Source organism: Aquisalimonas sp. 2447, assembly GCF_012044895.1.
GTDB lineage: Bacteria > Pseudomonadota > Gammaproteobacteria > Nitrococcales > Aquisalimonadaceae > Aquisalimonas.
In genome coordinates, this window is record NZ_CP050695.1 from 2,041,759 (window position 1) to 2,271,387 (window position 229,629).

Below are 229,629 nucleotides of genomic sequence, written 5' to 3' on the forward strand. Positions count from 1 at the left end.
GCACTCCGGAGGCACTGCGCCCGTACCTGGGCGGCCGGGAGTGGATCGTCGAGTAACCGCTGCGATGGTGTGCCGCGGTGCTCAGTGTTCGGCCAGCACCGGCGCCAGCTCGGCGAACAGGGCCTCCCGCTCCTCGTGGGTACGCACCGCCATGGCGCGATCCACCACCTCCCGGGTGAGGTGGGGCGCAAACAGGCGGACGAACTCGTACATGTAGCTGCGCAGGTAGGTGCCCCGGCGGAAGCCGATGTTGGTGACGCTGGACTCGAACAGATTCGCCGCCGGGATGGCACGCAGGCCGGCGTCCCGCTCCGGCTCGTAGGCCATGCTGGCAACGATGCCAACACCGAGCCCCAGGCGGACGTAGGTCTTGATCACCTCCGAATCGGTGGCCGTGAAAACCACCTCCGGCTCCAGCCCCTCCTGGCGGTACGCCTGGTCCAGTTTGGAGCGGCCGGTGAAGCCGAAGACATACGTCACCAAGGGATAGCGGGCCAGGGAACGCAGAGTCAGGGGGTGTTCGTCCAGCAGCGGGTGGTCCTCGGGGACGATCACACTGCGGTTCCAACGGTAACAGGGCATCATCACCAGGTCCTCGAACAAGTCGATGGCCTCGGTGGCGATGGCGAAATCGACGCCGCCGTGGGCCGCGAGTTCTGCAATCTGCATCGGCGTGCCCTGGTGCATGTGCAGGCTCACGTTCGGGTATTGCTCGCGGAAGGCGGTGACGACGCCGGGCAGCGCGTGGCGGGCCTGGGTGTGCGTAGTGGCGATGGAGAGACTGCCGCGGGCATCGTCCTGGTGCTCATCGGCAATGGCGCGAATGTTCTCGGCATCGCCCAGGATACGGCGTGCGGCCTGCAGAATGTCCTTGCCGGCCGGAGTAACCTGAGTCAGATGCTTGCCGCTGCGCTCGAAGATCTGTACGCCGAGTTCTTCTTCCAGCATCCGGATCTGTTTGCTGACACCGGGCTGGGAGGTGTAGAGGGCTTCGGCAGCCGCCGAGACATTCAGATCCCGACGCTCGACTTCGCAGATGTAACGCAGTTGGTTGAGTTTCATGGGGCCGACATCACTTTTTATAACATTTCCGCATATAAATAAATGAAACAGATACTTTTGTAAATAACCCGCTCTGGTGACACTACGCACACCGGGGCACCAATCAGGATTGTCTGTCGCAAGGAGCCAGGCTAATGAATGACTGCATGACGCTGCGGCTGCGCGACAACGGCCGGCCGACCCTCGTGATCGGCTCTCACCCTGACGCGAAGCGGTTGCTGGCGATCCTGGGCCGGGACGCCACTGACTTCGCCGGCATGGGCGCGAAATGGCCGCCGGGGGTGAGGCCGTGGGCGCCAGCCGGGGCAGAACCGGACATCACCGAAGCGGTGGCACAGTCTGCACTGTTGGTGATCCTTGACCCTGCAGAGTCCTGCGCTGATGACGCTCTGGCCGCTGCACAGGCGGGGCGCGTCCCGTGCTGGATCCCGACGGCACCGGAACGTGGAACCGCGGAGCCGGCGTTGCCGCCGCTGACCGGGCCGGCCACCGACTGGCTGGCGGAGTCGGAGGGTGCTGTGCGCGCGGCCCAGGGAACCCAACCCGGTGTTGGTGACGTGAGTCTGGTAGGCGCCGGGCCCGGTGCACCGGATCTGTTGACCCTGCGCGGGCTGCGGGCCCTGCAGACCGCCGACGTGGTGATCTTTGACCGCCTGGTTGCCGACGCGCTCCTGGAGCAGGTGCCGCCGCGCTGCGAGCGGATCTACGTGGGCAAGCGCCGGCGGGATCATCCGGTGCCACAGGAGGAAATCAATACCCTGCTGTTGCGCCATGCCCGCGCGGGCAAGCGCGTCGTGCGCCTGAAGGGGGGCGACCCATTCATCTTCGGGCGTGGCGGCGAGGAGATCGAGCATCTCATGGAAGCCGGCATCCCGTTCCGGGTGATTCCCGGCATTACCGCGGCCAGTGGCTGTGCCGCCTACGCCGGTATACCGCTGACCCACCGCGACTACGCTCAGTCCTGTGCCTTCGTTACCGGTCACCGCAAGGACGGTGAGCTGGATCTGGATTTCCGCGGCCTGGTGCGGGAGGGCCAGACCCTGGTGTTCTACATGGGATTGCACAGCCTGCGCGATGTGTGTGCCGGGCTGATGGGTGAGGGCATGGCACCGGAGATGCCGGCCGCCCTGGTCCAGCAAGGGACCACCCGCGCTCAGACCATCATCGAGGGAACCGTCAGTGATCTTGCCGATGCGGTGGAGAGCCGCGAGGTGCGGGCACCGACACTGCTGATCATTGGTGAGGTGGTACGTCTGCGCCGGCGCCTGGACTGGTTTCATGGCTCAGGCGAAACCATGGCCTGGGCCAGTCCGGATCGTGAGCTGACATCCTGACAGCCGGCGGGCATCCCGGAAACGCGAAGCCCCGCTGAGGCGGGGCTTCGTCGTTGCGGTCAGGGTATCGCCGGTTGCTCAGTCGTCGCCGCCAAAGGCCATCAGCAGGTGCAGCAGACTGGTGAACAGGTTGTAGATGGCAATATAGAGGCCCACGGTGGCCATGATGTAGTTGGTCTCGCCGCCATGCACCAAGGCGCTGGTCTGGTACAGGATGAATGCCGACATCAGCAGAATGAACATGGCGCTCACGCCCAGCATCATCCCGGGCATCTGAAACACCATCGCACCAAGACCGGCCAGGAAGGCCACCAGGATGCCCGCAAACAGGAAGCCACCCATAAAGGAGAAATCCTTGCGGGTGCTCAGCGCATACACCGACAGGCCGATAAAGATGGCCGCGGTGCCGCCGAAGGCGGTCATGATGATCTGGCTGCCGTTGGGCACCGCCGTGAGATAGAAACTCAGGATGGGTCCCAGCGTGTAGCCCATGAAACCGGTGAGGGCAAACACCGACACCAGACCCCAGGCACTATTGCGCAGGGCGTTGGTGACGAACAGCAGGCCGAAGTAGCCGCCCAGCACAACGATGAAGTGCAGCGGGGGTGCATTGGTGACCATGGCCACGCCCGCCATCACCGCGCTGAATGCCAGCGTCAGGGACAACAGGCTGTAGGTGTTGCGAATGACCTTGTTGGTCTCGATCGCCCGTGCACCGGAAGTGCTGACGACGCGTTCTTGGCTTGTCATTGCCTCATGCCTCCTTGTGGTCCATGCCCTTTCGCGGTTCGGGAAGACACATCCCGCCGCGTTCCGGGAATATTCTAGCGCGCTCCGCTGCCGGGCACGATACACAAGTATGGGGCCCGGGCGCCATGGTCGCCGCACAGGTGCAGACCGCAGGATCCGGAGCAGGTTCCCTCAGCTACCGTCTTCCGTGGGCGCTGCCCGGTCCAGAATGGCGGCCAGGTCGGCTTGGTGGCTCAACCCCCCGTAGAGCAGCGTCCGGTTCGGCCCCAGCCGCGCCGCACAGAAGGCATCGGCGACGGCCGCGTTGCCGTTCCGGATGAGTAATGCGGCCTGCAGTGCAAGCGCAATGTCCTCCACCAGGACCCGGGCCTCCATGGGCAGTTCCGCGCCCCCGTGCAGCCGCTGCTCGATGCGTTGTACCGCGTCGTCCAGATACCGGTTTTCACCCCGGCACTGCCGCAGCTCCTCCAGCAGTACGTCCAACGTCTCCGGGCTTTTCTGCATGGCACGCAGCACATCCAGGCACTGGATGTTGCCGGACCCTTCCCAGATGGCGTTCACCGGCGCCTCCCGGTAAAGGCGGGGGAGGGCGTGCTCTTCCACATAGCCGGCACCGCCCAGACATTCCTGGGACTCGGTGATATGACCAGCGGCCCGCTTGCAGATCCAGTACTTGCCCAGGGCCGTGGCGATCCGGGCAAAGGCGTGTTCGCGGGGATCGGTCGCCTGCCGGTCCAGAGCCGCGGCCACGCGGAAGGTCAGGGCCGCTGCGCCTTCGACCTCCACCGCCAGGTCCGCGAGGACATTGCGCATCAGCGGCTGGTTCAGCAGCAGATCCCCGAACGCCCGGCGCTGGCTGCAGTGATGCATGGCCAGGGCGAGCCCATGACGCATCAGGCTGGCGGAACCGATCATGCAGTCCATGCGCGTCTGCGCCACCATCTCGATGATGGTGGCCACGCCCCGACCCTCCTCGCCGATCATTACCGCATGGGCGTGCTGGAATTCCACTTCGCTGGATGCGTTGGAGCGGTTGCCCAGCTTGTCCTTGAGTCGCTGAATCCGGATGGTGTTGACGGTGCCGTCCGGACACCACCGCGGCAGCAGAAAACAGCTCAGGCCACCGGCGGTGCGTGCCAGTACCAGGAAGGCATCGGACATGGGAGCGGAGAAAAACCACTTGTGACCGACCAGACGGTAGGCCCGGCCGGGGCCACCCCCGGCAACGGGTTCCGCAATGGTGGTGTTGGAGCGCACGTCGGAGCCGCCCTGTTTCTCCGTCATGCCCATGCCCAGGGTGAGACCGGTCTTCTGCTCCGGCGGCAGAAAACGGGGATCGTAGTGATTGCCGAGAATGCGTGGCTCCCACTCCCGCGCCACTTCCGGCTGATGCCGCAGCGCCGGAATGCAGGCATGGGTCATGGTGATGGGGCACATGGTCCCGGCTTCCGCCTGGTTGTGCAGGTACATCAGCGCCGAGCGCACCACATGGGTGCCCGGCCCGGGCTGGCGCCAGGAGAGGGCATGGATTTCATTGCCAATGCCCGCTTCCATGAGTCGGTGGTAGGCGGGATGGAACCGCACCTGGTCCACCCGGCGACCGTACCGGTCGTGGGTCTGCAGTTCCGGCGGATTCCGGTTGGCGTCGAATCCGGCTGCCCATAGCTCGCCACCGGCGCGGGCACCGTACTCCTGCAGACGGTCCTCGCCCCAGCCATCACCTTCACGGTGAACGGCCTCCTGCAGCACGTGGTCGGTGAGGTAAAGATTGCGTCCCTCGAAGGGAGTGGGCTGGTTCTCCACCTCGTGGGTGGCCCAGGTGATGGGGGTGCTGTTGCCCGTTCCGCGATCGGTCGCCATGGTCTCCTCCTCGGCAATGGCCGATTCGTCACCAATTATGGCATCACCGCGCCCGATTGTTCGCCCCCCGCCCGGGCTGGCGGACACGAGGTTCCAAGGCCTCCGGGCGCCCGAACCGATACCCCTGGGCGTAATCGACGAACGCCTTGTCCAGCTTGAGTTCCTCCAGCGGCAGGTAACTGAGGTAGTGCAGCGAGGAATAGCCCTTGCCGAAGTCGTCCAGCGACATGCGGACGCCCGAGCTCTTCAGTGTACCGATGACCTCATGGGTCAGCTCGATATTGGCCAGGAGAATATCTTCGGTGATCTCCAGCACCAGCATGGACGGATCGACATCGTGTGCCCGGGCACGCTGGATGACGAATTCGGCGAAACCCCGGGAAAAAAAAGAACAGCGCCAGCAGCAGCGCAGTGAAAATCCAGCCCACGGGGCAGCAGGATGCCGGCACCGAGGAAACCGTTGCGGGTCAGCGCAAAAATGCCAGACCGCCGACAACCAGGAACCGGTTAATGAAACGGTCCGGGTCCGCCGAGGGGCTCTTCGGGTCTTCACGTCGTCCCGTCGTCCCGTCGTCATCCAGAGTCTTCCATGGGATCATTGGGTGTTAGCTGTCACATGTGTCCACCTTGTGGGCACGGCGGGATCGCCTTAACGCGGCAGCAGTCACACTTTGGCACCGGGTCCGGAGGATGGAATCCACCCCGCCCGGGGAACAGGACACCAGATCATGCCCGTTTCCTTCGACGGTAAACTCGTCATTGCTATCTCCTCACGCGCCCTGTTCGACATGGCCGAGAGCCACCGCGTGTTCATGGAGCAGGGGGTGGACGCGTACTGCCGGTACCAGCGGGAGCACGAGGACGAGGTCCTCGCGCCCGGCGTGGCATTCACGCTGGTGCGCAAGCTGCTGCGCCTGGAAGGCATTGACGGCGGTGTGGAGGTGATCCTGTTGTCCCGCAACAGTGCGGATACCGGCCTGCGCGTGTTCAATTCGGTGGAACACTATGGCCTCAGTATTACCCGGGCTGCTTTCACCAACGGCGAGCGTCCGTGGCGCTACATTCCGGCATTCGGCGCCCACCTGTTCCTGTCCGCCGACCCCAACGATGTCGCTCAGGCCCTGCAGCACGGCTATGCGGCGGCCACCATCCTGCCGTCGGCCGGGCGCGACACGGAGGATCCGGGTGACCGCGAGGTCCGTATTGCATTCGACGGCGACGCGGTGCTGTTCGCCGATACCGCCGAGCGTGTCTTCCAGGAATCCGGACTCGAGGCCTTCTCTGCCAGTGAGCGCCAGCAGGCCCGCTCACCGCTGCCCGGGGGGCCATTCAAATCGTTCCTCGCGGCGCTGCACCAGCTCCAGCGCCGCGAACAGACCGGTGGTGAATCGAGCCCGATCCGCACGGCGCTGGTCACGGCGCGGAGCGCCCCCGCCCACGAACGGGTCATTCGCACACTGCGCCACTGGGATATCCGCATTGACGAAGCGCTATTCCTGGGCGGATTGCGCAAGGCGGATTTCCTGGCTGCGTTCGGCGCCGACATCTTCTTCGACGATCAGCAAGGTCATTGCGAGATCGCGAGCCAGCAGGTTGCAACCGGACATGTGCCCCACGGCGTGAGCAACGTGCCGCGGGAGGAGTCCGATGATTCCGGCCAAGCCGGTGTGACGGGGGGCTGACGCCGCAGTGACGCCACTTTCAGGCCTGTTGCAGGCAGGGGGAAAAAAGACTACCTTGTGCGCGGTTTTCGGGCCGGGTCGGCCAAGGAGCGAGCGAGCGTGAATATCGTCTGCCTGGATCTGGAAGGCGTGCTGGTACCGGAGATCTGGATTGGCCTGGCAGAGCGCACCGGCATCCAGGCGCTGCGTGCCACCACCCGGGATGTGCCCGATTACGATGAGCTGATGCAGCAGCGACTGCGCATCCTCCGTGAGCATGGCCTGGGCATGGATGACATCCAGGCCGTGATTGACGCCGTGCGGCCGTTTCCAGGTGCGCGTGAGTTCCTCCACTGGGTCCGTGAGCGCTACCAGCTGGTAATCCTGTCGGATACCTTCTACGAATTCGCGCGACCGCTGATGCGCCAGCTGGACTGGCCGACCCTGTTCTGTCACCGGCTGGAAGTGGACGGTGAGCGCCGGATCGTGGATTATCATCTGCGGCTCGCCGACCACAAGCGAGCTGCGGTGGCGGCGTTTCAGCAGCTGAATTTCCGGGTCACGGCAGCGGGCGATTCCTACAACGACACCGGCATGCTGTCCCAGGCCGAGCAGGGGATCCTGTTTGCGCCGCCGCAGAATGTCATCGACGACTTCCCCCAGTTTCCGGTCACCCGGGAATACGATGCACTCAAGGACGCCATCCAGCAGGCGTTCGCGCACTCCTGAGTCAAGCGATTCAATGAGCGATACTTCGACGACGCGTGTTGCGATCCTGGCCGACACCCATGGTTTTCTCGATCCCCGCATTGCGGAGCGGGTCGCGGAATGCGACTACGCCATTCACGCAGGGGACGTGGGCGGGGCCGACGTGCTGTGCTCGCTGAACCCGACGACCTCGGTGGTCGCCATTCGCGGCAACAACGACACTGCGGACAAATGGGCGGAATCCGAAAGTCACTTTCTGGAGAATCTGCCTGAGGTGGCCGAGTTGTCTCTCCCGGGCGGCACCATGGTGATTACCCACGGCGATGACAACCGCAGCCTGTCGGAACGTCACAAGTACCTGCGCCAGCGTTATCCCCAGGCGCAGGTGGTGGTGTACGGCCACAGCCATCGGCTGACCATGGACTGTGACGAAACCCCGTGGGTTCTCAACCCGGGGGCGGCCGGACGGACCCGGGTTCATGGCGGGCCTTCCTGTCTGCTGCTGACCTGCACCCAGCAGGAATGGAGCGTGGAAGCGGTGCAGTTGCCCGCCAAGCGCTACCCCAACCGCGACAGTCAGCGGCGGCGCGCCACCCAGGCGACGGACTGACCGGAGGCCATGGCCGGCGGCGCTGAACAGCAGGACACGCCGACCCTCCAGGGTGTGCGCGAACAGCTGGGCCAGGCCATGGGCGCCGACCGGCGGGCTTTCCGCAAGCGGTTGCGTGGCCTGGAGCGCCGCGCCCGCGACGGCAAGCCGTTTGATCGCGGGCTGACGCGTCTCGGTCGAGACGTCCAGCGTTCCGTTGTCCGCCGCGCACGACGGCTGGAACGCCTGCCGACGCCCGATTATCCCGCCGATCTGCCGGTCACCGACCACCGGGACACCATTGCCGAGGCCATTCGCGACCATCAGGTGGTGGTGGTCTGCGGCGAGACCGGCTCCGGCAAGAGCACCCAGTTGCCGAAGATCTGCCTGGACCTCGGCCGCGGCATCGACGGCATGATCGCCCACACTCAGCCGCGCCGCCTGGCCGCGCGCACCCTGGCCAATCGTGTCGCCGAGGAGTTGCGCACCGAGGTGGGCGATGCGGTGGGTTACAAGATCCGCTTCTCCGACCACGTCAGTGACGACACCTTCATCAAGCTGGTCACCGACGGCATGCTGCTTGCCGAGATCCAGGGTGATCGCGAGCTGGACGGCTACGACACCATCATCATCGACGAGGCGCACGAGCGCAGCCTCAACATCGATTTCCTGCTGGGGTATCTCAAGCAGCTCCTGCCGCGCCGGCCCGATCTGAAGGTGATCATCACGTCGGCGACCATCGACCCCGAACGGTTTGCGCGACACTTCGACGATGCGCCCGTTGTCCACGTCTCCGGGCGCAGCTACCCGGTGGACGTGCGTTACCGCCCACTGGCCGCAGACGACGAAGACAGCCGCGACCGCGACCAGCAGACCGCGATCATCGACGCCGTGGACGAACTCGCCCGCGAGGGGCCCGGGGACATCCTGGTGTTTCTGGCCACCGAGCGGGAGATCCGGGAGACGGCGGAGGCGCTGCGCAAGCAGCATCCACCCGGGACGGAGATTCTGCCGCTGTTCGCCCGGCTCAGCGCCGCGGAACAGCAGCGCGCGTTCCGGTCCCACCAGGGGCGACGCATCGTGCTGGCCACCAACGTGGCGGAGACATCCGTGACCGTGCCGGGCATCCGCTACGTGGTAGACACCGGCCGCGTGCGGCTGAGCCGCTACAGCTTCCGCAGCAAGGTCCAGCGCCTGCCCATTGAACCGATCTCCCGCGCCTCCGCCGATCAGCGTGCGGGCCGCTGCGGGCGGGTCGCGCCAGGCATCTGCGTGCGGCTGTACAGCGAAGAGGACTACCAGTCCCGTCCGGAATTCACCGACCCGGAAATCCAGCGCACCAACCTGGCAGCGGTGATCCTGCAGATGCAGGCCCTGGGCCTGGGCGCCGTGGAGGAGTTTCCGTTCGTGGAGCCCCCGGACCGGCGCTACATCAATGACGGCTACCGTGGCCTGTTCGAGCTGCAGGCGGTGGACGCCGAGCGCCGGCTCACGGAGTTGGGCCGGCGCCTGGCGCGTCTGCCGGTGGACCCCACCATCGGTCGCATGCTGCTGGCGGCCGGCGAGATCGGAGCGCTGGACGAACTGCTGATCATCGCCGCCGGCCTGAGCATTCCCGATCCTCGCGAGCGCCCCATGGAGGCGCAGCAGGCTGCCGATCAGGCGCACCGTGAATGGCGCGATGAAGCTTCGGATTTTCTCGCCTTCGTGAACCTGTGGCGGGACTACCAGCACAACCGCCGGCATCTGACCCGCCGCAAGCTGGACCGCTGGTGCCGCGAGCGCTACCTGAGCCCGATGCGCATGCGCGAGTGGGCGGACATTCATCGCCAGCTCAAGGAGCTGGCCACGGCGCAGGGATTCCGGCTCAACAGTGAGGCGGCGGACTACAAACCGTTGCATCGGGCGCTGCTCACGGGGCTGCTGGGCAACGTGGCCATGCGCAATGATGAACAGACCTACCTGGGTGCCCGGGAGCTGAAGCTCACCATCTTCCCCGGCTCTGCGCTCAGCAGGCGTCGACCCAAGTGGATCGTTTGTGCGGAACTGGTGGAGACCTCCAGGGTCTTTGCCCGCACCGTTGCCGCCGTGGATCCGCGGGAGGTGGAAGCCGTTGCCGGCCACCTCGTCCAGCGCAGCTACAACGAACCCCATTGGGATCCTCGACGGGGACGCGTCAGCGCCTTTGAAACCGTCACCCTTTATGGGCTGCCGCTGGTCACGGGGCGGCGGGTGGACTACGGCCGCATCGCCCCGGAAGAAGCCCGGGAGATCCTCATCCGCCAGGGGCTGGCCGAGGACCGGGTGGACAGCCCCGGACGGTTCCGTGAACACAACCGCAACCTGATCGCCGAGGTTCAGGCGCTGGAGGAGAAGTCCCGGCGCCGCGACGTTCTGGTGGAGAGCGACCGCATTCGCGATTTCTACGCCGAGCGCATCCCGGCAGAGGTGGTCGACCTCAAGGGCTTCGAGCGCTGGCGCAAGCAGGTCGAGCAACAGCACCCCCGGCGCTTGTACATGACCCGTGATGCGCTGATGCAGCACCAGGCGGAGGACGTCACCGGCGCCCGCTATCCGGAGACCCTGCGCGTGGGCGAGTTGCAGCTGCCGCTTGCCTACCATTTCGAGCCGGGACATGCCGACGACGGTGTCTCGCTGCAGGTGCCGCTGGCCGCTCTCAATCAACTGGAGCCGGAACCGTTGGAATGGCTGGTTCCCGGGCTACTGGAGGAGAAGGTCACCGCTCTGATCCGCGGCCTACCCAAAACCCTGCGCCGGAACTTCGTGCCGGCACCGGATTTCGCCCGGGCCGCGCTGGATGCCGTGCCCGCCGGGAAGGGGTCGCTGGTTGACGCCCTGCGCCGTCAGCTCCATCGAATGACCGGAGTGGACGTACCCCCGGAGCAGTGGGATGCCGTGGCACTGCCGGAGCACCTGCGCATGAACATTCAGGTGCTGGACGCCGGTGGTGTGCTGGTGGAGCGAGGGCGCGATCTGCGTGCACTGCAACGCCAGCTCGGCGAGCACGCCAGCGCCGAATTCCGCACCGCCACGCCGGATCCGGAGTGGGAGCGTGAAGGTCTTACCCGCTGGGATTTCGGCGACCTGCCCGAGGTGGTTGAGTTCCAGCGGCAAGGGGTGAGCGTACGCGGCTATCCCGCCGTGGTGGATGAGGGCAGCAGCGTGGCACTGCGTATCTGCGATGCACCGGAGACTGCGGTGATGCGCAGCCGCGCCGGTGTGCGTCGGCTGATCCGCCTGCATCTCCGCGAGCCGATCCAGCATCTTCGGGACAACCTGCCAGATTTTCAGCGTATGAGCCTGCAGTACCAGGGAATTGGCAGCAGCGACGAGTTGCGGGACGAACTCATCGGCGCGGTGGTGGACCGGCTGTTCCTGAGCGGGGCCGCTCTGCCCCGCAGCGAGACAGCCTTCCGCGAACTCCTGGAGACTGGTCGCGGTGAGCTGGTGGAGGAGGGGGAGCGTTTCGCCCGGCGGGTGGCCCGCATCCTGGGGCGGTATCACGCCCTGCGCAAGGCGCTGAAACAGCCCCGGGGCCTGGACGGCATGGACAGCTTCCGGGACATGAACGACCACCTGGATCACCTGGTCTTCCCGCACTTTCTGCTGGAGCTGCCACCGGCGTTGCTGGAGTCGCTGCCACGCTACCTGGACGGCCTGGAGCACCGGGTGGAGAAACAGGCAGAGGATCCTCGCCGCGACGCCCAGCGGACCCACCTGGTGCGCCCCTGGTGGGAGGCATGGCAACAGCGCGCCGAGCGCCATCGCCAGGAGGGCATTCACGACCCGGAACTGGCCACCATGCGTCAGCTTCTGGAGGAATACCGCGTCTCCCTGTTCGCCCAGCATCTGGGGACCGCCATGCCGGCCTCCGAGAAGCGCCTGCGTCAGCAGTGGCAGCAGGTGCGGTAGGCCGACCCTTTGTAGTACCATGCGCGCCTTTCCCGGCAACACCGAGCAGATGCAGTTATGGAACTGAACGCCCTTTATACCCAGGCGGCCGATCTCCGCGAGCGCGTGGAAGCGCTTAGGGGGTATCTTTGACTACCCGGGCAAGAAGGAGCGACTGGAAGAGGTTCTCCGGCTGCTGGAAGACCCGAACATCTGGAATAACCCCGACGAAGCCCAGTCCCTGAACCGCGAACGGTCGCGGCTGCAGAACACCGTCGATCAGCTGGCGTCCCTGCGCAGCGGCCTGGCCGACGTGGACGAGTTGCTGGACATGGCCCAGGAAGAGGGCGACGAGGACACGGCCCGGGCCGTGGAATCGGACTTGACGCAATACCAGAAGGCGGTGGCGACGCTGGAGTTCCAGCGCATGTTCTCCGGCGAAATGGACGCCAGCAACGCCTTCATGGACATCCAGGCCGGTTCCGGTGGCACCGAGGCCCAGGACTGGGCCAACATGCTGTTGCGCATGTATCTGCGCTGGGCGGAGCGCCACGATTTCGCCACCGAGATCATCGAACTCTCGGAAGGGGACGTGGCCGGCATCAAGAGTGCCACGGTGCGTGTTGACGGCGATCACGCCTTCGGCTGGCTGCGTACGGAAACCGGTGTCCACCGCCTGGTCCGCAAATCCCCCTTCGACTCCGGCAATCGTCGCCACACGTCCTTCGCGGCGGTGTTCGTGTCACCGGAAATCGACGATAACGTGGCGATCGAGATCGACCCCTCGGATCTGCGCATTGACGTCTACCGCGCCAGCGGCGCCGGTGGTCAGCACGTCAATACCACCGAGTCGGCGGTGCGCATCACCCACGAACCCACTGGTGTAGTGGTTCAGTGCCAGAACGACCGCTCGCAGCACCGCAACCGTGAGACGGCGATGAACCAGCTCCGCGCCAAGCTCTACGAGCGCGAAATGCAGGCGCGCCGCCAGAAGCAGGCCGCCGCCGAGGACGACAAGTCCGATATCGGCTGGGGCAGCCAGATCCGCTCCTATGTGCTGGATCAGTCCCGGATCAAGGATTTGCGCACAGGTGTTGAAGTGGGAAATACCCAGGCCGTGCTGGATGGTGATCTGGACCGGTTCATCGAGGCCAGTCTCAAGGCCGACGTCTGAACAAGCGAGAAGTGACCGTGAGCAAGGACACCCCCGAAACCGACGAGAACAAGCTCATCGCCCAGCGCCGGGAGAAGCTCCAGACCTGGCGCGAGACCGGCGCGGCGTTTCCCAACGATTTCCGGCGCGATGCCTTTGCCGCCGATCTGCACGCGGCTCACGCCGATCAGGACACGGAAACCCTTGAGAACGAGGGTGTCCGGGTGCGAGTGGCCGGCCGCATGATGGCCAAGCGGGTCATGGGCAAGGCGAGTTTCACCCAGATCCAGGACATGACCGGCCGCATCCAGCTCTACGTCCGCCGTGACGATCTGCCGGAGGGCCATTACCAGGATTTCAAGAAGTGGGACGTGGGCGACATTGTCGGGGCCGAGGGGACACTGTTCCGCACCCGCGCCGGTGAGCTGACGGTGAATGTCGACCGCATCGCGCTGCTCACCAAGTCGTTGCGCCCGCTGCCGGAGAAGTATCACGGTCTCACGGATCAGGAAGCGCGCTACCGGCAGCGCTACCTGGACATGATCATGAACCCGGAGGTGCAGCAGGTCTTCCAGTTGCGCAGCCGCACCATTCAATTCATCCGCGATTACCTCAATGCCCGGCGCTTCCTGGAAGTCGAAACGCCCATGATGCAGCAGATTCCTGGCGGGGCAGCCGCGCGGCCGTTCGTGACCCATCACAATGCACTGGACATGCCGCTGTACCTGCGCATCGCCCCGGAGCTTTATCTCAAGCGCCTGGTGGTGGGCGGCTTCGAACAGGTCTACGAGATCAACCGCAACTTCCGCAACGAAGGGGTGTCCACGCGGCACAATCCCGAGTTCACCATGCTGGAGTTCTACCAGGCCTACGCCAACCACCACGACCTGATGGACCTCACCGAGGAGCTGCTGCGCTCCCTGGCGGTGGAACTCAAGGGAGCGCCGGAGCTGGAATGGCAGGGGGAGGCCGTGGATCTCGGTCAGCCGTTCCTGCGCATCGCCCTGCGCGACGCCATCGTCGAACACAATGCCGGGGTGAACCCCGCAGAGCTGAACGACCCGGCCATGGCCCGGGCGGTGGCCGATCGGCTGGGGGTGTCGGTGGACGAGGATGCCGGCCTGGGCAAGATCCAGCTGGCGATTTTCGAGGAAACGGTCGAGGACAAGCTGCGGGCGCCGACGTTCGTCATCGACTACCCCAAGGAGGTATCACCGCTGGCACGACCCCGCGACGACGATCCCTTCGTCACCGAGCGGTTCGAGTTGTTCATCTGCGGCCGCGAGATGGCCAACGGTTTCTCGGAGCTCAACGATGCCGAAGACCAGGCCGAGCGTTTCCAGGCACAGGCGGCAGAGAAGGATGCCGGCGACCTGGAGGCCATGCACTACGATGCTGACTTCATCCGCGCCCTGGAATACGGCCTGCCCCCCACGGCGGGCGAGGGCATCGGCATCGACCGTCTCGTGATGCTGCTGGCCGACCAGGCCTCGATCCGCGACGTGCTGCTGTTCCCGGCCATGCGCCCGGAGGCGTGAGGCCCCGCCGGCCATACCTCAGTGCACCGTAGGGCGGACCTTCAGGTCCGCCGTTACAAGACATGCAAGCCAAGGCGCCTTGATCGAAACCCGCTCGGCGGACCTGAAGGTCCGCCCTACGATAGCTACGATTCCTCGGCGGCGTCCTCGTCGCTCTCGGGCATGGGGACCGGGTAAGGCAGCTGCGCGAAGCCGGCGGGCTGACCGCCCAGGCGCAGATCCTGGCGGTCGCGGTAGGCGACACGGAGCACGGCCAGAGCCTCGACGCCGGCAGGCCCGGCGACGGCACGGACCACCTCACCGGCGGAGGCGCCATCCACGGTGAGCACACTGTCACCGGGCAGAGGGACGTCGCCGCCCTCCGGCGCGGTGAGCCCGAACATGCGCCGACTGGGGGTGCCGCGATAATGCATGCGGGCGACCACCTCCTGACCCGGATAGCAGCCCTTGCTGAAACTGACGCCGCCGATGAGTTCCAGGTTCACCTGCTGTGGCACGAAGCGTTCGCTGGTGGCAGCGGCGACGGCCGGCTCACCGGCGCGGATTGCCAGCAGTTCCCAGGCACTGGGCGTCACCGGACGGGAGCCGCGGGTCAGGGCCTCCCACAGGCCGTGAATATCCCGGGCGTGGGCGATGACCAGGAAACGTTCCGGTTCGCCGCCGAGATTGACCACGCTGGTATCCCCGGCGTGAACCACGGTGCCCGTCCCCTGGGGCAGGGTGCCGGTGGCCTCGGTCACGGCCACGCCACCGGTGCCGGTGACACCGCACAGGGCGGCGTGGGGCGTGAAGTCCTGCAGCGCAACCCGGGAGCGCAGCACATACATGCGCAGGCGCTTCACAAGCCCCTCCAGCAGGCTCGCGTGGGTGATCAGGAGGAAGTCGTCATGGTCCAGACGCAGCACCCGGAAAATCGCCAGCAGACGGCCCTTGGGATTGCATAGTCCGGCCAGCCGGGATTCCGTTACTTCCTGGTCCGTGACACCCTGGCTGAGCTGCGCCTGAAGAAAGGCGGCGGCGTCGTCGCCGACAACGCGAATGACACCCAGCGCGGGCAGGGGCATGATGCCACCATCACCCAGGGTCGTGTGCAGTTCGGCACTGGCATCACCAAAGTCCAGCAGGTGGCCGTCGGCGTCGAAGCGTGCATGCTGTGCCGTGAGTAGTGTGGGCCAGTCGATGGTCGGGGCCACTTGTGAATGGTCGGGCATGATCTGGTGCACCAGTCTCTGATTGATGTGGTATAAATATCGTACAGTATTTGAAGAGGATTCGATCCCATGACTGACGAGCGCAGGTCCAATCAAGAGCCGAGCAGCGACACGCCGTCACCGGAAGCCCCCCACGATAACACGGTGAAACCCGGCGACCCGAGCACATGGCCAGCGGAACACGGCGGCCAGCGGGGACCCGAGCCAACCCGTTACGGAGACTGGGAAAAGGGTGGGCGCTGCACTGATTTTTGAAGGGGCTACCGGGTTCGTACCCGGGCGCTGCCGCCCCCGGACGGGCCGTGCTGCCTTGCATCATGGGGGCGGACGGTTTAGTTTATGAGCCCGCTTGCAAGGGCCTGTCCCGGGGTGAGTCTATCCCGCGGATGGCCCTTTCCCGGCTCCCGGATTCGCACGGCACGCACTGCCATCCCCGCGATGCAGCCCACCGCGCGAAGGAGTCGACTCACAGGGGTGCGTGCGCATCCTTTCGGAATCACAGGCCGTTGCGGAGCGAGTCACGATGCCAACCGATAATCGACCGCTATCCCCCCATCTCCAGATCTATCGCCCCCAGTGGACGTCGGTGCTCTCCATTTCTCACCGTGTCGCCGGCGTCGCCAACAGTATTGGCTCGCTGCTGGTCATCTACTGGCTGGTCTCGCTCGCCAGCGGTCCGGATGCCTTTGCCCGCGCTCAGGCGGTGCTCGGCTCCTGGCTGGGGATGCTGATTCTGTTCCTGTTCACGCTCGGCATGTTCTACCACTTGTGCAACGGCATCCGGCACCTGTTCTGGGATGCGGGCAAGGGGTTTGACCTGGAGACCGCGAAGCGCTCGGGCATGGCCGCCGCCGGAGGCGCGGTCGTACTGACGCTGCTGCTGTGGATCGTGGTCTTTGCCACGATGGGAGGTGCCTGATGAATTTCCGGACTGCAGTCAAGGATGCCCAGGGACTGGGGTCGGCGAAGGACGGCGTCCACCACTGGTGGATGCAGCGGGTGACCGCGGTGGCGCTGGTGGTGCTCGTGATCTGGTTCGCCTTCTCCATGGCCGCGCATGCCGGGTCCGGTTACGAGGCCATGCGCGCCTGGATTGGTTCGCCGTTTACCGCCGGGGTTGCGATTCTGCTGCTGGCGACGGGCTTTTACCACGCGCAGCTCGGCCTGCAGGTGGTGCTGGAGGACTACGTGGGCAACAAGGCCATTGAGGTCGCCAGCATCATCGCCGTCAAATTCCTCGCCGCGATCCTGGCCCTGACGGGCATTCTCGCGGTGCTCAGCATCGCCTTTGGAGGCTGAACAGCATGTCCAGCTACGAAATCATCGATCATACCTACGATGTCGTTGTCGTCGGCGCCGGTGGTGCCGGGCTGCGCGCTACCTTCGGCATGGCCAATCAGGGCCTGAAGACGGCCTGCGTCACCAAGGTCTTTCCCACCCGCAGCCATACCGTGGCGGCGCAGGGCGGTGTCTCCGCCGCCCTGGGCAACATGGGCGAAGACGACTGGCGCTGGCACATGTACGACACCGTCAAGGGCTCGGACTGGCTGGGTGACCAGGACGCCATCGAGTACATGTGCCGCGAGGCGATTCCATCCATCATCGAGCTGGAACACTACGGCGTGCCGTTCTCGCGCACCGACGAGGGCAAGATCTATCAGCGGCCGTTCGGCGGCATGACCACCCACTACGGCGAAGGGCGCGCCCAGCGCACCTGCGCCGCCGCCGACCGCACCGGTCACGCCATTCTGCATACGCTGTATCAGCAGGCGCTGAAATACGAGGCGGAGTTCTTCATCGAGTACTTCGCCCTGGACCTGATCATGGATGAGGACGGCGCCTGCCGCGGCGTGATCGCCCTGAACATGCATGACGGCACCATCCACCGGTTCCGTTCGCACCAGACGGTGCTGGCCACCGGCGGGTACGGGCGCTCGTACTTCTCCTGCACCTCGGCGCATACCTGCACCGGGGACGGCATGGGCATGGTGCTGCGCGCCGGTCTGCCGCTGCAGGACATGGAGTTCGTGCAGTTCCACCCCACCGGCGTCTACGGCGCCGGCTGCCTGATCACCGAAGGCGTGCGCGGCGAGGGCGGCTACCTGACCAACTCCGACGGCGAACGCTTCATGGAGCGCTACGCGCCCAACGCCAAGGATCTGGCGTCCCGGGACGTGGTCAGCCGCTCCATGACCATCGAGATCCAGGAAGGGCGGGGGGTCGGTCCCAACAAGGACCATATCAACCTGCACCTGGAACACCTGGGCCCGGAGGTGATCAACGAGCGCCTGCCCGGCATCGCCGAGACGGCGCGGATTTTCGCCGGCGTGGACGTCACCAAGGCGCCGATCCCGGTGCTGCCGACGGTGCACTACAACATGGGCGGGGTACCCACCAACTACAAGGGCGAGGTGGTAACGCTCAGGGACGGCGACCCGGATGCCGTCGTGCCCGGCCTGATGGCCATCGGCGAGGCAGCCTGCGTGTCCGTCCACGGCGCCAACCGTCTTGGCTCCAACTCGCTCCTGGACCTGGTGGTGTTCGGTCGTGCTGCCGGGCTGCGCGCCAAGGAGCTGGTGGCAGAGCAGGGCGACAACCACCGGCCGCTGCCGGCGGATTCCGCGGACTTCGCCCTCGAGCGCCTGGACCGCCTGCGCAACGCCAACGGCTCCAGGCCCACGGCGGAAGTGCGCGCGGAGATGCAGGACGTCATGCAGAACTACGCCGCCGTGTTCCGCACCGGCGAGACTCTGGGGACAGGCTGCAAGAAGCTGGAAGACGTGTTCGCGTCCTTCGAGGATGTGCGGGTCACCGACCGTTCCCTGATCTGGAACTCCGATCTCATCGAGACCCTGGAACTGGACAATCTGCTCGGCTGCTCGGTAACCACCATCCAGGGCGCCCGCAACCGCACGGAAAGCCGTGGTGCACACGCCCGGGAAGACTACACCGAGCGGGATGATGACAACTGGATGAAGCACACACTCGCCTGGATGGATCCCAAGGGGAACACCACCATCGACTACCGTCCGGTGCACCTGAACACGCTCACCGATGAAGTTGAGCCGTTCCCGCCCAAGGCGCGGGTGTACTGATCCGACACCGGTACTGAACGAGGTTGACAGGCAATGGCAGAGTTTAAACTCCCAGTAAACTCCCGGGTGGGCGAAGGCAAGACCTGGAAAGCCCCGGGCGAGGCCAGCAACGTGCGTCGCTTCCGCGTCTACCGGTGGCAGCCGGACGAAGGGCAGAACCCACGGCTGGATACCTTCGAGCTGGACATGGACGACTGCGGGCCGATGGTCCTGGACGCCCTGATCAAGATCAAGAACGAGGTGGATCCCAGCCTGACGTTCCGGCGCTCCTGCCGCGAGGGCATCTGCGGCTCCTGCGCCATGAACATCGACGGCACCAACACCCTGGCCTGCACCAAGGCGTGCGATGAAGTGGACGGCGATATCCGCGTCTACCCGCTGCCGCACATGCCGGTGGTCAAGGACCTGGTGCCGGATCTGACCCACTTCTACGCCCAGTACGCCTCCATCAAGCCGTGGATCCAGACCCAGACGCCGACACCGCCGGACCGGGAACGCCTGCAGAGCAAGGAAGACCGTGCCGAGCTGGATGGCCTGTATGAGTGCATCCTGTGCGCCTGTTGCACCACCTCCTGCCCCAGCTACTGGTGGAACGGTGATCGCTACCTGGGGCCGGCGGTTCTGCTGCAGGCCTATCGCTGGATCGCCGATAGCCGGGACGAAGCCACGGGGGAGCGCCTGGACGAGCTGGAAGACCCGTTCAAGCTCTATCGTTGCCACACCATCATGAACTGTGCGCAGACCTGCCCGAAGGGACTGAATCCGGCCAAGGCCATCGCCGAGATCAAGAAACTGATGGTGGCGCGGCGCTGAGTCGGGGACACCCATGAGCGATATGTCCCGACTGCGCTGGCGCTGCCGGCGAGGCATGCGCGAGCTGGACCTGCTGCTGGAGCATTTCCTTGCCGGCGGTTACGGGGCGCTGGATGACGCCGGGCGGAAGCGCTTCGAGGAGCTGCTCGGAGAACAGGACGATATCCTGTTTGGCTGGTTTTACCAGGGAGAGATGCCGGCGGATGCAGAGATGGCACGGCTCGTGGAGCAGATCCGCAACGATTTCGGGCTTTCGCGTTAAGCGATCGCGGCTGCTGCGCTGGTGGCGGGCGTGCCTGCTGGCGTTATGGGGTCTGGCCGTCGTCACCGCGCCCTTGTCCGCCCTGGTGGCCTCCCTGATGATGGTGGTTCCCGCGCGGCTACTCCGGGGCCGCACGGCCTGGTCTCCCCGCCGCCTGGACGCCCATCATCTCCGGGTGGACGTGGACAGCGGCACCGTCGTCGTTACGGAGCGGGGCGGCAACAATAGCCGCTGGACGCTGACCAACTGGCTGCGGCATCCGTGGCTGGTGGTTCTCTACCTTGAGGTTGGCGGCAGCCACGCCATGGTGGTTCTGGCGCCGGACAGCGTGGATCGCCGGGACCACCGCCGGCTGCGCTATCTGCTTGGCGTCAGGACCGTGGGGCCGGATTCAGAGGCGGTCTCCGGGTAGTCCAGCGTGTAGTGGAGGCCGCGGCTCTCCCGGCGGTTCTGGGCGCAGCCGATGATCAGTTCCGCCACCATGGCCAGATTGCGCAGCTCCAGCAGGTCTGCGCTGACCCGGAAGTTGCCGTAATACTCGCGAATCTCCCCCTGCAGCAGGTCGATGCGGCGGCGAGCCCGTTGCAGGCGCTTGTCCGTGCGCACGATCCCCACATAGTCCCACATGAAGCGGCGTAGCTCGTCCCAGTTGTGACTGACCACCACATGTTCATCCGAATCGCTGACGCGGCTTTCGTCCCAGGCGGGCAGCTGTGGCGCCGGGGGCGCGTCAGCCAGCGCAGCGGCGATGTCGTCGGCAGCGGCGGTGCCGTAGACCAGACACTCCAGTAGCGAGTTGCTGGCCAGCCGGTTGGCTCCATGCAGGCCGGTGTACGAGACCTCGCCGATGGCATAGAGGCCGGGCAGGTCGGTGCGGCCGCTGTGGTCGACCATGACGCCACCGCAGGTGTAGTGCGCCGCCGGTACGACGGGGACGGGATCGCGGGTCATGTCGAACCCGAACGCGAGGCAGCGCTCATGGATGGTGGGGAAGTGCTCCCGGATGAAGGCGGCATCGCGGTGGGAAATATCCAGGTACACGCAGTCCACCCCGAGCCGTTTCATCTCGTGGTCAATGGCGCGGGCGACCACATCCCGGGGTGCCAGCTCGGCGCGCTGATCGAAGCGGTGCATGAACCGGCTGCCATCGGGCAGCAACAGACGGGCGCCTTCACCCCGGAGGGCCTCGCTGAGCAGGAACGACTTGGCCTCCGGATGGAACAGGCAGGTGGGGTGGAACTGGTTGAACTCCAGATTGGCAACCCGGCAGCCGGCGCGCCAGGCCATGGCAATACCGTCACCGGTGGCTCCGTCCGGGTTGCTGGTGTAGAGATAGACCTTGCTGGCGCCGCCGGTGGCGAGGACCACGGTGCGGGCGGCCAGGGGCCTCACATCGCCAGTGGACGTATCCAGCATGTACAGCCCCGCGCAGCGCCGCGGGGATTGGCCGAGACGGCTGGTGGTGATCAGGTCCACGGCCATGGCGTGCTCGAAGACGTGGATGTTGCCGCGCCGCCGCACCATGCCTTCCAGGGTGGTCTCCACGGCACGTCCGGTGGCATCCGCTGCGTGCACGATCCGTCGATGCGAATGCCCCCCCTCGCGGTGGAGATGGAGGTCTCCGGCGCCCTCGCTGGAAGACTCGCGGGAGAAGGGGACATCGTTACCGATCAGCCAGTGGATGCAGTCGGCGGCGCGCGCGGCCACGAAACGCGCCGTGTCAGGATCCGACAGGCCGGCACCGGCATCCAGGGTGTCGGCAACGTGGGCGTGAACGGAGTCCTGTTCATCGAGGACGGCGCTGATGCCGCCCTGGGCATAGAGACTGGAGCCCTCGGCGAGAGGTCCCTTGGACAGCACCGCCACACGGCAGGATTCCGGCAGGCGCAGCGCCAGTGTCAGGCCGGCGGCACCGCTGCCGACAATGACCACATCGAAGTCGTCGGAGGTTGTCGCGTTCACGGAATCGCTCTGGATAAAGGGAGTCAGTGATCGGCCGGCCGGTCTGCTTGCAGCGCAACAGGCCGATCGGCTACCCTCAGTGACCGTTATGGCCTGCCTGAATCCGGCCGTCGTCGAGCGCCGGGGCCAAGCCCGCCTGAGACCGCGCAGGGCGGCCGAACCGGCACTCATCTAAACACAATCCGCAGAAGCGCGCGAACTATCCATGCCGATCAATGTCTACCGCAATAACGCGGTGAAAGGGACCACCGCGAAGGGACGGGCTGAATGACCAATGCCAAGGTCGATCAACAGCTCGTCGAGCGTGTGCAGGCCGGCGACAAGAAAGCGTTTGATCTGCTTGTACAGAAGTATCAGTACAAGCTGGTGAAGATGATTTCGCGGTATGTTGCGGACCCGAGCGAAGCCCAGGATGTGGCCCAGGAGACCTTTATCAAGGCCTACCGGGCGCTGCCGAACTTTCGCGGCGAGAGCAGTTTCTACACCTGGATCTACCGCATTGGTGCCAATACTGCCAAGAACTATCTGGTGGCGCAGGGCCGTCGGCCGCCCGGTAGCGACGTGGACGCGCAGGACGCCGAGCAGTATGCCGGTGACAGCCTCTTGCGGGAGACGGATACGCCGGAGGGGCTCGCCCAGCGGGAAGAAATCGAGCGCACCGTGTTCGATGCCATCGAGGCACTGCCCGAGGACCTGCGTACGGCGATCACACTGCGTGAGCTGGACGGATTGAGTTATGAAGAGATCGCACAAGCCATGGATTGCCCGGTGGGCACGGTGCGGTCGCGGATCTTCCGGGCGCGAGAAGCGATTGATAACCGGCTTAAACCGTTACTGGATAACAAATAACGGACAGGTGGGATGGCAATGACGAAACCCTACGCCGAACAACTGTCGGCGCTGACCGACGAGGAACTTCCGCCCTCCGAGATGGCGTTGCTGGTGAGACAGGCCCAGCGCTCGCCGGAGGTTGCGGCCCAACTCGGGCGCTATGCCGTCATACGTGAGGCGCTCCATCGCAATCTGCCTGACAGCGTCAACACGGGACTTGCCGAGCGCGTTTCCGCGGCCTTGGAGGAGGAGCCTGCCCACGCCGGGCCGGTGCCGAGCCGGCAGCGGCGCTGGCTACGGCCGGTGGCCGGTGTGGCGGTGGCGGCATCGGTGGCACTGGTGGCCATCGGTCTGTGGCCGGAACAGCAAACCTCGGCGCCGGGCCAGTCCCCCATGGAAACAGTCAGCGTCTCCGGTGCAGGTTCCCAGGCGGGCCAGCCGGTGCGCACCGAGAACATCCAGTGGGACAGGCTCGATCCGGATATCCAGGCGCGACTCCAGGAGTATGCCGTCACCCGGGGCGAACCGTCGGAGGCACAGCTGGACTTCCTTTCGCGGCCCGTCGGGGTGAGTGACCGGCGCAGCGATCGCTGATCGCGCCTGTTAGGTTGTGCTCACCCAGACCGGCGAAGTCGTGGCATGGCAGGAGGGCGTGGTCCGCGTGCGCATTCGGCGCTTTGCCGGATGTGGCCGGTGCCAGCTACGTCACGGCTGTGGTGCGGGCATCCTGGAGCGGGCGCTGCCGGGGCGTTCGCTGGAACTGACCCTGCCTGCCGAGCTCCCGCTCCATCCCGGAAAGCAGGTCACCATCGGACTGCGCGAGCCCTCCATGCTGAGTGCGGCGGCCCTGGTTTATCTCGTGCCCATGCTGATACTGATGATCGGCGCCCTGGCGCTGGCGCCCTTCGGCGAGGCGGCGAGCATCGCCGGTGGGGTGCTGGGCCTGGCCGGCGGCGTCCTGGCCGTGCGAGCCTGGGTTCGGCGAACTGGACGTGGAATCGATTGTGAGCCAGTGTTGCTGAACAACAACGGGAACGCCGACGGCCAATGATGGTCGATTCTGTCATGGGGTAACCGTGAACACGGGTCGAATAGCAGGGCCCGGCGCGCCCATAGCCGGACTTCCGGGAACATGCGAACGCGATGACGGGGAACGCAACGATGCGACAGTTGGCAAGGCAGTACTTTTTCATGGTTCTGTGCGGCCTGGTTCTGGTGGCCGTCGCAGGTATGGCAAAGGCGGATGCCAGCCGTAGCCTGCCTCACTTCACCGGCCTGGTGGAGGAGAACAGCCCGGCCGTGGTGAACATCAGCTCCACACAGAGTCGCGAGCGTGGGAGTGGTCCCGGCGAATTCGGTGACCTGCCCGAGGACCATCCGTTTCGCGAGTTCTTTGAGCGCTTCCAGGGTGACCCTGGAGAAGGCATGCCCGGGCCCTTCGATTCCGAATCCCTGGGCTCCGGCTTCATCGTCTCCAGCGACGGCGACATCATCACCAACTACCACGTTGTTCAGAACGCCGACGAGGTGGTGGTGAAGCTCAGTGACCGGCGGCAGTTCACTGCCGAAGTGATCGGCTACGACGAGCAGAGCGATCTGGCTCTGCTGAACATCGATGCCGAGGATCTGCCGACGGTGCGCATCGGCTCATCGGCGGATCTGTCCGTGGGGGAGTGGGTGCTTGCCATCGGCTCGCCCTTCGGTTTCGAGCATTCCGTGACGGCGGGAATTGTCAGCGCTAAACAGCGCAGCCTGCCGCAGGACAACTATGTTCCGTTCATCCAGACCGACGTTGCCATCAACCCGGGTAACTCCGGTGGTCCATTGTTCAATCTGGATGGCGAAGTCGTGGGCATCAATTCCCACATCTACAGCCGCAGTGGCGGGTTCATGGGGCTGTCCTTCGCGATCCCCATAGAACTGGCCATGGACGTGGTGGACCAGCTGCGCACCGAGGGCCGTGTGGCTCGTGGATGGCTGGGCGTATTGATCCAGGATGTGGATCGTGACCTGGCGGAGTCCTTCGGCATGGATCGCCCCCACGGGGCGCTGGTGGCCCAGGTGACGCCGGACAGCCCCGCTGAAGCCGGGGGGCTGGAGGCAGGCGATGTCATCGTGCGCTTCGAAGGTCGCGAGATCGGCACTTCGTCGGATCTGCCGCCCATGGTCGGGCGAATGCGGGCCGACAGTGAAGTGACGGTGGAGGTCATCCGTGACGGCGAGCGCCGCGAGATCAGCATCGTCCTGGGTGAGCTTCCCGATGACATGGCCCAGCGCCAGCAGCCGGAGGCTCCTGAACCGGAAGAACCGGAGCAGCACGAGCAGTTCTTCGGCATGGAGCTTCGGGATTTGACCGAGGATGAGCGCGAAGAGCGTGGCATTCGCCAGGGTGGCGTGCTGGTGGAAGGTGTTTCCGCCGGGCCGGCCCAGGCCGCCGGGATTCGGAGCGGAGACGTGATCACCATGCTGGATCAGCAGCGGGTCGACTCCATGGAGACATTCCAGGACATTGCCGGCGGGCTGGAAGGCGATCGCGTGGTCCCCGTGCTGTTGCTGCGCAACGGTTCACCGCGGTTCCTTCCACTGCGCCTGCCCGAAAGCGAGTAAATCGGTACAATACCGGCACACGGTGCCGACGTTGATGCAAACGTGCCCCGTCCGCGGGGCACGTTTGCGTACGGAATCCCGGAATTTTCCTACGGGCAATGCCCTCGCAGCCTGGCAGGCAAGCATATGAAGGCGACATGAAACACATACGTAATTTCTCCATCATCGCGCATATCGATCACGGTAAATCCACCCTGGCGGACCGGCTGATCGAACGCTGCGGTGCCTTGACCGGCAGGGAAATGTCGGAGCAGGTGCTGGACTCCATGGATCTGGAGCGCGAGCGCGGCATTACCATCAAGGCCCAGAGCGTGGCGCTGGAGTACAACGCGAAAGACGGCAATACCTATCAGCTGAGCATCATCGACACCCCCGGCCACGTGGACTTCTCCTATGAGGTCTCCCGGTCGCTGGCGGCCTGCGACGGCGCACTGCTGGTCGTCGATGCTTCCCAGGGGGTCGAGGCCCAGAGCGTCGCCAACTGCTATACGGCTGTCGACGAGGGACTCGAAATTCTGCCGGTGCTGAACAAGATCGATCTCCCCTCAGCGGATCCCGCAGAAGTGCTGCAGCAGATCGAAGAGATCATCGGCCTGGAGACAGACAATGCGCTGATGATCAGCGCCAAGACGGGGCAGGGGATCGACGAACTGCTGGAGGCCATTGTCGAGCATGTGCCGGCGCCCAAGGGCAACCCGGAGCAGCCCCTGAAGGCGCTGATCATGGACTCCTGGTTTGATAACTATCTGGGCGTGGTCTGCCTGGTGCGGGTGTTCAACGGCCGCATCCAGGTGGGCGAGAAGATTCAGGTGTGGTCCACCGGGCGTGAGTTCCAGGTGGATCAGCTGGGGATGTTCACGCCCAAGAAGACGCCGCTGAAGGGGCTTGAGACCGGCGAGGTGGGTTACGTCGTTGCCGGTATCAAGGACATTGACGGTGCCCCGGTGGGCGACACCCTGACGCACAAGCATGCCCCCTGTGCAGAGCGGGTGCCGGGGTTCAAGGTGGTGCAGCCGCGGGTGTTCGCAGGCATGTTTCCCATCAGTTCCGAGGACTACGAGGCGTTCCGTGACGCCCTGTCCAAGCTGCGGCTGAATGACGCTTCGCTGCAGTACGAACCGGAGAACTCCGCGGCCCTGGGGTTCGGTTTCCGCTGCGGCTTCCTGGGTATGTTGCACATGGAGATCGTCCAGGAACGACTGGAGCGGGAATACAACCTGGATCTCATTACCACGGCACCAACGGTGGTCTACGAAGTGCAGACCACCGACGGCGAAGTGCATAACATCAGCAACCCGGCAGCCCTGCCTCCGATTCACGAGATCGAGGAGATCCGCGAACCGATCATCCTCGCCAGCATCCTGGTGCCCCAGGACTACGTGGGCAACGTCATCGCCCTGTGCGAAGAGAAACGCGGCAAACAGCGGGATATGCAGTTCGTGGGCAACCAGATCTCCCTCACCTATGAACTGCCCCTGAGTGAGGTGGTGCTGGACTTTTTCGACCGGCTGAAGTCGGCCAGCCGCGGCTTTGCCTCCTTCGACTACGACCTGGCGCGTTTCCAGCCGGAGAACCTGGTGCGCCTGGACGTGCTCATCAACGGCGACCGGGTAGACGCACTGGCCTTGATCGTCCACCGGGACCACGCCCATCGCCGCGGCCGGGAACTCACCGACCGGCTGCGCGAACTGATTCCGCGGCAGATGTTCGAGGTGGCGATACAGGCCGCCGTGGGCAACCATATCGTGGCCCGATCCACGGTAAAGGCGATGCGCAAGAACGTGACCGCCAAGTGCTACGGCGGTGACATCACGCGTAAACGCAAACTGCTTGAGAAGCAGAAGGCGGGCAAAAAGCGCATGAAGCAGGTGGGCAAGGTGGAGATTCCCCAGGAGGCCTTCCTGTCCGTGCTGCAGGTCAACAACAACGACTAGCCGGGGGCGGCCGCCCGGGCAACGGAGAGTGCATGTTCCTGGATTTCGAGTTCCTGCTGGTCCTGCTGACCCTGGTCACTGCCATTACGGTGGCGTGGGCGGCGTTTCGCCGTCGCCGGCTGAGAAAGGCAGGCAAACCATTGCCAGAGAAGGACAACTGGTGGGTGGACCTGTGTCGTTCCCTCTTCCCTGTGATCCTGATCGTGCTGGTCATTCGCTCGTTCGTGGTGGAACCTTTCCGGATTCCATCGGGTTCCATGATCCCGACCCTGCTGGCGGGGGATTTCATCCTGGTGAACAAGTTCTCCTATGATGTGCGTCTGCCGGTGCTCAATCGCAGCGTCATCCCCACCGGCCAGCCGGAGCGGGGTGACCTCGCCGTATTCAAGTACCCGGTGAATCCGGCCCAGGATTTCATCAAGCGCGTGGTCGGGCTGCCAGGAGATCATGTGGTCTACAGTGACGGCGATCTCTACATCAACGGTGACCGGATCGAGCAGCGCGAGGAGGGAGCCTACAATGAACCACAGGCGCCCCGGGCGACGGTATTCAGCGAAACCATCGGTGATCGCGAATACCGTACGCTACGCCATCCCCGTGGCACCTGGTGTACCGATTATGCGTCGGCACCGGATGGTTACGAAGTCCCGGAAGGGCACTACTTCACCATCGGTGACAACCGCGACAGAAGCAGCGACAGCCGCTGCTGGGGGCCCGTCAGCGAGGACTTGCTGGTGGGACGGGCATTTCTCATCTGGATGAGCTGGGATACCTATGAAAACCGCATCAACTGGAGTCGGATCGGTGATCGGATCGACTAGCCGGACCAGCCTCGGCCCTCGCCGACAGGGCGGGTTGACCCTGGTGGGGTGGGTGCTGCTGCTGGTCGTGGCGGCGTTCGTTGCGCTGCTGGGTCTTCGCACGGTGCCGGTGTATCTGGAGTCCATGACAGTGAGCTCTGTGGTACGAGACGTAGCGCGCAACCCGGAGCTTCGTGGCGCGACTCCCCGAGAGGTGCGCTCAGCGTTGAACCGGCGCATGCAGGTCAACAATGTGGAGTCTGTGAGCGATGATGATCTGGAAATCGAGCGCTCGGGTGACTCCGTACGCATCGTGCTGGCCTACGAGAGGCGCTTTCCGCTGATCGCGAATCTGGATGGCATCGCCAGTTTCCGCGAGGAGGCGATGATCGAACCGTGACGGATTCCCTCGACAATCTGGCAGAGCGACTGGCGTACCGCTTCAACGACCGCGCACTGCTGGACGAGGCGGTCACACACAGGAGTGTCAGTGAGCGGAACAACGAACGCCTGGAATTCCTCGGTGACAGTATCCTGAACTTCGTGATTGCCGATGAGCTCTTCCATCGTCAACCGCGGGAGTCGGAAGGGGCGCTTAGCCGGTTGCGGGCCAGCCTGGTCAATCGCGAGACCCTGGCTGCCATCGCACGGCAGCTCGATCTCGGGGGCCACCTACGCCTGGGCAGCGGTGAGCGCAAGAGTGGTGGTCGCCGCCGCGATTCCATTCTGTCGGATGCCCTGGAAGGCGTGCTTGGCGCCGTCTATCTCGACGGCGGTTTCGACGCCTGCCGCACCCTGATCGTGCGGCTGTTTGCCGAACGGCTGGAGCACCTGCCGGATGCCGCGGACCTCAAGGATCCAAAAACCCGGCTGCAGGAGTACCTGCAGTCGGCCCGCCTGGATCTGCCCTCGTACCACGTCCTGGAAGTCGCAGGTAAGGCGCATGACCAGCTGTTTCGCGTGGAGTGCCGCATCCGGGGGATCGATCAGGTGACCGTGGGCGAGGCCGGCAGCCGCCGCCGCGCCGAGCAGCGCGGTGCCGAGGCCATGTTGAATCTGTTGCAACCCGCCAATCGGGGAGAACGCTGAATGGACGCGCCGACGGAGGGGCGGGGCAGCCAGCGCTGCGGCTATGTCGGGCTTGTGGGCAGGCCGAACGTGGGCAAGTCCACGCTGCTCAACCGTCTTCTCGGCATGAAGCTGAGCATCGTCTCGCGACGCCCGCAGACCACCCGGAATCGCCTGATCGGCGTACAGACCCGGGGCGATACGCAGTTCGTTTATGTGGATACCCCGGGCCTTCACGGTGAGCAGAAGAAAGCGCTCAACCGCTATCTGAACCGCTCCGCTGTCACCGCCCTGGGAGATGTGGACGTGGTCGTGATGGTGGTGGAACCGGAGCGCTGGACCGATGACGATGAGTTGGTTCTCAAGCATTTGCGCCGGGCGGGGCGCCCGGTGGTCGCGGTGGTCAACAAGGTGGACCTGATTCCGCAGAAAGACCGCCTACTGCCGTTTCTCGAAAAGTTATCGCAACGCTTTGAGTTTGAAGAAATCGTCCCACTGTCTGCCAGCAAGGGACACAACGTGGAGCCGTTGGAGGAGATCCTGCGACGCTTCTTGCCGGAGGCTCCGTTCCTGTTCCCGGAAGACCAGGTGACGGACCGCAGCGAGCGGTTCCTGGTGGCCGAACTGATTCGCGAGCAGCTGATGCGCACCCTGGGTCAGGAGGTTCCGTATTCCACCACCGTGGAAGTCGAGGCGTTCGAGGACGAAGACGGGCGCAGCCGGATCGCCGCGGTGATCTGGGTGGAGCGCGACGGCCAGAAGGCCATTGTCATCGGCAAGGGGGGCCAACAGCTGAAACGCATCGGTCAGCAGGCCCGCGCCCAGATTCAGGACCTTCTCGAGCGCCGCGTGCACCTGGACCTCTGGGTCAAGATCCGCGACGGCTGGGCGGATGACGAGCGTGCCATGAAGAGCCTGGGTTACGACGACTGATGAGCAATACCCATCCGGTGGCGGCCTGGGTGGTTCACCGGCGGCCGTTCCGGGACACCAGCCTACTGCTGGAACTGCTGACCCGGGAGCACGGGCGCATCGGCGCCGTTGCTCGCGGTGCCCGGGGGCAGCGATCGCGCTGGCGCGGCGTGCTGGAGCCCTTGCAGCCCGTGCTGGTGGACTGGCGGGGTCGGGGAGAGCTGGCCACGTTGGTGTTCGCCGAGGCCGGCGGGCGTCCCTTGCGGTTTCTCGGAACGCGCCTCGCGGCCGCCTTCTACCTCAGCGAGCTGGTGTTGCGGCTGCTGCATAGGGAGGATCCGGCGCCGGACGTTTTCGACGCCTATGGCGGCGCCCTGCATGACCTGGCGACCACCGGTGCGGCAGAGGACGTGCCGTTGCGGCTGTTCGAGAAGCGGCTCCTGGACGCCCTGGGTTACGGACTGCTGCTGGACGCCACCGCCGACAGTGGCGAGCCGGTCACGGCAACAGGAACCTACCGCTACGAGCTCGAGTACGGTCCCGTCCCGGCGGCGCCGGGAGGTAGCGGCCTGCTCGTCAGCGGTGCAACGCTGCTGGCCCTGGCCGGGGAGCAACTGGAGGGTGAAGCCCAGCGCGGCGAGGCGCAGCGGCTGCTGCGGGCGGCACTGCGGCTGTACATCGGCGAGCGACCGTTGCAGAGTCGGGCGCTCTATCTCAGTCTTCGACGCGGTACCAAGGACTCTGGATCATGACCCATCCCCGCTATCCCGGCGTATTGCTGGGCGTCAACATCGACCATGTCGCGACGCTGCGCCAGGCCCGCGGCACCCGCTACCCGGATCCGGTGCAGGCCGCGCTCCTGGCCGAGCAGGGTGGAGCGGACGGTATCACCCTGCATTTGCGCGAGGACCGGCGACACATCCAGGAGCACGACCTGGAGCGCCTGGCCCCGGCGCTGCAGACTCGGATCAACCTGGAAATGGCGGTGACGGAGGAAATGCTTGCCATCGCCGAACGGGTGCGCCCCGCCTTCTGTTGCCTGGTGCCGGAGAAGCGCGAGGAGCTCACCACGGAAGGCGGACTGGACGTGGCCGGGCAGCCCGCGAGGCTACAGGAGGCTTGCGAGCGTCTGGCGCGGGCCGGTATCCAGGTATCCCTGTTCATCGACCCTGAGGCGCACCAGATCATGGCGGCGCGCGCCGCGGGGGCGCCGTTTGTCGAGCTGCATACCGGTGCCTACGCCGATGCGGCCACGGAAGCCGCCCGAGCGGATGAGCTGGACCGCATCCACAAGGGGGTGGCCCTGGGTGTGGAGCAGGGGCTCACCGTCAACGCCGGCCACGGACTGCACTATCACAACACCGAGGCCATCGCTGCCATCCCGGGCGTTCATGAGCTCAATATCGGCCACGGTATCGTCGCCCGGGCAGTGTTCAGCGGCCTGGAGCAGGCCGTGCGCGACATGAAGGCGCTGATTCGCGGGGCCGCACCGTGAGCGTCGTTGGCGTGGGCACGGACCTGGTTCAGGTGGAACGCGTGCGCCGCGTGCTGGAGCGTCATGGCGAGCGTTTCGCCTGTCGTGTGCTCGATCAGCCGGAAATGCAGCGCTGGCGCACGCATGCGGACCCGGGGAGCTATCTGGCGCGGCGCTGGGCGGTCAAGGAGGCGGCGGCGAAGGCCCTGGGCACGGGCATTGGCGGATCTCTCGGCTTCCACGACCTGCACGTCGCGAGTACGGCCGCGGGTGCCCCGCAACTGGAAGTCACTGGTCGGGGTGCCGAAACTGCTCGTCTGCTCGGCGTGACACGCTGGCATGTCAGCCTCAGCGACGACGGCGGCTTCGCCCTGGCCTTCGTGCTCGCGGAAGGCGCCCCGGCCACCGGGTAACGGCTGGCATTCGGGGCGTACCGGGCAGCCGCCGGCTCACGGATCCTGGGGTTGACTGGCAAGCAGCGCGTTGATGGCGGCCACCACCCGCTCCACGCCGGCCGGGATGTCCACCCGCCGGTTGTCCACCACCACCTGCTCCAGCGCAGCACATGCCTGTTGTAACTCCTCCGCGCCACAGACGCTGGCGGCACCGTTGACCTTGTGCACGTGGTCCCGAAGCGTTTCCAGCTCGCCGCGGCGATACGCCTGGCGGATTCGCCTGCGGTGGTCCGGCAGTTCATCGGCGAGCATCGCCTGCAGTTGTCCACCCAGAGCACGATGCGCGGCTTCGTCCGATTCCGGCTCCCTGGCGGCATCCCCCGGGCGGTCCGCAACGTGCCGCACCTGGCGCATGATCTGCGTTTCGGTGACGGGCTTGATCAGGCACTCGTCCATACCCAACCGCAGCAGCCGTTCGCGCTCGCCACCGAGGGCGTTGGCCGTCAGAGCAACGATCCGTGGTAGCCGGGTATCGTGGGCACGCAGATGGTCGCGAATGGACTGATAAGCCGCCTCCCCACTGAGGTTCGGCATGTGGATATCAAGGAAAACCAGGGCAAACTCGTGACGCTCGCACAGGTCCACGGCCTGGCGACCGTCTTCGCCCTCGGTGACCGGCACGCCGTGGCGCCGCAGGATGGTCGCGACGAGTTTGCGGTTGATCGCGTTGTCGTCCACCACCAGCACGGGGCAGTCGTCGTAGCCTGCGTTCTCTGTATTCTCCGTTGCTGCCGGAACCAGTGGGGCCGGCGTCTCCTGGAGCCGGTCACGGGCCGGCGCGCCCCCATCGAGCACGCGATAGAGCTCCCGGTAGAGCGTCTGTCGGCGTACCGCCTTGGGCAGAGAGGAATGGGCCCCCTGCTGGTACAGACTGCGTAGTTCGTTGCGGTCCACTGTGCTGGCCAGCACCAGCACTGGGGCACCGATGGCTCGCGCCGCAGGAATGAGATCGCGGAAATAACGCCGGTTGAGTTCCTCCCTGGAGAGACCGATCAATACCGCGTCCCAGCGCTGGGAGAGAAGCTCGCGGCTCTCCATCGCCGACGGCTGCTCTACTTCATGGACGTGCGCGCCCCAGCCTTCAATGACATGCCGCACGGCAAGACGACTGAGCGTGGACGTGTCGTGCAGCAGGATCCGGCGACCGCCCAGGGGATTGCCCTGAGTGCCCACGCGGTCGTCGGGTTCGACCCGGCGCTGCTTGAGACAGTCCAGGGTGAACCAGAACGTGGAGCCCACCTGGGGTTCGCTGTCCAGGCCGATGTCCCCGCCCATCTGCTCCACCAGCTTTTTGGAGATGATGAGCCCGAGTCCGGCCCCGCCGAACCGGCGGGTGATGGACGTGTCCGCCTGGCTGAACGCCTGGAACAGGCGCTGTTGTTCGTCCGGCTTCATGCCGATTCCGCTGTCCGATACTGCAACACGAATCCGGGCGTGCTCCGAGTCATCGTCGTCCGCGTCGAGCATCACCCGCACGACGACTCGGCCCTCAGGCGTGAACTTGATGGCGTTGTGAACCAGGTTGGTGAGCACCTGGCGAATGCGAATAGGATCACCGAACAGACGCACCGGCACATCCTGGTAGATGATCTGGGCCAGTTCCAGGCTCTTGCCGTAGGCCGTGGGCGCCATCAGCGAGAGTACCTCCTCGATGCAGTCACGCATGTCGAAGGCGACGTTGTCGATGACCAGCTTGCCGGCCTCGATCTTGGAGAAATCAAGGATGTCATTGACCAGGGCCAGGAGGTTGGTGCACGACTCGCGGATGGTGCCCACGTAGTCCTGCTGTTCCTCATCCAGCCGGGAGTGGGAGAGTAGGTCGGCAAAGCCGAGAATGCCGTTGATGGGGGTGCGGATCTCGTGGCTCATGTTGGCCAGGAACTCGGATTTCACCTTGCTGCCTTCCAGGGCCCGCTTGCGGGCGATGTCCAGCTCGACGTTCTGGATTTCCACAGCCTCCAGGGTCTCGCGCAGTTCCCGGGTGGCCTGTTCGATCTGGTCGTTGAGATCCTTGTCGTTGCGCTCCTGGCGGATCGCCATGCGGTTGATCGCCCGCGCCAGGGTGCCCACCTCGCCACCGGCCAGCAGCTGGACGCGAGCACGCAGATCACCGGCGCCCAGGCGGCGCACCGTATCGGTGAGGGTCTCGATGGGGCGGGTGACGGTGCGACGCGCCCAGTAGCCCAACAGCAGGCTGATGACCATGACCAGGGCCAGCACCGCCAAAGCCTGCAGGACCATGCCGGCTTCCCGGTGCAGATAGGGCGAGGCGTCCACTTCCACCCGGACCCAGCCAAGGGGGGTGACACCCTGCTGAACCAGCAACGGATCCAGTACCGGAGCCCGCGCGGGGAGCACGGGAACCCGGAAATCCGGGGCCCGGTGAAGGCCAACCACCCAGCTTGCCAGGCGCACCAGGACGCCCTGATGCGCGGCCGCTGATGGCCCGCGCTCCAGCAGCACGCTGCCGTCGGGGCGCTGCAGCGTGACCCGGGCGATGACCGGATCCACACGCGCCGCGTCGATGACGTGGGCGAGAAGTTCGTGCTCACCCCGGGCCAGCGGCTCCGTCAGTGCCGGCGCCAGCTGACGTGCCACCGACTCGCCACGCTCCAGGGTCTGCACCCGGATATCCTGTCCGCGACTATGGAACAGATACCCGATCAGCACCGTCGTGGTCAGCACCGGTCCCAGTACGGCCAGCAGGAAAATGCGGGAGCCAAGTCCCCAGCGCATGGGCGTTCAGTCCTGTCCCTGGTTGGTGTCGCGGCGAGCGTGTGGATTTCCCATCGGTAATCAGTGTCCTATGGTACAGAGGTTCCTGCGCTGCTGCAGCAGTCGGCTGACGGGGACAGGACACTAGACGGATGTTGTCATCGCGCTTCCCCGTCGGGAACGTTCTGGGTGAGAATACGCACCATGAGATATCCCACTGTAGAAGAGTTTGTCGGCAACACGCCCCTGGTGCGCCTCCAGCGCCTGCAGGGAGAAACGTCCAACACCATCCTGCTGAAGCTGGAAGGCAACAACCCTGCGGGTTCGGTGAAGGATCGCCCGGCCATGAGCATGATCCGCCGCGCCGAGGAACGCGGTGACATCAGGCCCGGCGACACCCTGATCGAGGCGACCAGCGGCAACACCGGTATCGCCCTGGCCATGGCCGCGGCGATCCGCGGCTACCGCATGGTGCTGGTCATGCCCGAACACATGACCCAGGAGCGCCGTGCATCCATGCGCGCCTATGGCGCCGAACTGGTCCTGGTTTCCCAGGATGGTGGTATGGAAGAAGCGCGGGATCGCGCCATGGCCATGCAGGAGCGGGGCGAGGGCCGCGTGCTGGATCAGTTCGCCAACGCCGATAACTGGCGTGCCCACTACGAGGGAACCGCCCCGGAGATCTGGCGTGATACCCAGGGCCGGGTCACCCATTTCGTCTCCTCCATGGGGACTACGGGGACCATCATGGGCACCTCCCGTTACTTCCAGGAGACGGCTCCCCACGTGGAGATCGTCGGCGTGCAACCTCGGGACGGCTCCCAGATCCCGGGGATCCGGCGGTGGCCGGAGGCGTATCTGCCGAAGATCTACGAGCCCGAGCGGGTGCACCGTATCATCGACGTGGGTCAGGACCAGGCCGAGGAAATGACCCGGCGCCTGGCCGCGGAGGAGGGCGTGATGGCAGGCGTCTCCTCCGGCGGAACGTTGCATGCAGCGCTGGAACTCTCCGCGCAGGTGGAGAACGCCACCATCGTGAGCATCGTCTGCGACCGCGGCGACCGGTATCTCTCTTCCGGCGTTTTCCCGGCCTGACCATGACTGTTTTCGTGTTCGACATTGAAACCGTCCCGGATCTCGATGGCGTGCGGCGGTTGCACGATTTCGACGGCCTGGACGATGACAGCGTCACCGAGGCCGCGCTCGCCATGCGCCGGCAGGAAACCGGTGGTTCGGATTTCCTCAAGCTCCACCTGCACCGCGTGGCAGTGATTTCCATCGCCATGCGCAGCGGCGACCGCTTCCGGGTGTGGTCGCTGGGCGAGGGTGGTGACGATGAGGCGGATGTGATCCAGCGCTTCTACGACGGCATCGACCGCTTCACACCCACCCTGGTGTCCTGGAACGGCAGCGGTTTCGACCTGCCGGTGCTGCACTACCGGGCCATGCTCCACGGCATCAGCGCTCCGCGGTACTGGGAGACGGGGGCCACCGAGCAGAGCTTCCGCTGGAACAATTACCTGAACCGGTTCCACGAACGCCACACGGACCTCATGGACATGCTCGCGGGTTTCCAGCCGCGCGCCAACGCACCGCTGGACGAGATTGCGACGCTGTGCGGCTTTCCCGGCAAGATGGGCATGAGCGGCGGTCAGGTGTCCGAGGCCATCCGCCAGGGCAACTTCGCCGGCGTACGCGACTACTGCGAGACCGACGTGCTCAACACCTACCTGGTGTGGCTGCGGTTCCAGCTGTTCCGCGGGCACCTGGACGGTCCCGGCTACGCACGGGAATGCGCGCTGGTGCGGGACACCCTGGTCGCCGACGGTCGCGAGCATCTGCACGCCTTCCTGGAGGCCTGGGAGCCGCATCGGCTTGAGGAAAGCGGGGATGTCTAAACGTCGCCGTCGCTCCCGCGTTCCCATGGAGCCGCTGGACGTGGCCGTCGATGGCATGAGCCACGAGGGCCGCGGCATCGCTCATGTGGATGGCAAAGCCACCTTCGTTCACGGTGCCCTGCCCGGGGAACAGGTGCGCATGCGCTACACCCGCTGCCACCGGCGCTTCGACGAGGGGCGTGTGGAGGCCGTACTGGAGCCCGCCCCGGAACGCATCGAACCCCGCTGCCCGAGCTTCGGTGTCTGCGGCGGTTGCAGCCTCCAACACATGCCGCCGGAGGCGCAGATCCAGTTCAAGCAGAGTGTCCTGCTGGAACAGTTCCAACAGTTCGGTGGCGTGGCGCCGGCACAGGTGCTGGAGCCGCTGACCGGGCCCATCTGGGGCTACCGCCGCAAGGCGCGTCTGGCGGTGAAGGATGTCCCCGCCAAGGGGCGGGTCCTGGTGGGCTTCCGCGAAAAGCACAGCCCCTATGTGGCCGACATGACCGAATGCCACGTCCTCGATCCTCGGGTGGCCGAGCGTCTCTCGGACCTGAGCGCGCTGGTGGCAGGGCTCTCCTGCCGCGACCGCCTGCCGCAGATCGAAGTGGCCATCGGCGACGACACCGTGGCGCTGGTGTTCCGTAACCTGCGCCCGTTCACCGAGGGCGATTACGCGGTTCTGGCGGATTTCGCCCGGGCCCACGACTTTGCCGTCTACGAGCAGCCCGGCAATGAGAACACGGTTGCTCCGATCTGGCCCCGTGAACCCCGCCTGGCCTACCGGCCAGCGCCCGGGGAGCCGGAGATCGTGTTCCAGCCCACGGACTTCACCCAGGTCAACCACGACATCAACACCGCCATGGTGGGGCGGGCCCTGGAGTACCTGGACCCGCAACCCGACGACCGGATCCTGGATCTCTTCTGCGGCCTCGGCAATTTCTCCCTGCCCCTGGCCCGGCGCGCGGGCACCGTGGTTGGGGTCGAGGGCGCTGAAGGGCTGGTGCAGCGTGCCCGGGACAACGCCGCGGCCAACGGGCTGGACAACGCCGCTTTCCACGCCGCCGACCTCGCCCTGGACCAGGAACAGCCGGCCTGGTTGGCCGGGGGGTTCGACAAGATTCTGCTGGATCCACCCCGCTCCGGCGCGGCTGAGGTGATCCCGCAGATTGCCGACCTTGGGGCCGGGACCATCGTCTATATCTCCTGCAATCCCGCCACACTGGCCCGGGATGCCGGCACGCTGGTCCATCACTACGGCTACCGCCTGGAGGCGGCGGGGGTGATGGACATGTTCCCCCACACCGCCCACGTGGAGAGCATGGCGGTGTTCCGGAAAGCTTGAAACGCGTGTAATGCGACGAAAACGGGTTACAGGACACTGTAGGCAGGGACCATGAGCAAGCCGCTGGATATCATCGACAGATCAGTCGTCTACGACGGATTCTTCAGCCTGGAGAAGATCCGCCTGCGCCATGGGCTGTTCGCCGGTGGCATGAGTAGCGAGATCACCAGGGAGCTGTTCCGTCGCGGGCGGGTGGCGGCGGTGCTGCCCTACGATCCCGGGCTGGACGCCGTGGTTCTGGTGGAGCAGTTCCGCATCGGTGCCATGGAGGCATCGGCGGGGGCCTGGCTCCTGGAGACGGTGGCGGGTTACGCCGAGTCCGATGAGCCGGTTGATGCGGTGGCGCGTCGCGAAGCCGCCGAGGAGGCGGATCTCGAACTGCAGGAACTGCGACGCGTCTGTGACTACTACCCGACGCCGGGGGCGTCGTCGGAACTGGTTAGCCTGTTCTGCGCCCGGGTGGATGCGTCCGCGGCGGGAGGCGTCCACGGACTGTATCATGAGGGCGAGGATATCCAGGTGCACCTGGTGCCGTTCGAGGAAGCCATGGACCTGCTAGCCAACGGCGCCATCAACAGCGCCATGCCCATCATCGCACTGCAGTGGCTGGCGTTGCACCGGGAGGAACTGCGGGATCTCTGGCTGGACGACTGATTGCGTCGGATCAGCGGTCGATTCTCTCCACGCGCAGCCACCACTGGGTGCCTTCCTCGGAACGCCGGGTACTGTAACGACGCAGATCCCGTTCCTCGGACCGTTCCGCCTCCCCGGTGGAGCCCACCAGCAACCATTCTCCCAACTGTCCGCGTACCGTGGTGGTCACCCCGCTGCCGGAGCGGTCGCCGCTTTGCTGGAACGCCTCGCGAGTGGCGGCCAGTGCCACGGTGACATGGTCGCCGCGGACATCCGGCCGGGCATAGAAGCCGCGTTCGGCAGTGACGTACTCCCGGCTTTCGCCATGGCCCGGGCGGGCGCCGCCGAGGAGCAACTGCTCGCGGGTCCGGCCACGCTCCTCCCCGGCGGTGATGCGAACAGGCTCGCCGGACAGCCCGGTCACCACCTGTTCACCATCCGCCTGGCCGCGCTGACGTGTGCCGTGAATGCGGACCCCGTCCCGGTCGACACCGATCCCCTGGCGTTTCAGGTCCGTCGGCGAGCCGCTGCGCAGGGTGATCCGCACCGTCGTGGATGCGGAGTCCAGACGTTCCACGGCGGCACGGACCGCCGCCACGTCGTCCGCCGAGCCGCGCACCAGGATCTCGTAATCGTGGGGCACCATGGTGATGTCGTCGCCCACCAGGGATCGGACCTGATCGATGACACTGGCCGCGGTACGGTGCTGGAGCTGCACGGACTCCAGCGAACGGGCCTGGGTGCTCGCAGCGCCGACGGCCAGGGCGACCGTCATCAGGGCCGCCAGCAGGGAGGAGGGCAGGGTCATGGCATGCTCCGGGCCGCAATCAAAGGTTTAGACGCCGAAGTTCAATGTCCGGTTCCCCTCGATCCCAGCGTTCGGTAAAACTCCGCTGCAGCCGGCGCGCCGTGGCACGGCCCTCGGGCTCCACCAGGGCAGCGTATCCGCTTCCCGCGTCCCAGCGGATCACGGCGCGGCCGTCGACGATCAGAAAGGCCGTATCATCGTCGGCGTGTTCGTCGGCGAGTCGGCGGATCTCCATGGCCGAGGTCAGCTGCTGGGCGAGGGTGGCCAAGCGGTGGCCGCGACGGGAAATTTCGCCACCATCACGGACCAGGATGCGGACCTCGGCGCGGCGGCCCCCGGTGACTGCCAGCTGACGCACGGCATCCACCACCTCAAGGCGGTCATACAGCGCCGGGTCCAGCTCCGGGCTGAGTATATCCACCTTGCGAAGGCCGGCGGTCATGAGTTCGTCCACGGCCTGGACCGCTTCGGCGACGCTCTCCACACGATATCGGCTCGATTCCATCCGGTGCCCCCAATTGACAATACGGTTCAGTCGGAGAGGCGGCACTTCAGTCTCGGACACGCCGTGAATACGTCCATGTAGGCTCGACTGCGGCCGTCCTGGCCGCAGACGGTCCGAGACTGAAGTGCCGCCTCCCCGACTGAATCACCGATTCCAGTCTCAGATATTGCGCGCCTGCTCCCCGGCATTGCCGATGTAACGCGCCGGTGTCAGTTCCCTGAGAGTCTGCCGCGCTTCCTCGGGCAGGTCGAGACCGTCGACAAACGCACGCATGCCCTCGGCATCCACGCGGTGACCGCGGGTGAGTTCCTTGAGCTTCTCGTAGGGCTGCTCGATGCCGTAACGGCGCATGACCGTCTGGATGGCCTCGGCCAGCACCTCCCAGTTGCCTTCGAGATCCTCGGCAATGCGCTGGTGGTTCACCGCCAGCTTGCCGGTGCCCTTGAGCAGGGCCTCATAGGCGATCAGGGAGTGGGCGAGGCCGGTGCCCAGATTGCGCAGCACGGTGGAATCGGTGAGATCCCGCTGCCACCGGGAGACCGGCAGTTTGCTGCCCAGATGGGCGAACACGGCATTGGCCATCCCCAGGTTGCCCTCGGCGTTCTCGAAATCGATGGGATTGACCTTGTGCGGCATGGTGGACGAGCCCACTTCGCCGGCAACCAGGTTCTGCTTGAAATAGCCCCAGGCAATGTAACCCCAGATATCCCGGCTCAGGTCGATGAGCACGGTGTTTAGCCGGCTGCAGGCATCGAACAGCTCGGCAATATAGTCATGGGGCTCGATCTGCGTGGTGTAGGGATTCCACTCCAGGCCGAGACCCTCCACGTAGCGCCGGGCAAAAGCGGGCCAGTCCACCTCCGGGTAGGTGACCAGATGGGCGTTGTAGTTGCCCACGGCACCGTTGATCTTGCCCAGGATCGGCACCCTGGCGATCTGTATCCTCTGGCGCTGCAGGCGGTGGGCGACGTTGGCCATTTCCTTGCCCAGGGTGGTAGGCGAGGCGGGTTGGCCGTGGGTGCGCGCGAGCATGGCAACGTCGGCATGTTCGTGCGCCAGGCCTCGCACGGCATCCAGGACGCGGTCCACCGCTGGCAGCAGCGCATCCCGTCGGGCAGCGTCCAGCATGAGTGCGTAGGCGAGGTTGTTGATGTCCTCGGAGGTGCAGGCGAAGTGCACGAATTCGCCGATGGCCGCCAGTTCGGGATGCTCCGCAATGGATTCCTTGATGAAGTACTCCACCGCCTTCACGTCGTGGTTGGTGGTGGCCTCCAGCGCCTTGACCCGCTCGGCATCGGCGGGTTGGAAGTTGCTGATTATGCCGTCGAGGGTCCGGCGCGCGTCATCGGACAGCGGCGGCACCTCGGTGATGGCCGGTTCCGCGGCCAGCGCCTGCAGCCAGCGGACTTCGACAATGAGTCGGTGGCGGATCAGCCCGTACTCGCTGAAAACGGGCTGCAGGGCATCCGTCTTGCTGCCGTAGCGGCCGTCAACGGGGGAAATCGCGGTGAGTCGCGTGAGCTCCATGGTGACTTAACCTTGCTTGAGGGGGCGGCATTTGTTCCGGAGCGCGTATTCTATCAGCATGCGTCGAAACATCACCGTGGTGAAGGAGGGTTTGGCAATGAGTGAGTTCCGCACGGAAAAGGACAGCATGGGTGAGCTGCACGTCCCCGCCGATGCCCTGTACGGGGCGCAGACCCAGCGGGCCGTGGAAAACTTCCCGGTAAGCGGCATCGCCATGAGCAGGCCGTTCATTCGCGCCCTGGGGCTCATCAAGGCCACGGCGGCCGAAGTCAACCGCGACCTGGGGCTCATGGAGCCGGCGGTGGCGGATGCCATTGTCGCAGCGGCCACGGCGGTGGCCGAGGGTGAATACGACGCCCATTTCCCGGTGGACGTTTTCCAGACCGGCTCCGGCACCAGCAGCAACATGAACGCCAACGAGGTGATCGCGCACCTGGCGAGCCGGCAGGCGGGCATGACCGTTCATGCCAACGACCACGTCAACATGGGGCAGAGCAGCAATGACGTGATCCCCACGGCCATCCACGTGAGTGCCGCGCTGGAGTGCCGGCAGCGGCTGCTGCCCGCGCTGGAGCATCTGCAGCAGGTCATCGAGGCCAAGGCCGGCGAGCTTGCCGACGTGGCCAAGACCGGCCGTACCCACCTGATGGATGCCATGCCGGTCACCCTGGGCCAGGAACTCGGCGGCTGGGCGGCGCAGATCAGCAGCAGCCGGCAGCGGCTCGCGGACACGCTGCCGCGGGTGGAGGCCCTGGCCCAGGGCGGCACCGCCGTGGGCACCGGGATCAATGCGCATCCCGACTTCGCCTCCCGCTTTGCCACTCGGCTCGCCGATCGCACCGGGCTCGGCTTCCACGCCATGGACGACACCTTCTACGGGCTCAGCAGTCAGGACACCGCCGTGGAACTCTCCGGGCAACTGCGCACCGCGGCAGTGGCCATCATGAAGATCGCCAATGACCTGCGCTGGATGAACAGCGGCCCGCTGGCGGGGCTGGGCGAAATCAGCCTGCCGGCACTACAGCCGGGATCGAGCATCATGCCCGGCAAGGTCAATCCGGTGATCCCGGAATCCGCTGCCATGGTGGCCGCCCAGGTCATGGGCAATGACACCACGGTGACGGTGGCCGGCCAGTCCGGAAATTTCCAGCTGAACGTGATGTTACCGGTGATTGCTCACAATGTACTGCAGAGCATTGATCTCCTGAGCAATACCGCACTGCTGCTGGGTGACCAGGCCATCGCCGGCTTCGCGGTCAACCGGGCGAATCTGGATGACGCCCTGGCGCGCAACCCGATCCTGGTGACGGCACTGAACAGCGTCATCGGCTATGAGCTCGGCGCGAAGGTCGCCAAACGCGCCTACGCCGAGGGCCGTCCGGTACTGGACGTGGCCGAGGAAATGACCGACGTCGGCCGCGCCGAGCTGGAGCGGATCATGGACCCACGGGCACTCACCCGTGGCGGCATTCCGGAGTAAAGGCACCCGGCTGGCCCCCGCGCACCGTCCGGACTGTACGGCGGATCGTAGGGCGGACCTGTAGGGCGGACCTTCAGGTCCGCCGTCCAAGACATGCAAGCCAAAGAGGCCCGTCGACGCTCCATCGGCGGACCTGAAGGTCCGCCCTACGGTCGCAGGTCCTCATGCGACGGCGAAGCGGGCGAACTGTTGCTGGGCGCCGGCACCGGAGTCATCCAGGTACAGGGACTCCAGCACCAGATCCGTAGGCGGCGCGAGTGTCTCACCCTCGGCGATGGTGCTGTAGTGCTCGCCGGCGACGATCCGGTGACGCTGGGTCAGGAACAGGGTATCCAGCGCCCCCGCCTCCAGCAGACTGCGCAGAACGTAAGGCCCGGTCACCGAATAGGCCCGCGCATAGCCCAGCTCACCGAGGTGGCTTACCGCCGCGTCGCCGTGGACAGCCGGGCCGTCGTTCACGGCCACCACGTTGGCCCCGGAGGCCTCCAGGCGCCGCCGGGCTTCAGTGGGCGCGGCCTCCGTCGTCAGCACCGTTACCCGCCGTCCCTGCCGGAACAGGGCCTCGGGCAGATGAAAGTCCAGGCTGGCGGACAGAATGGCCACGTCCGGCTGCGGCGCAAGCCCCTGTTGCCGTCGCCAGACGTGGAGATCCCGGAACGGCGCCCGTGAACTCAGCGGTAGCACATCCTGGGCCGCGCCGAGGCGCAGATCGCGGAAATACCGGCCGCTGCTGATGAGGACGTCGGCGCGCGCCGCCAGTTCCTGAAACAACCGCCAGTCGCGGGGATCGCCAATGCTGGCGGGTACTCCCAGGCGGCCGGAGTCCGGGGCGGCGACCGCAATGCGCCCATCCAGGGTGGCGACGAAGTTGCTATAGACCCAGGGGCCGAAGTGACCACGGTCCGGTAACGCCATGTTCAGGTAAAGCCCCATCAGGGGCAGTGGCTCGCCTGGCCGCGGAAACACCGGTCGCACCGGGGCGCTGAAGTCGGGATCGTGGGTCATGGCTTCCATCCTGCAACACAGCTGAGTCGCAGGACAGTAACAGAGCGCCGGGAGCGAAACATCCACGGATGACGTATCATGGCGCCGACGTGCATGGCACGGCGATGGCGAGCGATACACTGACGTCCCGACCGCACGGAAAGCGAGGAAATAGATGCGCGTGGTATTGGTCGACGATCATCAGCTGGTCCGCACCGGCATCCGGCGCCTGCTGAGTGATACCGAAGAACTTGAAGTCGTAGGCGAGGCCGGCAGCGGTGAAGATGCGCTGCGCCTGGTCCGTGAGACGCGACCGGACGTTGTCCTCATGGACGTGAACATGCCCGGTATCGGGGGGCTGGAAGCCACACGGAAACTCCTGCGGGTGGACCCGGAACTGCGCATCATCGCCCTGACCATCCACGTGGAGGAGCCCTATCCCAGTCGCCTGATGGAAGCCGGGGCCATGGGTTACATCACCAAGGGCTGTAACGAGGGGGAGATCACCGATGCAATCCGCGCGGTCATGCGGGGTGAACGATACATCGGCGCCGACATTGCCCAGCAGATGGCGCTGGCCGGCTTCGATGGCACCCGTGACGGTGGTCTCGACAAGCTCTCCCAGCGGGAGATGCAGGTGATGATGATGGTGACGCAAGGCTATAAAATGCAGGAGATTTCCGACACCCTGTGCCTCAGCCCGAAGACCATCAGTACCTATCGCTACCGACTCTACGAAAAACTCGGCGTAGAGACGGACGTGGAACTGACCCATCTGGCCATTCGACACGGCATGATCGAGCAGATGTCCTGATGCCCGAGACGGGCCGCGGAGAGCCATGACCGAGCCAGCCCCCTTCGACCCGGACTGCCGCGCCTGTCCGCGTCTCGCCGGATTTCTGGATGAGATCCGCCAGTCGCATCCGGGCTATTTTGCCGCCCCGGTGCCCGCCTTCGGCGACCCACGGGGGCGCCTGCTTGTGGTGGGGCTGGCCCCGGGCATGCACGGGGCGAATCGCACCGGGCGGCCATTTACCGGTGACCATGCGGGCATCCTGTTGTACCGCACGCTCCACGAATTCGGCTTTGCCAACCAGCCCAACGGTGATGATCCGAAGGATGGCCTGACACTCCGGGATGCACGGATCATCAACGCGGTACGCTGCCTGCCGCCACAGAACAAGCCCACCGGCGGTGAGGTCCGCCAGTGCAACGGCTTCCTCCGACACGACCTGGACGCGGCGCCGGGCAACGCGGCGGTAATCACACTGGGGCAGGTCGCGCATCAGGCCGTGGTGCGCGCCTGGGGGCTGCGGCAGCGGGACTACCCGTTTGGCCACGGGCGCGAGTACGATCTCTCCGGTGGGCGCCGACTGATTGCCAGTTATCATTGCAGCCGGTACAACACCCAGACACGACGCCTGACGCCGGACATGTTCCGCGGGGTGTTCGCCCGCGCGCGCACGCATCTCGACCACGCAACCTGCGAAACCGCATGAGCGAAACGTCCTTCGACGCCCAGGCCCTGGTGCGCTCGCTGCCGGAGCAACCGGGCGTTTACCGGATGCTCGACAGCGACGGCCAGGTGATCTACGTGGGCAAAGCCCGCAAGCTGCGGCGGCGTGTGGCGAGTTACTTCAACGCCTCGGTGAAGAACCCGCGCACCCGGGCGCTGGTGGCACAGGTGGCGGACATCAACTTCACGGTGACCCACACCGAAGCCGAGGCGTTGATCCTCGAGAACAACCTCATCAAGGAGTACAGCCCCCGTTACAACGTGCTCCTGCGGGACGACAAGAGCTACCCCTACATCTATCTCTCGGCGCAGCAGCAGTTTCCGCGCCTGGGGTTCCACCGCGGCGCCCGTCGCACACCCGGGCGCTACTTCGGTCCGTTCCCCAGCGCCGGCGCAGTGCGCGAGACGCTCAGTCACCTGCAGAAGGTGTTTCCGGTACGCCAGTGCGAGGATACGTTCTTCGCCAACCGTTCACGGCCCTGTCTGCAATACCAGATCAAACGCTGCACCGCGCCGTGCGTGGGCTACATCTCCCCCGAGGAGTACGCCCGCGACGTGGAGCACGCCGTCATGTTCCTGGAGGGCAAGAGCGGGGAGGTCATCGACCGGCTGGTGGCGCAGATGGAACAGGCCTCGGAGGCCCTGGATTTCGAAGCTGCCGCGAGACTGCGGGACCGCATCGCCACCCTGCGGCGGATTCAGGAGAAGCAGGCCATCACGGGCGAGAAAGGGGATCTGGACGTGGTTGCCGGCCTCACCGAGGCGGGGGTGACCTGCATTCAGGTGTTCGTGATCCGTAACGGCCAGAACCTTGGCAACAAGAGCTTTTTCCCCAGGGCGCCGGACGCCACGGATACCGGTGACGTCCTGGCGGCGTTCATGGCGCGCTACTACCTGGGTCGGGACACGCCCAAGGAAATCCTGGTGAACATGGACGTACCCGAGCGGGACGTGCTCGAGGCAGCCCTCGGACAGGATGCCGGGCATGTGGTACACATCCGCCATCGTGTGCGGTCGGATCGGCGGCGCTGGGTGGAAATGGCGGTAAACAACGCCCGCACCGCGCTGCAGAGCCGTGCGGCCCAGAACGCGGGGCAGGGCAGGCGCATGGAAGCGCTGCAGCAAGCCCTGGACCTGGAGGCAATGCCGGATCGGCTGGAGTGCTTTGACATCTCCCATACCGGCGGTGAGGCCACTGTCGCCTCCTGCGTCGTGTTCGATGCCGAGGGGGCGGTGAAATCGGACTACCGGCGGTTCAACATTGCCGACATCGAGCCCGGCGACGATTATGCCGCCATGCGACAGGCACTGGAGCGGCGGTACCTGCGGCTGAAACGGGGCGAGGGTATTCTCCCGGACCTTTTGATTATCGACGGCGGGCAGGGACAGGTGCGCCAGGCCATGGAGGTTCTGGAAGAGCTGCAGGTGGACGGCGTGACGGTGCTCGGCATTTCCAAGGGCCCCGACCGGCGCCCGGGGGAGGAGAAACTCTATCTCCCCGAACGTGACGAAACAGTTATACTGCCGCCGGATTCCGCTGCGCTGCACTTGCTGCAGCAGATCCGGGACGAGGCGCACCGGTTCGCCATTACCGGGCACCGGACCCGCCGGGGCAAGGCAAGACAGCGTTCGCAGCTGGATGACGTGCCCGGCCTTGGGCCAAAGCGCCGCCAGAACATCCTCAAGCAGTTCGGCGGCCTCAGGGCAGTCTCCCGCGCCGGAGTTGACGATCTTGCGCGGGTCCCCGGCGTCAGCCGGGAATTGGCGCAACGGGTGTACGACACATTCCATGGAGATGCGAAGGACTGATCAACCGATGCAGCTGAATTTGCCCAACAGCCTGACCCTGGCACGCATCGTCATGATCCCGATCTTCGGGCTGGTGTTCTTTCTGCCCGTGGAGTGGGCCGGCCTGGTGGCCGCACTGGTCTTCGGCCTGGCCGCGGTCACGGACTGGCTGGATGGTTACCTGGCGCGACGCTGGGAACAGACTTCGGCCTTCGGCGCGTTCCTCGACCCGGTGGCGGACAAGCTGATGGTGGCGGTGGCCCTGGTGGCGCTGGTTGCCGTGAATCCGTCGCCCTGGTTCGCCTTTGCTGCAGCGGTGATTATCGGCCGCGAGATTGCTGTCTCGGCGCTGCGTGAATGGATGGCGGAACTCGGCAAGCGTGCCACCGTGGCGGTGAGCATGATCGGCAAGTTCAAGACGGCGGCGCAGATGATTGCCATTGTCATGCTGCTCTACGGGGAGCCTGTGTTGGGTCTGCCGACTTCCATCCTTGGCCTTCTCCTGCTCTATATCGCCGCCGGGCTGACGCTCTGGTCCATGATTATCTACCTGCGTGCGGCCTGGGTGGTACTGGAGGGTAGCCCCAGGGAACCTGGCGGCGAGTCGTAGACTTGACAGTCTGTGCTCCGGGGCTAGAATAGCGCCTCCTTACGCGGGAATAGCTCAGTTGGTAGAGCACAACCTTGCCAAGGTTGGGGTCGCGAGTTCGAGTCTCGTTTCCCGCTCCAGATCCGGAACCCCGGCCCATCCCGCCGGGGTTCGTTGTTTCTGCTCCCGCAGAAGCAGGCCGCCAACAGCCGCGCCTCGTGGCCTCGGCGGACGAGCATGTTAGACTACGCCCCAACAAGGGCTCGGTGGCAGAGTGGTGATGCAGCGGACTGCAAATCCGCGTACGTCGGTTCGATTCCGGCCCGAGCCTCCATCCTATGATCGGCCCGTTCGTCATCTCCCGCGCGCCGTTCAGGTCGCCGGAGTGGCTGGCCTGATCGGATTCAACTGCGCGGGTGTGATGGAACAGGTAGACATAGCAGACTTAAAATCTGCTGGGCGTTCGCCCGTGCCGGTTCGAGTCCGGCCACCCGCACCATTTCCCGCGCCGGCCAGGTTCACGAGTGGCCAGCCATGAGTGACGACGCCTCCGTCCTCTGGGACCGCCGCTACCAGGGCGTCACGCCGCGGGACCGTCGGGCCGCGGAGGTGCTGGTGGAGAATACCCACCTTTTGCCGCACCAGGGCGAGGCCCTGGACCTGGCCGCCGGTGTTGCCGCCAATGCCTTCGTGCTGGCCCGGCTTGGCATGGCAGCGGAGGCGTGGGACCAATCCGCAACGGCCACCCAGATCGTCGCTGCACATGCCCGGGAAACCGGCTTGGGGGTGGTCGCCCGCAACCGGGACGTTGTGGCTCAGCCGCCCGCAGCCCGCAGTTTCGATGTGATTGTCGTCAGCGCCTTCCTGAATCGTGATCTGTGCGGTGCCATAGCCGACGCGCTGCGTCCCGGCGGGTTGCTGTTCTATCAGACCTACTGCCAGACCCGGGTCACCCAGTCAGGCCCGTCCAACCCGGACTTCCTGCTGGCCGATGGCGAACTGCTGCAGCTGTTCGCGGGCCTTGCTCCCGTGGTATACCGCGAGGAGCAGTGCCTGGGTGACCCCTTTCGCGGTTTCCGTGATCGCGCCATGCTGGTAGCGCGTCAGCCAGAATCCGCCTGACAGGAGCCAGCGGCGATGCCGAGACGCACCAAGATTGTTGCCACCCTGGGACCCGCCACCGATGCGCCCGAGGTGCTCGAGGCCATTGTCCGGGCCGGGGTCTCCGTGGTTCGGCTCAATTTCTCCCACGGACGTTCCGATGACCACCTGCTGCGCGTCCAGGCGGTGCGTGACGCGTCGGCACGCGCCGGTCGGGACGTGGCCGTCCTGGCGGATCTGCAGGGACCGAAGATCCGCATCGACCGCTTTCGCGAAGGCCCGGTTGAGCTGGTGGAAGGGGAGAGCTTTTTCCTGGACGCGGAACTCGACCCCGAGGGTGGCACCCGGGAGGGCGTTGGCCTGACCTACAAGCAGTTGCCGGAGGATGTCGACCCCGGGGATGTGCTGCTGCTGGACGATGGCCAGATCGTGCTGCAGGTGGAGCGTATTGAAGGGTCACGGATCCACTGCCGGGTGGACCTGGGCGGTCAATTATCGGACAACAAGGGCATCAATCGGCAGGGCGGCGGGCTCTCGGCGCCGGCGCTGACCGACAAGGACCGCGCCGACATCGCCACTGCGGCTGCCATGGCCGCTGATTATGTGGCTGTCTCCTTCCCCCGTTCCGCGGCGGACCTTGAAGAGGCCAGAGATCTGCTCACCGCCGCAGGAAGCGATGCCGGTATTGTCGCCAAGATCGAGCGGGCCGAGGCGGTGGCGGTCATTGAAGAGATTATCGGCGCATCGGATGCCGTGATGGTTGCCCGCGGTGACCTGGGTGTGGAAATCGGCGATGAGGAACTGCCAGGGGTGCAGAAGCGGATCATCGCGACGGCGCGGGAGATGAACCGGGTGGCCATCACGGCAACGCAGATGATGGAGTCCATGATCAACCACGCCAATCCGACCCGCGCGGAAGTCATGGACGTGGCCAATGCGGTGATGGATGGCACCGATGCCGTCATGCTCTCGGCGGAGACCGCCGCAGGTCGCTACCCGGTACGCACGGTGGAGGCCATGGCGCGGATCTGTCTCGGCGCCGAGCGTCAGCGCACCACCCAGCGCTCCCATCATCGCCTGGACTCCCAATTCGGCCGTATCGACGAGGCCATCGCCATGGCGGCCATGTACACCGCCAATCATCTCGATGTCGGCGCCATCATTGCGCTGACGGAATCCGGTGCCACAGCGCTGTGGATGTCCCGGATCAGTTCAGGCATTCCCATCTACGCACTCACGCAGCATCCCACCACACGTCGACGCACCGCACTGTACCGGGGAGTGTTTCCGCTGGCGTTCGATATCATGCACCACGACGCGGCAGCAGTGGTGCGGGACGCGGTGGAGACCCTTAAGGGCGAAGGGCTGGTGGCCGAGGGTGAACTGGTGATCATTACCAAGGGCGAGTTCTCCGGTATTTCCGGGGGCACCAACGCCATGAAAATCGTCCGCGCCTGATCCCCATCATGGCCCCGACGGAATATTGCACTGGTACATTTCCCCAGTACAATTCCGGGTTTTGGCCATGAAGCCGGGGGGTTGGGCGTGATCAGGATCGAGCATGTCGCCAAGGCTTTCGGTGGGTTGCAGGCAGTTCGTGATGTATCACTTGAAGTTGAGCCTGGCAGCATCACCGGATTGATCGGCCCGAACGGGGCCGGCAAAAGCACCCTGTTCAACATCATCGCCGGCCTGATTCCCGCCGACACCGGACGCATCTACCTGGAAGGGCAGGATATAACCGGGCGGCGCCCCCACCAGCTGTTCCACCAGGGGCTGGTGCGCACGTTCCAGGTGCCCCACGAATTCGCCCGCATGACGGTACGCGAGAATCTCATGGTGGTGCCGCCGGCGCAGGTGGGAGAAAACCTGCTGCAGAGCTGGTTCCGCTGGGGCAAGGTGCGCCGGCAGGAAAGTGCCGTCCGGGATCGGGCCGAGGACGTGCTGGAGTTCCTGTCGCTTGATCATCTTGCCGACGAACGGGCCGGGAACCTCTCCGGTGGCCAGAAGAAACTGCTGGACCTGGGGCGCACCATGATGACCGACGCCCGCGCGGTGCTGCTGGACGAGCCGGGGGCCGGGGTCAATCGCACGCTGCTGGGTAAAATCTCCGACGCGATCCAGCGGTTGAACCGAGAACGCGGTTATACGTTCTTCCTCATCGAACACGACATGGATCTCATCGCCAAGCTGTGTGATCCGGTCCATGTCATGGCCAACGGCGGGCTCATCGCCTCCGGGCCGATGGCGGAGATCCGCGAGAACGCAGAAGTGCGCGAGGCCTATCTCGGCGGCGGCGTGAGCGCAACCATGGGTGCATCAGAATGAGTCTGCTCCAGGCAAACGACATCTACGGGGGCTACGGCGGCGCCGACATCCTCAACGGCGCCAGCGTCCGCGTCGAAGACGACGAAATCGTGGTCATCATCGGTGCCAACGGCGCCGGCAAATCCACGCTCATGAAGGCGGTGTTCGGTCTGCTCCATGTGCGTTCCGGGCAGGTACGCTACCGGGGTGACGACATCACCAACAGCAAGCCGGAACAGATGGTGGGGCGTGGCATCGCTTACGTTCCCCAGGAGCACAACGTCTTCCCCTCGCTGACGGTCCAGGAGAACCTGGAGATGGGCGCCTACGCCATCAAGGGGGATCTGCGGCCGCGGCTGGAGAAAGTGTTCTCCGTGTTTCCGCGCCTCCGTGAACGCCGCCGTCAGGATGCCGGGCTGATGTCCGGCGGTGAACGACAGATGGTGGCCATGGGGCGCGCGCTGATGATCGACCCGCAGCTGCTGATGCTCGACGAACCCACCGCGGGCCTGTCACCACGCCTGATCGATGACACCTTCGAGCGCATTCGTGAAATCCGGGCGCTGGGCATTGGCGTGCTGATGGTGGAACAAAACGCCAAACAGGCCCTGGGAGTGGCCGATCGCGGCTATGTGCTGGCCACCGGCGCCAACCGCTTTGAGGACACCGGGAAGAACCTGCTCGACAACCGCGAAGTCGCGGAAATGTTCCTGGGGGGCTGACCGACGTGTACATCCTGATCGAACTTCTGCAACTGAGCATTTACGGGATCGTTCTGGGCAGCATCCTGACCCTGGGTGCCATCGGCGTGTCCATGATCTTCGGCATCCTGCGCTTCGCGCACTTTGCCCATGGCGACCTCATCACCGTCGGCGCCTACGTGGGCATGGGCTTCCTGATGATGACTCACGCCCCGGTCTGGACCGCACTGCCCGCCGGCATGATCGGCGCAGCCATTGTCGCGGTGCTCATTGACCAGACCGTGTACAAGCGCATCCGGCGGACGCAGCCGGTGATCCTGCTGATCTCCTCCTTCGGCATCGGCCTGATTCTGCGCAGCCTGGTCCAGGTCATCTGGGGGCCCAGCGTTTACAGCTTCCCGGGCGGCATTCAGCGGCCCTGGATGGTCTGGGAACTTGCGATCATTCCCAATCACCTGTGGATTCTTCTTGCGGCAGTGGTCATTGTCACCGCCCTGCACCTCTTCCTCACCCGCACGCGCATCGGCAAGGCCATGCGGGCCATGTCCGACAACATGGACCTGGCGCTGGTCACCGGCATCCCCGCCGAACGTGTGATCATGATCACCTGGCTGTTGGGTGGCGCGCTGGCTGCAGGGGCCGGCGTGCTGTTGGGCATGGACTCCCGGCTGACGCCGACCATGGGCTGGAACATCCTGCTGCCGGTCTTCGCCGCGGCGATTGTCGGCGGCATCGGCCGACCCTACGGGGCGATTGCCGGCGGCATGCTGATTGGGCTGGCCATGGAAATCTCGACCCTGTTCCTCGAGCCGTCGTACAAGCCGGCGGTGGCATTCCTCATCATGGTGGCGGTGCTCATCATCCGCCCGCAGGGCATCTTCAAGGGGGCGTGGTAATGGAAATCTCCGGCATCGCGGCGTACCTGGTCTCGTTTTTCACCTTCGTGGGCATCTACGCCATCCTGGCGCTGGGCCTGAACATGCAGTGGGGCTTCACCGGCCAGTTCAACATCGGCATCGCCGGTTTCTTCGCCGTGGGGGCATATACCAGCGCCATTCTCACCACGCCGGAAAGCCCCTGGCATGTTGGCGGTTTCCAGTACCCGTTCCTGATCGGCGTGGCGGGTGCGGTGATCGCCTCGGCACTGGTCGGCCTGATCATCGGCGCCATCACCGCCCGGTTGCGCACCGACTACCTGGCCATTGCCACCATCGGCATTGCCGAAACCCTGCGCCTCGTCATTGCCAACGAAGGCTGGCTCACCAACGGTGTGCGGGGCATGTCCAATATTGATCGGCCATTCAGCGATTTTTTTCAGGCCATCGGTCTGAGTTCCGCCATGGGTTCGCTCATTGTGGTGGCGGTGTTTCTGGTCGGCGTCTACTTCCTGGTGGAGCGCGCACGGCGATCTCCCTGGGGGCGGGTGCTGCGGGCCATCCGTGAGGATGAACCCGCCACCGCCGCGGCGGGCAAGAACATCCGTCGGTTCCGGCTGGAGGCGTTCGTGGTGGGCTCAGCAATCATGGGCCTGGGCGGCGCACTGTACGCCCACTATTTCGGCTTCCTCAGCCCGGAGGCGTTCCTGCCGCTGTACGGCACGTTTCTGGTCTGGGTGATGCTGATCGCCGGTGGCAGCGGCAACAACAAGGGCGCGCTACTGGGCGCTGTGGTCATCTGGACGATCTGGTCCGGCAGCGAGTTCGTGATGAGTGCCGGTCTACCGGAAGGCTACACGGGCTATGCCGGACCGCTGCGTGTAATCCTCATCGGCGTGCTGCTGCAGGTGATCCTGATTACGCGGCCTGAAGGCATTCTGCCGGAGAAAGCACCACCCGCCATCGCCAAGGGGCGGCGGGATTAGTTGTGCGATAAGCCACGTTCGTTGTATGTCGGAGCCCTGTGCGGCGAAAGGGTAGGGCTGGCCGTCGCGGAGCGCTGCTGCCCGCGACGGCCAGTGGAGCGACTCAGTCTTCAGCAGGGGCGAACACGCGCACGGTGCGAATCTCGCCGTCTTCCACACGCCAGTGAGCGAACGTGCCGGGCACGTCCCCGTGCTCGTCGAGATCCACGCTGCCGGAGGCGCCCTCGTAATTGATCTCCTCGCCATCGGCAAGCAGTTGCAGGGCCTTTTCCCATTCGCCGGGATTCACCACCTCGCCGGGCGGATTGGCCACCGAACGCAGGTTGTCACGAATGGCCGTACGATCCAGGACGCCGGCCTGCTGCGCCGCCAGGGCGATCAGATAGACTGCATCGTAGGCCGTGTCCATGAACGGCTGGGGCGGCACCTCACCGTAGGCCTCGGAATAGGCAGCCTCGAAGTGCTGCGCCCCGGGAGTGTCCTCCAGGGCTCGCGGCACGGAGCCCACGGCACCTTCCATGAACTCGGCGCCAATGGCGTTGATCATGTCAGGCGACTGCAGGCCGTCGGTGAACACGAAGTTCTCGAACATGCCACCTTCCACGGCTTGCCGCAGTATGGTCTGACCGTTCTCCGGATACCCGATCAGCACCAGGCCCTCGGTATCACCACGGCTGACCCGCCGGAGTTCCCCGCGATAGGACGATTGACCAGGCTCGTAGGCGGCCATCTCGGAGACCGTGTGACCGCGGGCCTCGAAAGCGTCCCGGAAGTTTTCCGCGAGCCCGAGACCGTAGTCGTTGTTGATGTAGAGGATGGAGAGGTTGGAATAACCGGACTCCTCGGCGATCTCGGCAAGGGCGATGCCCTGGAACGCGTCCGACGGCACCGTGCGGAACAGGAAATCGTCGTCGTCGAGATCGGTGATGACCGGGGACGTCGAGGCACCACTGATCTGCGGAATGCCTTCCTGGCGACTCACGCTCTGGGCGACCGGGATGGTGACGCCGCTGGAGAGGGCGCCCACGAAAGCGTGGACACCTTCCACCGAGGCGAGGCGCTGGGCGGCATCAACGCCGGCCTGGGGGCTGGTCTGGGTGTCCCCGCCGACCAGTTGGATGTCCTCGCCGAGCACGCCTCCGGCGGCATTGATCTCGTCGACGGCCAGCCGGATGCCGTTTCGGGAGGTTTCGCCATAGTCCTGGAGGTCACCCGTGAGCGGCACCAGGGCGCCGATGCGGAGATTGTCAGCGGTTGCCCCGGCGCTGACCCCCAGCGACAGTGCGACGCCGAGTCCGATGGTCCAAGCGGTATGTTTCATTCGTCTTCTCCTTTTCCTTCGCGGTGCGAATTCAGTTCTTGAGAATACTGCCGCACCGGAGGGGCTGCAAACGGCGATCCGGGACCCGGGCCGGCGGGCCCTGATGGCAGGTTTCCATGCGCAGGGCCGGCAATGGCAAACTACTGTTCGACCCCCGGCTTGTCCGGACACCCGATAGCAGCGACAGGAGACCATTGAATGGCCGATGCACGCGGTTCCATCCACGGTGAATGGTCGAGTGGACTGGTGTTCATTCTCGCCGCCACCGGCTCGGCGGTGGGTCTGGGTAACCTCTGGCGGTTTCCCTACCTGGTGGGCGAGAACGGCGGTGCGGCCTTCGTCATCATCTACCTGTTGTGCATCCTGCTGGTGGGCCTACCCATCATGATCGCGGAGATCACCATCGGTCGGCAGGGCAGACGCAGCCCCATCAACAGCCTGCTTGCCGTCTCCCGGGACGAGGGACGCAGCCGGTACTGGTCGCTCCTCGGCTGGCTTGGTGTTGCAGCAGGTTTCCTGATCCTGTCCTTCTACAGCGTGGTCGGCGGCTGGGCGCTATTCTACGTGCTGCAGTCATTGCTGGGGAGTTTCCAGGGCATTACCGCCGATGCGGCGGGTGAACTGTTCGAGACCTTCGTCGGCAGTCCCGTGGACGTGCTGATTTGGCACACGCTGTTCATGGTGATTCTGTTCGGCATCATTGCCGCCGGAGTGCGCAAGGGACTCCAGCGTGCAGTGACGCTGCTGATGCCGCTGCTGTTCGTGATCCTGTTGCTGCTGGTTGGCTACGGCATGGCGGCCTCGGGCGCGTTTCAGGAGGCGGTTGCGTTCATGTTCCAGCCCGACTTCTCGGCGGTGGAACCGGGAACGGTTCTCACCGCCATGGGCCAGGCGTTCTTCACCCTCAGCCTCGGCATGGGGGCCATCATGGTCTACGGTGCCTACCTGCCCAGGAATGAATCGATTCCCCGCAGCGCCGGCTGGATCGTGGGCATGGACACCGGCACCGCACTGCTGGCGGGCCTGGCCATCTTCCCCATCGTCTTTGCCGCCGGCATGGAGCCGGGCGAGGGCGGCCCGGGGCTCGTGTTCGTGACCCTGCCCATCGTCTTCGGCGAGATCTCCTTCGGCTTTGCGCTGGGAATCCTCTTCTTCGTGCTGCTGTCCGTGGCCGCCGTCACCTCGGGGATGTCCCTGCTGGAGCCGGCCACCGCCTATCTCACGGAGCAGGGCGGCAGCCGCATCCGTGCCGCCGCCATCATTGCCGGCCTGATCTGGCTGCTGGGAATCGCCTGCGGCCTGTCACTGAACGTCTGGGGCGATTTCCACCTCCTGCCGGGCATGAACGTCTTTGATGCGCTGGAGTTCGTCTCCAACGACATCATGCTGCCCCTGGGCGGCCTGCTGATCGCGATCTTCGTCGGCTGGCAGATGCGCGTCCACAGCGTTGCTCGCGAACTGGGTTTGAGTGACGAAAGCACCGGTTTCCAGTTGTGGTTGTTCGTGACCCGTTTCGTGGCCCCGGCCGCGGTGATCCTGGTGTTCCTGAACGCCCTCGGGCTGTTCGGGGGATAGAGGTGGCAAAGAGGGGACGGCGCCGTTGCGAGTGGCGAGATGCCGCCGTCAGCGGCGCCGTTGCTTTTGCGCTTCTGCTGATGAGCATCCCGGCATATTCACTGTCGGGCTGGCCGGGGGATGGCGAACCGGCATCCGCATGCGTCAGCGAAACAGATGCCGTGGCCAGCATGCCGCAGGGTCGAGTCCGGCTCGGTGAACAGCGGGAACTGACAGTCCGGATTGCGGCAACCGCCGAGCACCGTGCCGCCGGCATGCAGTATCTCTGTCCCGACGCCATCGCCGGCAATCCCATCCTGTTCGTCTTCGACTCGCCGGCACGTCCGGGTTTTCACATGCGCAATGTCCACGGCGGACTGGACATCATATTCATTGGCACGAACCGCACGATTACGGCCATCGAGCAGATGGTCTCCGAACAGCCACACCTCACCAGGCCTGGAGAGCCCGTCATTGCCGCACTGGAAATGGCCGCAGGGGAGGCGGAAGCCCTGGATTTGACCAAGGGGCAGAACATCGAGTGGGACTACTGAGGAGCCGCACAGTCACGTCCCCGAAGACGACCTTAGTGCCAACTCAACGCCATTTAACATAATCTTACTTATACGCAGCAGAAGATCACTACTGGCGAGCATAAGGCTCTGGAACCTCGCGCGCTAATCTGCCTCCGCACTCTCGCCGTTGTTGCTGGCAACGGCGCGGGGATCCTTCGGATAATACCGCTCCGGCAGACGCTCCATGTGGGTGAAGTACCGCGTATCCTTGTACGGCATCTTCATGTAGCCCGACACGCCCAGTCCTTCGATGAGCGGTACCGCGGCAAGGATCTCGTCCAGGCGCTGACGGAACTCCTCCTCGCATGCGGGATCCAGCAATCGATAATAGCTGTGGATCTTCAGGTGGTACGGCAATGCCTCGAAGATGATCATGCCCGTGTGGTGAATCGTGTTCAGCGCTTCCAGCGAGCGCATGATCTCGTCTGGCAGGACCAGCAGCTCCTCGGGATCCGGGCCATCCTCGAAGTACGAATGTTCCCGCGTGCGATCCTCGGGCTCCGGCGCCGAACTCACTTCGTACGGCAGCCGCATGTCTGCGTCCGGAATGAATGGTGCGGCGGCGGTGTCCCGGTCGATGTGCAGCGTGTCGCGGGCATTGAACAGGCAGCTCTTGAATATGCCCTGGCGATAGATGGCCCGGGCCAGATTGACCATGTTGTTCACCGCCGTGATGAATGCGGTCTTGCGTTCCGGGTCGTGGAGGTTCAACGAGGTGTCGATGTAGATACCCTCCTTCTCCCAGCGCACTGCCAGGCCGCCCACCACCGGGTAGCGGCCCAGGCGGCTGACAGCAGCCAGGAATGCCTTCTCGGTGTCGCCCATGCCCTGCATGAAATTCCGGTAGTAGCGGTCCAGTTGCACGTCATTGACGTCGCTGAGAGTCTCCTCGGCGCCCTCTTCCCGCAGGAACGATTTCCGCGAGCTGTATACCACCGTGTCGATCTCGCGGTCGGTGCGGCGCATCCACACCGGCACTGCCGGCGTCGGCGCCGGCTCCGGCAGGTCGATCATCACGGTGCGGCCGATGCGCGGCATTTCCCGCAGGAAGTAGTCCCCGGCGCGTCGGCGCAGGTCGGTATCGGCATCCAGCATGCCCTCGAGCAGACGCGCGAACTCGATGGGCAGACCCAGCGACGTGGGCGGAATGGCGCGGTAGCCGAAACGGCAGGATTGCCCGGAGGCCAGGGCATAGAGCGCGCCCGCCGCTCCCTGCTCGTCGAAACGTGGCGACGACAACGCGCCGTTCAGCTGCTCTTCGCCGATGAAGTAGACATCGCCCAGGCGCGCATTGGTCTGCTGCAGGTTGTCCGACATCAGTTCCATGACCTTCGGTGCCACGAACTGGTAATTCTCGTCCACCTGGGCAAACACGGAAGAGCCCCAGTCGATCAGGGCAATGGTTTCGGTATTCTCGTCGAACACCAGGTTGGACGGCTTGATGTCGCCGTGCACGATGGGCCGCCCCGCCGGGCCGGCCTCACTGCGCAGGGCGCGCAGAATATCCGCGAGCTGGGCGCCGATACGCACGATCAAACGCGGAGGCAGGCGCCCCTCGCGCAGGGAGATCTCTTCCAGGTTGAACCCGGGGGCACGCTCCATGACCAGCAGCGACTGGTTACGTACCCGCTGGAAAGTGATCAACCGCGGCACCCGGGGGTGGTTGACCTGGCTGAGCATGAACGCCTCTTCTTCGAGGCGGTCCTGGATATGCTGCGGCAGGGTAATGCGGGTGAACTTGAAGACGTGCTCCACGCGGCGGCCATCCGAACCGGTGACGGCACCGGCGAAGACGAACCCGTAGGCGCCCTTGCCGATCAGCTCAATGTCGCGGTAACCGAGCTGTTGCAACTGGTTGGTGCACAGGGCCACCCAGTCCTTCAGCTTCTTGGCGTCACCGTGACTGAGCAGGTAAACGGACTGCTCTTCGGGAATGTAGAACTGCTGAATGGGGGCGTCGACCATGCTCCGTACCGTGACCGCGGATCAGCGCAGGTGCAACAGCATGGCGTCCGGCGACTCCAGCAGGCGCTTCCAGCGATTGCAGAAGCGCGCCATGGTGCCGCCGTCAATGATGCGGTGATCGCCCGCCCAGCTCACCGGCAGGATCGCGCGCTTCACCACTCGATCCTCGGCGTCGAACCGCGGCAGGTACTGGGTTCGTCCCAGGGCGGCAATCGCCACCTCCGGCGCGTTGATGATGGGCGCCGCGTAGGTGCCGCCCAGGGCGCCGATGTTGGACAGGGTGATGGTACCGCCCTGCAGGTCCTGCCGCGTGACCCGGCCGGCACGGGCGGCCTCGACCAGACGTGCCACCTCCGTGGCGATCTCCAGCAGCGTCCTCTGCTCCACCTGCTTGACGTTGGGGACCACCAGGCCGGCCTCGCTGTCCACCGCCATGCCGATGTTGCAGTGGGGCTGGTAGTGAATCTCGGTGACCGCGTCGTTGACGCGACTGTTCAGCAGCGGGTAGTCCGACGTCGCTACGGCCAGGGCTTTCATGAAGAACGGCATGAGCGTGAGTCGTACGCCCTGCGCCTCGGCCTCGGGCCGGAGACGCTCCCGCAGCGCAATGAGGTCGGTGACGTCGATTTCCTCGCCGTAGATGAAATGGGGCACGGTGGCGGCGGCATGGGCCATGTGCTTGGCCATGGCCGCGCGCGTGCCCTTGATGGGCTCCACGCGCATCTCGCCCGGCGACGGCGCCGGCCCGGCCGCCGGAGCGGTGTCGGGCTCCTCCCTGCGGTCGCCGGCCGTGGTTTCATCCAGGTGGGCGAGCACGTCGGCCTTGAGCACGCGGCCATGCTTGCCGGAACCGCGGATGTCGTCCAGGCGCAGGCCGTGCTCCCGAACCATCCGCCGCACGGCCGGCGTGGCCGGCGTGCGCAGCCGCCCCGGGCCACCCGGCGCGGTGGCCACCGGGGTCGCCACCGGTTCAGCCTGCTCCGGCGTTGCCCGTGCAGGCTCCGCGGGGGGTGCCGGGGCCGACTCCGTGCGTGACTCGTCCTCCTGCTCCGGCTGGGGTCCTGCCGGCGGCGCCTTGTCGTCCTCGCCCTCGCCGGTGTCGTAGGCGAACAACGGCTCGTGCACCCGCGCGATTTCGCCCTCGCTGTAGTACAGGCGCGTGATTCTGCCCTGCTCCGGCGCCGGGATCTCCACCAGCGCCTTGTCCGTCATGACCTCCACCACGGGCTGGTCTTCGGCGACCACGTCCCCTTCCCGGACAAGCCACTTGGTGAGTTCGCACTCGACGATGCCTTCGCCGATGTCGGGCAGAATGAAGTCGGTCATGGTTGTTCTTCCTCGCTCCTCGCGCAGGGCGAACGGACGGCGCCGGTCCGGTCCCGGTCAGAATTCGACACTGGCCCTGATGGCCTCGAAGACCTTCAGGTGATCGGGCATGTACTCCTTTTCCAGGGCCAGCGGGAAGGGCGTATCCAGCCCGGTGACCCGCATCACCGGTGATTCCAGGTACAGGAAACACCGCTCCTGGATGGTGGCTGCGATCTCGCCGCCGAACCCGCCGGTCAATGGTGCCTCATGGGTGACCACCAGGCGTCCTGTCTTGAGAACGGACTCTGCCACCGTCTCCGCGTCCCAGGGTAGAATCGTCCGCAGATCAATGACCTCGCAGGAGATGTTCTCCTTGTCTGCGAGCTCCACCGCCTGCTGCACCGCCTCCATCTGGGCGCCCCAGGCCACCAGGGTCACGTCCGAGCCCTCCTTGACCACCTCGGCCTCGCCCAGGGGAAGCTGGTAGTCGGTTTCCGGCACGTCACCCACCGAAGCGCGGTAGAGCCGCTTGGGTTCGAAGAAGATCACCGGGTTCGGGTCCCGGATGGCGCCCAGGAGGAGGCCCTTCGCCTGGTGGGCATTACGCGGCACGACGATCTTCAGCCCGGGGGTGTGCGCGAAGTACGCCTCGGGTGACTGCGAGTGGTAATGGCCGCCGGAAATGCCGCCGCCGTAGGGGGCTCGGATGGTCAGGCCGCCGACGTTGAAGAGATTGCCGGAGCGGTAGCGGTACTTGGCCGACTCGTTCACGATCTGGTCGAAGGCCGGGAAGATGTAGTCCGCGAACTGGATTTCTGCCACCGGGATCGAGCCCTGGGCCGCAAGGCCGTTGGCGAAGCCCACAATGCCCTGCTCCACCAGGGGCGTGTTGAAGCACCGCGCCTTGCCGTACTTATCCTGCAGATTGCTGGTGGCCCGGAAGACGCCGCCGAAACCGCCCACGTCCTCACCGAAGCACAGCACGCGCTCATCGGTCTCCATGGCGATATCCAGGCCGTGATTGATGGCCTGCAGCATGTTCATCCTGGCCATGTCAGTCGCCTCCGTTCACCTGGGACGCCGTCTTCGGGTAGCTGTCGGGGTACTTGCGGATATGCTGCCTGAGCCGATCCAGCTGCTCCGTGAGCGCAGGTGTGAGCTGGTCGTAGACATCGGTGACCAGGCTGTCCAGGGGGACGGAGGGGCGCTTCTCGGCGCGTTTCATGGTGTCGAGAATCTCCTTGCGCAGGGATTCCTGCAGGCTCTTGTCCTCGTCCTCGCTCCACCATTCGCGGCCGATCAACCACAGCCGCATGCGCAGGATCGGGTCCTTGTCCCGCCAGCCCTCCTCTTCCGTACGGCTGCGGTAGGCGGACGGATCATCGGAGGAGGAGTGCCCCGCAAGGCGGTAGGTCATGGCCTCGATCAGGACCGGGCGATCATCCTCCACGGCCAGGCGGCGCGCCGCTGCGGTCGCCTCGTGCATGGCGAGAATGTCATTGCCATCGACGCGGATGACATGCATGCGGTAGCCGAAGGCGCGCGGCGCCACGCCGTCGGCTGCGAACTGCTCCACCGTCGGTGTCGAAATGGCGTAGCCGTTGTTGCGGCAGAGGAAGATCACCGGTGCCCGGTGCACCGCGGCCATGTTCAGTGCGGCATGGAAATCCCCTTCGGAGGCGGCACCCTCGCCGAAGTAGGTGATGGTGCAGTGCCCGTCTCCGGCGAGCTTCTGCCCGTAGGCGTAGCCCACGGCCTGCGGAATCTGCGTGGCCAGGGGCGAGGAGATGGTGACGTAGTTCAGGGTCGCCGACCCGTAGTGCACCGGCATCTGCCGGCCCTTGCCGTAATCGAGCTCGTTGCCGAAGAGCTGGTTCATGAACTCGTCGGTGGTGAATCCCCGGTAGGCCAGAGCGCCCTGCTCCCGGTACTGGGCCATGATCACGTCGTCGTCTTGCAGCGCCGCCGTGCTGCCGATCACCGCCGCCTCCTCGCCTGTGCACTGCATGTAGAAACTCAGCCGCCCCTGGCGCTGGGCCGCCATCATGCGCTCGTCCAGGACCCGCGTGAAGACCATGGCCCGGTAGATCCGCAGCGCCTTGTCCCGATCCAGCGGCGGCGTCTCGGCCCCCTCGCAGAGGGTTCCGTCCTCCTGCAGCAATCGGTAGGTGGGGATGCGGAATTCGTCGCCGGTGGTGAACTGCGGGATGCGGATCTCTTCCGGGGGGGTGTCTGTCATGGACGCGCTCCTCCTGTGCTCCGACCGCGGCGCAACGGCCCGGCCCGATACCCTGTTGTACTCGTTTTCCAGGAAGTTTGGTAATGCCCTAAATGTAGTACCCGTGTTCTGTAACCCAAGCCCTTATGGGCCATGCCGGTGACCGCGCCTTTTCCGGTAGCATGAGGAGCCTGAAACCGAATGTACCCCGGAGTTTGGCATGGCGCATCCGCAGTTCCCCCAGGATTCCGACATTGTCTACCTCAATCACGCCGGCGTCGGCGCCTGGCCGAAGCGCACCGGCGACGCGGTGACTGCCTTCGCCCGGGAGAGCGTCGCGCGTGGTGCCGCCGGCTACCCCGGCTGGCTGAAGGTGGAGCAGCGCCTGCGCGAGCGCTGTGCGCGTCTGATCAATGCGCCCTCCGCCGAGGACGTGGCGCTGGTGAAGAACACCTCCGAGGCACTGTCGTTCATCGCCTACGGGCTCGACTGGCAGCACGGTGACGAGGTGATCATCAACCGCTCGGAGTTCCCCTCCAACCGCATCGTCTGGGAATCCCTGCAGAATCAGGGCGTCGTCGTGCGCGACCCGGCACTGGACGATACCGCCCATGCGACCCCGGAAGACGCCCTGATCGCCGCCATGGGCCCGCGCACCCGGCTGCTCAGCGTCAGCGCCGTACAGTACGGGGACGGTCTGCGCATGGATCTCCGGCGGCTCGCTGGCGCCTGCCGTGAGCACGGCGTGCTGTTCTGCGTGGACGCCATCCAGCAGCTGGGGGCGCTGCAGTTCGACCTCAACGAGGTGGATGCCGATTTCGTCGTGGCCGACGGCCACAAGTGGCTGTTGGGGCCGGAAGGCCTGGGGCTGTTTTACTGCAGGCCATCCCTGCGCGACACGCTCGGGCTCACGCAGTATGGCTGGCACATGGTCGCTGACGCCGGCAACTACGACACCAAGGAGTGGCGGCCCGCCGAGACCGCGCGGCGCTTCGAGTGCGGCAGTCCGAATCTGCTGGGTGTACACGGGCTGGAGGCGAGCCTGGCGGTGCTCCAGGACGAGGTTGGGATGGCGGCCGTCGAGGCCGGCGTGCGCAGCAACGTCCAGTACCTGCTGGAGCGGCTGGAGCGCAGCCCCGAACTGGAGACGCTCAGTGACACCAGCGACGCCCGGCGTTCCGGCATTGCTGTGTTCCGCGCCCCCGGGCGGGACAACAAACGATTGTATCGCTCCCTCATGGACGACGGCATCATCTGTGCTGCCCGCGGCGGCGGCGTGCGCTTCTCGCCCCACTTCTATCTCGAACCGGGGCAGTTGGACTACGCCGTGGAGCGTGCCGAAGTGCTCGCCATCAGCACACCAGCATCTACCTGAGAAATGCGCGTTAATTGACCGTCAATAAAGGCAAAACGCCCTAGACAATCAAGGTCAAAGCGTTGCTTGCGGGTCCAACGGTGGTGCCGCGGGGAACAGGCGGTAGAAGTTCTCGGTGGTGTACTCTGCAACCGCATCCAGTCGTTCGCCGCGGATGTCGGCCAGACACTCCGCCACCTCGCGCACCCACGCCGGCTGGTTCTGCTTGCCCCGGTGGGGCACCGGCGCCAGATAGGGGCAGTCCGTCTCCACCAGAAGGCTGTCCTGGGGCAGTTTCCGGGCCACCTTGCGCAGGGCATCGGCCTGGCGAAACGTGAGAATGCCGGACAGAGAAATATGAAACCCCAGGTCGAGGTACCGATGGGCTGCGGGGGTATCGTCGGTAAAGCAGTGAATGATGCCGCCGACCGCGTCGGCACCCTCTTCCTTGAGGATGCGTCCGGTATCCTCCGGCGCCCCCCTGGAGTGAATGATCACGGGTTTGCCGGCGAGGCGCGCGGCACGCACCTGTTGCCGGAAGCGATGGTGATGCCATTCGCGATCCTCCGGTCCGGTGCACATGTAATCCAGACCGGTTTCGCCGATGGCCAGCACCTGCGGGTGATCCGCCATGGCGGCCAGTTCGTCAGGGGTGACTTCCCGCAGCTCGCGACCGCAGGGGTGTACGCCCACCGACGTGGAGATCTGTGGGTAGCGCTCCGCTAGGGCGAGGAGTTCGGGAACGCTGTCCAGATCCACACTGACGGTCATCAAGTGGCCGATACCCTGCTCACGAGCACGCTCCAGGTACGGCACCGGATGGTCTGCTGCAGCGTCCAGCATGTGCAGATGACAATGGGAATCCACCAGCGGCAGTTGCGCCATGGCTGTGACGATCTCCGAAAGGGCTGTGCGGGTGATTACATGGTATGCGTCGGGCGCTCGGACTCCAGGGCGCCGGCCAGGTAGGTCTCGATCTTGTTGCGCGCCGGCGCGCCGTCCTTTTCACTGAACTGCAGGCCCACGCCAGCGGTGCGGTTACCCTGGGCGCCCTGGGGAGTGATCCAGATGACCTTGCCGACAATGGGGAGCTTCTCCGACTCCTCCATCAGACTCAGCAGCATGAACACCTCGTCGCCCAGGCGGTAGCTGTTGGTGGTGGGAACGAACAGTCCACCGTTGCGTACATGGGGCATGTACGCGGCGTAGAGCGCGTGCTTGTCCTTGATGGTCAGGGACAGAATCCCCTGCCGGCCTCCGCGGCCGCCTGCTCCGTCAGCCATGGGCTGCCTCCCGTGGACAGATTTCACTCCAGCGGATGAATAATGACTCCAGCACCAGCTGCGCGTTCAGCGGATGGTCAGCCAGCCGACGCTGCTCCAGGAGCTGGTCCAGATAACCGTGCAACTTCTCCGAGTCTAACGCCGCTGGCAGTTCATTCAGTCGACTGATTCTCGAATTGACGCCTGCGCCCTGCACCCGCGCCAGATCCATCATGACCGAAAGCAGCAGCGCCGTCACCAGGCCCAGCTGGTCCTTGGACCAGCGGCCGGCGGCGTCCACAGGGGCCAGTCGGCCGCTGGCAATGGCGCTCAACTGATCCATCAGTTCATCCAGCGCCGCGGCGGCGCCCTGCTGCAACAGCGCCTGCGCCGCCAGGGGAGCATTGCCGGCCACACCCAGTAGCGCCACAGCTGCGTCGTTGCCCTGCTGGCGGAGCCAGTCTGCGGCGTCCGCGGCGTCCGGCGCGTGCACCTGGAGCACCTGGCAACGGCTGCGGATGGTGGCCGCCAGCCGCGACGGCTGATGAGCCACCAGAACCAGCACCGTGCCGACGGGCGGCTCCTCCAGGGTTTTCAGAAGACTGTTGGCGGCGCTGTTGTTCATGCGTTCCGCGGGAGCCACGATGGCCACACGATAACCACCGAACTGGCTCTTCAGCCCCATGGCGTGGCTCAGTTCCCGCACCGCGTCCACCTTGATCACTCGACTGCCCTCCTCCGGGGTCAGTTGGTGGAAATCAGGGTGATTGCCCGCAGTCATCAGGCGACAGCCGTTGCACTCCGCGCAGGGCTCCGGCCGGGAACTGTCCTGGCACAACAGGGCGCAGGCGAGGTGTCTGGCCAGGGCGGCCTTGCCAAGGCCCTCGGGCCCGGCCAGTAGCACGGCGTGGGGCAGACGATCCCGTGTCAGCCGGCGGGCAAGGCTGCCCCAGGCCGACTGCTGCCAGGGATACGGCGCGCCGCCTTGTTCAGTCATGGAGTCCAGACTCCCGGAGCCAGGTATCCAGCATCTGCTGGAGGGAGAGACGGACGTCCGCCTGACTTCCCGAGGCATCGACAACACGAACCCGCTGCGGCTCGTCGGTGGCCCGCCGTAGATAGCACGCGCGGACACGCTCGAAGAAGGCATCCTGCTCGCGCTCGAACCGGTCCGGTGCGCTGCGGCCGCCGGCCCGGGCCCGGCCCTGGCTCACCGGGAGATCGAGCACCAGGGTGAGATCCGGCCGCAGCGGCCCCTGGACCCAGTCCTCCAGCACTGCCACCCGTTCGTTTCCCAGTCCGCGGCCGGCACCCTGGTACGCGTAAGTGGCGTCGGTGAAGCGATCGCAGAGAACCCATTGACCCGCCTCAAGTGCGGGTCGGACGACCCGGTGCAAGTGTTCCGCACGGGCGGCAAAGATCAGCAATGCCTCGGTGTCTGCGCACATGCCGTCGCCGGCGTGGTCCAGCAGCAGGCCGCGCACGGCCTCACCCAGATCAGTACCGCCAGGCTCCCGTGTTACCAGCGGCGCATGACCGCGTTCGGCGAGATGGGACGCCATGGCCTCAAGCGCCGTGGTCTTGCCGGCGCCCTCCACGCCTTCCAGGGTAATGAACCGTCCGGAGCCTGTACCGCTCACTCTTCACCGTCCCCCTGGCCGAGAATGTAACGCCGTACTGCGGCGTTGTGTTCCTCCAGCGTGCGCGAGAACTGGTGCGTGCCATCTCCCCTGGAGACGAAGTAGAGGTACTCCCCCGGCTTCGGATCCACCGCGGCCTCGAGGGCCGCCCCGCCAGGCATGGCGATGGGTGTCGGCGTGAGCCCGTGCCGGGTGTACGTGTTATACGGGGTGTCCGTGCGCAGATCCCGGGTGCGGATGCGACCGTCATAATCGTCCCCCATACCGTAGATCACGGTGGGGTCGGTCTGCAGTCGCATGCCCTGCTCGAGTCGCCGCTTGAACACCCCGGCAATCTCCCGGCGCTCATGCGCCGCGCCGGTTTCCCGCTCGATGATGGAGGCCAGGATCAGTGCCTCATAGGCGGACTCCAGCGGCAAGTCCTCTACGCGCTGCGCCCAGACGGCCTCCAGCCGCTCCTGCATTGCCCGGTGGGAGCGCCGCAGGATGTCCCGATCCGTCGTACCCCGGGTGAAACTGTAGGTTTCCGGGTAGAACCAGCCCTCGGGATGCTCGCCCTCGCTTCCCAGTTCCGCCATGATCGTCTCGGCGTCCACGCCGTCCAGGGTGTCGACGATGCGCGGGTCGGCCTCCAGTGCCGCAAGCAGTTGCTGAAATGTCCACCCTTCAACAATGGTGAAACGGTGTTGCACCACTCGGCCACGGGCAAGCCGGGTGACCAGTTCCGGCGCCGTCATGCCCGACGGGATGCGGTACTCGCCGCTCTGCAGTCGCTCCGCTTCGCCGCTCAGGCGCCCGTGCAGGCGAAGATACAGCGGACGCTCGAGCAGCCCCTCGTGCTCCAGGTGATTCGCCACGGTGCGCATGGTGGCGCCACGCTCGAGCACGAACGTATGGGGCTCCGCGTCGCCGTGCAGCGGCGCCGCCGCCCAGCGCTGATAATCCAGGTACAGGAGCAGCGCCGCCAGCATGCCGACGGCAGTCAGCCCGGCCAGGCCCCAGAGAAGGATCCGTCCCACGGTCATGGTTGTCCCTCGGTCGTTCGCGTCGCCGGCGTACAGGCAAGGCGGTGATGATCAATCCAGTCCTGCAGGGACCGCGTCAGCGGTCCCACGGCCCACCGGCCATGTCCCTGCAACTCACGCACGGGCCAGACGCCGTTGACGCTGTTGCACAGGAAGACCTCGTCGCTGGACGCCAGTCCTTCCAGGGACAGCGGCTCCTGCACCACCGCCTGGCCCAGTTCCGCCAGGCGAATGATGATCGCTTCACGCATGACGCCGGCAATGCCGGCTGCATTCAGAGGCGGCGTTATCACGGCGCCGTCGCGCACGGCGAAGAGATTGCTCATGCTGCCCTCAACCACCAGGCCCTTCTGGTCCAGCATGATGCCTTCCTGGGCGCCGGCAGCAGCCCATTCGCAGCGGGCCAGAACCTGCTCCAGGCGATTGAGGTGCTTGATGCCAGCCAAGGCAGGCTGCTGGCCGAGGCGCGTGTGGCACAGCGTTGCGCTGACACCGTCCTGCCAATGGCAAACGGAATGCGTCGGGGCCGGGTGCAGGGAGAGTAAGCGGCGCGGTTGTGGAGTCGCAGGACGGGCATATCCACGACCGCCAGAGCCGGCGGTCCAGATGATCTTGAGAACGCCGCACCCGGCTCCCTGCGCGGCAAGCGCCCTGGCCTCGTCGCCGATCAGCAGACTATCCGGCGCCGGCAGCCCCATTGCTTCCGCATCCCGGTGCAGGCGAGCCAGGTGCCGCTCCACCAGCCGCGGCTTGTGGTCGACCACGGCAACGGTCTCGAACAGCCCGTCACCGAACTGCAGCCCGCGGTCGTCGGCGGGTAGATGATCGCTGGCAACGCCGTCGATCCAGCGCATGGCGGCGTTTATTCGGGCTTGCGGAACAGTACCGTGCCGTTGGTCCCGCCAAAGCCGAAGGAGTTGGAAATGGCGACGTTGATCGCCTGCTCGCGGGCTGTATGGGGCACGTAATCGAGATCGCAGCCGTCCGCAGGGTTATCCAGATTGATGGTTGGCGGCAGCACCTTGTCGCGCATGGCCAGCACCGTAAAGACTGCCTCGACACCGCCGGCCGCGCCGAGCAGATGCCCGGTCATGGACTTGGTGGAGCTCACGGCCAGTTTGTGCGCATGGTCGCCGAAGAGCCGCTTCACGGCCTTGGTTTCGGCCACGTCACCCACATGGGTGGAGGTCCCGTGAGCGTTGACATAGTCCACCTGCTCGGGATTGACACCGGCATCACGCAAGGCCGCCTGCATGCACCGCGCAGCCCCCTCGCCGCCTTCCGAAGGCTGGGTCATGTGGTAGGCATCGCCGCTCATGCCGTAACCGGCCAGTTCTGCATAGATGGGCGCACCGCGCTTGCGGGCGTGTTCGTACTCCTCCAGCACGAGCACGCCGGCGCCATCGCTGAGCACGAAGCCGTCACGATCCTGATCCCAGGGTCGACTGGCGGCTTCGGGATCGTCGTTGCGGCTGGACAGTGCCTTGGCCGCGGAGAAACCACCCAGCCCCGTGGGGGTGGTGGCGAATTCGGCGCCTCCGGCAACCATGACGTCGGCATCACCGTAGGCAATCATGCGCGCGGATTCGCCGATGTTGTGGGTGCCCGTGGTGCAGGCGGTGACGATGGCGACATTGGGCCCCTTCATGCCGTGGATGATGGAGAGGTGGCCCGAGATCATGTTGATAATGGCTCCGGGGATGAAGAACGGTGACAGCTTCCGCGGTCCGCCCTCCAGGTAGCCCTGGTGACCGTTCTCGATCCAGTTGATGCCGCCGATGCCCGAGCCGATGGCCACACCGATACGCTCGGCATTGTCGTCGCTGACTTCCAGGCCGGAATCGGCAATGGCCTGGTTGGCTGCGGCAATCCCGTAGTGGATGAACGGATCCATTTTCCGTGCATCCTTGGGGTTGATGTAGTCCTTGGCGTCGAAATCGATAATGGTGCCCCCGAAGCGCGTTGCAAACTTCGAGGTATCGAATCGATCGATGGGGCGAATACCGCTGCGCCCGGCACAGATGTTATCCCAGGCGTCCTTGATGGAGTTGCCCACCGGGGAGATGATCCCCAGCCCCGTGACTACCACACGCCGCTTACTCAAGGTTCTGTCCTCGCTTCATCCCGTGGCGTCTCACCGCAGAAAACACGTGAAGGGTGACGGGAGCCCCGACACCCTTCACGTTCAATCCTGCATGCAGCGTCCCGAGCCGTTTACTTGCTCAGGTTGTTCTCGACGTAGTCGATGGCCTGCTGCACGGTCGTGATCTTCTCGGCCTCTTCATCGGGAATTTCGCATTCGAATTCCTCTTCCAGGGCCATCACGAGCTCGACGGTGTCGAGGGAATCGGCACCGAGATCGTCAACGAAGGAGGCCTCGGAGGTGACTTCCTCTTCCTTGACCCCGAGCTGCTCGACAACGATCTTCTTGACGCGCTCTTCGATACTGCTCATAAACCCTTACTCCCGATTGAGGCCGGTCCTGAAAACATGCCCGGCGTATTCTATGCAAACAGATTCGTTGTTGCCACAGTCGCCGGTGACTCTGCCGGCGCTGATTCAGGATGCGACTTTCCGGAAAACCGCATTCTTTTCGTTAGCGGGCCCCGTTACAGCCCCGCGTTTGCTGCTCAGCTCATGTACATGCCGCCGTTGACGTGCAGCGTCTGTCCGGTGATGTATTCCCCCGCATCCGACGCCAGGAACGCGACCGTGGCGGCGATGTGCTCCGGGCGGCCTAATGTGCCCAAGGGGATCTGCTGCGTCAATTCCTGCCGCTGTTCGTCGCCCAGGGCCCGGGTCATGTCCGTGTCGATGAACCCCGGCGCCACCGCGTTGGCGGTAATGCCCCGGCTGCCCACCTCCCGGGCGATGGAACGGGTATACCCCTGAATTCCGGCCTTGGCTGCAGCATAGTTCGCCTGACCCGCATTGCCCATGGCGCCGACCACGGAGGAGATATTGATAATCCGCCCCCAGCGCGCCTTCATCATGCCCCGCAGACACGCCTTGGTGACGCGGTAGACCGAACTCAGGTTGGTGTCGATGATATCGTCCCACTCGTCGTCCTTCATGCGCATCATCAGGTTGTCACGGGTGATGCCGGCATTGTTGACCAGGATGGTCGGTGTGCCGTATTCGCCGGCGATGCGATCCACAACGTCCTTGATGCTGGCCGGGTCAGTCACATTCAGGGTCATGCCCTGTCCGCTGGCGCCGGATTCGCCGAGATAGGCGCTGATGCCCCCTGCGCCCTTGTCGGACGTGGCCGTACCGATCACGGTATGCCCCTGGGCGGCCAGCGCTTCGGCGATGGCCCGTCCAATCCCCCGGCTCGCCCCCGTTACCAGGGCGATGCGTGTCTCTGCTGCGCTCATGACTGCCTTCCTTATCCGAGGATTTTCGCCAGCGTGGTCGGGTCAAACACGGGTTTCCCCTCCACGCGCTTATCAATGCGCCGTGCCAGGCCGGCAAGCACCTTGCCCGGGCCACACTCCACCAGCGTGGTTACACCGTCGTCGGCCAGGCGCTGAACGGTCTCCACCCAGCGCACGGGACGGTGGATCTGCCGGACCAGCCGCTGACGAATGCCGTCGGGATCATCGCAGGTACTGACATCCACGTTGTGAATCACCGGGATTGTCGGCGCGGCGATGCGGACCTCTGCCAGGCGCTGTGCGAGCTTGTCCGCGGCCGGTTCCATCAGGGCGCAATGGGACGGCACGCTCACCGGCAGCGTCATGGCCCGCTTCGCACCGGCCTCCTTGGCCGCGGCCACCGCACGCTCGACGGCGCCGGCGGCGCCGGCAATCACCACCTGCCCAGGCGCATTGAAATTGACGGCTTCCACCACCTCGCCCTCAGCAGCCGCGAGGCAGACCTCCCGCACGGTGTCGTCGTCCAGACCGAGAATCGCCGCCATGGCGCCCTGCCCCTGTGGCACGGCCTCCTGCATCAGCCGGCCGCGCTCCGCGACCAGGCTGACCGCGTCGGCAAACTCCAGTGCCCCGCCGCAGACCAGCGCCGAATACTCGCCCAGGCTGTGTCCGGCGAGCGAGGCAGGCGGCGGGACGTCCTGCTCGGCCAACACACGCCACACGGCCACACCGGCTGCCAGCATGGCCGGCTGGGTCAAGTCGGTTCGGTTGAGTTCGTCCTCGGGGCCGTGACTGACCAGCTCCCAGAGATCCAGCCCCAGAGCGTCGGAAGCCTCGCTGAAGGTCTGCTGTACCCGTGGATGCGCCTCGGCCAGTTCACCGAGCATACCCACCGACTGGGACCCCTGCCCCGGGAACACGAATGCCGCTGTGCTGCTCATGAATAGTTCTCCCCTCGTGCTGGCTGCGTTCGTTGCGCAGCTCAGTAGCGAATCAGTGCCGAGCCCCAGGTAAAGCCACCCCCGAAGGCCTCTAACAGCAGTAGCTCGCCGGGCTGGATGCGCCCGTCGCGCACCGCGGTGTCCAGTGCAAGTGGAATGGAGGCGGCCGAGGTATTGCCGTGCTCGCCGACGGTCTGAACCACCTGCTCCATGGGCAGGCCGAGCTTCTTGGCGGTGGCCTGGATGATGCGGATGTTCGCCTGATGCGGGATCAGCCAGTCCACGTCGGCCTTTTCCAGGCCGTTGGCGTCAAGGGTTTCGTCGACGATCCGCCCCAGTGTACGCACCGCAACCTTGAACACCTCGTTGCCGCGCATCTTGAGTTTGGCCTGACTGCCCTGCAGCGCATCCTGGCCCTGGGACACACCCCAGGGCACGTTCAGGAGATCCTCGCAGCCACCGTCCGCATGGAGGTGCGTGCTGAGAATCCCGGCCTCGTCGGCGGCTTCCAGCACCACGGCCCCCGCACCGTCCCCGAACAGCACGCAGGTGCCGCGGTCATTCCAGTCGATGATCCGGCTCATGGTTTCCGCCCCGATCACCAGGGCCGTCCTGGCCCCACCGGTGCGGATGAAGCGGTTGGCCACATCGAGCGCAAACACGAAACCGGAGCAGGCAGCGGAAACGTCGAAGGCCACGGCGCCGGGATGGATGCCGAGCCCCGCTTGGATCAGGCAGGCTGTGCTGGGAAAGATGCGGTCCGGGGTACAGGTGCCGAGTACCACCAGGTCAATGTCCGTGGGCTGCAGGCCAGCGGCATCCAGGGCGCGGGAAGCGGCGATCATGGCCAGATCGCGGCAGGTCTGGTCATCGGCGGCGATACGCCGCTCACGGATGCCCGTGCGCTCCTGAATCCAGCGATCACTGGTGTCGACCAGCCCCTCCAGTTCGGTGTTGGTCATCACCCGTTCCGGCAGGTAGCTGCCCGTGCCCTTGATGCGCGCGTATGTCACGTGTCCTGCCTTTCCGAAAGCAGTTGATCAAGACGCTCGTCGATCAGCGACGGCACCCCGGCATCGGCCTCCATCATGGCAGTCTCGATGGCATGGCTGAAAGCGGTGATGTCGGCGCCTCCATGGCTCTTGAGCACGATACCACGCAGCCCGAGGAGGCTTGCACCGTTGAACTGCCGTGGATCGATGCGCGTGCGCAGGCGCCGCAGCACGGGCAACGCGATCAGCCCCGCAAGCCGGGAGAGCGGCGAGCGTCGGAACTCCTCGCCCATGTAGTGGGAGATGATGGACGCCACACCTTCACTGGTCTTGAGTGCGACGTTGCCGACAAAACCGTCGCAGACAATGATGTCGGCCGTGCCCTTAAAGATGTCATCCCCCTCAACGTAGCCGACATAGTTCAACCGGCTGCCGGCAAGGATCTGCGCGGCCTGCTTGACCTGGTCGTTGCCCTTGATCTCTTCCTCGCCGATGTTCAGCAGCCCCACCCGTGGGCGGTCCATGCCGTCAAGGGCTTCTGCGAGCACTGCCCCCATGACCCCGAACTGGAACAGGTGCTCGGCACTGCAGTCCACGTTGGCGCCGAGATCCAGCATCCGCGTGTAGCCGCCGATACTCGGCATCGTCGTACAGATGGCGGGACGGTCGATCCCGGGGAGAGTCTTGAGAACGTAACGGGCGGTCGCCATGAGCGCGCCGGTATTGCCGGCGGAGACCGCAGCATCCGCGCAACCGTCCTTGACGCGGTCGATGGCGACCCGCATCGAAGAGTCTTTCTTGGTACGCAGGGCGTGGGACGGCGACTCGTCCATGTCCACCGTCTGGGACGTGGCAACGACTTCCAGGCGCGACGGCTTCTCGGTGCCTGCACGGGCGAGCTGCGCCCCAATGGCGGCTTCGTCCCCCACCAGAGTGAGCTGCACGTGCTGATGACGGCCCAGCACCCGCAGGGCCGCCGGAACGGTCACCTCGGGGCCAACATCTCCGCCCATGGCGTCCAGTGCGATTGTCGTGGCTGCAGCCATGTGCCCGTGTGTCACTCCTGATACCCCGAGGCAGCCGTGTTGCCACCGTCAGCCGGGGGCTGGTAACAGCTACTGCGGCGTCCCGTTACTCGGTGTCGGTTTCCATGACCTTGCGGCCACGGTAGTAGCCTTCCGCGCTGATATGATGACGCCGATGCGTCTCGCCCGTGGTGGGCTCAACCGACAGGGTCGGCTTCTTCAGGCCATCGTGGGCACGGCGCATGCCGCGCTTGGAACGGGATTTCCGATTCTGTTGAACCGCCATGGGTCGACTCCTTGCTGTTAATCGTTCTCACCATCCCCGCTCTTGAGCGAGGACAACACTGCGAACGGATTATCCCGCCTGCTACCGTCTCCGCCGGGTTGATCCGGAGTCAACGGGACACAGTGCGGGTCATTTTCGTGGCGCGCGATCACCGGCAGCGCCAGTATCAACTCGTCCTGCACCAGCTCGATCAGCCGGACTTCACCTTCCGGACATATCAGCGGGTCCAGATCCTCCGGCAGCGCGTCCGCTTCGTCCTCAGCAGCAATCACTGCGGCATGCACGTGCGCAGTCAGATCGAGGCTCATGCGCTCCAGGCAGCGCTGGCATACCAACGTCACCGTTGCAGTGACAACGCCGGATACGATGATCCGTCGACCACTGTCACGACTGAACCGCAACTCCACCCCGGCACGGCCGGAGGTTTCGACAAGCAGCCCGCCGAGCCGATCGAGATCGGCGAGTTCCACCTGCCCGGACACGACCCTGCCCTGCCGCGCGAATCGCAACGCATCCAGTGTGGCAGGCAGGCTCCCGGCAGTCATAAGGCGCGCATGTTAGCCCCGCGCCCGATGCCTGTCAAAGCGCCTGCGGAGGCCCGGGGCTTGACGGCTGGTCCTCGCCGGGGCTCCAATCCCCCGACCGCCCGTCCGCCAGGGATCCAACAACCATGAATCAACCCCGGATCGTTCTCGCCTCCGGTTCCACGCATCGCCGCGCTCTGCTGCAGCGGCTGCTGGACCAGTTCCAGATCGATGCGCCGAATATCGACGAAACGCCCGGCGTTGACGAAACCGCGGATCGTTACGTGACGCGCCTGGCCGAAGCCAAGGCCCGGGCGGTGGCCACGGACCATCCGCAGTCACTGATCATCGGCTCGGATCAGGCCTGCGTCTTCAAGGAGCAGATACTCGGCAAACCGGCGGGACACAGGGAGGCGGTCGAGCAGTTGCGCAACGCCTCCGGGCGCATCGTCACATTTGTCACCGGGCTGTGCCTGCTTAACACCGACACCGGCGCATGCCAGGTGGATGTCGTACCGTTCCGGGTGCGCTTCCGCCGCCTCTCGGACGATGCCATTGAACGGTACCTAGCCCGGGAGCCGGCATACGACGCCGCCGGGAGCTTCCATTCCGAGGGGCTCGGCATCGCCCTGTTCGAGCGCCTGGAAGGCGCAGACCCCTCTGCCCTGGTCGGCCTGCCCCTGATTCGCCTGGTCAGCATGCTGGCCGAGGAAGGGGTTGAGCTACCCTGAAAACAGGGGGCGCATTACCCCTGATACGCTCCCGGGCAACCCCGCATTCACTCCAGGTGATTGGGACCAAGCACATGCTGGGCGAAGGATTCGCCCAGCGCCGTGCCCATGCCGCGCCCGAAGCGCTCCAGGAGGTTGGGGCGCTCGGTGTAGTCACGAATGGATTCGACCCCGATGACGTCGCGCACCACATGCTGCATGCCACCGATCTCGTCAGCCAGGCCCAGCTCGAGGCTGCGGGCGCCGGTCCAGACCTCGCCGGAGAAGATCTCGTCGTTGTCCGCAAGCCGGTCCCCGCGACCCTCGCGCACGGCGGCGATGAACTGTTGATGGATGTCGTCGAGCAGCCGCCGCAACCGCTCCACATCCTCCGGGTCTTCCGCGGAGAAGGGGTCCATGAAGGCCTTGTTGTCGCCGGCGGTGTGCAGCCGGCGCTCGATCCCGAGCCGTTCCATGGCCTCGTGGAAGCCGAAGCCGTTCATCATGACGCCGATGGAGCCCACCATGGTTGCCTGGTCCACGAAAATACGATCGGCAGACACCGCCAGGTAGTACGCACCGGAAGTGAACATATCTCCCGCCACGACGTGCAGCGGGGTGTCGGGATGCTCCTCCTTGAGCCTGCGGATTTCCTGGTTGATCCGGCTCGCCTGCACCGGACTGCCGCCGGGGCTGTTGACCTTGAGAATCACACCCCGGGCTTCCGGTGCTTCAAAGGCGCGGCGCAGTGCGCGATTGACCTTCTCGGAATCATTGACGCCTCCGGGCATGATGGCGCCGTCGACTTCCACCATGGCAGCGTGGGCGCCCGGCGCCGTGTCCGTGGCACCTGGCAGCCAGCCCATGACGATGACCAGCACCACCACCAGGTAGGCCAGGAACAGCGACTTGAACACAATGCCCCATCGCCGTGTGCGCCGGCGTTCGCGAATCCCTTCCAGGGCAACTTCCCGGAGCGCGTCGCGCTCCCAGCGATCTTCCTGCATGAGTTGGTCACTCCTTGTTTATGACTCGTCCAAAGCGTCCAGTACCGTCCGCAACTCCGCCGGGAGCTCGGCGTGGAAAAGACGGTCGTGCCCTGACTCCGGGTCCTGCCACTGCAGGCTGCTCGCATGCAGGAAAAGGCGCCGGAGCCCCTTCGCCTTCAACCGCCGGTTCCACTGCTCATCACCGTAGCGGTCGTCACCTGCCACCGGATGCCCTGCATGTGCTGCATGCACCCGTATCTGATGGGTCCGCCCGGTGCCGATCCATACGTCGGCCAGGGTGGCGTCAGCGAAGACCTCAGAGCGCCGGAAAATGCTCCGCGCAGTCTGCCCCGAGGTACTGACCTGTACCGTGCGCTCCCCCTGCTGGCGAGCATTGCGGTCGAGCCGGGCTTCCACGGGCAGCGGGTGTCGCGGCAACCGCCCCTGCACCAGGGCGAGATAGCGCTTTTCCAGCCCGCCTTCACGGATGACTCCGTGCAGCCGCCGGAGTTCACTCCGCCGTTTCGCGATCAGCAGACAACCGCTGGTCTCGCGGTCAAGTCGATGGACGAGTTCGAGGTACGGTGCGTCCGGGCGCAGACCGCGAAGGACCTCGATCACCCCCCACTGAATGCCACTACCCGAATGCACGGCAAGGCCGGAGGGCTTGTTCAGGACCAGCAGGCGCTTGTCTTCATGCAGAATGGCGCATTCGAGCTGCTGCGCAAGCTTCTGCGGTGGCCCACCACTGCCCTGGCGCGGCGCGTCCTGCTTCACTGGGGGAATGCGGACGGTATCACCGGCCGTCAGTCGCGCTCCGGAGCGAACACGGCCGCCATTGACGCGCACTTCACCGCGGCGCAACAGGCGGTGAACCCGGGCCTTGGGAATTCCCTTGAGTTCCCGCGCCAGGAAGTTGTCGATCCGCTGCCCTTCGGAGCCCGCACCCACCTCGACATGGCGCACCGGACTCACGGCTCCACTGTGCGTACCTGCGTTCATGGCGGGGGATGATAGCAGGTCCGGTGGCGCCCCACAGCGTCACCGGCAGCAAATGCCACGCGGGGCGGCACTGCGGGCTTCGCGTTTGCTGCAGAGCCTTGACACTGCTATATTTGCCGCACTTTCGAGGCTCCGTCACCGGCAATACCGACGGGCCGTCGAAAGGGGATGCAAGGTTTCCGGGTATCCGCCGCGGCGGAGACCTGATTTCAATGGTTTCGCGGTGCGTTCCTGCAGCAGGAATCACCCCAACGAGAACCGCTCCCATGGCTTCTTTTCGACTGTTGACGCCGAACATGGTCCTGTTGCGCATTGTCGCGCTGCTCGTTCCCGAGCCGACCCGTTCGTGCGCGCGCCCACTGCGTGCCGCGCACCGTCGCACCGTGACCAGAAGCGTCCACCAGATCGTGGCCATGGTTGAGCGCCGGAGATTCGCAACGTATGAAAAGAATGCTCATCAACGCCACCCAGCCCGAAGAGTTGCGGGTGGCCATGGTCGACGGTCAGAAACTCTACGACCTGGATATTGAAACCCCAGCCAGGGAGCAGAAGAAGTCCAACATCTACAAGGGCAAGATCACCCGGGTCGAGCCCAGCCTGGAAGCCGCCTTCGTCCAGTACGGCGCCGAACGGCACGGTTTCCTCCCGTTCAAGGAGATCGCCCGCAGCTACTACCAGGGCAACGGCGGTAGCGGCGACAGTGGGCGCGTCAGCATCAAGGACGTCATCAAGGAAGGCCAGGAGGTCGTTGTCCAAGTGGACAAGGAAGAGCGCGGCACCAAGGGCGCGGCGCTCACCACCTACGTCAGCCTCGCCGGGCGCTACCTGGTCCTGATGCCCAACAACCCGCGCGCGGGGGGCGTCTCCCGGCGCATCGAAGGTGATGACCGCGATGAGATCCGCGACGCCCTGCGGCAATTGGACACGCCGGACGGCATGGGGCTGATCGTGCGTACCGCCGGGGTCGGCCGCAACATCGAGGAACTGCAGTGGGATCTCAACTATCTTCTGCAGCTCTGGGACATGATCAAGGGCGCTGCCGACGAACGCCCTGCCCCCTTCCTGATCTACCAGGAAAGCAACGTCATCATTCGCGCCCTGCGCGACTACCTGCGCCAGGACACCGGTGAGATCCTGATCGATGATCCGGAGGTCTACGCCACCGCCCGCGATTTCATCCAGCAGGTGATGCCGCAGTTCAGCGCGCGCCTCAAGCACTACGATGACAGTGTGCCGCTGTTCACGCGCTACCAGATCGAAAGCCAGATCGAGTCGGCCTTCGACCGCCAGGTCCAGCTGCCCTCCGGTGGCGCCATCGTCATCGATCACACCGAAGCGTTGATTTCCATTGACATCAACTCGGCGCGTGCCACCAAGGGCAGCGACATCGAGGAAACCGCCCTCAACACCAACCTTGAGGCCGCTGACGAGATTGCCCGGCAGTTGCGCATCCGCGACCTTGGCGGGCTGATTGTCATCGACTTTATCGACATGGGCCCCAACCGCAACCAGCGGGACGTGGAACAACGCCTCCGCGAGGCTGTGAAAATGGACCGGGCGCGGGTGCAGGTGGGTCGCATATCCCGTTTCGGTCTGCTGGAAATGTCCCGTCAGCGCCTGCGCACCTCGCTGGGGGAAACCAGTCAGGAAGTCTGTCGTCGCTGCAATGGTCAGGGCACCGTGCGCAGCGTCGAGTCGCTGTCCTTGTCGGTCCTGCGGCTGCTCGAAGAAGAAGCGATGAAGGACAAGACGGCGAAGGTACTCGCGCAGCTGCCCGTGGACGTGGCCACGTTCTTGCTCAACGAGAAGCGCGAGACACTCGGCCTGATTGAGTCCCGGCATGCTGTCCAGGTCATCCTGATCCCCAACCGGAATCTGGAGACGCCCCACTATTCCGTGGACCGCATCCGGGGCGACGACACCACTGCCGACGATTCCAGTTATCGGCTCGTTGCCGCCGACAAGGAAGCCGAACAGCACTACGGTACACAGGATTCCAAGCGCCGCAGCGAGGAGCCGGCGGTTCGCGCCATTGCCCCTTCGGCGCCACCGGCGCCGGAGCCGGAACCGGAGACTGCGGCAGCCACCCCCCCTGCCGCCGCAGCGGAAAGTCACGCCAGTCACAGCGACCGGCGTCCGACCACTGGCCTCACCGGGGTGTTCAAGTGGCTCAGTTCCGTGCTTGTCGGGGACAACGGCACCCCGGCGTCCACTGCCGAAAGCAGCGCTGCGAACCAGGAGACCGCCGCCGCCACCAAGGACACCAGCAGCTCGACGACTGCGCAGGAAGACCGCTCCTCGACGCAGGCGCGGGGCGCCAGCAATCGTGGCGGCAACCGGAGCCGTCGTGGCAGCGGTTCCTCCCAGCCCAGGAGCGGCAGCACAGGGTCCGGCAAGGGTGCCAAGTCGTCCAGCACGGCAACGGAGCAATCCGCGACGACTCCTGCCAAGCAGAAGCCCGCGGCAAAGAAAAGTGACCCGGAGCCCGCGGCAGACACCTCCACCACCGGCAACGACAAGCGCAGTGAACCCAGTGCGGCAACCGCCGAGGCTAGCGCCGCCGACGAACAGGCGCGGTCCGGCCGCAGTCGTCGTGGCCGCCGCGGGGGCAGACGTCGTCGCCGCGGTTCCGGTCAGGGCGGGGAGGACACCGGCCAACAGCAGGAATCCACCACACAGGCGCAGGACGGGAACGGATCGGCGTCGGCGGCGAGCGAAGCCCGGGACGGCGGTTCCGGGGCGAGCGAGACCAAGTCACCGAAGCCAACCGATACCGCAGCGCAGGAAACTGCCGCGACGGACACGTCCACTGGCACGAACGGCGACGCCAGACAGACGGACGATTCTGGCGAGGAAGGCCGTCAGCGCCCACGTCGGCGCGGCGGACGAGGACGGCGTCGGGGTGGCAGCAACCAGGCTGCAACGGACGGCACCGAAGGTACTGCGGACGCAGTCGGAAGCGCAAAGCCGGCAGAAGCTGAAAACACACCGGCCTCGAAGGACAGTACCCCGGCGGATAACCGGACGGACACCGCCGCGTCTGCGAACACCGAGGCACCGGCGCCCACGGCCAAAGCGGAAAACAAGGATCCCAGGCAGCGCAACGGACGGCCGCGGATTCCTGCGGGGACGAGTACGGAAACGACTGCCAAGACGGCTGCCGCCACGACTGACGCCGAGGAGCCCACCGCCGTGAAAAGCGATGGTACGGCGCCGTCCGGGGCCACCGGTGCGGCCGATGCGGCCGATGTTGCGGTAGCGGACACAGTGGTCGCATCCAGTGGGACGGAGTCCGCCGAAGTCGAGCCGTCGCGCCCGGGTGACGAGTCCGCGCCGGTGGCCACTCAGGACCAGCAGGACTCCTCCAGCGACTTCACCGCCGAACGGCAGCCCCAGGGTCCGGCAGCCACCGACCTGACCACGGCGATGGAGCCCGGACCGCTGTCAGAGACTCCGGACGCGCCGGAAAAGGCGGACACCAGCCATCAGGATGGGCAATCGACCACGTCTGCGCCGGTTCCCGAGGCGGATAGCCAGGCGCCGGAAGACGATGAGGATGCCACCAGGGAGGAATCCGGGACGGATGACTCACCCAGGAAGGCGAGCGAAGAAGAGACCGGCGGCAGGAGCTGACCCCGCTGTGCCCGGTGCCGTGCATCCGACGCGGCACCGGGGCTTTTCCCGAAGATGGTCCCGGAACTCCCCCGCTTTCCCTCCCGAAGGGCTTTCAGAGACCGTGCTGCCGGCGCAGATGCTCCAGGAACCCGCGGGCCCCCTCCTCCACCAGATCCAGCACGCGCTCGAATCCCCGGTCGCCACCGTAGTAAGGATCCGGCACTTCGTCCTGGGACGCTTCGGCCGCGAATTCCAGGAACATGCGGACCTTGTCTCTCTGCGCCTGCGGAGCCTCGGCGAGAAGTATGTCGAGATTACCCCGATCCATCACCAACAGGTAATCGAAGTAGTCGTAGTCGGAGAGTTCCACCTGCCGGGCGCGTAAATCGCTGATGTCCACCCCGCGCTTGCGTGCCGCCTCCTGGGCACGCGGATCTGGCGGCCGCCCGACGTGGTACCCGTGGGTGCCGGCAGACTCGGTCTCCACCTGCCCATCCAACTGCGCCTCACGCAACAGCTGACGGAACACACCCTCCGCCGTCGGCGAGCGGCAGATATTGCCCATGCACACGAACAGAACGCGAATCATCGATGCTCTCCAACAGTCAGTTTCCGGGGAAGGATCAGCCCTCGCGCAGAAGGCCCGCCACCCGTTCCAGGTCAGCGGGGGTGTCCACGCCCGGGCCGGCATCGCCATGGACCTCCGCCGCGTGGATCGACAGGCCGTGCCAGAGCACGCGCAGTTGTTCCAGGGACTCTGTCTCTTCCAGAGGGGCGGGTTCGAGTGCCGGATAGCCGCGCAGGAAGCCCGCCCTGTAGGCGTAAATGCCCAGATGACGCCACCACCCTGCCAGTTGCTGCGGACGCCCTTGCCGCTCGCGGTCCCAGGGAATCGGTGCACGACTGAAGTACAGTGCGTGTCCTGAGCGCGACCGAACCACCTTGACCACGTTCGGATCATGCAGTTCATCAGCGCCGTGCAGGGGCGTGACCAGGGTCGCTACCGACGTCTCCGGATTGGCTTCCAGATTGGTCACCAGCGTGCGAATGAAGGCCGGCGGCATCAACGGCTCATCGCCCTGGACGTTGACCACGACTTCGTCATCGTCCAGGCCGAGAATGCTCACGACCTCCGCCAGGCGATCCGTGCCTGAGGTATGGTCCGCGCGCGTCATGACCACGTCCACGCCAAGTTCCCGGCAGCGGGCCTCGATGCGCTCATCGTCGGTGGCAACGGTGACCCGCCCCGCTCCGCTTTCCCGGCCGCGTTCCACCACATGGCGCACCATTGGCCAGCCGGCGATCTCGGCCAGCGGCTTGCCGGGAAACCGGCTGGAGCCGTAGCGCGCGGGAATCACCACCTGAAAATTCATTGTTCGCGTCTCCGATGACCGTCACTGAAGCGCTCCAGGGCGCCCCGCACTCGCGCCTTGAGCGCCCGCTCGGTCTCGGCGGTCAACACGGTCTCTGCCGGCACGGCCCAATGGCGTGGGCCGGCATGGGTCCGACACTTGACGGCGTCCTTCTCTGTCATGAACACCGGTAGATCGTCATCGAAGTTCACGTCCTTCGCAGCGAAAGGGTAATGATCCGCGAATGGATGCCGGATGGTCTCGATGCCGTAGCGGCCGAGCGCGGCGAAGAACCGGTCCGGGTTGCCGATGCCGGCGATGGCGTGAGCCTGTTCGCCGGCAAAGTCGGTAAGCGGCCTGGACTGGCCGTCATCGGCAACACTGACGGCCCGCGAAATCCGCAATGTGAAATAGTAGGGCGTCAACCACGACGGACCGCCGTTGGCCACCAGCAGATCAACACTGCGCAGTCGCCGCCGCGGCTCCCGCAGGGGGCCGGCCGGCAGGCAGTGTCCGTTGCCCAGACCACGCGCAGCGTCGATGACAACCACTTCCAGATCACGGTTCAGCCGGTAGTGCTGCAGACCATCGTCAGAGATCACAACATCGCAACCATAAGCCTCCAGTAGCGCCCTCGCCGCCTGCACGCGATCCGGACCGGCCACCACCGGGCAGCCGCTGCGCTGCGCCAGCAGCACGGGTTCGTCACCCACGTCATACGGGTCGCTGTCCGCGTTCACCAGCTGCGGCCACTCCTTCGACTGACCGCCGTATCCTCGGGTAATGATTCCCGGGTGCTTGCCCATGGATCGCAGATAGCGCGCCATCCATAGCACCAGCGGGGTCTTGCCGGTACCGCCGACGAATATGTTGCCGATGATCAGTACCGGCGCTGCAACACGTTCCCGCTGCAGCACGCCCCAGCGGTAGGCCTGGCGACGGATGGCGGCGACAACACGGTACAACCACGATGCCGGAAGCAGGGCCAGGGAGCGCGACGTGTTGCGCAGCCAGAATTCCGGGAACCCGGTCACTCGTCCTCCGGAACCGTGGCAATGGAGAGACTGGAGATGTCGGCACGGCCCGCCGCGTCCAGGGCGGTGACCAGGGACTGATGTGGCGTGCGGCCATCCGCCCGGATGATCACCGGAGCCTCCGGGTTGTCCGCCAGCGCTTGATTGAGGGCACGCTCCACGGTTTCCGCCTGCTGATTCGCCAGGGCATTGCCGTTGACGAAATAATCGCCCTCGGCGTTGATGGTCAGTTCGATGGGGCTGTAGGCACGCTGCCCCGGGTCCAGTGAAGCTTCCGGCAGCGTCAATTCCATATCCGCCTCGTTGAGGAAGGTCGCACTGACCATGAAGAAGATCAGCATCAGGAAAACCACGTCGATCAGTGGCGTCAACGTGATTTCCGGCTCCTCCCGGCGTCGTGGCCGCAGGTTCACGACCGCCCTCCGGCATCGCCCTCAACAGCGCTGCGCTCCCTCTGCCCCTGGATGACTTCCACCAGTTTCAGCGCTTCCTGCTCCATCTCCACCATGTGCTCGTCCACCAGGCCCCGGAAATAGCGATACGCCATCAGCGCCGGAATGGCGACAATAAGTCCGGCAGCTGTGGTGAGCAGCGCCTCCGAGATGCCGCCGGCAAGATTGGCAGCGTCACCCACGCCGTGAGCGGTAATGGCGCTGAACACGCGAATCATGCCGATAACGGTGCCCAGCAGGCCCAGTAGCGGCGTAATGGAGGCAATCGTCCCGAGAGTATTCAGAAACCGCTCCAGACGATGGGCCTCATGGCGCCCGGCATCTTCAATGGCCTCGAGCATGATATCGCGGCCACTGCGCATGTTCGTGAGGCCCGCGGCCAGCACCCGCCCCAGGGACGAACCCTCCCGCAGCTGGCGCAGCTGCTGCGCATCCAGCGTGCCGTTCTTGACCTGATGCCAGACGTGAGCCACCAGGTGTGGCGGCAGCACGCGTCGCCGCTGCAACGCCCACACCCGCTCGCCGATAATGGCCAGAGCCAGCACCGAGCAGAGGATGATGGGGACCATCACCCAGCCGCCTGCCGCAATCATTTCCAGCACGCCGAGATCCTCTCTGTGTCGTTGTTCCCTCGGGAAAAGTCGAACCATCCCCGCAATCAGGCCGGGCAACAATCGGCAATTGCACCGAATCCCGGGACAAGCCTGCGCCAGCCGGTAGCGCGGCGAGCCCGCATGATAAACGATTCATGGCCCCGACCGAAGGGCGCCCAGGGCACGTCACCGTCGATTCCACCAGCCGGCGTGCTGCCGGCGCGGGCTGATGTGGAGACCGTCACGGGCAACCAGTTCCACTGCCCCGTCTCGCCCGGTGATCAGCACCTCCACCCCGCGGCGTTCCAGCCGGGCAACGGTTTCCGGATGCGGCAATCCGTGGCGATTGGGGGCGTCCACGGACACGATGGCGACTTTCGGCGCCAGGGCGTCGAGCATCGCCGGGCTCACCGCATCGCGGTGGCCGGCGGCGGGCAGGACCACAGCATCCACGGGTGGCAACATATCCCACTGGATGGCCTGCCCCGGCTCGAGTCCGGTCGCCAGGAGCAGGGTTGCCGAAGGCCCCTGGATCAGTAGCAGACAGGCATCAACGGCAAGCAGTCCATCGAGGAAGCGCAGGCTCGCCTCCCACGCGCCTTGCTGCCACGTATCGCCTTGCTCACACCTGCGCCGGTCATCGCCCGCTGCGGCGCGCCATGCCCCTGCATGCAGGTAGAGGTGTTCCGCACCGCCCCGGTGTCCTGCCTGGTCCCGGGTCAGCACCAACCCGTCGGCTCCGCCTGGCGCCCGTCGAGCGAGCAGCGCGTTGACGGCATCGCCGCGACGCCCCGCATCCACCACGGCAACGCCTGCGGAGCTTTCCAGCACTGTTGCATGGCCGTGACCGACATCCAGGACGGTCGCTCGCCACTCTTCCGGAGTCCCGTGAGCATGTGTTGCGGTGAGTACGGCGGTGGCCAGGGGAAACGCAAGAAGCCGCGGGGTGATAGCGCCGGGCAGCAGGACCAGCAGACTGCAGGCCGCGAGTAGCACCCACGCTCGACCTGCTTCCGGAACTCCCGGCCGCGGCAGTCCGGCCGCTGCGTTATGCAGGGCGTCGACGAAAGCGAGAAAGAGCCACAGGACCCAGGCAGCCAGCTCCGCGACAAAAGCACCTGCTTCCGGCGCAAGCACCACCAAAGCCGACGCCAGCAGCGTCAGCGGCACCGCGAACAGGCCGACCAGGGGGATCGCGACCAGGTTGGCCACCGGCGCAAGCACCGCCGCATGCCCGAACAACGCCAGGGTCAGCGGCACAATGGCGATGCCGAGCTGCAGCTGCAGCGCAGGCCAGCGCCAGGCGTCCGGTGCACCGGGTGTTCCGCGCAGAAGCAAGCCCAGGCAGGCGACCGCGGCAAAGGACAACCAGAACCCCGATGCCAGAGGTGCCAGTGGATCAATCAGCAGCACACCGGTCAGGGCCACTACCAACAGGTACAGGGGGCGGGCAGGACGGCGGGCGGCGACCGCCAGGAGGACCACGGCCAGCATCAGCAGGGCACGCTGGGTGGGAATGGTAAACCCGGCCAGGGCGGCATAGGTGGAGGCAGTCACCAGCCCCACCACTGCCCCAGCCACCGGTGCCGGTATGCGCGCGGCGACGCCCAGCAGGCGCCAGCCCCAGGTCCCGAGTAGCAGGCCCAGGCCACCTGCAAGCCCGACGTGGAGACCGGATATCGCGACCAGATGGTTCGTGCCCGTGTGCAGCAGAGCGTCCCAGGTGCTGCTGTCCAGGAAGCGCCGGTCGCCCACGCCCAGGGCGGCCAGCATGGCTCCCGCCTGCTCGTGGTTGACCGCAGCCCGCAGTTGCCGGGACAAGCTCGCGCGGACCTGGTCCAGCCCGAGCCCGGCTTCCGCCAGACGCTGACCATCCACCACCGTACCGGTTGCGTCCAGACGTCGGGTAATCAGCCAGCGCTCCCGATCGAAACTGCCCGGGTTGAGGCGGCCATCCGGTGGACGCAGGGCAAGCTCGAGGCGCCAGTGCTCGCCCTCGGCCGGTGGCCGCGACACCCCGTACCAGATCAGCTGCGCGCGGCGCACGCCCCCGAGTTCATCGGGCTGCGGGAAGCGGACGACGAACCGTGTGTATCGCTCGCCGTGCTGCACCAGGTCGGTGACCCTGGCATTCACGGTGACGTCCCGCGGCGCCTCCAACCGGTGCTCCAGCGCCAGCGTGGCATGCAACGCGGACCAGGCCAGACCAGCGCAGACCGCCGCCGGCGCCAGCCAACGCCCCCTGACAGCCACGCCAAAGGCCACTACACCGAGCACAAGCGCCCAGAACGGTGCCTGCGGCAACGTCCTCGCCAGATGGAAGGCAATGGCACCGGCAGTGAATGCCGAGCAGATCAGCAGGGGCGCGCTCATCCTTGAGCAATCTCTTCCTGGGCTGGTCATCGTGATGCTGCCCCACGACGACATGGATTCCGGGAACCCGGGTGGTTCGAGTTATTATGGGCACATTCGTCACCGATAGCCCAGAGAGAGCACGTGCCGAGAAAGTTCTTCCGCCGCTACCTGCCCGATTCGGGAAGCGTCCGCCGCCACCAGCGCATGCAGCTGTTCGGACGGTTGCTGCACGCCCCTAACCTCTGGCACCTCAATCGCCACTCCGTGGCCGGTGGTCTCGTCATCGGTCTGTTTCTGGCCTTCATGCCCATGCCGTTCCAGATGATCCCCGCGGCGGCCCTGGCCATTCTCCTGCGAGTGAATCTGCCCATGGCGCTTGCTGGCGTGTGGGTCTCCAACCCGCTCACCATGGCACCAATGCTCTACTTCCAGTACCGGATGGGCAAGCTCCTGATGGGCGAACGCATCCGCGAGACCGGGTTCGAGCCGACGCTGCAATGGTTCTGGGCAGAGCTCACGCTGATCTGGCAACCACTGCTGCTGGGCAGCACGCTTTGCGGCATTGTGGCCGCACTGGCCGGGTACGGCTTCATTCACCTGCTCTGGCGGATCAATATCCGTCGCCACCTTCGGCGGCGCAAGGAAAAACGCGCTGCTCGCGCCGACGCCCTGCACAGGCAGGCTGCCGCCGTCAGCTCAGACGCCCGTCATCAATCCTCACCGTCCGGTCCATACGCCGCGCAAGGTCGAGATCGTGGGTCACCATGACCAGGCTGGTGCCGAAATCCCTGTTCAGCTCGCGTAGCAGACCGAACACTTCATCGGCGGTCTGCCGGTCAAGATTCCCGGTGGGCTCATCCGCCAGCACGCAGGCGGGCTCGGTGACAAGGGCTCGCGCAATGGCGGTGCGCTGACGCTCACCACCAGAGAGTTCCCCCGGCTTGTGGCCGCTACGGTGCCCCAGGCCCACCCGTTCCAGCACGCGTTCCGCAGCCTCGCGGGCTTGGTGACGATCGGCCTTGCGGATCAGCAGCGGCATTGCCACGTTTTCCACCGCCGTGAACTCCGGGAGAAGGTGGTGGAACTGGTAGATGAATCCGATGGCACGGTTGCGCAGGAATCCCCGCTCCCGCGCCCGCAGGGCGTACACCGCTTCACCCTGCACGTACACCGTGCCCTCCGTGGGCGCATCCAGACCGCCGAGAATCTGTAGCAGCGTACTCTTGCCAGAGCCGGAGCGACCGACGATGGCAAGCTGTTCGGCATGCGCCACGGTGAGCGTCACATCCTCGAGCACGCGGATGTCCTGCGGCCCCTCACGGAATACTTTGCCGACACCTTCGCACTGAATCACCGCATTGTGCATGGGGGTCTCACTCATAGCGCAAAGCCTCCGCCGGCTCCGTGCGCGCACCACGCCACGCCGGATAAATGGTGGCCAGCAGAGCCAGCACCAGCGCCACGGCCGCAATCCGGCCTACGTCCTGGGAGCGCAGATCCGATGGCAGATCACTGAGCCAGTAGATGTCGGGGGCAAGGAAGGCGATGCCCAGCAGCGACTCCAGCGCCGGCACGATGGTCTCCACGTTCAGCGCCAGCGCAACACCGCCGGCGACGCCGAGGATGGTGCCAACCACGCCGATCACCGTCCCCTGGACCATGAACACGCCCATGATCGTTCCCGGGCTCGCGCCCAGCGTGCGCAGTATGGCGATGTCACTGCGCTTGTCGTTCACCACCATGACCAGGGTGGAGACGATGTTGAATGCCGCCACGGCGATGATCAGCGTGAGAATGACAAACATGACCGTCTTCTCTGTCTGCACGGCCCGGAAGAAGCTCGCGTGCTCCTGCGTCCAGTCGCGCACGCGCAGGCCGCTGCCTTCAAGGTCCCGCCCGACTTCCCTGGCCAGCCAGGGGGCGTCCATGAGATCGCGGAACTGCAACCGGACGCCGGAAACGCCGTCTCCGAGGCGCATGATGGTCGCCGCATCGTCCATGTGCACCAGTGCAACGCCGCGGTCGTACTCGAACATGCCGACATCGAAGGTTCCCGCAACGTGAAAGCGTTTCAGCCGCGGGACAATGCCGGCCACGGTGGCACGCGCCTCCGGAGTGACCACGGTGACCCGGTCACCGGGCCGGACGCCCAGCTCCCGGGCCAGGGCCCAGCCCAGAATGATGTTGTACTCGCCGGGCTGCAGGGCGTCGGCGGCATCACCGTCAATGTGCTCCATTACCCGGGAGACATCGCCTTCCTGATCGGGCAACACGCCCCGGAGCTGACCGCCGCTGACCTGACCACCCCGGGTCATCATCACCTCGCCACTGACGTAGGGCGCAGCGCCGAGCACCTCCGGGTGCGCCCGCGCGCGCTCAACGACGCTCTCCCAGTCCTCCATGCCACCTTCGCGGGCTTCCACCGTTGCATGGGCAATCATGCCGAGGATCTTGTCGCGGAGTTCCCGCTCGAAGCCGTTCATCACCGACAACACGGTGATGAGGGCGGTCACCCCCAGGGCAATGCCCAGGATGGAGCTCAGCGAGATGAAGGACACGAACTGGTTACGCCGCTTGGCACGGGTGTAACGCAATCCGATAAACAGTTCCAGCGGACGAAACATGGTCGGTTCCTTGTACATCGACTTTCCGCAAGACCGGGACAATGTCCCGGGCACGCTTGCTCAGGCCGTCTCCGGCAACGCCGGACAGACCACCGGCAACGGCCGCTCCAGGGTGATGGTGCCGACACCCACCGTGGCACCCAGGGCATAGACCTCTACTCCGGCGGCCATGGCCGCCCTGAGCGCCCGGCCATAGGCCGGATCGATCGCATCGGCAGGCCGGACTTCCGTGACGTCATTCCGTTGCACGCAGAACACCAGCGCCGCGCGGGTGCCCCCGCGGACCACCTCCGCCAGATGGTCGAGATGGCGCTTGCCACGGCTGCTCACCGCATCCGGAAACAGCGCGATACCCTTCTCCACGGCGGCGGTGACGTTCTTGACCTCGAGATAGCAGTCCGGTTCCCGTGGATGGTCCGTCAGCAGAAAATCGAACCGGGTTCCCGTATCGGCCAGCCGCACCTCCGGCTTCATCCGCTGGTAGTCGGCAAGCGCAGGGATGTGGCCTTTCGCCACCGCTTCCCGCACCAGGGGATTGGCGCGCCCGGTATGGATGCCGACCATGACCCCGTCACCCAGCTCCACCAGTTCCCAGGTCAGCGCATACTTGCGCCCGGGTCGATCGGAGTGGCTCAGCCAGACACGGGAGCCCGGCTCGCGACAGCCCATCATCGACCCTGTATTCGGGCAGTGGCAGGTAACCATGCGCCCGTCCTCCAGGGCCACGTCGGCGAGAAAACGCTTGTAGCGTTGCTGGAGCACAGCGGGGATCAGCGGTTGCGGCAAATCCATGATTTCGGCGCGGGGGTGGCCCTGACTCCGTGGCTAAAGACTGCGGAGTCTACTAACGTTGGCCCCGGAATTGCCAGCATGGGCCTCGGTTTGTTCCGCGGACCGCCGGTGCTATGATTCCGTCAGGATCGTGACTGGAGAGAAAGGATGTCCCGGATTTGCCGCTGCCTTTTGCTTGCGGGTCTCGCCGGGTCCATTGCCATGGGCCCCGCCGCTGCCGACACGCTGCTGATCGATGCCCTCCGCGATGCCGAGCGGGAGGCCCGGGAGATGCCTCGTCATGGCGCCACCATGGATCGCGTGGAGCAGCATTTCGGGGAACCCGAGGAGCGGCGGCCGGCCGTCGGTGATCCGCCCATTACCCGTTGGGATTACGAAGGTTACAGCGTCTACTTCGAGCACGATCGCGTCCTGCGTACCGTGCAGCGCCGTCAGTAACCCGCGCGTGGACCAGGCAGTCCGGCTCCCGGCAGAGTGGGAACGCCAGGCGGCAGTCCTGTTCACCTGGCCGCGTCCGGACGGCGACTGGGGAGATGCCATTGCAGAGGCCGAGCAGGCCATGCTGGCTCTGGCAGCCACCGCTTCCCGTTACCAGCCTGTCATCATCACGGTCCCCGGGGCGGCCGCGGCCACAACTCTGCCGGACCGAATTGCCGCAGCCGGTGGCCGTGCTGAAAACATCCACTGCCATGTTGCCCCCGCTGATGATGTCTGGGCCCGGGACCACGGTCCAATCACCGTATTGGAGCCCGACGGTGAGCGACGGCTCCTGGACTTCACTTTCAACGGCTGGGGCGGCAAGCACGCCGCCGCCGCCGACAATGCACTGACGGCCCGCCTGCATCACGGCAACGCCTTCGGCGCGGCCGATTACCGGGCCCTGGATATCGTTCTCGAAGGTGGTGCCATCGACACCGACGGTGCCGGCACGCTACTCACCACCAGCCAGTGCCTGCTGCATCCCGGCCGCAATCCCGGCCGGGACCGCGCCTGGTACGAGGCGATGTTCGCGCGGGAACTCAATATTCATCGCGTGCTGTGGCTGGACCACGGCTGGCTGGTCGGCGACGACACCGACGGTCATGTGGACATGCTCGCCCGGTTCGTGGATGGCAGCACGATCGCCTACACCGTCTGTGATGATCCCGACGATCCGCACTACCGCCCCCTGCAGGACATGGCGGAGGAACTCGGGCGGCTACGGGACCGCGACGGTGCACCTTATCGCCTCGTTCCCCTGCCCTGGCCCGCCCCGGTGACATCCGTCGATGGTCGCCGTCTGCCAGCGACTTACGCAAACTTTCTCATTCTCAATGACGCCTTGCTCGTGCCCGCCTACGGCATTCCGCAGGACGAGCAGGCCCGGGCCTTGCTGGCCGACCTGTTCCCGGCCCGGGAGGCCATCAGCCTCGATGCCCGTGTGCTCATCGGGCAGGGTGGCGCCCTGCACTGCGCGGCCATGCAGATTCCCGGCTGAGGCGGCTCGCCGTTGTGGTTTTGCCGGCACCAACATTAGTACAATGCCCGCCCGTTCGGCGCCGACTCCGGAGACTCCATGGCGACTGATGGCAACTGCGTCGCAGCCCTGGTCCAGCATCAATGTGAGGACGACCCGCAGGTGAATCTGGCGCGCTCCGAGGCAGGCATTCGGGAGGGCGCTGGCCGTGGCGCGGACTTGATCCTGCTGCAGGAACTCCACCGCACGCCCTACCCTTGCCAGCAGGAGGATCCAGCGGTATTCGACCTGGCCGAGCCGGTGCCCGGCCCCACCACAGACCACCTGGGCAGGCTGGCTCTGGAACTCGGCGTAGTCATCGTCGGCTCGGTATTCGAGCGCCGCGCCGCCGGCCTGTACCACAACACGGCCGTGGTCCTGGAAACGGACGGACGGCTGGTGGGCACCTACCGCAAGATGCACATTCCGGACGATCCGGGGTACTACGAAAAATTCTACTTCGCTCCCGGTGATACCGGATTCGAGCCGGTGGATACCTCGGTGGGCCGCCTGGGGGTGCTGGTCTGCTGGGATCAGTGGTTCCCCGAGGCCGCCCGCCTGATGGCCCTGGCCGGGGCCGACATGCTGCTCTACCCTACGGCGATCGGCTGGGCCGCGGAGGACGACGCGGCGGAGCGGGAGCGCCAGCGCGACGCCTGGACAACGGTCCAGCGCGCCCACGCGGTAACCAACGGGATGCCAGTGCTGGTCTGCAACCGCTGCGGCCACGAGCCCGATCCCCAGGGTCTCGGCAGCGGCGCCCGGTTCTGGGGCAGCAGTTTCGTCGTCGGGCCGCAGGGCGAGTTCATTGCCCGCGCTGGAACCGAGGAACCGGAGGTGCTACTGGCGACGCTGGATCTGCACCGCAACGACACGGTGCGGCGCATGTGGCCGTTCCTTCGCGACCGCCGTGTGGATGCCTACGACCATCTGCTCCTGCGCTTCCGTGACTGAGCCCTCTCACACCAACCACCCGGCACCGAGGTGAGTCTGTCATGATCCTCATTCTGGAACCCGACACTGATGCCACGAGCGAGACCTACCAGCGGCTCATGGCCTACCTGGATGAACTCCAGGGCATCGACCACCGCGTGCACCAGGTCCACGGGGCCGAACAGGTGCTCACCGAGGTCTACCTCATCGGCAGCACCGCCAGCCTGGATGAGCGGGAGATGGCCAGCCTGCCGGCGGTGGAGCGGGTCATTCGCATCTCTGACGCCTACCGTATCCTCGGCCGCCACAAGGACGATCACCGGGAGGCCAGCTTTTCCTACAACGGCGTCGAGTTCAGTCAGGACAACCTCCATGTCTTTGCCGGCCTGTGCGCCGTGGACAACCGGCAGAACGTCGAGCGCATGTTCCAGGTCCTGGCCGAGCACGGGCAGACCTGCGCCCGCATGGGCGCCTACAAGCCCCGCACCAACCCGTACTCGTTCCAGGGGCACGGCGCCGACTGTCTACCCTGGGTGTTCGAACTGGCGGGGAAGTACGGCATCCGGGTGGTCGCCATGGAGATCACCCATGACCGCCAGATCGACGAGATCCAGCAGGCCCTGGAGGCCACAGGCCATCCCACCGGCGTGATGCTGCAGATCGGCACCCGCAACACCCAGAACTTCGAACTGCTCAAGTTCGCCGGCCGGCAGAGTCAGTTCCCCGTGCTGCTCAAGCGCGGCTTCGGTATCACCCTGGAGGAGTCGCTGAACGCCGCCGAGTATCTCGCCACTGAAGGCAACAGCAGCGTGGTGTTCTGCCTGCGCGGCATGAAAACCAACATGGGCGACCCGCATCGGAACTTTGTCGATTTCGCCCATGTCCCTGTGGTCAAGCGGCTCACGCGCATGCCCGTGTGCATCGACCCATCGCACTCCGTGGGCTCCAGGGCCGCCTCGCCGGATGGCCTCATGGACATGATGCACACCACCGCCCAGGGCGTGATCGCCGGTGCCAACATGGTGCTGGTGGATTTCCACCCGGAGCCGAAACGCGCCCTGGTGGACGGACCGCAGGCGCTGACACCGGATGAAATGCAGTACTTCCTTGACGACGTACGCATCGCCCGGGAGGCCTACGAGCGCCGTCGGGATCTCGCCACCGCCCACCTTGCCGGGAACTGATTCTGAGAGCGATGAACGATCAACTGCCAAGCCCCCTGTCACCGGGCGTTCCGCGGGACGGTCGCCAGATGAGCTGGACCGGCCTGCCCGGCAGCGCCCCGGCGCTGGCCCTGAGCCGGCTGCTGGAACGCCGCACGGGCCTGGTCCTGGCGGTCACGGCCACCTCTCAGGAGGCCCAGCGCCTGGAGACGGAACTGCGCTTCTATCTCGACGAAGCGACCCCGATCCTGCCCTTCCCGGACTGGGAAACCCTGCCGTACGACGTGTTCTCACCCCATCAGGACATCGTCTCCCAGCGCCTGGCAACCCTGTACCAACTCCCGGCCACCGGGCATGGCGTGCTGATCGTCCCCGTGCCGACCCTGATGCAGCGTCTGGCACCCCGCAGCTATCTGGATGCCGCCGGACTCATGGTCCAGCAGGGCGACAGGATGGATCTGGACCAGATGCGCACCCAGCTGGAACAGGCGGGCTACCGCAACGTGCCGGAAGTAATGGAACACGGCGAGTTTGCCGTCCGCGGCGCTCTGCTGGACCTGTTCCCCATGGGCAGCACCGAGCCCTACCGAATCGACCTGTTCGACAACGAAATCGATACCATCCGCACCTTTGATCCCGAGACCCAGCGCACCGTGGATCGCATTAGCGAGGTGCGGCTACTCCCGGGGCGTGAATTCCCGGTGGACGATGAGGCCATCACGCGATTCCGCAAGGGCTTCCGCGCCGCTTTTGCCGGTGATCCCACGCGCAGTCGCATCTACTGCGATGTCAGCGACGGTGTGATGCCCAACGGCATCGAGTACTACCTGCCGCTGTTCTTTGAGGAAACCGCCACACTGTTCGACTACCTGCCGGACAGGACCCTCCTGTACTTGGAGTCGGATGCGCTGGTGGGCGTGGACGAGTACTGGGGCGAGATACACACCCGCTTCGAACAGCGCGGACACGACCGTGACCGCCCGCTGCTGCCCCCGGAACAGCTGTTTCTGGAACCTGAACACCTCAGTTCCCGACTGCAGGCCCTGACCGGCGTGCGGGTCGAGCAGGAGAGCGAGGACGAACTGCGCCGCGGACCGGCGCCCGGGCGCACCCGCCACGCCGGTCGCCCCCTGCCCGGGCTGACGGTGCACGAGCGCAGCGACGAACCGGACCGGCAGACCATTGATCGATTCATCACCGGCTTCGATGGCCGCTGTCTGTTCGTTGCCGAAACCGCCGGACACCGGGAAACGCTGCTGGAGTCGCTGCAGCGCCAGGGCATCCATCCGCGCACGGTAACTGGTTGGCGCGAGTTCCTGGATGGCGACACGCCTGTGGCCATGACCGTGGCCGCGCTTGACCGCGGCCTGATTCTGGACGATCCCGGACTGGCGGTGATCCCCGAAGCAGCCCTGTTCGGGGACCGCGCGCAGCAGCGCCGACGGCGACGGCAGCAGGAGCGCGACCCCTCACTGATCATCAAGGATCTCAATGACCTGAGCATTGGTGCTCCAGTGGTTCATGAGGATCACGGTGTCGGCCGCTACATGGGGCTCCAGCGCCTGGATGTCGGCGATTTCCCCACCGAATTCCTGACCCTGGAATACGCCGGCGGCGACAAGCTCTATGTGCCCGTGTCGTCCCTGCATCTGATTAGCCGCTACACCGGTGCCGAGGAGTCCCAGGCACCACTGCATCGCCTCGGCGGCGAGCAGTGGGAGAAGGCCCGGCGCAAGGCCGCGGAGAAGGCCCGCGACGTGGCCGCGGAACTGCTGGATGTCTATGCCCGGCGGGCGGCACGCAGTGGTCAGTCCCTGAGCAGCGAACCGGACGAGTACGCACGCTTTGCCGAAGCGTTTCCCTTCGAAGAGACACCGGACCAGCAGGATGCCATTGACGCTGTGTTGGCGGACCTCGCCTCGGATCAGCCCATGGACCGCGTGGTCTGCGGCGACGTGGGTTTCGGCAAGACCGAGGTGGCTATGCGCGCAGCCTTTGTCGCGGTACAGGCCGGACAGCAGGTGGCCATGCTGGTACCCACCACCCTGCTCGCCCAGCAGCACTACCAGACCTTCCGCGACCGCTTCGCGGACTGGCCGGTGCGCATCGGCGTGCTGTCGCGGTTCAACAGTGCCCGGGAGATGAAGGAAACCCAGGCGGCGCTGGCCGACGGCACCCTGGATATCGTCATCGGCACCCATCGGATGCTGCAGAACGGCGTCGAGGCAAAACAACTGGGTCTGGTGATTGTCGACGAGGAGCACCGCTTCGGCGTGCGTCACAAGGAGAAGCTCAAGCAGCTCCGCGCCGAGGTGGATCTGCTCACCCTCACGGCAACACCGATACCCCGGACACTGAATATGTCGCTTTCCGGGCTGCGGGAGCTCTCCATCATTGCCACACCGCCGGCGCGGCGCCTGGCCGTGAAAACCTTCGTCAACGAGTGGAACGACACCCTGATCCAGGAGGCCTGCCTGCGCGAGATCAAGCGCGGCGGCCAGGTCTATTTCCTGCACAACGATGTGGACACCATCGCCCGCACCGCTGAATACCTGGAGGACATGGTTCCCCAGGCCCGGGTGGGCGTTGCCCACGGCCAGATGCCGGAGCGGGACCTGGAGCGGGTCATGCTGGACTTCTACCATCAGCGCTACAACGTGCTGGTGTGCACCACCATCATCGAGTCCGGCATCGACATTCCCAATGCCAACACCATCATCATGAACCGCGCTGACCGCTTCGGTCTCGCCCAGTTGCACCAGCTCCGCGGCCGGGTCGGGCGCTCCCATCACCGCGCGTACGCCTACCTGATCGCCCCTCCGCGCAAGGCCATGACGGCGGATGCGGGCAAGCGTCTGGATGCCCTGGCCGCCCACGAGGATCTGGGCGTCGGCTTTACCCTCGCCAGCCACGACCTGGAGATCCGCGGCGCCGGGGAACTGCTCGGCAGCGGCCAGAGCGGGCAGATGGCCGAAGTGGGCTTCAGTATGTACAACGATTTGCTGGAACGGGCGGTGAAGGCGCTGAAGAGCGGCAGGGAACCCGCCCTTGATCGCCCCATGCACCACGGCGCCGAGGTGGACCTGCGCCTGCCGGCCCTTATTCCCGAGGACTACCTGCCCGATGTTCACGCCCGCCTGGTGCTGTACAAGCGCATTGCCAACGCCCAGAGCGAGGAGGCGCTCAAGGACCTGCAAGTGGAAATGATCGACCGTTTCGGCCTGCTGCCGGAGCCCACGCGGAATCTGTTCCGGGTGACGTCACTGAAGCTGCGGGCCGAAGCCTTCGGCATCGTGCGGGTGGAAGCCGGCGTGGACAACGGCACCATCGTGTTCGGCGACGAAGCCCTGGTGGATCCGGGCGCACTGGTGGAGCTGATCCAGAAGCAGCCGCAGCGTTATCGCCTTGAAGGGCAGCATCGTCTCAGGGTGTTCCAGGAGATGCCGGGGCACGAGGAGCGCTTCACCGTCATGGAGGACCTCCTGGGGCGGCTGCGCGTGCGTGACGCCGCCTGACCACAGTGGCGGCACGGCGGCGCAACGGGCACACTGGAACAAATCGGAACGCCTGGAGTCATTCGATGCATCGTAATCTGCAACGGCGGTTTGCCGGTGCTGCAGCGCTTAGCCTGGCCTTTACCATGGTGCTGGCGCCGGCATCGGTGGGCGCGGATACCGACCTCTACCGGGTCGAAGTCATCATCTTCACCCAGGAGGGTGACGACCCCGACAGCCCGGAACGCTGGCCCGTGAGACCGGATCCGGTGGCATTCCAGGAGTATGCCGAACTGCGGGAGGACGCCAGCCCCGGAGAAACGGCGTTCCGCCATCTGGACGGAGCCGATCTGGAACTGCGTGCAACCGCACGCCGGCTGGACGATGCCAGCGGCTACCAGGTCCTGGAACACCTTGCCTGGGTACAGCCAGGCGTCGAACGGGAACGGGCAGCCGCCGTTGCCATCCCTCCCGGGCAAAGTCCGGCACCGGATCCCGCCGAGGACAACGGTGCACCGGAACTGGCCGCGGCCATGGACGAGGAACTGGACGACAGCCTCGAGCTCGCGCCGCGGCCACCCGAGGGCCTGTCCGGGGGAATCAGGGTCGCCCGCGAGCGGTTCCTGCACGTGCAAACGGATCTCCGCTGGCTGGAAGCCGGCGATGACCAGCCCGAACCCCGGGCGGCCCTTGCCAGCGTTGCACTGGAGGATCCCGAACCGGTGGTGGTCATGCAGGAGCGTCGTCGCATGCGCAGCGACGAACTTCATTACCTGGACCACCCGCGCCTGGGGTTACTGATCCGCGTGAAACCCGTCGAAGACTAGGGAAACGCATAACAATTCCCTAGAAATGCCAGCGGGCGGTGACGCCGCCCTCGTGCAACAGATCGTCCGGAACGCTCCAGTACTGGGTCTGGGCGTCCGCCAGCAGGTCCAGTCTCTCAGTGAGCCGCAGACCAAGGCCGAAGCCGAAGACCAGGCGCCCCTGGGTCCGGCTGCGCACGTCGTTATCCAGGTGCCTGACCACCCCGCCCAGGCGCACACGGTGAAACACCCGCTCGGTAACGAAGGTGTTCAGCGCCAGATAGGCACCGCCCTGGCGCAGGTCGGCTTCGGCCCGTTCGCCATCCGCGCGCCGCGATAAAGGATCCGTGGTCGCCGTCAGGTCGAACTCCAGGGCTATACTGGACCGTGGCGTCTCCGTGTGGCGGTACGGCAGCTTCCAGCCAAGCAACAGCGACCCGCCGTAGCCTTCCTGCAGCCCCTCGAGCTTCATCACTCGCGCCCCGGCACCCAGGTACCAGTTGCTTTGCGCAGCGCTTTCGGCGTGCACCTGCCCGGGCAACCAAGCAAGGGCCATCGCCAATACCGTCACCTGCAGTGACGCCCGAAAACCGGCGCGGCGAGCCCTTGCCGTGGGAGAGAGTCCTTGGTCATGTCGCTCATTCCCGGTCATTCATCGTCTCCCCGTTCGCGACGCTTGGCCTGTTCCCAGGCAACTTGCTTGTCTGCCATGTCGGCTCCGGAAAAGTCCACTCCCGCCGATCTCATGGCCTGTTCCATGTCCCGGAAACGGCGTTCGAACTTGGCGTTGGCAACGCGCAGTGCACGCTCGGGGTCAATACCCAGGTGCCGGCCAAGATTGGCACAGGCGAACAGCAGGTCGCCGAACTCTTCCTCCTGCTCACGGATGGTGTCCGCCTGACGGGCCTCCTCGAGTTCGGCGAGTTCCTCGCGGACCTTCGCGATCACGCCGTCCGCCGAGGGCCAGTCGAAACCCACACGGGCAGCCCGCCGGGTGAGTTTGGCGGCCCGGGTCAGCCCGGGAAGCGTGGTCGGCACATGCGCCAGGGTCGAGGGATCGCTGTCGTCACGCTGACGCCGCTCCTCGGCCTTGAGTGCTTCCCAGGACGGCGCACTCCCCTGCCCGCCGGTCTGTTCACCGAACACGTGCGGATGGCGCCGTACCATCTTGTCGTGAATGCCACGGGCGACATCGTCGAAATCAAAGGCGCCCTGTTCCATGGCCATCTGCGCATGGAAGACCACCTGGAACAGCAGGTCCCCGAGTTCGTCGCGGAGGTCTGTCATGTCCTCCCGCTGGATCGCGTCTGCGACTTCGTAGGCTTCCTCGAGGGTGTAGGGCGCAATGGAGTGGAAATCCTGCGCCACGTCCCAGGGACATCCCTTTTCCGGATCCCGGAGGCTCGCCATCAGGAACAGCAGATCCTGCATCGCGCTCACGCGGAACTCCTCGCTGTCGGATTACGGCGAACACGTTACCACAGGCGACCTTCACCGCTCGCGGGGAGGGTGACCACGTCAACGTGAACATTGAGTCATGTATCAAGCCCGTTTACCCTGAAGGTACAGCTGGCGCGTATGGGGCGGGTTTGACAGCGATCACCGGCTTCCATACCGTTCCGGACCGTTAACAGGCGACTGAAATGGCCATCCTGGCCCGTCCCGGCAGCCTGTCAGGGACCCGTAAACAACACCAGGGGACGTTGCATTGGCAAGGACAACACGCAAGCCCGTAACGGCGCGAGGCGAACAGACACGCCAGAAGCTACTGGCGGCCGCCGAATCGGAATTCGGCGAAAAGGGATTTCACTCGGCCTCGGTCAGCAGCATCACCCGGCGCGCCGGCGTGGCCCAGGGGACGTTCTACATCTACTACGATTCCAAGGAGGAGATCCTCCGCGAACTGGTCCGGTTCATGAACCGTAAGCTACGTCACACCCTGACCCGCGCCACCCACGGCATTACCGATCGCGTGGAGATCGAGCGCGTCGGCCTGGAAGCGTTCCTGCGCTTCGCCATGGAAGACAAGAACCTCTACCGCGTGGTGCTGGAATCGCAGTTCATCGACGAATCCATCTACCGCGAATACTACGAGCAGATGGCGCGGGTCTACACGCTACGGCTGGAGAAGGCGCAGAAAGAAGGCCAGATCCGCCCCGGATCGGCCTATGGCCAGGCGTGGGCGCTCATGGGTATGGCATCGTTCCTGGGGCTGCGCTACCCCGTCTGGGAGGGCACCATGCCACCGGATGACGTCATGGAGGCTGCGCTGGCATTCATTCGCGGTGGCCTGGTGCCGGAAAACGCCCCTCGCCCGCTGGCTGGACAACCCGGCTGACCACGCCACCGGCGTGCGTCAAGGGAGGTCCGGGCACGGGATCTCGATATCCGGATTACGCACGACCTGCGCCAGCAGGCAGCTCAGGTAGACGTCCGTGGCACGCGTGCTGGCGCTCTCGGGCATGTCATCCCGGGCTTCGGTGAGCAATTCAGCGCCCCGGCGCATGTGAACCAGGCCCAGGTTGTAGCGCGCCTCCTGGTATTCCGGGTCATGCTCCAGGGCATTGACGAAAGCCTGGCGCGCTGCCTCCAGCTCACCGTCGGCAGCGGCAAAGTTGCCCAGCTGAAACCACGCTCGCGGACGCTCCGGATCCAGCGCCACCAGTTCCTCGTAGGCCTGTCGTGCTGCCGCATCATCGGCGGCGGCCTCGGCTTCCAGGGCCTCCTGATTGAGCGCAAGCGCACGTTGACGGTCGTCCTGCTCCGGCGTCGCGCAGCCGGCCACCAGAAGCGCTGCGAGGAGCATGACGCCCCCCGTATGCCTGCCGGTGCTCGTGCTTTCCATGGCAAACCTCTGCTTGTGCTGTATCATTGCGGCTGATTCCACCGTGGGCCGGAGCGGCAACGCGGTGGGAAATGCCTGGCCCCGTTGCCGGGCCGCTGCCGGCACCCTATCACAGTCGGTGTCGCCGATGCCCGCCAACCGTCGGGCAGGCCCGGCACACGCGCAACCGGACGACGCCTGAATCATGCAAACCGACCAGATCCCTTCACGCCGGCGCACCGTACCGGTCGCCATCGGCAACGTCACAGTCGGCGGTGACGCGCCGGTGGTGGTGCAGTCCATGACCAACACCGACACGGCCGACGAAGTAGGCACCGCCGTCCAGGTGGCGGACCTGGCGCGCGCCGGCTCCGAAATCGTGCGGGTACCGGTGAACAACGAGGCCGCTGCCGCCGCCGTACCTCATATCCGCGAGCGCCTGGAGGCCATGGGGGTCGACGTGCCCCTGGTGGGGGATTTCCACTTCAATGGTCACAAGCTGCTGGAGCAGCATCCGGCCTGCGCGGAGGCCCTGGCGAAGTACCGGATCAACCCGGGGAACGTCGGTCGCGGCGCCCGTCGTGACACCCAGTTTGCACAGATGATCGAGACCGCCTGTCGCTACGACCGGCCGGTACGCATCGGCGTCAACTGGGGCAGCCTCGACCAGGATCTGCTGGCCCGGATGATGGACGACAACGCGGCCCTGCACCGGCCCCGGGACAGCCGCGAGGTCATGAAGGAGGCGCTGATCGTCTCGGCGCTGGAAAGCGCCCGACGCGCCGAGGAACTGGGCCTCGGTCACGACCGCATCGTGATCTCCTGCAAGCTCAGCGGCGTGCAGGATCTCATCGAGGTCTACACGGATCTGGCGCAGCGCTGCGAGTACCCGCTGCACCTGGGCCTGACGGAGGCCGGCATGGGCTCCAAGGGTATTGTCGCCTCCTCGGCGGCGCTGGCCGTGCTCCTGCAACAGGGTATCGGCGATACCATCCGTATCTCCCTGACTCCGGAGCCGGGCGAGTCCCGCACCCACGAGGTACAGGTGGCGCAGGAACTCCTGCAGACCATGGGGCTGCGTGCGTTCACGCCCCTGGTGGCCGCCTGCCCTGGCTGCGGCCGCACAACCAGCACCTACTTCCAGGAGCTGGCCGGTGACGTCCAGTCCTATGTGCGCGAACGCATGCCGGAGTGGCGTCGGCACTATCCGGGCGTGGAGGAAATGACGCTGGCGGTCATGGGGTGTGTGGTCAACGGCCCCGGCGAGAGCAAGCACGCGAACATCGGTATCAGCCTGCCCGGGACGGGGGAGCGTCCCGTAGCGCCCGTCTACGAGGACGGCGAGAAAACCGTCACGCTCAAGGGCGAGAATCTCACCGACGACTTCAAGGCGCTCATCGAGCGCTACGTCGAGCGCCGTTACGGTGGTTACAGCGCCGGTTCCGGTGAGACCACAGCCACCGGTTCCTGATCAGTCGGGCGGGAGCTTCACCGTGTGGCAATGATTCACCGGTCCATCACCACGCCCGAAGCCCGGTGCCGTGCGGATGGCTTCCAGCAGATAGTCCCGTGCACGATACACCGCATCCTCGATGCCGCGGCCCTGCGCCAGCCCGGTTGCAATCGCGGAGGCCAGCGTGCAACCGGTGCCGTGGGTATGGCGGGTATCGATGCGACCATGGTGAAAGCGTTCCACCCCGCCGGCGTGAGCCAGAACGTCCACCAGCTCATTGCCCTGCAGGTGCCCACCCTTCAGGAGAACTGTCTCCGGCCCCATGGAGCGTAGCTCAACCGCGGCTTCGGACATATCATCGGGGCCCTGGAGTCGGCGCCCGAGCAGCGCTTCCGCTTCCGGCAGATTGGGCGTCAACAGCGTGGTCAGCGGCAACAATCGCTCCATCAGGGCATCCATGGCCTCCTCTTCCAGCAGCCGCGCCCCGCTCTGGGCAATCATGACCGGATCGACCACAAGGGGCAGCCCCTGTCCGGGGCCTTCCGCCAGTTCGGCCACGCACTCGATGGTTGCGCCGTCGTGAAGCATGCCGGTCTTCAGCGCCTGGGGTGGCAGATCCTCCATGACCACCTGGATCTGCTGACGCAGAAACGCCGGAGGCACGGGATGCACGCCGTGGACACCCTCGGTGTTCTGCGCCGTCAGGGCGGTCACCGCGGTCATGGCGTAACCGCCCAATGCCGTGATTGCCTTGATGTCGGCCTGGATGCCGGCGCCACCGCCGGAGTCCGAGCCGGCGATCACCAGAACCCGACCATGGCAACGGGTCACCATGGCCTCAGCTCTCCAACTGCCGGTGCAGGGCATTGCGATCCATCTTGCCGGCGCCGGTCACGGGGATGGCATCCGTGACGACCACCCGGGCCGGCACCTTGAAAGAAGCCAGGTGCTGCCCACAGTGCTTGCGCAGTTCCTCCGTGAAGTCTTCCCCCACCTCGCCGTCGGTGACAACGGCAGCCACGGGCACCTGCCCCCAGCGGGCGTCCGGCATGCCGATGACGCACGCCTGAGCAACTCGGGGATGCTCCAGTACCACGTTCTCCACTTCTTCCGGAGAGACGTTCTCGCCGCCGCTGATGAACATGTTGTCGGCGCGGCCGACGATGCGCACGTTGCCTTCCCGGTCCTCGACCGCCAAGTCGCCACTGTCCACCCAGCCGTCCGCCAGCAATGCCTTGCGGGTGCGATCCGGTTGCCCCAGATAGCCGGCGAAGTTATGCAGACTGCGCATGCACAGTACCCCCACTTCTCCTCTGGCCACCGGCTCCCGGGTCTCCTGATCCAGAATGCGGAAATCGCAGTGGATCATGCTGGTGCCAATGCTGCGATTGTGGGCGCGGATGGTCTCCAGGTCCTGGTCAATGCCGTTGTACATGAAGTTCGACGGTCCCGCCTCGGTAAGGCCGTACGCCTGGGCCACGGGAATACCACGCTGGTAGAAGGGATCCATCACTTCGGCAGAGCACGGCGCACCGGCGCTGGTAATGCCTTCCACGGTGGAGAGGTCGGTGTCGGCAAAGCGTGGGTGCTCGGCAATGAACCGCAGCATGGCCTCGACCCCACCGAAGCTGGTCACGCCTTCCCGTTCGATGACGTCCAGCACCTGCCCCGGGTCGAACTGGCGGGTGATCACCGCATGGCCGCCGGCGTGGAATACCGGGGTAAAGGAGTTCCAGCCACCGACATGGAACATGGGGAAGGTGATCAGCACCCGCTGGTCCATGAGATTGCCGCTGGTCACGATCATGTCCAGCGCATTCCAGATCATCTGCCGATGAGGCACGATGCATACCTTGGGTGTGCCGGTGGTCCCGCCGGTGTGGATGTACAGAAAGGTGTCGGACTGCGCCAGGGGGACGTTGACGTCCCGACTCGGGTAATCCAGCAGGGAGGCGAACTCGCTGTCGCTGCCATCGCTGATGCGTACCCGTTGCTCCACCGACGCGGGCATGTCCAGCTCGCCCACCAGATCGTCGAAGACATCCTCGTAGACGAACGCACGGGGCTGGATGCGCTCCAGCAGCTCGTTGAGCTCCCGCGGCCGCAGGCGGTAACTCAGCGGCGCCAGGACCGCACCGATCTTGCCGCAGGCAAAATACAGGTCCACCGCTTCCTGGCGATTACGGCAGATCACGCAGACCGGATCACCCTTGCCCAGATCGGCCTCGTCCAGCAGCCAGGCGCCGACGCGGTTAGCCCGATCGTCCACTTCGGCGAAGGTCAATCTCACTCCGGTGTCTGCCTCGTAGACTGCCGGCCGGTGCGGAGTGAGTGCCGCACGGCGCCCCGCCCAATCCCCGATCCAGTACATGGGCAGGTCGTCGTAACTCTGGGCCTCGGACATGCGTCCTCCTCCTGTTTGGTGATGCCTTCAAGGCGCACCATTCTAACGGGGAATACGACGTGAGCCACTGGCGCTGACAACCGTGACCACAGTCCCCATAATACGCGGCTATCGCAACGGGAGGCCTGCATGGAGTTGATCGACATCGGCGTCAACCTGACCAGTGACCGGTTCCGCAAGGACCGCGAAGCCGTGGTTGCCCGCGCCCGGGAAGCCGGTGTTCAGGCCATGATCGTCACCGGTACCAGCGAACGGGAAAGCATTGCCGCCCGCGACTGGGCCGCTGCCCATCCCGGCGTGCTGTACGCCACGGCGGGTGTGCATCCCCATGGGGCGCGGGACTGCGGCAGCGAGACGCTGGCGAGCCTGCGGGGGCTTGCGGCCGAGCCCGGCGTGGTCGCCATCGGCGAGACGGGGCTGGATTTCAACCGTGACTTCTCACCCAGGCCCGACCAGGAGGCCGCCTTTGCGCGTCAGCTCGAGCTCGCCGCCGAACTGGGTCTGCCGGTCTTCATCCATCAACGGGACGCCCATGACCGCCTGCTGGCCATGCTCCGGGAACAGCGCGACCACCTGGTGGATGCGGTAATCCACTGCTTCACCGACACTCGACAGGCGCTCTACGATTACCTGGACCTGGACCTGCACATCGGCATCACCGGCTGGATCTGCGACGAGCGGCGTGGCCGGGAACTGCGGGAGACGGTCAAGGACATCCCGGCCGACCGGTTGATGATCGAGACCGATGCGCCCTGGCTCGTTCCCCGGGACCTGCGCCCCAAACCGGAGGGTGGCCGCAACGAGCCGGCCTTCCTGCCGCATGTGGCGCGAGCGGTGGCGCATCACCGCGGCGAGGATCCGGAGACGCTGGCAACCACGGCCACCGCAACAGCAAGGCGATTCTTCCGTCTTGGGAAAACACCGGAGTCGCCCAGGCACTGAACCGGTCCCGCGCCCCGTTGCGCGAACGATTCGGTGTTGGCTGAACCTTCAGGCGCCGGGCGGTGCCGTGGCGGCTTCGGCCTCTGCCGGCCGACCCACCTTGGCCGCCGCCTCCTGCAGCACCTCCACCCCGGCACCCGGCCTGTGCGCATTCTCGCTGATGTGGCGACGCCAGGCCCGCGCTCCGGGAACGCCCTGGAACAACCCCAGTAGATGGCGGCTCATGGCGCTCAACGGCGCGCCGGCCTGGAGCCGGGTCTCCACGAACGGCAGATAGGCCTCGAGGATATCGTGCCGGGACGGGGCCGGGCGGTCATCGCCGAACAGTCGACGGTCCACCTCCGCCAGCATGTACGGGTTGTGGTAGGCCTCGCGGCCGATCATGACGCCGTCCACCGCCTGCAGGTGTTGCTCCGCCTGCTCCAGATCGGTAATCCCGCCGTTGATGATGATTTCCAGCCCCGGGAACGCCTGCTTCAGCCGGTAGACCCGCTGATAGTCCAGCGGCGGCACCTCGCGGTTCTGTTTCGGGCTCAGCCCCTGCAGCCAGGCCTTGCGGGCGTGGATGGCGAAGCTGTCGCAACCACCACCCTCGCTCACCGTGCCGACGAAATCCTCGAGCGCCTCCCAGGAATCCTGGTCATCGATGCCGATCCGGGTCTTGACGGTGACCGGCAACGGCGAGGCCTCGGCCATGGCTGCCACGCACTCGGCCACGCGCTGCGGCTCCGCCATCAGGCAGGCACCGAAGCGGCCCGACTGCACGCGGTCACTGGGACAGCCCACGTTCAGATTGACCTCATCGTAGCCGTAGCGGTGCGCCCACCGCGCGCAGATGGCAAGTTCGGCGGGATCCGCGCCGCCGAACTGCACGGCAACCGGGTGTTCCGCAGGATCGAAGGCAAGAAACAGGTCCAAACGCCCGTGTACAATCGCCGGCGCGGGTACCATTTCCGTATACAGCAGAGCCTGCCGCGTGATCAGGCGTAGCAGGTAACGCGCGTAGGGGTCGGTGCAGTCCATCATGGGCGCCACCGACAGGCGGCGTTCCGGCGCCCGGTGTCGCCGGGCGCGACCGGCGTTGGCAGCATCCGTGGCGAGGCTCATGGTATTGCACACTGACATGGTTGGAATCAATTGCGGATGATAGAGCAGGCAACCCATCGAGGCCAGTCTCCGCAGTTCCTGCTGTTCGGGACACTTGGCTGCCATCTGTGCGAGGAGGCCGCACGCGAACTGGTGGACGTTCTGCCTGTGGACGGCGTCACGGTTCGTGAAGTTGATATTGCGCTGGACGATGGCCTCATGGCCCAATACGGCGAGAACATCCCGGTGTTGCGCCGGTGCAGCGATGGCCGGGAGTTGTATTGGCCGTTCTCCGCGGACGATGTTCGGGCACTTCTCGGATACAGGGACAATTCGATCTCATCATGATCAGGCTGCTGACCGCCCTCCTGCTGTTTGTCGCCACAAGCGTGGCCCATGCGGGCGACCCGTGGGTACTCGTTGATACGGACCGCAAGGAAATCCGCGTCTACGCCGAGGGAGAGGAGTTGCTCCATCTGCCCCACATCGCGATCGGACGCGGTGGTGTATCGCATCTTCGCGAGCGTGGCGACAAAACCACACCGCTGGGAGACTTTCGGGTTGCCTGGGTGAACGAGGATAGCCGGTTCCACCTTTTCTTCGGCCTGGACTTCCCGAATTTCCACCACGCGCGCACCGCCTATAACAGCGGTCTCATGGACCTGGATGAATTTCTGCAGATCACCGATGCACTGCGCGAGCGCCGCCTCCCGCCTCAGCGTACCGCCGTGGGCGGGCATATCGGCATCCACGGCGTCGGCGACGGCGACCCCAACCTCCACGCCCGCGCCAACTGGACCAACGGCTGCGTCGCCGTCACCGACGACGAGATGGACAAACTGGCGGAGTACATTCGCGTCGGCACGCGGGTCGTCATTGCGGGCCAGGCGGAACTCACCGCGAAAGCCGAAGAAGGGGCTCTGCCGTTGTCGCCGTAAAACAACACGAGGCATGCCCCGTCCAATACTGTTAATCTCCCTACTGCGGGTGTGAGAAACATTTCCGACACCCGGAAAGGTTGAAAAAAACCCTTGCTGTGAGTAGAACCATGGGGGTGACGAGTTTCGTAAACGTCCGATTGGTTCTACAATGTCCATCGATTGCCGTTCACGCTGTTCGGCAAGACAACAAAAGCGAAAGGAGACGTACCACATGTCGCACAGCCTCAAATCCCTGCTGAAGCTCTCCGCCCTGGGTCTGTCCATGGGTGTCCTCGTCGGTTGCGCCGCTCAGGGCGACGAAGACGAGATGCGTCAGATGGTCGAAGATGCTCAGTCCCAGGCTTCCCAGGCTCTGGACGTGGCCAATGAAGCCCGGGAGACTGCTCTCGAGGCGGAAGGCACGGCGAAGGCCGCTGAGTACAAGGCCAACCGCAACGAAGAGCGCATTGAAGAGCTCAACGAGAAGATCGATCGCATGTTCGAAGAGTCCATGCAGAAGTAAGACTTCTCTGTTGCGAAAAAACCCCGCCAAGGCGGGGTTTTTTTTGTCTGGCGACTGCGGCACAGCATCCGCAAAGTGAACCGACGGCGTCCTGAGGCGTCTATTCGGCGCTGGCCATGTCCCGGTGAACTGCCTTCCGGGTAATCGATTCCGGGCGCCCCTCCGCGTTCCGCGCCACCTCTTTCAACCGCTCGTAATCCACCCGGGCGGACCGTTCACGCAGCACGCCGGCCACGGCCTTCACTGCCGGAGTGACTCCCTGCGCATCAGCCTCCTCGTCCTCCGCCAGCCTGGGATACGCTTGCAGATAGAGATCCCCATCGGCCGACCAGCCGGCCTTGTACGGTTCGTCAAGAATCCGGACCTTCGTGCCGCTGTCGACACGGTGGATAATGTGCTCGATATCCTCGGGGAACATGCGGATGCACCCATGGGTCGCCTGCATGCCCACCCCGGCCGGGCGATTGGTGCCGTGGATGAAATACCCGGGGATATCCAGACCAATGGCGTGGCGTCCCAGCGGGTTGTCGGGGCCAGGATCCACCCGCCGCGGCAGCGGCCGTCCTTCTTCTTCGTAGCGCTGCCGCACGGATGCCGGCGGGAACCACGCCGGGTCTTCCAGGCGCATGGTTACCGTGGTTTCGCCGATGGGCGTCGACCAGTCCATGCGACCGACACTGATGGGGTAGGTTTCCACCACGCGACGACCATCCCCACCCGGTTCTGGGTAGTAGTACAGGCGCATCTCCGAGAGATTCACCACGATCCCTTCCCGGGGGCCCGGTGGCAGAATGAACCGGGTGGGGATGGTGACCTCCGTCCCCTCCCCCGGCATCCACAGGTCCACATGGGGATTGGCACGACGAATCTCCCGGTAGCCGACGCCGTGGCGCCGTGCGATCTCCAGCAACGTGTCCTCGCGGCGCGCCTCCACCGTGTGCACCTCGCCGATGACATCAACATCGTCCTCCGGCAGTTCGAACACGTTCTGATCGGTGCCATAGCGCCGCATGGCCTCCGAGCGGTCATCCTCCTCCTCGGAGACGGCCTCTCCTTCCAGGGAGTCATCAGCCACCAGCAGCGCAGGAAACGCCAGCACGCCCAGGGCCAACAAGGCGGAAAGGCTTATCCGGATCAGGAACATTCGGCCTCCAGTGGTGCGATGTCTCGGAGTGCGACAGCCCTTCGATGCGCGTCTTTCGGGAACCGGGGTTACTTCCATGAGACATCGAATCATGCACAGAGTTTGGTAAACCCGCATCGCCCCGTAGTATATACCACCCTGGATCATGCCGGCACCGGGAGAGCCCATGCAGTACGTTTCTGTCGTTCACCACCAGATCACTCGTTGGGGCATGCTCCATGAGGGCCGCGTCCATCTCGCCGCCACTGCACCGGACCACCCCGCCACCCTCCTGGCCGCTCTGCAAGACGGCCGTGCCGCCGACCGCACGCGAATCCTGGCCGACGCCCGGGAGACGCCTGCGGTGGATGAGGTAGAGCTCCTGGCGCCGATCCCGCGGCCACCCAGGAACATCATTTGCCTGGGGCTGAACTATGCCGAACACGCACGGGAATCCCAGCAGGCCAAAGGCCAGGAACTGGCCCTGCCGGAGCATCCCGTGGTTTTCACCAAGGCCACCAGCAGTGTCACCGGCCCCACGGCCGACATCCCGCTTGATCCCCGGGTCACCACACAGCTCGACTGGGAGGTGGAACTCGCAGTGGTCATCGGTACCGGCGGACGCCACATCCCGGAAGACCGTGCCCTGGAACACGTATTCGGCTACACGGTGATCAACGATCTCTCCGCCCGGGATCTGCAGTTCCAGCACAAGCAGTTCTTTCTGGGCAAGAGCCTGGATGGTGGCTGCCCCATGGGCCCGGGGATCACACCGGCGGACCGGGTGTCGGACCCGCATGCTCTCCGCCTCTGGTGCGACGTCAATGGCGAACGCCAGCAGGACGGCCACACCTCCGACCAGGTGTTCCGGGTCGCCGATACCATTGCGCGACTGTCCGCGGTCATGACCCTGGAGCCGGGGGACATCATCGCCACGGGCACGCCCAGCGGCGTGGGCTTCGCGCAGCAGCCGCCGCGCTTCCTGCAACCGGGTGATGTGGTGGAGTGCGGTGTGGAGGGGATCGGCACCCTGCGAAACCGTATCGTGGCAGCCGCCTGAGGGATTCAGGGGCGCGCGTGCTCCGGCAGCATCTCCGGGGCATGGCCGCGCACGCGGGCGTAGAGTTCACGCAGGATGGCCGCGGTGGCGCCCCAGATGTAGTAGTCCCCATAGGGCATGGCATGGAGGCGGTACTGCTGCCCCTGGTGCTCGATGTGATGCGGCCGGTGGTTCGCGGGGTCCAGGAAGAACGCCAGCGGCACCTCGAAGATTTCCGCCACCTCCGACGGCTGCGGCACCAGAATCCCGCTGTCTCGGATATAACCGACGAAGGGGTGGATCATGAAGCCGGTGGCCGTGGGGTAATGGGGCATGGCCCCGAGCAGCTGCACGCGCGACGGCGCCAGACTGATTTCCTCGTCTGCTTCACGGAGGGCAGCCTTCAGCGGCGTGGCATCACCGGGATCGATCCGTCCGCCCGGAAAGCTGATCTGCCCCGCATGGCTGGCCAGATCCTCGCTGCGCCGGGTCAGGATCACGTGCAGCCCGGCCGGGCGCTGCACCAGTGGCACCAGGACGGCGGCATCCCGCAGGGCAGACCGGTCCAGCGGCAGTCCAGGGCGTTCCGTGACCTCCGGTCCGGCAAGGCAGGCAGCGATGCGTTCGCAGTCCGCCGGTAACTGGCTGCCCGCCGGGTCGGTATCGGACGTCTTTACCACTCCACCCGAGGGTTGTGTGCGGTCGTTCAGGGACACTCTGCTTACTCCTCGCCCCACTGGTCTGCCGGGTCATCTGTTCCACCCTCGCACCCGGCGCGAGTGCCGATGCAGGAGGCTTCCAGGGTAATCTGATCGCCATCCCACTCCATGATGAACCGCAGATTATTGCTGTCGTTGAGCTGGTTGGGGGTGAAACCGTTGCCCAATGAGGCGCCCGCATTATAACCGTCCGGCAGATCACCGGTGCCATCTGAACTCCACATGCGATCACCATTCTCCGGCACGTTCTCCAGGCCGAAATCCGCAGGATCCCCTTCGCCTTCCCTGAACCGTAGGAACAAAAAGACTTCGTCCTCCCCGGTGAAGGCATCGCCGTCCACGAGATCGTCTGCTGCGCCGGAGCGATTCAGCTGATCTTTTCCGGAGTTGCTGCTGAAGGTGAGGCTGCCATCGTCGTTACAGCTTCGATTCGCGCCGCTGCAGGCATTGGCCCAGTTGTCGGGATCCTGCACGACATTCGGATCGCGCCCTTCCACTGCTCGCGGGTTGATGGTCACCCGCAGGCGACGTTGCGCCTGCGGGTTGTCGATCCCGGGAACGGCCCCGATGAACTGGAGCCGGCAGTTCCCGCCCTGATTCTCCAACACCGTAATCCGGTAACGGCCGTCCGGATCTTCATGGCCCTCCAGACTGCCGCATGCGGTGGCATACTCGTCATCGTCGTCCGGCTCCTGACGCCGCATCTCCCATACCGCCCACTCAAGACCCGATTCCGCGTGATAGAAAGCCTGCACGCTCTGGCTCTGATCAGCGCCGGTGCGGGCGCCCGTTGTCGTGAGAACCGAAAGCAGACCACCGAGCACCGTGAGCACCACCAGCAATGCCACCACGACCACCAGCACACTTCCGTTCACCGCGCGCTTGCCGATCATCGCGGAACTCCCGTTGCCTGATAGGACACCCCGGAGGCTGCCATCCGTAACGCCATCGTGACGTGGTGCTTACGCTCGCGGTCTTCGTCCAACGGAATACGATCAACGCGGAAGAAGGTATCGTTCGCCTCGGTATCCACACGGCGCGCCAGCACCTGCCCGTCGCGCAGGAGACGGCCATCCGCAAACTCATAGGTCACGTTATCGTCGGCAAGCGTCAGCGTGATGCTCTCCACCCTGGTGTCCTCCGGTGTCCCGGCCAGGGACTGAGCCCGGCGCACTTCGCGCACAAAGCGCTCGAGAGCCAGTGTGGCCTCAGCCTCATCGACCGCCATATCCCGCCCGTCGACCACCGCCCGCAAGCCCGTGGTCACAACTGGCGCGACCGCCGCCGCAACCACGGCAAGAATCACTACCGTGAGGACCAGTTCCATCAGCGTGAAACCGCGCATCGCGTGCGGAAACGAATACTGCGGCGGCAGGACCCTAGTCACGGCCGTACACCTCTAGATGATACTGCCGCGACAAGCGAGGCCCCGAGATCGTCACGCTGATCTCGCCACGCCCCTCTTCCTCCTCCAGAACGCAGATCGGGCGATCCAGTGTGTATCCAGCGGGCACCGTCAGTGCCGCGGCCAGGTCGAACGTGTCCAGCGCCGTGTCGCAGCTCTCCTGAAACAATTCCTGGTTGGAAAAGTCCAGACCACCCGTACGCTTGGCCACCAGCAACACTTCCATGCGCTGCTGTCCAAGCTGCGCCATGCGCACGGACTCCGATTCCAGCCCTGCGCCGCGCAGCGACGCATTGACCCATGCCAGCAGCGCGGGGATCGCGATGGCCAGCAAGACGATGACCGCGATCAACTCCAGCAATGTCGCGCCTCGGGAACGGCCGGCTCCGTCCATGCTCATCGCTCCACGTACCCGGTTTCGGCGACCACCCGCAGTGATCGCTGGGTACCATTCCGACTCAGGGTGATGATGGCGTCACCGTCGAGATCTCCGAGTGGATAGCGAAAGCGAACCTCGTCTCCCGCAGGCCCCGAGCGCTGGACGCCACGGGGCAGTTCCCGTTCCCTGCTGCCATCCGCGAACGCCGCATCCCCGAAGTCGTCTTCCCCTTCTTGCCGCTGAATGAAGTACCGGTCACCGCCGTCGAAGACGATGCGATAGCTGGTGATGTCATGCAGCGCGCGGGACTGGGCGAAGCGCAGATCCGCCGCCAAGGTATCCGCAGCCCCGTCCAGATTGCCGGTCCAGCCAGACCAACGGCCGCCGGCAACCAGTGCCAGCGCGCCAACAATGACCAGCACCAGTAACAGCTCGAACAGCGAGAATCCGGCGGACATCGCCCCCGGGCCGCGCTGCTGAATGGTCACTGGACCTGCCCTGTACGGAATGGTTGTGCACATGCCCCTATGACGCCAGTTGCCGGAGGCATGTCAAGGAACTGGCGGGCAAAGCGGAGAACTCGGCTCCCTGCGGGAACCCTTGAGAAACATGGCGGAGAGGGAGGGATTCGAACCCCCGGGCCCTTGCGGGCCAACGGTTTTCAAGACCGCCGCTTTCGACCGCTCAGCCACCTCTCCGTGCCCGCGTATTGTGCGCATTCCGTACGACGCTGGCAAACCGCTCACAGGCTGCTCCCCACCATGGGCGTGTGGGTTGCTTCGGCCGCCTGCAGGCGCCGTACGATCTCGCCGACCACGCCCGGCCCCTGGTAGATCAGGCCAGTGTAGAGCTGCACCAGGCTCGCCCCCGCGGTGAACTTGCGCGCAGCGTCCGCACCGCTGGCCACGCCGCCGATGGCAATAATGGGCAGCCGCCCCTGCAGATGGTCGCTCAGCAGCCGCACCACTTCCGTGGAGCGGTCCATCAGCGGCCGGCCACTCAGGCCGCCGGTCTCGTCGCCATGCTCCCGCTGGGCCGTGCGTCCGGGGCGTGCCAGGGTGGTGTTGGTGGCGGCCACGGCGTCCATGCCATGGCGTACCAGGGCGTCGGCGGTGGTCAGCAGCTGTTCGTCACTCATGTCCGGTGCGATCTTCACCACCACGGGCACATACCGCCCCCAGGCCACGTTCAGCCGCAGCTGTTCGGCCTTGATCCCGGCCAGCAGTTCATCCAGCAGGCTGCCGTGCTGCAACTCCCGCAGCCCCGGCGTATTCGGCGACGATACGTTCACGGTAATGTAGTCCGCATGGGGGTAGACCCGGGTCATGCAGGCCACATAGTCATCCAGGGCATTCTCCACCGGGGTATCCCGGTTCTTGCCGATGTTGACCCCCAGCACGCCACGGTAGCGGGCTGCACGGATTCGGGAGACCAGGTAGTCCACCCCCTTGTTGTTGAACCCGAGGCGGTTGATCAGCGCCTTGTCCTCCGGCAGACGAAACAGCCGCGGCTTCGGGTTGCCGGACTGCGGACGCGGCGTCACCGTGCCCACCTCGATGAAACCGAAACCCAGGGCGGACATGGCGGCGATGGCGTCGCCATTCTTGTCCAGCCCGGCGGCAAGCCCCACCGGATTGGGAAAGCGCAGCCCCATGACCTTCTGTTCCATGTCGGGAACATGACCGGCAATCAGCCGGTTGATGCCCAGGCCGGCCCCTGCCCGAAGCGCGGCGAGGGAAATGGCGTGGGCTCGTTCCGGTTCGAAGCGGAACAACAGGTTGCGAAGCAAATGATAGGTCATTCCTTATCCTCGGCGTTGTGCGGCGCGCGTCCGCGCCCGGCGCCTCGACCCCGTGTCGTGCAATCATTACACTGCCCGTTGCAGCGCGTCATGGGGCGGCTCTCGGGAGAAGACAGATGCGGCGAGTGATTTTCAATCAGAAAGGCGGCGTGGGCAAATCCACCATCACCTGCAACCTGGCCGCCATCAGCGCCCACCAGGGGTTGCGGACACTGGTGGTGGACCTCGACTCCCAGGGGAATTCCAGCAGCTACCTGCTCGGGCGCGAGGCAACGCCGGAGGGAACGCTCGCCGACTACTTCGACCAGCTCCTCAGCTTCCGCTTGCACCAGCAGCCGCTGACAGCGTTCGTGCACGAGACGCCGTTCAACGGGCTCCATGTCATGCCCGCCTCGCGGCAGCTGGATGAGCTCCAGGGCAAGCTGGAGTCCCGCTACAAGATCTACAAGCTGCGGGAGGCACTGGAGGAACTGTCCGACAGCTACGACGCCATCTACATGGACACGCCACCGGCCCTGAACTTCTACACCCGATCGGCGCTGATCGCCGCCGAGCGTTGCCTGATTCCCTTCGACTGCGACGACTTCTCCCGCTACGCCCTGTACGACCTGCTGGAGGCGCTGATGGAGATCCGTGAGGATCACAACGGCGCGCTCGCCATCGAGGGCATCATCGTCAACCAGTACAACGCCCGCGCCAACGTGCTGCGCCAGGCCGTCGAGGAACTACAGGGGGAAGGGCACCCGGTACTCCAGCCATATATCGCCTCCTCGGTGAAGATCAAGGAGTCGCATGAGAAGGCCGTGCCACTGATTCAGCTGGCACCCCGCCACAAGGTCACCGCGCAATACCTGGACCTGTTCGAGACCCTGCAGCGCAACCAGTGAATCCGCCCCGCCGGGCCGCCGAATGCGCTCAAGAAAACCGCCCCACCGGCCGATAACGTGAACGGGTCCGCAGTCGCGGGGATTGCTCATTCCCGTGCCCTTGCGCGCCCTCTATGCTTGGGCAAACTTGATTCGGAGCCTGGGATTGGCTGTCCTGCTGCGCTGTTCCATCATTGTGCTTCTCATTCTGCTCGCGCCGTTGGTGGTCACCCCGGCGACAGCGGACCAGTCGCCGGACGCCGAGGTCCGCATTCTGGTGGATGTCTCGGCCAGCATGCTGCGCACGGATCCCGACAACCTGCGTCGCCCTGCCCTGCGCCTGACCTCCGAGCTGTTGCCCGAAGACACCCGGGCCGGTGTCTGGGATTTCGCCGATGACGTCAACGCCATCGTGGACGTGGCGGCGGTGGACCAGCAATGGCGCGACACCACCCGCGGCGCGGCGCGCTGGATCCACTCCATGGGCCAGGGCACCGACATCGGTGCCGCCCTCGAGACTGCCGCCGCGGACTGGTTCGCGGCGCCTCCTTCCGACGATCCGGCGCCGCGCCACCTGGTGCTGTTCACCGACGGCAAGGTGAATATCAGCGACGATCCGCAGGAGGATCAGGCAGAACGCCAGCGGATCATGGGCCCACTCATGGACCGCTTGGTCGAGCACGGCGTCACGGTCCACGCCGTAGGCCTGTCCGACGAGATCGACCAGGAACTGATGGAGGCACTGTCCCGGCGCACCGGCGGGCGCATGGCCGTCACGCGACAGGCTGGCGAACTGGAGCGACTGTTCCTGGGGCTGTTCGACCAGGTGGCCCAGCGGGACAGCCTCCCCATGGACCGCAACCGCTTCCAGGTGGATGACACTGTCGCCGAGCTCACCGTGGTAGCCTTCCACGACGGTGACTCCGAGGGCGTCCGCCTGCGGGATCCCGACGGCGACACCCTGGACGAGTCCATGGCCGGCGACAGGGTGCGCTGGCGTAGCGAACCTCATCACGACCTGATTACCATCGACCAGCCGCCCCCTGGCGAGTGGGAGCTGCTCGGTGCCGAGGATCCGGACAACCGGGTGATGATCGTCACCGACCTGCGGCTGCACACCGACGACCTGCCCGCCTACAGCATCAGCGGCGAATCGTTTGCCGTTGGGGCGTACCTGACCGAGGCGGACGAGCCCATCACCCGGGACGGGTTCCTGGACCTGACCCGGTTCCGGTTGCTTGACGACACCGGCGAGGCCCGGGCGCTGGAGCGTGACGGGGAGAGCGGACGGTTCGCTACCACCGTCACCCCGGAGGCGGGAGCCCGGGAATTCGTGGTGCGCGTGAGCAGTGACACCTTCCGCCGCGAGGCACGCCATCGACTGGAGGTCCTGGATACGCCGCTGACCATGGAGCGCGAGGGTCTGGAAGAGCACCCGGAACTACAGCGACGCCTGATTTTCCGCCCTGTCTCCGACGCCATCGACCCGCAGGCACTGGAGGTGGAGCTCACCCTCACCGCCGAGAGTGGCAGCGAACAACGGCTGCGCGTCTCGCACAACGACGACGCGGAGCACTGGGACATCAGTCTGGACACCCTGGACCCGCACCAGACCTTCGGCATCCGGGCCGACGCCATCGGCACCATGCCGGACGGACGCACGTTCCGTGCGGCCATCGACAGCTTCGAGACCGCCGGGCTCGACGCCGGCGCGGATGACAGCGAGGCGGCCGGACCCAACGTGGCTGTTCTGGCCACCCTGCTGGTGGTATTCAACCTGATTCTGTTCGCCGTGATCGGCCTGATTTTCTACCTGCTGCAGCAGCGGCGCACCACGCCGCCGGCCCTGTCCGGCGATGACGCGGATGCCAACGACCTCCGGGAGAACGCATGAGCAGCACGGAACTCCTGATCATGATCATCCTGCTCGAACTGGTGATCATCGTCGGCCTGGTCCTGGCCACGGTGCTCATTCTCTCCGGACGGCGCAGGCGCCGCGAGAAGCGCGCCGCGGAGAACCTGGCCCAGCGCGTGCGCAGCGAAGAGCCGTCGCGCGACAGCGAACTGCGCTCACTGCTCCAGGGCCGGTTCGGCTACAGCGGGGACGCGCTGGAGGAGAAGGTCCGGGAGATCAAACAGGCGGAGACGGCATTCTACCGCCGCTTTCTCGATCTCTACCTGAACCGGGACCCGGAAGCCGCGGAGCAGCTTCAGGATTATCTCGAGGACGTGATCCGGCCGTATGCCAACATCGAGCCGGCCGCGTCGGAGGACGACGACGGTGAAACCGCCGACAGCGACGATGGCGCCGCACCCCGGGAGGCCGGCGCACCACCGACCATGGAAGGGCGTGACATGTACGAAGAGATTCGCAGCTACCGCGACACCCTGAACCTGGTGTTCGCCGAGTACACGGCCATGTTCGGCATCAACCAGGACCGCAACGCCCATTTGTCGGCGCGGGAGATCAAGGAGCGCATGGAATCCGGCCAGCTGGCGGGCCCCGACGACGACAGCAGCTAGCGCCGGTCAGCCGGGGCCGTTGCGGCTTGCCGGTTATTGCGAGCAAAGCGAAGCAATCCAGACGCCGGGCGATGCTTCACCCCTGCTGGATTGCTTCGTCGCTACGCTTCTCTCAATGACGGCGGATTAGGGACCGCTCACTCGATGTCGCTGACCACCCGGGCCGCCACCAGCCAGTGGGCGTTCTGCGCTTCCACCCGCACCACGGCGGCATCGATCTCCGCAGGCTCCAGCGTGGCCAGGCCACCGGCGATGATCACGTGGATGCGCTCACCGTCATCCAGCGGTGTGTCCGTGGTGAACGACAGGCCGTTGCCGCTGAGGTCGCGCAGACGGGCAGTCAGTTCGCTGCCGTCTGCGCGCCAGATGGTGATCTCGGTTTCCGCGGGAACGCGCCGAAAGCCTCGCTGATCGTCATTCCCTGGATAGCTTGACATTCGACAGCCTTCCTCCAGATGCGTCGGGTGCATTGCCCATAACACTCAGGGCACTACTAGCCCCACAGATTAGCCACCATTACCCACATAAATGAGTGTGAAGTCCCGATTCTCGACTGAACTATTGAGAGCCTCGAGTTCACATGTGGCGCGGCTACCAAACTCCTGCTCATCAAAGCTACCGCTTACAACCTCATAACGCTCAGTGTCCAGACCACCCTCAAGCAGGCGGCCCACCGTCTCGTCGTTGCACTCCGTCACCTCCTCCACATCCTCATCGGACGCATCCCTTCCGCGAGTCGCCGCCGCTGCAAAATTGATGGCGCTGGCAGAGGTAATCGCACTCGCCTGCGCCTGCAGCGCGGAGCTTTCCGCATCCTCACTCAAATCAATAAACCGCGGCGCGGCCACCGCCGCCAGCACCCCGAGAATCACGATCACGATCACCAGCTCAATCAGTGTAAAACCGGCACTCTTACTGTTGGTCATTATTGCCTCTCTTCTGGCTGCAATTTGAACGATAAGTCAGCGTTTTCCCTGCACGCTTACGCGGAATATTCTTTCATAGGCCAGGGCGTAAGCAAACGGACGTGGGTCACAGAACGCGCTCTCACGGCTGCTGCGGCTCCACCACCAGTTCCGGGGCGTCGGCCCTGCCACCGATACGCACGCGAATCCGTGGCGGATCGTCCATGTAGCGGTCCCCGAACTGCCGGGGGCGCTGAATGCGATAGACCAGCCAGCCATCCTCGGGCCGGTACGCCCATTGGCCGCGAGGCAGTGCCACGGCCCCGTCGGCAGCGACGGCGCCGGCGTATCGGTCCTGGAAGCCGCGTTCGCCAAAGAGGCCAGACTCGCTGATTGCTGACTCTTCGGCGAGCAATGCCACCGGGTTGCTGCCCGGCTCGACGCCGTTACGGACCCGGGCCAGGGTCACCGCCGTACGCATGGCATCAATGTCGGCGCGGACGCTGTGGGCCTCGATACGGCCGTGCAACAGCTCCGTTCGGTGCAGGAACACGGCCACCAGCAACGCCACGACCATCGCGGCAATGATGAACTCGAGCCGCGTCAGCCCCCGTTGCCACACCCCGCCCATTTACAACGCTGCCTGGCCCAGATCCCACATGGGCAGGAACACCCCCAGCGCCAGGATCAGGACCAGGATGCCCACCACCACCAACATCAGTGGCTCGATGTAGGCGTTGAGCTGCTTGATGTCGTACTCGACTTCGCGGTCGTAGAAATCCGCCACTTCCTCCAGCATGTCGTCCACCTGCCCGGTCTCCTCGCCTACGGCGATCATCTGCATCACCAGTGCCGGGAACAGTTCCGTGTTGGCGGCACTACGCGTGAGCCCCTCACCGCGCTCGATGCCGGTGCGGATGCGCTCGATGCGCTCGGCGATCCAGGCGTTGTCCGTGGCCCGGGCCACCATGCTCAGCGCCGTGATGATGGGCACGCCGGAGCGGGTGGCCATGGCGAAGGAGCGGCCAAAGCGTGCCAGGGTGGCACGCAGGACGATGTCGCCAATGATCGGGATGCGTAGCTTGGTGCGGTCCCAAACATAGCGTCCCCGCGGTGTGCGCTTCCACCAGAGGAACGCGGCCACCAGTGCCGCAAGCCCGCCCAACACCACATACCAGTACCGCACGGTGAAATCGGAGGTCGCCAGCAGGATGCGCGTGGCCAGGGGCAGCTCGGCGCCGAAACTGGCGAACATGCGCCCGAAGGCGGGGATGACGAAGACGTTGATCACGCCAATGGCGATGGCAATGGCCACCAGGACGATCACGGGATAGCGCATGGCGGCGCGGATCTGGTCCCGGGTCGCCTTCTCCCGCTCCAGGTGCCGGGACAGCTGCAGGAATGCCTCGTCCAGCCGGCCAGAATTCTCGCCCACCTGGATGATGCTGACGAACAGACCATCGAACACATCCGGGTGCTGGCGCAGGCAATCCGCCAGCGCACGGCCGTTCTCCAGCTCCGAGGCAATGGAGCGGATCACGCGTGTCATACGGGGATGCCGGGTGCTCTCTGCCAGGCCGGTCATGGCCCGGATGATCGGCACCCCCGCCCGGGTCAGACTGTACATCTGGCGGCAGAACACCATGAGGTCGGCCAGCGCCACCTGGCGTTCGAACCGCGAGCGCGCCGTGCCGCCATCGCGCCGATCTCCGGGCTGCGGGTCGGCCTCGATGGTCAGCGGCGAGAAGCCGTCAGCCATGAGGCGGTCGGCCACCGCGTCCGCGGAGTGGGCCTCCAGGTGGCCGTGCTGCAGGTGACCCTGGGCATCCCGCGCCCTGTAACGAAACCAGGGCACTCAGTCATCCTCCAGGCGCAGTTCCATGGGCTTGCCATCGTCCTCTGCGCCCTCCGAGCCGGGCGGCGGTGTTGGTGGCTCCTGCTCATAGGTGTCCAGCTCGGCGGCGATCCGCATCACTTCATCCAGACTGGTTATGCCCTGGCGGGCGTAATCCATGGCCGCCATGGTCAGGGAACGGAAGCGCGGGCTCTCCGCCGCCAGCCGCGCGAACTCCCCGAGATCCTCCCGGCGCAAGGCATCGGCCATGCCGCCGTCGATCTCCAGCAGTTCGTAGACACCGATGCGGCCCTGGTAACCGGTGTTATTGCAATGGGTACAGCCGCGGCCGCGCGTGAACTCCGCGGCCTCCGGGGACAGACCGACTCCACGCATCCAGGCGGACTCGTGGTCGTCCGGCGCGTGGGATTCCGTGCAGCTCCCACACACCCGCCGCAGCAGCCGCTGCGCCAGAACGCCCCGCAGTGAGGCGGCCAGCAGGTAGCTCTCGGCGCCCATGTCCAGCATCCGCACGGCGGTGGAGTGGGCATCGTTGGTGTGCAGCGTAGAGAGTACGAGGTGGCCGGTCACCGAGGCACGCAGACCGATCTCCGCGGTCTCCTGGTCACGCATCTCCCCGACCATGACAATATCCGGATCCTGGCGCAGGGCGGAGCGCAGAACCCGCCCGAAGGTCAGGCCGATGCGCTCCTGGACCTGGACCTGGTTGATGCGGGGCAAGCGGTACTCCACCGGATCCTCCACGGTGATGATCTTGCTCCCGGCGCGGTTGAGTTCGGACAGCGCCCCGTACAGGGTGGTGGTCTTGCCGCTGCCGGTGGGACCGGTGACCAGCACCATGCCGTGCGGCCGGTGGATCAGCCGGCGGAACCGTTGGAGGACGTCCTCCGGCATGCCCAGACTCTCCAGGTTCAACAGCCCGCCGGACTGGTCGAGCAGGCGCATGACCACGGATTCCCCGTACTGGATGGGCATGGTCGACAAGCGCACGTCCACCGACCGCCGCCGCACGCGGAGGTTGAAGCGCCCGTCCTGGGGCAGGCGCTTCTCGGAGATGTTGAGCCCCGCCATGAGTTTGAGCCGCAGGATCAGCGCCGGGGCGATGCGCTTTTCCTTCATCACGTGTTCCTGCAGTTGACCGTCCACACGCTGACGAATGCGCAGGGCGTTCTCGTCGGGCTCGATGTGGATATCCGACGCCCCGACCTGCACCGCGTCCTCGAAGATGGAGCGCAGCAGCCGGACCACCGGTGCGTTCCCGGTCTCGGAGTCCTCCTCCAGGCTGGCCAGGTCGACGTCGTCTTCGCCGATTTCCTCCTCCAGTTCCTCGGCAATATTGGAGATCTCTTCGGTCCGCCGATAGGTGCGATCAATGATCTGCAGCAGGTCCCGCTCGCGGACCACCGCCACCTCCACCGGCTTGCCCAGCAACCGGGCCAGCTCGTCCTGGGCAAACAGGTCGGTGGGATCCACCATGCCCACCAGAAAGTGCGTCGCTTCCTCCTTGAGCGCCAACGCCCGCAGGCGGCGGGCATGCGTCTCCGGCAGCTTGCGCACCGTCTCCGTCTCCACCTGGTACGTGCGCAGATCCAGATTGGCGACACCCAGCTGCCGCGCCAGAAGATCATTGAGGTTGGCTTCGGAGACATAGCCGAGATCGATGAGCGTGCGCCCGAGCTTGCGACCGGTCCGTTTCTGCTCCGTGAGCGCCGCCTGCAGCTGGCTGTCGGAAATGATCCCTTCATTGACCAGCAGGTCACCGATGCGAATCTTCCGGCGTGCCCGACCGGCGTTTGCGCTATCGCTCTCTATCATTCCAGGCTCTCGATCCGTTGGCGCAGGAACGCCGTGAGTTCACTGTTCAGGCCGCCCACCGCCAGTGCACGCTGGTAGGCGGCACGCGCGCGGGCCGACTCCCCGCTCTCCTCCAGGGCAACTCCCAGCCCCAGCCACCAGCGACCCTCGCTGCTCTGCTCCCGGGCCAGTTCACGGTACAGGGGCACCGCCTCCCCGGCCCGTCCCGTCTGACGATACAGCGCTGCCAGCAGCGCGTGCCAGCGCCCTTTCCCGAACACGGGCGCCGGATGTTCCTCCAGGACCCGAATGGCTTGCTCCGGATCCTGCTCCCGGAGCAGTCGGGCCTTGAGCCGCGCCAGCTGGGTCGCGCCGCCCTCGTGGTCCAGCCCCCTGGTCAGAACCTCTACAGCGGCCTCCCGTTCGCCGCGCCGCTCGTGGCTGGCCGCCAGGGCCCGACGTACGCGCCAGGCCTCGGGCATGGCGTCCAGGGCCTCTCTGTAGATGGCCATGGCGCGATCATCATCCCCCGCCTCTTCCGCGTCACGGCCACGGCGAAGGGCGCCGACGGCGTCCAGGCTCTGCGCCGGCGCCTTCACCAGCCCCGGGCCACCGGCAGCATCCCGGTCCGCCACGGGGACGCCGAGCGGGCTCTCCACCAGCCGGCGGGTGTCCGCGTCGTCGGCCCCGTCAGCGTCCGCCACTTCTCCACGCTCTGTCTCCGGTGATTCGGGCTCGCCGGCCGCTGTTGCCTCGCCCTCCTCCGGGGCGGAGCTCTCCCGGGCCTGTTCCGACTCCGGGGGATCCTCCGGAAAATCGAAATCCAGGGCGACGCCCGCGGCCAGACGCCGTGCCTGCAGCCGTGGCACCGTCCGGAATCGCAGGTCCAGGGTCAGGTATTCGTCGCCAACCCGCCAGTCCACGGCACGCAGGTGGGGCATGCGCTCCAGCAGGTCCGGCAGCTGAGTGTCTTCGCCTGCCACCGGCAGCCGCAGTGTCACGTCACTGCCGTCATCACTGCGCTCCAGCGTGTGCATCAGCGGGCCATCTGCCAGGAAACGCAACTCCACGCCACGCACGACATCATGGACGGCAATCTGCTGCAGACCGGGCACGCCCGGCTGCGCTTCCTGCACCGGGGCGTCCTCGTCCGCCGCGGGCGTGACCGGTGGCGTCTGCGGACCGGCAACCTCCGGGGATGTCCGCGGCAGCGGGGTATGGGTCAGGTAACCCGCGGCGCCGATGACCAGCAGCAATGCCACCCCGAACACCACGCGGCGCGCCTGCGTCCCGCCCCTGACCCCGCCGGGCGCTGACCGTACGCCCGGCGGCATGATATTTCGCGGGCTGTTACGCCGCCGATCGAGATCGCGGAGAACATCATTGATCAGGCTCATGCTGTCATGCCCAGGCCATGCCAGTGGGCGATCCCGGCGGCAATGACGACCAGGGTCGCCACCACCGACGCCGCCCACCAGCTCCGTCGGCTGCGCCCCGGCTGCAGCGCCTCATCGGTGTCCCTGGCAGCACGCAGAACATGCTGCCACCCGACACTGTCCCGTCCTTCGCCGTAGGCTGCCAGCAACGCCTTGTGAGCCAGAATGTTCACCAGGCGCGGCAGCCCTGCGCTGGAGGTGCAGAGCGCATCCATGGCTCCGCCGCTGAACAGTTCACCGCCGCCGCTCCCGGCGACCGCGAGCCGATGGCCGACATAGCTTCGCACCTCCCGGCAATCCAGGTGGCCCAGGGTGTACGAGAACGTGATCCGCTGCCGGAGTTGGCGCCAGCGATTGGCGGACAAGCGGGCATCAAGCTCCGGCTGACCGAACATCACCACCTGGAGTAGTTTGGCCCGCTCCGTTTCCAGGTTCGTGAGCAGGCGCAGCGCTTCCAGGGTGTCCTCCGGCATGGACTGCGCCTCGTCCAGCACCAGCACCACCGGGCGCTCTGCCTGGCGTGCCTGCAGCAGCGCAGCCGTGAGTTCCCGGAGTACGCGATGCTGACCGGCATTGCCGGGCAGTTTCAGCCCCAGCTCATCCGCAAGGCTCAGGCGCAACCCGTTGGCGCTGACGTAGGGGTTGGGCACCCAGGCCGTGGTGTAACGGTCTTCCAGGCGATTGAGCAGCGTCCGGCAGAGCATGGTCTTGCCCGTGCCCACCTCGCCGGTGACCTTGATGAACCCTTCCCCGCCATCCAGCGCCACCAGAACGACGTTGAGCGCTTCCTGCCAGGCTCCCAGGTTGCAGAAATAGGTCGTGTCCGGGGACAGGGAGAACGGGAAGTCGTCGAGACCGAAGTGCTCCAGGTACATACCAACCTTGTCGCAAGTAAAGGCGCCTACTCAGGCTGTCCGGTGGCGCCGGAACGCTCCCGGCGCAGGCGCTGCATGCGCTCCCGGCTCTGGCCCAGTTCGTCATCCCAGGTGCTCTCATCCACAACCACCGGCCGCAGCAGGATGACCAGCTCGCTCTTGATGGTCTCACTGTCACGCTGACGGAACAGGCCGCCCACCATGGGCAGATCCCCCAGCAGCGGCACCTGCCCGGTGCCGTCCTCGACCCGGTCCTGCATCAGGCCGCCGATCACCACCACCTCGCCGCTGCGGGCGCGCACGATGCTGTCGGATTCGCGAACGTCGCTCCGGGCCAGCGGGATGCTGAAGGTGTCGTCGCCGGTGCTGATGTCCTTGCGCTGGTCGACAACCTCGCTGACCGAGGGGTGGACATGCAGCGTCACCCGGTTGTCTTCGCTGATGTGGGGCGTGACGTCCAGGGCAATACCGGAGAAGAAAGGCGTCAGTTCCACGTTGGGCGAGGTGGTTGCCGTGGTGCCCACGGCGGTGGTGGTGGTGGAGATGTCGGTGACGAAGAACTCGTCGGTTCCCACCTTGATCACGGCCTTCTGGTTGTTCACCGTGGAAACCCGCGGACTGGAGAGGACCTGCACCTCACCCTGAGTCTCAAGAAGTTCCACGAACGCACTGAAATCGCCCAGATCCGCACTCAAAGAGAACACGCCCCCCGGGTCCGGCAGGTCACCATCAAATACGGTGCCACCCTGCTGACCGAAGGTGACTTCGCGACCATCCGGCTGGGTTAGCGCCTGCCAGTTGATGCCGGACTGGAACCGGTCGCTGAGTTCCACCTCCAGAATCTTGGCCTCCAGCACCACCTGGCGGCCCAGATTGGTCTGCACCCCACCAAGGAACTCGTCCACCTGGCGCAGCGTGCCCGGCATGGCCCGCACCACGATGGTGCCGGCCTGCGGGCTCATCACCACCCGGGCGTCATCCTCATCGCCGACAATCGTCTCCAGTGCCTGCCGCAATTCCCCCCAGACGTCGGACGAGGCATCGGTCTCGATGCGGCTCCCGGACAGGGCCCGGCCGCCGTCGTCGCCGTTGGAGTCCGTCAGGGCTCCGGAGCTGACGCGGGTATCCGACTGACCGCGGCGATCCACGTTCAGGTATTCCACCTGGAAGATCCGTGTCTGTGCCTGCTGGGGCAGCACCAGGAAGCCGGCATCCGTTTCCCGGTATTCGTAACCGTAGACCTCACGCACCGCCTGCATGACCTGGGGCACGGTGACATCCTGAAGGCTCAGGGAAATGGTGCCATCCACCTCCGGATGCACCACCATGTTGTGAGGGGTGTCCTCCACCAGACCCATGAAGAAATCCCGGGCGGGGAGCTGATTCACGGACAGGTCGAAGCGCTCTTCGGTGTCCTCCACCTCCGGAAGCGGTTCCGGTTCCGGCTCCGGTTCCAGCGCCTCTCCCACGGCATCGGGAAACCCGTCGACCGGGTCCTCCGGTTCCGCGTCGTCGGGGCCGGAAGCCAGCGCGTCGTCGATGGCCTCATCCATCTCCTGTCCGCGCTCGCGATCCGCCTCGGGGCTTGCCGCGCACCCGGCAAGCAGCACGAGAAGGACCACGGCCACAGCGATGGCGACGGGACGCGTTGCTATCAAGCTCACTGTTTTTGATTCCTTTTGATGTCAGTACCCTGCACCGGCACATGCACTAGCGCACCGGCCCGGCGAAAAATCACGGCATGGCGCTCGATGCGCTCCACGCGACCGAAATCCAGAGCGTCCCCTTCGCGTATGTAGGCATCACCGACGAAGGCGATCCGTCGATCGCCGGAGCGAAGTATCGCCCGCACGGCTGGTGGCTCAAGGGGCACCTGCTGGTTCGCTGTCTCCGGCGGCTGGGCTTCCGGGGGCGGGGCGGTCGGGTCGTGCCCGGCGAAGGCCACCGCACCAAGTAGCAGCAATACCGCGCCGGCAAGCGCGGAGCAACCACCAGCGGATTTGCGCTCAAAGGCCAAGCGTCGGCTCCTCCAGACTCAGGGTGTGCACATCCAGCCGGACCCGTGCCCTGGGATGCGACACCACCTGGTAATCCACCCGCTCCCAGATGAGTTCGCGGGAATCCCCCTCCAGGCGTTCCAGGTAATCCATGGTGGCCGCATAGCTGCCCTCGAACACCACGGTGACGCCATGGCGGTAGACCCTCAGGTCATCCTCCTCGAACACCGTCTCGGGCGCCCGGGTCTGCAGGTACTCCAGGTCCAACCCGTCCTGCTCGGCCAGCATGCGTCGCAACACCGCTACCATGCGGGACGGCGAGACCAGGCGCTGCATCTGTTCGTCCAACTCCGCTTCGAGCTCTGCCAGGGTCTCCTGCGCCTGGTCCAGGCGTTCACGCCAGGGTGCGTCCGGATCCTCGTCCTGGCGCGCGATCAGGTCAGCCCGCTGTCCAGCGATTTCGGCCAGAGCCTCCTCATGACCGCTGATGCGGGTCTGCGCGGTCTCTGCCCGCTGTTCCAGGGGCACCTGAACGGCGTAGTTCCAGATCAGTACCACCGTCACCAGCAGCGCCAGCAACAGCAACAGCTGCTCACGGCGCTGTCGCTCGCGGTACCAGGCGTCCAGCTGACGCAGTGCTTCAGTCATCCCCGCCTCCCGCGCCACGCAGGACGAAACGCAACGGGCGTTCGTTGTCCTCCGGCCTCCTCAGCTCGAGACCGGCGAACGAGCGGCCGATGAACTCGGGCTCACGCCCCAGGTGGTCGACGAACTCCGGCACCGCAGCGGCACGCATTGCCCCGCCTTCCAGACGCAGCCCGCCGTCGGCTCGGGCGCGTATGCGCTCAAGCCAGACATCGTCGGCCGCTTCCCGGGCGAGCCCCTGAAACACCGACGCAAAACCGCCACGCCAGGGGGCATCGTCGGTGGCCACGACACGGTCGCCGAGCCGCTGTCGTGCCGTGATTTCATCCTCCAGGGATTGCACCCGCCGCTGCAGCGCGGGATCAGGGTCTTCGGGCGGCGCCTCGGCGCGCAGTGCCTCGACTGCTTCCCGCTCCTCCTGGACCTGCTGAGTCAGCCGTTCGGCACGGCGCTCGCTGTCGGCGACCTGCTGCCAGTACCACCCGCTGAACAGGGCCAGCGCAAGGGCCAGCCCGCCAGCCCACAGCGGCAGAGCCGCCAGACTCAGCCAGTCCCGGTTGCGCCGCACTGGTTGGTAGAGATTGACCTCCTGCCTCACGACCGCCCCCCGGAGCGCAGGCGCAGGGCAGCGCCTATGGCCAGTGCCGCGCGCTGTTGCTGCCCGCTGGAGAGGCTGTCGGGTGTCTCCAGCCACTGCTCCAGTTGCAGCATCTCCACGGATGCCCCCAAGTGGGCGTTCAGATCCCCCACCACCGCCGCTTCGTCGAATTCTGTCAGGGGCAGCAGCACTACCCGCGATGGCGGTGCGCCATAGAGCTGACTGTCGTAGTAATCCAGGGAACGCTGCACTTCCAGAGCCAGGCGTTCACTCGCCTGTGACGGGTCGGCACGCAGGTGAATTCCGCCAATCTCCAGCGCGCGGGCCAGATACAGGGAGTCTTCACGGCTGACCACCAGCAGCCCCTCGTCGCTGTCCACGGCCAGGACCGCAATGCCGCCGCCCTGCTCCGGGCAAAGGGCGGCGAGATTGCGCACCGCCATCTCGCGGATCTCCAGCGCGACCAGCCGCAGGCCGGCCTGGTCGATCATGTCGGCGTACTCATCCATCGCCTGGCGCCGGGCAACGATGCCATAGAGCATGTTCGCCACATCCCGCGTGGGGGGTGGCGGAACCAGGATGACATCGGTCACCGCCTGCTCCAGCGGCACATCAACCACATCCTTGAGGCGCCAGCGTACCGCAGTCTGCAGTTCTTCCCTGGGCACCGCGGGTGCCTCCAGTTGCTGCACCTGGTAGCTGCCACGCGGCGCCACGGCGACACAGGGGCACCGCTGCAAGCCGTGATCGTGGACTGCCGCCCGCAGCGCCCCGGTCCAACCGTCCAAACCGGCGTCGGCCGGCCGGTGCTCGGCCACCTCCAGGCCTCCGGAGGCGTTCAGTACGGCGACACCGACTCCCCGGCCGCCGAGGGCGACCCCCACCAGTCGATCCCGCCGCGAACGGCGCCATGGAATCAAGGAATGGAGATCCAGAGCGTACCTCGTATCGGTTTCATTTCGATTGATTATTTGGACTATGCAGGCGTGCTGACTGTATCCGACGAGCGATACCCCGACAAGGAACGGGTAGGCACAATCGCGAATCTGGTCTACCGTTGCCGATGGTCCGGTGTCCTGCAGCCCGAAAGCCCGGCACCTGTGGGCTGCGGGACACCGGACAGCGGGTCACGGCCACGAGCGGGGTGAAGGCAGTTGGATGAATCTCGGGCAGCACAGCACATGCTGGACCGTGTATTACGGGAGACATCGCCGCACAATTACCTGGTCATCGGTGACGCCCACCCCCTGAACCCGGAACCGGCGGCCCTGGACAGATCCCTGACAACCGTCAGGCGGCTGACACCGGTCGAAACCCTGGAGGCCCTGCCACACCACGGACGCCAGGATCTGGTACTGGTCGGCGCGCTGGAGCTGTTCCCGCGGGGGGATGGTGAGATTCTACTCTCGCGTCTACGGGATCTGTATGCCCGCCGCGTGCTGGCCCGGCTGCGGCCCTCCGCCCACTGGGAACACCGGGACATGACGGCCTTCGGCTTCACCCGGCTGGCCCGGCTCGGTGATGACAACGGCCTCCTCTACGGATTCGACATGGCGACCTACAAGACCACACCGGACTGGCTCAATCCGCGCTTCTGGGCGAATCCCGAACTCTGGGGCAAATACCGGTGGTAGCCGGCGCGCGGGTCCCGGCTGCAGCCCGGTGAAATAACCCTCTGCGCTTAATTTATAGCGAAATATTCCTTTTATGTATAACCACGCCTTGCTACGGTCACTGCCAAGGTCAGGGCGGGCGCGTCCAGTCGGGATCGACGCCCGGTTCCCCGGACCCGCCAGAGCAAACGCACGAGGGCTCGATGTACAGGTACGACAGTTTCGATCAGACACTGGTGAACCAACGCGTGGAGCAGTTCCGCGATCAGACGCGCCGCTACCTTGCCGGTGAACTGACGGACGACGAGTTCCGGCCATTGCGCCTCATGAACGGGCTCTACATACAGCGCCACGCGCCGATGCTGCGTGTCTCCATCCCCTACGGTCTGCTCAGCAGCCGGCAGGTGCGGATGCTGGCGCACATTGCGCGCACCTACGATCGCGGCTACGGGCACTTCACCACGCGGCAGAATATCCAGTACAACTGGCCGGCGCTGGAGACCGTCCCGGATATCCTGGCCGATCTGGCCAGTGTCGAAATGCATGCCATCCAGACCAGCGGCAACTGCATCCGTAACGTCACGTCGGACCACCTCGCCGGGGTGGCCGGTGACGAACTCATGGATCCCCGCCCGTACTGCGAACTGATTCGGCAGTGGGCGACCCTGCATCCGGAATTCTCCTATTTGCCACGCAAGTTCAAGATTGCGGTGAGCGCGTCGGACTCCGACCGCGCAGCCATTCGCGTCCACGACATCGGGCTGCAGATCGTCACCAACGAGGCCGGCGAAACCGGTTTCCAGGTCTTCGTCGGTGGGGGGCTCGGTCGCACGCCCATCGTCGGCGAGTGCATCCGCGAGTTTCTTCCCGAGCAGCACCTGCTCTCCTATCTGGACGCCATCCTGCGCGTCTACAACCTGAACGGGCGCCGGGACAACATGCACAAGGCCCGCATCAAGATCCTGGTGCGGTCCATGGGTGCGGAAACCTTTGCCCGTCATGTGGAAAGGGAGTGGCAGCACCTCCGGGACGACCCGCAGCTGACCCTGGCGCCGGAGGATGTCGAGTACATGCGCGATTTCTTCCAGCCGCCCGACTATGACAGCAGCGCCGGCGAGGGGGATCTTCCGCAGTGGCTGAACCAGGACAGCGGTTTCGCCCGCTGGTACCGCCACAATACGGTGTCCCACCGGCAGCACGGCTACCGGGCAGTGTTCCTTTCACTGAAGGCGCCGGGCATTGCCCCCGGCGACATGACCGATCAGCAGATGGATGCCGTGGCGGAGCTTGCCGAGCGCTACGGTTTCGGCGAAGTCCGCGTCACCCACACCCAGAATCTGGTGCTCGCGGATGTGCGCAAGGATTCTCTGTATGCGCTGTGGCAGGAGCTGCAGGCGCTGAACCTGGCGACTCCCAACATCGGCACCATGACCGACATGATCTGCTGCCCCGGGCTGGACTTCTGCAGCCTGGCCAACGCGGGCTCCATCGATGTGGCGGAGGATATCAACCGCCGCTTCGACGACATGGACTACCTCTATGACCTGGGCGATATCCGCCTGAACATGTCCGGCTGCATGAATGCCTGCGGGCACCACCACGTCGGACACATTGGCATCCTGGGCGTGGACAAGAAGGGTCAGGAGTATTACCAGATCACCGTCGGCGGTTCTTCATCCAACGACGCCGGAATGGGCGAGCGCATCGGCCCGGCAGTGGCCAAGGATCAGGTAGCCGACACGCTGGAGAGCATACTCAGGACCTTCGCCGAGCACCGGGAAGGTGACGAGCCCCTGCTCGACACCTACCGCCGCATCGGCGTGAAACCGTTCAAGGAGGCGGCTTATGCGTAGGATCATCCGGGACGGCGCCATCGTCGAGGACGCCTGGCAGCATGTGGACGACGAACAGACCCTGCCTGCGGGGCACATTATCGTCAGCCATGCCCGCTGGCTCGCGGAGCGGGAGACCCTCGCGGAGCATACGGGGCGGGTCGGCGTTCGCATCAACGGCGATACGCCGCTGGATGAACTCCTGCCGGTGCTGGATGAATTGCCGCTGATCGCGCTGGAGTTTCCGGCCTTCAAGGACGGGCGCTGCTTGTCTCACGCCCGCCTGCTGCGCGCACGCCACGGCTACCGTGGTGAGCTGCGCGCGGTAGGGGACGTTCTCCGGGATCAGCTCGCCTACATGGCGCGAGTGGGGATCAATGCCTTTGAAGTCCGGGAGGATCGCTCCCTGGAGGACGCCCTCAAGGCCTTTGACGAGTTCACCGGCTACTATCAGCTCAATCCGTACGGACCAACGCCTCGGGAGCTGCGGCGGCGGGATACGGAACAGCCGGCACGGGCCGCCGCATCCTGACAGAAAGCGTGTCGGTCCTGCAGCCGGGGCGGCGTATCGCCCTGCCCGGCGCGCTGCGACCTAGTCCGCATTAAACCGGTCCGAATGCTCGACGATCCAGTCGCGGATCTCGCGGGCCGGCAGATGCCAGGTTGTCTCAAGCATCATGGCATGGGCCATATCCGGGTAGATCTGGTAATCGGCCTTGTACGAGCGCGCCGTGCGCTTGGTCTCGTTGATGGAAAACAATGCATCCCGCCCGGCGCCCAGCACCAGCATCGGCGGGATTTGCATGCGCCACCGGCGCGGCAGATCCATGAACGTCATGTCCATCAGAGCCCGCTGGGATTCACTTTGCATGCGGGCGCCGTACGAATCGCGCAGATCGGCATCCATGTCGTCGGAAAAGATGGCCTTGCCGGCGTTTTCCGTGTCCACGAGATCCCGCGCGCCTGCCTGGACCATGGACACCTGCGCAAACAGCATCGGATCGGAGGTGGTCAGGCGCATCACCGAGCTGCTGAGCCCACCGGGAGGCACAGAGGCCATGAGCACCGCAGCGGCAGCCGGATACTGCTCCAGGTACTTCTGCACCACCATGCCACCCATGGAGTGGCCCACCAGGATCGGCGGCGCATCCAGAGTCTCCACCACACTGCGGACGTCAGCGACGTAATCGCGGATGCTCGCCTGGGGGAGCGCTTCCTTGCCATCGCTGCCGCAGTGGCCGCGCAGACTGACCGCGTAGGCGTCGAAGCCCTGTTCGGCAAACCAGGGGAGAAAGTGTTCGTCCCAGCACCAGGCGCCGGCATATGCGCCATGAATGAACAGCAGCGGCGGGGCTTTACGCCGCTTGTCCGCAGCCGGCTTACGGTGCAGAACTTCCAGCTCTGGCTGCTCCACCGGTGTCATTGCACCAAAACCGAGCAATCCGAACATCATGCATCTTCCTCCTCGTGCCGAATAGGCAACAGGAACCAGACAAAGGCGATAACCTGGAGCACGAGAAGCATCCCGAACGCCACGCCATACCCTTCTGGAGCGTACCCGAGTCCGTCCGGCAGTTCACGGACTTCGATCACAAAGCCCATGATCCACTGCAACATAAATGCCCCGACAAATACAGCCAGGTTCAGGGCGGTGGTTGCCCGTCCGGTGAGGGCCAGGGGAAACGCCTGGGAAATCATGGCATACACCAGCGTTCCGGAGGTGGCGAAGAAGCCGAACGCCATCCACAACGGCACTACGCCGTTGGCAGGCTGTAAAACGAGCAGAAACTTGAAAAGAAGAAACAGCGCGCCGCCCACGACAACAATCTGAAAGGGTCTGACCCCGAGTCGCGCCAGGCGCTCACTGATTACCCCCCAGACGGCAAAGCCGATGGCCATGGCCAGGGCGATCAGCAGCAGCGTATCCGCCACTCCCTGGCGTTCCATGCCAGCCACGTCCCGCATCCACGGGCCGGCCCACAGTCCCTGCACCGCCAGTGAACCGCCCTGCATGAGTAGCGACAACGGCGCCAGGCGCCAGAAATACGGGCTGGTGAGCACCTGCCGCAGGCCCGCCAGCTGCTCCTGCATGCTCTCACCGCCCCGCCCCGGCGTCTCGGGCACCACCGTCCAAACCGCAACGGCAGTGGCCCCGCAGGCGGCTGCAAGCCCGATGAAGACCATGCGCCAGTCCGTCCAGCCGAGGAGATACTCCACCGGGCTGGTCGCGGCCATGGCGCCGAGTCCGCCGCAGGCCAACAGACAGCCGTTCACCAGCGGCAGACGCTCCGCGGGGAACCAGGCCGTGAATGCCTTGAAGCTCGCCATCAGGCAGGCCGAGACCCCCAGGCCGATAAGCGCCCGACCGACTCCCAGGCTGGCGAGATCAGCGCCGACGGCGAATACGGCGGCGCCCACTGCGGCCACCAGCAACAATGCCGCCTCCACCCGTCGCGGGCCGAAACGGTCCAGAAGCAGGCCCAGGGGCAGCTGGAACAGGGCAAAGGACAGGAAGTAGGCCGCCGTCAGCAAACCCAGCTCGGATGCCGACAGGCCGATGTCCGACTGCAGATCGGCGGCGATGACGGCATTGACCGTCCGGAACAGGTACGACAGGAAATATCCCGCCGCGAACGGCAGGAATACCAGCAGAATCAGCTGTCCCGCGGTGAACCGGCGTGTGTCACCTGTGGTTTGTGCGCCCACCCGCACCCCTCCCCTTGTCAGCCTGAGCGGCGTCAGCGTTCCCGCTCCGCCCACGGACTGCTATTGTTGATTTCCCGAAACCATCCCACGGGGCACCGCGCCCGGGTCCGGGAGCCGTGCATGACCGCGCCGAACGCCGTGTTTCTCAAGGACTACGCACCACCGAGCCATCGCGTCCATCACCTGTCGCTGACCTTCGAACTCGGCGAGAACGAGACCCGGCTGCACACGTGCTTTCGAGTCACGCCGGATGCCCCGGCGGGCAGACAGGCAGGCCCATTGTGCCTCCACGGCCGGGGCCTGCAGCTGGAGCGGATCCTGGTGGACGGTAGCGCCCCGCCCGCAACGGCGATGAACCACGACGAGCACGGGTTGACCCTCACCGGGCTCGACGGCCCCGGCCACACCATCGAGGTCACCACCGTGCTGCGCCCCCGGGACAATACCGCGCTGCAGGGACTCTACAGGTCCGGCGGGCTGTTCTGCACCCAGTGCGAGCCCGAAGGTTTCCGTCACATGACCTACTTTCCGGATCGCCCGGATGTCATGACCCGTTACACCACCACCATCATCGCCGATTCAAGGCGCTACCCCGTTCTGCTGGCCAATGGCAATCGCACTGGTGCCGGCACACTGGAGGATGGCCGTCACTGGGTGACCTGGCACGACCCGCACCCGAAACCCAGTTATCTGTTTGCCATGGTCGCCGGGGATCTGAGCGTCCACCAGGACACCCACGTCACGCCATCGGGGCGCAGGATCGGCCTGCAAGTCTACACCGAGCCGCGCAACGCAGGACGCACCGGTCATGCCGTGGAGGCTCTCCAGCGCGCCATGCGCTGGGACGAGGAAGCCTACGGACTGGAGTACGACCTGGATTGCTACATGATCGTGGCCGTGGACGACTTCAACATGGGCGCCATGGAGAACAAGGGGCTCAACATCTTCAATGCCGCCTGCGTGCTGGCTGACCCCCGCACCGCCACCGACGATGACCTGGAGACCGTGGAGGCGGTCGTCGCCCACGAGTACTTCCACAACTGGACCGGCAACCGCGTGACCCTGCGCGACTGGTTCCAGCTCAGTCTCAAGGAGGGATTGACGGTGTTCCGGGAACAGCAATTCTGCGCCGAGACGGGGTCGCCGGCACTCACGCGCATCCGCGATGCCCGCAACCTGCGGGCGCTGCAGTTCCCGGAAGACAGCGGCCCGATGGCCCACCCGGTACGACCCGGCAGCTACCTGGATGTCAGCAACTTCTACACCGCCACGGTGTACGACAAGGGCGCCGAGGTGATCCGCATGCTGCACACCCGCCTCGGGGACGCCGGCTTTCGCGCCGGCGTGCAGCTGTATCTGCGCCGGCACGACGGCCGCGCCGCGACCTGCGAGGACTTCCGCGGCGCGCTGGAAGACGCCACCGGGACCCCTCTGACCGACATGGCCACCTGGTACGAGCAGGCCGGCACTCCGGTGCTGCGAGTTCGCGGCCGCCATGACCCGGTGCGACGCTGCTATCACCTGCTGCTGTCTCAGTTTACCCCGGCCACCCCGGGGCAATCCCGCAAGCAGCCACTGCCCATCCCCGTGCGTCTCGGGCTCATGGACCCCGGCGGCCAACTGCTGCCGCTGCGTATGGACGGCGAAGCGGCGCCCGCCGGGTGCGAGCGGGTCATCACACTCCATGCAGAGCACCAGCAGATCACGTTCATGGACATCGCAGAGCCCCCGGTACCCAGCCTGTTGCGCCGTTTCTCCGCACCGGTGGCCCTGGACTTCCCCTACACCCGCGAACAGCTGGCACTGCTCCTGGGCAGCGACGACGACCCGTTCGTGCGCTGGGACGCCGCCCAGCAACTGACCCTGGATGCCATCATCCAGGCGCTGGATCACGGCGGGACACCGCCGTTGCCAACCACATTGACCCAGGCGGTGGAGCGGGTCCTGGCCGGCTATCGCGACGATCCGGCGTTCGTTGCCGAAACCCTGGCCCTGCCCTCCGAGGACTACATCGCCGAGCAGCGTGCCTGCGTGGAGGTGGAAGCCATCCACGGCGCGAGGGAGCACCTCCGGCATGCCATGGGAAGCCACTTCGCCGCATGGTGGTGCGACATCCACACTGACTGCGCCGGCTCCCACGCAGGTGTCCCACGTCAACGTGCAGCAGCCCTGCGCCGCCTTGGCCACCTGGCGCTTGCCTATCGCGTGGCCGCCGGAGCCGCCGGAGTGGAGGCTGCGCTGCGCCAGTATCATGAAACGGACAACATGACCGATCGCCTTGTCGCGCTGGCGCTGCTCGCCGATGCCGACGAGGAACTCGCCCGCCAGCCGCTCCTGACCTTTTACCGGCGCTGGGGCGACGACCCGCTGCTGGTGGACAAATGGCTGCGCATTCAGGCGACGGCACAGGCCGGTGACGGCCTGCACCGGGTCCAACGGCTCATGCGTCACCCGGCATTCGACATGGGCAATCCCAACCGCGTACGCTCCGTTCTCGGCGCGTTCAGCCAGGAGAATCCCCTGCATTTCCATCGCGTCGACGGTGCCGGTCATGCCTTTGTTGCGGAGCGCGTCATGGAACTCGACGCCCTGAATCCGCTGATTGCCGCCCGCCTGGTCCTGCCACTGACCCGATGGGACCGCTTTGACGCCGACAGGGCCGCGAGCATGTCGCGACAATTGGAACGGATCGGAAATCGGCCTAAGCTGTCAAAAGAGCTACATGAAATCGTCGCGAAGGGCCTCGCCGCCTGAACGGTGCGGACACGAGGCGACGCCACAACACGGGTGAGCGAATGCTTAGAACGACCCTTTATCGCTCTGCGGTCCTCCTGCTGGCGCTGGTGGTCGGCACCGGCTGCCTTTCCACCACGACGCTGGCCTCCGAGTCCGACGAAGACATCGTCCGGCCGGCAGACAATCACCCGGAAACCGCCCGACTGATCGCACGCCTGCTGGCCCATCAGCACTTCCGCCAGCAGTCCATTGATGACGCGCTCTCGGAGCAGGTCCTGGACGCTTACCTGGACGCCCTGGACCCGGACCGCTACTACTTCACGCAGTCCGACATCGAGGAGTTCCGGGTGCACCGCTCGGATCTGGACAACATGCTCATGGACGGCGATCTCGACCTCGCCTACCACATCTACGGCCGCCTCAAGCAGCGTGCCACGGAGCGTGCCGAGTTCGCCCACCAGGTGATTGATAACGGCATCGACTTCGATACCGACCAGACGCTGGAACTCAACCGGCGCGAGCAGGACTGGGTGGCGGATGAGGATGCACTGGATCGGCTCTGGCGTCAGCGGATCAAGAACGACGCCCTGACCATGCTGCTGGGCGAGGATGACGAAGAGCAGACCATGGATCTGCTGCGCAGCCGCTACGAGAACGTGGCCAAGAACATGCAGCGTTCGGAGGCCGAGGACATCTTCGAGGCCTACATGGGCGCCTGGGCGCGCTCCTTCGACCCGCACACCAACTATCTGTCGCCCCGCAACTCCGAGGAATTCGACATCCAGATGCAGCTCTCCCTGGAGGGCATCGGCGCCATGCTGCGCACGCGCAGGGATTTCACCGAAATCATCGAACTGGTTCCGGGGGGCCCGGCGGAGCGTAGCGGCGAGCTCTCGCCCGGGGATCGCATCATCGGCGTGGCCGAAGGCGACGAGGAGATGGTGGATGTGGTTGGCTGGCGCCTGAGCGACGTAGTGGACCGGATTCGCGGACCGAAGGAATCGGAGGTGCGCCTGCGCATCCTCCCCGGCGGCGATTCGGACAGCGCGCCACGGACGGTGACCCTGGAGCGCAACGAAATCGCCCTGGAGGAACAGGCCGCACAGAAGGAGGTGAAGGAAATCGAGCGCGACGATGGCGTGCAGCGCGTTGGCGTCATCACCATCCCGGCCTTCTATACCGACTTCGCCGCTGCTCAGGCCGGCGAGGATGACTATCGCAGCACCACCCGGGATGTCCGGCGTCACATCGATGCGCTCAAGGCCGACGGCATCGATGGTCTCATCATCGATCTGCGCGGCAACTCCGGCGGGTCGCTGCAAGAGGCGGTGGACATGACCGGGCTGTTCCTCCCCGGCGGCCCCGTGGTGCAGATCCGCCGCAGCGACGGCGACACCGAAGTCATGCGCGATCCGGACGAGGCCACACACTATGACGGCCCGCTGGCCATCATGGTGGACCGGCAGAGCGCTTCGGCGTCGGAGATCTTCGCCGGGGCCATGCAGGATTACGGCCGCGGTATCGTTCTGGGCGAGCGCACCTTCGGCAAGGGCACGGTGCAGACCATGGTTGACCTGGACCGCTTCAGCAACGATCCCAGTGTCGATACCGGGCGGTTGAAGATGACCATCGCCAAGTTCTACCGCATCACCGGGAGCAGCACCCAGAAACGCGGCGTGGAACCGGACATCAGTCTGCCCTCGGCCATGGACTCCGACGAGATCGGTGAACGCGCGGCGGACAACCCCCTGCCGTGGGACGAAATCGACCCCGTGGACTACACCCGCATTGAAGAACTCAGCCGTGCCATTTCCCTGCTGGGGTCACGACACGACGAGCGGGTCAAGGATCACTCCGCCTACAATGCGCTGCTGGACGAGCTGGACCAGATACGGCAGGCGCGCGAGCAGACCGAGGTGTCCCTGAACCGCGCACAGCGCGAACAGGAACGCGCGCAGCGCAATGAAGCGCGGCTGGCCAAGGCCAATGAACACCGGCAGATTCAGGGCCTGGAACCGCTGGACAGCGTGGATGAACTGGAGCGCGAGGACGACCCGGATACTCTGCTGGACGTCAGCGCGGAAATCATGGCGGATTTCTACCTGCTCCGGAACGAACCGGAGGTAGCCCAGCGTTGGGGATTCAACCTCAACGACTGATCGCGGAGTGCGGATTGCGGGACGCCGGCCTCAGTTTCCGGCGGCGTCCATGGCATCCAGCGGCATCGGGCGGGCAATGCCGAAGCCCTGGGCGTAATCGACGCCAATCTCGGTCAGGGCCCGGCGTACCGACTCCGTCTCCACGAACTCTGCCACGGTGGATTTGCCCATGACGTGGCCGATGTCGTTGATGGAGCGCACCACGGCGTGATTGATGGCATTGGTGTCCAGATCCCGCACGAACATGCCATCGATCTTGACGGCATCCACCGGCAGGTTCTTCAGGTAGGCAAACGACGATAGGCCGCTGCCGAAATCGTCCAGGGCGAAACGGCAGCCCAGCCCGCGCAGACTGGTCATGAATTCCGTGGCGACAGACAGGTTGCGGATAGCCGCCGTCTCGGTAATCTCGAAGCAGATCCGGTGCGGCTCCACCCGGGCCGACCGCATCCTGGCCAGCAGCCAGTCCAGGAAATCCTCGTCACCCACCGAGAGGCCGGAGAGGTTGATGGCGCAGGAACCCAGCTGCTCCAGGTGGCCTGGGCGCCCCTCCAGCCAGTTCAGGGCATTGTCGATAACCCAGCGGTCCACTGTCGGGATCAGGTTGAAACGCTCGGCCGCCGGCAGGAAAGCCCCGGGCTGGATCAGCTGGCCATCCGTCCCTTCCATGCGCAGCAGAAGCTCGTAATGCCGGCGCTGCTCCGCCTTCTGCAGGGGCACGATCGGCTGACAGTACAACCTTAGCCGGTCCGCAGTCAGGGCTTCACGGATGCCGCTGACCCATTGCATCTCGCCGTGCCGCCGCTCCAGTTCCTCGTCGCCCTGACGATAGACGTGGATGCGATTGCGCCCTTGATCCTTGGCGGCGTAACAGGCGGTGTCGGCGACGCTCATGACGTCATGCATGGTGCCCGCGGTCTGCGCGATGGGCACCAGGCCGATGCTCACTCCCAGGCCGAAGGCGCGGCCATCCCAGGTGAACTGGAACTCGCTCACCGCCTGACGGACCCCATCGGCGATCGTGTAGGCCGCCTCGGCGCTGCGGTGCCGCAGCAGGATGCCGAACTCGTCCCCGCCCAGCCGGGCCAGCATGTCCCGGTCGCCCAACTGCTCCTGTAGAACGGCGCTGAGCTGACGCAGCAGTTCATCTCCGGCCAGATGACCGCAGGTGTCGTTGATGACCTTGAACTGATCCAGGTCCAGGTAGCAGATCACATGCTCGCTGCCCTCGTCCCTGGCGTCGTCGAGAACGGCCTTCAGGTTGGTTTCGTACTCGCGGCGGTTGTACAGCCCGGTCAGCGCGTCATGGCGCGCCTGATAGCTGAGCTCCTCAGCCAGTTCCCGGGCCTCGGACGTGTCTTCGCACACCGCAAGCACGGGCACTCGATCGTCGGCCTGGGGCTGGGTCCGGGCACTGACGCGCACGCTGATGGTGCCACCGCCGCGCACCTCCAGATGCGAGTCCCAGCGGTGCACCTCGCCGGGCGCCCTGTGGCAGGCGTGCAGGTGATGATCCACCTCCCCCCGCCGCTCCTGGTGGTGCAGCACATCGAAGGGCAGACCCACGAGTTCCTCCACCCGATAACCCAGGGACTCGGCGGCAAAGCGGTTCACGGACGCCACGAAGCCGCTCTCGTCGATGGTGAAGAACATGGAGGGGTTGTCGTCGTACAGGGCGCGATAGCGCTGTTCGCTCTCCCGCAGGGCGTCCAGGGCGGCCGCCCGGTCGTGGTTGATCAGTGCCTGTGCCACCTGGTCCGCCATGGCGCTGACAAAATTGATCTCGTCCACGCGCCATTGCCGGCTGGCACCGATGGCCTCGGCACAGATCACCCCCGCCACCTCGCCGGAAACCCGCACCGAGGCATCCAGAAGGCCGCGAATGCCGCGCGGGCGGAGATAACTGTCGAGCATGCCGCTGGCGCGGGAATCCTGCTCCACGTCCTCGATTGCCAACGCGCGGGCGTTGCGCAATTCATCTAGGTAGGCCGCATTCCGCACCAAGTCGAGTTCGCCCGACGGGTCCGCCGCGGCGACAACGGCTCGCCGGGCGCCTCCCCGTTCGGACCCGGCTTCGCACTGCAGTATCGTGCGCTTGTCATCGAGCATCCACAGGCTGGCGCGATGCACACCAAGCACGGTGCACACCGCATCACAGACGTCCTGGTACAAGGCCTCCAGATCACCCTCGGCCAGGGCCCGGCTGGTGGCCACGCGGCCCAGATGGAAATGCTGTTCCCGGGTGCGGCGCAGGTAATCGAGCTGCTCCTGCTCGACGCGTTTGCGTTCGCTGACATCAAGGATGGCCAGGCGGATGCGTCGCCCTTCGCTGGCGGGCAGTGGCACCGCACGGACTTCACACGGGATGGACTCACCCCGGGCGTTGCGATACACCCAGTCGAAGACCAGCCGCTCCCCGCTGAGACATCTGCGGATGATATCCCGCGCCTGCTCCAGGGAATCACTGCCATCAGCCTGCTCCGGCGGCAGCACCCATTCCGGTGCGGCATTCATGAGGGTGTCCCGGTCGGCCCCGAACAACCGTGTCGTATTGTCGTTGATATCAATGATCCGGTTGCGGTCGGCATCCAGCACGATGATGGACTCGACAGAGTTCTCCACCAGATCCCGGTACCTTTGCTGACTGGCCAGCAGTGACTCGTCCTTCTGCTGCCGTTGCAGGACACCGAGCATCATCTGCCCGGTGAGGGTGAGAAGCAGCTCCAGGTCCGTTCCCCAGCGCCGCGGCGCGTGGATCATGTCAAAGCCCACCGAGCCGATACGCTGACCGTCCAGGAACAGGGGCGCGATCAGGACCGCGGCGACCTGGTACTCGCGGTACAGCTCTTTTTCCCCAGAGGCAGCGGGAGCCATGGTACGGGTGTCGGCAACATTGACCACGCGCCCCGCATCCAGCTCGCCACGGATCCAGCTCAGACGCCTTGCAGGCACCGGGCGCAGTTTGTCACGTCGTGAGGGAACCCCTTCGGCGCACCACTCGTGGGTGCAGTAATACGCACCCTCCTCACCGCTCTGGATCACATAGGCGCGATCCACCCGGGCCAGTGCGGCAATATCCGCCAGGGCCTGGCGGATGGCACCTTCCACCTCGCCGGGAGAGACACTGATGAAGCGACTGGAGAGCTCCGCGATCAGCCGCAGCGCCGACTCGTCGCCGGCATCGGAGGAATCGCATTCACTCCCTTCCGCTGCCATGGGGACGGGATTGCCCACGGTGTTCGTCATGCACCCACCCTGCTGCGAACATGCACCAAACCAAACGCTGCCGGCGGCACCGACACGTGTTATCGCCTCATGCTACCCGACGCGGTGCGCGGGTGAAGGGCACACCGCCCCGTTTTGCCAGACACGTCACACTTCAGGTTCAGGCGCTCTGCATGTGCTCCACCAGCATTTGGACGGTCTCCCGCCCGCGCCACCGGTTCACGTCCAGCCGGTACACCACGCGCAGCCGCGCCGGCAGGTGCTCATCCCAGCCCGCTTCCAGCGCACGGAAGGCGATCGCATCCAGGGTCGGACCGCGGCCATCGGCATCAGCCTGCAGACGCAGTTTGAGATGGTTGTCGCCCACCACACGCGCCCCGGCAACCAGGAAGACGCCGTCGAACACCGGCTCTGGAAATCCCTGCCCCCACGGGCCGCCGCCGCGCAGCGCCCGGGCCACTTCCAGGGAGAGCTCGGCCGGGGCCAGCTCACCGTCGGTCAACCACACCCCTTGTCGCTGCTCCAGGGGCAGGATGGTATCCACCACCTCGCTGAATGCCTGCCGGAACGCTTCGAACCGGTCGCTGCGCACGCTGAGCCCCGCCGCCGCCGCATGGCCGCCGAAGCGCTGGATCAGCGCCGGGTGCCGCACGGCAACCTCTTCCAGCGCATCCCGCACATGAAGTCCGGGCACGGACCGTGCCGACCCCTTGAGTTCCCCGTCCTGCGACGGTGCGAACGCGATCACCGGCCGGTGGAAACGCTCTTTCAGACGCGAAGCAACGATGCCGACAACCCCCTGGTGCCAACCGGAGTCGGTCACGCACAACGCCGCGGGGGTGCTGTCACCGCTCCAGGACTGCTCGAAGGCCTCCACGGCGGCCATGGCCTCGGCGGCCATGCGCCCCTCGATCTCGCGGCGCTCGCGGTTCAGGGCATCCAGTCGCTGCGCGTGTTCCCGGGCAACCCCGGGATCATCACAGAGGAGGCATTCAATACCCCGGGTCATGTCGTCCAGCCGCCCCGCTGCATTGAGGCGGGGGCCGGCAGCGAACCCGAGATCCGCCGATACACAGTGAACGGGCTCGCGCCCCCCCACTTCCAGCAATGCCGTGATACCCGGCCGGCAGTGACCGGCGCGGATGCGGCGCAATCCCTGCTCCACCAGCACACGATTAATCTGATCCAGCGGCACAACGTCGGCCACCGTCCCCAGGGCCACCAGGTCGAGCAGGCCGGCGAGCTGCGGCTCGGCGCTGCCACTGAACCAGCCCCACTCCCGGAGTCGGCCACGCAACCCCGCGAGCACGTAGAACAGCACACCGACGCCGGCCAGGTGCTTGCCGGGGAAGGTGTCGTCGGGAAGGTTCGGATTGACCATGGCATCCGGCACCGGGAGCTCCGCCGGCGGCAGATGGTGATCGGTCACCACCACCCGCATGCCGAGCTCCCGTGCGCGCCGCACGCCCTCGACGCTGGAGACGCCATTGTCCACCGTCACCAGCAGATCCGGGCGACGCCCGAACGCCTCATCGACGATTTCGGGGGTCAAGCCGTAGCCGTACTCGAAGCGATTCGGGACCAGGTACTCCACATGGCGGGCACCCAGCGCCCGCAGGCCGAGCACCCCGAGGGCGCAGCTGGATGCACCGTCGGCGTCGAAATCCCCCACCAGCAGGATACGCTGCTGCTGCATGACCGCCTCGGCGAGATGATCCAGCGCACTCTCCAGACCAGCGAGCCCGTCGGTGGACGCCAACCCTGCCAGGGAACAATCGAGCTGGTGGGCATCAGTGACGCCCCGGCGGGCATAGACCCGCTGCAGCACGGGATGCAGATGCGCCAGCGCGGCCTCGGCGGAAGGGCCTGCGGGGCGACGCCGGATTTTCATGCAGACGCGAGCAGGCTGACGAAAGACCGGCGACGACGCCAGAACGCCAGGCGACTGGCCGGGGTCAACCGGCGCGGGGCAACATCGTGCCCGACGTCCAGCGTCAGGGAGGCGCAGCCGCGCTGCCGCAGGGACCGCTCCAGGGGCTCCGCCCAGGCTTCACAGAAATCCTGCACTGCGGCTTCCCAGGCCTGGAATGACTCACCGTCGCGGACCACCGGCAGCTCCGGGGCCACCGCCAGGGTCCGCCCCGTCTCCGCGGCCTGCAGGACAGGCTCCGCCTCCCGGGGCCAATGCCTGACGACAAGCCCGGCGGCAACGCCAAGGCCGCGCACCAGCGGATCGTCGGCGAACACCGTATTCCAGCGACCGCTCACCCGCGGCAGCACGCCACCACCCCAGGGCCAGATCCCGTTGACTAGCAAACTGCCCTGGCGCTCCCGGTTCTGGTTGACCGCATGCCCGTGAAACAGCATCTGCGTCTCGTTAAGGCGCGCCTGCCACCACGACGCGTCTTCGCCCCGGGGCTGCACCGAGCCCAGCGGCACGTCTCGGGCTGTGTGCAAGGGCACCGTCTGCACCCGGGGTGGCGTGGAACAGCGCAGGAACCACGCATCCGGCAACGGCGTCACCAGTTCAAGACCGTCGTCACGGAAGTAATCGTTGAAGGCCCGGGCAAGCTGGCGGGCTTCCTCCTGGTCAATATCCAGGGTCTCCGGTCCCAGCAGGCGCAGCTGATCGCGATCAGCCAGCAGGTGGATCGGATCGGCACGGAACCAGTAGTCGTCGCCGGGGACACCGCCGGCACCCAGCAACGCCAGTGGGCCGGCCGGCGCTGCGCGGTCAGATGGCTCCAGGGTAAACCCGGGGACGCCGGTGACCGCCTCGGCCCGCCGCGTAAGATGCGCCCTGGACAGCAGCCCGGCCAGGCGTGCCATCGCCGGTGAGGCATGCACCAGCTCCCTGGCATCCGCCGGGATCGGCCCCAGCAGGCCGGGAACCCGCAGATAGCATCCGCTGTGTTGATCGGGCCGGACCTGGGCCATCGCCCGGGTGATCAGAGCTTGTCCAGAATCGCCCGGCGCACGGTGTCCAGTTCCGCCGGGATGGTCTTGATGGCATCGCCGGACTGGCGGATGGCGACGTCCGGATCCTTGAGGCCGTGACCGGTCAGGGTGCACACCACCGTACTGCCCTCCGGAATGCGTCCATTGCGAATGTCGCGCATGGCGCCGGCCACCGACGCCGCCGAGGCCGGCTCACAGAACACGCCTTCCCGCGCCGCCAGCCACCGCTGGGCCTCGAGGATCTCCTCGTCACTGCACTCGTCGAACCAGCCGCCGGACTCCCGACTGGCGTGCCAGGCGTACTCCCAGGACTGGGGATCCCCGATGCGGATGGCGGTGGCGACGGTATCCGGCTCCTGCACCGGGCCGCCGCGCATGAACGGCGCAGACCCGCTGGCCTGATAGCCGATCATGGTCGGGCGATCGCCGACGATGGCACTGGCATAACGGCAGTTGCCACCGCAGTAGGAGCAGGCGTCGGTGAGGTGCTCACTGCGCTTGCCCGCGCATTCGCAGTAGCCGATCCAGTGGGCGGTGATGTTGCCGGCATTGCCTACGGGCAGGCAGTGGTAGTCCGGGGCGCGCTCCAGTTCCTCGACAATCTCGAAGGCCGCGGTCTTCTGCCCCTGCAGCCGGTAGGGGTTGATGGAGTTGACGATGGTCACCGGGGCATGGTCAGCCATATCCTTGACGATACGCATGCCGGCGTCGAAGTTGCCGGCAATCTGCAGCACTTCGGCGCCGTGCATGATGGCCTGGGCCAGCTTGCCCATGGCGATCTTGCCGTCCGGGATCAGCACGAAGGCACGCATCCCGGCACGGGCGGCATAGGCGGCCGCAGACGCCGAGGTGTTGCCCGTTGACGCACAGATGACCGCTGCACTGCCCTGCTCCCGGGCATGGGTCACCGCCATGGTCATGCCGCGGTCCTTGAACGAGCCAGTGGGATTGAGCCCCTCGAACTTGACGTACAGGTCCACGTCACGTCCCAGGTCCCTGGGAATATGGTTTAAGCGGATCAGCGGCGTATTGCCCTCCCCGAGACTGATGGGGCGGGCGTCGTCACTGACCGGCAGCCGGTCCTTGTACTTGCTGATCAGGCCTGTGTAGCGCGGGCGGAATGGCATGAGATGTCCCGTTCCTGTTGGTGGCGTCGGCGAACCGGCGCGTTATTGCAGCTGTTCCTGGCGGATGCGCGTGATCCGCCCCTGCACGGCGTCCAGGGCCTCCATGCGCTCCTGGGCCTCGTCCATCTGGCGCTCGCGCACCGGATGCGTCAGCAGGATCACCGGCACGTTCTCGGCGCCCGGTGCCGGTTCCTTCTGCAGAATGGCCTCGATGCTGATCCCCGCCTCGCCCAGAATGCGCGTGATATCCGCCAGCACACCGGGTTGATCGGCGAGCTCCATGCGCAGGTAGTAGGCCGTGACAATGCCCGACATGGGCATGATCGGCGCATCGGACAGGGCCGTGGACTGGAACGCCAGGTACGGCACCCGGTTCACCGGATCCAGCTCGAATTCCCGCACCACGTCCACCAGGTCCGCGACCACCGCGGAGGCAGTGGCATCGGCGCCGGCCCCGGCACCATAGTACAGCGTGGGGCCGACGGCATCGCCCATGACCATGACTGCATTCATGACGCCGTCGACACTGGCCAGGAGCTGGCGTTTCGGCAGCAACGTGGGATGGACCCGCAGCTCGATACCCTCTTCCGTCTGCCGGCAGATGCCGAGATGCTTGATGCGATAGCCGAGCTCCTCGGCGTAGGCGACGTCCTCCCGGCTGATGTGCGAGATGCCTTCGGTGTGCACCTTGTCAAACTGCAGCGGGATGCCGAAGGCGATGGACGCCAGAATGGTGAGCTTGTGGGCGGCATCCACCCCTTCCACGTCGAAGGTCGGGTCCGCCTCGGCGTAGCCCAGCCGCTGGGCCTCGGCGAGCACGTCCCCGAACTGCCGGCCCTCGTAGTACATCTCCGAGAGAATGAAGTTGGCGGTGCCGTTAATGATCCCCGCAAGCCATTCTATACGGTTGCCGGCAAGACCCTCGCGGATGCTCTTGATGATCGGGATACCGCCGGCCACGGCGGCCTCAAAGGCCACGGTGACACCGTTCTCCCGGGCATGGGCGAAAATCTCGTTGCCGTGCAACGCGATCAGGGCCTTGTTGGCGGTGACCACGTGCTTGCCGTTCTTCAGCGCCTGAATCACCAACTCCCGAGCCGGCTCATAGCCGCCGATCAGCTCCAGGACGATCTCCGTCTCCGGATCGTTGACCACTTCGAAGGGGTCGGTGGTGAGACGGATCCCCTTGGTCGAGCAACCACGGGGGCGATCGAGATTACGCGCCGCGGCGGCAACGATCTCGATGCCACGCCCCGCACGCCGGGTGATCTCGTCGCTGTTTCTCTCCAGCAGATTGATGGTGCCGGCACCCACGGTGCCCAGGCCCAGCAGGCCAACCTTAACCGAACTCACGCACTCACCTCCCCCGCCTCGGCGTCGCGCCGGAACATCGCCTTGATGCCCCGCAGCGCCTGGCGGGTCCTGTGTTCATTCTCGATCAGGCCGAAGCGCACATGATCGTCCCCATAGTCGCCAAAGCCGATCCCCGGGGAGACGGCAACCTTGGCATCCCGCAGCAGCTTCTTGGAAAATTCCAACGACCCCATGGCCCGGTATGCCTCCGGGATCGGGGCCCAGACAAACATGGTGGCGCGGGGTTTCTCCACCGGCCAGCCCAGTGCATCCAGACCGTCGCAGAGGACATCCCGCCGACGCCGGTACATCTCCCGAATTTCGTCGACACAATCTTGCGGCCCTTCCAGGGCCGCAATGGCCGCCACCTGGATGGGCGTGAACATACCGTAATCCAGGTACGACTTCATCCTCGCCAGCGCGGCAATCAGGTCCGGATTGCCGCACACGAACCCCACACGCCAGCCCGGCATGTTGTAAGTCTTCGACAGCGAATAGGCCTCCACGGCGATCTCCTTGGCCCCGGGCACTTCCAGGATGGACGGCGCCCGATAGCCGTCGAAGACGATCTCCGCATAGGCCAGGTCGTGCACGATCCAGATACCGTGCTCGCGGCAGATCGCCACGATCCGCTCGAAGAAGTCCAGATCCACGCACTGGCCGGTGGGATTGCCCGGGAAATTCAGCACCAGCATCTTCGGCCGCGGCCAGCTCTCGCGGATGGCCCGCTCCAGTTCGGCAAAGAAATCCACACCCGGCACCAGGGGCACATGGCGGATATCGCCCCCGGCGATGATCACCCCGTACGGGTGGATGGGATAGGCGGGATTGGGCACCAGCACCGTGTCCCCCGGCCCCAGCGTTGCCAGCGCCAGATGCGCAAGGCCTTCCTTGGAGCCGATGGTGACAATGGCCTCGCTCTCCGGGTCCAGCGAGACGTCGAAACGCTCCGCATACCAGTTGCAGACGGCGCGACGCAGCCGCGGAATCCCGCGAGAGACCGAGTAGCGATGCGTGTCCGGCCGCTGCACTGCCTCGGTGAGCTTGTCCACGATATGCTGCGGCGTCGGCCGATCCGGATTACCCATGCCGAAATCGACGATATCTTCGCCACGGGCGCGCGCCTCCGCCTTCAACTGATTGACGATATTGAAGACGTATGGCGGAAGTCGCTTGATGCGGGGGAATTCGGTATCCAACGTTGCCGTCCGGCCGGTGCCGCGAAAAAGAGGGGCATTGTACTAACCTTGCGGCGATTAAAGCCAGGCTCGTCGCGGAGCACTGCGGCAGAGGCACGGACGACGGATTGATCCAGCGCCGACAGCGCCGTATCGTTTCCGGCATGAGCATGAAACTGACCCAGGAAAACACTGGCGACGCCAACCGCATCCGCCGGTACGATGCGGGCTCGGTCACCGTCAATCAGACCGTGCTGACGCGCACGCTGCTGCTGACCCCGGAATGGATGGACGAACACTGGGGACCGGAAACGGTCACCGATCTCACCGGCGCCCATGTGGAGAGCATGATCGCCCACGATCCGGAATTGATCATCATCGGCACCGGCCGGCACCAGCACTTTCCCGACCGCAGCATCATGGGCCGCGCCATTCAGGCGGGTGTGGGCGTCGAGGTGATGAACACCGAGGCGGCCTGCCGGACCTACAACGTGCTGGCATCCGAACAGCGCCGCGTGCTGGCGGCGCTGTTCATGATCGAACCGGAGAGTGACTGACCTCTCAGGACATCTTGTCAGCCGAACACGGCGTCCTGGGAAAACCCTTCCCGCTCCATGAGTTCACGGAGCTTGCGCAACGCGTCGATCTGGATCTGCCGCACCCGCTCACGGGTGACACCGATGTCCCGGCCGACGTCTTCCAGCGTGGAACGCTCGTGACCGCGCAGGCCGAAGCGCCGCTCCACCACGGCACGCTGCTTCTCGGTGAGCTGATCCAGCCAGGAGTCCAGATGGTTGAGTACGTCACCGTCCTGGAGCAGGGCCGAGGGGTCGGGGTTGTTGTCATCGGGAATGGCATCCAGCAGGACGCGATCCGCGTCCTTGCCGATGGGGGTATCCACCGAGGTGGTGCCCTCGTTGAGACCCAGCATGCGCTGCACGTCCGCCAGGGGGCGATCCATGACCTGCGCGATCTCCTCGGCCGAGGGCTCGTGATCCAGCGTCTGCGTCAGCTTTCGCGCCGTACGCAGGCACTGGTTGATCTCCTTGATGACATGAATGGGCAGGCGGATGGTGCGCGTCTGATTCATGATGGCCCGCTCGATGGTCTGGCGGATCCACCAGGTGGCATAGGTGGAGAAGCGGAAACCCCGCTCCGGGTCAAATTTCTCCACCGCCCGGATGAGACCGAGATTGCCCTCCTCGATCAGATCCAGGAACGCCAGCCCACGATTCATGTACCGGCGTGCGATCTTGACCACCAGCCGCAGATTGCTCTCGATCATTCGGCGCCGCGAGGCTTCACAGCCTTTCTGGGCACGTCGTGCGAAATACACTTCTTCTTCGGCGGTGAGAAGCGGCGAATAGCCGATTTCGTTCAGATAGATCTGTGTGGCATCTAGGCTGGCTTTACCGGTTTCCCCGGGGGCGAAGTACGTCTCCTCGTCGGAAGCGTCACTGCCCTCGATTTCCTTGTCGTCCACCTCATCCATGGTCAATTCCCCGTCCGTGCTGGTTGCGTCCAATCCTTTGGCCGCCGCGGCGCCTGACTCTTCATCGAAAGTGACCAGGGCCACTTCCGCGATTGGTTTTTTTGTCATGGCTTCCCCTCCACCATGCCCGCCGCCCACAACCGCCCAGCCGTTCCTGACCGCCGGCCGTGGGGACCAGTCATGAACGCCCCTTCAGGGACATTCAAATCCACTATATGCCCATGGAAGAATCCGTGCAACGGCCTGATTAACAACGGCCACACACCGCAGCGGAGCGCTGCTCAGGGGGTGTCGGGGAGATACTCCAGAGGGTCCACGGCCTGACCGTCGCGGCGCAATTCAAAGTGCAGGCGGGTGCCGTTGCCGCCAACGGCCGTCCCCATTTCAGCAATGCGGTCACCGGCGCGCACGCGATCGCCCTCGTCCACCATCAGGCTCTGGTTGTAGCCATAGGCGGTCAGGAACTCGCCACCATGCTTGAGGATCACCAGATTGCCGTAGCCCACCAGGCCTGAACCGCTGTAGACCACCTGGCCGTCGGCAACCGCCACCACCGGCTGACCAGCCTCACCGCTGATGTTGATGCCCTGCTTGCCGTCAGCATCGCGGGAGAAGGTCTTGACGACATCACCATCCGTGGGCCAGCGCCACTCCCCCGGCGCCTCGCCATTGGCCTCGCTGAGGCCGGTACGCCCGTCTGTCGTCTCGCCAGGGTCACTGGATGCCTCGGCGGACGCCTGTTGTGGCTGCCCGCTGTCCGGCTCCGGGCTGCGCTGGGACACCCCGTCAGCCGGCGGCTCCAGGCGAAGTCGCTGACCCACGCGAAGCCGATCCGGGGAATCCAGACGGTTCCACTCGGCGAGATCGCGATGGTCCAGCCCGTGCTCCCAGGCGATGGCATAGAGGGTGTCACCGCTACGGACCTCGTAATGCCCCTCTGCCACTCTCTGCCCACCATCGCTGATGCTGCGATCACTCACCGGCGCCAGGTGATCGCCCGCACAGCCGCCAAGGGCGAGTACCGCCAGAATGATGATCGTCTTGTAAGCCGGGCCACGATCCATTGCCTCACCGCAGGAGAGCCGATCTGCACCCCATGATCGGGCTTCAGTGAACAAATATGAAGTACGCGGCGACCAGGAGGACAACGGATGCCCAACCGATCCAGTCCACATACTGGCGCAGCCACGGCTCCACCCGTGCGCCGCCCCAGCCCACCAGCCCGGCGACCAGGAAGAAGCGGCTACCACGCCCGACCAGGGAGGCCAGGACGAAGGGGAGCAGCGGCAGGGCCAGCCCGCCGGCAGCAACGGTGAACGCCTTGTAGGGGATGGGCGAGAATCCCGCCAGCAGGACGACCCAGAACCCGTACAGCCCGAACCACTCCCGCGCCCGCTCCAGGGCCTCACCGTAGCCCATCCCGGCCAGCCACGGCTCCACCAGTTCCATGGCGAAGTAGCCGATGGCATAGCCGAGCACGCCACCGAGCACCGAAGCCACCGTGGTGATCAGGGCAAAGCGCATGGCCCGCTGGGGACGGGCCAGTGCCATGGGCATGAGCATGACGTCCGGGGGGATAGGGAAGAACGATGATTCGGCGAAACTCAGCCCTGCCAGATAGCGTGGCGCATGCCGATGTGCCGCCAGGCGCAGGGTCATCAGGTACATCCGTGTAAAAGGTCCGGTCATTGTGTACCACCCAGCATGGGAACGAAGTTGACCAACCCGAGGTTCTCGCGGCTGAACTCGTCACCCTGCCGCCGGTAACACACCAGTTCCTGTGGCTTGCCCTGGGCGCCCTCCGGCACCACCAGGCGCCCACCATCGGAGAGCTGGGCAAACAATTCCGGCGGCACACCCCGGGGCGCGGCCGTCACCAGAATGCCGTCGAACGGGCCATCGCCCTCCCAGCCGGTATTGCCGTCGGCATGGCGAACGCGGACATTGCGATAGCCCAGATCCCGCAGTCGCCGCCGGGCCTGGTCCGTCAGGCGACGGATCCGTTCCACGGTGTACACCTCCGGGACCAGTTGCCCCAGAATGGCTGCCTGGTACCCCGAACCGGTGCCCACTTCCAGCACCCGCTGCGGGATCCCCTCGTCAATGAGCGCCTCGGTCATGCGCGCCACGACGAAAGGCTGGGAGATGGTCTGGCCGTCACCGATGGGCAGGGCCGTATCTTCGTAGGCGCGGCTGGCCAGTGCCTCGTCGACGAACAGATGCCGGGGCGTCGAGCCAATGGCGGCAAGCACCGACTCGTTGCGGATCCCTTCCAGGCGAAGCCGTTCCACCAGCCGCTGCCGCGTGCGCTGGGAGGTCATGCCGATCCCGCGGCGCTCGCTGTCGTCCATCATCCGTTCAACCCTGTAACCCAGCCGGCGATCTTGTCCAGGGCCTCGTAGCGGGTGAGGTCCACCTGGATGGGAGTCACCGAGACGTAGCCCCGCCGGACCGCGTGGAAGTCCGTGCCCGGACCGGCATCCTGCTCCCGCCCCGGCGGGCCGATCCAGTAGATGGGCCGGTTGCGCGGATCCGTAGCCGGGATCAGGGGCTCCGAACGGTGGCGCTGGCCGAGCCGTGTGGCTTCGAATCCGCGCAGCTCGCCCCAGGGGACATCCGGCACGTTGACGTTGAGAATGGTATCTGCCGGCAGTGGATCGCTGGTCAGCCGCTGGACCAGCACGGCAGCCACCCGTGCCGCGGTGGCGTAATGGGTCGGGTCATGGGTGACCAGGGACACCGCGATGGCCGGCAGCCCCAGGAACCGCCCCTCGGTGGCCGCGGCGACTGTGCCACTGTAGAGCACGTCGTCACCCATGTTGGCCCCGGCGTTGATACCGGAGACCACCATGTCCGGGTCATCGTCCAGCAGTCCGGTCACCGCCAGGTGGACGCAGTCGGTGGGGGTGCCCTCCACCCGGTAGCGCCGCTCGCTCACTTCCACGGCCCGGATGGGCAGATCCAGGGTCAGTGAATTGCTGGCACCGCTGCGATCCCGGTCCGGTGCGACCACGGTAATGTCGCCGAGGTCCGAGAGCCCCTCGGCGAGGTAGCGAATACCGGCGGCCTGATAGCCGTCGTCGTTACTGATGAGAATGTGCATCGGAGAACCTTTTTGCCCTTCGTCACCCCGCGGGGCGTCGCCAAGTATACCGGCCGATACCGTTGCTGTCCGCCGGCACTGCAATGATCGCCAGCGCCGGGGGCGAAACGCTAGACTGTTCCTGATTGATCCCCGGAGCCGCGGCCATGACCGATCAGCACGACGACGAAAGCGCTCTTTTCCGCGCCGCTGTGCGGGGGGTGCGCCCCCTTCAGCACGATGGTGCAGCCACGCAGCCGCCACGGCCCAAGCCGATCCCCCGCCAGCGTGAGGCCGACGAGAGCCGGGTGCTGGATGAACTTCTGGACGGTGACCTTGATCCCGCGGAGCTCGAGACCGGCGAGGAGCTCAGCTTCCTGCGCCCGGGCATCCAGAAACGCGTGCTCCGCAAGCTCCGTCGCGGCCACTACGCCGTGCAGGCCGAGCTGGACCTGCACGGCCAGACCCGCGCCACCGCGCGCCATGAACTGCGCGCCTTCATCGACGATTGCCGCCGCCGTGACATCCGCTGCGTTCGCATCATCCACGGCAAGGGCCGCGGTTCCAGCAACCGCGGCCCGGTACTCAAAGTCCTGGTGGACCGCTGGCTGCGACAGTTGGACGAGGTGCTGGCCTTTGCCTCGGCGAGCCCCACCGACGGCGGTACCGGGGCCGTCTACGTACTGTTGCGCTCGCGCTGATGACAGAGTTCCCGCAGGACCGCTGTTGCGTAGGCTCCCGCTGGCAGCCAGAAACCGAGCACCAGAGCGTCGTCGTCCCGCCGCCAGTGAAGCTCGCGTAAAGGTAGCCGCAACGCACGCCGGGAGGCGTCCACCTTCAGCTTCTGCAGCCCGGCCGTCGCCTGCGGCCACTGTGCCAGCACCGCGTTCTCAAGTTCCCCGGCGCTGCCCGTGGGCACCTGGCCACCAACCCCGGGCATGGGGCCGGACGGGTGCACGTCCGCAATGGCCAGACGCGGGTCTCCCGCCGTCAGCCGCGCCATCGGGAAGATACTGCCACTGCCGGTAAACGTCATCAGGTCGCCGTCCACGGCGTGGTCCCACGTGCCGCGGGCCACGCGCTCGGCCAGCACCTGGTTGAACAGGAACGAGCGCGCCGCCGACAGGAACAGACCGCGCCGATGGCGGTTGCGCACCGGCATGCCGTCGAACATCCGCCATGCGGCATCCAGGTTGCCGCCGTCCCGGCCGAACCGCTGGTCGCCAAAATAGTTGGGTACGCCGTCATGCGCCATGCGGACCAGGCGCTGTCCAAGCCGGGACCAGTCGCCATCCACCTCCCGGAGCCGCAGCCGGAACCAGTTGCCCCGCAGCATCCCCGTACGCAACTTGCGCGGATGGCGGGCCATGCGCAGAACCTCCAGACCGCCCGGCGCCTCGGGCAATGGGGGTAGTGTCTGCGGTCCCGGCATGTGCACACCGAACCACTGCTCGGTGACCGCCTGGCGATCCTTCAGCCCCGCCCAGCTCACGTCCCGGGGCGGGCGTTCCAGGACTGAGGCCAGCCACTGCCCGGCATCGGCGGTGTTCCAGCCCGTTTTGCGCAGCAACACCCACAGGTGCTCGCCGGCACCCTCAGGCTCCATGCCCAGGTCTTCGCGGACACCGAAGTCCTCGGGCGCGGCGCGCACCTCCGCGGCAACCGGCGGTTCACCGTGGGCTCGCGGCAGGTCGAGCCACGCCTGCGCAAGGTCCGGCGCGGACTCAGCCATGGTGAGTCAGCAGCACCACCGCCTGGGCGGCAATGCCTTCGCCACGGCCGACGAACCCCAGACGTTCCGTGGTGGTGGCCTTGATGCTGACATCGTCCCTCGCCACTTCCAGGGTGGCGGCGATGATGTCCCGCATGGCCGGAATATGCGCCGCCATGCGCGGCGCCTGGGCGAGAATGGTGGTATCGAGATTGTTGATCCGGTACCCCCTGGCGGCAACCCGCTGGTTCACCGCGGCCAGAAGCTGCACGCTGTCAGCGCCCCGCCACTGCGGGTCGGAATCCGGGAAATGGGTGCCGATGTCGCCGTCGGCCACCGCCCCCAGCAACGCGTCGCTGATGGCATGCAGTAGCACATCGCCGTCGGAGTGCGCCTCCACGCCGCGATCAAAGGGCAGTTCCACACCACCGACCACCAGCCGCCCGCCGTCGCAGAAGCGATGAACATCGAACCCCTGACCGATGCGCAGGCCCATTCATTGCTCTCCCTGTTCGGCGCGGCGGGCGCGCAGGATGGCTTCCGCCAGGGGCAGGTCCCCCGGGCGGGTAATCTTCAGGTTGGTACTCTCGCCCTCCACCAGCAGCGGCGCGAACCCGGACCGCTCCATGGCCTGGGCTTCGTCCGTGACCATATCGCCGGTGCCGCGTGCAGACTCCAGGGCCGCCAGGAGCGCTTCCAGCGGAAACAGCTGCGGCGTCTGCGCCTGCCAGAGCTGGTCCCGGCTGGCGGTGGAAGCCACCACGGCCCCGGGGCCGGAGCGCTTGAGAGTATCCCTCACCGGTACAGCGAGCAGTGCGCCACCATCGTGGTCCAGTCCGGCATCCAGCAGACGCCGGAGTTCTCCGGCGGTCAGGCACGGCCGCACGGCATCATGCACCAGCACCCAGTCATCCTCGCCGGCCACACCGCCGGCAAGGTAGCGCAGCGCCGACAGCACGGAATCCGCACGCTGCTCGCCACCGTCCACCCGGTGCACGGGCTTGGGCAAGCGGAACTCCTCATCCGCCCACCAGCCGTCGTCCGCTCCCACCGCCACCACTGCGCCCCCCACCCGCGGGTCCGCGAGCACGGTCTCCAGGGACCAGCCGATCACGGGCCGCCCCAGGAGGGTGAGATACTGCTTGGGGATGCGGCTGGACATGCGGCGACCGACACCGGCTGCCGGCAGAACCGCCCATATCCGCCGCTGGCGGACGTCACTCATTCATCAGCGACCTGATAGAAGACTTCATCATCCCTGACCATACCGAGTTCGTTGCGGGCGCGCTCCTCGACGGCTTCGAGGCCGTCCTTGAGGTCATCCACGTCGGCTTCAAGCGCCGCGTTGCGCTGGCGCAGATCGGCGTTCTCCGCCTTCCGGGCGGCAACATCCTCGTCCAGTTGCCACACCGCCGGCAGACCGCCCTTGCCGGACCACAGCTGCGCCTGCAGTACCACCAGCAATGCAACCAGTCCACCCAGCAGAATACGCATAACGCCAATCAGCCCGTGATCGGGACACATCCCCTGGCGCAACCATACATCACTGCGCCAGGGACGTCGTCACCGGCTTACCATCCCTTGAGATTGGGGAACGCGCGGCGGCCGGCATACACGGCCCGCTCGCCCAGATCCTCCTCGATGCGGAGCAGCTGGTTGTACTTGGCCACACGGTCAGAGCGGCACAGCGAGCCGGTCTTGATCTGGGTGGCGCTGGAGGCCACGGCCAGGTCAGCGATGGTGGTGTCCTCGGTCTCGCCGGAGCGGTGCGACACCACGGCGGTGTAGCCGGCCTTGTCCGCCATTTCGATGGCGTCCAGCGTCTCGGTGAGTGTGCCGATCTGGTTGAACTTGATCAGGATGGAGTTGGCAATGCCGCGGTCGATCCCTTCCTGGAGAATCCGCGTGTTGGTGACGAACAGATCGTCCCCCACTAGCTGGCAGCGGTGGCCGAGCTTGTCGGTGAGCGCCTTCCAGCCGTCCCAGTCACCCTCGTCCATGCCGTCTTCGATGGTGATGATGGGGTAACGACTGACCCAGTCGGCCAGCACATCCGCGTACTCGGCGGCGCTGTAGCGCTTGTTCTCGGACGCCAGAACGTAGGCGCCGTTGTCGTAGAACTCGGAGCTGGCCACGTCCAGGCCCAGCCAGACATCGCCGCCCAGGGTGTAGCCGGCATTGGCCACCGCCTCGGCGATGGTTTCCAGGGCCGCCTCGTTGGAGGGCAGATCCGGCGCAAAACCGCCCTCGTCGCCAACGGCGGTGCTCAGACCGCGGCCGGCCAGGACCTTCTTCAACGCATGGAAAATCTCCGTGCCGGCGCGCAGGGCCTCACTGAAGCTGTCGAAGCCAATGGGCAGGATCATGAATTCCTGCAGGTCGACGCTGTTGTCGGCGTGAGCGCCGCCGTTGAGGATGTTCATCATGGGCACCGGCAGAAGGTGCTCGCCCTGCGGGGCAAGGTGGCGGTACAGCGGCACGCCGCGGTCGTCCGCCGCCGCCCGGGCCACGGCCAGGGACAGGGCCAGCAGGGCGTTGGCGCCCAGACTGTTCTTGTTATCGGTGCCGTCCAGCTCCAGCATGCGGCTATCCACGGCGCGCTGATCGTTCGCATCCATGCCCTTGAGGGCATCGGCCAGCACCGTGTTGGCGTTTTTCACGGCCTGCCGCACGCCCTTGCCCAGATAACGGCCCTTGTCGCCGTCCCGCAGTTCCACCGCCTCGCGGGTGCCCGTGGAGGCACCGGAAGGCACCGCGGCACGGCCAAACGCGCCGCTGCTCAGGGTGACATCGGCTTCCACCGTGGGATTGCCACGGGAGTCCAGGATTTCACGTGCCTTGATGATTTCGATGGTCGACATACTGTGTTGACGTCCCTATTGCCATTGAATTCGCTGGCAGTCGCTCCGGTTACCCAGCCTGGAGCGCCTGCTCGATCAGTCCGTTCGCCTTGACCTGCCGGTCCAGGGCCAGGAGCGTTGTAAGCAGCTCCTCCATGCGCCCCAGCGGCCAGGCGTTGGGCCCGTCGGAAAGGGCCTTGTCCGGGTCGGGATGAGTCTCCATGAACAGTCCGGCCACGCCGGCGGCCACCGCCGAGCGGGCCAGCACCGGCACGAACTCCCGCTGACCGCCGGAGGCGTGCCCCTGGCCACCGGGCAACTGCACCGAGTGGGTGGCGTCGAAAACCACGGGCGCCCCGGTGTCGCGCATGACAGCCAGGGCCCGCATGTCCGAGACCAGGTTGTTGTAACCGAAGGAGACGCCGCGCTCGCAGACCATCACGGCGTCATTACCGGCCGCCCGCGCCTTGTCCACAACGTTGCCCATGTCCCAGGGCGCCAGGAACTGGCCCTTCTTGATATTCACCGGCAGACCCTGCGCGGCCACGTTCTGGATGAAGTTGGTCTGGCGACAGAGGAAGGCAGGCGTTTGCAGCACATCCACGACACTGGCCACTTCGCCCAGCGGGGTGTCCTCGTGCACGTCGGTAATCACCGGCACGCCGAGCTGACGCTTCACCGTCTCCAGCACCCGCAGGCCCTCGGCCATGCCCGGCCCGCGAAAGCTGCCGTGGGACGAGCGGTTCGCCTTGTCGAAGGACGACTTGTAGATGAACGGCACGCCAAGCCGCTCCGTGAGCTCCTTCAGCGTCCCGGCGGTATCCAGCGCCAGCTGCTCCGATTCCACCACGCAGGGGCCGGCGATCAGGAACAGCGGATGCTCCAGGCCGGCACGAAAACCGCACAGATTGATGCCGCTCATGTTTCCTCCCGGCGCGTCAGGACGAACTGCGCGCGCGCTTCAGGGCTGCAGTCACGAATCCGCCGAACAGCGGGTGTCCGTCCCGGGGCGTGGATGTGAACTCGGGGTGGAACTGACAGCCGAGATACCAGGGGTGATCGGGCAGCTCCACCACTTCCGCCAGCCTGCCGTCGCTGGACCAGCCGGAAATACGCAGGCCTGCGGCCTGCAATGCATCCGCGTAATTGTTGTTGAATTCGTAACGGTGCCGGTGGCGCTCGACGATCTCCGTGGCGCCGTAGACGTTCGCCGCCAGCGATCCCTCCTGCAGGCGGCAGGGCTGGCCACCCAGGCGCATGGTGCCGCCCAGATCATCGTCCGGGCCGCGCTGTTCCAGCCGGCCATCATCCGTCATCCACTCGGTAATCAGCCCGATCACCGGATGCGGCGTGTCGCCCCGGAACTCGGTGCTGTGGGCGCCGTCGAGGCCTGCCACATGGCGGGCGAAGTCGATCACCGCCACCTGCATGCCCAGGCAGATGCCCAGATAGGGAATGCCGTGCTCGCGGGCATACCGGGCTGCCATGATCTTGCCCTCGACACCCCGCTCGCCGAAGCCGCCGGGCACCAGGATGGCATCCACGTCCTGCAGTTGCCCCGTCCCCGCGGTCTCCAGCTCTTCGGAATCCACCGAGCGGACATGCACGCGGGTGCGGGTGTGAATGCCGGCATGGATCAGCGCCTCGGACAGCGACTTGTATGCATCCGCCAGGTTCACGTACTTGCCCACCATGGCAATGGTGACTTCACCGTCCAGGTGGCTGCGCGCCTCCACCACGCGCTCCCAGTCCGAGAGATCCGCCGGCGGCAGTTCCAGCCGCAGCTTGTCGGCGACAATGTCGTCCAGCCCCTGGTCATGCAGCGCCAACGGCACCTTGTACACGTCATCCACGTCCAGAACGGAGATCACCGCCTCCTGCTCGACGTTGGTGAACAGGGCGATCTTGCGCCGCTCGTCCTCCGGGATGGGTCGCGTGGACCGGCACATGAGGATATCGGGCTGAATGCCGATGGAGCGCAGCTCCTTCACCGAGTGCTGTGTCGGTTTGGTTTTCATTTCGCCACTGGCACCGATAAACGGCACCAGGGTGAGATGAATGAACAGCGTCTCCCGCCGGTGCTCCACACCCATCTGCCGGATCGCTTCCAGGAACGGCAGGGATTCAATGTCACCCACGGTGCCGCCGATTTCCACCAGCGCGACGTCGTGGCCCTCCGCCCCCTCGCGGATACAGCGCTTGATCTCGTCGGTGATATGGGGAATCACCTGCACGGTGCCGCCCAGGTACTCACCGCGGCGTTCCTTGCGGATGACGTTCTCGTAGATGCGGCCGGTGGTGTAGTTGTTGACCTTGCCGGTGCGCATGCGCACGTAGCGTTCGTAGTGACCCAGATCCAGGTCGGTCTCCGCACCGTCCTCGGTGACGTACACCTCGCCGTGCTGAAACGGGCTCATGGTACCGGGATCGACGTTGATGTACGGGTCCAGCTTGATCATGGTGACGCTGAGCCCGCGGGCCTGGAGGATGCTGGCCAGCGACGCGGAGGCGATGCCCTTGCCCAGCGAGGAGACGACGCCACCGGTAATGAAGATGTATCGGGTCATAGGAACTCTGTCTGTCGCACGACGGATGCGGGAGCCCGCGTTCGGAAGGCAACGGTGGCGAGCGTCATCCCGGCTGCCATTGGGCGGCCGCAAATGCACGCAAGCGAAGGCGGTGGACGTCGCATCCCCACCGCAATTCGCGCTGCCCGAGTGGCGCTAAAAGTAACAGAACACCCCCCCGCGCACAACGCGCGCCGCAGACCCCGGAGCCCGCTCAGCAGCCTCCACGCGGCGTCACCCGGGCCCTTCCCACGCCCTCAGGTCGGGTTCCCACCAGAGCTGCAGGCCGGGCGTCGGGGGCGCGCTCTGAAAGCCCTCGCAAACACAAACGCCGGGGACGGCAACAATGGCGTCACCGGCCATCAGCAAAGGCCAACGCCCGCGCTGCCAGGGGGGGATTCCGGCCTCCTGGAACAGCTTTTTCACCGGGCGCCGGGGGCGGCCCGCCGGGCGGCAGCGCTCGCCGCCGCAGCGAAACGCGATGGTGACCTGCCCCTCCGGCAAACGCCCGACATCGAGCCCCTCCGCTGCCGGGGTCCGGCGCAGCCAGCCCCCGGGCAGGCGCAGGTCTTCCGTCAGCGACCACGCAGTACCGGGAAACGGGGCATCACTCACCGATGGCCCAGGCTCATCGCTCTGGGGCTCGGCGTAAAGGAACCCACGGTAGCGCCGCACGCGTCCACCAGGCCAGGCAAACTCGGGCTGACGGTCGGCTCCGGCCTGCAGCAGCATCCGTCGGCCGGCCTCCAGTTGCCGGGCCTCCGGGGCGGGCAGGCCGGCCCGACGCAGCCACCTGTGCAGCACGATTCTCTGGACGTTCTCGCCCTGGGACAGGAGCGCGGGCCAGTGCAGCGGTCCGTCCGGATTCCGGGGCAGGAACGGTGCAGCATGCGCCACCATCACCTGCTGTTCCTGCCGCAGCAGCTCCGCGGCACGCGCCACGGTGGCATCGGCGGAGGGCCAGCGTTGGTGCAGCAGCGGCATGATGTGGTGGCGCAGAAAGTTCCGGTCCGCAGCAGGATCGGCATTGCCGGGGTCCTGGATGCTGGTCAGGCCGTGGATGCGCGCGTACGCCGCCAGCGCGCTGCGGGGCAGGTCCAGCAGCGGTCGCCCCACCTGCCCCGGGCCGAGCCTGCGCAACGGCGGAATACCCGTCAGCCCGTCCACGCCGCTCCCCCGCAGGAGCCGCAGCAGCACCGTCTCGGCCTGATCGTCCCGGTGGTGAGCCGTCAGCAGCATTTCCCCGGGCTGCAGCAGCTCGGCAAACAGCGCATAGCGCTGCTCCCGGGCCCAGGTCTCCCCGGCACCGGCATCGGGGCGCGCCGCTGCATGAACGGCAAACGGAATGCTCAGGGAACGGCAGACGCGTTCACAGTGCGTCGCCCAGGACGCCGCCTGCGGATGCAGACGATGATTGACATGGACAGCACGGAGGCCTCCCGGCAGTTCGCCGCGCAGCGCGGCCAACGCGTGCAGCAGGACGTGGGAGTCAGGGCCACCGCTGAAGGCAACACAATGACCGCTGGCGGGCCCCAGCTCCAGGACCCGGCGCAGGATGTCCTCCGCCGACACGGTCATGGGCCGCCTCCCCGTTGAGAAGGATCAGGAGGTGCGGAAATTGCCGTAGCCCTGGACCTTGTGCAGGCGCTCGTCCAGCAGCGTCTCGAAGTCCTTGCCTTCCAGGAAATCGAGCTTCTCCAGCAACACCGCCTTGAGCTGTTCCGCCATGGCGTCATAATCGCGGTGGGCGCCACCGAGGGGTTCCGGTACCACCTGGTCGATCAGCCCCAGGTCGTGGAGGCGCGGCGCAGTAATGCCCATGGCCTCGGCGGCATCCTGGGCCCGCTCCGCGCTCTTCCAGAGAATCGACGCGCAGCCCTCCGGCGAGATCACGGAATAGGTGCTGTATCCCAGCATCAGCACCTGATCGCCGACACCGATGCCCAGGGCGCCGCCGGAGCCGCCCTCGCCCACCACGGTGGCGACAATGGGCGTGCGCAGCCGCGCCATGGCCATCAGGTTGCGGGCAATGGCCTCACTCTGGCCGCGCTCTTCGGCACCGACCCCGGGATAGGCGCCGGGGGTGTCGATGAAGGTAAGCAGCGGCAGATCGAACCGCTCGGCCATTTCCATGAGTCGCAGTGCCTTGCGATAGCCTTCCGGTCGCGGCATGCCGAAATTGCGCTTCACCTTGTCGCGGGTGTCACGACCTTTCTCGTGGCCGATCACCATTACCGGCCGTCCGTCCAGGCGACCGACGCCTCCGATGATCGCCGGGTCGTCGGCAAAGCCCCGGTCACCGTGGAGTTCCTCGAACTCGGTGAACATGCGCTCAATGTAGTCGGCCGTATGGGGGCGCTGCGGATGCCGGGCCAACTGCGCGACCTGCCAGGAGGTCAGGTTGCTGAAGATCTGCTCGGTGAGCGTGACGCTCTTGTCCTGCAGACGCCGGATCTCCTCGTTGATATTGAGGTCGTTGTCGTCGCCCACATAGCGAAGCTCGTCGATCTTTGCCTCGAGCTCGGCGATGGGGCGTTCGAAATCGAGAAAATTCAGGTTCATCGGTTCCCTTCCGGGTTGATGGAGCGCATACCCTAGCCAGTGGCGGTGCCCGTGGCAACCGTAGGCGGCTCATCACGGTTTACATCAGTACTCCACCCGCACGGCCCCGTTGCCGCCCGCGAGCCCGTCCAGGCGCTTGATCAGTTCATCCGTGGGCCGCACGCGCCAGTCGTCCCCGAAGCGTAGCATCGCCCGGGCATCGGGGCGGCAGTACTCCAGCCACACCGGGCACTGCCCTTCCCGGAACGGCGCCAGCGCCTCCTGCAGGTGATCGACGGCACCGTTGCCGAGCTGACCGCTGTCCATGCGCAGCACCAGGCGGCGGGCGTAGACATCACGGATATCGCCAATCTCGTAGACCTTGTCGGCGTTGATTCGCCAGGCGTCGCTGAAGTCGTCGTAGCCCAGCCCCCCTTCCACCACCAGCAGCTTGTCCTTACCCAGCATGGAGCCGTACTTGCTGTAGGCCTCGGTGAACAGGTTCACCTCGATGCGTCCGGTGCGGTCATCCAGCACCAGAAACCCCATCTTGTTGCCGCTCTGGGTGTTGCGCACCCGCAGGGACATGACCAGGCCGGCGGTGACCACGCTCTTCTCGCGACGCCCGCCGTTCCCCCCGTCGCCACCGCTGGCCAGATCGCTGATCCGACCGCTGACAATCTTTTCCAGCTCATGCTCGTAGCGGGCGATGGGGTGGCCGGTGAGAAACAGCCCCAGGGTCTCCTTCTCCCCGGCCAGCCGCTCTTCCTCGTCCCACTCCGGCCACTCCGGCAGTGCCTCGCTGGCCTCTTCTTCCTCCGCCGGCGCCGCCAGCGCCAGCCCGAACATGTCCGTCTGCCCGGCCTCGGCGTTGCGCACGCTCTGTTCCGCCGCCTTCAGAGCCGGCGGGATGCGCGCCACCAGAGTGGCGCGATTGGGCCCGATGCTGTCCAGGCAACCCGCCCGCACCAGCGCCTCCAGCACCCGGCGGTTGACCCGCCGCAGGTCCACCCGCCGGCAGAGATCGAACAGGTCGGCGTAGGGCCCGCCGGTCTCGCGCTCCTGCACCAGGGCCTCAATGGCGGACTGTCCCACGCCCTTGATGGCACCGATGCCGTAGACCACGGTGCGCTCGTCGGCGGCGCGGAACTGGTAGTCCGAGCGGTTGATATCCGGCGGCAGCACCGTCAGGCCCATGGCCCGGCAGTCGTCGATGAGGGTCACCACCTTGTCGGTGTGGTCCATATCCGAGGACAGCACGGCGGCCATGAACGGCGCCGGGTAATGCGCCTTGAGCCAGGCGGTCTGGTAGGAGAGCAGCGCGTAGGCCGCCGAGTGGGACTTGTTGAAGCCGTACCCGGCAAACTTCTCCATGAGGTCGAAGATGCCTTCGGCGTGGGCCTCGCTGAGTCCGTTCTCGGTGGCCCCCTTGAGAAAGATCTCCCGCTGCTTGGCCATCTCCTCCGGCTTTTTCTTGCCCATGGCCCGGCGCAGCAGGTCGGCGCCACCCAGGCTGTAGCCCGCCAGGACCTGGGCGATCCGCTGTACCTGCTCCTGATAGAGGATCACGCCGTAGGTGGGCTTGAGCACCTCTTCCAGATCCGGGTGCTGCAGTTCCGGAGTCGGGTACGCCACCTGGGAATGGCCGTGCTTGCGGCTGATAAAATCGTCCACCATGCCCGACTGCAGCGGGCCGGGCCGGAACAGTGCCACCAGCGCGATGATGTCCTCGAAGGAATCCGGCTGCAGGCGCTTGATCAGATCCTTCATGCCCCGGGATTCCAGCTGGAATACCGCGGTGGTGGCGCAGCGCTTGAGCAGGTCAAAGGTGGCGCGATCCTCCAGGGGCACGGTGGCGATATCCAGATCCACCTCGCCCCGTTCCCGGCGAATGGCATTCACCGCCTTCACGGTCCAGTCGATGATGGTGAGGGTGCGCAGGCCCAGAAAGTCGAACTTCACCAGGCCCACCGCCTCCACGTCGTCCTTGTCGTAGTGGGTGGCCAGGCCCTGGCCGTTGGGTTCGCAGTACAGCGGCGTGAAATCCGTAAGCGGCGTGGGAGCGATCACCACGCCGCCGGCGTGCTTGCCGACGTTGCGGGCCACGCCCTCGAGCTTCATCCCCAGGTTCACCAGCGCCGCGACTTCCTCGTCCTCTTCGTAGCGATCCTTGAAGTCCGGTTCCTGCTCCAGGGCCTTGTCCAGGGTCATGCCCGGCTCGAAGGGGATCATCTTGGCAATGCGATCCACGAAGCCGTAGCCATGGCCGAGCACACGGCCCACGTCCCGCACCACGGCGCGGGCCGCCATGGTGCCGTGGGTGGCGATCTGGGAGACCTTTTCACGGCCGTACTTGTCGGCCACGTAGTCGATGACCTGGTCGCGCTTCTCCATGCAGAAATCGACGTCGAAATCCGGCATGGAGACACGCTCCGGATTTAGAAACCGCTCGAAGAGTAGGTCGTAACGCAATGGATCCAGGTCAGTTATTTCCAGCGCATAGGCTACCAGAGAGCCTGCACCGGAACCGCGCCCCGGACCCACCGGAATATCCTGCGCCTTGGCCCAGCGGATGAAGTCGGCAACAATCAGAAAGTAGCCGGGAAACCCCATCTGGTTGATGACACCCAGCTCCCGCTCCAGGCGCTCGTCGTACTCGCGCCGCCGCTCGGCGGCATCGGGTGCGTTCAGATCAATGAGCCGCGGTAGCCGCTGCTCCAGCCCACGGCGGGATTCCTGGGCCAGATACTCGTCCACGGTAAGGCCTTCCGGTATGGGGAAGTCCGGCAGGTAGTCCTTGTCCAGGGTAAGTTCCAGGTTGCAGCGCCGGGCAATCTCCATGGTGTTGGCAACCGCTTCCGGAACATCCTGGAACAGTTCGATCATCTCCTCCGGCGTCCGCAGATACTGCTCCTGGGTAAAAAGGCGCGGGCGCCGGCTGTCGTCCAGAGTCCGGCTTTCGTGGATACAGACCCGCGCTTCATGGGCGTCGAAATCCGCCGCGTTGATGAACCGGACGGCATTGGTGGCGACCACCGGTGCGTCCGCATCCGCGGCCAGGGCCACCGCAGCATGCAGGTGGTCCTCGTCGCCGGGCCGTCCGCAGCGCTGCAGCTCCAGGTAGTAGTCGTCACCGAACAGCCCCTGCCAGAACTCCAGTCTGCGCCGCGCCAGGGCCATGTCACCAGCCACAAGAGCCCGCCCCACATCACCGTCACGCCCCCCGGAGAGGACGATCAGGCCGTCGTTGTCCTCCTCGATCCACTGGCGGCGCACCACCGGCCGGTCGGCATGCTGCCCCTCCAGGTAACTGCGGCTGATCAGGCGGGTGAGACAGGTGTAGCCAGTGCTGTTGCGGCACAGGACCGACAGGCGGGACCGCCCCTCCGGCGCATCCGGATCCTCCAGCCAGAGATCGGCGCCAACGATGGGCTTCACGCCGGCATCCAGCGCCGCCTTGTAGAACTTGACCATGCCGAACAGATTGCCCTGGTCGGTGATGGCCACCGCGGGCATGCCGGTAGCCGCCGCCGCCTTCACCAGGGGTTTGATACGGACAATGCCGTCAACCAGCGAAAACTCGGTATGGACATTCAGGTGGACGAACTGTTGCGTCATGCTGTGGCAATCCCTGTGCGGCCGAGGCGGGAAAAGGCTCTATTATGGATGAGCGGATCGGGATGGAAAACGCTGGGCTCCACAATCAGCCGCCGATCCCTCACACTACGCGGCGTTGGCGCCGTTCAGCAGCGTCCTGAACGATGCGCGCCCCGTTCAAGGCCCGGGTAGAACCGTATGATTCACAGCACCGCCGTCATCGACGACGACGCCCGCATCGGCAACGACGTGGAAATCGGCCCCTACGCCTGCATTGGCACCGGCGTTACCCTGGGTGACGGTTGCCGGGTCGGTGCCCACGCCATCCTCGAGGGGCCGACGGAGATCGGCCCGGAGAACGACATTGGCCCCCATGCCGTCCTTGGTCGGCCGCCCCAGGACCTTGGCTACCGGGGTGAGCCAACGCGCCTGGAAATGGGTGCCGGCAACATCGTGCGGGAGTTCGTGACCATCCACCGAGGCACCCCCAAGGACCGGGGGCTGACTTCCGTGGGCAACCACAACATGTTCATGGCTTACTCCCATGTTGGCCACGACTGCATTGTCGGCAACCACGTGGTGCTGGCCAACGGTGCCACCCTGGCCGGTCACGTGACCGTCGAGGATCGGGTCAACATTGCCGGCCTGTGTGCCATCCACCAGTTCGCACGCATCGGCGAATACGCCATGCTGGGCGGGGGCACCATGGCGCCCATGGACATTCCGCCCTACACCATGGCCTCCGGCAATCACGCGCGGCTGTTCGGCCTCAACCGGCGCGGCCTCAAACGGGCCGGGCTTGGCAGTGAGGAGCAACAGGCTCTGCGCAGTGCCTACCGCATCCTGTTCAAGTCCGGCCTGCGCCTGGAACAGGCGCTGGCGCAACTACAAGAAGAGAGTGCCCTGCAGACGCCGCATGTCCGGCATCTGATCGGGTTCATCCAATCATCGAAGCGGGGAATTACACGATGAGCACGCTGCGCGCCGGCGTCATCGGAGTCGGCTACCTGGGACGCTTTCACGCCCAGAAATATGCGGCCATGGAGGACGTTGACCTGGTTGGGGTGGTGGACACGGACCCGGACCGCGCCGGGGCCGTGGCCGACGAGGTGGGCACCCGGGCGTTCACCGACTATCTCGAGCTGCTGGATGGGGTGGATGCCGTGAGCATTGTCGTCCCCACCCGATTCCACCACCAGGTGGCAGCGGAGTCCCTGCGCCGCGGCATTCACGTACTGGTGGAGAAACCCGTCACCACGACCCTGGAAGAAGCGGACGACCTCGTCCGCCTGGCCGCCCAGGGAAATCTGGTGCTCCAGGTGGGGCACCTGGAACGGTTCAACGCCGCGGTGCGCGCGGTGGCCGACATGGTGGGCACACCCATGTTCATCGAGTCCCAGCGTCTGGCCTCGTTCAATCCCCGGGGGGCGGACGTGAGCGTGGTCCTGGACCTGATGATCCACGACATCGACATCATCCTGAAGCTGGTGGATCAGCCCGTTGCGCGGATCGACGCCAATGGTGCCCCCGTTATCTCCTCGGACATCGACATCGCCAACGCCCGCATCCAGTTCGCCAATGGCTGTGTGGCCAACGTCACCGCCAGCCGGGTGAGCCTCAAGGCCGAGCGCAAGATGCGACTGTTCCAGCGCAACAGCTACATTTCCCTGGATTTCCAGCAGCGCACCCTGGACGTCCGCTCGCGGGTGAATACCAAACGCGACGTTCCCGCCATGGAGGACATCCGCAGCGAGCAGCACAGCTACGAGGACGGTGACGCGCTGCGCGCCGAAATCACCTCCTTCGTCGCCTGCGTCCGCAACGGCCGTACACCACTTGTCACTGGCGCTGATGGCCGGCAGGCGCTGGCCACCGCCATCGAAATCACCCGGCAGTTGCGCGACAATCCCCTGCCGGATCAGCCACTCCAGTAGCCCCTTACCCAGCCACCCAGTTCAGAGGAAGCGAGCGCCGATGATTCCGATGGTCGACCTCAAGGCCCAGTACGCAGATCTGCGCGAGGAGATCGAGCAGGGCTTCAGTCAGGTGCTGGACAGCGCCCAGTTCATCCTCGGCCCCAACGTGCAGAGTCTCGAGGAGGAAGTGGCCCGCTATCTGGGTGCCGGGCACGCGGTGGCCTGCAATTCCGGAACCGACGCGCTGCACCTGGCGCTGGCCGCGCTGGACGTGGGCCCCGGCGACGAAGTCATCACCTCGCCGTTCACCTTCATCGCCACAGCCGAAGCCATCCGCTACGTGGGCGCCACCCCGGTATTCGTCGATATCGACAGCCGCACCTTCAACCTGGACCTCAATCAGGTGGAAGACGCCATCGGCCCCGGGACACGCGCCATTCTCCCGGTTCACCTGTTCGGGCAACCCGTGGACATGCCGGCGCTGATGGCCCTGGCGGAACGCCACGATGTTCTGGTGGTGGAGGACTGCGCCCAATCCTTCGGCGCCGTCGTGGACGAGCGCAGCACCGGCACCTTCGGTGCCGCGGGGGCATTCAGCTTCTTCCCCAGCAAGAACCTTGGCGCCTACGGCGATGCCGGCATGGTGACCACCAATGACGCCAACGTGGCAGAGGAACTGCGGGTGTTGCGCAACCACGGAAGTCGCGAGCGGTATCACCACAACGTGATCGGCTACAACAGCCGCCTGGACGAGGTGCAGGCGATGATCCTGCGGGCCAAGCTGAAGCGCATCGGTCAGTACAACGCCTGTCGGCGTCGGGTAGCCGAGAGCTATAACGAGCGCCTTGGCGGTGTGCCCGGGATCACCACCCCTTATGTGGACGGCCGCGGCCGCCACGTCTACCACCAGTACACGGTGCTGGCGGATCCCCGCGAGCAGATCATGAGCGCGCTGCGGAGTGCCGACATTGGCTGCGCGGTGTACTACCCGGTTCCGCTGCACCGTCAGCCCGTGTTTCGTGACGCCTATGCGGACGTGCAGCTGCCGATCAGCGAGCGGATCGCCGAGTACTGCCTGTCGCTGCCCATCTATCCGGAACTCACGGACCAGCAGATTCTGCGGGTTACTGAGACGATCCGACACGCCGTCGACGCTTGAGGGGACAGCAGCGCCGCAGCGGCGAACGGCTCAGAACGGCAGTTCGCCGGTTTCGCCCGGATCGTGCAGTGCCTGTTTCACCGGAGCGAATGAGCGACGGTGAACGGCCGTGGCACCCAGCCGCTTCAGTGCTTCCATGTGCTCCGCGGTGGGATAGCCCTTGTGGCGGGCGAAACCGTATCCTGGCCAACGGGCATCGAGCTCCACCATGATCCTGTCCCGGTCCACTTTGGCAAGAATCGACGCCGCGCCGATGGTGGGCTCCAGGCCGTCCCCCCCCACCAGGGCCTCGGCCGCGCAGGGCATGGCGGGGCAGTGATTGCCGTCCACCAACACCCGCTGAGGCGGCAGTGGCAGACATGCCACCGCCCGCTGCATGGCCTGCAGGGTGGCCTGAAAGATGTTGAGAGCGTCGATCTCCGCAGGCTCCACGTGAATGATCGCCCAGGCGGCTGCCTGCTCGCGGATCGCCGCCGCCAGTGCTTCGCGGCGACGCGCCGTCAATCGCTTGGAGTCGTTGATGCCGGGCACCGGCCGCTTCGGGTCGAGGATCACCGCGGCCACCACCACGGGGCCGGCAAGCGGGCCGCGACCGGCCTCGTCGACACCGGCAACCAGGGTTCCCGTGGCAGCGCCGTGACCGCCGGTCCCGCCCGTCTCCTGCATCACCCCGCGACCTCGTTGTTGTTCGCCGGCCGGTGCCCGGCTTCCTGAAGCAGTTCCGCAACGGCAGCCGCTGCCTGAAGACTGGCGTCCTGCCGCAGTTCCCGGTGCAGTTGCTCGAACTCTGCCACCAGGGCCGTGCGCTGGTCCGGATTGTCCAGCAGATCCAGCACGGCAGGACCGAGATTGCCCGGGATCGCGGCTTCCTGGGCGAACTCCGCCACCAGTCGACGCTGGGCAATGAGATTCGGCATGGCGAAATGCGGCACTCTGATCAGACGGCGCGCCAGCCACCCGGTCACGGTGGAGACCTTGTAGGCAACGACCATGGGGCACTTATGCAGCATCGCCTCCAGGCTTGCCGTCCCGGATGCCAGCAGGGCCGCGTTCGCCGCCGCCAGACAGTCCCGGGCGCGGCCGTCCACCAGGGTCACATGCATGCCTTCGTTATACGCCGCCACCAGATCCCGCAGGTGTGCCGCAATTCGATCCGTGGCGCAGGGCACCACGAAGTGGGCATCCGGGCGATGCCGATGGAGCCAGGCCACTGTCTCCAGGAACGCCGGCCCGAGGTGGCGTACCTCGCTCATGCGGCTACCGGGGAGGACTGCCACCAGTGGCACCTCCTCCGGCAGGCCCAGTTCCGCCCTTGCGGCCCGCTGATCCGGCACCATGGACACTTCGTCCGCCAGCGGATGGCCGACAAACCGGGCAGGTACCTGATGGTCGCGGAAGAATTCCCGTTCGAAGGGGAAGATGCAGAGCATGCGATCCACGGCCCGGGCGATCTGCCGAATCCGTCCCTGCCGCCACGCCCAGACCGTCGGGCTGACGTAATGCACCGTGGGGACGCCCGCTTCCCGCAGACGCTGCTCGAGACGCAGATTGAAATCGGGGGCATCAATGCCGATGAAGACGTCCGGCGGGTTCCGGCGGAAACGCCGAACCAGATCACGCCGGATGAGCAGCAGCTTGGGGAGATGACGCAGAACCTCGACCAGGCCCATGACCGACAGGGCCTCCAGCGGGTAGAGGCTGGCCATGCCCTCTGCCTCCATGCGCCGTCCGCCGATGCCCTCGAACCGGGCCTCCGGGTACAGCCGGCGCAGCTCGCGCATCAGGCCGGCACCCAGATAATCCCCGGACATCTCGCCGGCAACGATCCCGACTCGCATGGCCCTGCTCCGCTGTTAGCGCACGATGCCGCGGCGACTGTCGCGAATGAAAGCGACAAGCCGGGCCACTGGCGGATGATTCGCGGCCAGTTCGTCGATCTGTTCCAGCGCCGGTTCCAGACGCAGCCCGGACTTGTAGAGCATGCGGTAGGCCCGCCGCAGGGCATGCACATCTTCCCGGGCGAAGCCCTGTCGTCGCAGGCCCTCGCTGTTGACGCCATGGGGCGTGGCGGGGTTCCCGGCAACGGTCACGAAGGGCGGCACATCCTGCTTGATGCAGCTCCCCATGGACGAGAAGCAATATGCGCCGATACTGCAGAACTGATGGACCAGGCTGAATCCGCCGAGGATGGCGTCATCCCCCACGTCGACATGCCCGGCCAGCGAGGCGCCATTGGCGAACACGATCCGGTGGCCCACCCGGCAGTCATGGGCAATGTGGACGTAGGCCATGATCCAGTTGTCATTACCGATCCGCGTCACGCCCTGATCCTGGACGGTTCCCCGGTTGATGGTGACGAACTCGCGGATGGTGTTGCCGTCGCCGATCTCCAGCAACGTCTCTTCGCCGGCGAACTTCTTGTCCTGAGGTTCCGCCCCGACCGAGGCGAACTGGAAAATCCGATTGCCCCTGCCGATGCGGGTGGGGCCGAAAATGGTGGCGTGCGGGCCCACTTCGCAGTCATCCCCGAGTTCCACGTGGGGCCCGATGATGGCGTATGGTCCAATGCGGACGTTGTGCCCCAGCGTCGCCGCCGGATCAACTTGCGCCGTGGGGTCGATCAAGATTCCACATCCCGCATGGTGCACATGATGTCTGCCTCGGCGGCAAGCTCCCCGTCGACGGTGGCTTTCCCGGAAAACATCCAGATCCCGCGCCGCACCTTCGCCAGGGTGACCTCGATACGCACCTGGTCACCCGGCTCCACCGGATGCTTGAACCGCGCCTTGTCGAACCCCACCAGATAAAAAAGAGTGTCACTCCCGGGGTGGCGCCCTTCGGTCTCGAAGGCCAGCAGACCGCAGGCCTGGGCAATGGCCTCCAGGACCAGCACCCCCGGCATCACCGGTTTGACCGGGAAGTGCCCCTGAAAGAACGGCTCATTGATGGTGACGTTCTTGATCCCCACCAGCCGCTCCCCCGGTTCTACGTCGACCACCTTGTCAACCAGCAGAAACGGATAGCGATGGGGCAGCAGATTCTTGATTCGATTGATGTCCATAACGTCTTCGTGCCTTATTCACTGTTGTTCGGTGGCGGGTCCATCCTGCGACGCCGCCGGGTCATCGCCGTTGTCCGGCGCCAGCCGCCGCTCCAGGGCGCGCAACCGGCGCGCCATGTCGTCGAGCTGATGGAAGCGTGCGGCATTCCGGCGCCAACTCCGGTTCGGCTCCACACCCGTCCCGGACGAATACACTCCGGGTTCACGCAGACTCTTGGTCACCTGCGTCAGTCCGGTGATGTGCACATTGTCGGCGATCTCCAGATGACCGGCGATGCCGACCATACCCGCAATCGTGCAATAGCTGCCAATGTAGGTGCTACCCGACACCCCCACGGCGGCCGCCATGGCAGTATGCGCGCCGATGTGGACGTTGTGCGCGATCTGCACCAGGTTGTCGATCTTGACGCCGTCGCCGATCACCGTGTCGCCGATGGCACCGCGGTCGATGGTGGTGTTGGCGCCGACATCCACGTCGTCACCGATGACCACGCCACCCACCTGCGGTACGCGCTCCCAGCGGCGACCGTCGCGGGCAAAGCCGAAGCCATCGGAACCGATGACGGCACCAGACTGGATACGGCAGTTGCGACCCAGCTGACAGTCCGCTGCAATCACTGCTCCGGCGCGGATGACGCAATCGTCGCCAATCCGCACACCAGCGCCGATGACCACACCAGCATCCACCACCACGCGGTGACCGATCACCGCGCCGTCCTCGATGACGGCACGCGGGCCAATGGTGGCATCCGTCGCAACGCTTGCCGATGCCGCAATGATGGCGGCTGGATCCCGGCCGGGCTCGCGGGGTTCCGGGTAAAGCAGCTGTGCGGCCCGGGCAAAGGTCAGGTGGGGGTTCTCGGACACCAGGGCATTGCCAGTCACGGCGTCGGCGTCATCCGCCGTCACAATGACTGCACCGGCCGCTGTCTGCTGCAGGTGCTTGCGATAGCGCCGGTCCACCAGAAACGAGACCGCGTCGGCGCCAGCTTCCGCCAGCGACGCCACCCGTCGGACCTGGTGCTCCGGATCCCCGACGAGCTGCGCGCCCAGGGCCTCTGCCAGCTCACCCAACGCTTTCATGATCCCCTACTCCCCCGCTCTCCTAGCCCGGCTATCCCTGTCGCCCGATGGCACCGGGGCCGATCCCGCGCCTTCACTGGCGCATGGATCGGCCCCGGGGATTACCGTCCGCAGGCGTCAGTTGCCTTCGAAGTCCTGCTGCAGGCGCTCCAGCACGCGATCCGTCACGTCCACCCGATCGCTGGCGAAAATCACGCCCTCACTGACGATCAGGTCGAATCCCTCCGCTTCGGCGAGATCGTTGATGGTGTCCACGATACGCCGTTGCAATCGACCCAGTTCTTCGTTGCGCCGCATGTTGAAGTCTTCCCGGAACTCCTCTTCGGCACGCCGCAGCTCCCTCTGGCGCGCCACAAGATCCCTCTGCAGCCGCTGCTGTTCATCCTCGCTCATTACCGCACCATCACGGTTGAGCTGCGTTTCCAGCTCACGCAGGGCGTCACGCTCTTCGGAGATGGCCCGGTCCCGGGGTCCGAACTCCTCCTCCAGGTTGGCGCGGGCGGCATCGGCCTGGGGTGCCTCGGAGGTCACCCGACCGGCGTTGACGAAACCGATCTTGCTCTCGGCCACGGCCACGCCGGTCACCGCCGCGAGCACCACCGCCACCAGCAAGGAATGCAATTTGTTCATCAGAACTCTCTATCCTGGCGATGCCGGCACGAGATCGGGCGTCAGCCGGCGGGCGCCTAGAAGAACTGGCCGAGTGAGAACTGGAACCGGTCCAGGTCGTCTTCGGGCCCGTCATTAAACGGTTCGGCCAGGCTCATTGTCAATGCGCCCAGGGGCGACATCCAGGTAAAGGCCACGCCCGCGGAATAGCGCCAGTCATCCAGCCGGATGGACTCATCCCGGCGGGTGTCGTAGACCTGACCACCGTCCACGAAGGTGGAGAACCGAACCGCGTCCGAGTCCACGAACGGCATCGGGAAAAACAGTTCGGCGTTGGCCACGGTTCTCAGGTTACCACCGGTGGGACGGTCATCCGCCCCGCGCCGGCCCAGGGAACTGGCCCGGTAACCCCGCACGGAGTTGATACCGCCGGCAAAGAAGTTCTCGAAGAACGGCAGCCGGCTGGTATCCCCGTAGCCTTCACCAAAGCCGACCCGCCCATGGAGAGAGAGTGACCAGTCCTCGGCCAGCGGGAAGTAGCGCTGCTGGCTGTAACGGGCCTTGTAGTACTCCAGATCGCTTTCCGGCAGGGCCAGTTCCAGACCCACGGACTGGCGTGCCCCGCTGGTGGGGAACACGCGACGATCGAAGGTGTTCCGCGTCCAGCTCAGCTCGGTCTTGTAGTTGATGTAGTGGTCGCCGAACTCGTCGACGAAATCCTGTTGGTCCTCGGTGGCCTGGGACCCCAGGTTAAGCCGCAGGTCCTCGTAACCCACGTCGATGCGGACCTCATCCTGCTCGTTCAGCGGGATACCGAAGCCGACATCCAGGTTCCCCTGCCGCACGCCGTAGTCGGACAACCGCGCCCGGCGGGCGTCCGTCTCCCGCAGACTGGCATTGAAGTAGCGGGTCACGCCGTCGACATTGTAATAACGGTCGGTGTAGGTCAGACGGTACAGCGAGCTCACGCGGCTGTTGTTCAGCGCCAGCATCATGCGGTCCCCGGTGCCCAGGACGTTATCCTGGGCCACCGAGAAGTTCAGCAGCATGCCCTGGCCGCTGCCGTAGCCGATGCCGGCCTGCAGGCTGCCGGACAGGCCTTCGGTGACGTCCACGTTGACGTCGATCTGGTCCTGTTCGCCGGGCACCTGCGGCGTCTCGATATCCACGCGCTCGAAGAAGCCGAGCTGGTTCAGGCGCCGCCGCGACGTTGCAATGTTCTCCGATGAATACCAGCCCCCCTCCATTTGCCGCATTTCCCGCCGGATGACTTCGTCATCGGTGCGGAAATTGCCACTGATGTTCAGCCGACGGACGTATGCCCGGTTGCCCGGATCCACGTAATAGGTCAGATCCACGGTCTGGTTATCACGATCAATATCCGGCACCGGATTGACGTTGGCGAAGGCGTAGCCCTCGACACCCAGCCGCTCGCGGATATTGCTGGCGCCGGCGGTGATCTCTTGCTGGGAGAAGCGATCCCCCTCCTCCACCCCCAGGAGCTCCTGCATTTCCTCGCGTTCGACAATGGTGTCACCGACGATGCGCACCTCGCCCAGGCGGTATTCCTCGCCTTCGTCCAGGTTGACCGTGACATAAATGCCGCTGCGGTCCGGGGTCAGGGAGACCTGGCTGGAGGTCAGACTGAAGTCGGCATAACCGCGATTCATGTAATGCGAGCGCAGGTTCTCCAGGTCACCGCCCAGCGCCTCGCGGGAGTACCGGTCGCGGCGGGAGAACGGCAGGTACCAGGGGCGCGGTCCCAGGTTGAACACACCCGCCAGTTCCCGGTCGCTGAACGCCTCATTGCCGACAAAATGGACATCGCGGATCCGCGCCGTCCGCCCTTCGTCGATATCGATCCGGATGGCCACCCGGTTGCGCTGCAGGGGCGAGACGGTGCTCTCGACTTCCACGTCATAGCGACCCTGGCCGAAATACTGACGCCGCAGTTCCCGTTCAATGCCCTCCAGTAGCGCCCGGTTGAATGTTTCGCCCTCGGCAAGCCCGGAGTCCCGCATGGCCTGGATCAACGCATCCGTGGGAATGGCGCTGTTGCCGGTGATCTCGATTTCCGCCACCGACGGCCGCTCCACGACGTTGACCACAAGGACGTTGCCGTCCCGCTGCAGTTCCACATCCTGGAAAAAGCCGGTGTCATACAGCGCGCGCACACCTTCGGCCGCCAACTGCCGGTCGACGTTATCGTTGGTGGAAATGGGAAAATAATTGAACACCGTGCCGGGCGCGATGCGACGCAGCCCTTCGACCCGGATGTCTTCCACGGTGAACGCTTCGAAGGCCTGCACCGGAGCGACCACGGCGACACACAGGGCAACGGCAACTACGAGTCTGCGCATAAGTCAGTCTTTTTCAGTGTTGTCGAATCAGGAACCGGTCAACCGAGAAGCCGGGCGATATCGTTGTAAAACGCTAATCCCATGAGCAGGATCAGCATAAGTATCCCGATCTGCTGACCGATGGCCTGGGCCTGCTCGGAGACCGGGCTGCCCTTGATCGCCTCGGCGGCGAAGTACATAAGGTGGCCGCCGTCCAGGATGGGGATCGGAAGCAGATTAATGACGCCGAGACTGATGCTGATCAGCGCCAGGAATTTCAGGAACGGAACCAGGCCGGTGGATGCGGTATCCCCGGCATACTGCGCAATGTTGATGGGGCCACTGAGATTCTTCAATGACGCTTCCCCGATGAGCATCTTGCCCAGCACCTGCACGGTGAGCACACCGGTCTGCCAGGTGTTCTGGACGGCCTCGCTCACGGATTCCACCGGGCCGTAGCGCACCGTATGGAACATGTGCGCGAAGGCGTCGGGCTCGATGTCCGGTCGCACACCGAGGACTCCGCGATCGGAGCCCGCCGGGTTCAGCTCGACATCCACCTCGCGACTCGCACCATCGCGTTCTACGGCAAGCGTGACGCTCTCGCCGGCACGATCGTTCAGGGCTGCGACCAGATCCCGCCACTGCTCCACGGGTTCCCCGGAAACAGCCGTAACCGTATCACCCGGCTGCAACCCCGCGCGAGCGGCAGCCCCCCCGTCGATGAGTTCACCCACACGCGCGTCGATACGCGGCTGCCAGGGCTGCAGACCGATCACCCGCAACAGGTCCGGATCATCGCCAAGCCGGGGCAGACCGCCGAGATCCATTTCCCGCACCGTCTCACGGCCGTCCTCGGTGCGTACCTGCACGTCGACCACCTGGCCACGCAGCCCGCCCTCCATGAATTCCATGAGCACGCGATCCCAGGCCGGTGTGCGGCGCCCCTCCAGGGCCAGGATCTCGTCGCCCTCCTGAAGACCGGCTTCCGCAGCCGGCGTTTCCGGCTCCACCGGACCGATCACCGGCCGCAGCTCCTGCGTTCCGACGACGAACAGCAACCAGTAGACGGCGATGGCAAGCAGGAAGTTGGCCGCCGGCCCCGCCAGAACAATCAGGGTTCGGCGCCACAGCGGCTGCACGTTGAAGGCACGGTGTCGCTCGTCATCTGCCACCGGGGCTTCACGCTCGTCCAGCATCTTGACGTAACCACCCAGAGGGATGGCGGCGATGACGTATTCCGTCTGGTCGGTACCACGCCGCCAGCTAAGCAACGGCGTGCCGAAGCCGATGGAGTAGCGCAGTACCTTCACGCCCAGGCGCCGGGCGGTCCAGTAGTGGCCGAATTCGTGGAAGGCCACGAGGATGGCGATGGCAACCAGGAAGGCAAGTACGCTGACGCCGACTCCGCTCACTGCACGCCTCCGGCGCACTGCGCGATCATGGCCCGCGCCCGACTGCGCACGTCCCGATCCAGGGCAAGGAGAGCATCCAGGTCCGCCGCGTCGGTCCCGCCGAATTCGTCCAGGGCAGCGGCGATGATGTCCGCGATCCGGGTAAAGGGCATGCGATGTTGCAGAAACGCCTCCACGGCAGCTTCGTTGGCTGCATTCAGTATCGCTCCGCTGGCGCCGCCCTCCCGCAGGGCGCGGAAGGCAAAATCCAGACAACGGAAGCGCGTCGTATCCGGTGCGCGAAACTCAAGCTGCCCGAGCCGCACCAGGTCCAGCGGCGGCACACCGGCCGGGATACGTCGCGGCCAGGCCAGCGCGTGGGCAATGGGCGTTCTCATGTCCGGATTTCCCAGTTGGGCCAGCATGGAACCGTCAGCATACTCCACGAATGAATGCACGATGCTCTGGGGGTGAATGACCACGTCCAGATGCGCCGGTTCGACACCGAACAGCCACGCGGCCTCGATCACCTCCAGCCCCTTGTTCATCAGGGTTGCCGAATCCACCGAGATCTTCCGACCCATGCTCCAGTTGGGGTGCGCACAGGCCTGCTCCGGCGTGACTCCCTCCAGCGCATCGGCTGCCCAGTCCCGGAATGGCCCTCCGGATGCCGTGAGCACGACGCGGCTTACTCCGCTATCGACGAGCCGCCCACGGGAAAAGTTCCCCGGCAGGCACTGGAAAATGGCATTGTGCTCGCTATCCACCGGCAGCAGCTCGGCGCCGCTACGCTCCACCGCGGCCATGAACAATGCCCCGCCCATGACCAGTGATTCCTTGTTGGCCAGCAGGATACGCCGCCCCCTGGCCACGGCAGTGAGCGTGGGGCGAAGCCCTGCGGCACCGACGATGGCCGCCACGGTAATCTGCGCGTCGGCGCCGGCGGCTGCATCCAGGCCCTGCGCTCCGTAATCCACCTCCGTGGGAAGTCCGGCGCCGGCAAGGCGCTGACGCAGGTCCGCGGCACGCTCGGCATCGGCGACCACGGCGAGTTCCGGCGCGAATTCCCGACACTGCGACTCCAGCAGGTCCACATTGCCGTGCCCGGTGAGGGCGACCACCCTAAAGGCATAGGGGTTCCGCCGCAGTACGTCCAGCGTACTGGTGCCAATGGACCCCGTGGCACCGAGAACCGAGACGGTGGTTACAGCCATACCAGCCCCGCTGCGAACACCGGCGCGGTGGCGGTCAGGGAATCAATCCGGTCCAGCACGCCGCCATGGCCCGGCAGCAGCGTACCGCTATCCTTCACGCCACGCAGGCGTTTGATCATGCTCTCGAACAGGTCACCGAGGATCGAGGCGGCCACGGTCACCAGGGCCAGCACGGCCAACGCCCCGAAACCGGGCAGGTACACCGGCAACACTACGCTCATGCCCCAGACCAGCACGACCGCCAGCACCAGGCCGCCCATGGCGCCCTCCTGGGTCTTGCCGGGGCTCGTCCTTGGCGCCAGCCGGCGCCGCCCGAACCAGCGCCCGGCAAAGAAAGCGCCGACGTCGGCTGCCCAGGTCAGCACCAGCACCACGACCACCACCCAGGGGCCGTCAGGACGGTCGTGCATCCACACCAGCGCGAACCAGGCCGGAACCAGCAGAAGCACGCCCAGACCCATGCCGGAGAGCCCGGACACCGCGTCCGCACGCGCCCGGCCGAGCTCGAAACGCACCTGCCACACCGCCAGCACGCACCACACCAGGGCGCCCAGCGAGAGCACCGTGGCGGTCAGGAGGGGAAACGGAAACAGTAGCCAGGTGCCTGCGGCGATCGCCACCACCGCGGTCACGTAACCCGCCCGGCGGCCCGGCTCCTGCAGGCCTGCCAATGCGGCCCACTCCCAGGCCCCCAGGGCCACAACCAGCAGCATGACCAGGGCAAAACCGGCGTTGGGGAGCAGGAACACCGCCCCCAGAACCAGAGGCAAAAGGACAAGGGCGGTGATCCACCGCCACTTAAGCACGGCCGACTCGCTCCACTTGCTCGGCGGTCATGCCGAAGCGCCGCTCACGACCGGCAAACGCATCCACGGCGGCGTGCAGCTCGTCGGTACCGAAGTCGGGCCAGAGAGTGTCCACGAACAGGAGTTCTGCGTAGGCCAGGTGCCAGAGAAGGAAATTACTGATGCGCTTCTCGCCCCCGGTACGAATCAGCAGATCCGGTTCCGGCAGGCCATCCAGGCTCAGGTAGGACGTCATGCATTGTTCGTTGATTTCATTCGGATCCAGCTGCCCGTCACGGGCGTCCTGAGCCATGCGCCTCGCGGCCCTCGCCAGATCCCAGCGACCGCCGTAGCTTGCGGCAATGACCAGGGTCAGGCCGGTGTTGTCGGCGGTGAGTGCCTCCGCGGAGGCCATCTGCTCCTGCAGACGCCGCGACAGTCGAGCCCGGTCCCCGATCATGCGGATGCGGACGTTGTGTTCGTGCAGGCGCACGGATTCTTTCTCCAGCGTGCGGAGAAACAGATCCATGAGCACGGACACCTCTTCCTGCGGGCGAGACCAGTTCTCGCTGCTGAAGGCGAACAGGGTCAGGACCTCCACGCCCATCTTGCCGGCAGCTTCAACGACCTGGCGCACGGATTCCGCGCCAGCACGGTGACCCGCCTGGCGCGGCATCATCCGTGCCTTGGCCCAGCGCCCGTTGCCATCCATGACGATGGCTATATGGCGCGGGACATGCCGCCGGCGATCATTCCTTTCCGCTGATACGTCGCTCATCGTTCCCGCCGCGCTTTGGGCCTTCCAGGCTGCATTGCGGGCCCGGAACCCCGGCCGAGTTGCTCGCCCCGGGCCAACTCCCGAGGATCAGACCGCCATGAGCTCCTGTTCCTTCTGCTCCAGGGCCTCGTCCACCTGGGCGACGAACTGGTCGGTGAGCTTCTGGATCCGCTCCTCACCACGCTTCTGATCGTCTTCCGTGATTTCCTTTTCCTTCACCAGGGTCTTGAGATCGCCATTGGCATCGCGGCGGATGTTCCGGACTGCCACCCGGGCCTGCTCGGCCTCGTTGCGCACGAACCGCACCAGTTCCTTGCGGCGCTCCTCGTTCAACGCCGGCATGGGCACCCTAAGCACATCCCCTTGTGACGCAGGGTTGAGGCCCAGATCGGACTGGATAATGGCCTTCTCGATCTTCTGCCCCATGCCCTTTTCGTAGGGCGTCACCAGCAGTGTACGCGCATCACTGGCGCTGACGTTGGCCACCTGGTTGATGGGCACTTCCATGCCGTAGTACTCGACCATGACGTGGTCGAGCAGGCTGGAGTGGGCGCGGCCGGTGCGGATCTTCACCAGATCCTGGCGCAGCGACTCCACCGACTTCTTCATCCGCTCGCGCGCGTCCTTTTCGATATCCTCGATCACGGTTGTCATCCTCTCTCGACGATGGTGCCCACATCGCCCCCGAGCACCAGATCCATCAGGGCACCCGGGCGCGTCATGTCGAACACCTGTATGGGCAGGCCGTGCTCGCGACACAGCACGATGGCAGTGGCATCCATCACCGACAGCTTGCGATCCAGCACTTCGTCGAAGGTCAGCCGACGATACCGCAATGCCTCCCGGTCGTGTACCGGATCCGCCGAATACACGCCGTCCACCTTGGTCGCCTTGAGCATGATATCGGCATTGACTTCGATGGCGCGCAGACTGGCCGCCGAATCGGTGGTGAAGAACGGATTACCGGTGCCCGCAGCGAAGATCACGGTACGCCCTTTCTCAAGATGGCGCACGGCGCGTCGCCGGATGTAGTCCTCACAGACCTGGTTGATCTTGATGGCGGACATCACCCGGGTAAACACGCCTTCCTGTTCCAGGGCATCCTGGAGGGCCAGCGCGTTCATCACAGTCGCCAGCATGCCCATGTGATCGGCGGTCACACGGTCCATGCCGGCTGCGGCGAGGCCTGCGCCGCGGAAGATATTGCCACCGCCGACGACCAGGGCCAGTTCCACGCCGGCCTCGCGGACCTCCCTGATCTCCCTGGCCAGGCGGCGGCTGACCGCCGGATCGATACCGTAGTCGGCATCACCCAGCAAGCCTTCACCGCTGAGCTTCAGGAGAACGCGACCGTAGACAGGCTTGGACATGATCCGTGATCCTCTCACACCCGTTCAGGATCCGCGAACCTGCGCCATCACCTCGTCGGCAAAGTTCCCTTCCTGCTTCTCTATGCCCTCGCCGACCTCGAAGCGGGTGAAGTGCTTGACCTTGGCGCCGGCGGCCTTGAGCAGCTCGGCGACGGTCTGGTCGGGATCCTTGACGAAGGGCTGACCGAGAAGCGTCGTCTCCTTGAGGTACTTCTTCACCCGGCCGTCGAGCATCTTCTCGACGATCTCCGGCGGCTTGCCGCTCTCCTCGGCCTGGGCCTTGAGAATCGCGCGCTCTTTCTCGAGCAGCTCTGCCGGCATGTCGTTCTCGTCCACCGCTGCCGGATTGCTGGCGGCAACGTGCATGGCAATATCGCGACCCAGCTGGGCATCGCCACCTTCCATTTCCACCATCACGCCGATTCGCACGCCATGCAGGTAGTGGGCAATCTGGCCGGACTCGGTGCTGTACAGACGGAAGCGCCGCAGCTGGATGTTCTCGCCGATCTTGGCCACCAGCTCCTTCCGGGCGGTGTGCACGTCGCGCTCGCCGTCGAAGTCCAGCTCCAGCAGCGCGTTCTCGTCCGCGGGCTGCTTGTCGAGAATGATGGCGGCCACGGCGTTGGCGAAGTTGGTGAAATCATCGCCGGCGGAGACAAAGTCCGTTTCGCTGTTCATCTCCAGGATCACGCCCTGGCGACCATCATCGGAGACTTTGGTCACGATCTTGCCTTCCGCGGCCACGCGGTCGGCCTTCTTCTCGGCCTTGGCCAGGCCCTTCTTGCGCATGGCCTCGATGGCGGCGTCAATGTCGCCGTCCGCCTCCACCAGGGCCTTCTTGCATTCCATCATTCCGGAGCCGGTGCGCTCACGGAGCTCCTTCACCTGGGCAGCTGTAATCGCCATGTTCCCGTCCTCTTGCTCTGTTCGCTGTAACCACGCGGCCCGGGCTGCGCCGGGGGCGCGCTCCGGACCCGTCAATCCACACAGCGGGCGGCCGGTACTCCGTTGGCCGCCCGCCAGGCCCTGCTACTGCGCCGCGGCGCCTTCGTCCGCACCGGATTCCTGGGAATCCTGGCTCTCCTGCACTTCGACGAAATCATCCTTCTCGCTGGCACCGGGCTTCACCGAGGAGGCCTTGGCGTCCTGGATGGCGTCCGCCGCCCCGCGGGTGTAGAGCTGAATGGCGCGGATGGCGTCATCGTTGCCGGGAATGACGTAGTCAACGCCCTGCAGGGGGTTGTTGGTATCAACCACGCCCACCACCGGGATGTTGAGCTTCCGCGCTTCCTTGATGGCGATGTTCTCGTAGCCCACGTCGATCACGAACATGGCGTCGGGCAGGCGCTCCATGTCCTTGATACCGGACAGTGAGCGGTCGAGCTTGTCTTTCTCCCGGGTCAGCTCCAGGGCTTCTTTCTTGACCAGCTTGCGGAAGGTGCCGTCCTCTTCCTGCTGCTCGAGATCCTTCAGCCGCCGGATGGACTGCTTGACGGTGCGGAAGTTGGTCATCATGCCGCCGAGCCAGCGATGGTCGACATACGGCATGTTGCAGCGCTTCGCCTCGGCACGCACGGCATCCCGGGCAGCACGCTTGGTGCCGACAAACAGGATCTTGCCGCCGTTGGCCGCCAGCTTGCCCATGAAATTCAGGGCATCCTGGTACAGCGGCAGCGTCTTCTCCAGGTTGATGATGTGAATCTTGTTGCGTTCACCGAAGATGTACGGCGCCATCTTGGGGTTCCAGAAGCGGGTCTGGTGACCAAAGTGGACACCCGCCTCCAGCATTTCTCGCATGGACACGTTGGCCATGATGGGATTCTCCTTTTCGGGTTTGGGCCTCCCCGCACCCCGGCCAGGAACCCGTAAGGGCAACCCCCTGGACCGGTTTTGACGATGCGGGTGTGTAGTCGGCCGCACGCTGGCGGCCATGGTTTTTACTTCCGGCATTTGCCTGTGAAGCGCGCGCTTTATACCATACCTCGCTTGCCGCGACAATTTCGCACCCCACCACAGAGCGCTTTCGTAGCAGCCGGAAAGGCGCCGGTTCCGGGTCGTCGGACGTCCCGGAGGACGCCGGGAAAACCTACGATTCTGACAACGGGAGATCACCTCGCACCCATGACGGTCACCATCAAGTCCGCCGATGAAATCGAGAAAATGCGCGCTGCCGGCAAGCTGGCGGCGGACGTCCTGAGCCTGCTCGGGGAGCATGTGCGCCCGGGGGTCACCACCGAGGAGCTGGACCGGATCGCCCACGATTACATCGTGAACAAGCACGATGCGGTGCCCGCTCCTCTGAACTACCGCGGCTTTCCGAAGTCCATCTGCACCTCGGTGAACCACGTGGTCTGCCACGGGATCCCCGGACCGAAGAAGCTCAAGAAGGGGGACATCCTCAACATCGACGTCACCGTCATCAAGGACGGCTATCACGGCGACACCAGCCGCATGTACCATGTGGGTGAAGCGACGATCCTCGGCCGCCGGCTCTGCGACGTGACCCATGCAGCCATGTGGGAAGGCATCCGCGCAGTGCGCCCCGGCGCACGCCTGGGTGACATCGGCGCTGCCATACAGACCTGTGCCGAGAGCTACAACTACTCTGTGGTCCGCGAGTACTGTGGCCACGGGATCGGCAGCGAATTCCACGAGGAACCCCAGGTCCTTCACTACGGCACTGCCGGCACGGGCATGCCGCTGGAAGCGGGCATGACCTTCACCATCGAACCGATGATCAACGCCGGCCGCAAGGAAACCCGCCTGCTCAAGGACGACTGGACCGTGATCACCAAGGACCGCAGCCTGTCGGCTCAGTGGGAGCACACCATCCTGGTTACCAATGACGGCCACGAAGTGTTGACTCTGCGCCACGACGAAGTCATCCCGGAGTAATCATCCCGATGGACTCGGCCTCCGCCTACCCCAGTGAAGCAGACGCCGTCCTGTTCGACGGCGACGACCTCGAGCGCCGGCTGGCCAACGGCGAGGCCGTGGTGCGCGTCTTCCGGGATGCCCGGGAGCACGGCGACGCCATTCTCATGGGGCGGTTCCGGGAAGGCACACCGGCACGCATCCTCGTCGGGCTGCGTGCCTGGCTGATCGACCAGCTGCTCCAGCGCGCCTGGGACCGCATCATGGACGCGGCCTGTGACGGGCTCGCGCTGGTCGCCGTGGGCGGCTACGGCCGCGGCGAGCTGCATCCAGGCTCAGACATCGATCTGATGCTGCTGGTGGATGACCATGGGCTGGATGGTCGTGACCGCTGCATTGAAGCGTTCCTGACCTTCCTCTGGGACATCGGCCTGGAGGTGGGTCACAGCGTCCGCAGCCTGGATGACTGCATCACCGAGTCGGAGCGCGACATCACTGTTACCACCAATCTCATGGAGTCGCGCCTGCTCCGGGGCCCGGAGGCGCTCTACGAGGCCATGCGCACCGCCACGGGGCCGCAACAGGTCTGGCCAAGCCGCACGTTCTTCGAGGCCAAGTGGAACGAGCAGCTGCAGCGCCACGCCAAGTATCACGACACCGCCTACAATCTGGAGCCCAACATCAAGGAGAGCCCCGGCGGCCTCCGGGACATCCACATGGTGGGCTGGGTGGCCAAGCGCCACTTCGGTGCCGAGACGCTCTACGACCTGGTGGACCAGGGTTTCCTTACCGAACAGGAACACGAAGATCTCATCAGCGGCCAGAACCTGCTGTGGGACATCCGCTTCGCCCTGCACACGGTCGCCGGCCGGCGGGAGGATCGCCTGCTGTTCGACCACCAGGCCACGCTGGCGCGCCAGTTCGGCTACACCGACCAGGACCACACCCTGGGCGTCGAGCAGTTCATGCAGCGCTACTTCCGCACGGTGATGGAGCTCTCGCGGCTCAACGAGATGCTGCTGCAGCTCTACCAGGAAGTCATCCTCTACGCCGAGGATCGCGAGCCGCCACAGCTGATCAACAAGCGCTTCCAGTCGCGCAAGGGCTTCATCGAGGTCACTCACCCCAACGTGTTCCGGCGCTATCCCTTCGCCCTACTGGAAGTGTTCCTGCTGCTGCAGCAGCACCAGGGACTCAAGGGCGTGCGTGCGTCCACCATCCGGCTGATCCGCGCCCACCGCCACCTGATCGATGACCGTTTCCGCGGGGATCTGCGCTGTCGCAGCCTGTTCATGGAAATCCTGCGCCAGCCCCGGGGGATCACCCACGAGCTGCGGCGCATGCACCGCTATGGCCTGCTCGGTCGCTATATCCCGGCGTTCGGGGCCATCACCGGGCGCATGCAGTACGATCTCTTCCACGTTTACACGGTGGATTCCCACACCATGTTCGTGGTGCGCAACCTGCGCCGCTTCGCCCTGCCGGAGCACGCTGCCGAACTGCCCTTCTGCCACACCATCATGCAACGTCTGCCCAAACCGGACCTGCTGTACCTGGCAGCACTGTTCCACGACATCGCCAAGGGCCGTGGCGGCGACCATTCCGAGCTCGGTGCCGAGGACGCCTACGCGTTCTGCCAGAAGCATGGGCTCAGTGAATACGATGCGCGGCTGGTGGCCTGGCTGGTCCGCCACCACCTGCTGCTGTCCATGACCGCCCAGCGCAAGGACATCTCGGACCCGGACGTGATCAACGAGTTCGCCGACCAGGTGGGTGATCGCACACGGCTGGATTACCTGTACCTGCTCACCGTGGCCGACATCCGGGCCACCAACCCGGACATGTGGAACTCCTGGAAGGATGCCCTGCTGCTGGAGCTGTACACCCTGGCGAAGCGGGCGCTGCGTCGCGGGCTGGAGCACCCCATCGACAACGACGAACTGGTGCGCGAAACCCAGACCCAGGCGCGCCGGCGCCTGAAGGTCAAGGGGCTGCACCACATGACGGTGAAATCCGTCTGGCGGCATTTCACCGACGACTATTTTCTGCGCTACTCCGCGGAGGAGATCGCCTGGCATACCGCGGCCATTGCCAACACCCGGGACAGTGATCTGCCCCTGGTGCTGCTGGACGGGCATGGCCCCCGGGGCGGCACCGAGGCCTTCGTCTACAGCCAGGACAAGGATCACGTGTTCGCGTTGACGGTGTACGCCATGGATCAGCTGAACCTGAACATCCAGGACGCCCGCATCATCACCACCCGCAACGGCTACACGCTGGACAGCTATCTGGTCCTGGATGATGACGGCAATCCGATTCAGGACGCACGGCGCAAGGAGGAGATCGTCGCCCGGCTGCGCGAGGTCCTGAGCCAGGACGATCTCACCGCACCGTCGCGGCGGCCGGTGCCCCGCAAGGTGCAGCACTTCAACATCGCCACCCGGATCAGCTTCGTCGAGGATCCGGGCAACGATCGCACGGTGCTGGAATTGATCACCGCCGACCGGCCCGGACTGCTGGCCCGGGTCGGCTACACCTTCGCCCGCTGCGGCGTGCGCCTGCAGAATGCCAAGATCGCCACCATCGGCGCCAAGGCCGAGGACGTGTTCTTCATCACCGACCAGAACAACGAACCCCTGCAGCGCCAGGAGCAGTTCGACGCCATCCGCGAGACCCTGCTCCAGCTGTTGGGCGAGGACGAGAACCTGGCCGAGCAGGCCACCGGCCTGTAACGACGGAAGCCGCAATGAATCCGCGACTGCGTGCCCTTCAGCCCTATCCCTTTGAGCGTCTCAATGCCCTGCTGAGCGACTGTGCGCCGGCGGATCTGCCCCCCATCAACCTCGGCATCGGCGAACCCCGCCATGCCACTCCGCGGGTGATCCGCGACACCCTGGCCGACAACCTGGACGGCCTGGGCGGTTATGCCGCCACCGGTGGCACTCCGGCCCTGCGGCAGACCATCTGCGCCTGGCTCCGGCAACGGTTCGGCATCGCCGACGGGGTCCTGGACCCCGACCAGCACGTCCTGCCGGTGGCCGGCACCCGTGAAGCCCTGTTCGCCATTGCGCAGACGGTGCTCTCCGGGGCCCCGGGCGCCCGCGTGCTGATGCCCAACCCCTGCTACCAGATCTACGAAGGCGCGGCACTGATCGCCGGCGCTGAGCCGTACTACCTGGCGACCCGTGCTGCCGACGGCTATCTTCCGGATCTCGCCGCCGTACCGGAGGAGACCTGGCAGGCGTGCGAACTGATCTATATCTGCTCCCCCGGCAACCCCACCGGCGCGGTCCTGCCGGCCGCCTGGCAGCGACAGCTTATCGAGCTGGCCGACCGCTTCGACTTCGTCATTGCCAGCGACGAATGCTACAGCGAACTGTACCCCGACGAAGAGCAGGCTCCCACGGGGCTGCTGGAGGTCTGCGCGGCCATGGGCCGCCGCGACTTCCGCCGCTGCCTGGTGTTCCACAGCCTGTCCAAGCGCTCCAATGCCCCCGGCCTGCGCTCCGGCTTCGTCGCCGGTGATGCGGGGCTGCTGCGCGCCTTCCTGCAGTACCGGACTTACCAGGGCTGCGCCATGCCCCTGCAGACCCAGGCAGCCAGTCGCGCCGCCTGGGACGACGAGGCACATGTGGTGCATAATCGCAGCCGCTATAGCGACAAGTTCGACCGCGCCCTGGCGGCGCTGCAACCCGTACTGGACGTCAACCGCCCCGATGCCGGCTTTTACCTGTGGCCGCGGACGCCCATCGACGATGTCACCTTCGCGCGGGCGCTCTACGAACAGGAAAACGTGCGGGTCCTCCCGGGCAGCTATCTTTCCCGGGAGGTTGACGGGGTCAACCCCGGCGCCGGACACGTCCGCATGGCACTGGTGGCGGAAGAGGCCGAATGCGAAGAGGCCATGCAGCGTATCCGCCGCTTCGTCGAGACCCTGACCCCGTAGGGTGGACGTTTACGTCCACCATGGTGCCGTTGCCGCGTCGCCGGGCACCACAATCGAAAATCCAGACAATCCGAGAGGACCGCGACCCATGGACCAGATCCGCTCCATCATCGAGAACGCCTTCGAACAGCGCGCCGAAATCAGCCCGCGCACCGCATCCCCGGAGGTGGTGGACGCCGTGGAACGCGCCGTCATGATGCTGGACCGGGGCGAGGCCCGGGTGGCAGAGAAACGCGACGGCGACTGGGTGGTCAACGAGTGGCTGAAAAAGGCCGTGCTGCTGTCGTTCCGCCTGCACGACAACGAAGTCATGCGCACCGGTGCCGTGAACTTCTACGACAAGGTGCCGCTCAAGTACACCGACTACAACAGCCAGGATTTCCAGGCCGGCGGTGTCCGCGTGGTACCGCCGGCGGTGGCCCGGCGGGGCTCCTACATCGCCTCCGGGGCGGTGCTGATGCCCTCCTACGTGAACATCGGCGCCTACGTCGACCAGGGCACCATGGTGGACACCTGGGCCACCGTGGGTTCCTGCGCCCAGATCGGCAAGGGCGTTCATCTCTCCGGCGGTGCCGGCATCGGCGGCGTGCTGGAGCCGCTGCAGGCCAACCCGGTGATCATCGAGGACAACTGCTTCATCGGTGCCCGCTCCGAGATCGTCGAGGGGGTGATCGTGGAGGAAGGCGCCGTGATCTCCATGGGCGTGTTCATCGGCCAGAGCACCAAGATCTACAACCGTGAAACCGGTGAGGTCACCAGCGGCCGGGTGCCCAGGGGCGCCGTGGTGGTTCCGGGCAACCTGCCATCCAGCGATGGCACCCATTCGCTGTACTGCGCCGTCATCATCAAGCAGGTGGACGAGAAGACCCGCGCCAAGGTGAGTATCAACGAACTGCTGAGGCCCTGAACCATGGTCATGCTCTACGGGATCCGCAACTGCGACACCTGCCGCAAGGCCCTGAAGTGGCTGGAGTCTGCCGGCATCGAGGCGGGCTTCCACGATTTCCGCCGCGACGGCGTACCGGAGGCGCGCGTGCAGCACTGGCTGCAGACCCTGGGCGCCGAGCAGGTCATCAGCCGGCGCAGCCCCACCTGGCGGAAACTCGGTGACGCGGACCGCGCCCGGGTGGATACCGCGCCGGTGGCGCTGGTGCAGGAGTGGCCGAACCTGATCCGCCGCCCGGTGCTGGAAGACGGCGGTGACGTGGTGGTGGGGTTCCGGGAGGCCGAGTACGCCGAGCGGTTCGGCGGAGGCGCGGCGTGAGCGAATCCGCCACCGTGGCCCTGGCCCGGGAACTCATCACCCGGCCCTCCGTGACCCCCGAGGACGGCGGCTGTCAGGCCCTGATCCAGGAGCGCCTGGCGCCGCTGGGGTTCCGGGCCGACTGGCTGCCCTTCGGCGAGGTGCAGAATCTCTGGAGTCGTCGTGGAGACACCGGCCCCGTGTTTACCTTCGCCGGTCACACGGACGTGGTGCCCACCGGGCCGGAAGCGGACTGGTCGGCGCCGCCCTTCGCCGCGGCGCTCCGCGGCGGCCTGCTCTACGGCCGCGGGGCGGCCGACATGAAGGGCAGCGTGGCGGCGTTCGTCACCGCCTGCGAACGCTTCGTGGCGGCACACCCGGAGCATCGGGGCTCCATCGCCCTGCTCCTCACCAGCGACGAGGAAGGGCCGGCGCGGGACGGAACGGCCCGGGTGGTGGACACCCTCCAGGCCCGCGGCGAAGCCATGGACTGGTGTCTGGTGGGTGAACCCACCAGCGACCGCCAGATTGCCGACACCGCCCGCAACGGCCGCCGGGGCTCCCTCAACGGCACCCTCACCGTGCACGGGGTCCAGGGCCACGTTGCCTACCCGGACAAGGCGGTGAACCCGGTCCACAGCCTGGCGCCCGCCCTGGCCGAACTGGTGGCCACCACCTGGGACGCCGGTAACGAAAGCTTCCCGCCGACCACGTTCCAGGTCTCCAACCTCCGCGCCGGAACGGGTGCCACCAACGTGATCCCGGGCGCCCTGGAGCTGCTGCTGAACTTCCGCTTCTGCACGGAGAGTACACCGGAAAGCCTGCAGCAACGTGTCGAGGCGATTCTGGACCACCATGGCGTGGACTACCATCTGGACTGGCAGCTCTCGGCGCGCCCCTTCGTCACCGAATCCGGCGCCCTGGTGGAGGCGACGCGGGAGGCCGTCGCCAACGTCACCGGCCGCAGTCTGGTGCTGTCCACCGGCGGCGGCACCTCGGACGGGCGCTTCATCGCGCCCACGGGCGCCCAGGTCATCGAGCTCGGCCCGCTGAACGCGACCATTCACCAGGTGGACGAGCGTGTCACCGCGGACGATCTTGACGTATTGTCGGTGATTTACGAAGACATCCTAACGCGACTTCTTACGTGAAGACGTTCTCCGGACCGCGCTGATGCCCCTGCTGCTGCTGGTTACGGTCCTGGTCTTCTGTGCCCTGTACGCGCCTCAGCCGCTGCTGCCTCTGCTGGCCACCCTGCACGACATCGGCGAGAGCCGCGCCGCGCTGTTGATCACGGCGACGCTGCTGCCCCTGAGCATCGCCCCGATCCTCTACGGGCTGGTCCTCGAGCGGCTCAGCGCCCGCCGGGTTCTGGCGGTGGCCACCGCCCTGCTGGGGCTGAGCCAGATCGCATTCGCCGTGGCGCCCGACTTCAATCTGCAACTGGCGGCCCGCATCGGCCAGGGGCTGCTGATCCCGGCTGCCATGACGGCCCTGATGACGTTCATCGCCGGCCGCGTTCCGGCCCGGGACCTGGCCCGCACCATGGCGACCTATGTTGCGGCGACGGTTCTGGGCGGGTTCCTGGGCCGCTTGCTGGCCGGGGTGATCGCCGCCCACTGGCAGTGGCAGGCGTCGTTCTGGCTGCTGGGCCTGGCACTGCTTCTGGCCGCACCCCTGATTCTGCGGCTGGGGAGTGATCCGCCGGCAAGCAGTACCCGCATTGGCTGGCGGGACTGCCGTGCGGTGCTGATCCGCCCCGGCGTGGCCAGCACCTGTTTCATGGGCTTCAGCGTGTTCTTCGTGTTCGCGGCACTGCTCACCTACCTGCCTTTCCGGACCGTGGCGCTGGCGCCAGGGACCGGGGAGGACACCATCGCCCTGCTCTACGCGGGTTATCTCATGGGCATTGTCGTGGCGCTGGCCTCCGGCCGCATCACCGTGTGGACCGGCAGTCAGCGCCGCAGCATCCAGCTCGGCCTGGGCGTTTTCCTGGCCGGAACCCTGCTGTTCCTGCTGCCGGCTCTGTGGCTGGTCTTCGCCGCCATGTTCCTGTTCTGTGCCGGCATGTTCCTGGTGCACGGCACCGCGCCAGGGGTGGTGAACGCCCTGGCGCCGGACCGGCGCGGCGTGGTCAACGGGCTCTACATCGCCTCCTACTACGCCGGGGGCACCCTGGGAGCCTGGCTGCCTGGTATCCTGTATGCCGGCTACGGCTGGACAGTCATGGTGCTGTCCACCAGCATCATCATCGCCGTCGCCGCGGTGGCGACGCGCTACCTGCCATCCCCGCACGCTGGAGCAACACCGCAATGAGTCGACTCGGTGACATCCCGGTTTCCATCCTCGACCTGGCATCCATTGTTGAAGGCGGTTCGCCGGCGGACGCCTTTGCCCGCACCGTCGACCTCGCGCAGGAGGCGGACCGACTCGGTTTTCACCGGCTCTGGCTGGCAGAGCACCACAATCTGGATGGCATCGCCAGTGCCGCCACGGTGGTGCTCATCGGCCATGTCGCAGGGAAGACCACCCGCCTCCGCGTCGGCTCCGGCGGCATCATGCTGCCCAACCATGCGCCGCTGGTGGTGGCGGAACAGTTCGGCACCCTGGAGACACTCTACCCGGGGCGTATCGATCTGGGGCTCGGGCGGGCACCCGGCACCGACGGCGTCACGGCCCGCGCCCTGCGCGGCGCCAATGCCAGCCTGGAACCGGATTTCGCCGAACTGCTGGCGGAGTTGCACGGCTATCTGGCGCCGGCACGGGATGGCCAGCGGGTCCGCGCCATTCCGGGCCAGGGCCTGGATCACATCCCCGTCTGGCTGCTGGGCTCCAGTGGCTACAGCGCCCAGCTGGCCGGTCAGCTGGGTCTGCCCTTCGCCTTTGCCAGCCATTTCGCACCCCGGCATGTCCATGAGGCGCTGGCCCTTTACCGGGAGGTCTTCCGGCCCTCGGAGGTGCTGGAACGGCCGCACGCCATGGTGGCCATGAATGTCATCGTGGCTGACACGAACGCTGAAGCGGAGCATCTCGCCACGTCCATCCGCCAGCGTTTCCTGCGCATGGTGCGCAACCAGCGCGGCCGACTGCAGCCGCCGGTGCCGGACATGGAGGCGCTTTGGTCACGCCAGGAGAAGGCGATGGTGGAAGCCACGCTCAGCGCCAGCGCCTTCGGGGCCGCCGGGACGGTCACGGACCAGGTCGACGCGTTTCTCGCCAGCACCGGCGCCGACGAGCTCATCATCACCACCGATGTCCACGACCCGGCGGCACGCCTGGACTCACTGCGCCGGTTCGCGGAACTCGCCATGCCGGACGGCGCGGTCGCGGCGGGCGGCTGACCGGGGCGCGGGACACCGGGCCGGTGCCATAACGGCGTTCTAAACATATGCGGAAACACTCTTTCCCGCGCCCGCAGGCCATTGTTTAGACTCTTCGCCGCTGGTTCCCCATTTTCCAGGAGCACTTGAAGACATGGCAGCACTGTCCGCATCCATCGCTGGTCGCCCGGGGGGCATGAATCTTGCCGGCTGGATTGCTGCGGCCCTGGTGATCGTCGGGCTGCTCTATTTCGGCCAGAGCATCGGCGTCAACCAGGCGGCGCTGTTCCTGGTGGGTGGGCTGCTCGGTGTGGCGCTTTATCACGCGGCATTCGGCTTCACCTCGGCCTGGCGCGTGTTCATCACTGACCGGCGCGGTCGCGGGCTGCGTGCCCAGATGATCATGCTGGCAATTGCCGTGGCGTTGTTCTTCCCGGTTCTGGAAGCGGGGTCCATCTTCGGCAACAACGTCTACGGTTTTGTCGCGCCCATCGGCGTGGCCGTCGTCGTCGGCTCGTTCCTGTTCGGTGTTGGTATGCAGCTGGGCGGCGGCTGCGCGTCAGGCACGCTATTCACCGCCGGCGGCGGCAACATGCGCATGGTGGTGACTCTCATCGGCTTCATTCTCGGCTCGGTGGTCGCCACACACCACGTGCACTGGTGGTGGGACCAGCCCGCCTTCGATGCCGTCTCCGTGGTCAACAGTCTGGGGCTGAGCGGCGGGCTGGCGCTGAGTTTCGCGCTGTTCGCCGCCATCTACGGCCTGACGGTGCTGCTGGAGAAGCGCCGCCACGGGGGTCTCGAACAGCCTGCTGCCGCGGAGCGTGCCGGCTGGACCCGGTTCCTGCGTGGCCCGTGGCCGCTGATCTGGGGGGCCGTGGCCCTGGCCGTGCTCAATTTCATCACGCTGATTCTGGCCGGCAGACCATGGGGCATTACCGCGGCCTTCGCACTCTGGGGTGCCAATGCCTTCGAGGCAGTGGGAATCCAGGTGGGCCACTGGGAGTACTGGCAACTGCCCCACAACGCCCAGGCCCTGCAGGCCAGCGTCTTCCAGGACGTGACGTCGGTGATGAACTTCGGCCTGATCCTGGGCGCGCTGATCGCTGCATCCCTGGCCGGACGCTTCGCTCCGAGTCTGCGCATCCCTTTCCGGCCGCTACTGGCCGCCATAATTGGCGGGATTCTGCTGGGTTACGGCGCGCGGCTGGCATTCGGCTGCAACATCGGCGCCTATTTCAGCGGCATTGCCTCCGGCAGCCTGCACGGCTGGGTGTGGATGATATTCGGCTTCCTCGGCAACATGGCGGGGGTGAAGCTGCGGCCCTGGTTCTTCGGTGACGAGGCTCCGCGGACCCAGCCCTCCGGCTGCTAAGCGGCGTCGACCGGGCACTCGATGCCGCGGAATCAGTCACGCCGCGTGGCGGGGAACCGGGCAATGACTTCGGTTTCCTCGCCGTCACGCAGGCGCGTCAACGGCATCCAGGTTCCGGGATTCTGCTGATGCACCAGCCGGCGTAGCTGGTCCGCGGATTGCAACTCCCGCCCCGCGGCCCGGACAATGACGTCGCCGTCCCGAAGTTCCGCGGCTGCAGCGACGGAATCCTCGGCCACATGAGACAGATACACCCCGTCGTCCCCGTCCTCGGGCACCACACCCAGGCGCACGACCTGCAGCTCATGGCGCTGGTCTCCGCTCAGCAGGAAGGCTGCTCGCGCCAGGTCCGGTTCCAGGGACGCACACGCCGCACCGGAATCCCGTGGCAACAGCACCGCAACGTCATCGATGCCGAGATCCCGTAGTTGCTCCGGCACGCCGTGGCCGTATTCCATGTGCCCACTGCCGGCCAGCAGCACCACCAGCGGCGGTTCATCACCGGCATCCAGAGCGGACACGACACCCTCCGCCATGGCGCGATCGCGGGCCAGCTGCGCCCGCACGAAGGCCTCCGCTGATCCTCCCATGCCGCGTTGGGCGTGCCCTTCGAAGGATGCCTGCAGGCGTTCACGGTACTCATCCGCCGGTGCTGACGCCGGTCCCACGTCGTAGCGCTCATCGGTGGGAACGGCCTCCCAGCCCTCGGCACCGATGCGCTGCACCAGTGATCGGTCCAGATTCACGGCCCGCAACGGGATACCGTGCAGTCTCGCGAAATGGAGGATGGGCAGGTACAGGTCCGGGTGGTAGCCCCAGTGGGTGTACCAGTCGCTGGCCGCCAGAAACGCATCCTCGTCCAACTCACCGTCCAGCCAGCCATCCAGCGCCGGCTGCGCCTGGCGCGGCAGCATCTCCAGGGCAATGACCAGGTCATTTCGATGTGCGCGCAACTGCGCAATGGTGGACAACTGCCAGCGGTGGTGCTCCATGCGGTCGTGACGCTCCCCCAGCAGAATCACGTCCTGCCGGGCCAGATCGCGGTACAGGGCGGCATCCTGCACGCGCTCACCGCCAGGTTCACACCAGGTTCCGGCCCGGTCACCGCCAGCCATCGCCGGAGTCACGGTCATGGCCACCAGCATGCACACAAGGTATCTCGCCAGCTGACGCATCCAACGCTCCAGTCAAACGGGGGTATGGCACTCAGGTCATCCAGTGGCGGGCCTGATACCATGACGCCACATCACTATGTCCAATAACGCAGGGGGAGTCCATGAGCCGCATCATCGCCTTCGATGTCAACGAAACACTTCTCGATCTCGCCGCCCTGGATCCCCTGTTCGAGGATATTTTCGGTGCGGCTTCGGTGCGCCGCGACTGGTTTTCGCAGGTCCTGCAGTCGGCCATGGTGACCACGATTTTCGGGCAATACCACGATTTCAGCACCATCGCCGGGCACGCCCTCAGCCAGATGGCCGACCGCCACGCAGTGCGCCTGACCCAGAAGAACCGGGACGCCATCAGCGGCGGACTCCGTAGTCTGCCACCCCATGATGACGTCAAACCGGCTCTTCAACGTCTGACCGACAGCGGGTTGCGCCTGATCGCACTCACCAACTCGCCGCCCCAAGTCGCGCGGGCACAGTTGGACAATGCCGGGTTAGCCGATCTCTTCGAGGACATCTTCAGTGTCGATGCCGCGCAAACCCTGAAGCCGGCCCCGGAGGTTTACAACACCGCCGCCCGCAGCCTCCTGGCCAGCGCCCAGGACATGCGCCTGGTTGCCGCCCACGCCTGGGACGTTGCAGGTGCCATGAACGCCGGGTGGGACGCGGCCTTCGTGGCCCGCCCCGGTCAGGTGCTCGACCCGCTGTTTACTGCACCGGACATCGTGGGCGGGGACCTGGACGACGTCGCCGATCAGATCCTGGCCAAAGACACGGCGTAGACGATACAACCTGATTCGGCTGCTGGCACTCCCGTGCGCGACTCGCCGCGGGGCAGCCGCGGTTATACAACACGAGGACAACATCCCATGCGCGCAGCCTGTTACGAACGAGTCGGTCCGGCATCCGAGGTACTGCAGCTGGTGGACATTCCCACGCCGACGCCCGGGGTCGGTGAAGTCCGGGTGCGTCTGCAGTGCAGCGGCGTGAACCCGTCCGATGTCAAGACGAGGGCCGGCGCCCGCAGCCGCGACCTGCCGTTCCCGCGCATCATTCCCCACAGTGACGGCGCCGGCGTCATCGATGCCGTCGGTGACGGCGTCACACAGCTTGAACCCGGCGATCGGGTCTGGGTCTGGAACGCGGCCTGGGGCCGGCCCGACGGCACTGCCGCCGAATTCGTCGTATTGCCGGCGGAGCAGGCGGTGCCGCTGCCGGCCAATACTGGCCCCGAGGCCGGGGCCTGCCTCGGTATTCCCGCCCTGACGGCATGGCATGCGGTGCACTGCCACGGCGGCGTGCGCGGTCAGACCGTGTTGATTCCCGGTGGCGCGGGGGCGGTGGCCTACTATGCCATTCAGATGGCACGGGATGCCGGCGCGGCACGGGTCCTGAGCACGGTGAGTTCGGAGGCCAAGGCAGAGATTGCCCGTGAGGCGGGTGCGGAGGCCGTGTTCAACTACCGGGAGCAAGACGTGGCGGCAGAGGTCATGGAGGTCACGGGAGGCGTCGGCGCGGACCGGATCATCGAACTGGAATTCGCAGCCAACGCCGCTACGGACGTGGCCGCGGTGCGCGCGAACGGCCTGATTGTTGCCTTTGGCGCCAACGCCGGCGAGGTTCACATCCCGTTCTTCCCGTCCATTCTCAAGAACGTGCTGCTGCAGTTCTTCATTGTCTACAATCTGCCTCCGGAGGACCGGGCGGCGGCCACCGCCGGCGTCACCGACCTGCTGGAGCGCGGGGTGCTGCGTCACCGCATCGCGGAACGGCTGCCGCTGGCAGAGATCGCCACCGCCCACGACCATGTGGAATCCGGTGCGGTCGCGGGCAACGTGATCATCGATCTGGAATAACGCCGCGGGCGGCGGCGGGGGCATGGACCGGAATCAATCGCGCCAGCCCCCGGCGCATCACCTGGACCAGCCCCGGCCGGCCAAACTCGCCGGCCAGCCGGGCGGCCTCCGCCCAGGGGCGGCGCTGGAGCACACGAGCCACCAGGGCCGTCTGCTCATGGCGCTCCAGGTGGGTGCGGACCTCGCTACGGCTCAACGCCCGGAGCACCACCCGGTGGAGCCCGGTGAGAGAGACTTCGAAGGCACGCTGTCCCGTGGCAAAACCCACTACATCCAGCCAGTCCTCGGCGTCGGGCTCCGGCACATCGAGAGTCGCCAGCAGCGGCAATACCAGGTCCGGCTCGACCACTGCGAGGGCATCCGCCAGCTGGCCCGGTAGATCCCTTGCCATGCGGGCCCGCCCCTGCTCCAGCAGCTGATCACCGCCGTCACCGAGGCTTCGCGCCACGACTGCCGAGTGGGTGCCGCTGGCCGCGTCACGACGCACGCCCAGGCGCAGGGGGCGGCATCCGCAGCGCTCCCAGAAGCGCAGCAAGTCCGGGGTGGCGCCGAAACTGGCGCCGACCATGTCCAGGCCCGCCGTGGCCGCGTCCCTGGCCACAACGTCGACCAACGCGCTGCCCAGACCACGACCCTGGCGCCGGGGATGAACGGCGATCCGCATGATCCGGGCGACACGGGCACGGGCGCCATTCGGAAGCCCGACATGGGCCGCCAGGGACTGCGGCAGCAGATGCCCCTGCGGCCGGCGCTCTCCGGCCCAGATGGCGCGACTGGTGATTGCGTCGAAACCACCCTCGGCGGCCACCAGGGCCGTACCCACCAGGTCCTGCGCCTGCCACAGGAGATAGAGGTTCAGATTGGGACCATCCAGCAGGTTGCGCAGATCCAGCGGCCGCGTGCGGTAGTGGGCGTGGACCAGCAGACCGAACAGTGCCCGCAGCAACTCCGGCTCAGTCAGCAATCGATCGCGCTCAACGCGCTCGACCCGTGGCACCTCCGTCGCCGTTTCCTCTCCCAGCGCCGGCAGATCGGCATCCAGCACCAGGGCGCGGAACACCAACGCCTCCACCGGATCGCGGGATTGCCAGCGCACCGGCGCATTCAGCGTGACGTACTGCCTCCGCGGACTGCTCGCGTCCAGCACATCCTGGAAGCGCAATGCGAAGCCACGCCCACTGCCCTCGTAACCGTGCACGGTGGTGGCAAAGACAATGCGGCTGTGCTGCTGCAGCAGCCGCCCAAGCGTGTCCGCCGGCAGTGCTGCTGCCTCGTCCACGAGCACCAGAGCGGGCGTTTCCTCGCTGGCGGCAATCTCCCCGGGCAGCAGGAACCGCAGCCGTGCCCCGTCCGGCGCGACCACCTCGGTGCGTCCCGACGCCACCCCCAGAACCCGGGCGGCGTGGCTCAGCACCGGCTCCACCGCGCCCCGACGCGGGCCGGTGACTACGATCAGTCCCCCACGGTCACGCAGCAGGCGACCGGCAGCGATGCCCAGGGCGGCCGATTTGCCGCGACCTCGATCCGCGGTGAGGACCGTGGGGCGACGGCGATGCCCCGTCGCCGTGCGCAACACGGCGGCGACCGCGGTGGCCTGGTCTGCCGTGATACAGTCGGGATCGTCGGGCGTCGATGGTTCAGCGGAGAACCCGGGCAGCGGCTGCACTTCCGGACAGGTGTGTCCCTGTTCCAGCACGACGGTCCAGGGGTCGGCCCTGAAGGTGGCCGCCAGCCAGGCCAGGAATCGCCCCGTCAGCGCCTCTGCGCCATAGCCGTCCACCACAAGTCGGTCCGCCTGAGGGTCGGCATACGCAGGCCACTCCTCCAGCGGCGGCGTCAGTAACATCACCAGGCCGCCGCCCCGTACCGTGCCAACGCCGGCGCCCAGACCGTCCGGATCCAGCCCGGCGTGGGCATCCACAACCAGGGCATCGGACTCCGTTCCAAGATGCGCGAGCAGCCCGTCCGGCGCGCAGGCAATGCTGCCCTCGGGCGCCGCCTCGCCCGCCCAGAGCACCTGACCCCGCTCGAGCCCTGCTGCATCCAGCATGGCGACGGCCTGCTGGCGCCCCCACTCCGCCGCACCGGCGAGAATGACGGCACGCCGCTGCCCGACGCCCCGGGCCTCCTCCCGCAGCTGTCGCGCCAGGGTGCCGAGCTCCGCGGGTCCGCCGGTGATCATGCCGTCTCGGCCTCCAAGGCAGCCAGGCGCGCGAAGGCATCGTCGCTGCTGCTGCCACACAGGGCGGGGGTCGCCTGGAACGCCTCGCAGACGGCCGGCCGTTCAGGTCGCCCGAACAGCCCGCAGCAACCGTCCGCGGTGAGATGAATGCATGGCACCCCGGCGGGTTTGCCGTCGGGCATCCCGGGGAGTGGCGATGAGATGGAAGGGGCAACGCAACAGGCGCCGCAGCCGATACGGCAGTCCATGGATCAGTCTCGCTGGTGGTCGTTGTCCAGGAAGCGGCCGCAGCCCTCCAGGAGCCGATCATCCACGATCAAGCGCACCGCCTCCAGTCCGGAACCGGGCTCACCGCACTGGTCGCCGATGGGCTCCAGGCGAAGGTCCACCCGGTTTTCGCTGACCTCAAGTGCCTCCTCCCCCGACCAGCGGACGTCCTCTGCGCGGACGGGCTCGGCACGCTCCCGGTGGCGAAAGGCCAGCGTGCGGTCACGCAGTTCCAGCTCCCAGGATTGATCAAGGCCTTCGGCTCGATAGGTGACCCCGCGCAACCGAGCCTCCTCCCACACCGCCGCCCGCGGTGTCTCTCCGCAGCGCACCCGCTCCTCGTCCGGCAGGATAAGCGCGGCATCGGACCCGCGAACGGTCCAGTGGAAACCGTCGCCTGCATAGGCGTATTCGGCATCAGTGTCGACTCGACCAAGCGTGGCGCGCTCCCCCGCCCGGTGCAGCCGCACGGCCTCCCGCCCCAGGCCCTCGAGGACGATGCGCTCGCCATCGGCGCAGTCATAGACATTCACGACCACACCGGGCGCCGGTGGTGATGGTTCCCGGGGCCGCTCCTCATCCGGAATCACTTCGCGGTCGACGTCCCGGGCGCAGCCCGCAGCGACCAGCAAGACCAGCACCGCTGTGGCGGCGTTCCGAAGGCTGCTTTCCCTGCTCCAGTACATGTGGCACTCCTCTCCTGCTTGCTCAAAGAATTGCTCAGCGTTTCCTTACTCGATGGCCAGCACCCGGGCCACCCCGTCTTCCACTCGGAAGCGTACGTTCCAGGCGCCGATGCGCACACCGTAACTGTCGCCGTCTCCTCCGTGTCGACGATAGGCCGGCCGTGGATCCAGGGCCAGGGTCTCCACCGCCAGCGCCCGCCATTGCGGATCCTCCAGCGCCGGAGCGGCCGTCAGGGTCTCATCGAAGACCACTTCGAGCACCGCAGCCGGCCGCTGGAACTCCGGGTCCCCGGTGGCCCCGGGCAGGCAGTCGCTGTAGGGCAGATACGGCTTGATATCCAGCACCGGGGTGCCGTCCACCAGATCGTGGTTGCTTATCCGCAGTCCGCGCCAGTGGCCGCTGGTCACCACGGCATCCAGGGTCACCACTGACAGGCCCAGCGGATTCGGACGAAACGGCGAGCGCGTGGCGAACACCCCCAGGCGCCGGTTGCCCCCCAGCCGCGGTGGCCGCACCGTCGGCGTCCACTGGCGGCGGCCTTTGGCATGAAACGCGTACAGCAACCAGACGTGGGAATACCGCTCCAGGCCCCGCAACGCCTCCGGATCATCATAGGGCGACTGCAGGCGCACCTCCGCCGTGGCCGCCGGAGCGAGACCCGGCTGTCTGGGCGTGCCGAACCGCTCGGGGTAACAGCCATGGACTACCGCCACCGTGTGCATGGGGCCGGTCATTGCAGCGCCTTGCGCATCTCCGCCAGCCAGTCCCGGGCGGTCTCCCGGGACGGCTGGGTACGTTCCCGGCCCCGTCGGCGATCGCTGCGTTCGACGGTCTCCTCGGGCCCCAGCTCGGCGAGGAACCGGGACACGGCCATGGACTCGGCGCCGGAGCCGACGCCCATGTCCAGCTCATCGGCGTGGTGCAGCATCACCCGATCCTGAGCGCGGGTCAGGGCCACGTAGGCCAGCCGTCGCTCCTCGGCCAGATTCTCCACTTCCCCGTCCCGCTCCATGGGCATGAGCCCCTCGGAGAAGGCGTAGACATGGACCTCGGGCCACTCCAGGCCCTTAGCACCATGCACGGTACACAGGGTGACCTTGCCCTCCTCGGCATCCGCCTCATCGGTACCCGCAGCCACCACCTCCAGGGCTGCCGCCCACTGGGCTTCCAGGCCGGCATCCTCAGGCAGTGAGGCCAGCCGCCGCTCCATGGCCCGCTGGATCACGCGCATGCGACCCAGAGCCGGGCGCAGCGCTTCGTCGACGCTGTCGGCGCCGCCGGCGCGCCCGGCCTTCAGAGCACGCTGCGCACGCTGGGCCAGCCAGTGACGGAACAGCCCGTCCTTCTGGCACCAGTCCAGCAGCCCCGGCGGGCCGGCGCGGTAGAGCTGATCCAGGCCGGTGGCCAGGCGCTCCACCGCCGCGGCGGCCTTGGGCGCCAGCTGCGCGGCCCGCGCCAGGGGGTCGGCCTTGCTCTCCGCCAACCGCGCGACGCTGCGGGCGCCCAGGCCGGGGATGAGCTCGGCCACCCGCGACAGCGCGCGGATGTCCCGCCGGTTGGCGGCCAGTCGTCCCGCGGCCAGCATCATGCGGACATCGGCGTACCCCAGCAGGTCGGTGCCCGCCTTGATGCGGTAGGGAATGCCCCGGCGCAGTAGTGCCGCCTCCAGTCCGCGGGCGAGGCGATTCTTGCGGTAGAGCACGGCCAGATCCTCAGCCCGGCGGCGCCCGCGCAATGCGGTCTCCAGCTGTTCCGCGACGCCCTCGGCCATGGCCTCCCCGTCATCGTACTCGGCGAGCGCCAGCGGCGATGCGCTGCCTTGACGCACGGCGTACGGGTCCTTCTCCAGCCGGGTGGTGTTGTTGCGCACCAGCGTCGCCCCGCCGGTGACAATGGCGTCGGTGGAGCGGTAGTTGCGCTCAAGCCGGTAGACGGCGGCGTCATAGGTGTCGATGAACTCCCGCATGTTCTCTGGCCGCGCGTGCCGCCACTCGTAGATGGCCTGGTCATCATCGCCCACCAGGAGCACCGTGCCGCTGGCCGGCATCAGCAGCCGCAGCAGCCGGAACTGGCCGGCGTCCGTGTCCTGGGCCTCGTCCACGGTGACATCGCGCAACTGGCCACGCAGGCGCTCGCCCAGCCCGTCATCGCTGCGCAACAGCCGCGCCGGCAACAGAATCAGGTCGGAGAAATCCAGCACACTGGCGCGGCGCTTCTCGTCCTCGTAACGGCGCAGGGTCTCGCGGAAGCGACGCCCCGTATCCCGCCGCAGGCCGTGCTCCTCACACAGGCGCATGAGTTCCGGCACGTCCGCCTCGTGGGTGACGTCCAGGCCGTTGGCCGTGATCTTCTCGTACAGCCGCACCAGCTCCTGGCGGCCGGCCTTGTCGGGGAAGGGCCGGGCCAGCATGGCGTCGAGCATGCGCCCGGCATCGTCGGCGTCCATGAGGGTGGCGTTCCGGGGCACGCCGATGGCCTCCCCGTGCTGACGCAGCAGACGGTTGCCGAAGCTGTGGAAGGTGCTGATCCAGGGCAGCCCGACCTCGGCGGGTAAACGCTCCTGCAGCCGCTCGCGCATCTCGCCGGCGGCCTTGTTGGTAAAGGTAAGCAGCACCATGGACTCGCCGGCGATGCCGCCCTCCGTCAACCGGCGTGCGGCCCGTTCGGTGGTACACCGGGTCTTGCCGGAGCCGGCCCCGGCGAGCACCGCTGCCGGGCCATCGTCGTGGGCAACAACCCGTGCCTGGTCGTCATCAAGCATACGGTTCTAATGAGTGGTGACCGGAAAGAGGTGGATTCTACGGGGTGCCGGCCACGGCGACTACATGCCGGCGCAGACTACCTGCGCCGCGCCGGCGTACCGAACTCCAGTGACAGGTTTGCGCCGCTGGCTCCCCTGCCCCGCAAACGGGCCAGGCGTCGCTCCTTGTCCGGACCGGAGGGCAGGCTGTCGGCCCAGCGCCGGGCCGCCACCGGATCGCGCTGTACATGTTCGTAGAACTTTGCCAGGTGTTCGGCCCCGCGCGTGTCCCCCTCCCGGGCCAGCGCTTGCCAGATGGCCACGGCCTCGTCCAGGCGCCGCTGCCGGCGCAGCAAGCGCGCCAGTTCCAGCCGGCCGGCGGCATCGAGATCCCGTCCGCGCTGGAGGCATTCCAGGGCATGCCCCTCATCACCAGCCCGCAGCCATGCGACAGCCGCGCCGCGGCTGTCGGCGCTCCACTCCCAGGGGCATGCCGCCACATCCCCGATCTGTGGCGCCAGGGCCAGCAGGGAAACGATATCCAGCCGGTTGTGGCGCAGCACGTCATCCAGGAGATGGCCGTGGCCCCGATGCACCCAGTCGAACCACACACCGGGCACGGCACTTCCCAGCAGGTCGTTGTCGCGCTGCATGCCGAGAAGCCGGGCCTCGGCGGTGGCCAGACGGCAGTCCGGCCACCGCCGCGCGAACAACCGCCGCACCGGATGCAGCAGGTCCACGTGGCGCTGGGGCAACGGCGGCGTAGAGACACCGTTGAGCCGGTAACGGTCCCGCAGCAAGGGCAGATCGAAGCTACCGCCGTTGTACGTCACCACCGCCTCGAGCCCCTGGAGATCCTCAGCCAGGGCATCCAGCATGGGAGCCTCGCCCCGGAAACCAGTGAGCAGGTATTGGCGGGCCTGCCAACGGTCATCTCGCCGGCGCAGCAGACCGACATTGAAGGCGATGGTGCCGGTGCCGCCGGCCAGCCCGCTGGTTTCCGTGTCCAGAAATCCGGCGGCGGTCAGCGGCAGCTGCGGCATCCCCGGAAAGGCAAGGTGTGCCTCCGGGCCGGGCACGCGGGTTGCGCCGTGCCGCTCACCGTGCGCCAGATCGTGATCGACACGAAGCACACCCGGCGCCACCACCTCCGCACCCAGCGCGTGGGCCAGAGCGATCGGGTCACCACTGCTCGGTGCGGCGGTTGTCTGGTTCCCGTGACCCACCCGCATGCGCGCCAGGCGTTCCTGCAGCGTGGTCGCGCCGCCATCGCGGGTCGACCCGGGCTCTGCCGTCGCGGCGCCGGCCTGGCGGCGCAGGGTATCCAGCCGATGCCTAAGAACCATGATCCGCCAGCAGCTCCATCACCCGCAGCGCCGCCTGTTTGGGCGAGAAACCGCGATCCTCGTCGGAGGCCAGGATGGGGCCGACACAGCCGGGGCAACCGAACTGGCAGCCACAGGCGGCCACCAGATCACGGGCGTCGTGCACCACGGCGCGGCGCTGATCGAAAAGCGGGGCCGACAGGCCGACACCACCGGGGTAGTTGTCATACAGAAACACGGCCGGGCGGAATCGCTGTTCCTGCTCCGGATCCAGGGTGCCCTGCTCGAAGCTGCGGATCTGGCCCCGACCACTGGCGCCCACGGTGGCGAACCAGCGGGCATTGCCGTCGCCCACGGCGCGGCCCAGATCCTGGGGTTCCGACATGGCCAACAGCGCGGCCACGTGGTGCATGGCGTGGGCGGCGCCCAGGAACCCGTCCAGCGCTTCCTGGCGGCTGTCGAAGGCCGCCTGCAGCTCCTCCGGGTGGATTTCCCACCACACCGCTGTGGTGTGCATTTCCTGATCCGGCAGGTTGATGTTGCCGTAGCCGATGTTCTCGTGGGTGTAGTAGCGGATCTTCTTGAATCCGGGGATACGACGGACCAGGTGAACCTCGCCGTTGGCGCACTCGGAGCGTCCCCCGCGGGCGGCGTCGAAGCTCTCCAGGATCTTCAGCCGGGTGTAGTCGATGGCGTCGGTGTAGTAGTCGGCGCGGGTCTGGCGGACCCATGCCTTGCGCCCCTCCCAGTCCAGGGTCTCCACCTGGTAGGGGCTGGCCTGGATCAGGTAGATGGCGCCCTCGTAGAGGGTCTCGGCGGCGCTGGAGTAGTCCACTTCGGCGACAATGCGCTGGCCGCCGTCGGTGACGTCGATGACCACAAAGTTGCCCTCGGCCACGGAGCGCAGACTGACGCTGTTGGCGGGGTAGCTGTCTTCGGTCCAGTGCCAGCGGTCGTCTTCCCGGTGCACCACACCCTGCTCTTCCAGGTAGTTGAGCAGCTCTTCCAGATCCTCACCGCCGAAGTGCTCGCCGTGACGAAACGGCAGTTCGAAGGCGGCGCAGCGCACGTGATCCAGCAGGATCAGGAGCTGGTCAGGATCGATGCGGGCGTGCTCCGGCGAGGCGCCCAGGAAGAATTCCGGGTTACGGACAATGTACTGGTCCAGCGGCTGGCTGGACGCCACCAGCACGCCCAGGGCCGTGCGGTTGCGCCGCCCTGCCCGCCCCAGCCGTTGCCAGGTGGCAGCGATGGTGCCGGGATAGCCGTCCAGCACGCAGACATCCAGGGAGCCGATGTCCACGCCGAGTTCCAGGGCGGAAGTGGCCACCACGCAGTCCACGTTGCCGGCCCGCAGCGCCTTCTCCGTGTCGCGCCGCTCGCCGGGCAGGTAGCCTCCCCGGTAGGCCGCAACCCGGGTGCCCTTGCGCGGATCGCTATCGAAGACGTCCTTCAGGTACTTGGTGATCACCTCCACCATGAGCCGGCTGCGGGCGAAAACAATGGACTTGAGTCCGCTGCGCACGGCCATGCGCGTGATGCGCGTGCTCTGGGAACGGCTGGAGGCGCGGATGCCGAGATCGGCATTGATCACCGGCGGGTTCCACAGCAGCAGTTGCTTCTCGCCGGCGGGGGCGCCGCTCTCCGTGACCGCCCGGACCTCCTCGCCCACCAGGCCCCGGGCCAGTTCCGCAGGGTTGGCGATGGTGGCCGAGGACAGGATGAACACCGGGTCAGCACCATAGAAGCGGCAGATGCGCCGCAGCCGCCGCACGACGTTGGCCACGTGGGAGCCGAACACGCCGCGGTAGGTGTGGGTTTCGTCGATGACCACGTAGCGCAGGCTCTCGAAGAACTGCGCCCACTTGGTGTGATGTGGCAGTACGCCCTTGTGCAGCATGTCCGGATTCGTGACCACGATATCGCCGCGGGTACGCACGGCCTTGCGCGCATCCCCCGGCGTATCGCCGTCGAAGGTGTAGGCGCGGATACCCAGCTCACCGGCCTGGTTCAGCTCCGTGAGCTCGGCGACCTGATCCTGGGACAGGGCCTTGGTGGGGAACAGGTAGAGCGCCTTGCCGCCTTCGGTGAGCGCCGTGTGCAGCACCGGCAGGTTGTAGCAGAGCGTCTTGCCGGATGCCGTGGGTGTCACCACGACGGTATGCCGGCCCGCGCGGATGTGATCCCAGGCCTCCCGCTGATGGCTGTAAAGCCGGGCGATGCCGCGTTGCTCCAGCGCCCGGCGCAGCCGCGGTTCCAGGGCATCCGGCAGTTCGCCGAAACGGGCGTCCCGGGCGGGCACCACCAGCTCACCGGTGATGCGACCGCCGTACTTCCGCTTCAGCCGTCCGGCCAGGCGCCGGACCGGATCGGTGGCCTCGGAAGGGACAGCTTGCTCTGCGGGTACGCCCATGGTTCGATGTTCTCCCTTGGTTCTCCCCTGTTAATGTAGAGAACAAACAGAAAACGGACAAGACCGCATGACCGCGCTCACGCCACGCCAGCAGGACATCCTCGACTACCTGCGCCGGCAAAGTCACGAAGGCTTCGCCCCGACCCTGGATACCATCTGCGCTGATCTGGGCCTGCGCTCCCGGGGCTCCCTGCACAAGCACATCCAGGCCCTGGTCGATGCAGGGCTTGTGGTCCCCATGGAAGGCCGTCACCGGGGCGTCCACCTGACCGAAGCCGCCGAGCCGGAAGACGATGGCCTACCCCTGCTCGGCCGCATCGCCGCCGGGCGGCCCATCGAGGCAGTGACGGATGACACCCGCATCCAGGTCCCCGACGCCCTGCGCGGTAAAGGCGCATGCTACGTGCTGGAAGTCCGCGGCGATTCCATGGCGGACGACGGCATACTCGACGGCGACTGGGTGGTCATCGAACATCGGGAGCACGCCCGTAACGGGGAAGTGGTGGTGGCCCTGATCGACGACGGGGAGGCCACCCTCAAACGCATCGAGCAGCGCCCCGGGCGCACCCTGCTCCACCCCGCGAACGCCGCCTTCACGCCGCAGGAGTACCCGCCGGATCGGGTGCGGATCCAGGGCGTGGTGGTTGGGCAGATGCGCAAGTACTGATGTTGGGGCCCGAACGCGACGGCCGGTCGCGGCTTGCGCCGCTCCTACAGCGGGGGCATGAATCGGCCCCGACAATCGGTTACCATACGAGCCTTTCCGCGCAGGGAACTCTCAAGCTTCCCAGTCCGTTGCAGTGGCCATGGCGCCCCGCCGGATCGGGTCCACGACACGCGAACGAGGAGTCACAGCATGACCGAACGAGTTCAGGAGGGAGGCCTTCAGGTCGCGAAGCAGCTGCACGCGCTGGTCGCCAGCGAGCTGACCGCCGGCACCGGGGTCGCGCCGGCCACCGTCTGGAGCACCCTGGAGTCGCTGGTGAACGACCTGGGCCCACGCAACCGCGAACTGCTGGAAAAGCGCGACCGCATTCAGGAACAGCTGGATGACTGGTACAAGCAGCGCAAGGGTCAGCCCCACGATCACGAGGCGTACAAGCAGTTCCTGAAGGACATCGGCTACCTGCTGCCCGAGGGTGATGATTTTCAGGTCACCACCGCCAACGTGGACCCGGAGATCGGCGAAGTCGCCGGCCCGCAGCTGGTGGTGCCCATCAGCAACGCCCGCTTCGCCCTGAATGCCGGTAACGCCCGCTGGGGCAGCCTCTACGATGCCCTCTACGGCAGCGACATCATTCCCGAAGACGGCGGCAAGGAAAAAGGCTCTAGCTACAACCCCGTCCGCGGTGCGGAAGTGGTGCGCCTCGCCGCCAAGGTGCTGGACGATGCCGCCCCGCTGGCCCAGGGCAGCCATGCCGACGTTACCGCGTACAGGATCGAAGGCGGCAAGCTGGTCATCACCACCGGCGCCGGCGACACCACCCTGAAGCACCCGGAACAGTTCATTGGGTACCAGGGCGATGCCAACGCGCCCGAGTCCGTCCTGCTGCGCCGCCACGGCATGCACCTGGACATCCGCATCGACGCCAACGATCCGGTGGGCAAGGACCACGCCGCCGGCGTCAAGGACGTGGTACAGGAATCCGCGATGACCGCGATCATGGACTGTGAGGACTCCGTCGCCGCTGTTGACGGCGAAGACAAGACCCTGGTCTACCGCAACTGGCTCGGCCTGATGCGCGGGGACCTGGAAGAGAAGATGGAGAAAGGCGGCAAGACCTTTGTCCGCAAGCTCCATGATGACCGCGTCTACACCGGCGCCAACGGTGGTGAAGTCCGGCTGCATGGCCGCGCCCTGATGCTGGTCCGCAACGTCGGCCACCTGATGACCACCCCGGCGGTACTGGACGCCCAGGGCAACGAGATCCCGGAGGGCATGCTGGACGCGGTGATGACCTCGCTGGGCTTCCTCCACGACCTGAATGGCTCGGGCAAGCACACCAACTCCCGCGCCGGCAGCATGTACATCGTCAAGCCGAAGATGCACGGCCCCGAGGAAGTCGCCTTTGCCTGCGAGATTCTCAATCGGGTGGAGGACGCCTATGGCCTCAAGCGCAGCACCCTGAAGATCGGCGTCATGGACGAGGAGCGCCGCACCACGGTGAACCTCAAGGAGTGCCTGCGCCAGGCCAGCGACCGCATCATCTTCATCAACACCGGCTTCCTGGACCGCACCGGTGACGAGATCCACACCTCCATGGAGATGGGGCCCTTCAAGCGCAAGGAAGACATCAAGGGCGAGCCCTGGATCAAGGCCTACGAGGACTGGAACGTCGACATCGGCCTGGAGTGCGGGCTGAAGGGTCATGCCCAGATCGGCAAGGGTATGTGGCCCAAGCCGGACATGATGAAGGACATGCTGGAGGCCAAGATCGGCCATCCCAAGGCCGGTGCCAACACCGCCTGGGTGCCCTCGCCCACCGCTGCCACCATTCACGCCATCCACTATCACCAGGTGGACGTGCATGCGGTACAGGCGGAAATCGCCAAGCGCTCGCGGGCCAGCCTGGACGATCTGCTCACCGTCCCGGTGGAGACCAATCCGTCCTGGTCGGACCAGGAGATCCAGCAGGAACTGGACAACAACGTCCAGGGCATCCTCGGCTATGTGGTGCGCTGGATCGACCACGGTGTCGGCTGTTCCAAGGTCCCGGATATCAACGACGTGGGTCTGATGGAAGACCGCGCCACCCTGCGCATTGCCAGCCAGTTGCTCGCCAACTGGCTGCACCACGGCATCACCACCGAACAGACGCTGATGGACACCATGAAGCGGATGGCCGAGGTGGTGGACCGGCAGAATGCCGATGACCCGAACTACCGCAACATGGCGCCAAACTTCGAGGACAGCGTTGCCTTCCAGGCGGCGTGTGATCTGGTTTTCAAGGGCCGCGAGCAGCCCAACGGCTACACCGAGCCGGTCCTGCATCGGCGTCGCCAGGAGGCCAAGGCGAAGTTCGGGGGGTAAGCCTCCGGCGCCTGCAGCGCTGACAGGAACAAAGCCCGGCCCGGTGCCGGGCTTTTTTGTGGGCGGAAATGGTCGTAACGGATAGAAAGGCGTAGGGCGGACCTTCAGGTCCGCCGATGGGCTTTGATCGGCCGCCCTGGTTTGCAGATTTCGTGACGGCGGACCTGAAGGTCCGCCCTACGTGAGCTACGCAAGCTGCGCGGCCAAGCGCCTTGAGCGGTGCATCACGATGCACTTTCGGCTGGATCCGGGGTACGGATAAGCCGGCGTGGCCGGCTCAGTCCTCGATGTCGTCGTCTGCCGCGTCGTCGTCCTCCTCTTCCTCGAGGATGTCCTCCACCCAGGTCAACGCCGCCACCGAGGACGGGAAACCGATGGTGGTCATGCCCAGCAGGGCGACCTGGCGGATCTCGTCGCCGGTGAAGCCCTCATCCAGGGCACGACGGGCGTGGGAGTGAGTCGCCCCCTCGCTGCCCAGGGCGATGGCCATGGCCAGCTTCACCAGGCGTCGATCGCGTTCATCCAGCGGGCCAGCTTCGGAACATGCCCGGCCGAGACGTCCGTACGCCTCCCAGATCTCGGGATATTCTTCGGCGATTTCGCCTGCGCCGGAGGGAAGTTCTTCGGCCATCACTGTTGTCCTCGTCAAACGCTGCCGCCGGGGCGGTAAACTCGTACTGTAACGACAGATGCACCGGGACGGAGCATCCGTGTAAGGTATCGCCAACACAGTGTGAGCCAAGCGGACGACCATGACCAGCACGGTTTCGGAAACCTGTCAGTATCCCCATCAGGCCCTCTGGCCGGACACCGCGCAACGTCCCCTGCTGGGATTCGCTGCCTGGAGCGGCACCGGCAAGACGACCCTGCTGAAGGCGGTGATCCCACTGCTGCGCCAGGCCGGGATCCGTTTGGCACTGATCAAGCATGCCCATCACGAGTTCGATGTAGACACCCCGGGCAAGGACAGCCATACCCTGCGCAAGGCCGGTGCCGACCAGGTGCTGATCACGTCGGGACGTCGATGGGCATTGATGCAGGAGCGCCCGCAGGGCCGTGACCCGCGTCTGGCGGAAGAGCTCGCCCGACTGGATCAAAGCAGTGTCGACCTGATTCTCATCGAAGGGTTCCGCCATGAGCGGTTCCCCAAGATTGAACTCATCCGGGATCCGGGTGGCGATCGACCACCCCTGTTTCTCCAGGACGACTCCATCGTCGCGGTTGCCGCGCCGGATCAACTACCACTGGAGTGTCCCCTGCCCCGGCTCCCTCTGGATGGCCCGGAGGCCGTCGCCCGCTTCATTCTCGACCGGATCGTGACTCCCGATGACTGACCAGGATCCTCGAGCAACGCTCAAGAACAACGCGCTTTTCAGTTCCCTGGAGGAATCGGTGCGGGACAATCTCGCCGAACGCTCCCGCAGGATTACGCTCCGCGCCGGCGAGATCCTTTTCCATGCCGGTGACACCGCCGAGCAGTTCTTCGTGGTGGAGTCCGGCCTGATCAAGCTTTCGCGGAGCAACCCGGACGGCCAGGAGAAGGTCATCCACCTGGTGCGAGCGGGGGAGTCCTTCGCCGAGGCAGTCATGTTCATGGATGCCAAGCGCTTCCCGGTCACGGCAGAGGCCCTGGAGGCGAGTCGCCTGGTGGGCATACCCAGCGACGACTATCGCAGCGTACTCAAGGACAGCCCGGAGACGTGCATGCGACTGTTGGCCGATCTGAGTATGCGGCTGCGCAACCGGCTTGACGACATCGATCAGCTGACGCTGCAGCAATCCCGGCCCCGGGTGGTCCGTTACCTTCTGGTGCAGGGCTCCGGCCAGCTACAGGCCGGCGAAGAGGTTCAGCTGCCGGCACCCAAACATGTGGTGGCCTCACGCCTGTCCATGACACCGGAGACCCTTTCACGAATACTTCACGAGTTGAGCGCCAGCGGCCTGATCGGCGTCGAGCGACGCCGTGTCACCCTCATTGACCCGGAGGGGCTACGCGCGCTGACATGATCCATGGCAATGCACCACTCTGGAACACTCGGGTCACTACCGCGTGACTGCTATACTCTCGACCGGAGTCCTACCCCAACAGTAATAAAATTGTCCGGGGCGGCAAGGAGCAACGCGAGATGGCTCAACAAAAAGCGAACGCGGTTCACCTGCGGCAAATTCGCGAAGCGTGTCGAACCTGCAGCCTCAGCGACCTGTGTCTGCCGGTGGCCCTGGACAGTCCGGACGTGGACGCTCTGGACAACATCGTCCAGCGACGCCGTCCGCTCTCCCGGGGTGACGTGCTCTATCGTGCCGGTGGCGACTTTGAAGCACTATACGCCGTGCGCACCGGTGCGCTGAAAAGCATGTCAGTGTCCGAAGACGGCGAGGAGCAGATCACTGCCTTCCATCTGCCCGGAGAACTGCTGGGCCTGGATGCCATCAGTTTCGGCACCCATCCGTCCACGGCCTGCGCCCTGGAAACCACAAGCATCTGCGAGATCCCCTTCCAGGCACTCGAGAGCCTGTCCGAGGACATCCCGGGCCTGCAGCGCCAGCTCCTGCGCATCATGAGCAAGGAGATTTTCAGCGAACAGGAAATGCTGCACGCCCTCGCTCGACGCACCGCGGAGCAGCGGCTGGCAATCCTGCTGATCAGCCTCTCCGATCGCTTCTCCCAGCGTGGGCTTTCGGCAACGCGTTTCCGCCTGCCAATGTCCCGTCATGAGCTCAGCAACTACCTCGGCCTGGCCCCCGAGACCATGAGCCGTCTGTTTCGCCGCTTCGCCGACAACGGCTGGATCACTGCCGCGGGCAAGGAGATCACCCTGGAGGACCCCCAGGGACTGCGCGCGATGACCACCGGCGGCACTGCCACCATGCAGCGCGAGGTCGGCCGTGCCGGTGACCCCGGTCGGCTGAACTGAGCGCGTTGATCTGCATCAAGGCGCACGACCAGTCCGCTGCGCATCCTGCTCCCGCATCGTGTTGAGGGGGAGCACAACATGGAACTCGTCTGTCCGGCCGGCAACCCTGCCGCCCTGCGTGCGGCCATCGATAGCGGCGCCGACGCCGTCTACACCGGCCTCCAGGACGCCACCAACGCGCGCCATTTCCCGGGCCTGAACTTCAGCCCCCGGCAACTGGAGCGCGGCGTCCGCGACGCGCGGCAACGCGGAGTGCGGGTGTTCATGGCCATCAACACCTTTCCGCAGCCAGCCGGCTGGCGGCAGTGGACGGCAGCCGTGGACCGTGCCGCCGATCTCGACGTCGACGCGGTGATCCTGGCCGATACCGGCCTGCTGGATTACGCTGCCAGCCACCACCCCGGACTCCCTCGCCACCTCTCCGTCCAGGCCTCGGCGACGAGCCTGGAAGCGTTGCGCTTCTACCACGAATGTTTCGGCATCCGCCGCGCCGTTCTGCCGCGGGTGCTGTCCCTGGCACAGGTCCAGCAAATGGCGGCCGATTCACCGGTGGAACTGGAGGTGTTCGGCTTCGGCTCGCTGTGCATCATGGCAGAGGGGCGCTGTCTGCTGTCGTCCTATGCCACCGGCGAGTCCCCCAACTCCGCCGGCGCCTGTTCCCCGGCCGCCCACGTGCGCTGGGACGAGACCGCCGACGGCGTCCTCAGCTCGCGACTCAACGGTGTGCTCATCGACCGCTTCATGCCCGGTGAAAAGGCGGGCTACCCCACCCTGTGCAAGGGGCGCTTCAACGTCGAGGGGCAGACCCGGCACGCCCTGGAAGAACCCACCAGCCTCAACACCCTGGACCTTCTGCCGCAACTGCGTGCCGCCGGCGTCACCGCCATCAAACTGGAAGGCCGCCAGCGCAGCCCGGGGTACATCCGGCAGGTGGCCGCAGTGTGGCGGCGGGAGATCGATCGCTGCCTTGCCGGTGACCCAGGGGCGGGCCAGACCACCGACGGACAGCGGACCCTGACCGACCTCTCCGAAGGCAGCCAGACCACTCTCGGCGCCTATCACCGCCCCTGGCAGTAAGGAGCCCCGCCATGCAACCGCGCATCACCCTGGGACCGTGTCAGTACTTCTGGCCACGCGAGAGTGCCGAAGCATTCTACGCGGACATCGCCGACAGCCCCGTGGACGTGGTGTACCTGGGCGAGAGCGTCTGCCCGAAACGCCGCGAGCTCCGCCCTGACGACTGGATCGCCCTGGGCCGCGAGCTTGCGATCGCCGGCAAGGAGGTGGTGCTGTCCACGCTGACGTTGATCGAGGCGCGCTCGGAGATCGGCGTGGTACGCCGTGTCTGTGACAATGGGGAGTTCCTGGTGGAGGCCAACGACATGGCCGCGGTGCAGATCCTGCGCGAGCGCCGCCTGCCCTTCGTTGGTGGCCCGTTCCTGAACATCTACAACAGCCACACCCTGGCCCATCTCCAGCGTCAGGGCATGCAACGTTGGGTCATGCCGCTGGAGATGCAGGGACAGACCCTGACGGCCCTGCTGGACCACGCCGGACCGCAGCGACCGCAAACCGAGGTTTTTGCCTACGGCCGCATGCCCCTGGCCTGGTCCGCCCGCTGCTTCACCGCCCGCCATCACGACCTGCCCAAGGATCAGTGCGGCCTGCGCTGCATCGACGACCCGGACGGCCGCGCCATGCATACCCGCGAGGGCGAACGGTTTCTGACCATCAACGGCATTCAGACCCAGTCCGGCCGGGTTCTCAATCTCCTCCCCGCATGGCAGGAGCTGGCCGAGGCCGGTGCGGACCTGCTGCGAATCAGTCCCCGCCTGACGGGGACGCACGAACGCATCAATCGCCTGCATGCGGCGATCGGCAACCGCGCAACACCGGAACCCGACGGCGATAACGACGAGGACTGCATCGGTTACTGGTACGGCGAAGCCGGCATGGCGGCGCCGGGACAGCTCATGCGTGATAGCCCGAGCTGATGCCGGCGTTGGTGTCGTCGATAATACTCGCCGCCGCGCGGTCCAGGACCCGTTGAACGGGGCCGGGCAAGGCGGCGGGATCGATGGCATCCAGGAGATTCTTCACCTCCAGGCCCAGCGCAGTGTCCCCTTCCAGGCGCAACCGGCGCTGAAAGAACAACGTATCCGGATCCGTGCGCTGCGCCAGCACCAGCACCAGGTCCTCCAGTGCGGCACGCACGATCACCCGCGGCTCGTCCCCGGATGAGGCCGGGCACACCCGGGCGCCTGCCAAGGTAAAGCGCAATTCAACCTCAGGATCGCTCATCCGGACCACCAGGGCGCCCCCGGTCAGGCCCTCCAGGGCACCGTCCGCCAACGGGTCCGCCAGCAGGTGACTGGTTACCCGGGCAATGACAACTTCCAGGGGCGCCGACGGCAGATAGCGCAACGGCGCCAGCAGACGTGACGGTCGCGGCATGGGTAACTGCATGGGGTCTCTCTCCTCGCTGAGTGCTTTACCCGACGGTACCGAACCCCGTGACCGCGCGACTTGTCCTGAATCAAGCGGCACACCGAACCATCCCCCGGTTCCTGTATGCCGCCGGAGCCGGTACGCTTGGCGTCAGTCACGCCGCGGAGGTGAACGTGGATCTGGACCCCTGGAGCATCTGGCTTCTAATCTCACTGGTTCTGCTGGCCATCGAGATCATGCTCATGGGCGCCGCCGGTGGGTTGCTGCTGGCCTGGAGCCTCATGGCCTTTGCCGCCATGCTGGCGGCGCTGGGCGGCGCCGGCCTGACCATGCAGCTGGTCACCGCCGGGGTCGTCGGCCTGGTGGCCATGCCGGCGATGATCTGGATGTTCCGTCGCACCACCGAGGGCGTGGCGGGAGCCACCACCGTGAAGGCGCGAATCACCCGCCGTCACGGCAAGCTCGGCGTGGTGGTCCGGGGCGACTTCTTCGCCGCGGAGCACGCGGACGGGCGCGAGCTCCATGAAGGAGAAGAAGTCATTGTCCAGGACTACAAGGGGCTCACCGCCCTGGTCCGTCATGCGGAGCCGTAATCCGTTCCGCCTGCGCCCGGGCTCCATGGCACTGCTGTTACTCATCGCCGCCGCCCTCCTCGCCGTCGCCTGGTGGGCCCCCACAGCCCACGATTTTGCCAGGGTGGCCACCGGCTTCGGTGCCAAGCAGATGTGCTCCGGGGTGTTCGTCTCCGGGCGAGAGCCCGAGCAGGTGCGATCCTCGGACATGGCCGACCTGCCCGCCATCGTGAGCACCTCGGTGGACCGGAACGCCGGCAGCGCCACGGCACGGATCGGCCCGGTCCATCGGGAGGCGCGTCACCGGGACGGGCTGGGCTGCAGCCTGGTATTCAATGGGGAGAATACCGCGGCACTACCGACTCCGCCTGCGCGGGAGGAGGAATCGCCGGAACCACTTGCCGAGGCCAATGCCGACGACCCGCGTCGCCTCGCCCTCGCGCCGCTGGTGGCCGCCGCCTTCGGCGAACCGGATGCCGACATGCGGCGCGGCACCCGGGCGGTGATCATCCTTCATCGTGGCGAACTGGTGGCCGAAGAGTACGCCCCCGGCTTCGACGCCGACACGCCACTCCCCGGCTGGTCCATGGCCAAGAGCGTGGTGCACGCCCTCACCGGGATCCTGCTGGCCGAAGACACCGTGGCGCTGGACGACGGCATTCCGGGCTGGGACGAGGCCGACGACCAGCGCCGTGACATCACCCTGCGTCACCTGTTGCAGATGACGCCGGGCCTGGCCTTCGACGAGGATTACACATCGCCGCTGGGCGATCCCATCCGCATGCTCTTCGGCGAGCCCAGCGCCCCCGGATTCGTTCGCGACAAACCCATGACCCATGCCCCCGGCCACGGATGGGAGTACACCAGCGGCACCACCAACCTGCTGGTCTGGGTACTCCGCGAGGCGGTCGCCGATGAGGGGCGCTGGGCCACCTTCCCCCGGGATGCCTTATTCAGGCCCATGGGCATGCGCAGCGCCGTCATGGAGACGGATGCGAAAGGCAATTTCGTCGGTTCGTCATTCATGTACGCTACAGCGCGGGACTGGGCGCGCTTCGGCCAGCTGTACCTGCAGGACGGCCAGTGGGAGGGCACGCGCCTGCTTCCGGAAGGCTGGGTGGACTTCGCCCGCCAGCCCGCGCCGCATGCCCCCGAGGGCAGTTACGGTGCGCACTTCTGGCTCAACCGGGGTGATCCGGACAATGGCGACCGTCCCTGGCCGGCGCTGCCCGAAGACACCTATGCCGCATCCGGCTACCAGGGGCAGGAGGTGGTGATCGTGCCGTCGGCGGACCTGGTGGTGGTCCGGCTCGGCCTCTCCCGGCCCCGCGAGGCCTGGGACCGGGAGTGGTTCGTGGCAGGCGCCCTGGAGGTGCTGGACCGGGTCGACTGACCTGTTCCGGAGCAGGCGCCCGCAACCGACCTCAGTCGACGGAAAGGCCGATCAGGGAATCCAGGAACTCGTTGGGCCGTTCCATGGGCACCATATGACCACAGCCGGGCAGCGTCACCCCCGATGTGGCGGCCCCGGTCATGGCGCCGCGCAGTTTCGCCGCCGCTCTGGGCGGCGTCATCATGTCGGCACTGCCGAGAATGAAGTGCACCGGGCAGCGGATCTCCGCCGCACGCTCCATCCCGGCCTGATAGGCGTTACAGGCACTGAGGTCGGTGAACAACACGCCGGGGGCGGCCTGCTCCAACAGCCGCTCGCCCTGGCCGTAGAGCCACAACCCGGGCGCCTGGTTGCCGCCCAGATGCGACCGGGGACTCAGACTCCAGTTCATGATCATTTCCACGGCGCTGCGGTCATCGGTCCGGGCCGCCTCCAGCAGCGGCTCTGCCACCGGCATGGGAAAGCCGGAGCCGGTGAGCACCAGGGCATCGATGCTCCGTGGATGCCGCGCGGCCAGATCCAGCGCCGCCAGGGAACCCATGCTGTGCCCGACCACGCGCGCTGACCCCACGCCGAGGCTGTCCAGCAGCGCCGCCAGCCAGTCCGCCTGCCCCTCGATGGAATCAATGGCCTCACCACCCGAGCGACCGTGCCCGGGGAGGTCCACCGCCAGGGCGTTCTGCCCGTGAAAGGCAAAGTACCGGCTCTGCAGAATCCACACGGAGTGATCCATGCCGGCACCGTGGACGAACAGCCAGGTGCTCCGATCCGGGTCGACGGGATGGGTTCCGGTATAGACGTAGGCGGTTTCACCATGCACGCGGGTTTCCATCAGCGGGCCTCCTTCTGACTGGCGCGCAGGGCGCGCTTGAGGTCGTTGATCAGGTCCTCCGGATCCTCGATCCCCACGGACAGTCGAATCATGCCCTCGGAAATCCCCGCGGCCTCCAGGGCCTCCCGGCTCATGCGGTGATGGGTAGTGCTGGCCGGGTGGATCACCAGGGATTTGGCATCCCCGACGTTGGCCAGGTGAGAGAACAGATTCAGGCTTTCGGTGAAGCGCCGGCCGGCGGCCCGCCCGCCCTTGATGGTAAAACTGAACACCGCGCCGGCGCCCTTGGGCAGCAGGCGACTGGCCAGAGCGTGATCCGGATGATCTTCCTGCTCCGGGTAGCCCACCTCCTCCACCGCCTCGTGGTCGGCAAGGAACGCCACCAGCATGCGGGTGTTGTCCACGTGGCGCTGCATGCGCAGCGGCAGTGTCTCCAGCCCCTGCAGAAAATGGAAGGCGGTGGTGGGGCTCATGCAGGCACCGAAGTCGCGCAGACCCTCCTTGCGCGCCCGTAACAGAAACGCACTGGGCCCGTACTCCTCGGTGAAGTCCATATTGTGGAAGCCGGCGTAGGGCTCGGTGAGTTCCGGAAACAACCCGGAGGCATCCCAGTCGAAACCGCCGCTGTCCACCAGCAGCCCGCCCACCGCCACACCGTGGCCACCGAGAAACTTGGTGGCCGAGTGGTAGACCAGGTCCGCGCCGTGGTCAAAGGGCCGACACAGGTACGGCGTGGTGAAGGTGGAGTCGATCAACAGCGGCAGACCGTGGGCATGGGCTACATCCGCCACGGCACCGATATCCAGCACATCCAGGCCCGGATTACCCAGCACCTCGCCGAACACCAGGCGGGTCTCGGGCCGGATCGCCGCCCGGAACGCCTCCGGGTCCCGCGGGTTCACGAACGTCGTGGTGATGCCGAAGCGCGGCAGCGTGTAGGTCAGCAGGTTGTGACTGCCGCCGTACAGGGAATGCGAGGCGACGATATGGCCACCCGCCCCCATCAGCGTGGCAATGGCCAGGTGCAGCGCCGCCTGGCCGCTGGCGGTGGCGATGGCACCGACCCCTCCCTCCAGCGCGGCAATGCGCTCTTCCAGCACCGCGTTGGTGGGGTTGGAGATGCGCGAATACACGTGACCGCCCCGCTCGCCATTGAACAGCGACGCGGCCTGATCACTGTCGCGGAACACGAAAGACGTGGTCTGGTAGATGGGAGTGGCCCGCGCTCCGGTGGCCGGATCGGGCTGCTGGCCGGCATGCAGGCTCAGGGTATCGAACTGGAACGGTCCCGATGGACGGTTCATGGCTTCTCCTCGCGACGGTCGCACTGATCTTGTTCGGAAACGGCGTTACGCAACCGGGAAGTTACCGCGTTCTGCCCGTCAGGGAAACGGCGTCCTCGGGACGGGCCAGCACCTCGAAGGCCTCGTTGGCGGAGAGAAACACCTCCCCACTGAGCCGGCCCAACAGCGGCCCGTTACGGAGACGGTCCATCACCGGCCCCTTCACCTCCGCGAGATGGAGTCTGATACCGCGGTCGGCCAGGCTGTCGTTGAGTTCCTCCAGCATATCCAGGGCGGTGGCGTCTACGTGACTCACCGACAGCATGACCAGCACCAGATGCTGCGGCGGCGGATCGCACTCCAGCTGATGCTCCAGCGCATGATGCACCCCTTCCGCGTTACCGAAGAACAGGATCTCGTCCACGCGCACGAACACCACCGCCGGGTGGGTCTCCACCCGATAGCGCAACACATTGCGGAAATGCTCGGTGCCGGGCACACGCCCCAGCACCGCCAGGTGGGGATGGCTGACCCGCCAGACCAGTGGCATCAGGGAAAGGGCGACACCCGTGATCACGCCCCATTCCACGCCCAGGACCAGCACCCCCACCGCCGTCCCGGCAAAGGCCAGCCCCTCGGCACGATCATGGCGCCAGACCCGCCGCAGTCCGGACCAGTCCACCAGCCCGATGGCCGCGACAATGATCACCGCGGCCAGCACTGTCATCGGCAGGGCCCGGAACAAGCCGGTGGCGAAGAGCAGCACCAGCGCGATCATGAATGCGGCGAACACGCCGGCAAGGGGCGTCCGTGCGCCGGCCTCGGCGTTCACCGCGGTGCGCGAGAAGCCGCCCGTGACAGGAAAGGCGCCGGAGAAAGCACTGACCACGTTGGCGGCCCCGAGCCCCCGGAGTTCGGCGTCCGGGTCGATGCGCTGACCGCGCTGCCGGGCGAAGGCCTGGGCAATCGCCACGCTCTCGACGAAGCCGATCAGCCCGATCACCAGCGCCGGCAACAGCAGTTGCCGGATCATGCCCGGGTCCAGCGCGGGCCAGACCAGGGATGGCAGCCCACTGGGAAAGGAACCCACGACCTCCAGCCTCTGATCCAGGCCCAGCCCGGTGACCAGCCCGGCTGCAGCGAGAACGGCCACCATGGGTGTCAGCCGGGCCAGCAGATCCGCGGTTTGCGTTCCGGCACCGAGCCTGCGCAACAGCGCGGGCAGATGAATTCGGGCCAGCACCAGCAATACCAGCACGCTGACGCCGATGGCCGTGGCCCAGAGGTTGATCTCCCCGAGGGATCCGGCCAGGCCGACGAGCAATGTCAGCGCGGTCTGCCCATCGGCCTGCACACCCAGAAGCGGCCGCAGCTGGCCGATGACGATCAGCAGCGCGGCGCCGGAAATGAAGCCGCTGACCACCGGATGACTGAGCAGACGGGCCAGGTTGCCCAGTCGCAGCAGTCCGAAAACGAACAGCATCAACCCCGACAATAGCGCCAGCAGGATGGCACCGGCGATGTACTCGGGGCTCCCCGGAGTCGCCAGCGGTGTCAGCGCCGAGGCGGTCATCAGCGCCGCCACCGCCACCGGCCCCACGGACATGACCATGGAGGAGCCCAGTGCCGCGTAGGCCACCATGGGGGCGAGACTGGCGTACAGGCCCAGTTGGGGCGGAAGGCCGGCCAGGGCCGCATAGGCAAGCCCCTGGGGCACCAGCAGCATGGTCACCACCAGGGCAGCCACCAGGTCCCCGGGGAGCTGGCTGCGACTGTAACCGCGCAGCCAACCGGGGATCAGCGGCGTCATGCCTGCCGCGCCCGCTCGATGACTTCGAACAGACCCATGCCCGCCAGCATCGCCGCCACGAACACCATGGCCTTGATCTCGCCCGCTCCAAGAGCCACCAGTGCCGGGCCGGGACAGAAGCCCGCCATGCCCCAGCCGACACCAAAGCCCAGAGCACCAAGCAGCAGCCGGCCATCAACGTCGTTGCGGGTTGGCACACGCAGCGGATCACCCAGGAAGGTACGCTCGCGCCGGGAGGCCGTGCGGAAGGCCACGAACGCCGTGGCAATGGCCCCCACCATGACCAGCGCCAGGGACGGATCCCAGTGGCCGGCCAGATCAAGGAATCCCAGGACCTTCTCGGGGTTGGCCATGCCCGATACCAGCAGCCCCGTGCCGAAAATGAGTCCCACCACCAGCGCAGAAACAAGTGTCAGCAGCATCGGTTCACCCTCCGATCATGTGCCGGAGCACGTAGACGGTGCCAAAGCCGGTGGCCATGAACGCCACGGTGGCCACCAGTGAGCGGGGCGATAGCCGCGAGATGCCGCACACCCCGTGGCCGCTGGTGCAGCCAGCCCCGTACCGGGTGCTGATGCCCACGATCAGCCCGGCGGCAATGAGCATGGGGTAACCGGCTTCGATACGAATGCTCGGCAGGCTGGTCACCGCAAGCCAGATCAGCGGCGCTCCGACCATGCCGGCGACGAAGGCGATACGCCAGGCGATATCACCACGTGCGGGGGTCAACAGGCCGCCGACAATGCCGCTGATGCCGGCAATGCGCCCGTTGACCAGCAGGAACAGGGCTGCCGCCAGCCCGATAAGCACCCCGCCGGCCAGGGCCGACCAGGGCGTGAATGCGGCCCAGTCAATGGTCATGAACACCTCTCCTTCGTTGACCACCGGATCCCGCGCCATTGCGGCCCGGATGTTGCGCTTATTATATAGACGTTTTTGTTATATGCATATACTTTTTTGCTATTACTCCGATGCGGATGCCCTCTCCGACGCTCCCTGCAGCATTCCTGCTGCATTCTCATACACCGCAAGCATGGCGGGCACCAGGAACAGCACGATCAGTGACGCCACGGCCAGCCCGAAGGCGATGGCGATGGCCATGGGAATCAGGAACTGCGCCTGCACCGAGGTCTCGAACAGCAATGGCAGCAGCCCGCCGATGGTGGTCAGGGTGGTCACCAACACCGGCCGCAGGCGCAGGCGTGACGCCTCGGTCAGGGCGTGCTCGACAGGCGCACCGGGGCTCTGATCCCGGATCTCCCGGTAGAAGGTCACCAGAATGATGCTGTTGTTCACCACGATTCCCGAGAGCCCGAACAACCCGAACAGGGAAAGGATCGTGAGATCCAGCCCAAAGATCCAGTGGCCGAAGAAGGCGCCGACAACGCCGAAGGGAATCACCGCCATGACCAGCAGTGGCCACCCGTAGGAGGAAAACACGAACGCCAGCACCAGGTAGATCAACGCCAGGGCAAGCACCAGCCCGGCGCGCATGTCCGCCAGGGTTTCCTCCTGATCCGCAGCCTGCCCCTCGAAGGCGGTCTGCACGCCGTAGCGCTCCCGCAGTTCCGGCAGCAGGTTCTCTTCCAGATCCGCGCGAATGCGATTGGCGTTGGCCACCTGGGCGTCCACATCCGCCGTGGGACGCACGGCCAGACGGCCGTCGAAATGGCGCAGGGATGCGAAACTGCGCCGGGTCTCCAGATCGGCCACGTTGCCCAGAGGCACCGTGTTGCCATCCGGGGTTCGAATGCGGAAGTCCTCCAGGCTCGCCAACGCGTCGCGCTCCGCCGCGGCCAGTCGCACCCAGACTTCCACTTCGTCACGCCGGTGCTGGAAGATCTGCGCCAGTACGCCGCCGTAGGCGTCACGGAGCTGATTGCTGAGATCCACCGCCGACAGGCCCAGTGCACGTCCCTGATCGTTGAGCCGGTGCACCCATTGCTCAGGGCCGTAGGGAAGATCATCGGTAATACCCGAGACACCAGGGCGCTGGCGCAGATCCGCCTGCACCTCCAGGGATGCCGCCTTGAGCTGCTCCGGCGGCGCACCCGTGATGCGCACGTCGATGTCAGCGCCGGGCGGCCCCTGGCCGCGTTCGCGGATCACCAGATTCTCCAGCCCCGGTGCCTGCGGGGCGTTGTCCTCCCAGGCCCGGATGAAGGCGCGATTGCGCACGCCGCGCGCATCCGGTGGGGTCAATTCCACGAACATACCGCCGTAGTTCTCGCCGAAACGGGTGTCCGCCGGGTCCGACGCGATGGTGCTGCCGGTACGGGACACCCGGGTGCGCACGATGTCGCCACCCAGCTCCTCGTTGGTGGCGAGCAGCGACTCCTCCAGCCGGTCCAGGTAGGCCTCCACGCGGGCTCTGGGCGTACCCGGCGCGAAGGTGACGTTGGCGTGCACCGTCTCGCCTTCCACCGAGGGGAAGAAGGTGAAGTCCAGCCGGCCGCCGGCCGCCAGACCGATAGCCACCACCAGCAGCGCCACGGGCATCGCCATGGTGGCCCAGGGATTGCGGATGGACAGCTCCACGGCGCGGCGAAACGGCCCGTCGCGGAACCGGTTGAAGCCGTTGTCCATGGCCTGCCGGTAGCGATTCGGTGCGCGGCGTTCGGCCCGCTCGAAGGAGCGCCGCAAATGGCCGGGCAGGATGAAGAACGCCTGGATGATAGCGGCAATGATCACGCACACCACCACCAGGGGAATATCAAAGAGGATATTGCCGATGGGTCCGCCGATGATCATCAACGGCAGGAATGCCGCAATGGTGGTCAGTGACGCCGCCATCACCGGCACGAACATGCGGCGGGCGCCATTGATGGCCGCCTCCGCCGGCCCTTCGCCGTTCTGAAACCGGCTGTAGGCGTTCTCGCCCACCACCACGGCGTTGTCGACGATGATCCCCAGGGCCATGATGAACGCGAACAGGCTCATCATGTTGATGCTGCCGCCGGTGAGGAACAGCACCGTGAGAGCGGCCAGGAAGGACGTGGGAATGCCCAGGGTCACCCAGAAGGCCATGCGCGAGGACAGGAAGGCCAGCAGTACGCCGATCACCAGCAGCAGACCACCGAGGCCGTTCTTCAGCAGCAGCGTGATGCGTTCGCTGATGAACTGCCAGAACTCGTCGAAGACCTGCAGATGCACCGTCTCCGGCAGCGTCGGCTGGCGCTCCTGCAGGTAGGCCTCCAGCACGCGGGCCGCCGCCAGGGCGTCCTCGTCCTCGGCCCGCTCCACCAGGATCTCCACGGCGTCGCCCTCCGCCACACGGAGCTCGATCTCGTTGTCGCGGGCCTGGCGCGTGATGGTGGCGAGGTCCCCCAGAGCCACCGAGCGCCCGCCCTCCAGGGGAATGGGCAGGGCTTCGAATGCCCGCAGCGAGCGGGCCTGATCGATGCCCCGCAGCTGCCGCGCCACGTCGCGCTCGCCGGCATCCCCCGCCGGTACATCCCGGCTCTGCGCATCCACCTGCCTGGCCAGATCCGCGAACGACATGCCCAGATCGTTGAGGCGGTGCTGGTCGACATCGATGCTGATTTCCTGCTCCGCCAGCCCGGTGAGCTGAACCCGGGTCACCCCCCGCTCCAGGAGTTCCTCTTCCAGCATGCGGCTGAGTTCGCGGACTTCCCGGGTATTCAGGTCTCCGCTGACCAGCAGCCGCGCCACCGGGTCGTAGCGGAGCACGCGGCTGATCGTGGGCTCCCGGGAGTCTTCAGGGAGATTGCGCACACCGGAAACACGATCCTTCACCGACTCCGTCGCCTGGGTCATGTCCGTGCCTTCACGGAACTCCAGAACAATGGTTGCCGAACCCTCGGCGGAGGTGGAGGTGAGTTCCCGCAGCCCGTCCACGTCGCGGAGCTCTTCCTCCAGCGGTGAGGTCACGGCATCGGCGACTTCCTCCGCCGTGGCGCCGCGCCACTCCACCTGCACGGTGACGAAATCCAGCTCGAAGGTGGGGAAGAACTGGGTATTGAGCTGCTGCAACGACCACAGCCCGGAGACCATCATCAGCAGCATGATCAGGTTGGCCGCCACCGGGTGGCGGGCGAGCCAGGCCAGCCAGGATGCGTCGGAAGAAGAAGAGGTCATGCCGCGCTCACTGCTCCATCACCTGGACGCGCACCCCATCCATGGCCTGGGGGATCTGCGTGCTCACCACCCGGTCCCCCGCCGACAACCCCGGCGCTCGCACCAGCACGCCACGCTCCCCGTCCGGCAGGCTGGCCTGACCCAGGCGCTGCACGTCCACCGCCTGCATGCGGCCGTCTTCGACGCGGTAGACACGCCCGGCGTCATACAGGGCCTCGAAGGGTAACAGCATCGAATCCGGCTCCGGGGGCAGCAGCACCTCCAGGCTGGCAAAACGGCCCAGGACAAGTTCATCACCCCGGGAGGTCACGCCGAACAGGGCATCCACACCCCCCTGCCCGGGTTCCGCACGGCCGGAAAACCGGGACAGTGCCACGGGCACCCGCTGGCCATCGATCTCGGCGGTGGCATCCACGCCCGCACCGGCGGCGGCAAGCCGCATCGGGCCCAGGGCGTGTCGGGGCACCGTGGCGCGGACCTCCAGCGCGGACACGTCATACAACTGCAGCAACGGCTCCCCCGGGGCCACCCGGTCCCCCGGCGCCACCAGCACCTCGGCGACTCGCGCATCGAAGGGAGCCCGCACCGTGGTGCGCGCCAGATCCAGGCTCGTACGGTCCCGCAGCGCGCGGGCGCGCTCCAGGCGGGCATCCAGTTGCTCCAGCCGCTGTCCGGCGGTGTTCACGGCGAAACGGCGCTGCGCCACAGCCAGCCGCTGTCGGGTCCGCTCCTGCTGCGCGCGGTCCAGGTCCTGGGGTGAGGCGAACTGATCCCGGGACAGGTCTTCCAGCCGATCCACTTCCCGGTCGAACAGCGTCAGCAGCTCTTCCTCCCAAGCCAGTTCCTGGCGGTCCATTTCAATCCGTTGTTCCTCCACCCGACGCTGGGAGCGCAGTTCCGCCACGTCGGCCTCCCGCTCCTCCAGAGCCAGTCGTTGCTCCTCATCGTCCAGGTGCACCAGTGCATCGCCCAGGGCAGCGATATCGCCCTCACGGACCGGAACAGCAGACACATCGGCGTTAACCGCGGCAGTGAGCGTGGCGCTGGCCGGCGATTCGAGAAACCCCTGGAGCCGCAGTACCGGACGATGGGCAGCGACCTCCACGTGCACCGTGGTTACCGGCCAGGCCTGCTCCTGCGCCGGTTCCGCCGGCACCTCCGGTCGCGTCGCCACCAGCAGCGCCGTCACCGCCGCTGCCACACCCAGAATGACGACCGGCAACAGCCACCGCAGCACCGTTCTCACCCGGCTCATCCCTCCCTCCTGTGGGTCATTGTCAATCGCTCGGTATGGGCAGCGACAATCTACCCGAATACGACGGTTTCAGGGTCATTTCGTCGGCAGATTCTTTCCGCAGGGCAGGAGAATCGGGGGTTGCCGTTTGACCACACCCGTACGATGAACCAAAGTAATAAAGGGTGTCGAGCCAGAAACCATTCAAAGTATCCTCGAAATGCGACGCCGGGCACTGATGTGGATCAAACCCTTCCGTCGTCCGTTTACAACAACTCATTCGGGAGAAAGTCGTGACTGATCAGAATCAGAACCCTGACGACGACAACCCGGTCGTGGAGACAGACTACGAAGTCGGACAGGACAACGTCCGACCACTGGGGCTGGAACTCCACAATCCGGTGTTCTTCATTACCGCGGTGGGCATCATCCTCGCAGTGGCCTTCGCCATGATCTTCCCGGACACGGCGGAGGAAGGGCTGTCCGGCCTGCGACTGTGGCTGGAAAGCACCTTCGACTGGGTCTACATGGGTGCCGCCAATCTGTTCGTGATCTTCTGCCTGATCCTCATGTTGTCACCCATGGGCCGAATTCGCCTTGGCGGTCCACAGGCCGTACCGGAGTTTTCCTACGGCGCGTGGTTCGGCATGCTGTTTGCCGCCGGCATGGGTATCGGCCTGATGTTCTTCGGCGTTCTCGAGCCCTTCTTCCACTTCTTCAACCCCCCGTTCGGGCTTGATGGTGGCGGCGAGGAAGGCATGCGCGGCACAGCCATGGCCGCGACGATCTTCCACTGGGGCCTGCATCCCTGGGCGATCTACGGCGTGGTGGCCGTGTCGCTGGCCTTCTTCAGCTTCAACTACGGCCTGCCACTCACCATTCGCTCGGCGTTCTTCCCGCTGCTGGGTGATCGGGTGTGGGGCTGGTTCGGCCACGTTATCGACATTCTGGCCGTGTTCGCCACCATGTTCGGCCTGGCCACCTCGTTGGGACTGGGCGCAGAGCAAGCGGCTGCAGGCATGTCCGCCGTCTGGGGTGTTCCGGCCGGCCTGGGCACGACGGTAACGCTGATCGCGGTCATCACCGGCATCGCTCTGATCTCCATCCTGTTGGGGATTCACGGTGGGGTGAAGCGGCTCAGTGCGCTGAACATGATCATGTTCGCCCTGCTGGGCGCCTTCGTGCTGATCGCTGGGTCCACCGTGAGCATCCTGACCAACAGCGTTGCCAGCATCGGGCAATACCTCGCGCAAGTGGTGCCGCTGAGTAATCCGTTCGGCCGGGAAGACGAAGGCTTCATGCATGGCTGGACCGTCTTCTACTGGGCCTGGTGGATCTCCTGGGCGCCCTTCGTCGGCATGTTCATCGCCCGGGTCTCCTATGGCCGCACCGTCCGGGAGTTCATCCTCTGCGTGCTTATCGTGCCGGTGATCGCCACCGTTGTGTGGATGAACATCATGGGCGGCTACGCCATCGAGCAGTACCTCAGCGACGGCTTCGAAGGGGTGTACCAGTACGTGGTGGACTCCTATGACGACACCATGGTGCTGTTCGGCTTCCTGGAGGGGCTGCCGT

The 229,629-nt window shown here is 65.9% G+C and carries 216 protein-coding genes and 4 tRNA genes (2 of these 220 cut by a window edge); 98 read left to right on the top strand and 122 right to left on the bottom strand.

The window, feature by feature from the left end; translation table 11 throughout:
- A protein-coding gene (gene serS / locus KU884_RS09620) for a serine--tRNA ligase (RefSeq protein WP_167782443.1) crosses the window boundary here: on the top strand, positions 1–56 show its final stretch. Its footprint begins 1,219 nt before the window's first position; the window shows 56 of its 1,275 coding nt (coding positions 1,220–1,275); its start codon lies beyond the left edge, outside the window; the stop codon is at positions 54–56.
- Positions 57–81: 25 nt separating this feature from the next.
- On the opposite strand, the gene cysB is transcribed toward serS, so the two are convergent.
- A complete protein-coding gene (gene cysB, locus KU884_RS09625) occupies positions 82–1,062 on the bottom strand; it encodes an HTH-type transcriptional regulator CysB (protein WP_167782444.1) in 981 nt (326 codons plus the stop codon).
- A gap of 134 nt (positions 1,063–1,196) precedes the next feature.
- Here cysB and cobA point away from each other — a divergent pair, with 134 nt between their 5' ends.
- Positions 1,197–2,396: a uroporphyrinogen-III C-methyltransferase gene (cobA, locus tag KU884_RS09630; RefSeq protein ID WP_167782445.1), complete on the top strand. Its 1,200-nt coding sequence runs from the start codon at positions 1,197–1,199 to the stop codon at positions 2,394–2,396.
- 78 nt (positions 2,397–2,474) lie between these two features.
- Here the strand turns inward: cobA and KU884_RS09635 are convergent, their stop codons facing one another.
- The 3 genes from KU884_RS09635 to KU884_RS09645 form a co-directional block, all read right to left on the bottom strand.
- Positions 2,475–3,146, bottom strand: a complete 672-nt coding sequence (locus KU884_RS09635; RefSeq protein ID WP_167782446.1) for a Bax inhibitor-1/YccA family protein — start codon at positions 3,144–3,146, stop codon at positions 2,475–2,477.
- Between the two features lie 171 nt (positions 3,147–3,317).
- A complete protein-coding gene (locus KU884_RS09640; protein WP_167782447.1) occupies positions 3,318–5,006 on the bottom strand; it encodes an isovaleryl-CoA dehydrogenase in 1,689 nt (562 codons plus the stop codon).
- Between the two features lie 43 nt (positions 5,007–5,049).
- Positions 5,050–5,583: an EAL domain-containing protein gene (locus KU884_RS09645; protein WP_167782448.1), complete on the bottom strand. Its 534-nt coding sequence runs from the start codon at positions 5,581–5,583 to the stop codon at positions 5,050–5,052.
- Between the two features lie 151 nt (positions 5,584–5,734).
- Here KU884_RS09645 and KU884_RS09650 point away from each other — a divergent pair, with 151 nt between their 5' ends.
- The 6 genes from KU884_RS09650 to lysS all read left to right on the top strand — a co-directional run bounded on the left by KU884_RS09650 (position 5,735) and on the right by lysS (position 14,567).
- Positions 5,735–6,688 carry a 5'-nucleotidase gene (locus tag KU884_RS09650; protein WP_167782449.1) on the top strand — a complete coding sequence of 318 codons (954 nt, stop codon included), beginning with the start codon at positions 5,735–5,737 and terminating at the stop codon, positions 6,686–6,688.
- Positions 6,689–6,787: 99 nt separating this feature from the next.
- Positions 6,788–7,396 carry a bifunctional phosphoserine phosphatase/homoserine phosphotransferase ThrH gene (gene thrH / locus KU884_RS09655; RefSeq protein ID WP_167782450.1) on the top strand — a complete coding sequence of 203 codons (609 nt, stop codon included), beginning with the start codon at positions 6,788–6,790 and terminating at the stop codon, positions 7,394–7,396.
- 13 nt (positions 7,397–7,409) lie between these two features.
- A complete protein-coding gene (locus KU884_RS09660; RefSeq protein ID WP_167782451.1) occupies positions 7,410–7,985 on the top strand; it encodes a metallophosphoesterase in 576 nt (191 codons plus the stop codon).
- A 9-nt stretch (positions 7,986–7,994) separates the two neighbouring features.
- A complete protein-coding gene (gene hrpA, locus KU884_RS09665; RefSeq protein ID WP_167782452.1) occupies positions 7,995–11,897 on the top strand; it encodes an ATP-dependent RNA helicase HrpA in 3,903 nt (1,300 codons plus the stop codon).
- Positions 11,898–11,954: 57 nt separating this feature from the next.
- Positions 11,955–13,050, top strand: a protein-coding gene (prfB, locus tag KU884_RS09670; protein WP_167782453.1) for a peptide chain release factor 2 whose coding sequence is annotated in 2 segments (ribosomal slippage) — positions 11,955–12,026 and positions 12,028–13,050 — 1,095 coding nt in all. Because the reading frame shifts where the segments join, the coding sequence is not laid out codon by codon here.
- A gap of 17 nt (positions 13,051–13,067) precedes the next feature.
- Entirely contained in the window at positions 13,068–14,567 is a 1,500-nt protein-coding gene (lysS, locus tag KU884_RS09675; protein WP_254432010.1) for a lysine--tRNA ligase, read from the top strand.
- A 125-nt stretch (positions 14,568–14,692) separates the two neighbouring features.
- Here the strand turns inward: lysS and KU884_RS09680 are convergent, their stop codons facing one another.
- On the bottom strand, positions 14,693–15,778 hold the full coding sequence (locus KU884_RS09680) for a folate-binding protein YgfZ (RefSeq protein ID WP_167782455.1): 1,086 nt from the start codon (positions 15,776–15,778) through the stop codon (positions 14,693–14,695).
- A gap of 69 nt (positions 15,779–15,847) precedes the next feature.
- Here KU884_RS09680 and KU884_RS09685 point away from each other — a divergent pair, with 69 nt between their 5' ends.
- The 7 genes from KU884_RS09685 to KU884_RS09715 all read left to right on the top strand — a co-directional run bounded on the left by KU884_RS09685 (position 15,848) and on the right by KU884_RS09715 (position 20,360).
- A complete protein-coding gene (locus KU884_RS09685) occupies positions 15,848–16,033 on the top strand; it encodes a DUF1674 domain-containing protein (RefSeq protein WP_167782456.1) in 186 nt (61 codons plus the stop codon).
- 268 nt (positions 16,034–16,301) lie between these two features.
- Positions 16,302–16,697, top strand: a complete 396-nt coding sequence (gene sdhC / locus KU884_RS09690) for a succinate dehydrogenase, cytochrome b556 subunit (RefSeq protein ID WP_167782457.1) — start codon at positions 16,302–16,304, stop codon at positions 16,695–16,697.
- Positions 16,697–17,077, top strand: coding sequence for a succinate dehydrogenase, hydrophobic membrane anchor protein (gene sdhD / locus KU884_RS09695; RefSeq protein WP_167782458.1), 381 nt, complete (start codon positions 16,697–16,699; stop codon positions 17,075–17,077). The genes sdhC and sdhD overlap by 1 nt, the downstream gene beginning before the upstream one ends.
- A gap of 5 nt (positions 17,078–17,082) precedes the next feature.
- Positions 17,083–18,873 (top strand): succinate dehydrogenase flavoprotein subunit, encoded by a 1,791-nt coding sequence (gene sdhA / locus KU884_RS09700; protein WP_167782459.1) that lies wholly within the window; start codon positions 17,083–17,085, stop codon positions 18,871–18,873.
- 33 nt (positions 18,874–18,906) lie between these two features.
- A complete protein-coding gene (locus tag KU884_RS09705) occupies positions 18,907–19,686 on the top strand; it encodes a succinate dehydrogenase iron-sulfur subunit (protein ID WP_167782460.1) in 780 nt (259 codons plus the stop codon).
- Between the two features lie 13 nt (positions 19,687–19,699).
- A complete protein-coding gene (locus tag KU884_RS09710) occupies positions 19,700–19,948 on the top strand; it encodes a succinate dehydrogenase assembly factor 2 (protein WP_254432011.1) in 249 nt (82 codons plus the stop codon).
- 97 nt (positions 19,949–20,045) lie between these two features.
- Positions 20,046–20,360, top strand: a complete 315-nt coding sequence (locus KU884_RS09715) for a hypothetical protein (protein ID WP_167782461.1) — start codon at positions 20,046–20,048, stop codon at positions 20,358–20,360.
- Here KU884_RS09715 and nadB read toward each other — a convergent pair.
- Positions 20,306–21,910, bottom strand: a complete 1,605-nt coding sequence (gene nadB / locus KU884_RS09720) for an L-aspartate oxidase (protein ID WP_254432012.1) — start codon at positions 21,908–21,910, stop codon at positions 20,306–20,308. The two genes, KU884_RS09715 and nadB, sit on opposite strands and share 55 nt — an antisense overlap.
- A 267-nt stretch (positions 21,911–22,177) precedes the next feature.
- On the opposite strand from nadB, the gene rpoE reads away from it, so the two are divergent.
- The 12 genes from rpoE (at position 22,178) to acpS (ending at position 31,949) form a co-directional block, all read left to right on the top strand.
- A complete protein-coding gene (gene rpoE / locus KU884_RS09725; RefSeq protein WP_167782463.1) occupies positions 22,178–22,759 on the top strand; it encodes an RNA polymerase sigma factor RpoE in 582 nt (193 codons plus the stop codon).
- An 18-nt stretch (positions 22,760–22,777) separates the two neighbouring features.
- The gene (locus KU884_RS09730; protein ID WP_167782464.1) at positions 22,778–23,335 is read left to right on the top strand and encodes a sigma-E factor negative regulatory protein; all 558 of its coding nucleotides are present in this window, start codon (positions 22,778–22,780) and stop codon (positions 23,333–23,335) included.
- Between the two features lie 40 nt (positions 23,336–23,375).
- Positions 23,376–23,792 (top strand): SoxR reducing system RseC family protein, encoded by a 417-nt coding sequence (locus tag KU884_RS09735; RefSeq protein WP_167782465.1) that lies wholly within the window; start codon positions 23,376–23,378, stop codon positions 23,790–23,792.
- Positions 23,793–23,902: 110 nt separating this feature from the next.
- A complete protein-coding gene (locus KU884_RS09740; RefSeq protein ID WP_254432013.1) occupies positions 23,903–25,348 on the top strand; it encodes a DegQ family serine endoprotease in 1,446 nt (481 codons plus the stop codon).
- Between the two features lie 137 nt (positions 25,349–25,485).
- Positions 25,486–27,282: a translation elongation factor 4 gene (gene lepA, locus KU884_RS09745; RefSeq protein ID WP_167782466.1), complete on the top strand. Its 1,797-nt coding sequence runs from the start codon at positions 25,486–25,488 to the stop codon at positions 27,280–27,282.
- Between the two features lie 32 nt (positions 27,283–27,314).
- A complete protein-coding gene (lepB, locus tag KU884_RS09750; RefSeq protein ID WP_167782467.1) occupies positions 27,315–28,103 on the top strand; it encodes a signal peptidase I in 789 nt (262 codons plus the stop codon).
- Positions 28,087–28,482, top strand: coding sequence for a DUF4845 domain-containing protein (locus tag KU884_RS09755; RefSeq protein ID WP_167782468.1), 396 nt, complete (start codon positions 28,087–28,089; stop codon positions 28,480–28,482). Before lepB ends, KU884_RS09755 begins: the two co-directional genes overlap by 17 nt.
- The gene (gene rnc, locus KU884_RS09760) at positions 28,479–29,171 is read left to right on the top strand and encodes a ribonuclease III (RefSeq protein ID WP_167782469.1); all 693 of its coding nucleotides are present in this window, start codon (positions 28,479–28,481) and stop codon (positions 29,169–29,171) included. Before KU884_RS09755 ends, rnc begins: the two co-directional genes overlap by 4 nt.
- Positions 29,172–30,083 carry a GTPase Era gene (era, locus tag KU884_RS09765; RefSeq protein WP_167782470.1) on the top strand — a complete coding sequence of 304 codons (912 nt, stop codon included), beginning with the start codon at positions 29,172–29,174 and terminating at the stop codon, positions 30,081–30,083. It abuts the gene before it with no gap.
- Positions 30,083–30,814, top strand: coding sequence for a DNA repair protein RecO (gene recO / locus KU884_RS09770; protein WP_167782471.1), 732 nt, complete (start codon positions 30,083–30,085; stop codon positions 30,812–30,814). The genes era and recO overlap by 1 nt, the downstream gene beginning before the upstream one ends.
- On the top strand, positions 30,811–31,557 hold the full coding sequence (pdxJ, locus tag KU884_RS09775) for a pyridoxine 5'-phosphate synthase (protein WP_167782472.1): 747 nt from the start codon (positions 30,811–30,813) through the stop codon (positions 31,555–31,557). Before recO ends, pdxJ begins: the two co-directional genes overlap by 4 nt.
- Entirely contained in the window at positions 31,554–31,949 is a 396-nt protein-coding gene (gene acpS, locus KU884_RS09780) for a holo-ACP synthase (protein WP_167782473.1), read from the top strand. The genes pdxJ and acpS overlap by 4 nt, the downstream gene beginning before the upstream one ends.
- A 36-nt stretch (positions 31,950–31,985) precedes the next feature.
- Here the strand turns inward: acpS and KU884_RS09785 are convergent, their stop codons facing one another.
- The gene (locus tag KU884_RS09785) at positions 31,986–34,727 is read right to left on the bottom strand and encodes an ATP-binding protein (protein ID WP_167782474.1); all 2,742 of its coding nucleotides are present in this window, start codon (positions 34,725–34,727) and stop codon (positions 31,986–31,988) included.
- Between the two features lie 183 nt (positions 34,728–34,910).
- Between KU884_RS09785 and cysM the strand changes: the two genes are divergently transcribed.
- The 4 genes from cysM to KU884_RS09805 are packed head-to-tail and all read left to right on the top strand — an operon-like array spanning position 34,911 to position 38,582.
- Complete coding sequence (cysM, locus tag KU884_RS09790; RefSeq protein ID WP_167782475.1) at positions 34,911–35,801, top strand: cysteine synthase CysM; 891 nt, start codon at positions 34,911–34,913, stop codon at positions 35,799–35,801.
- Positions 35,802–35,803: 2 nt separating this feature from the next.
- Positions 35,804–36,604 (top strand): 3'-5' exonuclease, encoded by an 801-nt coding sequence (locus KU884_RS09795; protein WP_167782476.1) that lies wholly within the window; start codon positions 35,804–35,806, stop codon positions 36,602–36,604.
- Complete coding sequence (rlmD, locus tag KU884_RS09800; RefSeq protein ID WP_167782477.1) at positions 36,597–37,928, top strand: 23S rRNA (uracil(1939)-C(5))-methyltransferase RlmD; 1,332 nt, start codon at positions 36,597–36,599, stop codon at positions 37,926–37,928. Before KU884_RS09795 ends, rlmD begins: the two co-directional genes overlap by 8 nt.
- 51 nt (positions 37,929–37,979) lie before the next feature.
- Complete coding sequence (locus KU884_RS09805; RefSeq protein WP_167782478.1) at positions 37,980–38,582, top strand: NUDIX domain-containing protein; 603 nt, start codon at positions 37,980–37,982, stop codon at positions 38,580–38,582.
- Between the two features lie 10 nt (positions 38,583–38,592).
- On the opposite strand, the gene KU884_RS09810 is transcribed toward KU884_RS09805, so the two are convergent.
- From KU884_RS09810 to purB, 3 genes are all read right to left on the bottom strand, one after another.
- A complete protein-coding gene (locus KU884_RS09810) occupies positions 38,593–39,369 on the bottom strand; it encodes a hypothetical protein (RefSeq protein WP_167782479.1) in 777 nt (258 codons plus the stop codon).
- Between the two features lie 19 nt (positions 39,370–39,388).
- Positions 39,389–39,874, bottom strand: a complete 486-nt coding sequence (locus KU884_RS09815) for a hypothetical protein (RefSeq protein ID WP_167782480.1) — start codon at positions 39,872–39,874, stop codon at positions 39,389–39,391.
- A gap of 159 nt (positions 39,875–40,033) precedes the next feature.
- Positions 40,034–41,401, bottom strand: coding sequence for an adenylosuccinate lyase (gene purB, locus KU884_RS09820; protein WP_167782481.1), 1,368 nt, complete (start codon positions 41,399–41,401; stop codon positions 40,034–40,036).
- A gap of 97 nt (positions 41,402–41,498) precedes the next feature.
- Here purB and KU884_RS09825 point away from each other — a divergent pair, with 97 nt between their 5' ends.
- A complete protein-coding gene (locus tag KU884_RS09825; protein ID WP_167782482.1) occupies positions 41,499–42,881 on the top strand; it encodes an aspartate ammonia-lyase in 1,383 nt (460 codons plus the stop codon).
- A 162-nt stretch (positions 42,882–43,043) separates the two neighbouring features.
- Here the strand turns inward: KU884_RS09825 and KU884_RS09830 are convergent, their stop codons facing one another.
- Complete coding sequence (locus KU884_RS09830) at positions 43,044–43,886, bottom strand: dihydrofolate reductase family protein (RefSeq protein ID WP_167782483.1); 843 nt, start codon at positions 43,884–43,886, stop codon at positions 43,044–43,046.
- A gap of 154 nt (positions 43,887–44,040) precedes the next feature.
- Here KU884_RS09830 and uvrY point away from each other — a divergent pair, with 154 nt between their 5' ends.
- The 13 genes from uvrY to KU884_RS09895 all read left to right on the top strand — a co-directional run bounded on the left by uvrY (position 44,041) and on the right by KU884_RS09895 (position 53,728).
- Complete coding sequence (gene uvrY / locus KU884_RS09835; RefSeq protein WP_167782484.1) at positions 44,041–44,679, top strand: UvrY/SirA/GacA family response regulator transcription factor; 639 nt, start codon at positions 44,041–44,043, stop codon at positions 44,677–44,679.
- Positions 44,680–44,704: 25 nt separating this feature from the next.
- Entirely contained in the window at positions 44,705–45,364 is a 660-nt protein-coding gene (locus KU884_RS09840; RefSeq protein WP_167782485.1) for a uracil-DNA glycosylase, read from the top strand.
- A complete protein-coding gene (gene uvrC / locus KU884_RS09845; RefSeq protein WP_167782486.1) occupies positions 45,361–47,190 on the top strand; it encodes an excinuclease ABC subunit UvrC in 1,830 nt (609 codons plus the stop codon). The genes KU884_RS09840 and uvrC overlap by 4 nt, the downstream gene beginning before the upstream one ends.
- Before the next feature lie 7 nt (positions 47,191–47,197).
- The gene (gene pgsA, locus KU884_RS09850; RefSeq protein ID WP_167782487.1) at positions 47,198–47,779 is read left to right on the top strand and encodes a CDP-diacylglycerol--glycerol-3-phosphate 3-phosphatidyltransferase; all 582 of its coding nucleotides are present in this window, start codon (positions 47,198–47,200) and stop codon (positions 47,777–47,779) included.
- 43 nt (positions 47,780–47,822) lie between these two features.
- Positions 47,823–47,898, top strand: a tRNA-Gly gene (locus KU884_RS09855).
- Between the two features lie 120 nt (positions 47,899–48,018).
- Positions 48,019–48,092 (top strand) — tRNA-Cys (locus KU884_RS09860).
- Between the two features lie 78 nt (positions 48,093–48,170).
- Positions 48,171–48,257, top strand: a tRNA-Leu gene (locus tag KU884_RS09865).
- A 35-nt stretch (positions 48,258–48,292) separates the two neighbouring features.
- Positions 48,293–48,880, top strand: a complete 588-nt coding sequence (locus KU884_RS09870) for a bifunctional 2-polyprenyl-6-hydroxyphenol methylase/3-demethylubiquinol 3-O-methyltransferase UbiG (protein ID WP_167782488.1) — start codon at positions 48,293–48,295, stop codon at positions 48,878–48,880.
- 15 nt (positions 48,881–48,895) lie between these two features.
- A complete protein-coding gene (pyk, locus tag KU884_RS09875) occupies positions 48,896–50,317 on the top strand; it encodes a pyruvate kinase (RefSeq protein ID WP_167782489.1) in 1,422 nt (473 codons plus the stop codon).
- A gap of 87 nt (positions 50,318–50,404) precedes the next feature.
- Complete coding sequence (locus tag KU884_RS09880) at positions 50,405–51,187, top strand: ABC transporter ATP-binding protein (RefSeq protein ID WP_167782490.1); 783 nt, start codon at positions 50,405–50,407, stop codon at positions 51,185–51,187.
- Entirely contained in the window at positions 51,184–51,888 is a 705-nt protein-coding gene (locus KU884_RS09885; protein WP_167782491.1) for an ABC transporter ATP-binding protein, read from the top strand. Before KU884_RS09880 ends, KU884_RS09885 begins: the two co-directional genes overlap by 4 nt.
- 5 nt (positions 51,889–51,893) lie before the next feature.
- Positions 51,894–52,763, top strand: coding sequence for a branched-chain amino acid ABC transporter permease (locus KU884_RS09890; protein WP_254432014.1), 870 nt, complete (start codon positions 51,894–51,896; stop codon positions 52,761–52,763).
- Entirely contained in the window at positions 52,763–53,728 is a 966-nt protein-coding gene (locus tag KU884_RS09895) for a branched-chain amino acid ABC transporter permease (RefSeq protein WP_167782492.1), read from the top strand. Before KU884_RS09890 ends, KU884_RS09895 begins: the two co-directional genes overlap by 1 nt.
- 103 nt (positions 53,729–53,831) lie before the next feature.
- Here KU884_RS09895 and KU884_RS09900 read toward each other — a convergent pair whose 3' ends face one another.
- Positions 53,832–55,049 (bottom strand): ABC transporter substrate-binding protein, encoded by a 1,218-nt coding sequence (locus tag KU884_RS09900; RefSeq protein ID WP_167782493.1) that lies wholly within the window; start codon positions 55,047–55,049, stop codon positions 53,832–53,834.
- Between the two features lie 198 nt (positions 55,050–55,247).
- Between KU884_RS09900 and KU884_RS09905 the strand changes: the two genes are divergently transcribed.
- Together KU884_RS09905 and KU884_RS09910 are read left to right on the top strand one after the other, a co-directional pair.
- A complete protein-coding gene (locus KU884_RS09905; protein WP_167782494.1) occupies positions 55,248–56,624 on the top strand; it encodes a sodium-dependent transporter in 1,377 nt (458 codons plus the stop codon).
- Positions 56,625–56,626: 2 nt separating this feature from the next.
- Entirely contained in the window at positions 56,627–57,157 is a 531-nt protein-coding gene (locus KU884_RS09910; RefSeq protein ID WP_167782495.1) for a DUF192 domain-containing protein, read from the top strand.
- Between the two features lie 123 nt (positions 57,158–57,280).
- Here KU884_RS09910 and KU884_RS09915 read toward each other — a convergent pair whose 3' ends face one another.
- From KU884_RS09915 to KU884_RS09930, 4 genes are read right to left on the bottom strand one after another with little or no spacing between them, the layout of a single operon-like run.
- Positions 57,281–59,143, bottom strand: coding sequence for a protein kinase (locus KU884_RS09915; protein ID WP_167782496.1), 1,863 nt, complete (start codon positions 59,141–59,143; stop codon positions 57,281–57,283).
- Between the two features lie 21 nt (positions 59,144–59,164).
- Positions 59,165–60,469 carry a 2-oxo acid dehydrogenase subunit E2 gene (locus KU884_RS09920; protein ID WP_167782497.1) on the bottom strand — a complete coding sequence of 435 codons (1,305 nt, stop codon included), beginning with the start codon at positions 60,467–60,469 and terminating at the stop codon, positions 59,165–59,167.
- 57 nt (positions 60,470–60,526) lie between these two features.
- Positions 60,527–61,504: an alpha-ketoacid dehydrogenase subunit beta gene (locus KU884_RS09925; protein WP_167782498.1), complete on the bottom strand. Its 978-nt coding sequence runs from the start codon at positions 61,502–61,504 to the stop codon at positions 60,527–60,529.
- A gap of 1 nt (position 61,505) precedes the next feature.
- A complete protein-coding gene (locus KU884_RS09930) occupies positions 61,506–62,690 on the bottom strand; it encodes a thiamine pyrophosphate-dependent dehydrogenase E1 component subunit alpha (RefSeq protein WP_167782499.1) in 1,185 nt (394 codons plus the stop codon).
- 199 nt (positions 62,691–62,889) lie between these two features.
- On the opposite strand from KU884_RS09930, the gene KU884_RS09935 reads away from it, so the two are divergent.
- The gene (locus tag KU884_RS09935; RefSeq protein ID WP_167782500.1) at positions 62,890–64,044 is read left to right on the top strand and encodes an aminotransferase class V-fold PLP-dependent enzyme; all 1,155 of its coding nucleotides are present in this window, start codon (positions 62,890–62,892) and stop codon (positions 64,042–64,044) included.
- 54 nt (positions 64,045–64,098) lie between these two features.
- Here the strand turns inward: KU884_RS09935 and KU884_RS09940 are convergent, their stop codons facing one another.
- From KU884_RS09940 to KU884_RS10005, 14 genes are all read right to left on the bottom strand, one after another.
- Positions 64,099–64,908, bottom strand: a complete 810-nt coding sequence (locus KU884_RS09940) for a TatD family hydrolase (RefSeq protein ID WP_167782501.1) — start codon at positions 64,906–64,908, stop codon at positions 64,099–64,101.
- Between the two features lie 35 nt (positions 64,909–64,943).
- Positions 64,944–65,306, bottom strand: coding sequence for a PilZ domain-containing protein (locus KU884_RS09945; RefSeq protein ID WP_167782502.1), 363 nt, complete (start codon positions 65,304–65,306; stop codon positions 64,944–64,946).
- Positions 65,299–66,282 (bottom strand): DNA polymerase III subunit delta', encoded by a 984-nt coding sequence (locus KU884_RS09950; protein ID WP_167782503.1) that lies wholly within the window; start codon positions 66,280–66,282, stop codon positions 65,299–65,301. Before KU884_RS09950 ends, KU884_RS09945 begins: the two co-directional genes overlap by 8 nt.
- Positions 66,275–66,925, bottom strand: a complete 651-nt coding sequence (tmk, locus tag KU884_RS09955; protein ID WP_167782504.1) for a dTMP kinase — start codon at positions 66,923–66,925, stop codon at positions 66,275–66,277. Before tmk ends, KU884_RS09950 begins: the two co-directional genes overlap by 8 nt.
- The gene (gene mltG / locus KU884_RS09960; RefSeq protein ID WP_174813729.1) at positions 66,922–67,950 is read right to left on the bottom strand and encodes an endolytic transglycosylase MltG; all 1,029 of its coding nucleotides are present in this window, start codon (positions 67,948–67,950) and stop codon (positions 66,922–66,924) included. Before mltG ends, tmk begins: the two co-directional genes overlap by 4 nt.
- Positions 67,947–68,804: an aminodeoxychorismate lyase gene (gene pabC / locus KU884_RS09965; RefSeq protein ID WP_167782505.1), complete on the bottom strand. Its 858-nt coding sequence runs from the start codon at positions 68,802–68,804 to the stop codon at positions 67,947–67,949. The genes mltG and pabC overlap by 4 nt, the downstream gene beginning before the upstream one ends.
- 8 nt (positions 68,805–68,812) lie before the next feature.
- Positions 68,813–70,054 (bottom strand): beta-ketoacyl-ACP synthase II, encoded by a 1,242-nt coding sequence (gene fabF, locus KU884_RS09970; protein ID WP_167782506.1) that lies wholly within the window; start codon positions 70,052–70,054, stop codon positions 68,813–68,815.
- Positions 70,055–70,164: 110 nt separating this feature from the next.
- Positions 70,165–70,404 carry an acyl carrier protein gene (gene acpP / locus KU884_RS09975; RefSeq protein WP_167782507.1) on the bottom strand — a complete coding sequence of 80 codons (240 nt, stop codon included), beginning with the start codon at positions 70,402–70,404 and terminating at the stop codon, positions 70,165–70,167.
- 176 nt (positions 70,405–70,580) lie between these two features.
- On the bottom strand, positions 70,581–71,327 hold the full coding sequence (gene fabG, locus KU884_RS09980) for a 3-oxoacyl-ACP reductase FabG (protein WP_167782508.1): 747 nt from the start codon (positions 71,325–71,327) through the stop codon (positions 70,581–70,583).
- Between the two features lie 11 nt (positions 71,328–71,338).
- Positions 71,339–72,268 carry an ACP S-malonyltransferase gene (gene fabD, locus KU884_RS09985; RefSeq protein WP_167782509.1) on the bottom strand — a complete coding sequence of 310 codons (930 nt, stop codon included), beginning with the start codon at positions 72,266–72,268 and terminating at the stop codon, positions 71,339–71,341.
- 41 nt (positions 72,269–72,309) lie between these two features.
- Entirely contained in the window at positions 72,310–73,281 is a 972-nt protein-coding gene (locus KU884_RS09990; RefSeq protein ID WP_167782510.1) for a beta-ketoacyl-ACP synthase III, read from the bottom strand.
- Positions 73,278–74,306 (bottom strand): phosphate acyltransferase PlsX, encoded by a 1,029-nt coding sequence (plsX, locus tag KU884_RS09995; RefSeq protein WP_167782511.1) that lies wholly within the window; start codon positions 74,304–74,306, stop codon positions 73,278–73,280. Before plsX ends, KU884_RS09990 begins: the two co-directional genes overlap by 4 nt.
- Positions 74,307–74,391: 85 nt before the next feature.
- Positions 74,392–74,571, bottom strand: a complete 180-nt coding sequence (gene rpmF, locus KU884_RS10000) for a 50S ribosomal protein L32 (RefSeq protein WP_167782512.1) — start codon at positions 74,569–74,571, stop codon at positions 74,392–74,394.
- A 17-nt stretch (positions 74,572–74,588) separates the two neighbouring features.
- Entirely contained in the window at positions 74,589–75,041 is a 453-nt protein-coding gene (locus tag KU884_RS10005; RefSeq protein WP_167782513.1) for a YceD family protein, read from the bottom strand.
- 200 nt (positions 75,042–75,241) lie between these two features.
- Between KU884_RS10005 and KU884_RS10010 the strand changes: the two genes are divergently transcribed.
- Positions 75,242–75,826 (top strand): nucleoside triphosphate pyrophosphatase, encoded by a 585-nt coding sequence (locus KU884_RS10010; RefSeq protein WP_167782514.1) that lies wholly within the window; start codon positions 75,242–75,244, stop codon positions 75,824–75,826.
- Between the two features lie 47 nt (positions 75,827–75,873).
- On the opposite strand, the gene KU884_RS10015 is transcribed toward KU884_RS10010, so the two are convergent.
- Complete coding sequence (locus tag KU884_RS10015) at positions 75,874–76,812, bottom strand: S49 family peptidase (protein ID WP_167782515.1); 939 nt, start codon at positions 76,810–76,812, stop codon at positions 75,874–75,876.
- An 18-nt stretch (positions 76,813–76,830) separates the two neighbouring features.
- On the bottom strand, positions 76,831–77,769 hold the full coding sequence (locus KU884_RS10020) for an RluA family pseudouridine synthase (RefSeq protein WP_254432015.1): 939 nt from the start codon (positions 77,767–77,769) through the stop codon (positions 76,831–76,833).
- 468 nt (positions 77,770–78,237) lie between these two features.
- On the opposite strand from KU884_RS10020, the gene rne reads away from it, so the two are divergent.
- Positions 78,238–81,429, top strand: coding sequence for a ribonuclease E (gene rne, locus KU884_RS10025; protein ID WP_167782517.1), 3,192 nt, complete (start codon positions 78,238–78,240; stop codon positions 81,427–81,429).
- A 94-nt stretch (positions 81,430–81,523) separates the two neighbouring features.
- On the opposite strand, the gene KU884_RS10030 is transcribed toward rne, so the two are convergent.
- From KU884_RS10030 to KU884_RS10055, 6 genes are all read right to left on the bottom strand, one after another.
- Entirely contained in the window at positions 81,524–82,000 is a 477-nt protein-coding gene (locus tag KU884_RS10030) for a low molecular weight protein-tyrosine-phosphatase (protein WP_167782518.1), read from the bottom strand.
- Between the two features lie 34 nt (positions 82,001–82,034).
- Positions 82,035–82,784 carry a 3-deoxy-manno-octulosonate cytidylyltransferase gene (kdsB, locus tag KU884_RS10035; protein ID WP_167782519.1) on the bottom strand — a complete coding sequence of 250 codons (750 nt, stop codon included), beginning with the start codon at positions 82,782–82,784 and terminating at the stop codon, positions 82,035–82,037.
- Entirely contained in the window at positions 82,781–83,797 is a 1,017-nt protein-coding gene (gene lpxK / locus KU884_RS10040) for a tetraacyldisaccharide 4'-kinase (protein WP_167782520.1), read from the bottom strand. Before lpxK ends, kdsB begins: the two co-directional genes overlap by 4 nt.
- Entirely contained in the window at positions 83,794–84,210 is a 417-nt protein-coding gene (locus tag KU884_RS10045) for a biopolymer transporter ExbD (protein WP_167782521.1), read from the bottom strand. Before KU884_RS10045 ends, lpxK begins: the two co-directional genes overlap by 4 nt.
- A complete protein-coding gene (locus KU884_RS10050) occupies positions 84,207–84,851 on the bottom strand; it encodes a MotA/TolQ/ExbB proton channel family protein (protein WP_217351343.1) in 645 nt (214 codons plus the stop codon). The genes KU884_RS10045 and KU884_RS10050 overlap by 4 nt, the downstream gene beginning before the upstream one ends.
- Before the next feature lie 177 nt (positions 84,852–85,028).
- Positions 85,029–87,215 (bottom strand): DNA internalization-related competence protein ComEC/Rec2, encoded by a 2,187-nt coding sequence (locus KU884_RS10055; protein ID WP_167782522.1) that lies wholly within the window; start codon positions 87,213–87,215, stop codon positions 85,029–85,031.
- A 123-nt stretch (positions 87,216–87,338) separates the two neighbouring features.
- Here KU884_RS10055 and KU884_RS10060 point away from each other — a divergent pair, with 123 nt between their 5' ends.
- On the top strand, positions 87,339–87,965 hold the full coding sequence (locus KU884_RS10060; RefSeq protein WP_167782523.1) for a DUF2062 domain-containing protein: 627 nt from the start codon (positions 87,339–87,341) through the stop codon (positions 87,963–87,965).
- Here KU884_RS10060 and lolD read toward each other — a convergent pair.
- Genes lolD through sfsA form a run of 3 tightly spaced genes read right to left on the bottom strand, consistent with a single transcriptional unit; the run spans position 87,889 to position 90,613 of the window.
- On the bottom strand, positions 87,889–88,578 hold the full coding sequence (gene lolD, locus KU884_RS10065) for a lipoprotein-releasing ABC transporter ATP-binding protein LolD (RefSeq protein WP_217351344.1): 690 nt from the start codon (positions 88,576–88,578) through the stop codon (positions 87,889–87,891). The genes KU884_RS10060 and lolD overlap by 77 nt on opposite strands.
- Positions 88,571–89,821, bottom strand: a complete 1,251-nt coding sequence (locus KU884_RS10070) for a lipoprotein-releasing ABC transporter permease subunit (RefSeq protein WP_167784201.1) — start codon at positions 89,819–89,821, stop codon at positions 88,571–88,573. Before KU884_RS10070 ends, lolD begins: the two co-directional genes overlap by 8 nt.
- 60 nt (positions 89,822–89,881) lie before the next feature.
- The gene (sfsA, locus tag KU884_RS10075; RefSeq protein WP_167782524.1) at positions 89,882–90,613 is read right to left on the bottom strand and encodes a DNA/RNA nuclease SfsA; all 732 of its coding nucleotides are present in this window, start codon (positions 90,611–90,613) and stop codon (positions 89,882–89,884) included.
- A gap of 147 nt (positions 90,614–90,760) precedes the next feature.
- Here sfsA and KU884_RS18985 point away from each other — a divergent pair, with 147 nt between their 5' ends.
- From KU884_RS18985 to KU884_RS10100, 6 genes are all read left to right on the top strand, one after another.
- A complete protein-coding gene (locus tag KU884_RS18985) occupies positions 90,761–91,051 on the top strand; it encodes a hypothetical protein (protein WP_254432016.1) in 291 nt (96 codons plus the stop codon).
- A gap of 7 nt (positions 91,052–91,058) precedes the next feature.
- Entirely contained in the window at positions 91,059–92,090 is a 1,032-nt protein-coding gene (locus KU884_RS10080) for an agmatine/peptidylarginine deiminase (RefSeq protein ID WP_254432017.1), read from the top strand.
- Between the two features lie 78 nt (positions 92,091–92,168).
- Positions 92,169–93,062: a carbon-nitrogen hydrolase gene (locus tag KU884_RS10085; RefSeq protein ID WP_167782526.1), complete on the top strand. Its 894-nt coding sequence runs from the start codon at positions 92,169–92,171 to the stop codon at positions 93,060–93,062.
- A 41-nt stretch (positions 93,063–93,103) separates the two neighbouring features.
- Complete coding sequence (locus KU884_RS10090) at positions 93,104–94,225, top strand: 3-deoxy-7-phosphoheptulonate synthase (RefSeq protein WP_167782527.1); 1,122 nt, start codon at positions 93,104–93,106, stop codon at positions 94,223–94,225.
- Between the two features lie 68 nt (positions 94,226–94,293).
- A complete protein-coding gene (mfd, locus tag KU884_RS10095; protein WP_254432018.1) occupies positions 94,294–97,719 on the top strand; it encodes a transcription-repair coupling factor in 3,426 nt (1,141 codons plus the stop codon).
- Positions 97,720–97,784: 65 nt separating this feature from the next.
- Positions 97,785–98,525 (top strand): CsiV family protein, encoded by a 741-nt coding sequence (locus KU884_RS10100; RefSeq protein WP_167782529.1) that lies wholly within the window; start codon positions 97,785–97,787, stop codon positions 98,523–98,525.
- A 19-nt stretch (positions 98,526–98,544) separates the two neighbouring features.
- Here KU884_RS10100 and KU884_RS10105 read toward each other — a convergent pair whose 3' ends face one another.
- Complete coding sequence (locus KU884_RS10105) at positions 98,545–99,060, bottom strand: hypothetical protein (RefSeq protein WP_167782530.1); 516 nt, start codon at positions 99,058–99,060, stop codon at positions 98,545–98,547.
- 92 nt (positions 99,061–99,152) lie between these two features.
- Entirely contained in the window at positions 99,153–99,935 is a 783-nt protein-coding gene (gene mazG, locus KU884_RS10110) for a nucleoside triphosphate pyrophosphohydrolase (RefSeq protein ID WP_167784203.1), read from the bottom strand.
- A gap of 277 nt (positions 99,936–100,212) precedes the next feature.
- On the opposite strand from mazG, the gene KU884_RS10115 reads away from it, so the two are divergent.
- Positions 100,213–100,842, top strand: a complete 630-nt coding sequence (locus KU884_RS10115; protein WP_167782531.1) for a TetR/AcrR family transcriptional regulator — start codon at positions 100,213–100,215, stop codon at positions 100,840–100,842.
- Between the two features lie 18 nt (positions 100,843–100,860).
- Here the strand turns inward: KU884_RS10115 and KU884_RS10120 are convergent, their stop codons facing one another.
- The gene (locus tag KU884_RS10120; protein WP_167782532.1) at positions 100,861–101,310 is read right to left on the bottom strand and encodes a tetratricopeptide repeat protein; all 450 of its coding nucleotides are present in this window, start codon (positions 101,308–101,310) and stop codon (positions 100,861–100,863) included.
- Positions 101,311–101,533: 223 nt separating this feature from the next.
- On the opposite strand from KU884_RS10120, the gene ispG reads away from it, so the two are divergent.
- Positions 101,534–102,799, top strand: a complete 1,266-nt coding sequence (gene ispG / locus KU884_RS10125; RefSeq protein ID WP_167782533.1) for a flavodoxin-dependent (E)-4-hydroxy-3-methylbut-2-enyl-diphosphate synthase — start codon at positions 101,534–101,536, stop codon at positions 102,797–102,799.
- On the opposite strand, the gene thiD is transcribed toward ispG, so the two are convergent.
- Together thiD and KU884_RS10135 are read right to left on the bottom strand one after the other, a co-directional pair.
- Positions 102,800–103,615, bottom strand: coding sequence for a bifunctional hydroxymethylpyrimidine kinase/phosphomethylpyrimidine kinase (thiD, locus tag KU884_RS10130; RefSeq protein WP_167782534.1), 816 nt, complete (start codon positions 103,613–103,615; stop codon positions 102,800–102,802).
- Between the two features lie 4 nt (positions 103,616–103,619).
- Positions 103,620–105,185 (bottom strand): class I adenylate-forming enzyme family protein, encoded by a 1,566-nt coding sequence (locus tag KU884_RS10135; RefSeq protein WP_167782535.1) that lies wholly within the window; start codon positions 105,183–105,185, stop codon positions 103,620–103,622.
- Between the two features lie 129 nt (positions 105,186–105,314).
- On the opposite strand from KU884_RS10135, the gene KU884_RS10140 reads away from it, so the two are divergent.
- Positions 105,315–106,127, top strand: coding sequence for a TatD family hydrolase (locus KU884_RS10140; protein ID WP_174813730.1), 813 nt, complete (start codon positions 105,315–105,317; stop codon positions 106,125–106,127).
- Positions 106,128–106,175: 48 nt separating this feature from the next.
- Here the strand turns inward: KU884_RS10140 and dusA are convergent, their stop codons facing one another.
- Positions 106,176–107,153: a tRNA dihydrouridine(20/20a) synthase DusA gene (dusA, locus tag KU884_RS10145; RefSeq protein ID WP_254432258.1), complete on the bottom strand. Its 978-nt coding sequence runs from the start codon at positions 107,151–107,153 to the stop codon at positions 106,176–106,178.
- A 117-nt stretch (positions 107,154–107,270) separates the two neighbouring features.
- On the opposite strand from dusA, the gene KU884_RS10150 reads away from it, so the two are divergent.
- The 3 genes from KU884_RS10150 to KU884_RS10160 all read left to right on the top strand — a co-directional run bounded on the left by KU884_RS10150 (position 107,271) and on the right by KU884_RS10160 (position 108,656).
- Complete coding sequence (locus KU884_RS10150; protein WP_167782537.1) at positions 107,271–107,561, top strand: glutaredoxin family protein; 291 nt, start codon at positions 107,271–107,273, stop codon at positions 107,559–107,561.
- Positions 107,558–108,151, top strand: a complete 594-nt coding sequence (locus KU884_RS10155; RefSeq protein ID WP_167782538.1) for a murein L,D-transpeptidase family protein — start codon at positions 107,558–107,560, stop codon at positions 108,149–108,151. The genes KU884_RS10150 and KU884_RS10155 overlap by 4 nt, the downstream gene beginning before the upstream one ends.
- Positions 108,152–108,365: 214 nt before the next feature.
- The gene (locus KU884_RS10160) at positions 108,366–108,656 is read left to right on the top strand and encodes an Lpp/OprI family alanine-zipper lipoprotein (RefSeq protein ID WP_167782539.1); all 291 of its coding nucleotides are present in this window, start codon (positions 108,366–108,368) and stop codon (positions 108,654–108,656) included.
- A gap of 100 nt (positions 108,657–108,756) precedes the next feature.
- On the opposite strand, the gene KU884_RS10165 is transcribed toward KU884_RS10160, so the two are convergent.
- Positions 108,757–109,800, bottom strand: a complete 1,044-nt coding sequence (locus tag KU884_RS10165; RefSeq protein ID WP_167782540.1) for a L,D-transpeptidase family protein — start codon at positions 109,798–109,800, stop codon at positions 108,757–108,759.
- 166 nt (positions 109,801–109,966) lie between these two features.
- Between KU884_RS10165 and KU884_RS10170 the strand changes: the two genes are divergently transcribed.
- Entirely contained in the window at positions 109,967–110,839 is an 873-nt protein-coding gene (locus KU884_RS10170; RefSeq protein WP_167782541.1) for a fumarylacetoacetate hydrolase family protein, read from the top strand.
- Between the two features lie 5 nt (positions 110,840–110,844).
- On the opposite strand, the gene KU884_RS10175 is transcribed toward KU884_RS10170, so the two are convergent.
- From KU884_RS10175 to KU884_RS10205, 7 genes are all read right to left on the bottom strand, one after another.
- Entirely contained in the window at positions 110,845–111,534 is a 690-nt protein-coding gene (locus KU884_RS10175) for a CoA pyrophosphatase (protein ID WP_254432019.1), read from the bottom strand.
- A 5-nt stretch (positions 111,535–111,539) separates the two neighbouring features.
- Positions 111,540–112,430 carry a PilX N-terminal domain-containing pilus assembly protein gene (locus tag KU884_RS10180; RefSeq protein ID WP_167782542.1) on the bottom strand — a complete coding sequence of 297 codons (891 nt, stop codon included), beginning with the start codon at positions 112,428–112,430 and terminating at the stop codon, positions 111,540–111,542.
- Positions 112,427–112,924: a prepilin-type N-terminal cleavage/methylation domain-containing protein gene (locus KU884_RS10185; protein ID WP_167782543.1), complete on the bottom strand. Its 498-nt coding sequence runs from the start codon at positions 112,922–112,924 to the stop codon at positions 112,427–112,429. Before KU884_RS10185 ends, KU884_RS10180 begins: the two co-directional genes overlap by 4 nt.
- Positions 112,917–113,336 (bottom strand): type II secretion system protein, encoded by a 420-nt coding sequence (locus tag KU884_RS10190; RefSeq protein ID WP_167782544.1) that lies wholly within the window; start codon positions 113,334–113,336, stop codon positions 112,917–112,919. The genes KU884_RS10185 and KU884_RS10190 overlap by 8 nt, the downstream gene beginning before the upstream one ends.
- Before the next feature lie 2 nt (positions 113,337–113,338).
- Positions 113,339–113,809: a prepilin-type N-terminal cleavage/methylation domain-containing protein gene (locus KU884_RS10195; protein ID WP_167782545.1), complete on the bottom strand. Its 471-nt coding sequence runs from the start codon at positions 113,807–113,809 to the stop codon at positions 113,339–113,341.
- Positions 113,810–113,931: 122 nt separating this feature from the next.
- A tRNA-Ser gene (locus tag KU884_RS10200) sits at positions 113,932–114,019 on the bottom strand.
- Positions 114,020–114,063: 44 nt separating this feature from the next.
- Complete coding sequence (locus KU884_RS10205; protein WP_167782546.1) at positions 114,064–115,122, bottom strand: quinone-dependent dihydroorotate dehydrogenase; 1,059 nt, start codon at positions 115,120–115,122, stop codon at positions 114,064–114,066.
- A 116-nt stretch (positions 115,123–115,238) separates the two neighbouring features.
- Here KU884_RS10205 and KU884_RS10210 point away from each other — a divergent pair, with 116 nt between their 5' ends.
- The 3 genes from KU884_RS10210 (at position 115,239) to KU884_RS10220 (ending at position 118,511) form a co-directional block, all read left to right on the top strand.
- Positions 115,239–116,009 carry a ParA family protein gene (locus KU884_RS10210; protein WP_167782547.1) on the top strand — a complete coding sequence of 257 codons (771 nt, stop codon included), beginning with the start codon at positions 115,239–115,241 and terminating at the stop codon, positions 116,007–116,009.
- Between the two features lie 145 nt (positions 116,010–116,154).
- A complete protein-coding gene (locus KU884_RS10215) occupies positions 116,155–117,882 on the top strand; it encodes a VWA domain-containing protein (protein ID WP_167782548.1) in 1,728 nt (575 codons plus the stop codon).
- Positions 117,879–118,511, top strand: coding sequence for a hypothetical protein (locus KU884_RS10220; protein WP_167782549.1), 633 nt, complete (start codon positions 117,879–117,881; stop codon positions 118,509–118,511). Before KU884_RS10215 ends, KU884_RS10220 begins: the two co-directional genes overlap by 4 nt.
- Before the next feature lie 137 nt (positions 118,512–118,648).
- On the opposite strand, the gene KU884_RS10225 is transcribed toward KU884_RS10220, so the two are convergent.
- The 12 genes from KU884_RS10225 to KU884_RS10280 form a co-directional block, all read right to left on the bottom strand.
- Positions 118,649–118,948: a PilZ domain-containing protein gene (locus tag KU884_RS10225; protein WP_167782550.1), complete on the bottom strand. Its 300-nt coding sequence runs from the start codon at positions 118,946–118,948 to the stop codon at positions 118,649–118,651.
- A gap of 69 nt (positions 118,949–119,017) precedes the next feature.
- Positions 119,018–119,437, bottom strand: a complete 420-nt coding sequence (locus KU884_RS19170; protein ID WP_167782551.1) for a type II secretion system protein — start codon at positions 119,435–119,437, stop codon at positions 119,018–119,020.
- A gap of 121 nt (positions 119,438–119,558) precedes the next feature.
- On the bottom strand, positions 119,559–120,047 hold the full coding sequence (locus KU884_RS10235; protein ID WP_167782552.1) for a hypothetical protein: 489 nt from the start codon (positions 120,045–120,047) through the stop codon (positions 119,559–119,561).
- Positions 120,048–121,271 carry a type II secretion system F family protein gene (locus tag KU884_RS10240; RefSeq protein WP_167782553.1) on the bottom strand — a complete coding sequence of 408 codons (1,224 nt, stop codon included), beginning with the start codon at positions 121,269–121,271 and terminating at the stop codon, positions 120,048–120,050.
- Entirely contained in the window at positions 121,272–123,086 is a 1,815-nt protein-coding gene (locus tag KU884_RS10245; RefSeq protein WP_167782554.1) for a GspE/PulE family protein, read from the bottom strand. It abuts the gene before it with no gap.
- On the bottom strand, positions 123,083–124,462 hold the full coding sequence (locus KU884_RS10250; RefSeq protein ID WP_167782555.1) for a lipopolysaccharide assembly protein LapB: 1,380 nt from the start codon (positions 124,460–124,462) through the stop codon (positions 123,083–123,085). The genes KU884_RS10245 and KU884_RS10250 overlap by 4 nt, the downstream gene beginning before the upstream one ends.
- The gene (locus KU884_RS10255) at positions 124,459–125,376 is read right to left on the bottom strand and encodes an ExeA family protein (protein WP_167782556.1); all 918 of its coding nucleotides are present in this window, start codon (positions 125,374–125,376) and stop codon (positions 124,459–124,461) included. The genes KU884_RS10250 and KU884_RS10255 overlap by 4 nt, the downstream gene beginning before the upstream one ends.
- Before the next feature lie 26 nt (positions 125,377–125,402).
- Positions 125,403–127,040: a pilus (MSHA type) biogenesis protein MshL gene (gene mshL / locus KU884_RS10260; protein WP_254432020.1), complete on the bottom strand. Its 1,638-nt coding sequence runs from the start codon at positions 127,038–127,040 to the stop codon at positions 125,403–125,405.
- Positions 127,037–127,393 carry a hypothetical protein gene (locus KU884_RS10265; RefSeq protein ID WP_167782557.1) on the bottom strand — a complete coding sequence of 119 codons (357 nt, stop codon included), beginning with the start codon at positions 127,391–127,393 and terminating at the stop codon, positions 127,037–127,039. Before KU884_RS10265 ends, mshL begins: the two co-directional genes overlap by 4 nt.
- A complete protein-coding gene (gene gspM / locus KU884_RS10270; RefSeq protein ID WP_167782558.1) occupies positions 127,383–128,021 on the bottom strand; it encodes a type II secretion system protein GspM in 639 nt (212 codons plus the stop codon). The genes KU884_RS10265 and gspM overlap by 11 nt, the downstream gene beginning before the upstream one ends.
- Positions 128,014–128,616 (bottom strand): PilN domain-containing protein, encoded by a 603-nt coding sequence (locus KU884_RS10275; RefSeq protein ID WP_167782559.1) that lies wholly within the window; start codon positions 128,614–128,616, stop codon positions 128,014–128,016. The genes gspM and KU884_RS10275 overlap by 8 nt, the downstream gene beginning before the upstream one ends.
- The gene (locus KU884_RS10280) at positions 128,613–129,500 is read right to left on the bottom strand and encodes a hypothetical protein (protein WP_167782560.1); all 888 of its coding nucleotides are present in this window, start codon (positions 129,498–129,500) and stop codon (positions 128,613–128,615) included. The genes KU884_RS10275 and KU884_RS10280 overlap by 4 nt, the downstream gene beginning before the upstream one ends.
- 297 nt (positions 129,501–129,797) lie before the next feature.
- Here KU884_RS10280 and KU884_RS10285 point away from each other — a divergent pair, with 297 nt between their 5' ends.
- From KU884_RS10285 to KU884_RS10295, 3 genes are all read left to right on the top strand, one after another.
- On the top strand, positions 129,798–130,250 hold the full coding sequence (locus KU884_RS10285; RefSeq protein WP_167782561.1) for a DUF6231 family protein: 453 nt from the start codon (positions 129,798–129,800) through the stop codon (positions 130,248–130,250).
- A 182-nt stretch (positions 130,251–130,432) separates the two neighbouring features.
- Entirely contained in the window at positions 130,433–132,082 is a 1,650-nt protein-coding gene (locus tag KU884_RS10290) for a nitrite/sulfite reductase (protein ID WP_167782562.1), read from the top strand.
- Positions 132,075–132,593: a DUF934 domain-containing protein gene (locus KU884_RS10295; RefSeq protein WP_167782563.1), complete on the top strand. Its 519-nt coding sequence runs from the start codon at positions 132,075–132,077 to the stop codon at positions 132,591–132,593. The genes KU884_RS10290 and KU884_RS10295 overlap by 8 nt, the downstream gene beginning before the upstream one ends.
- Positions 132,594–132,653: 60 nt before the next feature.
- On the opposite strand, the gene KU884_RS10300 is transcribed toward KU884_RS10295, so the two are convergent.
- A complete protein-coding gene (locus KU884_RS10300; protein WP_217351346.1) occupies positions 132,654–133,514 on the bottom strand; it encodes an alpha/beta hydrolase in 861 nt (286 codons plus the stop codon).
- Positions 133,511–134,767: a nitrate/nitrite transporter gene (locus tag KU884_RS10305; RefSeq protein WP_217351347.1), complete on the bottom strand. Its 1,257-nt coding sequence runs from the start codon at positions 134,765–134,767 to the stop codon at positions 133,511–133,513. The genes KU884_RS10300 and KU884_RS10305 overlap by 4 nt, the downstream gene beginning before the upstream one ends.
- A 120-nt stretch (positions 134,768–134,887) precedes the next feature.
- Between KU884_RS10305 and pepN the strand changes: the two genes are divergently transcribed.
- Together pepN and KU884_RS10315 are read left to right on the top strand one after the other, a co-directional pair.
- Positions 134,888–137,521 carry an aminopeptidase N gene (pepN, locus tag KU884_RS10310; RefSeq protein ID WP_167782564.1) on the top strand — a complete coding sequence of 878 codons (2,634 nt, stop codon included), beginning with the start codon at positions 134,888–134,890 and terminating at the stop codon, positions 137,519–137,521.
- A 41-nt stretch (positions 137,522–137,562) separates the two neighbouring features.
- The gene (locus tag KU884_RS10315) at positions 137,563–139,662 is read left to right on the top strand and encodes a carboxy terminal-processing peptidase (protein WP_167782565.1); all 2,100 of its coding nucleotides are present in this window, start codon (positions 137,563–137,565) and stop codon (positions 139,660–139,662) included.
- Between the two features lie 30 nt (positions 139,663–139,692).
- Here KU884_RS10315 and KU884_RS10320 read toward each other — a convergent pair whose 3' ends face one another.
- The 6 genes from KU884_RS10320 to alaC all read right to left on the bottom strand — a co-directional run bounded on the left by KU884_RS10320 (position 139,693) and on the right by alaC (position 149,524).
- Positions 139,693–142,908 carry an EAL domain-containing protein gene (locus KU884_RS10320; protein WP_167782566.1) on the bottom strand — a complete coding sequence of 1,072 codons (3,216 nt, stop codon included), beginning with the start codon at positions 142,906–142,908 and terminating at the stop codon, positions 139,693–139,695.
- 139 nt (positions 142,909–143,047) lie between these two features.
- Positions 143,048–144,778: a single-stranded-DNA-specific exonuclease RecJ gene (gene recJ, locus KU884_RS10325; RefSeq protein WP_167782567.1), complete on the bottom strand. Its 1,731-nt coding sequence runs from the start codon at positions 144,776–144,778 to the stop codon at positions 143,048–143,050.
- Complete coding sequence (locus KU884_RS10330) at positions 144,775–145,824, bottom strand: hypothetical protein (RefSeq protein ID WP_167782568.1); 1,050 nt, start codon at positions 145,822–145,824, stop codon at positions 144,775–144,777. Before KU884_RS10330 ends, recJ begins: the two co-directional genes overlap by 4 nt.
- 11 nt (positions 145,825–145,835) lie before the next feature.
- Positions 145,836–146,972 (bottom strand): threonine synthase, encoded by a 1,137-nt coding sequence (gene thrC, locus KU884_RS10335; protein ID WP_167782569.1) that lies wholly within the window; start codon positions 146,970–146,972, stop codon positions 145,836–145,838.
- A gap of 42 nt (positions 146,973–147,014) precedes the next feature.
- Entirely contained in the window at positions 147,015–148,325 is a 1,311-nt protein-coding gene (locus tag KU884_RS10340) for a homoserine dehydrogenase (RefSeq protein WP_167782570.1), read from the bottom strand.
- Positions 148,322–149,524 carry an alanine transaminase gene (gene alaC, locus KU884_RS10345; protein ID WP_167782571.1) on the bottom strand — a complete coding sequence of 401 codons (1,203 nt, stop codon included), beginning with the start codon at positions 149,522–149,524 and terminating at the stop codon, positions 148,322–148,324. The genes KU884_RS10340 and alaC overlap by 4 nt, the downstream gene beginning before the upstream one ends.
- A 107-nt stretch (positions 149,525–149,631) precedes the next feature.
- Here alaC and KU884_RS10350 point away from each other — a divergent pair, with 107 nt between their 5' ends.
- On the top strand, positions 149,632–150,060 hold the full coding sequence (locus KU884_RS10350; RefSeq protein WP_167782572.1) for an Mth938-like domain-containing protein: 429 nt from the start codon (positions 149,632–149,634) through the stop codon (positions 150,058–150,060).
- A 17-nt stretch (positions 150,061–150,077) separates the two neighbouring features.
- Here KU884_RS10350 and rpoS read toward each other — a convergent pair whose 3' ends face one another.
- The 5 genes from rpoS to surE all read right to left on the bottom strand — a co-directional run bounded on the left by rpoS (position 150,078) and on the right by surE (position 154,098).
- Positions 150,078–151,103 carry an RNA polymerase sigma factor RpoS gene (gene rpoS / locus KU884_RS10355; RefSeq protein ID WP_254432021.1) on the bottom strand — a complete coding sequence of 342 codons (1,026 nt, stop codon included), beginning with the start codon at positions 151,101–151,103 and terminating at the stop codon, positions 150,078–150,080.
- A 173-nt stretch (positions 151,104–151,276) separates the two neighbouring features.
- Positions 151,277–152,059, bottom strand: a complete 783-nt coding sequence (locus KU884_RS10360; RefSeq protein ID WP_167782573.1) for a peptidoglycan DD-metalloendopeptidase family protein — start codon at positions 152,057–152,059, stop codon at positions 151,277–151,279.
- A 43-nt stretch (positions 152,060–152,102) separates the two neighbouring features.
- A complete protein-coding gene (locus tag KU884_RS10365; protein WP_167782574.1) occupies positions 152,103–152,684 on the bottom strand; it encodes a YqaA family protein in 582 nt (193 codons plus the stop codon).
- Positions 152,681–153,346, bottom strand: a complete 666-nt coding sequence (locus tag KU884_RS10370) for a protein-L-isoaspartate(D-aspartate) O-methyltransferase (RefSeq protein WP_167784210.1) — start codon at positions 153,344–153,346, stop codon at positions 152,681–152,683. The genes KU884_RS10365 and KU884_RS10370 overlap by 4 nt, the downstream gene beginning before the upstream one ends.
- Entirely contained in the window at positions 153,346–154,098 is a 753-nt protein-coding gene (gene surE, locus KU884_RS10375; protein WP_167782575.1) for a 5'/3'-nucleotidase SurE, read from the bottom strand. Before surE ends, KU884_RS10370 begins: the two co-directional genes overlap by 1 nt.
- 146 nt (positions 154,099–154,244) lie before the next feature.
- Between surE and KU884_RS10380 the strand changes: the two genes are divergently transcribed.
- Positions 154,245–154,778, top strand: a complete 534-nt coding sequence (locus KU884_RS10380; protein ID WP_167782576.1) for a Smr/MutS family protein — start codon at positions 154,245–154,247, stop codon at positions 154,776–154,778.
- On the opposite strand, the gene truD is transcribed toward KU884_RS10380, so the two are convergent.
- From truD to dnaE, 10 genes are all read right to left on the bottom strand, one after another.
- Positions 154,754–155,809: a tRNA pseudouridine(13) synthase TruD gene (gene truD, locus KU884_RS10385; protein ID WP_167782577.1), complete on the bottom strand. Its 1,056-nt coding sequence runs from the start codon at positions 155,807–155,809 to the stop codon at positions 154,754–154,756. The genes KU884_RS10380 and truD overlap by 25 nt on opposite strands.
- Complete coding sequence (gene ispF, locus KU884_RS10390; protein WP_174813731.1) at positions 155,802–156,284, bottom strand: 2-C-methyl-D-erythritol 2,4-cyclodiphosphate synthase; 483 nt, start codon at positions 156,282–156,284, stop codon at positions 155,802–155,804. Before ispF ends, truD begins: the two co-directional genes overlap by 8 nt.
- Positions 156,285–157,013, bottom strand: a complete 729-nt coding sequence (ispD, locus tag KU884_RS10395) for a 2-C-methyl-D-erythritol 4-phosphate cytidylyltransferase (protein ID WP_167782578.1) — start codon at positions 157,011–157,013, stop codon at positions 156,285–156,287. It abuts the gene before it with no gap.
- A complete protein-coding gene (gene ftsB, locus KU884_RS10400; RefSeq protein ID WP_167782579.1) occupies positions 157,010–157,282 on the bottom strand; it encodes a cell division protein FtsB in 273 nt (90 codons plus the stop codon). Before ftsB ends, ispD begins: the two co-directional genes overlap by 4 nt.
- Positions 157,283–157,359: 77 nt before the next feature.
- Positions 157,360–158,649, bottom strand: a complete 1,290-nt coding sequence (eno, locus tag KU884_RS10405; protein ID WP_167782580.1) for a phosphopyruvate hydratase — start codon at positions 158,647–158,649, stop codon at positions 157,360–157,362.
- A 49-nt stretch (positions 158,650–158,698) separates the two neighbouring features.
- Complete coding sequence (gene kdsA / locus KU884_RS10410) at positions 158,699–159,541, bottom strand: 3-deoxy-8-phosphooctulonate synthase (protein WP_167784212.1); 843 nt, start codon at positions 159,539–159,541, stop codon at positions 158,699–158,701.
- Positions 159,542–159,566: 25 nt separating this feature from the next.
- The gene (locus KU884_RS10415; protein WP_174813732.1) at positions 159,567–161,195 is read right to left on the bottom strand and encodes a CTP synthase; all 1,629 of its coding nucleotides are present in this window, start codon (positions 161,193–161,195) and stop codon (positions 159,567–159,569) included.
- Positions 161,196–161,429: 234 nt separating this feature from the next.
- A complete protein-coding gene (gene tilS, locus KU884_RS10420) occupies positions 161,430–162,773 on the bottom strand; it encodes a tRNA lysidine(34) synthetase TilS (RefSeq protein WP_167782581.1) in 1,344 nt (447 codons plus the stop codon).
- Positions 162,774–162,797: 24 nt separating this feature from the next.
- Complete coding sequence (locus KU884_RS10425; protein WP_167782582.1) at positions 162,798–163,757, bottom strand: acetyl-CoA carboxylase carboxyltransferase subunit alpha; 960 nt, start codon at positions 163,755–163,757, stop codon at positions 162,798–162,800.
- A gap of 84 nt (positions 163,758–163,841) precedes the next feature.
- On the bottom strand, positions 163,842–167,354 hold the full coding sequence (gene dnaE / locus KU884_RS10430; RefSeq protein WP_167782583.1) for a DNA polymerase III subunit alpha: 3,513 nt from the start codon (positions 167,352–167,354) through the stop codon (positions 163,842–163,844).
- 177 nt (positions 167,355–167,531) lie between these two features.
- Here dnaE and lpxA (KU884_RS10435) point away from each other — a divergent pair, with 177 nt between their 5' ends.
- From lpxA (KU884_RS10435) to KU884_RS10445, 3 genes are read left to right on the top strand one after another with little or no spacing between them, the layout of a single operon-like run.
- Positions 167,532–168,305, top strand: coding sequence for an acyl-ACP--UDP-N-acetylglucosamine O-acyltransferase (gene lpxA, locus KU884_RS10435; protein WP_167782584.1), 774 nt, complete (start codon positions 167,532–167,534; stop codon positions 168,303–168,305).
- Entirely contained in the window at positions 168,302–169,267 is a 966-nt protein-coding gene (locus KU884_RS10440) for a Gfo/Idh/MocA family protein (RefSeq protein ID WP_167782585.1), read from the top strand. The genes lpxA (KU884_RS10435) and KU884_RS10440 overlap by 4 nt, the downstream gene beginning before the upstream one ends.
- A 40-nt stretch (positions 169,268–169,307) precedes the next feature.
- The gene (locus KU884_RS10445) at positions 169,308–170,408 is read left to right on the top strand and encodes a DegT/DnrJ/EryC1/StrS aminotransferase family protein (protein ID WP_167782586.1); all 1,101 of its coding nucleotides are present in this window, start codon (positions 169,308–169,310) and stop codon (positions 170,406–170,408) included.
- Between the two features lie 30 nt (positions 170,409–170,438).
- Here KU884_RS10445 and rnhB read toward each other — a convergent pair whose 3' ends face one another.
- The 15 genes from rnhB to rpsB all read right to left on the bottom strand — a co-directional run bounded on the left by rnhB (position 170,439) and on the right by rpsB (position 184,853).
- On the bottom strand, positions 170,439–171,074 hold the full coding sequence (gene rnhB / locus KU884_RS10450; protein ID WP_167784214.1) for a ribonuclease HII: 636 nt from the start codon (positions 171,072–171,074) through the stop codon (positions 170,439–170,441).
- The gene (gene lpxB / locus KU884_RS10455) at positions 171,074–172,246 is read right to left on the bottom strand and encodes a lipid-A-disaccharide synthase (protein ID WP_167782587.1); all 1,173 of its coding nucleotides are present in this window, start codon (positions 172,244–172,246) and stop codon (positions 171,074–171,076) included. The genes rnhB and lpxB overlap by 1 nt, the downstream gene beginning before the upstream one ends.
- A 15-nt stretch (positions 172,247–172,261) precedes the next feature.
- Complete coding sequence (lpxA, locus tag KU884_RS10460) at positions 172,262–173,032, bottom strand: acyl-ACP--UDP-N-acetylglucosamine O-acyltransferase (RefSeq protein WP_167782588.1); 771 nt, start codon at positions 173,030–173,032, stop codon at positions 172,262–172,264.
- Positions 173,029–173,469, bottom strand: coding sequence for a 3-hydroxyacyl-ACP dehydratase FabZ (gene fabZ, locus KU884_RS10465; protein WP_167782589.1), 441 nt, complete (start codon positions 173,467–173,469; stop codon positions 173,029–173,031). The genes lpxA (KU884_RS10460) and fabZ overlap by 4 nt, the downstream gene beginning before the upstream one ends.
- An 18-nt stretch (positions 173,470–173,487) precedes the next feature.
- Positions 173,488–174,552, bottom strand: a complete 1,065-nt coding sequence (gene lpxD, locus KU884_RS10470; protein WP_167782590.1) for a UDP-3-O-(3-hydroxymyristoyl)glucosamine N-acyltransferase — start codon at positions 174,550–174,552, stop codon at positions 173,488–173,490.
- 117 nt (positions 174,553–174,669) lie between these two features.
- A complete protein-coding gene (locus KU884_RS10475) occupies positions 174,670–175,182 on the bottom strand; it encodes an OmpH family outer membrane protein (protein WP_167782591.1) in 513 nt (170 codons plus the stop codon).
- A gap of 56 nt (positions 175,183–175,238) precedes the next feature.
- The gene (gene bamA, locus KU884_RS10480; RefSeq protein ID WP_167782592.1) at positions 175,239–177,521 is read right to left on the bottom strand and encodes an outer membrane protein assembly factor BamA; all 2,283 of its coding nucleotides are present in this window, start codon (positions 177,519–177,521) and stop codon (positions 175,239–175,241) included.
- A 38-nt stretch (positions 177,522–177,559) separates the two neighbouring features.
- On the bottom strand, positions 177,560–178,915 hold the full coding sequence (rseP, locus tag KU884_RS10485; protein ID WP_167782593.1) for an RIP metalloprotease RseP: 1,356 nt from the start codon (positions 178,913–178,915) through the stop codon (positions 177,560–177,562).
- Entirely contained in the window at positions 178,912–180,108 is a 1,197-nt protein-coding gene (locus KU884_RS10490; protein WP_167782594.1) for a 1-deoxy-D-xylulose-5-phosphate reductoisomerase, read from the bottom strand. Before KU884_RS10490 ends, rseP begins: the two co-directional genes overlap by 4 nt.
- Positions 180,099–180,914: a phosphatidate cytidylyltransferase gene (locus tag KU884_RS10495; protein ID WP_167782595.1), complete on the bottom strand. Its 816-nt coding sequence runs from the start codon at positions 180,912–180,914 to the stop codon at positions 180,099–180,101. Before KU884_RS10495 ends, KU884_RS10490 begins: the two co-directional genes overlap by 10 nt.
- Positions 180,907–181,671, bottom strand: coding sequence for an isoprenyl transferase (locus KU884_RS10500; RefSeq protein WP_167782596.1), 765 nt, complete (start codon positions 181,669–181,671; stop codon positions 180,907–180,909). Before KU884_RS10500 ends, KU884_RS10495 begins: the two co-directional genes overlap by 8 nt.
- 87 nt (positions 181,672–181,758) lie before the next feature.
- Positions 181,759–182,316, bottom strand: a complete 558-nt coding sequence (gene frr / locus KU884_RS10505; protein WP_167784215.1) for a ribosome recycling factor — start codon at positions 182,314–182,316, stop codon at positions 181,759–181,761.
- A 5-nt stretch (positions 182,317–182,321) separates the two neighbouring features.
- Positions 182,322–183,041: a UMP kinase gene (gene pyrH, locus KU884_RS10510; RefSeq protein ID WP_167782597.1), complete on the bottom strand. Its 720-nt coding sequence runs from the start codon at positions 183,039–183,041 to the stop codon at positions 182,322–182,324.
- Positions 183,042–183,065: 24 nt separating this feature from the next.
- A complete protein-coding gene (tsf, locus tag KU884_RS10515; protein ID WP_167782598.1) occupies positions 183,066–183,947 on the bottom strand; it encodes a translation elongation factor Ts in 882 nt (293 codons plus the stop codon).
- A gap of 123 nt (positions 183,948–184,070) precedes the next feature.
- Entirely contained in the window at positions 184,071–184,853 is a 783-nt protein-coding gene (gene rpsB / locus KU884_RS10520; protein WP_167782599.1) for a 30S ribosomal protein S2, read from the bottom strand.
- A gap of 309 nt (positions 184,854–185,162) precedes the next feature.
- Here rpsB and map point away from each other — a divergent pair, with 309 nt between their 5' ends.
- The 9 genes from map to KU884_RS10565 all read left to right on the top strand — a co-directional run bounded on the left by map (position 185,163) and on the right by KU884_RS10565 (position 195,799).
- Positions 185,163–185,936 carry a type I methionyl aminopeptidase gene (gene map / locus KU884_RS10525; protein ID WP_167782600.1) on the top strand — a complete coding sequence of 258 codons (774 nt, stop codon included), beginning with the start codon at positions 185,163–185,165 and terminating at the stop codon, positions 185,934–185,936.
- A gap of 8 nt (positions 185,937–185,944) precedes the next feature.
- Positions 185,945–188,647, top strand: a complete 2,703-nt coding sequence (gene glnD / locus KU884_RS10530; protein WP_167782601.1) for a [protein-PII] uridylyltransferase — start codon at positions 185,945–185,947, stop codon at positions 188,645–188,647.
- 14 nt (positions 188,648–188,661) lie between these two features.
- A complete protein-coding gene (gene dapC, locus KU884_RS10535) occupies positions 188,662–189,861 on the top strand; it encodes a succinyldiaminopimelate transaminase (protein WP_167782602.1) in 1,200 nt (399 codons plus the stop codon).
- An 88-nt stretch (positions 189,862–189,949) separates the two neighbouring features.
- Positions 189,950–190,768: a 2,3,4,5-tetrahydropyridine-2,6-dicarboxylate N-succinyltransferase gene (dapD, locus tag KU884_RS10540; protein ID WP_167782603.1), complete on the top strand. Its 819-nt coding sequence runs from the start codon at positions 189,950–189,952 to the stop codon at positions 190,766–190,768.
- A gap of 3 nt (positions 190,769–190,771) precedes the next feature.
- Positions 190,772–191,125, top strand: coding sequence for a Spx/MgsR family RNA polymerase-binding regulatory protein (locus KU884_RS10545; protein ID WP_167782604.1), 354 nt, complete (start codon positions 190,772–190,774; stop codon positions 191,123–191,125).
- Positions 191,122–192,255 (top strand): succinyl-diaminopimelate desuccinylase, encoded by a 1,134-nt coding sequence (gene dapE, locus KU884_RS10550; RefSeq protein WP_167782605.1) that lies wholly within the window; start codon positions 191,122–191,124, stop codon positions 192,253–192,255. The genes KU884_RS10545 and dapE overlap by 4 nt, the downstream gene beginning before the upstream one ends.
- A 22-nt stretch (positions 192,256–192,277) precedes the next feature.
- Positions 192,278–193,420, top strand: a complete 1,143-nt coding sequence (locus KU884_RS10555) for an MFS transporter (protein ID WP_167782606.1) — start codon at positions 192,278–192,280, stop codon at positions 193,418–193,420.
- Complete coding sequence (locus KU884_RS10560; RefSeq protein WP_167782607.1) at positions 193,417–194,445, top strand: LLM class flavin-dependent oxidoreductase; 1,029 nt, start codon at positions 193,417–193,419, stop codon at positions 194,443–194,445. Before KU884_RS10555 ends, KU884_RS10560 begins: the two co-directional genes overlap by 4 nt.
- 133 nt (positions 194,446–194,578) lie before the next feature.
- Positions 194,579–195,799, top strand: coding sequence for a YeeE/YedE family protein (locus KU884_RS10565; RefSeq protein WP_174813733.1), 1,221 nt, complete (start codon positions 194,579–194,581; stop codon positions 195,797–195,799).
- Between the two features lie 32 nt (positions 195,800–195,831).
- Here KU884_RS10565 and KU884_RS10570 read toward each other — a convergent pair whose 3' ends face one another.
- A complete protein-coding gene (locus KU884_RS10570) occupies positions 195,832–196,974 on the bottom strand; it encodes a ChaN family lipoprotein (RefSeq protein ID WP_174813734.1) in 1,143 nt (380 codons plus the stop codon).
- Positions 196,975–197,075: 101 nt separating this feature from the next.
- Here KU884_RS10570 and KU884_RS10575 point away from each other — a divergent pair, with 101 nt between their 5' ends.
- Together KU884_RS10575 and KU884_RS10580 are read left to right on the top strand one after the other, a co-directional pair.
- Complete coding sequence (locus KU884_RS10575) at positions 197,076–197,750, top strand: haloacid dehalogenase type II (protein ID WP_167782608.1); 675 nt, start codon at positions 197,076–197,078, stop codon at positions 197,748–197,750.
- A gap of 87 nt (positions 197,751–197,837) precedes the next feature.
- A complete protein-coding gene (locus KU884_RS10580) occupies positions 197,838–198,824 on the top strand; it encodes an NADPH:quinone reductase (RefSeq protein ID WP_167782609.1) in 987 nt (328 codons plus the stop codon).
- Here the strand turns inward: KU884_RS10580 and KU884_RS10585 are convergent.
- From KU884_RS10585 to KU884_RS10615, 7 genes are all read right to left on the bottom strand, one after another.
- Positions 198,808–201,006: a tRNA(Met) cytidine acetyltransferase TmcA gene (locus KU884_RS10585; RefSeq protein ID WP_167782610.1), complete on the bottom strand. Its 2,199-nt coding sequence runs from the start codon at positions 201,004–201,006 to the stop codon at positions 198,808–198,810. The two genes, KU884_RS10580 and KU884_RS10585, sit on opposite strands and share 17 nt — an antisense overlap.
- Positions 201,003–201,254, bottom strand: a complete 252-nt coding sequence (locus KU884_RS10590; protein ID WP_167782611.1) for a YkgJ family cysteine cluster protein — start codon at positions 201,252–201,254, stop codon at positions 201,003–201,005. Before KU884_RS10590 ends, KU884_RS10585 begins: the two co-directional genes overlap by 4 nt.
- Before the next feature lie 3 nt (positions 201,255–201,257).
- Positions 201,258–201,959 carry a hypothetical protein gene (locus tag KU884_RS10595; RefSeq protein WP_167782612.1) on the bottom strand — a complete coding sequence of 234 codons (702 nt, stop codon included), beginning with the start codon at positions 201,957–201,959 and terminating at the stop codon, positions 201,258–201,260.
- Positions 201,960–202,004: 45 nt separating this feature from the next.
- On the bottom strand, positions 202,005–202,694 hold the full coding sequence (gene tsaA / locus KU884_RS10600) for a tRNA (N6-threonylcarbamoyladenosine(37)-N6)-methyltransferase TrmO (protein ID WP_167782613.1): 690 nt from the start codon (positions 202,692–202,694) through the stop codon (positions 202,005–202,007).
- Positions 202,691–204,721: an ATP-dependent helicase gene (locus KU884_RS10605; protein WP_167782614.1), complete on the bottom strand. Its 2,031-nt coding sequence runs from the start codon at positions 204,719–204,721 to the stop codon at positions 202,691–202,693. Before KU884_RS10605 ends, tsaA begins: the two co-directional genes overlap by 4 nt.
- 77 nt (positions 204,722–204,798) lie before the next feature.
- Positions 204,799–206,046: a ribonuclease H-like domain-containing protein gene (locus KU884_RS10610; protein WP_167782615.1), complete on the bottom strand. Its 1,248-nt coding sequence runs from the start codon at positions 206,044–206,046 to the stop codon at positions 204,799–204,801.
- Positions 206,036–208,438, bottom strand: coding sequence for a DEAD/DEAH box helicase (locus KU884_RS10615; RefSeq protein ID WP_167782616.1), 2,403 nt, complete (start codon positions 208,436–208,438; stop codon positions 206,036–206,038). The genes KU884_RS10610 and KU884_RS10615 overlap by 11 nt, the downstream gene beginning before the upstream one ends.
- A 67-nt stretch (positions 208,439–208,505) precedes the next feature.
- On the opposite strand from KU884_RS10615, the gene lexA reads away from it, so the two are divergent.
- Positions 208,506–209,105, top strand: coding sequence for a transcriptional repressor LexA (gene lexA, locus KU884_RS10620; RefSeq protein ID WP_167782617.1), 600 nt, complete (start codon positions 208,506–208,508; stop codon positions 209,103–209,105).
- Positions 209,106–209,294: 189 nt separating this feature from the next.
- Positions 209,295–211,469: a malate synthase G gene (locus tag KU884_RS10625; RefSeq protein WP_167782618.1), complete on the top strand. Its 2,175-nt coding sequence runs from the start codon at positions 209,295–209,297 to the stop codon at positions 211,467–211,469.
- A 277-nt stretch (positions 211,470–211,746) separates the two neighbouring features.
- Here KU884_RS10625 and KU884_RS10630 read toward each other — a convergent pair whose 3' ends face one another.
- Positions 211,747–212,100 carry a carboxymuconolactone decarboxylase family protein gene (locus tag KU884_RS10630; protein ID WP_167782619.1) on the bottom strand — a complete coding sequence of 118 codons (354 nt, stop codon included), beginning with the start codon at positions 212,098–212,100 and terminating at the stop codon, positions 211,747–211,749.
- A gap of 121 nt (positions 212,101–212,221) precedes the next feature.
- On the opposite strand from KU884_RS10630, the gene mobB reads away from it, so the two are divergent.
- From mobB to KU884_RS10655, 5 genes are all read left to right on the top strand, one after another.
- Complete coding sequence (gene mobB / locus KU884_RS10635) at positions 212,222–212,803, top strand: molybdopterin-guanine dinucleotide biosynthesis protein B (RefSeq protein ID WP_167782620.1); 582 nt, start codon at positions 212,222–212,224, stop codon at positions 212,801–212,803.
- Positions 212,796–213,476, top strand: a complete 681-nt coding sequence (locus KU884_RS10640; RefSeq protein ID WP_167782621.1) for a Crp/Fnr family transcriptional regulator — start codon at positions 212,796–212,798, stop codon at positions 213,474–213,476. The genes mobB and KU884_RS10640 overlap by 8 nt, the downstream gene beginning before the upstream one ends.
- Positions 213,477–213,595: 119 nt before the next feature.
- On the top strand, positions 213,596–214,384 hold the full coding sequence (fnr, locus tag KU884_RS10645) for a fumarate/nitrate reduction transcriptional regulator Fnr (RefSeq protein WP_167782622.1): 789 nt from the start codon (positions 213,596–213,598) through the stop codon (positions 214,382–214,384).
- Positions 214,385–214,462: 78 nt separating this feature from the next.
- Entirely contained in the window at positions 214,463–215,461 is a 999-nt protein-coding gene (locus tag KU884_RS10650; RefSeq protein WP_167782623.1) for a peptidase U32 family protein, read from the top strand.
- Between the two features lie 11 nt (positions 215,462–215,472).
- Positions 215,473–216,378 (top strand): U32 family peptidase, encoded by a 906-nt coding sequence (locus tag KU884_RS10655; protein WP_167782624.1) that lies wholly within the window; start codon positions 215,473–215,475, stop codon positions 216,376–216,378.
- Here the strand turns inward: KU884_RS10655 and KU884_RS10660 are convergent.
- Positions 216,356–216,850 (bottom strand): SCP2 domain-containing protein, encoded by a 495-nt coding sequence (locus KU884_RS10660; RefSeq protein ID WP_167782625.1) that lies wholly within the window; start codon positions 216,848–216,850, stop codon positions 216,356–216,358. The genes KU884_RS10655 and KU884_RS10660 overlap by 23 nt on opposite strands.
- Positions 216,851–217,005: 155 nt before the next feature.
- On the opposite strand from KU884_RS10660, the gene KU884_RS10665 reads away from it, so the two are divergent.
- Positions 217,006–217,425 (top strand): NfeD family protein, encoded by a 420-nt coding sequence (locus KU884_RS10665; protein WP_167782626.1) that lies wholly within the window; start codon positions 217,006–217,008, stop codon positions 217,423–217,425.
- Positions 217,412–218,797, top strand: coding sequence for a serine hydrolase (locus KU884_RS10670; RefSeq protein WP_167782627.1), 1,386 nt, complete (start codon positions 217,412–217,414; stop codon positions 218,795–218,797). Before KU884_RS10665 ends, KU884_RS10670 begins: the two co-directional genes overlap by 14 nt.
- 31 nt (positions 218,798–218,828) lie before the next feature.
- On the opposite strand, the gene KU884_RS10675 is transcribed toward KU884_RS10670, so the two are convergent.
- From KU884_RS10675 to KU884_RS10705, 7 genes are all read right to left on the bottom strand, one after another.
- A complete protein-coding gene (locus KU884_RS10675) occupies positions 218,829–219,629 on the bottom strand; it encodes an alpha/beta fold hydrolase (protein ID WP_167782628.1) in 801 nt (266 codons plus the stop codon).
- Entirely contained in the window at positions 219,629–220,933 is a 1,305-nt protein-coding gene (locus KU884_RS10680) for an O-acetylhomoserine aminocarboxypropyltransferase (RefSeq protein WP_167782629.1), read from the bottom strand. Before KU884_RS10680 ends, KU884_RS10675 begins: the two co-directional genes overlap by 1 nt.
- Positions 220,934–220,994: 61 nt before the next feature.
- Complete coding sequence (locus tag KU884_RS10685) at positions 220,995–222,722, bottom strand: SulP family inorganic anion transporter (RefSeq protein WP_167782630.1); 1,728 nt, start codon at positions 222,720–222,722, stop codon at positions 220,995–220,997.
- Positions 222,719–223,144 (bottom strand): DUF6691 family protein, encoded by a 426-nt coding sequence (locus KU884_RS10690; protein WP_167782631.1) that lies wholly within the window; start codon positions 223,142–223,144, stop codon positions 222,719–222,721. The genes KU884_RS10685 and KU884_RS10690 overlap by 4 nt, the downstream gene beginning before the upstream one ends.
- Positions 223,145–223,148: 4 nt before the next feature.
- On the bottom strand, positions 223,149–223,583 hold the full coding sequence (locus tag KU884_RS10695) for a YeeE/YedE family protein (protein ID WP_167782632.1): 435 nt from the start codon (positions 223,581–223,583) through the stop codon (positions 223,149–223,151).
- A gap of 102 nt (positions 223,584–223,685) precedes the next feature.
- A complete protein-coding gene (locus KU884_RS10700) occupies positions 223,686–226,820 on the bottom strand; it encodes an efflux RND transporter permease subunit (protein ID WP_167782633.1) in 3,135 nt (1,044 codons plus the stop codon).
- A 7-nt stretch (positions 226,821–226,827) separates the two neighbouring features.
- On the bottom strand, positions 226,828–228,075 hold the full coding sequence (locus KU884_RS10705) for an efflux RND transporter periplasmic adaptor subunit (protein ID WP_167782634.1): 1,248 nt from the start codon (positions 228,073–228,075) through the stop codon (positions 226,828–226,830).
- Between the two features lie 272 nt (positions 228,076–228,347).
- Here KU884_RS10705 and KU884_RS10710 point away from each other — a divergent pair, with 272 nt between their 5' ends.
- Positions 228,348–229,629, top strand: partial view of a BCCT family transporter gene (locus KU884_RS10710; protein WP_167782635.1) — the 5' portion only. The gene runs 317 nt beyond the window's last position; the window shows 1,282 of its 1,599 coding nt (coding positions 1–1,282); the start codon lies at positions 228,348–228,350; the stop codon falls past the right edge of the window.

Bases quoted from the DNA above. Each gene is read 5' to 3' on its own strand.
- cysB (WP_167782444.1), bottom strand. From the start codon at position 1,062: ATGAAACTCAACCAACTGCGTTACATCTGCGAAGTCGAGCGTCGGGAT.
- cobA (WP_167782445.1), top strand. From the start codon at position 1,197: ATGAATGACTGCATGACGCTGCGGCTGCGCGACAACGGCCGGCCGACC.
- KU884_RS09635 (WP_167782446.1), bottom strand. From the start codon at position 3,146: ATGACAAGCCAAGAACGCGTCGTCAGCACTTCCGGTGCACGGGCGATC.
- KU884_RS09640 (WP_167782447.1), bottom strand. From the start codon at position 5,006: ATGGCGACCGATCGCGGAACGGGCAACAGCACCCCCATCACCTGGGCC.
- KU884_RS09645 (WP_167782448.1), bottom strand. From the start codon at position 5,583: ATGACGACGGGACGACGGGACGACGTGAAGACCCGAAGAGCCCCTCGG.
- KU884_RS09650 (WP_167782449.1), top strand. From the start codon at position 5,735: ATGCCCGTTTCCTTCGACGGTAAACTCGTCATTGCTATCTCCTCACGC.
- KU884_RS09660 (WP_167782451.1), top strand. From the start codon at position 7,410: ATGAGCGATACTTCGACGACGCGTGTTGCGATCCTGGCCGACACCCAT.
- hrpA (WP_167782452.1), top strand. From the start codon at position 7,995: ATGGCCGGCGGCGCTGAACAGCAGGACACGCCGACCCTCCAGGGTGTG.
- KU884_RS09680 (WP_167782455.1), bottom strand. From the start codon at position 15,778: ATGCCCGACCATTCACAAGTGGCCCCGACCATCGACTGGCCCACACTA.
- KU884_RS09685 (WP_167782456.1), top strand. From the start codon at position 15,848: ATGACTGACGAGCGCAGGTCCAATCAAGAGCCGAGCAGCGACACGCCG.
- sdhC (WP_167782457.1), top strand. From the start codon at position 16,302: ATGCCAACCGATAATCGACCGCTATCCCCCCATCTCCAGATCTATCGC.
- sdhD (WP_167782458.1), top strand. From the start codon at position 16,697: ATGAATTTCCGGACTGCAGTCAAGGATGCCCAGGGACTGGGGTCGGCG.
- sdhA (WP_167782459.1), top strand. From the start codon at position 17,083: ATGTCCAGCTACGAAATCATCGATCATACCTACGATGTCGTTGTCGTC.
- KU884_RS09705 (WP_167782460.1), top strand. From the start codon at position 18,907: ATGGCAGAGTTTAAACTCCCAGTAAACTCCCGGGTGGGCGAAGGCAAG.
- KU884_RS09710 (WP_254432011.1), top strand. From the start codon at position 19,700: ATGAGCGATATGTCCCGACTGCGCTGGCGCTGCCGGCGAGGCATGCGC.
- KU884_RS09715 (WP_167782461.1), top strand. From the start codon at position 20,046: ATGATGGTGGTTCCCGCGCGGCTACTCCGGGGCCGCACGGCCTGGTCT.
- rpoE (WP_167782463.1), top strand. From the start codon at position 22,178: ATGACCAATGCCAAGGTCGATCAACAGCTCGTCGAGCGTGTGCAGGCC.
- KU884_RS09730 (WP_167782464.1), top strand. From the start codon at position 22,778: ATGACGAAACCCTACGCCGAACAACTGTCGGCGCTGACCGACGAGGAA.
- KU884_RS09740 (WP_254432013.1), top strand. From the start codon at position 23,903: ATGCGACAGTTGGCAAGGCAGTACTTTTTCATGGTTCTGTGCGGCCTG.
- lepA (WP_167782466.1), top strand. From the start codon at position 25,486: ATGAAACACATACGTAATTTCTCCATCATCGCGCATATCGATCACGGT.
- lepB (WP_167782467.1), top strand. From the start codon at position 27,315: ATGTTCCTGGATTTCGAGTTCCTGCTGGTCCTGCTGACCCTGGTCACT.
- era (WP_167782470.1), top strand. From the start codon at position 29,172: ATGGACGCGCCGACGGAGGGGCGGGGCAGCCAGCGCTGCGGCTATGTC.
- recO (WP_167782471.1), top strand. From the start codon at position 30,083: ATGAGCAATACCCATCCGGTGGCGGCCTGGGTGGTTCACCGGCGGCCG.
- pdxJ (WP_167782472.1), top strand. From the start codon at position 30,811: ATGACCCATCCCCGCTATCCCGGCGTATTGCTGGGCGTCAACATCGAC.
- KU884_RS09785 (WP_167782474.1), bottom strand. From the start codon at position 34,727: ATGCGCTGGGGACTTGGCTCCCGCATTTTCCTGCTGGCCGTACTGGGA.
- cysM (WP_167782475.1), top strand. From the start codon at position 34,911: ATGAGATATCCCACTGTAGAAGAGTTTGTCGGCAACACGCCCCTGGTG.
- KU884_RS09795 (WP_167782476.1), top strand. From the start codon at position 35,804: ATGACTGTTTTCGTGTTCGACATTGAAACCGTCCCGGATCTCGATGGC.
- rlmD (WP_167782477.1), top strand. From the start codon at position 36,597: ATGTCTAAACGTCGCCGTCGCTCCCGCGTTCCCATGGAGCCGCTGGAC.
- KU884_RS09805 (WP_167782478.1), top strand. From the start codon at position 37,980: ATGAGCAAGCCGCTGGATATCATCGACAGATCAGTCGTCTACGACGGA.
- KU884_RS09810 (WP_167782479.1), bottom strand. From the start codon at position 39,369: ATGACCCTGCCCTCCTCCCTGCTGGCGGCCCTGATGACGGTCGCCCTG.
- KU884_RS09815 (WP_167782480.1), bottom strand. From the start codon at position 39,874: ATGGAATCGAGCCGATATCGTGTGGAGAGCGTCGCCGAAGCGGTCCAG.
- purB (WP_167782481.1), bottom strand. From the start codon at position 41,401: ATGGAGCTCACGCGACTCACCGCGATTTCCCCCGTTGACGGCCGCTAC.
- KU884_RS09825 (WP_167782482.1), top strand. From the start codon at position 41,499: ATGAGTGAGTTCCGCACGGAAAAGGACAGCATGGGTGAGCTGCACGTC.
- KU884_RS09830 (WP_167782483.1), bottom strand. From the start codon at position 43,886: ATGACCCACGATCCCGACTTCAGCGCCCCGGTGCGACCGGTGTTTCCG.
- uvrY (WP_167782484.1), top strand. From the start codon at position 44,041: ATGCGCGTGGTATTGGTCGACGATCATCAGCTGGTCCGCACCGGCATC.
- KU884_RS09840 (WP_167782485.1), top strand. From the start codon at position 44,705: ATGACCGAGCCAGCCCCCTTCGACCCGGACTGCCGCGCCTGTCCGCGT.
- uvrC (WP_167782486.1), top strand. From the start codon at position 45,361: ATGAGCGAAACGTCCTTCGACGCCCAGGCCCTGGTGCGCTCGCTGCCG.
- pgsA (WP_167782487.1), top strand. From the start codon at position 47,198: ATGCAGCTGAATTTGCCCAACAGCCTGACCCTGGCACGCATCGTCATG.
- KU884_RS09870 (WP_167782488.1), top strand. From the start codon at position 48,293: ATGAGTGACGACGCCTCCGTCCTCTGGGACCGCCGCTACCAGGGCGTC.
- pyk (WP_167782489.1), top strand. From the start codon at position 48,896: ATGCCGAGACGCACCAAGATTGTTGCCACCCTGGGACCCGCCACCGAT.
- KU884_RS09885 (WP_167782491.1), top strand. From the start codon at position 51,184: ATGAGTCTGCTCCAGGCAAACGACATCTACGGGGGCTACGGCGGCGCC.
- KU884_RS09895 (WP_167782492.1), top strand. From the start codon at position 52,763: ATGGAAATCTCCGGCATCGCGGCGTACCTGGTCTCGTTTTTCACCTTC.
- KU884_RS09900 (WP_167782493.1), bottom strand. From the start codon at position 55,049: ATGAAACATACCGCTTGGACCATCGGACTCGGCGTCGCACTGTCGCTG.
- KU884_RS09905 (WP_167782494.1), top strand. From the start codon at position 55,248: ATGGCCGATGCACGCGGTTCCATCCACGGTGAATGGTCGAGTGGACTG.
- KU884_RS09915 (WP_167782496.1), bottom strand. From the start codon at position 59,143: ATGGTCGACGCCCCCATTCAGCAGTTCTACATTCCCGAAGAGCAGTCC.
- KU884_RS09920 (WP_167782497.1), bottom strand. From the start codon at position 60,469: ATGACCGACTTCATTCTGCCCGACATCGGCGAAGGCATCGTCGAGTGC.
- KU884_RS09925 (WP_167782498.1), bottom strand. From the start codon at position 61,504: ATGGCCAGGATGAACATGCTGCAGGCCATCAATCACGGCCTGGATATC.
- KU884_RS09930 (WP_167782499.1), bottom strand. From the start codon at position 62,690: ATGACAGACACCCCCCCGGAAGAGATCCGCATCCCGCAGTTCACCACC.
- KU884_RS09935 (WP_167782500.1), top strand. From the start codon at position 62,890: ATGGCGCATCCGCAGTTCCCCCAGGATTCCGACATTGTCTACCTCAAT.
- KU884_RS09940 (WP_167782501.1), bottom strand. From the start codon at position 64,908: ATGGCGCAACTGCCGCTGGTGGATTCCCATTGTCATCTGCACATGCTG.
- KU884_RS09945 (WP_167782502.1), bottom strand. From the start codon at position 65,306: ATGGCTGACGGAGCAGGCGGCCGCGGAGGCCGGCAGGGGATTCTGTCC.
- KU884_RS09950 (WP_167782503.1), bottom strand. From the start codon at position 66,282: ATGACTGAACAAGGCGGCGCGCCGTATCCCTGGCAGCAGTCGGCCTGG.
- mltG (WP_174813729.1), bottom strand. From the start codon at position 67,950: ATGACCGTGGGACGGATCCTTCTCTGGGGCCTGGCCGGGCTGACTGCC.
- pabC (WP_167782505.1), bottom strand. From the start codon at position 68,804: ATGCGCTGGATCGACGGCGTTGCCAGCGATCATCTACCCGCCGACGAC.
- acpP (WP_167782507.1), bottom strand. From the start codon at position 70,404: ATGAGCAGTATCGAAGAGCGCGTCAAGAAGATCGTTGTCGAGCAGCTC.
- fabG (WP_167782508.1), bottom strand. From the start codon at position 71,327: ATGAGCGCAGCAGAGACACGCATCGCCCTGGTAACGGGGGCGAGCCGG.
- fabD (WP_167782509.1), bottom strand. From the start codon at position 72,268: ATGAGCAGCACAGCGGCATTCGTGTTCCCGGGGCAGGGGTCCCAGTCG.
- plsX (WP_167782511.1), bottom strand. From the start codon at position 74,306: ATGGCTGCAGCCACGACAATCGCACTGGACGCCATGGGCGGAGATGTT.
- rpmF (WP_167782512.1), bottom strand. From the start codon at position 74,571: ATGGCGGTTCAACAGAATCGGAAATCCCGTTCCAAGCGCGGCATGCGC.
- KU884_RS10010 (WP_167782514.1), top strand. From the start codon at position 75,242: ATGAATCAACCCCGGATCGTTCTCGCCTCCGGTTCCACGCATCGCCGC.
- KU884_RS10015 (WP_167782515.1), bottom strand. From the start codon at position 76,812: ATGCAGGAAGATCGCTGGGAGCGCGACGCGCTCCGGGAAGTTGCCCTG.
- rne (WP_167782517.1), top strand. From the start codon at position 78,238: ATGAAAAGAATGCTCATCAACGCCACCCAGCCCGAAGAGTTGCGGGTG.
- KU884_RS10030 (WP_167782518.1), bottom strand. From the start codon at position 82,000: ATGATTCGCGTTCTGTTCGTGTGCATGGGCAATATCTGCCGCTCGCCG.
- kdsB (WP_167782519.1), bottom strand. From the start codon at position 82,784: ATGAATTTTCAGGTGGTGATTCCCGCGCGCTACGGCTCCAGCCGGTTT.
- KU884_RS10055 (WP_167782522.1), bottom strand. From the start codon at position 87,215: ATGAGCGCGCCCCTGCTGATCTGCTCGGCATTCACTGCCGGTGCCATT.
- lolD (WP_217351344.1), bottom strand. From the start codon at position 88,578: ATGAGTGAGACCCCCATGCACAATGCGGTGATTCAGTGCGAAGGTGTC.
- KU884_RS10070 (WP_167784201.1), bottom strand. From the start codon at position 89,821: ATGTTTCGTCCGCTGGAACTGTTTATCGGATTGCGTTACACCCGTGCC.
- sfsA (WP_167782524.1), bottom strand. From the start codon at position 90,613: ATGGATTTGCCGCAACCGCTGATCCCCGCTGTGCTCCAGCAACGCTAC.
- KU884_RS18985 (WP_254432016.1), top strand. From the start codon at position 90,761: ATGTCCCGGATTTGCCGCTGCCTTTTGCTTGCGGGTCTCGCCGGGTCC.
- KU884_RS10085 (WP_167782526.1), top strand. From the start codon at position 92,169: ATGGCGACTGATGGCAACTGCGTCGCAGCCCTGGTCCAGCATCAATGT.
- KU884_RS10090 (WP_167782527.1), top strand. From the start codon at position 93,104: ATGATCCTCATTCTGGAACCCGACACTGATGCCACGAGCGAGACCTAC.
- mfd (WP_254432018.1), top strand. From the start codon at position 94,294: ATGAGCTGGACCGGCCTGCCCGGCAGCGCCCCGGCGCTGGCCCTGAGC.
- KU884_RS10100 (WP_167782529.1), top strand. From the start codon at position 97,785: ATGCATCGTAATCTGCAACGGCGGTTTGCCGGTGCTGCAGCGCTTAGC.
- KU884_RS10105 (WP_167782530.1), bottom strand. From the start codon at position 99,060: ATGGCCCTTGCTTGGTTGCCCGGGCAGGTGCACGCCGAAAGCGCTGCG.
- mazG (WP_167784203.1), bottom strand. From the start codon at position 99,935: ATGCAGGATCTGCTGTTCCTGATGGCGAGCCTCCGGGATCCGGAAAAG.
- KU884_RS10120 (WP_167782532.1), bottom strand. From the start codon at position 101,310: ATGCTCCTCGCAGCGCTTCTGGTGGCCGGCTGCGCGACGCCGGAGCAG.
- ispG (WP_167782533.1), top strand. From the start codon at position 101,534: ATGCAAACCGACCAGATCCCTTCACGCCGGCGCACCGTACCGGTCGCC.
- thiD (WP_167782534.1), bottom strand. From the start codon at position 103,615: ATGGTGACCCGTTGCCATGGTCGGGTTCTGGTGATCGCCGGCTCGGAC.
- KU884_RS10135 (WP_167782535.1), bottom strand. From the start codon at position 105,185: ATGTCCGAGGCCCAGAGTTACGACGACCTGCCCATGTACTGGATCGGG.
- KU884_RS10140 (WP_174813730.1), top strand. From the start codon at position 105,315: ATGGAGTTGATCGACATCGGCGTCAACCTGACCAGTGACCGGTTCCGC.
- dusA (WP_254432258.1), bottom strand. From the start codon at position 107,153: ATGATGGACTGCACCGACCCCTACGCGCGTTACCTGCTACGCCTGATC.
- KU884_RS10150 (WP_167782537.1), top strand. From the start codon at position 107,271: ATGATAGAGCAGGCAACCCATCGAGGCCAGTCTCCGCAGTTCCTGCTG.
- KU884_RS10155 (WP_167782538.1), top strand. From the start codon at position 107,558: ATGATCAGGCTGCTGACCGCCCTCCTGCTGTTTGTCGCCACAAGCGTG.
- KU884_RS10160 (WP_167782539.1), top strand. From the start codon at position 108,366: ATGTCGCACAGCCTCAAATCCCTGCTGAAGCTCTCCGCCCTGGGTCTG.
- KU884_RS10165 (WP_167782540.1), bottom strand. From the start codon at position 109,800: ATGTTCCTGATCCGGATAAGCCTTTCCGCCTTGTTGGCCCTGGGCGTG.
- KU884_RS10170 (WP_167782541.1), top strand. From the start codon at position 109,967: ATGCAGTACGTTTCTGTCGTTCACCACCAGATCACTCGTTGGGGCATG.
- KU884_RS10180 (WP_167782542.1), bottom strand. From the start codon at position 112,430: ATGATCGGCAAGCGCGCGGTGAACGGAAGTGTGCTGGTGGTCGTGGTG.
- KU884_RS10190 (WP_167782544.1), bottom strand. From the start codon at position 113,336: ATGGACGGAGCCGGCCGTTCCCGAGGCGCGACATTGCTGGAGTTGATC.
- KU884_RS10205 (WP_167782546.1), bottom strand. From the start codon at position 115,122: ATGACCTATCATTTGCTTCGCAACCTGTTGTTCCGCTTCGAACCGGAA.
- KU884_RS10210 (WP_167782547.1), top strand. From the start codon at position 115,239: ATGCGGCGAGTGATTTTCAATCAGAAAGGCGGCGTGGGCAAATCCACC.
- KU884_RS10220 (WP_167782549.1), top strand. From the start codon at position 117,879: ATGAGCAGCACGGAACTCCTGATCATGATCATCCTGCTCGAACTGGTG.
- KU884_RS10225 (WP_167782550.1), bottom strand. From the start codon at position 118,948: ATGTCAAGCTATCCAGGGAATGACGATCAGCGAGGCTTTCGGCGCGTT.
- KU884_RS19170 (WP_167782551.1), bottom strand. From the start codon at position 119,437: ATGACCAACAGTAAGAGTGCCGGTTTTACACTGATTGAGCTGGTGATC.
- KU884_RS10235 (WP_167782552.1), bottom strand. From the start codon at position 120,047: ATGGGCGGGGTGTGGCAACGGGGGCTGACGCGGCTCGAGTTCATCATT.
- KU884_RS10245 (WP_167782554.1), bottom strand. From the start codon at position 123,086: ATGATAGAGAGCGATAGCGCAAACGCCGGTCGGGCACGCCGGAAGATT.
- KU884_RS10250 (WP_167782555.1), bottom strand. From the start codon at position 124,462: ATGAGCCTGATCAATGATGTTCTCCGCGATCTCGATCGGCGGCGTAAC.
- KU884_RS10255 (WP_167782556.1), bottom strand. From the start codon at position 125,376: ATGTACCTGGAGCACTTCGGTCTCGACGACTTCCCGTTCTCCCTGTCC.
- gspM (WP_167782558.1), bottom strand. From the start codon at position 128,021: ATGACTGAAGCACTGCGTCAGCTGGACGCCTGGTACCGCGAGCGACAG.
- KU884_RS10285 (WP_167782561.1), top strand. From the start codon at position 129,798: ATGCTGGACCGTGTATTACGGGAGACATCGCCGCACAATTACCTGGTC.
- KU884_RS10290 (WP_167782562.1), top strand. From the start codon at position 130,433: ATGTACAGGTACGACAGTTTCGATCAGACACTGGTGAACCAACGCGTG.
- KU884_RS10295 (WP_167782563.1), top strand. From the start codon at position 132,075: ATGCGTAGGATCATCCGGGACGGCGCCATCGTCGAGGACGCCTGGCAG.
- KU884_RS10300 (WP_217351346.1), bottom strand. From the start codon at position 133,514: ATGATGTTCGGATTGCTCGGTTTTGGTGCAATGACACCGGTGGAGCAG.
- pepN (WP_167782564.1), top strand. From the start codon at position 134,888: ATGACCGCGCCGAACGCCGTGTTTCTCAAGGACTACGCACCACCGAGC.
- KU884_RS10315 (WP_167782565.1), top strand. From the start codon at position 137,563: ATGCTTAGAACGACCCTTTATCGCTCTGCGGTCCTCCTGCTGGCGCTG.
- KU884_RS10320 (WP_167782566.1), bottom strand. From the start codon at position 142,908: ATGACGAACACCGTGGGCAATCCCGTCCCCATGGCAGCGGAAGGGAGT.
- recJ (WP_167782567.1), bottom strand. From the start codon at position 144,778: ATGAAAATCCGGCGTCGCCCCGCAGGCCCTTCCGCCGAGGCCGCGCTG.
- KU884_RS10330 (WP_167782568.1), bottom strand. From the start codon at position 145,824: ATGGCCCAGGTCCGGCCCGATCAACACAGCGGATGCTATCTGCGGGTT.
- thrC (WP_167782569.1), bottom strand. From the start codon at position 146,972: ATGCCATTCCGCCCGCGCTACACAGGCCTGATCAGCAAGTACAAGGAC.
- rpoS (WP_254432021.1), bottom strand. From the start codon at position 151,103: ATGACAAAAAAACCAATCGCGGAAGTGGCCCTGGTCACTTTCGATGAA.
- KU884_RS10360 (WP_167782573.1), bottom strand. From the start codon at position 152,059: ATGGATCGTGGCCCGGCTTACAAGACGATCATCATTCTGGCGGTACTC.
- KU884_RS10365 (WP_167782574.1), bottom strand. From the start codon at position 152,684: ATGACCGGACCTTTTACACGGATGTACCTGATGACCCTGCGCCTGGCG.
- KU884_RS10370 (WP_167784210.1), bottom strand. From the start codon at position 153,346: ATGGACGACAGCGAGCGCCGCGGGATCGGCATGACCTCCCAGCGCACG.
- surE (WP_167782575.1), bottom strand. From the start codon at position 154,098: ATGCACATTCTCATCAGTAACGACGACGGCTATCAGGCCGCCGGTATT.
- KU884_RS10380 (WP_167782576.1), top strand. From the start codon at position 154,245: ATGACCGATCAGCACGACGACGAAAGCGCTCTTTTCCGCGCCGCTGTG.
- truD (WP_167782577.1), bottom strand. From the start codon at position 155,809: ATGGCTGAGTCCGCGCCGGACCTTGCGCAGGCGTGGCTCGACCTGCCG.
- ispF (WP_174813731.1), bottom strand. From the start codon at position 156,284: ATGGGCCTGCGCATCGGTCAGGGGTTCGATGTTCATCGCTTCTGCGAC.
- ispD (WP_167782578.1), bottom strand. From the start codon at position 157,013: ATGAGTGACGTCCGCCAGCGGCGGATATGGGCGGTTCTGCCGGCAGCC.
- ftsB (WP_167782579.1), bottom strand. From the start codon at position 157,282: ATGCGTATTCTGCTGGGTGGACTGGTTGCATTGCTGGTGGTACTGCAG.
- eno (WP_167782580.1), bottom strand. From the start codon at position 158,649: ATGTCGACCATCGAAATCATCAAGGCACGTGAAATCCTGGACTCCCGT.
- KU884_RS10415 (WP_174813732.1), bottom strand. From the start codon at position 161,195: ATGACCCGATACATCTTCATTACCGGTGGCGTCGTCTCCTCGCTGGGC.
- tilS (WP_167782581.1), bottom strand. From the start codon at position 162,773: ATGACCGTGTCGGCGGAGGACATCCTGCGCCGGGTCCTGGAGCTGGGG.
- KU884_RS10425 (WP_167782582.1), bottom strand. From the start codon at position 163,757: ATGAACCTGAATTTTCTCGATTTCGAACGCCCCATCGCCGAGCTCGAG.
- dnaE (WP_167782583.1), bottom strand. From the start codon at position 167,354: ATGACGCAACAGTTCGTCCACCTGAATGTCCATACCGAGTTTTCGCTG.
- lpxA (WP_167782584.1), top strand. From the start codon at position 167,532: ATGATTCACAGCACCGCCGTCATCGACGACGACGCCCGCATCGGCAAC.
- KU884_RS10440 (WP_167782585.1), top strand. From the start codon at position 168,302: ATGAGCACGCTGCGCGCCGGCGTCATCGGAGTCGGCTACCTGGGACGC.
- KU884_RS10445 (WP_167782586.1), top strand. From the start codon at position 169,308: ATGATTCCGATGGTCGACCTCAAGGCCCAGTACGCAGATCTGCGCGAG.
- rnhB (WP_167784214.1), bottom strand. From the start codon at position 171,074: ATGCAGGAGACGGGCGGGACCGGCGGTCACGGCGCTGCCACGGGAACC.
- lpxB (WP_167782587.1), bottom strand. From the start codon at position 172,246: ATGCGAGTCGGGATCGTTGCCGGCGAGATGTCCGGGGATTATCTGGGT.
- fabZ (WP_167782589.1), bottom strand. From the start codon at position 173,469: ATGGACATCAATCGAATCAAGAATCTGCTGCCCCATCGCTATCCGTTT.
- lpxD (WP_167782590.1), bottom strand. From the start codon at position 174,552: ATGAAAGCGTTGGGTGAGCTGGCAGAGGCCCTGGGCGCGCAGCTCGTC.
- KU884_RS10475 (WP_167782591.1), bottom strand. From the start codon at position 175,182: ATGAACAAATTGCATTCCTTGCTGGTGGCGGTGGTGCTCGCGGCGGTG.
- bamA (WP_167782592.1), bottom strand. From the start codon at position 177,521: ATGCGCAGACTCGTAGTTGCCGTTGCCCTGTGTGTCGCCGTGGTCGCT.
- KU884_RS10490 (WP_167782594.1), bottom strand. From the start codon at position 180,108: ATGGCTGTAACCACCGTCTCGGTTCTCGGTGCCACGGGGTCCATTGGC.
- KU884_RS10500 (WP_167782596.1), bottom strand. From the start codon at position 181,671: ATGAGCGACGTATCAGCGGAAAGGAATGATCGCCGGCGGCATGTCCCG.
- pyrH (WP_167782597.1), bottom strand. From the start codon at position 183,041: ATGTCCAAGCCTGTCTACGGTCGCGTTCTCCTGAAGCTCAGCGGTGAA.
- tsf (WP_167782598.1), bottom strand. From the start codon at position 183,947: ATGGCGATTACAGCTGCCCAGGTGAAGGAGCTCCGTGAGCGCACCGGC.
- rpsB (WP_167782599.1), bottom strand. From the start codon at position 184,853: ATGGCCAACGTGTCCATGCGAGAAATGCTGGAGGCGGGTGTCCACTTT.
- map (WP_167782600.1), top strand. From the start codon at position 185,163: ATGACGGTCACCATCAAGTCCGCCGATGAAATCGAGAAAATGCGCGCT.
- glnD (WP_167782601.1), top strand. From the start codon at position 185,945: ATGGACTCGGCCTCCGCCTACCCCAGTGAAGCAGACGCCGTCCTGTTC.
- dapC (WP_167782602.1), top strand. From the start codon at position 188,662: ATGAATCCGCGACTGCGTGCCCTTCAGCCCTATCCCTTTGAGCGTCTC.
- dapD (WP_167782603.1), top strand. From the start codon at position 189,950: ATGGACCAGATCCGCTCCATCATCGAGAACGCCTTCGAACAGCGCGCC.
- KU884_RS10545 (WP_167782604.1), top strand. From the start codon at position 190,772: ATGGTCATGCTCTACGGGATCCGCAACTGCGACACCTGCCGCAAGGCC.
- KU884_RS10555 (WP_167782606.1), top strand. From the start codon at position 192,278: ATGCCCCTGCTGCTGCTGGTTACGGTCCTGGTCTTCTGTGCCCTGTAC.
- KU884_RS10560 (WP_167782607.1), top strand. From the start codon at position 193,417: ATGAGTCGACTCGGTGACATCCCGGTTTCCATCCTCGACCTGGCATCC.
- KU884_RS10565 (WP_174813733.1), top strand. From the start codon at position 194,579: ATGGCAGCACTGTCCGCATCCATCGCTGGTCGCCCGGGGGGCATGAAT.
- KU884_RS10570 (WP_174813734.1), bottom strand. From the start codon at position 196,974: ATGCGTCAGCTGGCGAGATACCTTGTGTGCATGCTGGTGGCCATGACC.
- KU884_RS10575 (WP_167782608.1), top strand. From the start codon at position 197,076: ATGAGCCGCATCATCGCCTTCGATGTCAACGAAACACTTCTCGATCTC.
- KU884_RS10580 (WP_167782609.1), top strand. From the start codon at position 197,838: ATGCGCGCAGCCTGTTACGAACGAGTCGGTCCGGCATCCGAGGTACTG.
- KU884_RS10585 (WP_167782610.1), bottom strand. From the start codon at position 201,006: ATGATCACCGGCGGACCCGCGGAGCTCGGCACCCTGGCGCGACAGCTG.
- KU884_RS10590 (WP_167782611.1), bottom strand. From the start codon at position 201,254: ATGGACTGCCGTATCGGCTGCGGCGCCTGTTGCGTTGCCCCTTCCATC.
- KU884_RS10595 (WP_167782612.1), bottom strand. From the start codon at position 201,959: ATGTACTGGAGCAGGGAAAGCAGCCTTCGGAACGCCGCCACAGCGGTG.
- tsaA (WP_167782613.1), bottom strand. From the start codon at position 202,694: ATGACCGGCCCCATGCACACGGTGGCGGTAGTCCATGGCTGTTACCCC.
- KU884_RS10605 (WP_167782614.1), bottom strand. From the start codon at position 204,721: ATGCTTGATGACGACCAGGCACGGGTTGTTGCCCACGACGATGGCCCG.
- KU884_RS10610 (WP_167782615.1), bottom strand. From the start codon at position 206,046: ATGGTTCTTAGGCATCGGCTGGATACCCTGCGCCGCCAGGCCGGCGCC.
- KU884_RS10615 (WP_167782616.1), bottom strand. From the start codon at position 208,438: ATGGGCGTACCCGCAGAGCAAGCTGTCCCTTCCGAGGCCACCGATCCG.
- lexA (WP_167782617.1), top strand. From the start codon at position 208,506: ATGACCGCGCTCACGCCACGCCAGCAGGACATCCTCGACTACCTGCGC.
- KU884_RS10625 (WP_167782618.1), top strand. From the start codon at position 209,295: ATGACCGAACGAGTTCAGGAGGGAGGCCTTCAGGTCGCGAAGCAGCTG.
- KU884_RS10630 (WP_167782619.1), bottom strand. From the start codon at position 212,100: ATGGCCGAAGAACTTCCCTCCGGCGCAGGCGAAATCGCCGAAGAATAT.
- mobB (WP_167782620.1), top strand. From the start codon at position 212,222: ATGACCAGCACGGTTTCGGAAACCTGTCAGTATCCCCATCAGGCCCTC.
- KU884_RS10640 (WP_167782621.1), top strand. From the start codon at position 212,796: ATGACTGACCAGGATCCTCGAGCAACGCTCAAGAACAACGCGCTTTTC.
- fnr (WP_167782622.1), top strand. From the start codon at position 213,596: ATGGCTCAACAAAAAGCGAACGCGGTTCACCTGCGGCAAATTCGCGAA.
- KU884_RS10650 (WP_167782623.1), top strand. From the start codon at position 214,463: ATGGAACTCGTCTGTCCGGCCGGCAACCCTGCCGCCCTGCGTGCGGCC.
- KU884_RS10655 (WP_167782624.1), top strand. From the start codon at position 215,473: ATGCAACCGCGCATCACCCTGGGACCGTGTCAGTACTTCTGGCCACGC.
- KU884_RS10660 (WP_167782625.1), bottom strand. From the start codon at position 216,850: ATGCAGTTACCCATGCCGCGACCGTCACGTCTGCTGGCGCCGTTGCGC.
- KU884_RS10670 (WP_167782627.1), top strand. From the start codon at position 217,412: ATGCGGAGCCGTAATCCGTTCCGCCTGCGCCCGGGCTCCATGGCACTG.
- KU884_RS10675 (WP_167782628.1), bottom strand. From the start codon at position 219,629: ATGGAAACCCGCGTGCATGGTGAAACCGCCTACGTCTATACCGGAACC.
- KU884_RS10680 (WP_167782629.1), bottom strand. From the start codon at position 220,933: ATGAACCGTCCATCGGGACCGTTCCAGTTCGATACCCTGAGCCTGCAT.
- KU884_RS10685 (WP_167782630.1), bottom strand. From the start codon at position 222,722: ATGACGCCGCTGATCCCCGGTTGGCTGCGCGGTTACAGTCGCAGCCAG.
- KU884_RS10690 (WP_167782631.1), bottom strand. From the start codon at position 223,144: ATGCTGCTGACACTTGTTTCTGCGCTGGTGGTGGGACTCATTTTCGGC.
- KU884_RS10695 (WP_167782632.1), bottom strand. From the start codon at position 223,583: ATGACCATTGACTGGGCCGCATTCACGCCCTGGTCGGCCCTGGCCGGC.
- KU884_RS10700 (WP_167782633.1), bottom strand. From the start codon at position 226,820: ATGACCTCTTCTTCTTCCGACGCATCCTGGCTGGCCTGGCTCGCCCGC.
- KU884_RS10705 (WP_167782634.1), bottom strand. From the start codon at position 228,075: ATGAGCCGGGTGAGAACGGTGCTGCGGTGGCTGTTGCCGGTCGTCATT.